The 230,686-nt window shown below is 61.6% G+C and carries 198 protein-coding genes and 8 tRNA genes (1 of these 206 cut by a window edge); 107 read left to right on the top strand and 99 right to left on the bottom strand.

Annotated features, from left to right (window positions below):
- The 6 genes from mtrB to QRX41_RS05720 all read left to right on the top strand — a co-directional run.
- Window positions 1–1,260, top strand: the 3' portion of a protein-coding gene (gene mtrB / locus QRX41_RS05745) for an MtrAB system histidine kinase MtrB (RefSeq protein WP_313839291.1). Its footprint begins 378 nt before the window's first position; the window shows 1,260 of its 1,638 coding nt (coding positions 379–1,638); its start codon lies off the left edge, out of view; the stop codon is at window positions 1,258–1,260.
- Window positions 1,257–3,005 carry an LpqB family beta-propeller domain-containing protein gene (locus QRX41_RS05740; RefSeq protein ID WP_313839289.1) on the top strand — a complete coding sequence of 583 codons (1,749 nt, stop codon included), beginning with the start codon at window positions 1,257–1,259 and terminating at the stop codon, window positions 3,003–3,005. Before mtrB ends, QRX41_RS05740 begins: the two co-directional genes overlap by 4 nt.
- Before the next feature lie 192 nt (window positions 3,006–3,197).
- Window positions 3,198–4,172: an ABC transporter substrate-binding protein gene (locus QRX41_RS05735; RefSeq protein ID WP_045924190.1), complete on the top strand. Its 975-nt coding sequence runs from the start codon at window positions 3,198–3,200 to the stop codon at window positions 4,170–4,172.
- Between the two features lie 135 nt (window positions 4,173–4,307).
- On the top strand, window positions 4,308–5,864 hold the full coding sequence (locus QRX41_RS05730) for a sugar ABC transporter ATP-binding protein (RefSeq protein ID WP_144086018.1): 1,557 nt from the start codon (window positions 4,308–4,310) through the stop codon (window positions 5,862–5,864).
- A complete protein-coding gene (locus QRX41_RS05725; RefSeq protein WP_045924192.1) occupies window positions 5,861–6,940 on the top strand; it encodes an ABC transporter permease in 1,080 nt (359 codons plus the stop codon). The genes QRX41_RS05730 and QRX41_RS05725 overlap by 4 nt, the downstream gene beginning before the upstream one ends.
- A complete protein-coding gene (locus QRX41_RS05720) occupies window positions 6,937–7,944 on the top strand; it encodes an ABC transporter permease (RefSeq protein ID WP_229132901.1) in 1,008 nt (335 codons plus the stop codon). The genes QRX41_RS05725 and QRX41_RS05720 overlap by 4 nt, the downstream gene beginning before the upstream one ends.
- A 79-nt stretch (window positions 7,945–8,023) precedes the next feature.
- On the opposite strand, the gene QRX41_RS05715 is transcribed toward QRX41_RS05720, so the two are convergent.
- From QRX41_RS05715 to QRX41_RS05695, 5 genes are read right to left on the bottom strand one after another with little or no spacing between them, the layout of a single operon-like run.
- Window positions 8,024–9,070 carry a Gfo/Idh/MocA family protein gene (locus QRX41_RS05715; protein ID WP_313839287.1) on the bottom strand — a complete coding sequence of 349 codons (1,047 nt, stop codon included), beginning with the start codon at window positions 9,068–9,070 and terminating at the stop codon, window positions 8,024–8,026.
- Complete coding sequence (locus tag QRX41_RS05710; RefSeq protein ID WP_313839286.1) at window positions 9,036–9,527, bottom strand: very short patch repair endonuclease; 492 nt, start codon at window positions 9,525–9,527, stop codon at window positions 9,036–9,038. The genes QRX41_RS05715 and QRX41_RS05710 overlap by 35 nt, the downstream gene beginning before the upstream one ends.
- A 12-nt stretch (window positions 9,528–9,539) precedes the next feature.
- Window positions 9,540–10,079, bottom strand: coding sequence for a peptidylprolyl isomerase (locus QRX41_RS05705; RefSeq protein WP_045924196.1), 540 nt, complete (start codon window positions 10,077–10,079; stop codon window positions 9,540–9,542).
- Window positions 10,080–10,107: 28 nt separating this feature from the next.
- Window positions 10,108–10,464: a YccF domain-containing protein gene (locus tag QRX41_RS05700; protein WP_045924197.1), complete on the bottom strand. Its 357-nt coding sequence runs from the start codon at window positions 10,462–10,464 to the stop codon at window positions 10,108–10,110.
- The gene (locus tag QRX41_RS05695; protein WP_313839284.1) at window positions 10,455–11,162 is read right to left on the bottom strand and encodes a TetR/AcrR family transcriptional regulator; all 708 of its coding nucleotides are present in this window, start codon (window positions 11,160–11,162) and stop codon (window positions 10,455–10,457) included. The genes QRX41_RS05700 and QRX41_RS05695 overlap by 10 nt, the downstream gene beginning before the upstream one ends.
- A gap of 207 nt (window positions 11,163–11,369) precedes the next feature.
- On the opposite strand from QRX41_RS05695, the gene QRX41_RS05690 reads away from it, so the two are divergent.
- From QRX41_RS05690 to QRX41_RS05620, 15 genes are all read left to right on the top strand, one after another.
- The gene (locus QRX41_RS05690) at window positions 11,370–13,064 is read left to right on the top strand and encodes an MFS transporter (RefSeq protein WP_313839282.1); all 1,695 of its coding nucleotides are present in this window, start codon (window positions 11,370–11,372) and stop codon (window positions 13,062–13,064) included.
- Between the two features lie 51 nt (window positions 13,065–13,115).
- Entirely contained in the window at window positions 13,116–14,795 is a 1,680-nt protein-coding gene (locus tag QRX41_RS05685; RefSeq protein ID WP_396176793.1) for an NAD+ synthase, read from the top strand.
- Between the two features lie 5 nt (window positions 14,796–14,800).
- Window positions 14,801–15,037 (top strand): hypothetical protein, encoded by a 237-nt coding sequence (locus QRX41_RS05680; RefSeq protein WP_313839278.1) that lies wholly within the window; start codon window positions 14,801–14,803, stop codon window positions 15,035–15,037.
- 242 nt (window positions 15,038–15,279) lie between these two features.
- A complete protein-coding gene (gene pflB, locus QRX41_RS05675) occupies window positions 15,280–17,655 on the top strand; it encodes a formate C-acetyltransferase (RefSeq protein WP_046322815.1) in 2,376 nt (791 codons plus the stop codon).
- A gap of 98 nt (window positions 17,656–17,753) precedes the next feature.
- Window positions 17,754–18,635 carry a pyruvate formate-lyase-activating protein gene (gene pflA, locus QRX41_RS05670; protein WP_015021700.1) on the top strand — a complete coding sequence of 294 codons (882 nt, stop codon included), beginning with the start codon at window positions 17,754–17,756 and terminating at the stop codon, window positions 18,633–18,635.
- Between the two features lie 368 nt (window positions 18,636–19,003).
- Window positions 19,004–20,290 carry an HRDC domain-containing protein gene (locus tag QRX41_RS05665; protein ID WP_144086026.1) on the top strand — a complete coding sequence of 429 codons (1,287 nt, stop codon included), beginning with the start codon at window positions 19,004–19,006 and terminating at the stop codon, window positions 20,288–20,290.
- Between the two features lie 49 nt (window positions 20,291–20,339).
- Window positions 20,340–21,716 (top strand): trigger factor, encoded by a 1,377-nt coding sequence (gene tig, locus QRX41_RS05660; protein ID WP_313839277.1) that lies wholly within the window; start codon window positions 20,340–20,342, stop codon window positions 21,714–21,716.
- 179 nt (window positions 21,717–21,895) lie between these two features.
- Window positions 21,896–22,483 carry an ATP-dependent Clp protease proteolytic subunit gene (locus QRX41_RS05655; protein ID WP_029676324.1) on the top strand — a complete coding sequence of 196 codons (588 nt, stop codon included), beginning with the start codon at window positions 21,896–21,898 and terminating at the stop codon, window positions 22,481–22,483.
- Between the two features lie 9 nt (window positions 22,484–22,492).
- Complete coding sequence (locus QRX41_RS05650) at window positions 22,493–23,161, top strand: ATP-dependent Clp protease proteolytic subunit (RefSeq protein ID WP_313839275.1); 669 nt, start codon at window positions 22,493–22,495, stop codon at window positions 23,159–23,161.
- A 145-nt stretch (window positions 23,162–23,306) separates the two neighbouring features.
- A complete protein-coding gene (gene clpX / locus QRX41_RS05645) occupies window positions 23,307–24,620 on the top strand; it encodes an ATP-dependent Clp protease ATP-binding subunit ClpX (RefSeq protein WP_313839273.1) in 1,314 nt (437 codons plus the stop codon).
- Window positions 24,621–24,689: 69 nt separating this feature from the next.
- Window positions 24,690–25,628 (top strand): NAD kinase, encoded by a 939-nt coding sequence (locus tag QRX41_RS05640; protein WP_313839271.1) that lies wholly within the window; start codon window positions 24,690–24,692, stop codon window positions 25,626–25,628.
- Window positions 25,628–27,400: a DNA repair protein RecN gene (locus QRX41_RS05635; RefSeq protein WP_313839270.1), complete on the top strand. Its 1,773-nt coding sequence runs from the start codon at window positions 25,628–25,630 to the stop codon at window positions 27,398–27,400. The genes QRX41_RS05640 and QRX41_RS05635 overlap by 1 nt, the downstream gene beginning before the upstream one ends.
- Window positions 27,401–27,833: 433 nt before the next feature.
- Window positions 27,834–28,241: a GntR family transcriptional regulator gene (locus QRX41_RS05630; protein WP_121914582.1), complete on the top strand. Its 408-nt coding sequence runs from the start codon at window positions 27,834–27,836 to the stop codon at window positions 28,239–28,241.
- Between the two features lie 22 nt (window positions 28,242–28,263).
- Window positions 28,264–29,220, top strand: coding sequence for an ABC transporter ATP-binding protein (locus QRX41_RS05625; protein ID WP_396176795.1), 957 nt, complete (start codon window positions 28,264–28,266; stop codon window positions 29,218–29,220).
- Complete coding sequence (locus QRX41_RS05620; protein ID WP_313839266.1) at window positions 29,217–29,933, top strand: ABC-2 transporter permease; 717 nt, start codon at window positions 29,217–29,219, stop codon at window positions 29,931–29,933. The genes QRX41_RS05625 and QRX41_RS05620 overlap by 4 nt, the downstream gene beginning before the upstream one ends.
- 17 nt (window positions 29,934–29,950) lie before the next feature.
- On the opposite strand, the gene thrC is transcribed toward QRX41_RS05620, so the two are convergent.
- Window positions 29,951–31,432 carry a threonine synthase gene (thrC, locus tag QRX41_RS05615; RefSeq protein ID WP_313839265.1) on the bottom strand — a complete coding sequence of 494 codons (1,482 nt, stop codon included), beginning with the start codon at window positions 31,430–31,432 and terminating at the stop codon, window positions 29,951–29,953.
- A 203-nt stretch (window positions 31,433–31,635) separates the two neighbouring features.
- Between thrC and QRX41_RS05610 the strand changes: the two genes are divergently transcribed.
- The 12 genes from QRX41_RS05610 (at window position 31,636) to QRX41_RS05555 (ending at window position 42,612) form a co-directional block, all read left to right on the top strand.
- Window positions 31,636–32,943, top strand: coding sequence for a serine hydroxymethyltransferase (locus QRX41_RS05610; protein WP_313839264.1), 1,308 nt, complete (start codon window positions 31,636–31,638; stop codon window positions 32,941–32,943).
- Between the two features lie 129 nt (window positions 32,944–33,072).
- Window positions 33,073–34,377, top strand: coding sequence for a glutamate-5-semialdehyde dehydrogenase (locus QRX41_RS05605; RefSeq protein WP_313839262.1), 1,305 nt, complete (start codon window positions 33,073–33,075; stop codon window positions 34,375–34,377).
- Entirely contained in the window at window positions 34,374–34,931 is a 558-nt protein-coding gene (locus tag QRX41_RS05600; RefSeq protein WP_034525012.1) for a hypothetical protein, read from the top strand. The genes QRX41_RS05605 and QRX41_RS05600 overlap by 4 nt, the downstream gene beginning before the upstream one ends.
- Window positions 34,932–34,936: 5 nt before the next feature.
- Window positions 34,937–35,617, top strand: coding sequence for a nicotinate-nucleotide adenylyltransferase (gene nadD / locus QRX41_RS05595; protein WP_101432243.1), 681 nt, complete (start codon window positions 34,937–34,939; stop codon window positions 35,615–35,617).
- Between the two features lie 103 nt (window positions 35,618–35,720).
- Window positions 35,721–36,737 (top strand): ribose-phosphate diphosphokinase, encoded by a 1,017-nt coding sequence (locus QRX41_RS05590; protein ID WP_045924211.1) that lies wholly within the window; start codon window positions 35,721–35,723, stop codon window positions 36,735–36,737.
- Window positions 36,738–36,819: 82 nt separating this feature from the next.
- Window positions 36,820–36,890 (top strand) — tRNA-Gln (locus QRX41_RS05585).
- Between the two features lie 67 nt (window positions 36,891–36,957).
- Complete coding sequence (locus QRX41_RS05580) at window positions 36,958–37,755, top strand: HAD-IIA family hydrolase (RefSeq protein WP_015021717.1); 798 nt, start codon at window positions 36,958–36,960, stop codon at window positions 37,753–37,755.
- Window positions 37,756–37,769: 14 nt separating this feature from the next.
- Window positions 37,770–39,146 carry a bifunctional UDP-N-acetylglucosamine diphosphorylase/glucosamine-1-phosphate N-acetyltransferase GlmU gene (gene glmU, locus QRX41_RS05575; RefSeq protein ID WP_313839356.1) on the top strand — a complete coding sequence of 459 codons (1,377 nt, stop codon included), beginning with the start codon at window positions 37,770–37,772 and terminating at the stop codon, window positions 39,144–39,146.
- 41 nt (window positions 39,147–39,187) lie between these two features.
- Window positions 39,188–39,664 carry a ribosome silencing factor gene (rsfS, locus tag QRX41_RS05570; protein WP_313839258.1) on the top strand — a complete coding sequence of 159 codons (477 nt, stop codon included), beginning with the start codon at window positions 39,188–39,190 and terminating at the stop codon, window positions 39,662–39,664.
- Window positions 39,657–40,397: a histidine phosphatase family protein gene (locus QRX41_RS05565; RefSeq protein ID WP_313839256.1), complete on the top strand. Its 741-nt coding sequence runs from the start codon at window positions 39,657–39,659 to the stop codon at window positions 40,395–40,397. The genes rsfS and QRX41_RS05565 overlap by 8 nt, the downstream gene beginning before the upstream one ends.
- A gap of 74 nt (window positions 40,398–40,471) precedes the next feature.
- Complete coding sequence (locus QRX41_RS05560; RefSeq protein WP_313839254.1) at window positions 40,472–41,398, top strand: hypothetical protein; 927 nt, start codon at window positions 40,472–40,474, stop codon at window positions 41,396–41,398.
- A gap of 128 nt (window positions 41,399–41,526) precedes the next feature.
- Window positions 41,527–42,612 carry a glycerol dehydrogenase gene (locus QRX41_RS05555; protein WP_045924214.1) on the top strand — a complete coding sequence of 362 codons (1,086 nt, stop codon included), beginning with the start codon at window positions 41,527–41,529 and terminating at the stop codon, window positions 42,610–42,612.
- Between the two features lie 92 nt (window positions 42,613–42,704).
- Here the strand turns inward: QRX41_RS05555 and QRX41_RS05550 are convergent, their stop codons facing one another.
- The 3 genes from QRX41_RS05550 to QRX41_RS05540 all read right to left on the bottom strand — a co-directional run bounded on the left by QRX41_RS05550 (window position 42,705) and on the right by QRX41_RS05540 (window position 46,278).
- Window positions 42,705–43,670, bottom strand: coding sequence for a PfkB family carbohydrate kinase (locus tag QRX41_RS05550; protein WP_267444613.1), 966 nt, complete (start codon window positions 43,668–43,670; stop codon window positions 42,705–42,707).
- Window positions 43,663–45,129: a purine-cytosine permease family protein gene (locus QRX41_RS05545; RefSeq protein ID WP_267444614.1), complete on the bottom strand. Its 1,467-nt coding sequence runs from the start codon at window positions 45,127–45,129 to the stop codon at window positions 43,663–43,665. The genes QRX41_RS05550 and QRX41_RS05545 overlap by 8 nt, the downstream gene beginning before the upstream one ends.
- 153 nt (window positions 45,130–45,282) lie before the next feature.
- Window positions 45,283–46,278 (bottom strand): ADP-ribosylglycohydrolase family protein, encoded by a 996-nt coding sequence (locus tag QRX41_RS05540; RefSeq protein ID WP_313839249.1) that lies wholly within the window; start codon window positions 46,276–46,278, stop codon window positions 45,283–45,285.
- Window positions 46,279–46,853: 575 nt separating this feature from the next.
- Between QRX41_RS05540 and QRX41_RS05535 the strand changes: the two genes are divergently transcribed.
- The 4 genes from QRX41_RS05535 to QRX41_RS05520 all read left to right on the top strand — a co-directional run bounded on the left by QRX41_RS05535 (window position 46,854) and on the right by QRX41_RS05520 (window position 52,126).
- Entirely contained in the window at window positions 46,854–48,236 is a 1,383-nt protein-coding gene (locus tag QRX41_RS05535; RefSeq protein ID WP_198201350.1) for an MFS transporter, read from the top strand.
- Window positions 48,237–48,288: 52 nt separating this feature from the next.
- The gene (locus tag QRX41_RS05530; protein WP_144086046.1) at window positions 48,289–49,398 is read left to right on the top strand and encodes a LacI family DNA-binding transcriptional regulator; all 1,110 of its coding nucleotides are present in this window, start codon (window positions 48,289–48,291) and stop codon (window positions 49,396–49,398) included.
- A complete protein-coding gene (locus tag QRX41_RS05525) occupies window positions 49,395–50,417 on the top strand; it encodes a nucleoside hydrolase (RefSeq protein WP_144086047.1) in 1,023 nt (340 codons plus the stop codon). The genes QRX41_RS05530 and QRX41_RS05525 overlap by 4 nt, the downstream gene beginning before the upstream one ends.
- 545 nt (window positions 50,418–50,962) lie before the next feature.
- Window positions 50,963–52,126 carry an IS256-like element ISBast1 family transposase gene (locus QRX41_RS05520; RefSeq protein ID WP_313839247.1) on the top strand — a complete coding sequence of 388 codons (1,164 nt, stop codon included), beginning with the start codon at window positions 50,963–50,965 and terminating at the stop codon, window positions 52,124–52,126.
- A gap of 126 nt (window positions 52,127–52,252) precedes the next feature.
- Here the strand turns inward: QRX41_RS05520 and QRX41_RS05515 are convergent.
- Window positions 52,253–52,325, bottom strand: a tRNA-Ala gene (locus QRX41_RS05515).
- A gap of 213 nt (window positions 52,326–52,538) precedes the next feature.
- On the opposite strand from QRX41_RS05515, the gene QRX41_RS05510 reads away from it, so the two are divergent.
- The 20 genes from QRX41_RS05510 (at window position 52,539) to QRX41_RS05415 (ending at window position 75,779) form a co-directional block, all read left to right on the top strand.
- Complete coding sequence (locus QRX41_RS05510; RefSeq protein WP_313839245.1) at window positions 52,539–53,564, top strand: D-2-hydroxyacid dehydrogenase; 1,026 nt, start codon at window positions 52,539–52,541, stop codon at window positions 53,562–53,564.
- 5 nt (window positions 53,565–53,569) lie between these two features.
- Complete coding sequence (locus tag QRX41_RS05505) at window positions 53,570–54,385, top strand: DUF1287 domain-containing protein (protein ID WP_313839243.1); 816 nt, start codon at window positions 53,570–53,572, stop codon at window positions 54,383–54,385.
- Window positions 54,386–54,491: 106 nt separating this feature from the next.
- Window positions 54,492–55,442: a magnesium transporter CorA family protein gene (locus tag QRX41_RS05500; protein WP_024627661.1), complete on the top strand. Its 951-nt coding sequence runs from the start codon at window positions 54,492–54,494 to the stop codon at window positions 55,440–55,442.
- A 9-nt stretch (window positions 55,443–55,451) separates the two neighbouring features.
- On the top strand, window positions 55,452–56,282 hold the full coding sequence (locus QRX41_RS05495) for a glutamate ABC transporter substrate-binding protein (RefSeq protein ID WP_313839242.1): 831 nt from the start codon (window positions 55,452–55,454) through the stop codon (window positions 56,280–56,282).
- A 75-nt stretch (window positions 56,283–56,357) separates the two neighbouring features.
- Window positions 56,358–59,327, top strand: coding sequence for a leucine--tRNA ligase (gene leuS / locus QRX41_RS05490; protein WP_313839240.1), 2,970 nt, complete (start codon window positions 56,358–56,360; stop codon window positions 59,325–59,327).
- A gap of 100 nt (window positions 59,328–59,427) precedes the next feature.
- The gene (locus tag QRX41_RS05485; protein ID WP_313839238.1) at window positions 59,428–60,093 is read left to right on the top strand and encodes a ComEA family DNA-binding protein; all 666 of its coding nucleotides are present in this window, start codon (window positions 59,428–59,430) and stop codon (window positions 60,091–60,093) included.
- A 461-nt stretch (window positions 60,094–60,554) separates the two neighbouring features.
- Window positions 60,555–62,039: a ComEC/Rec2 family competence protein gene (locus QRX41_RS05480; protein WP_313839236.1), complete on the top strand. Its 1,485-nt coding sequence runs from the start codon at window positions 60,555–60,557 to the stop codon at window positions 62,037–62,039.
- Between the two features lie 28 nt (window positions 62,040–62,067).
- Window positions 62,068–63,045 carry a DNA polymerase III subunit delta gene (holA, locus tag QRX41_RS05475; protein ID WP_313839234.1) on the top strand — a complete coding sequence of 326 codons (978 nt, stop codon included), beginning with the start codon at window positions 62,068–62,070 and terminating at the stop codon, window positions 63,043–63,045.
- Entirely contained in the window at window positions 63,042–63,644 is a 603-nt protein-coding gene (tsaE, locus tag QRX41_RS05470) for a tRNA (adenosine(37)-N6)-threonylcarbamoyltransferase complex ATPase subunit type 1 TsaE (protein ID WP_313839232.1), read from the top strand. The genes holA and tsaE overlap by 4 nt, the downstream gene beginning before the upstream one ends.
- The gene (gene tsaB, locus QRX41_RS05465) at window positions 63,641–64,429 is read left to right on the top strand and encodes a tRNA (adenosine(37)-N6)-threonylcarbamoyltransferase complex dimerization subunit type 1 TsaB (protein WP_313839230.1); all 789 of its coding nucleotides are present in this window, start codon (window positions 63,641–63,643) and stop codon (window positions 64,427–64,429) included. The genes tsaE and tsaB overlap by 4 nt, the downstream gene beginning before the upstream one ends.
- Complete coding sequence (gene rimI, locus QRX41_RS05460; protein WP_313839228.1) at window positions 64,426–64,938, top strand: ribosomal protein S18-alanine N-acetyltransferase; 513 nt, start codon at window positions 64,426–64,428, stop codon at window positions 64,936–64,938. The genes tsaB and rimI overlap by 4 nt, the downstream gene beginning before the upstream one ends.
- Complete coding sequence (gene tsaD, locus QRX41_RS05455; protein ID WP_313839226.1) at window positions 64,931–65,974, top strand: tRNA (adenosine(37)-N6)-threonylcarbamoyltransferase complex transferase subunit TsaD; 1,044 nt, start codon at window positions 64,931–64,933, stop codon at window positions 65,972–65,974. Before rimI ends, tsaD begins: the two co-directional genes overlap by 8 nt.
- Window positions 65,975–66,052: 78 nt before the next feature.
- Window positions 66,053–66,125 (top strand) — tRNA-Asn (locus QRX41_RS05450).
- Between the two features lie 482 nt (window positions 66,126–66,607).
- Entirely contained in the window at window positions 66,608–68,143 is a 1,536-nt protein-coding gene (gene arfA, locus QRX41_RS05445) for an arabinosylfuranosidase ArfA (RefSeq protein WP_313839224.1), read from the top strand.
- Window positions 68,144–68,199: 56 nt separating this feature from the next.
- Window positions 68,200–69,570, top strand: coding sequence for an ABC transporter substrate-binding protein (locus QRX41_RS05440; protein ID WP_313839223.1), 1,371 nt, complete (start codon window positions 68,200–68,202; stop codon window positions 69,568–69,570).
- Between the two features lie 60 nt (window positions 69,571–69,630).
- A complete protein-coding gene (locus QRX41_RS05435) occupies window positions 69,631–70,557 on the top strand; it encodes a carbohydrate ABC transporter permease (RefSeq protein WP_306222098.1) in 927 nt (308 codons plus the stop codon).
- A 1-nt stretch (window position 70,558) separates the two neighbouring features.
- Window positions 70,559–71,458 carry a carbohydrate ABC transporter permease gene (locus tag QRX41_RS05430; protein WP_306222100.1) on the top strand — a complete coding sequence of 300 codons (900 nt, stop codon included), beginning with the start codon at window positions 70,559–70,561 and terminating at the stop codon, window positions 71,456–71,458.
- Window positions 71,459–71,610: 152 nt separating this feature from the next.
- Window positions 71,611–72,705 (top strand): LacI family DNA-binding transcriptional regulator, encoded by a 1,095-nt coding sequence (locus tag QRX41_RS05425; RefSeq protein WP_313839222.1) that lies wholly within the window; start codon window positions 71,611–71,613, stop codon window positions 72,703–72,705.
- Between the two features lie 461 nt (window positions 72,706–73,166).
- Window positions 73,167–73,832, top strand: coding sequence for a M23 family metallopeptidase (locus tag QRX41_RS05420; protein WP_313839221.1), 666 nt, complete (start codon window positions 73,167–73,169; stop codon window positions 73,830–73,832).
- Between the two features lie 120 nt (window positions 73,833–73,952).
- Window positions 73,953–75,779 carry an AMP-dependent synthetase/ligase gene (locus tag QRX41_RS05415; RefSeq protein WP_313839354.1) on the top strand — a complete coding sequence of 609 codons (1,827 nt, stop codon included), beginning with the start codon at window positions 73,953–73,955 and terminating at the stop codon, window positions 75,777–75,779.
- Here QRX41_RS05415 and QRX41_RS05410 read toward each other — a convergent pair.
- Both QRX41_RS05410 and QRX41_RS05405 read right to left on the bottom strand, forming a co-directional pair.
- Entirely contained in the window at window positions 75,749–77,296 is a 1,548-nt protein-coding gene (locus tag QRX41_RS05410) for a type 1 periplasmic-binding domain-containing protein (protein WP_313839353.1), read from the bottom strand. The genes QRX41_RS05415 and QRX41_RS05410 overlap by 31 nt on opposite strands.
- A gap of 271 nt (window positions 77,297–77,567) precedes the next feature.
- A complete protein-coding gene (locus tag QRX41_RS05405) occupies window positions 77,568–78,827 on the bottom strand; it encodes an NADP-dependent isocitrate dehydrogenase (protein ID WP_045924357.1) in 1,260 nt (419 codons plus the stop codon).
- A gap of 163 nt (window positions 78,828–78,990) precedes the next feature.
- Between QRX41_RS05405 and QRX41_RS05400 the strand changes: the two genes are divergently transcribed.
- From QRX41_RS05400 to QRX41_RS05285, 24 genes are all read left to right on the top strand, one after another.
- Entirely contained in the window at window positions 78,991–80,115 is a 1,125-nt protein-coding gene (locus tag QRX41_RS05400) for a GuaB3 family IMP dehydrogenase-related protein (protein WP_313839219.1), read from the top strand.
- Between the two features lie 199 nt (window positions 80,116–80,314).
- The gene (locus QRX41_RS05395) at window positions 80,315–80,869 is read left to right on the top strand and encodes a hypothetical protein (RefSeq protein ID WP_045924359.1); all 555 of its coding nucleotides are present in this window, start codon (window positions 80,315–80,317) and stop codon (window positions 80,867–80,869) included.
- 38 nt (window positions 80,870–80,907) lie between these two features.
- Window positions 80,908–82,890, top strand: a complete 1,983-nt coding sequence (locus QRX41_RS05390) for an AMP-dependent synthetase/ligase (RefSeq protein WP_313839216.1) — start codon at window positions 80,908–80,910, stop codon at window positions 82,888–82,890.
- A gap of 3 nt (window positions 82,891–82,893) precedes the next feature.
- Window positions 82,894–83,376 carry a peptide deformylase gene (locus QRX41_RS05385; protein ID WP_015021747.1) on the top strand — a complete coding sequence of 161 codons (483 nt, stop codon included), beginning with the start codon at window positions 82,894–82,896 and terminating at the stop codon, window positions 83,374–83,376.
- Window positions 83,377–83,601: 225 nt separating this feature from the next.
- On the top strand, window positions 83,602–84,471 hold the full coding sequence (rpsB, locus tag QRX41_RS05380; protein WP_306222108.1) for a 30S ribosomal protein S2: 870 nt from the start codon (window positions 83,602–83,604) through the stop codon (window positions 84,469–84,471).
- A 27-nt stretch (window positions 84,472–84,498) separates the two neighbouring features.
- Window positions 84,499–85,350, top strand: a complete 852-nt coding sequence (tsf, locus tag QRX41_RS05375) for a translation elongation factor Ts (protein ID WP_029678902.1) — start codon at window positions 84,499–84,501, stop codon at window positions 85,348–85,350.
- A 228-nt stretch (window positions 85,351–85,578) separates the two neighbouring features.
- Window positions 85,579–86,334 carry a UMP kinase gene (gene pyrH / locus QRX41_RS05370; protein WP_045924362.1) on the top strand — a complete coding sequence of 252 codons (756 nt, stop codon included), beginning with the start codon at window positions 85,579–85,581 and terminating at the stop codon, window positions 86,332–86,334.
- Window positions 86,335–86,448: 114 nt separating this feature from the next.
- On the top strand, window positions 86,449–87,003 hold the full coding sequence (frr, locus tag QRX41_RS05365) for a ribosome recycling factor (protein WP_101432300.1): 555 nt from the start codon (window positions 86,449–86,451) through the stop codon (window positions 87,001–87,003).
- 25 nt (window positions 87,004–87,028) lie between these two features.
- A complete protein-coding gene (locus tag QRX41_RS05360; RefSeq protein WP_313839212.1) occupies window positions 87,029–88,018 on the top strand; it encodes a phosphatidate cytidylyltransferase in 990 nt (329 codons plus the stop codon).
- A 44-nt stretch (window positions 88,019–88,062) separates the two neighbouring features.
- Complete coding sequence (gene rlmN / locus QRX41_RS05355) at window positions 88,063–89,250, top strand: 23S rRNA (adenine(2503)-C(2))-methyltransferase RlmN (RefSeq protein ID WP_396176792.1); 1,188 nt, start codon at window positions 88,063–88,065, stop codon at window positions 89,248–89,250.
- A gap of 112 nt (window positions 89,251–89,362) precedes the next feature.
- Complete coding sequence (gene hisF / locus QRX41_RS05350) at window positions 89,363–90,139, top strand: imidazole glycerol phosphate synthase subunit HisF (protein ID WP_313839210.1); 777 nt, start codon at window positions 89,363–89,365, stop codon at window positions 90,137–90,139.
- Between the two features lie 139 nt (window positions 90,140–90,278).
- A complete protein-coding gene (hisI, locus tag QRX41_RS05345) occupies window positions 90,279–90,692 on the top strand; it encodes a phosphoribosyl-AMP cyclohydrolase (protein WP_306222115.1) in 414 nt (137 codons plus the stop codon).
- 71 nt (window positions 90,693–90,763) lie between these two features.
- On the top strand, window positions 90,764–92,869 hold the full coding sequence (trpB, locus tag QRX41_RS05340; protein ID WP_313839207.1) for a tryptophan synthase subunit beta: 2,106 nt from the start codon (window positions 90,764–90,766) through the stop codon (window positions 92,867–92,869).
- Window positions 92,869–93,780, top strand: coding sequence for a tryptophan synthase subunit alpha (trpA, locus tag QRX41_RS05335; RefSeq protein WP_313839205.1), 912 nt, complete (start codon window positions 92,869–92,871; stop codon window positions 93,778–93,780). The genes trpB and trpA overlap by 1 nt, the downstream gene beginning before the upstream one ends.
- Before the next feature lie 37 nt (window positions 93,781–93,817).
- Complete coding sequence (gene lgt / locus QRX41_RS05330) at window positions 93,818–94,729, top strand: prolipoprotein diacylglyceryl transferase (RefSeq protein ID WP_313839203.1); 912 nt, start codon at window positions 93,818–93,820, stop codon at window positions 94,727–94,729.
- Window positions 94,730–94,818: 89 nt separating this feature from the next.
- Window positions 94,819–95,484, top strand: coding sequence for a ribulose-phosphate 3-epimerase (gene rpe / locus QRX41_RS05325; protein ID WP_029678892.1), 666 nt, complete (start codon window positions 94,819–94,821; stop codon window positions 95,482–95,484).
- 31 nt (window positions 95,485–95,515) lie between these two features.
- Window positions 95,516–95,779: a phosphoribosyl-ATP diphosphatase gene (locus QRX41_RS05320; protein WP_045935327.1), complete on the top strand. Its 264-nt coding sequence runs from the start codon at window positions 95,516–95,518 to the stop codon at window positions 95,777–95,779.
- Window positions 95,780–95,829: 50 nt separating this feature from the next.
- Entirely contained in the window at window positions 95,830–96,681 is an 852-nt protein-coding gene (gene hisG / locus QRX41_RS05315) for an ATP phosphoribosyltransferase (protein ID WP_313839196.1), read from the top strand.
- A 4-nt stretch (window positions 96,682–96,685) separates the two neighbouring features.
- A complete protein-coding gene (locus QRX41_RS05310; RefSeq protein WP_045924372.1) occupies window positions 96,686–97,300 on the top strand; it encodes a CDP-alcohol phosphatidyltransferase family protein in 615 nt (204 codons plus the stop codon).
- Entirely contained in the window at window positions 97,293–98,249 is a 957-nt protein-coding gene (locus QRX41_RS05305) for a DUF881 domain-containing protein (protein WP_313839194.1), read from the top strand. The genes QRX41_RS05310 and QRX41_RS05305 overlap by 8 nt, the downstream gene beginning before the upstream one ends.
- Window position 98,250: 1 nt before the next feature.
- On the top strand, window positions 98,251–98,583 hold the full coding sequence (locus QRX41_RS05300) for a small basic family protein (RefSeq protein WP_015021764.1): 333 nt from the start codon (window positions 98,251–98,253) through the stop codon (window positions 98,581–98,583).
- A gap of 4 nt (window positions 98,584–98,587) precedes the next feature.
- Window positions 98,588–99,421: a DUF881 domain-containing protein gene (locus QRX41_RS05295; RefSeq protein ID WP_101432310.1), complete on the top strand. Its 834-nt coding sequence runs from the start codon at window positions 98,588–98,590 to the stop codon at window positions 99,419–99,421.
- Window positions 99,422–99,427: 6 nt separating this feature from the next.
- The gene (locus QRX41_RS05290) at window positions 99,428–99,871 is read left to right on the top strand and encodes an FHA domain-containing protein (RefSeq protein ID WP_024627697.1); all 444 of its coding nucleotides are present in this window, start codon (window positions 99,428–99,430) and stop codon (window positions 99,869–99,871) included.
- Between the two features lie 13 nt (window positions 99,872–99,884).
- Window positions 99,885–100,481, top strand: coding sequence for a MerR family transcriptional regulator (locus QRX41_RS05285; protein WP_313839192.1), 597 nt, complete (start codon window positions 99,885–99,887; stop codon window positions 100,479–100,481).
- Window positions 100,482–100,675: 194 nt separating this feature from the next.
- Here QRX41_RS05285 and QRX41_RS05280 read toward each other — a convergent pair whose 3' ends face one another.
- The 6 genes from QRX41_RS05280 to QRX41_RS05255 form a co-directional block, all read right to left on the bottom strand.
- Window positions 100,676–101,407 (bottom strand): HAD hydrolase-like protein, encoded by a 732-nt coding sequence (locus tag QRX41_RS05280; RefSeq protein WP_313839190.1) that lies wholly within the window; start codon window positions 101,405–101,407, stop codon window positions 100,676–100,678.
- Complete coding sequence (locus QRX41_RS05275; RefSeq protein ID WP_024627700.1) at window positions 101,400–101,747, bottom strand: RNA polymerase-binding protein RbpA; 348 nt, start codon at window positions 101,745–101,747, stop codon at window positions 101,400–101,402. The genes QRX41_RS05280 and QRX41_RS05275 overlap by 8 nt, the downstream gene beginning before the upstream one ends.
- Window positions 101,748–101,831: 84 nt before the next feature.
- Complete coding sequence (locus tag QRX41_RS05270) at window positions 101,832–104,396, bottom strand: DEAD/DEAH box helicase (protein ID WP_313839188.1); 2,565 nt, start codon at window positions 104,394–104,396, stop codon at window positions 101,832–101,834.
- Window positions 104,397–104,409: 13 nt separating this feature from the next.
- Entirely contained in the window at window positions 104,410–104,733 is a 324-nt protein-coding gene (locus tag QRX41_RS05265) for a hypothetical protein (protein WP_101432313.1), read from the bottom strand.
- A gap of 21 nt (window positions 104,734–104,754) precedes the next feature.
- Window positions 104,755–106,710 carry a helix-turn-helix transcriptional regulator gene (locus tag QRX41_RS05260; RefSeq protein ID WP_024627703.1) on the bottom strand — a complete coding sequence of 652 codons (1,956 nt, stop codon included), beginning with the start codon at window positions 106,708–106,710 and terminating at the stop codon, window positions 104,755–104,757.
- A gap of 144 nt (window positions 106,711–106,854) precedes the next feature.
- Window positions 106,855–108,285, bottom strand: coding sequence for a UTP--glucose-1-phosphate uridylyltransferase (locus QRX41_RS05255; protein WP_313839183.1), 1,431 nt, complete (start codon window positions 108,283–108,285; stop codon window positions 106,855–106,857).
- A 179-nt stretch (window positions 108,286–108,464) separates the two neighbouring features.
- On the opposite strand from QRX41_RS05255, the gene QRX41_RS05250 reads away from it, so the two are divergent.
- Window positions 108,465–108,538 (top strand) — tRNA-Pro (locus QRX41_RS05250).
- A gap of 104 nt (window positions 108,539–108,642) precedes the next feature.
- On the opposite strand, the gene QRX41_RS05245 is transcribed toward QRX41_RS05250, so the two are convergent.
- Entirely contained in the window at window positions 108,643–108,867 is a 225-nt protein-coding gene (locus tag QRX41_RS05245; protein WP_045924380.1) for a helix-turn-helix domain-containing protein, read from the bottom strand.
- 102 nt (window positions 108,868–108,969) lie between these two features.
- Here QRX41_RS05245 and QRX41_RS05240 point away from each other — a divergent pair, with 102 nt between their 5' ends.
- Window positions 108,970–110,226 (top strand): tyrosine-type recombinase/integrase, encoded by a 1,257-nt coding sequence (locus tag QRX41_RS05240; protein WP_313839181.1) that lies wholly within the window; start codon window positions 108,970–108,972, stop codon window positions 110,224–110,226.
- A 111-nt stretch (window positions 110,227–110,337) separates the two neighbouring features.
- Here QRX41_RS05240 and QRX41_RS05235 read toward each other — a convergent pair whose 3' ends face one another.
- Complete coding sequence (locus QRX41_RS05235) at window positions 110,338–110,505, bottom strand: helix-turn-helix transcriptional regulator (protein WP_396176791.1); 168 nt, start codon at window positions 110,503–110,505, stop codon at window positions 110,338–110,340.
- 115 nt (window positions 110,506–110,620) lie between these two features.
- On the opposite strand from QRX41_RS05235, the gene QRX41_RS05230 reads away from it, so the two are divergent.
- From QRX41_RS05230 to QRX41_RS05220, 3 genes are all read left to right on the top strand, one after another.
- Window positions 110,621–110,839 carry an alpha/beta fold hydrolase gene (locus QRX41_RS05230; protein ID WP_045924388.1) on the top strand — a complete coding sequence of 73 codons (219 nt, stop codon included), beginning with the start codon at window positions 110,621–110,623 and terminating at the stop codon, window positions 110,837–110,839.
- Between the two features lie 523 nt (window positions 110,840–111,362).
- Entirely contained in the window at window positions 111,363–111,887 is a 525-nt protein-coding gene (locus QRX41_RS05225) for a hypothetical protein (protein ID WP_313839180.1), read from the top strand.
- Window positions 111,888–112,830: 943 nt separating this feature from the next.
- Window positions 112,831–113,814 (top strand): Abi family protein, encoded by a 984-nt coding sequence (locus QRX41_RS05220; RefSeq protein ID WP_313839179.1) that lies wholly within the window; start codon window positions 112,831–112,833, stop codon window positions 113,812–113,814.
- A gap of 1,290 nt (window positions 113,815–115,104) precedes the next feature.
- Here the strand turns inward: QRX41_RS05220 and QRX41_RS05215 are convergent.
- The 5 genes from QRX41_RS05215 to QRX41_RS05195 form a co-directional block, all read right to left on the bottom strand.
- Window positions 115,105–115,782, bottom strand: a complete 678-nt coding sequence (locus tag QRX41_RS05215; RefSeq protein WP_313839178.1) for a response regulator transcription factor — start codon at window positions 115,780–115,782, stop codon at window positions 115,105–115,107.
- A complete protein-coding gene (locus tag QRX41_RS05210; protein WP_313839176.1) occupies window positions 115,779–117,005 on the bottom strand; it encodes a sensor histidine kinase in 1,227 nt (408 codons plus the stop codon). The genes QRX41_RS05215 and QRX41_RS05210 overlap by 4 nt, the downstream gene beginning before the upstream one ends.
- 162 nt (window positions 117,006–117,167) lie before the next feature.
- Window positions 117,168–117,941: an ABC transporter permease gene (locus tag QRX41_RS05205; RefSeq protein ID WP_313839174.1), complete on the bottom strand. Its 774-nt coding sequence runs from the start codon at window positions 117,939–117,941 to the stop codon at window positions 117,168–117,170.
- A gap of 23 nt (window positions 117,942–117,964) precedes the next feature.
- Complete coding sequence (locus tag QRX41_RS05200) at window positions 117,965–118,816, bottom strand: ABC transporter permease (RefSeq protein ID WP_313839172.1); 852 nt, start codon at window positions 118,814–118,816, stop codon at window positions 117,965–117,967.
- Complete coding sequence (locus QRX41_RS05195; protein ID WP_313839170.1) at window positions 118,813–119,802, bottom strand: ABC transporter ATP-binding protein; 990 nt, start codon at window positions 119,800–119,802, stop codon at window positions 118,813–118,815. The genes QRX41_RS05200 and QRX41_RS05195 overlap by 4 nt, the downstream gene beginning before the upstream one ends.
- A gap of 327 nt (window positions 119,803–120,129) precedes the next feature.
- Here QRX41_RS05195 and QRX41_RS05190 point away from each other — a divergent pair, with 327 nt between their 5' ends.
- The gene (locus tag QRX41_RS05190) at window positions 120,130–120,933 is read left to right on the top strand and encodes a MerR family transcriptional regulator (protein WP_313839168.1); all 804 of its coding nucleotides are present in this window, start codon (window positions 120,130–120,132) and stop codon (window positions 120,931–120,933) included.
- Between the two features lie 84 nt (window positions 120,934–121,017).
- The gene (locus QRX41_RS05185; protein ID WP_313839166.1) at window positions 121,018–121,545 is read left to right on the top strand and encodes a VOC family protein; all 528 of its coding nucleotides are present in this window, start codon (window positions 121,018–121,020) and stop codon (window positions 121,543–121,545) included.
- A gap of 299 nt (window positions 121,546–121,844) precedes the next feature.
- On the opposite strand, the gene QRX41_RS05180 is transcribed toward QRX41_RS05185, so the two are convergent.
- The 12 genes from QRX41_RS05180 to QRX41_RS05125 form a co-directional block, all read right to left on the bottom strand.
- Window positions 121,845–122,249 carry a DUF2511 domain-containing protein gene (locus QRX41_RS05180; RefSeq protein WP_313839165.1) on the bottom strand — a complete coding sequence of 135 codons (405 nt, stop codon included), beginning with the start codon at window positions 122,247–122,249 and terminating at the stop codon, window positions 121,845–121,847.
- Between the two features lie 58 nt (window positions 122,250–122,307).
- A complete protein-coding gene (locus QRX41_RS05175; RefSeq protein WP_313839163.1) occupies window positions 122,308–123,168 on the bottom strand; it encodes an ABC transporter ATP-binding protein in 861 nt (286 codons plus the stop codon).
- A 31-nt stretch (window positions 123,169–123,199) separates the two neighbouring features.
- Window positions 123,200–123,958 carry a murein hydrolase transporter LrgB gene (locus QRX41_RS05170; RefSeq protein WP_313839161.1) on the bottom strand — a complete coding sequence of 253 codons (759 nt, stop codon included), beginning with the start codon at window positions 123,956–123,958 and terminating at the stop codon, window positions 123,200–123,202.
- Entirely contained in the window at window positions 123,955–124,572 is a 618-nt protein-coding gene (locus QRX41_RS05165; RefSeq protein ID WP_313839159.1) for a hypothetical protein, read from the bottom strand. The genes QRX41_RS05170 and QRX41_RS05165 overlap by 4 nt, the downstream gene beginning before the upstream one ends.
- Window positions 124,573–124,679: 107 nt before the next feature.
- Complete coding sequence (locus QRX41_RS05160; protein WP_313839157.1) at window positions 124,680–125,525, bottom strand: hypothetical protein; 846 nt, start codon at window positions 125,523–125,525, stop codon at window positions 124,680–124,682.
- 14 nt (window positions 125,526–125,539) lie between these two features.
- Window positions 125,540–126,136: an RNA polymerase sigma factor gene (locus QRX41_RS05155; protein WP_313839155.1), complete on the bottom strand. Its 597-nt coding sequence runs from the start codon at window positions 126,134–126,136 to the stop codon at window positions 125,540–125,542.
- A gap of 210 nt (window positions 126,137–126,346) precedes the next feature.
- Entirely contained in the window at window positions 126,347–126,880 is a 534-nt protein-coding gene (locus QRX41_RS05150; RefSeq protein WP_313839154.1) for a ClbS/DfsB family four-helix bundle protein, read from the bottom strand.
- A 281-nt stretch (window positions 126,881–127,161) separates the two neighbouring features.
- Complete coding sequence (locus QRX41_RS05145) at window positions 127,162–128,550, bottom strand: ABC transporter permease family protein (protein WP_313839152.1); 1,389 nt, start codon at window positions 128,548–128,550, stop codon at window positions 127,162–127,164.
- A gap of 32 nt (window positions 128,551–128,582) precedes the next feature.
- A complete protein-coding gene (locus QRX41_RS05140) occupies window positions 128,583–129,314 on the bottom strand; it encodes an ABC transporter ATP-binding protein (protein ID WP_313839150.1) in 732 nt (243 codons plus the stop codon).
- A gap of 315 nt (window positions 129,315–129,629) precedes the next feature.
- Window positions 129,630–130,670: a zinc-dependent alcohol dehydrogenase family protein gene (locus QRX41_RS05135; RefSeq protein WP_313839148.1), complete on the bottom strand. Its 1,041-nt coding sequence runs from the start codon at window positions 130,668–130,670 to the stop codon at window positions 129,630–129,632.
- Between the two features lie 250 nt (window positions 130,671–130,920).
- Window positions 130,921–131,487, bottom strand: a complete 567-nt coding sequence (locus tag QRX41_RS05130; protein WP_313839351.1) for a DNA repair protein — start codon at window positions 131,485–131,487, stop codon at window positions 130,921–130,923.
- A gap of 177 nt (window positions 131,488–131,664) precedes the next feature.
- A complete protein-coding gene (locus QRX41_RS05125; protein WP_313839349.1) occupies window positions 131,665–132,312 on the bottom strand; it encodes an HAD family hydrolase in 648 nt (215 codons plus the stop codon).
- Between the two features lie 311 nt (window positions 132,313–132,623).
- On the opposite strand from QRX41_RS05125, the gene QRX41_RS05120 reads away from it, so the two are divergent.
- Together QRX41_RS05120 and QRX41_RS05115 are read left to right on the top strand one after the other, a co-directional pair.
- Window positions 132,624–132,962: a metalloregulator ArsR/SmtB family transcription factor gene (locus QRX41_RS05120; RefSeq protein WP_101432353.1), complete on the top strand. Its 339-nt coding sequence runs from the start codon at window positions 132,624–132,626 to the stop codon at window positions 132,960–132,962.
- A gap of 10 nt (window positions 132,963–132,972) precedes the next feature.
- Window positions 132,973–133,701 (top strand): SdpI family protein, encoded by a 729-nt coding sequence (locus QRX41_RS05115; RefSeq protein WP_313839145.1) that lies wholly within the window; start codon window positions 132,973–132,975, stop codon window positions 133,699–133,701.
- A 217-nt stretch (window positions 133,702–133,918) separates the two neighbouring features.
- Here the strand turns inward: QRX41_RS05115 and der are convergent, their stop codons facing one another.
- A complete protein-coding gene (gene der / locus QRX41_RS05110) occupies window positions 133,919–136,027 on the bottom strand; it encodes a bifunctional cytidylate kinase/GTPase Der (protein WP_313839143.1) in 2,109 nt (702 codons plus the stop codon).
- Window positions 136,024–136,797: a pseudouridine synthase gene (locus QRX41_RS05105; protein ID WP_313839142.1), complete on the bottom strand. Its 774-nt coding sequence runs from the start codon at window positions 136,795–136,797 to the stop codon at window positions 136,024–136,026. Before QRX41_RS05105 ends, der begins: the two co-directional genes overlap by 4 nt.
- A 170-nt stretch (window positions 136,798–136,967) precedes the next feature.
- Here QRX41_RS05105 and QRX41_RS05100 point away from each other — a divergent pair, with 170 nt between their 5' ends.
- Complete coding sequence (locus QRX41_RS05100; RefSeq protein WP_313839141.1) at window positions 136,968–138,242, top strand: MIP/aquaporin family protein; 1,275 nt, start codon at window positions 136,968–136,970, stop codon at window positions 138,240–138,242.
- Window positions 138,243–138,248: 6 nt separating this feature from the next.
- On the opposite strand, the gene QRX41_RS05095 is transcribed toward QRX41_RS05100, so the two are convergent.
- The 17 genes from QRX41_RS05095 to QRX41_RS05015 all read right to left on the bottom strand — a co-directional run bounded on the left by QRX41_RS05095 (window position 138,249) and on the right by QRX41_RS05015 (window position 155,818).
- Window positions 138,249–138,596, bottom strand: coding sequence for a hypothetical protein (locus QRX41_RS05095; RefSeq protein WP_024627736.1), 348 nt, complete (start codon window positions 138,594–138,596; stop codon window positions 138,249–138,251).
- 133 nt (window positions 138,597–138,729) lie between these two features.
- The gene (locus QRX41_RS05090) at window positions 138,730–140,103 is read right to left on the bottom strand and encodes an NAD-dependent succinate-semialdehyde dehydrogenase (protein WP_313839139.1); all 1,374 of its coding nucleotides are present in this window, start codon (window positions 140,101–140,103) and stop codon (window positions 138,730–138,732) included.
- A gap of 131 nt (window positions 140,104–140,234) precedes the next feature.
- Window positions 140,235–141,836, bottom strand: coding sequence for a bifunctional phosphoribosylaminoimidazolecarboxamide formyltransferase/IMP cyclohydrolase (purH, locus tag QRX41_RS05085; RefSeq protein WP_313839137.1), 1,602 nt, complete (start codon window positions 141,834–141,836; stop codon window positions 140,235–140,237).
- A gap of 52 nt (window positions 141,837–141,888) precedes the next feature.
- Window positions 141,889–143,265 carry a cell division protein PerM gene (locus QRX41_RS05080; RefSeq protein ID WP_313839135.1) on the bottom strand — a complete coding sequence of 459 codons (1,377 nt, stop codon included), beginning with the start codon at window positions 143,263–143,265 and terminating at the stop codon, window positions 141,889–141,891.
- On the bottom strand, window positions 143,262–144,185 hold the full coding sequence (gene sucD, locus QRX41_RS05075) for a succinate--CoA ligase subunit alpha (RefSeq protein ID WP_313839133.1): 924 nt from the start codon (window positions 144,183–144,185) through the stop codon (window positions 143,262–143,264). The genes QRX41_RS05080 and sucD overlap by 4 nt, the downstream gene beginning before the upstream one ends.
- Entirely contained in the window at window positions 144,182–145,396 is a 1,215-nt protein-coding gene (sucC, locus tag QRX41_RS05070) for an ADP-forming succinate--CoA ligase subunit beta (RefSeq protein WP_313839131.1), read from the bottom strand. Before sucC ends, sucD begins: the two co-directional genes overlap by 4 nt.
- A 22-nt stretch (window positions 145,397–145,418) precedes the next feature.
- Window positions 145,419–146,003, bottom strand: a complete 585-nt coding sequence (locus tag QRX41_RS05065) for an adenine phosphoribosyltransferase (RefSeq protein WP_045936110.1) — start codon at window positions 146,001–146,003, stop codon at window positions 145,419–145,421.
- 108 nt (window positions 146,004–146,111) lie between these two features.
- Complete coding sequence (locus tag QRX41_RS05060) at window positions 146,112–146,708, bottom strand: preprotein translocase subunit YajC (protein WP_313839126.1); 597 nt, start codon at window positions 146,706–146,708, stop codon at window positions 146,112–146,114.
- Window positions 146,709–146,774: 66 nt separating this feature from the next.
- On the bottom strand, window positions 146,775–147,851 hold the full coding sequence (gene ruvB / locus QRX41_RS05055) for a Holliday junction branch migration DNA helicase RuvB (RefSeq protein WP_313839124.1): 1,077 nt from the start codon (window positions 147,849–147,851) through the stop codon (window positions 146,775–146,777).
- A gap of 3 nt (window positions 147,852–147,854) precedes the next feature.
- Entirely contained in the window at window positions 147,855–148,466 is a 612-nt protein-coding gene (gene ruvA, locus QRX41_RS05050) for a Holliday junction branch migration protein RuvA (RefSeq protein ID WP_306222179.1), read from the bottom strand.
- 42 nt (window positions 148,467–148,508) lie between these two features.
- Window positions 148,509–149,090 (bottom strand): crossover junction endodeoxyribonuclease RuvC, encoded by a 582-nt coding sequence (gene ruvC, locus QRX41_RS05045; RefSeq protein WP_045924420.1) that lies wholly within the window; start codon window positions 149,088–149,090, stop codon window positions 148,509–148,511.
- 4 nt (window positions 149,091–149,094) lie between these two features.
- Entirely contained in the window at window positions 149,095–149,850 is a 756-nt protein-coding gene (locus QRX41_RS05040; protein WP_024627747.1) for a YebC/PmpR family DNA-binding transcriptional regulator, read from the bottom strand.
- A 61-nt stretch (window positions 149,851–149,911) separates the two neighbouring features.
- Window positions 149,912–151,198 carry a glycosyltransferase family 4 protein gene (locus QRX41_RS05035; RefSeq protein ID WP_313839123.1) on the bottom strand — a complete coding sequence of 429 codons (1,287 nt, stop codon included), beginning with the start codon at window positions 151,196–151,198 and terminating at the stop codon, window positions 149,912–149,914.
- Window positions 151,173–152,183, bottom strand: coding sequence for a phosphatidylinositol mannoside acyltransferase (locus QRX41_RS05030; protein ID WP_313839121.1), 1,011 nt, complete (start codon window positions 152,181–152,183; stop codon window positions 151,173–151,175). Before QRX41_RS05030 ends, QRX41_RS05035 begins: the two co-directional genes overlap by 26 nt.
- Window positions 152,184–152,187: 4 nt before the next feature.
- The gene (gene pgsA, locus QRX41_RS05025; protein WP_313839119.1) at window positions 152,188–152,862 is read right to left on the bottom strand and encodes a phosphatidylinositol phosphate synthase; all 675 of its coding nucleotides are present in this window, start codon (window positions 152,860–152,862) and stop codon (window positions 152,188–152,190) included.
- A gap of 3 nt (window positions 152,863–152,865) precedes the next feature.
- Window positions 152,866–154,911, bottom strand: a complete 2,046-nt coding sequence (gene thrS / locus QRX41_RS05020) for a threonine--tRNA ligase (RefSeq protein WP_045924424.1) — start codon at window positions 154,909–154,911, stop codon at window positions 152,866–152,868.
- Between the two features lie 76 nt (window positions 154,912–154,987).
- Window positions 154,988–155,818 (bottom strand): PAC2 family protein, encoded by an 831-nt coding sequence (locus QRX41_RS05015; protein ID WP_313839117.1) that lies wholly within the window; start codon window positions 155,816–155,818, stop codon window positions 154,988–154,990.
- Window positions 155,819–155,980: 162 nt separating this feature from the next.
- Between QRX41_RS05015 and QRX41_RS05010 the strand changes: the two genes are divergently transcribed.
- The 4 genes from QRX41_RS05010 to QRX41_RS04995 all read left to right on the top strand — a co-directional run bounded on the left by QRX41_RS05010 (window position 155,981) and on the right by QRX41_RS04995 (window position 156,350).
- Window positions 155,981–156,053, top strand: a tRNA-Gly gene (locus QRX41_RS05010).
- Window positions 156,054–156,080: 27 nt separating this feature from the next.
- Window positions 156,081–156,151: transfer RNA gene (locus tag QRX41_RS05005), tRNA-Cys, on the top strand.
- A 23-nt stretch (window positions 156,152–156,174) separates the two neighbouring features.
- A tRNA-Val gene (locus QRX41_RS05000) sits at window positions 156,175–156,246 on the top strand.
- Between the two features lie 31 nt (window positions 156,247–156,277).
- Window positions 156,278–156,350, top strand: a tRNA-Val gene (locus tag QRX41_RS04995).
- 599 nt (window positions 156,351–156,949) lie between these two features.
- On the opposite strand, the gene QRX41_RS04990 is transcribed toward QRX41_RS04995, so the two are convergent.
- The 3 genes from QRX41_RS04990 to QRX41_RS04980 all read right to left on the bottom strand — a co-directional run bounded on the left by QRX41_RS04990 (window position 156,950) and on the right by QRX41_RS04980 (window position 163,142).
- Complete coding sequence (locus QRX41_RS04990) at window positions 156,950–157,603, bottom strand: helix-turn-helix transcriptional regulator (RefSeq protein WP_313839115.1); 654 nt, start codon at window positions 157,601–157,603, stop codon at window positions 156,950–156,952.
- 752 nt (window positions 157,604–158,355) lie between these two features.
- On the bottom strand, window positions 158,356–161,745 hold the full coding sequence (locus QRX41_RS04985) for an RCC1 domain-containing protein (protein ID WP_313839114.1): 3,390 nt from the start codon (window positions 161,743–161,745) through the stop codon (window positions 158,356–158,358).
- Between the two features lie 521 nt (window positions 161,746–162,266).
- Window positions 162,267–163,142 carry an undecaprenyl-diphosphate phosphatase gene (locus tag QRX41_RS04980; protein WP_029678827.1) on the bottom strand — a complete coding sequence of 292 codons (876 nt, stop codon included), beginning with the start codon at window positions 163,140–163,142 and terminating at the stop codon, window positions 162,267–162,269.
- Window positions 163,143–163,287: 145 nt separating this feature from the next.
- Between QRX41_RS04980 and QRX41_RS04975 the strand changes: the two genes are divergently transcribed.
- On the top strand, window positions 163,288–164,082 hold the full coding sequence (locus QRX41_RS04975; RefSeq protein WP_045924492.1) for a fructosamine kinase family protein: 795 nt from the start codon (window positions 163,288–163,290) through the stop codon (window positions 164,080–164,082).
- Between the two features lie 10 nt (window positions 164,083–164,092).
- Here the strand turns inward: QRX41_RS04975 and dnaJ are convergent, their stop codons facing one another.
- Together dnaJ and hrcA are read right to left on the bottom strand one after the other, a co-directional pair.
- Window positions 164,093–165,229, bottom strand: coding sequence for a molecular chaperone DnaJ (dnaJ, locus tag QRX41_RS04970; RefSeq protein ID WP_045924428.1), 1,137 nt, complete (start codon window positions 165,227–165,229; stop codon window positions 164,093–164,095).
- 84 nt (window positions 165,230–165,313) lie between these two features.
- On the bottom strand, window positions 165,314–166,387 hold the full coding sequence (hrcA, locus tag QRX41_RS04965; protein ID WP_156147933.1) for a heat-inducible transcriptional repressor HrcA: 1,074 nt from the start codon (window positions 166,385–166,387) through the stop codon (window positions 165,314–165,316).
- A 184-nt stretch (window positions 166,388–166,571) separates the two neighbouring features.
- Between hrcA and tkt the strand changes: the two genes are divergently transcribed.
- The gene (gene tkt / locus QRX41_RS04960; RefSeq protein WP_045924430.1) at window positions 166,572–168,674 is read left to right on the top strand and encodes a transketolase; all 2,103 of its coding nucleotides are present in this window, start codon (window positions 166,572–166,574) and stop codon (window positions 168,672–168,674) included.
- 155 nt (window positions 168,675–168,829) lie between these two features.
- On the top strand, window positions 168,830–169,939 hold the full coding sequence (gene tal, locus QRX41_RS04955) for a transaldolase (RefSeq protein WP_029678820.1): 1,110 nt from the start codon (window positions 168,830–168,832) through the stop codon (window positions 169,937–169,939).
- 79 nt (window positions 169,940–170,018) lie between these two features.
- Here the strand turns inward: tal and hemH are convergent, their stop codons facing one another.
- The 12 genes from hemH to QRX41_RS04895 all read right to left on the bottom strand — a co-directional run bounded on the left by hemH (window position 170,019) and on the right by QRX41_RS04895 (window position 184,767).
- Window positions 170,019–170,942: a ferrochelatase gene (hemH, locus tag QRX41_RS04950; RefSeq protein ID WP_045924431.1), complete on the bottom strand. Its 924-nt coding sequence runs from the start codon at window positions 170,940–170,942 to the stop codon at window positions 170,019–170,021.
- Window positions 170,935–172,332 carry an MFS transporter gene (locus QRX41_RS04945; protein WP_045924432.1) on the bottom strand — a complete coding sequence of 466 codons (1,398 nt, stop codon included), beginning with the start codon at window positions 172,330–172,332 and terminating at the stop codon, window positions 170,935–170,937. Before QRX41_RS04945 ends, hemH begins: the two co-directional genes overlap by 8 nt.
- A 4-nt stretch (window positions 172,333–172,336) precedes the next feature.
- Window positions 172,337–173,095, bottom strand: coding sequence for a hydrogen peroxide-dependent heme synthase (hemQ, locus tag QRX41_RS04940; protein WP_045924433.1), 759 nt, complete (start codon window positions 173,093–173,095; stop codon window positions 172,337–172,339).
- 233 nt (window positions 173,096–173,328) lie between these two features.
- Entirely contained in the window at window positions 173,329–173,577 is a 249-nt protein-coding gene (gene secG, locus QRX41_RS04935) for a preprotein translocase subunit SecG (RefSeq protein ID WP_045924434.1), read from the bottom strand.
- A gap of 60 nt (window positions 173,578–173,637) precedes the next feature.
- Window positions 173,638–174,420 (bottom strand): triose-phosphate isomerase, encoded by a 783-nt coding sequence (gene tpiA / locus QRX41_RS04930; RefSeq protein WP_045924435.1) that lies wholly within the window; start codon window positions 174,418–174,420, stop codon window positions 173,638–173,640.
- A 90-nt stretch (window positions 174,421–174,510) separates the two neighbouring features.
- Window positions 174,511–175,707, bottom strand: coding sequence for a phosphoglycerate kinase (locus QRX41_RS04925; protein ID WP_045924436.1), 1,197 nt, complete (start codon window positions 175,705–175,707; stop codon window positions 174,511–174,513).
- Window positions 175,708–175,786: 79 nt separating this feature from the next.
- Window positions 175,787–176,746: a DNA-binding protein WhiA gene (gene whiA / locus QRX41_RS04920; protein WP_024628062.1), complete on the bottom strand. Its 960-nt coding sequence runs from the start codon at window positions 176,744–176,746 to the stop codon at window positions 175,787–175,789.
- A 120-nt stretch (window positions 176,747–176,866) separates the two neighbouring features.
- The gene (gene rapZ, locus QRX41_RS04915; protein WP_101432393.1) at window positions 176,867–177,760 is read right to left on the bottom strand and encodes an RNase adapter RapZ; all 894 of its coding nucleotides are present in this window, start codon (window positions 177,758–177,760) and stop codon (window positions 176,867–176,869) included.
- A 2-nt stretch (window positions 177,761–177,762) separates the two neighbouring features.
- On the bottom strand, window positions 177,763–178,734 hold the full coding sequence (locus QRX41_RS04910; protein ID WP_197071161.1) for a shikimate dehydrogenase family protein: 972 nt from the start codon (window positions 178,732–178,734) through the stop codon (window positions 177,763–177,765).
- A gap of 49 nt (window positions 178,735–178,783) precedes the next feature.
- Entirely contained in the window at window positions 178,784–181,084 is a 2,301-nt protein-coding gene (uvrC, locus tag QRX41_RS04905; protein WP_045924439.1) for an excinuclease ABC subunit UvrC, read from the bottom strand.
- Window positions 181,081–184,002, bottom strand: a complete 2,922-nt coding sequence (gene uvrA / locus QRX41_RS04900) for an excinuclease ABC subunit UvrA (protein WP_313839348.1) — start codon at window positions 184,000–184,002, stop codon at window positions 181,081–181,083. The genes uvrC and uvrA overlap by 4 nt, the downstream gene beginning before the upstream one ends.
- Before the next feature lie 162 nt (window positions 184,003–184,164).
- Window positions 184,165–184,767: a DNA-3-methyladenine glycosylase I gene (locus QRX41_RS04895; protein ID WP_313839101.1), complete on the bottom strand. Its 603-nt coding sequence runs from the start codon at window positions 184,765–184,767 to the stop codon at window positions 184,165–184,167.
- 184 nt (window positions 184,768–184,951) lie between these two features.
- Here QRX41_RS04895 and QRX41_RS04890 point away from each other — a divergent pair, with 184 nt between their 5' ends.
- On the top strand, window positions 184,952–186,136 hold the full coding sequence (locus tag QRX41_RS04890) for a TspO/MBR family protein (protein WP_313839099.1): 1,185 nt from the start codon (window positions 184,952–184,954) through the stop codon (window positions 186,134–186,136).
- 117 nt (window positions 186,137–186,253) lie between these two features.
- A complete protein-coding gene (locus tag QRX41_RS04885; protein WP_313839098.1) occupies window positions 186,254–187,855 on the top strand; it encodes an ABC-F family ATP-binding cassette domain-containing protein in 1,602 nt (533 codons plus the stop codon).
- Window positions 187,856–187,876: 21 nt separating this feature from the next.
- On the opposite strand, the gene QRX41_RS04880 is transcribed toward QRX41_RS04885, so the two are convergent.
- Window positions 187,877–188,566 carry an MgtC/SapB family protein gene (locus QRX41_RS04880; RefSeq protein WP_313839096.1) on the bottom strand — a complete coding sequence of 230 codons (690 nt, stop codon included), beginning with the start codon at window positions 188,564–188,566 and terminating at the stop codon, window positions 187,877–187,879.
- Window positions 188,567–188,702: 136 nt separating this feature from the next.
- Here QRX41_RS04880 and QRX41_RS04875 point away from each other — a divergent pair, with 136 nt between their 5' ends.
- From QRX41_RS04875 to QRX41_RS04865, 3 genes are read left to right on the top strand one after another with little or no spacing between them, the layout of a single operon-like run.
- Window positions 188,703–190,610, top strand: coding sequence for a bifunctional ADP-dependent NAD(P)H-hydrate dehydratase/NAD(P)H-hydrate epimerase (locus tag QRX41_RS04875; RefSeq protein ID WP_313839094.1), 1,908 nt, complete (start codon window positions 188,703–188,705; stop codon window positions 190,608–190,610).
- 28 nt (window positions 190,611–190,638) lie between these two features.
- Window positions 190,639–191,421 (top strand): 2,3-bisphosphoglycerate-dependent phosphoglycerate mutase, encoded by a 783-nt coding sequence (locus tag QRX41_RS04870; protein ID WP_313839092.1) that lies wholly within the window; start codon window positions 190,639–190,641, stop codon window positions 191,419–191,421.
- A gap of 24 nt (window positions 191,422–191,445) precedes the next feature.
- Window positions 191,446–192,384, top strand: coding sequence for a LysR family transcriptional regulator (locus tag QRX41_RS04865; protein WP_045924446.1), 939 nt, complete (start codon window positions 191,446–191,448; stop codon window positions 192,382–192,384).
- 85 nt (window positions 192,385–192,469) lie between these two features.
- On the opposite strand, the gene QRX41_RS04860 is transcribed toward QRX41_RS04865, so the two are convergent.
- The 13 genes from QRX41_RS04860 to QRX41_RS04800 form a co-directional block, all read right to left on the bottom strand.
- Window positions 192,470–193,588 carry a DsbA family protein gene (locus QRX41_RS04860; protein WP_313839089.1) on the bottom strand — a complete coding sequence of 373 codons (1,119 nt, stop codon included), beginning with the start codon at window positions 193,586–193,588 and terminating at the stop codon, window positions 192,470–192,472.
- Between the two features lie 126 nt (window positions 193,589–193,714).
- On the bottom strand, window positions 193,715–194,464 hold the full coding sequence (gene pyrE, locus QRX41_RS04855) for an orotate phosphoribosyltransferase (protein ID WP_313839087.1): 750 nt from the start codon (window positions 194,462–194,464) through the stop codon (window positions 193,715–193,717).
- A complete protein-coding gene (locus tag QRX41_RS04850; RefSeq protein WP_313839086.1) occupies window positions 194,461–195,408 on the bottom strand; it encodes a dihydroorotate dehydrogenase in 948 nt (315 codons plus the stop codon). The genes pyrE and QRX41_RS04850 overlap by 4 nt, the downstream gene beginning before the upstream one ends.
- Window positions 195,405–196,250: a dihydroorotate dehydrogenase electron transfer subunit gene (locus tag QRX41_RS04845; RefSeq protein WP_313839084.1), complete on the bottom strand. Its 846-nt coding sequence runs from the start codon at window positions 196,248–196,250 to the stop codon at window positions 195,405–195,407. Before QRX41_RS04845 ends, QRX41_RS04850 begins: the two co-directional genes overlap by 4 nt.
- Entirely contained in the window at window positions 196,247–197,308 is a 1,062-nt protein-coding gene (gene pyrF / locus QRX41_RS04840; RefSeq protein ID WP_313839082.1) for an orotidine-5'-phosphate decarboxylase, read from the bottom strand. Before pyrF ends, QRX41_RS04845 begins: the two co-directional genes overlap by 4 nt.
- Window positions 197,309–197,310: 2 nt before the next feature.
- The gene (locus QRX41_RS04835) at window positions 197,311–198,735 is read right to left on the bottom strand and encodes a dihydroorotase (protein WP_313839080.1); all 1,425 of its coding nucleotides are present in this window, start codon (window positions 198,733–198,735) and stop codon (window positions 197,311–197,313) included.
- Between the two features lies 1 nt (window position 198,736).
- Window positions 198,737–199,150 (bottom strand): aspartate carbamoyltransferase regulatory subunit, encoded by a 414-nt coding sequence (locus QRX41_RS04830; RefSeq protein WP_015021856.1) that lies wholly within the window; start codon window positions 199,148–199,150, stop codon window positions 198,737–198,739.
- Complete coding sequence (gene pyrB / locus QRX41_RS04825; protein WP_024627990.1) at window positions 199,147–200,154, bottom strand: aspartate carbamoyltransferase; 1,008 nt, start codon at window positions 200,152–200,154, stop codon at window positions 199,147–199,149. Before pyrB ends, QRX41_RS04830 begins: the two co-directional genes overlap by 4 nt.
- 70 nt (window positions 200,155–200,224) lie before the next feature.
- Window positions 200,225–203,305 (bottom strand): bifunctional [glutamine synthetase] adenylyltransferase/[glutamine synthetase]-adenylyl-L-tyrosine phosphorylase, encoded by a 3,081-nt coding sequence (locus QRX41_RS04820; protein WP_313839078.1) that lies wholly within the window; start codon window positions 203,303–203,305, stop codon window positions 200,225–200,227.
- A gap of 85 nt (window positions 203,306–203,390) precedes the next feature.
- A complete protein-coding gene (locus tag QRX41_RS04815) occupies window positions 203,391–203,591 on the bottom strand; it encodes a hypothetical protein (RefSeq protein WP_024627988.1) in 201 nt (66 codons plus the stop codon).
- Between the two features lie 85 nt (window positions 203,592–203,676).
- A complete protein-coding gene (gene mmsB / locus QRX41_RS04810; protein WP_313839076.1) occupies window positions 203,677–204,912 on the bottom strand; it encodes a multiple monosaccharide ABC transporter permease in 1,236 nt (411 codons plus the stop codon).
- Window positions 204,909–206,465: an ATP-binding cassette domain-containing protein gene (locus QRX41_RS04805; RefSeq protein WP_313836542.1), complete on the bottom strand. Its 1,557-nt coding sequence runs from the start codon at window positions 206,463–206,465 to the stop codon at window positions 204,909–204,911. The genes mmsB and QRX41_RS04805 overlap by 4 nt, the downstream gene beginning before the upstream one ends.
- A 77-nt stretch (window positions 206,466–206,542) precedes the next feature.
- Entirely contained in the window at window positions 206,543–207,697 is a 1,155-nt protein-coding gene (locus tag QRX41_RS04800) for a substrate-binding domain-containing protein (protein WP_045924497.1), read from the bottom strand.
- 236 nt (window positions 207,698–207,933) lie between these two features.
- Between QRX41_RS04800 and QRX41_RS04795 the strand changes: the two genes are divergently transcribed.
- Genes QRX41_RS04795 through QRX41_RS04785 form a run of 3 tightly spaced genes read left to right on the top strand, consistent with a single transcriptional unit; the run spans window position 207,934 to window position 210,319 of the window.
- On the top strand, window positions 207,934–209,127 hold the full coding sequence (locus tag QRX41_RS04795) for an ROK family transcriptional regulator (RefSeq protein WP_313836544.1): 1,194 nt from the start codon (window positions 207,934–207,936) through the stop codon (window positions 209,125–209,127).
- Between the two features lie 15 nt (window positions 209,128–209,142).
- Entirely contained in the window at window positions 209,143–209,982 is an 840-nt protein-coding gene (locus QRX41_RS04790; protein ID WP_313839074.1) for an ATP-binding cassette domain-containing protein, read from the top strand.
- A gap of 16 nt (window positions 209,983–209,998) precedes the next feature.
- The gene (locus tag QRX41_RS04785) at window positions 209,999–210,319 is read left to right on the top strand and encodes a hypothetical protein (protein ID WP_313839072.1); all 321 of its coding nucleotides are present in this window, start codon (window positions 209,999–210,001) and stop codon (window positions 210,317–210,319) included.
- Between the two features lie 58 nt (window positions 210,320–210,377).
- Here the strand turns inward: QRX41_RS04785 and metF are convergent, their stop codons facing one another.
- The 12 genes from metF to lepA all read right to left on the bottom strand — a co-directional run bounded on the left by metF (window position 210,378) and on the right by lepA (window position 230,210).
- Window positions 210,378–211,259, bottom strand: a complete 882-nt coding sequence (gene metF / locus QRX41_RS04780; RefSeq protein ID WP_313839071.1) for a methylenetetrahydrofolate reductase [NAD(P)H] — start codon at window positions 211,257–211,259, stop codon at window positions 210,378–210,380.
- Window positions 211,252–213,588, bottom strand: a complete 2,337-nt coding sequence (gene metE / locus QRX41_RS04775; RefSeq protein ID WP_313839069.1) for a 5-methyltetrahydropteroyltriglutamate--homocysteine S-methyltransferase — start codon at window positions 213,586–213,588, stop codon at window positions 211,252–211,254. The genes metF and metE overlap by 8 nt, the downstream gene beginning before the upstream one ends.
- 176 nt (window positions 213,589–213,764) lie before the next feature.
- Complete coding sequence (locus QRX41_RS04770) at window positions 213,765–214,325, bottom strand: SixA phosphatase family protein (protein WP_306220886.1); 561 nt, start codon at window positions 214,323–214,325, stop codon at window positions 213,765–213,767.
- 80 nt (window positions 214,326–214,405) lie between these two features.
- The gene (locus tag QRX41_RS04765) at window positions 214,406–215,539 is read right to left on the bottom strand and encodes a tRNA (adenine-N1)-methyltransferase (RefSeq protein ID WP_313839067.1); all 1,134 of its coding nucleotides are present in this window, start codon (window positions 215,537–215,539) and stop codon (window positions 214,406–214,408) included.
- 6 nt (window positions 215,540–215,545) lie between these two features.
- Window positions 215,546–217,492 (bottom strand): ABC transporter ATP-binding protein, encoded by a 1,947-nt coding sequence (locus QRX41_RS04760; RefSeq protein WP_313839066.1) that lies wholly within the window; start codon window positions 217,490–217,492, stop codon window positions 215,546–215,548.
- Window positions 217,493–219,256: an ABC transporter ATP-binding protein gene (locus QRX41_RS04755; protein WP_313836556.1), complete on the bottom strand. Its 1,764-nt coding sequence runs from the start codon at window positions 219,254–219,256 to the stop codon at window positions 217,493–217,495.
- A gap of 141 nt (window positions 219,257–219,397) precedes the next feature.
- On the bottom strand, window positions 219,398–220,237 hold the full coding sequence (locus tag QRX41_RS04750; protein WP_313836736.1) for an ABC transporter ATP-binding protein: 840 nt from the start codon (window positions 220,235–220,237) through the stop codon (window positions 219,398–219,400).
- Window positions 220,238–220,239: 2 nt separating this feature from the next.
- Window positions 220,240–220,692, bottom strand: coding sequence for a tripartite tricarboxylate transporter TctB family protein (locus QRX41_RS04745; protein ID WP_198206245.1), 453 nt, complete (start codon window positions 220,690–220,692; stop codon window positions 220,240–220,242).
- A gap of 45 nt (window positions 220,693–220,737) precedes the next feature.
- Window positions 220,738–222,285: a glutamate synthase subunit beta gene (locus QRX41_RS04740; RefSeq protein WP_313839060.1), complete on the bottom strand. Its 1,548-nt coding sequence runs from the start codon at window positions 222,283–222,285 to the stop codon at window positions 220,738–220,740.
- Window position 222,286: 1 nt separating this feature from the next.
- A complete protein-coding gene (gene gltB, locus QRX41_RS04735) occupies window positions 222,287–226,861 on the bottom strand; it encodes a glutamate synthase large subunit (protein ID WP_313839058.1) in 4,575 nt (1,524 codons plus the stop codon).
- Window positions 226,862–226,984: 123 nt separating this feature from the next.
- Complete coding sequence (hemW, locus tag QRX41_RS04730) at window positions 226,985–228,328, bottom strand: radical SAM family heme chaperone HemW (protein WP_313839056.1); 1,344 nt, start codon at window positions 228,326–228,328, stop codon at window positions 226,985–226,987.
- A gap of 4 nt (window positions 228,329–228,332) precedes the next feature.
- Window positions 228,333–230,210, bottom strand: a complete 1,878-nt coding sequence (gene lepA, locus QRX41_RS04725; protein WP_101432419.1) for a translation elongation factor 4 — start codon at window positions 230,208–230,210, stop codon at window positions 228,333–228,335.
- Between the two features lie 145 nt (window positions 230,211–230,355).
- On the opposite strand from lepA, the gene rpsT reads away from it, so the two are divergent.
- On the top strand, window positions 230,356–230,616 hold the full coding sequence (rpsT, locus tag QRX41_RS04720; RefSeq protein ID WP_313839054.1) for a 30S ribosomal protein S20: 261 nt from the start codon (window positions 230,356–230,358) through the stop codon (window positions 230,614–230,616).
- Window positions 230,617–230,686 lie beyond the last annotated feature (70 nt).

The following is a 230,686-nucleotide window of genomic DNA, read 5'->3' as shown; positions in this document are numbered from 1 at the left end:
CGCAGGTTCGTCCCTGTATCCACTGCCCCGGGAGACAGCGACCTGATCACCCCGGAAATCAGGAATGCCGTCGTCTCAAATGGCAGCCACTCATACTCGCAGATGATCAACACGGCCGACAAGGGTCAGTACCCGGTCCCGGGCATCGTCATGGGGTCCATGCTGAGGCCGGCCACTACCGGAGGGATCGAGTTCTATGCCATCTACTCCTTCGCAGACCAGCAGCGCTCTGTGCTCTCCGTGCAGATGGCCCTTCTTGCGGTCAGCGTGGTGACCAGCGTTGTGATGGGGATCATCGTGTTCCTGGCCCTTCACTCAGTCATCCGTCCGGTGACCAAGGTGGCAGGTGCCGCCAAGGGATTGGCCCAAGGGGAGTCGGACGTCCGGGTCACTGAGGACCGGACCGATGAGCTGGGCACCCTGCAGCGTTCCTTCAACGTGATGGCTGATTCCATCAATGAGAAGATCGGTCAGCTGGAGGAGGCCGAAGCCTACCAGCGCAGGTTTGTATCAGACGTCAGCCATGAGCTGCGGACCCCGGTCACCACCATCCGCATGGCCACGGACCTGCTCTTCAAGACTCGGGACGACCTGGATCCCAGCAAGCGCAGGACCGTGGAATTGCTGGACAAGCAGGTGTCGCGCTTCGCCAGCATGCTTGAGGATCTTCTCGAAATATCCAGGTACGAGGCTGGCCAGACATCGCTGAATCCGGACCTGTGCGATGCCTGCGATCTGGTCCGCAACGTGGTCCAGCAGGTCGCCCAGATAGCCAGGACGAAGGGGGTTCCCGTGAAGGCGCTCCTTCCCGACCACAAGGTGATGATCACCGTCGATGCCAGCCGTTGCACTTCGATTCTGCGCAACCTGGTCAACAATGCCATCGATTTCGCCGAGGACGGGCCGGTGCAGCTGCGGCTGGCCGTCTCGGAGCAGGCCGTGGTATTCAGTGTGCGCGACTGGGGAACCGGCATTGCGCCCGAAGACCTGACTCATATATTCGAACGGTTCTGGCGGGCCGATCCGTCGCGGTCTCGGTTGACGGGCGGTACAGGTCTGGGGCTGTCGATCGCCTTGGACAATACCGACCTCATGCATGGCCTGCTCCAGGTGCGCTCGCAGGTTGGGCAGGGGACCTGGTTCCTGCTGACCCTGCCCAGGGATGTCTGTGAGCAACTGGATCAGGGGAGTGCGCCGGTCCGATTCCAGCCTGGCCATGGTCTGGACGTGGAAGGCTTCTTCGAAGAGGCTGCATCATGAGCATTTTCAGACCGTCACGCTGGCCAAGAGCCTTTCGCCCTGTGCGGATGCTGGGGATGTGTGTGGCCATGGTGGCTGCTCTGGTCGCAGGAGGCTGCGCCAATCCATTCGGGCTGCCGACCTCAGGGTCGGTCCGTCAGCTCAGTCCCATCGAGAATCAGCAGCATCGCGTCTTCTCCTCCCCGGAGGGTCCTGTGGACGGAGCCGTGCCAGAGAGCATTGTCAAGGGCTTCCTGGCGGCTCTGCCTACCGGCATTCAAAGCGATGGCTTTGCTGTCGCCAAGTCCTACATGACCAAGCGGGCCTTTGCGGGATGGGATTTCAATGCATCCGTCTCGATCTATAAGGGTTCCCCTGTCTATGACCGCGTGGATGACGAGGGCAGCGGGAAGAGGACTGCCCTTGACCTGACCACCGAGTGCATTGGCTCCTTGGACGCCCATGGAATATTCTCCGTCACCGAGCAGGACTGCGGCTCAGGGTACAGGACCGAACGGTTTGAGCTCGCTAAAGTGCGCGGCCAATGGCGGATCAGCAAGGCCCCGGCGGGGATAGTGATCTCTTCGGATGATTTCATGCAGGTCTACCGTCAGGTCGTCATCTATCAGTTCCCCTTGGCCAAGGGTGTGCCTGTTCCCGACAACCGCTGGTTCGGCTGGCGAAACTGGAGGACCCTGGCCCTGAAGGAACTGCTGAAGGGCCCTCCGGCCTGGCTGCGGGATTCCGTGACGAACTTCAACACCGCCAAGGTCTCCCTGGCGGTCGATGCGGTGCAGCAGGTCAAGGGACGCATGGAAATCAGGGTCAGCAGCTCCTTCGCCTCCCTGAGCAGCGAAAACAGGGCCATGCTGGTCCATCAAATGCGGATGCTCTTGGGCGACGGCAATGGCGAGTTTGATCTGCGGGTGGTCGATGCGTCAGGGATTGACTATTCCCACGCGGATGACGACCTGACCATAGCTTCAGGGCAGACTTCCAACCGCATCTACAGTCTGGGCAGCAGCGGGGTGGTAGGTTTCAACTCCTCGAACCTGATCAGGGTCGGTCAGCCTCCCGTCTTTCATGAGCCCAGGGGGCTGGTCTTTTCCTCCAATGGCGGTGCGCTGCTGTCTGATCAGGGCCAGGTGACCTGTCTGAAACCCGATGCTTCATCCTGCGGAAAACTGTTTGCCGGCACACCCATTACCGCCATAGCCGGCAGTTTCACCGATGAGGTTTGGGCTGTCAGGCAGAGTGATTCCGCCATCCTGGTCGACGCAGGCAAGCCGGGTGCCTTGGAATTCGCCCTGCCCTGGCTGCATGGGCGGCGTGTGGTCGCCCTGACTGTGGCACCTGAGGGGCAGCGTCTATGCCTGGTGCTCGAAGATGGTTCGCAGGGTATGAACACCCTGGTCATGCTGGGTATTGTCCGAGGCGAGAATCAGCGGCCGAAGGGCTTGAGCGACCAGTTCCAGGTCATCGCCCGACATCGGGATATCAGGGCCTTGACCTTCTACAACGACGACACCCTGGTCTACAAGGATGGCGACATGGATGCGGGCGGCCATTCCCAGATCGCCCCTGGTCCGGAGACGATCCAGCATTTGCCGGCCGGAACCACAGGCTTGGCTGCAGGGCAGGTCAATCAGATGCAGAGCCTGATCGCCCTGGACCGTTCGGGCATCGTTCACTGCCTTTCCGGAGCCCTGGAGGGCATGTGGTACATCATTGATTCCCAGGTGGATACGGTTACCAGCGGCAGGTGACAATCGCCGGGATGGGTGGGACCGGCTGCGGCTCGGCTGCAGCTTGGCTGTCGGTGTGGTTGAACTGTTATCGATTTGTTATCACTGCGCCTTGAGCTCGGCAAGAGGAAAAACGATACTGAAAATCGTGGATGTCATCATCGATGATCATAATGCTGTGGCTTCGATGCTGACTACTCAAGGAGGAGAACAATGAATACAGTACTGAAGAAGGCGCTGACCATCGCCACGGCCTCGGCTGCGGTCTTGGCCATGGGAGCTTGCGGCTCTTCCGGATCCAGCTCCAGCAAGGGCGGCGACAAGCAGAAGACCATCGGATTCGTTGCTGTAGGTCCTGAGGGCGGCTTCCGCACGGCCAACGAGAACGATCTGAAGAAGGCCTTCAAGAATGCCGGATTCAACATGATCTATTCGCCGACCCAGAACAACGATCAGCAGAAGCAGATCCAGGCCTTCAACAAGTTCGTCAACGACGAGGTTGATGCCATCGTCCTGTCCTCCACCGAGGACAGCGGATGGGATGAGTCGCTGAAGAAGGCCAAGGAGGCCGAGATCCCGGTCTTCCTGGTCGACCGCAACGTGCAGACCAAGGACGAAAGCCTGGTCGCCTCCCACATCGGACCTTCCAACGAGTGGGCAGGGCAGCAGGCGGCAGAGTTCGTCAACAAGAACTTCCCTGATGGAGCCAATGGCCTGATTCTGGAGGGCCCTGCCGGCCTGTCGGTGGTCAAGGACCGCCAGAAGGGCTGGGATTCCAAGATCGGTGGCAACATCAAGGTTCTGGAGAGCCAGTCGGCCAACTGGTCCACTGACGAGGCCAAGACCGTCACCGCCGGACTGCTGGACAAGTACAAGAGCCAGAATGTCCAGTTCATCTTCTCGCAGAACGACGAGATGGGCCTGGGCGCTGCACAGGCTGTCGATGCCGCAGGTCTTAAGGGCAAGGTCAAGATCATCACCATCGATGGCACCAAGCCTGCTCTGAAGGCCCTGATCGACGGCGATCTGTCGCTGGTGATCGAGTACAACCCGCTCTTCGGCGAAACGACCGCCAAGACCGTCAAGGATTACCTGGACGGCAAGAAGGTCAAGAAGAACATCGTCATTGATTCGAAGGTCTTCACCGCCGACGAGGCCAAGAAGGTCATCGATTCCAGAGCGTACTGATCTATCGCTGATCGCATAGGACGCACAGGACGGCGCACCCGGGAAGGTTGCGGTACGCCGTTTTTCATGGGCGGGAAAGGGTCTTTGGGCCGCGGTACCGCCCTCGATCAGCATTCAGTTTGATGAGGCAAGACAATGACAAAAGAAGCACCCTTGGTCTCCATGAAGGGAATCAGCATTGAATTCCCTGGTGTCAAGGCGCTCGACAATGTCGATCTGCGTCTGTTCCCCGGTGAGGTCCATGCCCTCATGGGGGAGAACGGCGCAGGCAAATCGACCATGATCAAGGCGCTCACCGGGGTATACAAAATCAACGCGGGAACCATCACCGTCAACGGCCAAAACAGGATTTTCAACGGCACAGCCGATGCGCAGAACGCCGGCATCGCCACGGTCTACCAGGAAGTCAACCTGTGCACCAATCTGAGCGTGGGCGAAAACGTCATGCTCGGACACGAGGTGAGGGGGCACCTGGGCATCAACTGGCGCAAGACCCATGAGGCGGCCAAAGGCTTTCTGGCCCAGATGGGCCTGACGGATCTGGATCCTCACACACCGCTCAATGAGATATCCATAGCCATGCAGCAACTGGTGGCCATCGCCAGGGCCATGGTCATCGATGCCAAGGTCCTGATCCTGGATGAGCCGACATCTTCGCTGGATGCCAATGAGGTTCAGGATCTTTTCCGGATCATGCGCAAGGTCAGGGACCGGGGCATCGCCATACTGTTCGTTTCCCACTTCCTGGACCAGGTCTACGAGATCGCCGACAGAATGACCATTCTGCGCAATGGCAAATTCGTCGAGGAGACCATGGTCAAGGACATGCCGCGCGATGTCCTTATTACCAAGATGATCGGCAAGAACGCCGATGAGCTCTCGCTGATCGGCACCAAGTCGAGGAAAGAGACACCCCAAGCCGCAACAGACCGGCCTCTGGCCAGCGTCCGCGGCTTCGGCAGAAAGGGCAGCATCTACCCCTTCGACATGGATCTTTTCAAGGGCAAGATCATGGGACTGGCCGGCCTGCTGGGTTCCGGCAGAACCGAAATCGGCCGCCTGCTCTTCGGCGCAGACAAGCCCGACAAGGGTACCTACACCTTTGATGGGAAGAAGATCTCCATCGACAGCCCGGCCAACGCCCTGAAGAACAAGATTGCCTACTCTACGGAGAACAGAAGGGATGAGGGCATCATCGGCGACCTGACGGTCAGGGAGAACATCATCCTGGCCCTCCAGGCCACCCGGGGCATGTTCAGGCCAATCCCCAGGAAGGAGGCTGACCGGATAGTCGACAAGTACATCAAGGAGCTCAATGTCCGCCCGGCCGATCCCGACAGGCTGATCAAGAACCTTTCAGGAGGAAACCAGCAGAAGGTCCTGCTGGCCAGGTGGCTGGCCACGGATCCTGAGCTGCTGATCCTGGACGAACCGACCAGGGGAATCGACATCGGCGCCAAGGCGGAGATCCAGCAGACGGTGCTGGATCTGGCCGCCCAGGGCATGAGCGTGGTCTTCATCTCCTCTGAGCTTGATGAGGTCGTCCGCCTCTCCGATCAGATAACCGTCCTCAAGGACCGTCACAAGATCGACCTGATGGACAACGATGACACGGTTTCCCAGCAGACCATCGTGGAAGACATAGCCAACACCTCGGTCTCTGGACAATCTCAAGGAAAGGAGGAAAGATGAGCAAGCCCGCCAAGCAGCAATCGGAGGATGAAGGTCCATCCTTCCTGCGCCGCATATTCGGCAATCAGCTGATTTGGAGCGTGGTCGCCTTCCTCGCGCTGATTGTGGTCTGCACCCTAGTGGATCATTCCTTCCTCAGCCTGTCATACAATCCGCGCACAGGCGGCCTGGCAGGACCCCTGATCACCATGATCCAGGAGTCTGCGCGATACCTGATGATCGCCACCGGCATGACCCTGGTCATCTCGACCTCGGGCATCGACCTTTCGGTCGGCTCGCTCATGGCCGTGGCCGGAGCTGCAGCCATGCAGATGCTGATCAACGGGGTGAACGTCTGGATGGCCATTCTGATCTCCCTGGCCGTAGGTCTGGTTCTGGGCTGCATCAACGGCGCCTTGGTCTCCATTCTGGGACTCCAGCCCTTCATCACCACGCTGATCATGATGCTGGCAGGCAGGGGACTGGCCAAGGTCATCACCAATGGGCAGAATGCCGACGCTTCAGGCGTGGCCGGCAGCGGACCGTTGCGCTGGATGGCCAATGGCTTCATTCTGGGAATCCCGGCCAATTTCGTCATAGCAGTGATCATCGTCTGCCTTGTCGGTCTTCTGATGAGGAAGACGGCAGCCGGCATGATGATCGAGTCGGTGGGCATCAACCAGGAAGCCAGCCGAATGACCGGCATCAAGCCCCGGCGGATCCTCTTCCTGGTCTACGCCATCTCCGGTCTGCTGGCCGCTGTGGCAGGGCTGTTCGCGACTGCTTCAGTGATGAGGGTCGATGTGGTCAAGACCGGTCAGGACCTAGAGATGTATGCCATTCTGGCTGTGGTCATTGGAGGCACCTCCCTGCTGGGTGGCAAGTTCTCGCTGCTGGGAAGCGCTTTCGGCGCCGTGATCATTGCGATGATCCGCAAGACCATCATCACCCTGGGCATTGATTCAGCCGCCACGCCAGCCTTCTTCGCCGTGGTGGTCATCATCATCTGCGTCATGCAGGCGCCCAAGGTGCACAACGCGGTCGCTGAGTTCAAACGCAGGCGTGCCATGAGGCAGTCTGCAGAGGTGGTGGCATGATGAAGAAGAGTGCAAGCAGACAAGCAGGTTTCCGGCTGAGCCCCAGGGCCATTCCGACAGTCGCTGCCGTGGTCATCTTCCTGCTCATGCTGATCATGGGCCAGGTGCTCTTCGGCACTTATATCCGGCTGGGATTCATGTCCTCGCTGTTCATGGACCACGCCTACCTGGTGATCCTGGCAGTAGCCATGACCTTCCCCATTCTCACCGGTGGCATCGATCTGAGCGTGGGGGCCATAGTCGCCATCACTGGCGTCGTCGGTGTCAAGCTCATGATCGCCGGCGTGCCGGCGGGGTTGGTCATCGTCATCATGATCGCCATTGGCGCAGTCTTTGGACTGCTGGCCGGCGTGCTCATCGAAGAGTTCAACATGCAGCCCTTCATCGCCACGCTGTCCACTATGTTCCTGGCCAGGGGCATAGCCTCCATCATCTCAACTGATTCGCTCAATATGCCGCAGAACAACAACTTCAGCTGGATCGGCGGCGAGGGACTGAAAATCATCGACAACCCGAAGATTTCCAATGACCTTTCGCTGAACTTCGGCGTGGTAGTCGCTCTGGTCGTTGTGGCAGTCAGCTATGTCATCCTCCACAAGACCAGGACGGGCCGTACCATCTACGCCATCGGCGGTTCCCGGTCCTCGGCCGAGCTGATGGGCCTTCCGGTCAAGCGGACGCAGTATGTCATCTACCTGACTTCGGCTGTCCTGGCCTCCATCGCTTCCATCGTCTATGTGGCTGGCATCGGTTCAGCCAAGAACACCATGGGCGTGGGCTGGGAGCTGGACGCTGTAGCTGCAGTCGTCATCGGCGGCACCCTGATCACTGGGGGTTACGGCTACGTGCTGGGTTCTGTCATAGGTGCGCTGGTCCGTTCGATCATCGATCCTCTGACCTCGGACTTCGGCGTTCCTGCCGAGGCTGTCACCATCGTGGTTGGTCTGATGATTCTGGTCTTCGTCATCCTCCAGCGTCTGGTGACCTTCGTGAGAAAGGAATGAAGCAGGGCTTTCCTGGATGATCCGAATGGGGGCTGATGCCGTGGCGATTGCGGCATCAGCCCCCATTCGCATTGCTGGTTCATGATTCGAAGGGGAAGACCAATCCCCACTGGCGGCGCAGAGAGTCCATGAGCTCCATGATGCGCAGGGTGTCCTTGTGGGGCATCTGGGCGCACTCGGTCTCGCCGTCCAGGATGGCCTGCGCTGCACTGGACACCTCATACTCATAACCGGTCAGCTGGTCAGGGATGGGGTAGCGCTTCTTCAATTGGTGATCCGCGTCGTACAGATCGACGGACTCCACATTGTTGATGTTGATGCACTGCAGGTAGCCCTGGTCTCCCCAGATGCCGCCGATCCGGTCGCTGGCCGAGACCATGGAGCTGGTCGCTGCCCCCATGGATCCATCCTGGTAGAAAATGGTCGTGGAGTTCTGGCTGTCCACGCCCTCCGGGCTGCGGACCCAATCCGTGCAGACCCGCTCAATGGGCTTGGGCCCCATGACCATGTCGATGAAGTTGAGAGGGTAGACGCCCACGTCGAGCAGGGCGCCGCCGGCCAGGGCCGGGTCGGTCATTCTGGCCTTGCCCACGGTCACATATCCCAGGTTGGCGGTGACCGTTCTGACGGTGCCGATTTCCCCTGAGGAGACGATGTCGTCGATGATGGAGCGCGAGGGCATGTACCTGGTCCAGATGGCCTCGGTGCAGAGCAGACCGGTGCTCTCGGATGTTTCGATGACCTGCCTGGCCTGGTCGGCGTTGGCCGTGAAGGACTTCTCGACCAGCACGTTCTTTCCCGCCTTCATGCAGGCGATGGCCTGCTCGGCGTGGAGGCTGTGAGGCGTGGCGATGTAGACCAGATCCACTTGGGGATCGTCCAGGAGCTCCTGGTAGGAACCATAAGAGTGCTCGAATCCATATTTTTTGGCGAAAGCGGCTGCGCGATCCCCATCCCTCGAGGCCACGGCGTATGGGGCAACCAGATGGCTGTATTGCTGGTCTTTGGCCATCATGACCACCGTCTTGGCCAGGGCGTTGGCTATCCGTCCGGCGCCGAGAATGGCGAAGTTGACCCGCATGCCCTTCTGCTCAGCCTCTTGTCCTTTGCCGTTCAATCTGCTCATCCTTGACTCCTTCGTTTGGACGGCCATCTGCTGTGATGGCCTCATACAATTTCTTCAGGGTTTCCTCGGCATGTCGGGTGTCCAGCTGGCACTCCCAGACTGTGAAAACCCGCCAACCCATGGCTTTCAGTTTTTCGCCCTGTTCCTGATCCCGCAGACGGTTCCTTGTCAGCTTTGTGGTCCAATATTCCACATTGGATTTGGGAAGGGAGAATTTGGCACAGCCCTGATGCATGTGCCAGAAACAGCCATTGACGAATACCATGGCCCTCCACTTGGGCAGAACCACATCGGGATGGCCCGGATACCTCTTGTCGTTCTTGCGAAACCGCAGACCGCGCGAGAAGAGATATGACCGGACCTGGCGTTCTATTGATGTCTCCGTGCCCCTGATTCGGGACATGGTGTAGCTGCGTGTGCCGGGCTGGAATCTGCTGGGTGTCTTTTTCGAAACCATCCCCGGCCCGGCTCAGAGGACTTCGACGCTGTTGATGAAGACCGGCTCAAGGGGACGGTCGCTCGAATCGGTGGCTACGGCGTCCAGCTTGTCGACTACCTTCCGGGAATCCTCATCAGCCACCTGGCCGAAGATGGTGTGATGCCCGTTGAGCCAGGGGGTGGGGACGGTAGTGATGAAGAACTGTGATCCATTGGTGCCATGGGTCTTCCCTGTGGCGGGGTCACGGCGCAGCCCTGCATTGGCCATGGCCAGCTTGTAGGGTTCCTCAAAGGTCAGGGAGGGGTCGATCTCATCGTCGAACTCGTAGCCGGGGCCGCCTGTGCCGGTGCCCAGCGGGCAGCCGCCCTGGATCATGAAATCCTTGATGATCCTGTGGAAGGTCAGCCCGTCATAGAAGGGATCCTGACGCTTCTGGCCCGTTTCGGGGTCGGTCCAGTTTTTGCGGCCTGCGGCCAGGTCCAGGAAGTTGGCTACGGTTTCAGGGGCCTGATCGTCAAAGAGGTCCAGGCGAATATCGCCCTCCGAGGTATGCATGATAACTGTGCTCATGTCACCAATCCTTTCATAAGATGGCGACTCACACTGAGGATCCGAAGGGCATCAGGGCCAGGCGGGCCATCTTGAAGGCCTGCAGACCGAAGGGGATGCCCACCACGGTCAACATGGTGACCAGTCCGGCCACCAGATAGGCCAGGGCCAGCCACCAGCCGCCCAGAATGATCCAGAGCAGATTGGCCAGCCATGATCCCAGCCCGCCTCCATAGATGACCTGTCGGCCAAAGGGGGTCAAAGTCAGTCTGGCCATCTTGAAGGCCTGCAGACCGAAGGGGATGCCCACCACGGTCAGGCAGAGCAGGATGCCTATCAGGGCCCATGCCAGGGCAATGGCCAGTCCTCCCAGCAGCAGCCAGCAGATGTTGCCGATCAGGCGCATGTGGATCCTTCCGTCAGGGTGGCGGTGACGGCCTTGGCGCAGGCGGTCACCTTCTCGATGATGATAGTCAGTCGTTTCTGCCGCTGCTCGGGGGCGAGCTCCTGGTCCAGGGCATCAATCAGCCGCATGCCTGATTGGACGATGCCTCGCGTCACCTCCACGCCCATGGCCGGATCTGCTGGGCGCAGGGCCGTCCATGCCTGGATCAGCGGCTGGTTGACCTGTCGGTGGAAGTCCAGCAGGGCTTTGACCTGCCGGCCTGTGGACCGGTCGCTCCCTGGGGCGGGCTCATGGGAATTCGAGGGGTTGCCATAGATCAGGGCCTGGCGTAGCTGCTCGTCGTGCTGCTCGGCGTAGAGGTTCATCAGCCAGCCGTGTCCGTGTAGCCCTGCCTGTTCAAGATTGGTGCGGGTCCAGACCTCGATCGTCCGGCGCGGGTCTTCTGCCTTGCCCAGGGATTGATCCAGGGCACGGCCCCAGTCGGGCAGGTGCCGCTCCATGACCATGTCGCAGAGCTGGTCGGCGTCCCGGGCGTAGCGGTAGAGGGAGTTCCGGGCCAGATTGGCGCGCCGGGCCACCTCGGCCATGGTCAGTTGGCCTCGCCCGCCGGTGCGCAGGATGGCCTCGGCGGCGGCGATGATCTGGTCCAAGGTCTTGGCGCGGTGCTCCTGGAGCGTGGATTCGCGGATCCTGGGCATGGTTCTCCTTGGTCCGGCCTCCTGGGTGCAGCGATTGGGAATCGGGCTGGGCCGGTCTTGGGGCATATGATATGGCCTATTTGCTGAGGAACCAAGCTGTAAGGACTGGTTCAGCGTGCGGCTTGTCCGCGCTGAGTGAACTTGCCAGATATGTTTTCGCGACGTATAGTCGCAAAAAATTCGCAGACCAGGGTGAGGGGAGCTCCGATGACCGGATCGGTAAGTACGGACGTGAAGATGGGCATCCAGAGGAACCGTCAAGAGTCTCAGGAGGCAGCACCGCCCTGGCGTGCCCTCTGGGTGCTGGCCCTGGGTCTGGCCATGATTGTGCTGGATTCGTCCATCGTCAACGTCTCCATCCCCTCCATCATCGCTGCCATCCACATCAACCTGGCTCAGGCCCAGTGGGTGACCGCCCTCTACAGCATCGTCCTGGCGGCCCTGCTCCTGCCTTCCGGTCGACTGGGGGACATGATCGGACGCAAGCGGATCCTGCAGGTGGGCACGGTCATCTTTGTGCTGGGTTCCGTCTTCGCCGCATCGGCCTCCTCCGGCACAATGCTGCTTCTGGCCCGGCTTGTTCAGGGAATCGGCGGTTCCCTGGTCATGCCATCCACCCTGTCTACCGTGTCCGCCACCTTCCGGGGTCGTCACCGGGCTACTGCATTCGGCATCTGGGGGGCCGTCATGTCCTCTGCTGCGGCGGTCGGCCCCTTCCTGGGCGGGGTCTTCACCAGCACCATCGGATGGCGGTGGATTTTCCTGGTCAATCTGCCCCTGGGCCTGATCGTCCTCCTGGCCAGCGCAGTCTTTGTGCCCGAGACCAAGTCAGCGCCCCGGCAGACCGGCGACCGGTGGGGGATGCTTGCCGACTGGAAGGGCATACTCCTTTCGGCCCTGGGGTCGGCTCTGGTGGTCTTTGCGCTGATCGAGGGGCAGACCTACGGCTGGTGGCGCCCCCGCGCTGCACTCGATTTGGGCCCTCTGCACTGGTCCGCATCGGCACCGCTGTCGCCGGTCCCGGTCAGTCTGCTCCTGGGGTTGGCCCTGCTGGCCGCCTTTGCGATGACCGAGCTGGCCAGGGCGCGCAGAGGCAGGATGGTCATCCTGGACGTTTCCATGTTCGCCATCGGCACTTTCGGCTGGGGCAACCTGACGGCCGCCATCGTCAACGCTGGTCAGTTCGCAGTCATGTTCATCCTGCCCCTCTACCTGATCAACGCCAGAGGCCTGAGTCCACTGGGGGCCGGATCCATCCTGGGCGTCATGGCTCTGGGGTCAGTTGTTTCGGGCGGTCTGGCCCGGGTGGTCTCAGCCCGTCTGGGGGCCGGCGGCACGGTGCAGACGGGCCTGCTGATGGAGATCGTCGGCGTGGCCCTGTCCATTCTGCTCATGCGCGGGTCGGTGCCGGTCTGGCCCATGACCCTGACTCTGATCATCTACGGTGCCGGCCTGGGCTTTGCCTCGGCACAGCTGACCAGCCTGGTGCTCTCCGGTGTTCCGGTGGCCCAGTCCGGCCAGGCTTCGGCCACCCAGTCCACCATTCGTCAGTGGGGGACCGCCCTGGGTGCTGCAGTCTCCGGTTCCGCCCTCTCCCTGGCTCTGAGCCTGGTGCTGCCAAGGCATCTGACGGCGCTCAAGGGGATCTCGGCGCAGATGGCCGATGGCCTGGTCAGATCCGTTCAGTCCTCTGCCGGGAATGCCATCGTCGGCCTGCGCGCCCAGGGCACACGGGGTCGGCTGGGAGCCCTGGGTCCTCAAGTGACCAATGCCCTGACCGAGGGATTCACCCAGGGCGCCCAGTGGGCCATGGGCTTTGCAGTCCTGCTGCTTCTCGTGGGACTGGCTGCCTCGGTGCTGGTGCGTCGGGCCGCCCGCAAGGCTGGCGCCGACAAGGTCTGAGGCGTCCGCGATCCCGTTTTTCCCGGGTCCCTCCCCGCACGGTTTAGAATCATGGGTATGGGCATACAAGACGAACAGCCGCAGCGGGATGGCGATCTGCTGGTGGCTCTGGCTCAGATCGACACCTGTGTGGGCGATCTTGACGGCAACGCCGACATTATTATGGATTACTCCCGCAAGGCCGCTGAGCAGGGGGCGGCCCTGGTGGTCTTTCCCGAGATGAGCCTGACCGGTTACCCGATCGAGGACCTGGCATTTCGCGCCAGCTTCCGTCGGGCCGCCTGGTCCCGGGCCGACCGTCTGGCCAGGGAGCTCGACGAGCAGGGTCTGGGCCATTTGCATGTGATCGTGGGGACCGTGGGTACCGACGCGGATCAGGACAGGCCCCGCAATCGGCTGGTGGTCCTGCACCAGGGGCGTGTCGAGGCCGGCTATGACAAGCACTTCCTGCCCAACTACGGAGTCTTCGACGAGTACAGGATTTTTACTCCGGGGGACAGAACCGTGGTCCTGGAGGTGCAGGGGCATCGGATAGGGCTGGCCATCTGCGAGGACATCTGGCAGGAGGGCGATCCCATCAGCGACCTGGCTGGCCGGGACATCGACCTCCTAGTGACCATCAATGGCTCCCCCTTCGAGGAGGGCAAGGGGCATGTCCGCTACGAGCTGGCGGCTCGCCGGGCCAAACAGGTTGGTGCGCCTCTGCTCTACCTGAACCAGGTGGGCGGGCAGGACGATCTGGTCTTCGACGGCGGCAGCTTTGTGGTGGACCAGGATGGCACCCTGCTGGAGCGCTCGCCCAGGTTCGTCCAGGATCTGTCCACGTGGACCTTGCCTGCACGAGGGGAGCGCCCAATGCCCAGCAAGTCATGCATGGCCGAAGAGATGCCTGGGGACGAGGAGGTCTATCGGGCCTGCGTGCTGGGGCTCAAAGACTATATGGCCAAGAATCATTTCACCGGTGTCTGCCTGGGGCTCTCAGGCGGGATAGACTCGGCCTTGGTGGCCACCATGGCCGCCGATGCCTGCGGGGGGGAGCACGTGCGCGGCATTTCCATGCCCAGCCGTTATTCCTCGGAAGGCTCCCGGGATGATGCCGCCGACCTGGCCCAGCGTCTGGGCGTGCGTTACGTGGTCCAAGCCATAGGCCCGGAATTCAATGCCTTCCAAGGGCAGCTGCATCTGGAAGGGGTGGCTGAAGAAAATCTGCAGGCCCGGATACGCGGTGTCATCGTCATGGCCTACGCCAATGCCGAGGGGCTTCTGGCACTGGCTACAGGCAACAAGTCCGAGCTGGCCTGCGGTTACTCAACTATTTATGGCGATGCGGTCGGAGGCTACGCGCCCATCAAGGATCTGCTCAAGACCCGGGTCTGGCAGCTGGCCCGCTGGCGCAACGCCCAGGCCCAGGCACGAGGCGAACGTGAGCCCATTCCGGTCAATTCCATCGTTAAGCCGCCTTCGGCCGAGCTGCGCCAAGGGCAGAAGGACTCTGATTCCCTGCCCGACTACAGCCTGCTTGACAAGGTTCTGGAGGCATACATCGAGCATGCGCACGGTCGGGCCGACCTTCTGGCCGATGGCTTCGACCCCGATACGGTCGACACGGTCATGCGGCTGGTGGATCGGGCTGAGTGGAAGCGGCGCCAATATCCGCTGGGGCCCAAGGTCACCTCACTGGCCTTCGGCCGGGACCGTCGGTTGCCGGTGACCAACGCTTTCAGGGAGTGATTGTCATGGGTTCCGAACAGGAGCAAGCGGCCTGGTATTTCAATACGGTCACCGGCAGACCCGAGCAAGGCAAGCTGTCTCCCCAGGACAGGCGGATGGGCCCCTACCGCAGCAAGCAGGAGGCCCTCGATGCCTGGAAGATCGCCAAGCGTCGGAATAAGGAATGGGATGAAGAAGATCGCCGTTGGCGGCAAGCCTGGGAGGGAGACCCTGGGCAGGGACAGTCATCAGCTGACAGATGAAGCTCCAGCCGGATCGATAACCTGCCCTGGCGACCAGTTGGCCGTGCAATCAGCACGGATGGGGATTGAGACGGTGTGCCGGGCGAGTTTGCAAGATATGGGCGTGGCGCCCATTGCAAGTCTGCCCTTAGTGTGATATAGCTCACGTCGCGTTTCGGTTTCTCGAGGTAGTGCGCACTCTATACTTGAAAGTGACAGTGGTGTGAGGAAGCGCCATTGACCATATCAACAAGGAGTTGACTATGACAGCAGTTGAGACCAACACCGTCTCTCCCGCAGAGCTGCAAGCCAAGGCTTGGAAGGGCTTCAAGGGCGAGGACTGGAAGAAAGACATCGACGTTCGCGACTTCATTCAAAAGAACTACACTCCGTACACCGGTGATGAGTCCTTCTTGGCACCGGCCACCGAGAAGACCAAGTTCCTGTGGAACTACCTGGACGACAATTTCCTTGCCGTAGAGCGCAAGCAGCGCGTCTACGACGTGGATACCCACACTCCGGCGGGCATTGACGCCTTCCCGGCCGGATACATCGACGGCAAGCCTGCCGGCGAGACTCAGGATGACGTGATTGTCGGCATACAGACCGACGTGCCCTGCAAGCGTGCGATGATGCCCTACGGCGGCTGGCGCATGGTTGAGCAGGCCCTCAAGGAGGCCGGCAAGGAGCCCGACCCCGAGGTCAAGAAGATCTTCACCCGGTATCGCAAGACCCACAACGATGGCGTCTTCGACGTTTACACCAAGAGGATCAAGCTGGCCCGCCACAACAAGATTCTGACCGGTCTGCCCGATGCTTACGGCCGTGGCCGCATTATTGGCGACTACCGTCGTGTGGCCCTCTACGGCATTGACGAGCTGATTGCCCGCAAGAAGGCCGACAAGGATTCGATTCCTTACCGCAACGACTTCACCGAGGAAGAGATCGAGCACTGGATCCGCTTCCGCGAGGAGCACGCTGAGCAGATCAAGGCTCTGAAGCAGCTGCTGAACCTGGGCAAGGAGTACGGCCTGGATCTGAGCCGTCCTGCCATGAACGCCAAGGAAGCTGTCCAGTGGACCTACATGGCCTACCTGGCCTCGGTCAAGAGCCAGGATGGCGCCGCCATGTCCATCGGCCGTCTGTCCGCATTCTTCGACGTCTACTTCGAGCGTGATCTGGCCGCTGGCCTGATCGACGAGACCGATGCCCAGGAGATCATCGACAACATCGTGATGAAGCTGCGCATCGTGCGCTTCCTGCGGACCAAGGACTACGACAACATCTTCTCGGGCGACCCCTACTGGGCCACCTGGTCCGACGCTGGCTTCGGCGATGACGGCAGGCCCATGGTCACCAAGACCTCCTTCCGTCTGCTGGCAACCCTGACCCTGGAGCACCTTGGACCCGGCCCCGAGCCCAACATCACCATCTTCTGGGATCCGAAGCTGCCTGAGGGCTACAAGCGCTTCTGCGCCCGTATCTCCATCGACACCTCCGCCATCCAGTACGAGTCCGACAAGGACATTCGCGCCCACTGGGGCGATGATGCTGCCATCGCCTGCTGCGTTTCCCCCATGAGGGTCGGCAAGCAGATGCAGTTCTTCGGCGCTCGCGTCAACTCCGCCAAGGCCCTGCTCTACGCCATGAACGGCGGCCGTGACGAGATGACCGGCATGCAGGTCATCGACAAGGACGTGATCAAGCCTGTCACCCCCAAGGAAGACGGTTCTCTGGACTTCCAAGAGGTCAAGGACAATTACGAGAAGGCCCTGGAGTGGCTGAGCGAGACCTATGTCGAGGCCCTGAACATCATCCACTACATGCACGATAAGTACGACTACGAGTCCATTGAGATGGCCCTGCACGACAAGGAGGTCTACCGCACCCTGGGTTGCGGCATGTCCGGCCTGTCCATCGCCGCTGACTCCCTGTCGGCTATCAAGTACGCCAAGGTCTACCCGATCTACAACAAGGATGCCAAGGGCACCCCTGAGTATGTCGAGGGCGCTGACGATGACCTGATCGTCAACTACAAGACCGTCGGCGAGTTCCCGATCTACGGCAACGACGACGATCGCGCCGACGACCTGGCCAAGTGGACTGTCTCCACCGTTATGGGCCAGATCAAGCGCCTGCCTGTCTACCGTGGCGCTGTGCCGACCCAGTCCATCCTGACCATTACTTCCAACGTGGAGTATGGCAAGAACACCGGGTCCTTCCCCTCCGGCCACAAGAAGGGCACTCCGTACGCTCCCGGCGCCAACCCCGAGAACGGCATGGATTCGCACGGCATGCTGCCCTCCATGTTCTCCGTGGGCAAGATCGACTACGACGACGCCCTGGACGGCATCTCGCTGACCAACACGATCACCCCTGACGGCCTGGGCCGCGACGAGGATGAGCGCATCAACAACCTGGTGGGCATCCTGGACGCCGGCAACGGCCACGGGCTCTACCACGCCAACATCAACGTACTGCGCAAGGAGCAGCTGGAGGATGCCGTCGAGCACCCCGAGAAGTACCCGCACCTGACCGTGCGCGTCTCGGGCTACGCCGTCAACTTCGTCAAGCTGACCCGCGAGCAGCAGCTCGACGTGATCTCCCGCACCTTCCACCAGGGCGCGGTGACCGACTGATCGCCCTTGTGCGATAGTCAACCGTTGATGAGACGGTGAATCATGGGGCGGGGCGCACCAAGGCCCCGCCCCCTTTTCGTCTTTTTCAGGAGGATCCAATGACGGAGACCACCACCTTCCATACCACACAGCCGCACATGCTCAAGGAATCCAAGGTCTACCAGAGCCAGACCCTGATGGGCGGCCTTTCAGGGTTCGAATCGCCCATTGGACTGGACCGGCACGACCGTATGAATGCCCTGCGCACGGGCGACATCGGATTTGTTCACTCCTGGGACATCAATACCTCAGTGGACGGGCCGGGCACAAGGATGACCGTCTTCATGAGCGGATGCCCCCTGCGCTGCCAGTACTGCCAGAATCCTGACACCTGGAAGATGCGCGATGGCCAGCCCGTATACCTACAGGCCATGATCGATAAGGTGGCCCGTTACCAGGACCTCTTCAAGAGCACGGGCGGAGGAATCACCTTCAGCGGCGGCGAGTCCATGATGCAGGCAGCCTTTGTCTCACGCGTCTTTCGCGCTGCCAAGGAGATGGGCGTCCACACCTGCCTGGACACCTCGGGCTTCCTCAATCGCAACTACACCGATGCCATGATTGACGATATCGACCTGTGTCTGCTGGACGTCAAATCCGGCGACGAGGCCACCTACAAGAAGGTGACCGGCGGCACGTTGGCCCCCACAATCGAATTCGGCAAGCGTCTGGCTGCCCGTGGCAGCAAGATTTGGGTTCGCTTCGTGCTGGTGCCGGGGCTGACCGACTCCGAGGAGAACGTCGAGAACGTCGCGCGGGTGTGCGAACAGTTCAAGGATGCCATCGAGCACATTGATGTGCTTCCCTTCCATCAGCTTGGACGGCCCAAGTGGCATGAGCTTCGCATCCCCTACCCGCTGGAGGACGCCAAAGGCCCTTCGGCGGCCCTGAAGGATCGGGTCAAGAAGCAGCTTGAGGCCCACGGCTTCGTGGTCTACTGAGCCGCAGAACCCACTGTGGTTCCCGGGCGGTCCTAGGACAAACCCGAATAATCAACTTATGACTCCTCACGGCAGATGCCGTGGGGAGTTTTGTTTGATCGGGCGCAGGCTAGCCAGCCAATCAGCGAATGACCGACTCACTGAATGTCTTGCACACTGAATGACCGACTTAATGGTTGGAAGAGCCAATGGGTGGCGGATCCAATGGATGACCGATACTGTAAATCGATAAATCGCTGACCAGTCATGCTCGGTAAACGATTGTCAGCGGGTTGAGGCCATGGACTATGCTTTCAGGCGAGTGTTTTCCGGGCCTGGTCGGCCCGGTGGCGTTACGGAAGACAAACTAAAAAAGAGGTTGAGCGCAGGTGACCACGGATCCTAAGACGCAGCTGCTTTCAGAGCCCGCCCAGGGTGTACCGTCGGTCATCGACGATATGGCCGGATACCGCCGGGCATGTCGGCTGCTGTCCCAGGGGAGTGGTGCGCTGGCCGCGGACGCTGAACGCGCATCAGGCTTCCGCTATGGCCACGACGACTACCTGGTCCAGTTCAAGCGCCAGGGGGCGGGGATATTCCTGCTGGACCCACCGGCTCTGACGCAGGCGGGCTGCGACTGGTCGGAATTCAATAAGGCCGTTGATGGTGCCCAGTGGATCATTCATGACTCCCCCCAGGATCTGCCAGGCTTCTACGCACTGGGCATGAGGCCCTCATCGCTCTTCGACTCCGAGCTGGCGGCCAGGATGCTTAATCTCGGTCATTACGGCCTGTCTGCAGTGACCGCACACTATCTGGGGCTGACCCTGGCCAAGGAGCACTCCGCCGCAGACTGGTCCTACCGCCCACTGCCGCGTGATTGGCGCAATTACGCCGCCTTGGATGTGGAGCTGCTGGATCAGGTGCGATCGTGCGAGCTGGAGGATCTGCGCCGTCACGGCAAGGATGAGTGGGCCAGGCAGGAATTCACCTGGCTGCTGGAGCAGGGCAAAATCCCCAAGCCGGAGCCCGAGCAGCCCTGGCGGCATATTTCGCATATCAATGCCCTGCACAATGACCGTCGAGGCCTTGCTGTGGCCCGTTCGCTGTGGACCACCCGAGACCAGCTGGCCCGGCGCAACGACATCGCTCCGACGCTGCTCCTGCCCGACAAGGCCATCATCGAGGCCGGCAGGCTCAAGCCCCGCAACAACGCCCAGTTCCGAGCCATCCGATCCTTGAACGAACGGGTCAGGATCCACACCGGCGGTGAGCAGGACCGCATGTTCGAGCGCTATGCTCCCATCCAGCGCCGGGTCAGACCCTCAGTCTGGAAACAGGCCATTTTGGATGCGTTGCATCTGCCCACCGAAGAGCTGCCTGTGCCTCCCAAGCCGCGGTGTGAGGAGACCAATGCCCCTAAGTCCATGCAGGTCTGGCGGCACCGCCACCCGGAACGATATGCCAGGCTGGAGGCAGCGCGCAAAGCGGTGACAGAGGTGGGACGCCAGACCAACACCCCCGACGAGATTCTGATCAAGCCCCGCTACCTGCGCAACCTCTGCTGGACCGATCAACCGGAGAAGCGGGATGTGGCCGACTTCCTGCGTCAGGAGGGCGCCCGTCCCTGGCAGGTTTCGCTCCTGTCAGAGTCCCTGACTCGCGCTATTATGTAACGGTTGCCTTACTGGCAGATCAAACGGTTTGGATGAATTGGAGCGCAGCGTGAAAATCAGCGTCAGAAACCTCGAGCCCACCAAGGTCAGGCTCACCATCACCGTCGATCCCGATGAGCTGAACCCTTACCTGGATCAGGCCCGTAAGGAGATCGGCAAGCAGGTAACCATTCCCGGCTTCCGCAAGGGCCATGTGCCCGGACCCATCATCGATCAGCGTGTGGGCTTTGCCAGCGTGGCGGGCGAGGCCGTCAACGCCGGCGTGCCCGAGCTCTACTCCAAGGCTCTGGAGGAGAAGCAGCTGCACGCCATGGCCCAGCCGCAGATCGATGTCAAGGACATGCCTTCCTCGGCCAAGGACGACACCAAGCTCAAGTTCACCGCTGAGGTGGAGATTCGTCCCAAGTTCGAGCTGCCCGACATCGAGGGCATGGAGATTGAGGTCCCCAAGCCTGCCGTCACCGACGAGGACGTGGACAAGCGTCTGGACAACCTGCGTCAGCGCTTCGGCACCCTGGTCAGCGTGGATCGTCCCGCCTCCAAGGGCGACTATGCCAACATCGACCTGGATGCCGTCATCGACGGCGAGTCCGTGGACTCCCAGCAGGGGGTCAGCTACGAGCTGGGCTCCAACACTATGCTGGACGGCCTGGATGAGGCCCTGGACGGGCTGTCTGCCGGGGAGGAGACCACCTTCGAGGGCACCCTGGAGGCCGGCGAGCACCAGGGCGAGAAGGCCCAGATCAAGGTCAAGGTCAACTCGGTCAAGGCCGAAGAGCTGCCCGACCTGGACGACGAGTTCGCCAAGGAGGCCTCGGAGTTCGAGACCCTGAAGGAGCTGCGCGAGGACGTGCGCAAGCAGTGCCAGGTGGATGCCGAGGGTCGGCAGGCCACTGACGCACGCGACGCCTTCATCGCCAAGCTCCAGGACGGCCTGGACATCCCGGTGCCCAAGGGCATCAAGCAGTCCATGGTGACCGATCAGCTCAAGAACACCGGCAAGGATCCCGACAAGGCCAGCAAGGACGAGAAGTCCGAGGCCGAGGAGAGTGTCGAGAAGGAGCTGCGCGACCAGATGACCCTGGACGCCCTGGCTGAGAAGCTGGGCATCACGGTCAGCCAGGCCGACGTGACCAACTTCCTGGCTTCCATCGCCCAGCAGTATGGCATGGATCCCAGCGCCTTCATCAACGGCATCGTCCGGAACGGCCAGCTGGGTTCGGCCGTGCAGGAGGTCGGCCGTTCCAAGGGCATGCTGGCTGGCATGCGGGCTGTCACCTTCAAGGATCCCGATGGCCAGGAGGTGGATCTGAGCCGTTTCCTGGGCGAGGATGAGCCCGAGGCCCAGGAGGAGCAGGACGAGAGCGTCCAGGCTGCCTCCGCCGCGGCTGAAGTGGCTGACCAGCTCTCCCAGGATCAGGAGTAGCTTTCAAAGCAGCGAGCAGGGCCGCACCCAGTGGCGAAACAGCCTGGGTGCGGCCCTGTCGCAACGGTTGCGCAAAGAGCAGAAAGACCAAGACCGCGTCGATTGCGGGGGCTACTCTCAATACAGATACGTTTATCGAAGGAGACAGGGTGAACAACTCATTGGCAACCAGTCCCGTGATGGAGGAGGGGGAGGCCCCTGCGCCGACCGATCCCATCTTCAACCGACTGCTCAAGGACAGGATCATCTGGCTGGGGGACGAGGTCAAGGACGCCAACGCCAACGTCATCTGCGCACAGATGCTGATGCTGGCGGCCGAGGATCCCAAGAAGGATATCTGGCTCTACATCAATTCGCCTGGCGGCTCCATTACAGCCGGCATGGCCATCTACGACACCATGCAGCTGATCGAGCCTGACGTGGCTACGGTCGCAGTCGGCATGGCGGCCTCCATGGGCCAGTTCCTGCTCTCCAGCGGGGCCAAGGGCAAGCGCTTCGTCACCTCTCATGCGCGGGTGCTTATGCATCAGCCCTCGGGCGGCGTCGGAGGCACAGCCACTGATGTCAGGATCAACGCCGAGCTGATCATGGACATGAAGCGCACACTCTCCCAGCTGACGGCCGAGCAGACCGGCCACACCCTGGAAGAGATCTACCGGGACAACGAATACGATCACTGGTTCACGGCCCAACAGGCCCTGGAGTACGGCTTTGTCGACCGGATCGTGACCACCCACGGCACTATGACCGCGGATCAAGGGAAGTGAGCACTCCACATGGCATCTGAAGAAGCGCAATTCGTAGCACGGGCCCGTCGACTGGCCGGCCCTCGCGGCCTGGGCGCCATGCCCGCCGACCGCTATGTGCTGCCGCAGTTCGAGGAGCGCACCCCCTACGGCTATAAGCGCCAGGACCCCTACACCAGGCTCTTCGACGACAGGATCATCTTCATGGGCGTCCAGGTGGATGACACCTCCTCGGACGACATCATGGCCCAGCTGCTGGTTCTGGAGAGCCAGGATCCCAACCGCGACGTGATCATCTACATCAACTCGCCGGGAGGATCCATGACGGCCATGACCGCCATCTATGACACCATGCAGTACATCAAGCCCGATGTGCAGACTGTCTGCCTGGGCCAGGCTGCCTCGGCTGCTGCGGTTCTTCTGGCGGCCGGAACCAAGGGCAAGCGGCTGATCCTGCCCAACGCCCGTGTGCTGATTCACCAGCCGGCCATGGAGCAGGACTTCGGCAAGGCCACCGAGATCGAGATCCAGGCCAAGGAGATGCTGCGCATGCGCACCTGGCTGGAGGAGACCCTGGCCAAGCACACCGGCCAGGATGTCGACAAGATCCGCAAGGACATCGAGGTGGACACCATTCTGACCGCCCAGCAGGCCAAGGATTACGGGATGGTGGACGAGGTCCTGGAGCACCGCAATTAGCTCCAGTGACTGCGCGCAAGATTGATCGTCCGGATGGCGGCGGGTCCTCGGGACCCACGGCCTCCGGACGTTTTTGGCATCATGGACGATGCCGGTCAGAATGTGATTTCGGCGATCCTTGCGGATTCTCCGGGAAGGGAGAGCCATGGGCCGTGTGGTCAGCTACAATGACGGACTGAATCGCTGCGAGTTCTGCGGCAAGGACGAGCACCAGGTGCGCCGCCTGGTCAAAGGGCCTTCCTGCGCTATCTGCGACGAATGCATACGCCTATGCGCCCAGATCATCCAGGAGGACATGGCCAAGGATGCCGCCGACCAGCGGGTGACCCTGCCTGCGCCCTCAAAGATATTTGCCTATCTCAACCGGTATGTCATAGGCCAGGAGGCTGCCAAACGCACCCTGTCGGTGGCTGTCTACAACCACTACAAGCGCGTCAATATGGACCTGGGAGACCGAGGCCGTATTGCCGACGCTGCGTTTGGAGGCAAGGATGCGGCCCCGCGCGTCCAGGTGGACAAGTCCAACATCCTGCTCATGGGTCCCACCGGCGTGGGCAAGACCTACCTGGCACGAACCCTGGCCACCATCATGAATGTCCCCTTCGTCATTGTGGACGCCACCAGCCTTACCGAGGCCGGATATGTGGGCGAGGACGTGGAGTCCGTCCTGCAGGGGCTGCTTCAGGCTGCCGACGGCAACATGGATCAGGCCCAGCGCGGCATCATCTACATCGATGAGATTGACAAGATCGCCAGAAAGTCTGGCGAGAACACCTCCATCACCAGGGATGTGTCCGGCGAGGGGGTTCAGCAGGCCCTGCTCAAGATCATCGAGGGCACCCAGGCCCGTGTGCCGGTACAGGGTTCGCGGCGGCACGGCGATGTCCGCACGGTCGTCATGGACACGGCCAACATCCTCTTCATCTGCGGCGGCGCCTTCGTCGGTCTTGAGGAGATCGTCCGCCGGCGGCTGGGTCTGCGGGAGAGCGGATTCTCGGCAACTCAGGGGAGCGATAGGGTACCCGACGATCGGGTCATGAGCCAGGTCAGGGCCGAGGATCTGGAACAATTTGGTTTGCTTCCCGAGTTCGTGGGGCGGTTGCCGGTCATCTCCACCCTGGAGCCGCTGGGCGCCCATGAGCTGCGGCGGGTGCTGACCGAACCGGACAATGCCCTGGTCGACCAGTACCGGCGCATGTTCCTGGATGACGGGGCCGATCTGGTCTTCACCGATGCCGCCCTGGACCGTGTTGCTGCCATCGCCCTGGAGCGCAAGGTGGGCGCCCGGGGGTTGCGCGGAATCATTGAGCACACCCTGGAGGCGACCATGTTCGAGCTGCCCGACAGGACGGATGTCTCCCGTGTTGTGGTGGATGCCGATGCCGTGGACGGGACGGGATCGCCCCGCTACGAGACCGGGCAAGGCATGGCCGCAGCTACTGGTCGTCGTTCGGCCTGACCCCGCCACGATGGCGCCGCTGTTGGCCGGGCCCGATAGGATGAGCATTGTTGCCGGAAGGGAGGCCCCATGGGTGCTCGTAGCGCTGTCGTGGTCACGCACAGCCGGGTCCGGGCAAGCGGCCACCTGGTTGACGAGGTCGAGGAGCAGCTGCGCCGGGACGGATTCCGCGTCTCGATTGTCGACAACATCGCCGCCCCGGAGTTCGGCAGCCCCAGCCAGAAGGTTGCCGACGACACCGAGATCGTCATCGTTCTGGGCGGCGATGGGACCATTCTGCGTGCTGCGGAGCTGGTCAAGGGCACCCAGGTGCCCATCCTGGGGGTCAATTTGGGTCACGTGGGGTTCTTGGCGGAATTCGAAAGCTTCCAGATAGGCGAGGCCATTCGTCGAGTGGCCGATCATGACTACTCCATCGACGAGCGCATGGTGGCCCATGTGGACCTGTGGATACCCGGAGCCGATCGACCACTGAGCGACTGGGCCCTTAATGACATGACCCTGGAACGATATGATCGGGGCAAGATGATCGAGGTATCGGTCCGAGTGGACGATGTGGAGATGAGCTCCTTCGGCTGCGACGGCATGATTGTGGCCACCCCGACCGGATCGACGGCCTATGCCTTTTCGGTGGGCGGGCCCATCGTCTGGCCGGATGCGCAGTCGCTGCAGATGGTGCCCATAGCTGCCCACGCCCTCTTTGCCCGATCCCTGATCATCGGCCCGAAGTCGCAGTTCACCCTGGATATTTTGGGTGATTCCCAGTCGGCTGGCTGGATCTGCAATGACGGGCGCCGTCAACGGCCTGTGCCCAAGCAGTCCCGCATTGTGGTGCGGCAGTCCCGTGACATCCTGAGGCTGGCCAGGCTGTCCGGGGTGCCCTTCACCAGACGGCTGGTCTCCAAGTTCGACCTGCCGGTGGTCGGCTGGAGGGAGCAGCATCGTCCATCGGCGGCTGCAGACGGGCAGGACCAGGGGGAGTCGCAGGAGTCGAATAAGGAGCACTGATGCTGGAAGAGCTGGAAGTACGAGACCTGGGTCCCATCCATCATGCTCTGCTACGGCCTGCTGCTGGCATGACGGCCATCACCGGGGAGACCGGGGCTGGCAAGTCCATGCTGCTCAACGCCATCAGGCTGATCTCAGGGTCCACTGCCCGCCCCCAACTGGTGTCGCCTGGAGCCCATGAGTCCTGGGTGCAGGGGATTTTTGATGCCGGAACAGCGGGAGCTGAGAATCCAGTGACCGCTGCCATCACCGAGGCTGGCCTGCCCTTGGAGGATGAGGGGCAGATCTTCCTGGCGAGGACCATGCCTGTCAAGGGTCGTTCCCGTGCCGCCCTGAACGGCAGGACGGCACCTCGTGGCCTGCTGGAGGAGGTGGCTGGCATGCTGGTCACCGTCCATGGGCAGGCGGATCAGATGCGTATGGCCAGTCCGGCCCGGCAGCGCGAGTTTTTGGATGCCTATGCCGGTGACGGCCCCCAGCTGGAGGCTTTTTCCAAGGCTTTTCGGCAGTACCGACAGGCCCAGGACCATCTGGAGGAGCTGCGCAACCAGCAGTCCGGCGCTATGGCCCAGGCTGATTATCTCCGCGAGTCCATCGCCCGGATCGACCGTGTCGACCCCCATCCCGGCGAGGATCGTGAACTCAAGGCCCAGAGAGACCGGATCGAGCATGCTGCCCAGATCAGTCAGGGAGTCATGTCCGCACTATCCGCCTTGGACGCCGGCCAGATTGACCCGGATGCAGACTCACCATCGGCTACGGCCCTGGTAGAACGAGCCATCGCCGCCTTGGAGGGCATCGGTGTAGAGGGGGTCTTTCAGGAGTCGGCCCAGCGGTTGCGCTCGCTGAATGCCGACCTGTCCGACCTGGTCTTCACCCTGAGCAGCCAGCTGGACGACGAAGGCCAGGAGGGCGATCTGGACAAGATCAACGCCCGCATCCACGATCTGGATGAGCTGACCCGGCGCTGGGGACCAGACATCGACGACGTTCTGGCCTGGCGCAAGAAGGCTGCGTTTGAACTTGAGGACATGGATGCTTCACCTGAGAAGCTGGAGGAGCTTCAGGTCCAGGTTGAGCAGCTTCGCGGGAGCGCCCTGAAGGCCGCCCGGAATCTGTCTGCGTCACGGGGCAAGGCTGCACGAAGGCTGAGCGAACTCGTCGACGGCGAATTGCGCTCCCTGGCCATGTCGGGTGCCGGGCTGGAGATCCGTGTCAGGCCACGCCAGGACCAGGACATGGACGGGCATGGTCTGGATCAGATCGACTTTCTCTTCAGGCCGTATCCGGGTTCGGACCTTCTGCCCATGGGCAAGAGCGCTTCAGGCGGCGAACTCAGCCGGCTCATGCTGGCCCTGGAGCTGGTGGCCGCCGAAGGCCGGACCTCATCGGGATCTGACGGCGCTGGAGATGGGCATAATGGTCTGGATTCCCAGGTTGGCGACCCGACGATGACCTTCATCTTCGACGAGGTGGATGCTGGAGTCGGCGGTCGGGCTGCCGTCGAGCTGGGTCGCCGTCTGTCCCGGTTGGCGGTCACTGCCCAGGTGATCGTGGTCACCCACCTGCCGCAGGTGGCTTCCTGGGCCGATCGCCAGTTCGTCGTGGCCAAGGGGCGTGAAGGCGGCGATGCCGTAGAGACCCTGGTCCGCCAGGTGGAGGGCGAGGACAGGGAGCGGGAGATCGCCCGGATGCTGGCGGGCAGCGAGTCCACTACCTCCCTGAAGCACGCCCAAGAGCTTCTGGCCTCCAGCAGGCTCCAGGCCCGATAGGTCTGATTGTCGGCTCAACTTTGCCATGCCGAAGTCCCTCGATTCAGTGACTTTGACTAGTTGCGACGACTTTGTTGCTGACGACTTTGTCGCTTTTTGCGGCCGTGCTGCTGCATGCTCTCATTCTGACGCTTTGACGGTAGGCAATCGGCTGTTGGCGGCCGTGCGGCAACGAACATGCTGGATTTTCGTTGATAACACCGTATCCGCCTTCGGCATGAGCAATGCGGCGGCGACCTGGCCCAAATGGATTTTGTCTGAAATTGTGATCGGCCGGGGATTGCGGCACTAGAGACGTATCTATCAATCCATGAACCACCCCTTGGAAAATCAAGGTCGGAGTTTGTCTCCATGATTGAACTGTTATAGTGTATATATGAACACCGGCACAGCTCAGCCAGGGTCGTGCCGTCCATCAATGAAAGGGGCTTGGATGAAGCTGATCATCTCATCCCTGTCCGGGCAGCCGATTTATCGGCAGATCGAGGATCAGATACGTTCGGCCATCCTGACCGGAGACCTGAAAGCGGGGGAGGGACTGCCTTCCCTGCGACATCTCTCACAGGAGCTCAGGGTGTCCGTGCTGACCGTGACCCGCGCCTATACCGAACTCGCTCAAGAGGGTTTGGTGGAGAACATCCAAGGCAAGGGGACCTTTGTGGCCGACAGCGGCGACCAGGTCATGCGGCAGCACCTGGAGGACCGCGTGCAGTCCCTGCTAGGCGAGGCAGTCGATACGGCTCGTCGGGCTGGCATGGAGCCGGATCGGATTCGCGGCCTGCTCGACGGCCTGCTAGGCAACAGGGGTTCTGCGCCCGCGTCCGAAGAAGGAAAGGAATAGCAGCATGTGCGCATCACCGGTGATGACAACCTCTGGCGAAGATGTCGACTATGCCCTGCGCATCAGTGACCTGGGGAAAAGCTATGTCAGGGCCGACGGCACGGGTTTCCGCCTGCACCAAGTCACCATGGACCTGCCCTTGGGCTACATCATGGGATTGATAGGCCCCAACGGCGCAGGCAAATCCACTCTGATCCGGCTCTTGCTCAATATGACCCATCGAGACAGCGGAGCAATCAGCATTCTGGGCCGTGATCCCTTGAGCCGGGAGGAGGAGGTCAAAGCAGACCTGGGCGTGGTCTTCGATTCCATTTATTTCCCGGAGGCATGGAAGGTCAAGGCCGTCGAGCCAGTGATGGCACCCATGTATCCCTCTTGGAACAGTGATCGCTATCAGGACTATCTGCGTCGGTTCGGCCTGCAAGAAAACCGCAAAATCGGCAAGCTCTCCCGCGGCATGCAGATGAAACTGATGTTGGCCGTCGCTCTCAGCCACGACGCAAGGCTCCTGATTCTGGATGAGCCCACCAGTGGTCTGGATGTCCTGGCCAGGGACGAGCTCATGGATATTCTGCTGGACTACATCGGCGACGGTCGTCATTCCGTGTTGTTCTCCACGCACATCACTGCGGATCTTGAACGGGTGGCTGATTTCGTCACCTATATCAATCGGGGGTCTGTCTTCTACACCGGCCCCAAGGACGAGTTGATGGAGGCTTTCCAGGTCGTAAGAGGGGGGCCGGACGATCTGGCTAGAGCGCAGATACCCTATCTGATGGGTTTGCAGCGTTCCGCCACAGGTTTCGAGGCTCTGGTGCCTGCCGAACACTTGAAGGATTTTCTGGCATCGGCTTCCCCAACCGCCATGGAGCCTTCAGAGGACCGCTACCTGGTTGAGCGGGCCGACTTTGACAACATCATCAGACTGACTGCAGGCCCACCTGCTGCGGCCGACAAGAACAAGGAGGTGGAGTCATGAAGGCGATAGCCGAGCAGATCAGGCTGGACATGCAACGTTTCTCAGGAGCAGGGAGAACTTGGGTTGGTGTGCTGATTTTCCTGTCTGCGCCCGTCATCGGAATCCTGCTGAACCTGGTCATGGCTCTGACAGGCAATGATGGGGATGATGCACGGACTGCGTTGACGGGATTGGTGGCCGGCATGGGAATCGGACTGATTGTAGGCCTGGTATCTGGTTTGTTTGTCGATTTCAGCAATGCGGCGATTCGGTTGAACGGTCTGCTGCCCATAACACGTGATCACCAGGTATTCGGACGCTATGCTGCTGTAAGTCTGCTGGTCCTGGTTCAGTCTTGCGGCTATGCAATATTCTATTTCTGCGTTGCTGATTCGTTTTTGCAGGGTCAGGACCATTGGCGTGCTACCGTCCTGTTTGCTCTGGGATTGTTCATGTCGGAGTCTTTGCTCTTTGCAGTAGCTGCCCCCCTGTTTTATTGGCTGGAAATGGCCAAAGCCGTGATAGCTTTTCTGGCGCTTCTTGGTTTGGTACCAATAACGGCCCTTGTCGGCAGTTGGCTGCCCTTTGACTGGGGGGCCGTCTGGAATTCAATCATGCGTTTTTTGACATCCGACCTGTGGCGGCCGGTGCTCCTCGGGCTGGCGGTGATTCTGGCGGCTGATATGGTTTCGATAGCCATATCTCGCAAGGTCTATGCCAGGAAGGAGATCTGAGCCGATTCGCTCAGGCTTCAGGACTGCATGACCGCGTGGCGGACGTAGTCGGACATATCTCCGGGATCGATGCAGTCCTGGAAGCGCACAGGCGCGTTTTCCAGGGTGCGCAGAGCCTTGGGGGGCCTGGTGTTGGTGGACTCGGCCAGGATGTCCATGCAGTCGAAGTCGCTGTCCGGGGTCTCCAGGCCCAGGGATTGGCAGACCACCCGGGGGAACTTATAGGGGCTGGCTGTGGACAGCAGCACCCGGGGCACGGCAGGATCCCTGTCGGTCTGCCCGGTCATGACCTGGTAGCCGCAGGCCGTGTGCGGATCGATCAGGTATCCCCGGTCCTCCCAGCAGTCGCTGATGGCTGATCCCACCTGGTCTTCGTCGGCCCAGCCGCAGGAGAAGAGCCCGCGGATTCTGGTCATCAGGGCCTCAGGCACCTGGTAGCGTCCCTTGGACTCCAAATCGGCCATAAGCGAGGCAATCAGCTCGGTGTCGCCGCCGGCCATGTAGTAGAGCATCCGCTCCAGGTTGGAGGAGATCAGGATGTCCATGCTGGGGGAGGTGGTGGCGTAGAAGGGGCGGTTGCGGTCATAGACGCCAGTGGTCAGGAAGTCGTTGAGGACCCGGTTGCGGTCCGAGGCCACGGTCAGGCGGGCCACCGGAAGGCCCATCATCTTGGCGTAGTATCCAGCCAGCACATCGCCGAAGTTGCCGGTGGGCACGCAGAACTCGACCGGATCCCCAGGTCTGATCACTCCCCGTTCCATCAGGGACCCGTAGGCCCGGAAGTAGTAAACGACCTGCGGGGCCAGGCGGCCCACATTGATGGAGTTGGCTGACGAGAGAACGGTTGAGGCCTTCTCGTCCAGCTCATGAGCCAGATCAGCGTCGGCGAAGATGGACTTGACTGCGGACTGGGCATCGTCGAAATTGCCCCGAACCGCGCAGACCTGCAGGTTGCCGCCCTCCTGGGTGACCATCTGCAGGCGTTGGATCTGACTGACCTTGCCCTGAGGATAGAAAACAGTGATGCCCGTGCCCGGCGCGTCTGCGAAACCGGCCAGCGCCGCCTTGCCCGTGTCTCCGGAGGTGGCGGTGAGCACCATGATCCGTTCGCCATCGTCCCCGGCCAGGGCCATCAGTCTCGGCAGAAGCTGCAGGGCCACGTCCTTGAAGGCCGAGGTGGGCCCGCGGAAGAGCTCCAGTACGAAGTCGTTGCCGCCCAGGTCCACCAGAGGGGTGATTGCCGGATCGGACCACTGCTCTCCGTAGGCTGCGTCCAGGCAGGAGTCCAGCTGAGCGGAAGAGTAATCGCTCAGCAGTCTCGAAAGGACCAGTTTGGCCGTGCCCTTGTAGTCCAGGCCGGCAACGTCGGCAGGGTCGATGGTCAGTGCGTCCAGTCCATCGCTGACGTAGAGTCCGCCGTCAGGAGCCAGGCCTCGTCTGATGGCCTGCTTGGACTGCAGCTGCTCCTTGCCGCCTCTGGTGCTGTGGTATGTGCTCATGGTTGCCTGCCCCTCCGCCATGTCGCCGAACTGATCATTACCAGGGCATTCTACCCCGTGCAGGGGTCCGAACCATGGCCTTGCTCGGCTCGCGGAGGAAACTGTCTGTGGACGCCAGGGCCTGCCAGGGGTCGGCATGGCGTACAGTGTTGCCCACCAGCCCCTGTATCCGAGGCTGTACGTTACAGACAAAGGAGCGACCCATGGTCGAAGAGAACCCGGTACAGCAATCCTACGATGTCCTGAACTCTTCGATCTCGCAGGTGGATCCGGAGATCGCAGCACTGCTGGATGGAGAGTTGGAGCGCCAGCGCGGCGGTCTGGAGATGATCGCCTCTGAGAACTTCGTGCCCAAGGCTGTCTTGCAGGCCCAGGGATCCGTGCTGACCAACAAGTATGCCGAGGGCTATCCCGGCAAACGCTACTACGGCGGATGCGAGTGGGTGGACCAGGTCGAGAACCTGGCCCGGGACCGCGCCAAGGCCCTGTTCGGCGCCGAATATGCCAACGTCCAGCCGCATTCGGGCGCCCAGGCCAACGCCGCCGTCTACCAGGCCCTGATCAAGCCCGGCGACACCGTGCTGGGCCTGGCCCTGGACCATGGCGGCCACCTGACCCACGGTATGAAAATCAACTTCTCCGGACGCTTTTACCACGCTGAGTCCTACGGGGTCGATCCGGACACCTTCCGCATCGAGCCTGAGATCATCCGCCAGCGGGCCCTGGAGACCCATCCGGCCCTGATCATCGGCGGGTGGAGCGCCTATCCGCGCATTGAGGACTTTGCAGCCATGAAGGAGATCGCCGACGAGGTGGGGGCCAAGTTCTGGGTGGATATGGCCCACTTCGCCGGCATGGTTGCGGCCGGTCTGCATCCCAGCCCGGTGCCCTATGCCGATGTGGTCTCCTCCACGGCCCACAAGACCCTGGGCGGACCCAGGTCCGGGTTCATCCTGGCCCGTCAGGAGTATGCCAAGAAGCTCAACTCCTCGGTCTTCCCCGGCAACCAGGGCGGCCCGCTCATGCATGTGATCGCCGCCAAGGCTGTGGCCTTCAAGCTGGCCGGCACGCCTGAATTCAAGGAGCGGATGGAGCGCACTCTGGAGGGCGCCAAGATTCTGGCTGAGCGCCTGATGGCCAAGGATGTGGCCGACAACGGCATCACCGTGCTCACTGGAGGGACTGATGTCCACCTGGTCATGGTGGATCTGCGCAACAGCGAGATGGACGGCCGTCAGGGGGAGGACCTGCTGGCCAGGATCGGCATCACCGTCAACCGCAATACGGTCCCCTTCGATCCGCGTCCTGCCTCTGTGGCCTCCGGACTGCGCATCGGGACCTCCGCCCTGGCCACGCGCGGATTCGGCCCGGCCCAGTACGAGGAGGTGGCTGACGTGATCGGCACTGCGCTGGCCCATGGTCCCCAGGCGGATCTGGATGCCCTCAAGGCCCGGGTGGATCGCCTGGTCGAGGCCTTCCCGCTCTATCCTGAGCTGGACCAGACCCACTGATCGGCCCTTGGAGGAGGCAGGTGCAGCAATGCCCTCCCTCCTCCTGTCGTCATTGCCTCCGCTGAGGGTTACAATCGGTACAGAAATACGGGTCTGGCAGACCCGTGAGGGCGAAAGGATCCGACGAACATGAGTGAAGACGAGAACTCCGATCGTCAGGATGTGTTTGATCGGGTCTGCGCCATGGCCGATGCGGCGGCCGCTGCACAGGCAGGCCTGGCAGGCATGAATGGCCAGGCCAGGAATGCCCTCTTGCTGGCCCTGGCCGATGCACTGATCGATCAGGCCGATCAGATTGCCGCAGTCAATGAGCAGGACTGTACCCAGGCTTTTGAAGAAGGAATGAGCGCCGGTCTGATAGACCGTCTGCGCTTGGACAAGGTTCGTATCGCGGACGCCGCCCGGGGCGTGCGCATGGTGGCGGGGCTGACCGATCCCCTGGGCGAGGTGGTTCGCGGCCATGACATGCCCAACGGCATGCGGCTCAATCAGGTGCGGGTTCCCCTGGGCGTGGTGGCCATGATCTACGAGGCCAGGCCCAACGTCACCATCGATGTGGTGGCCCTCTGCCTCAAGTCCGGCAATGCGGCCCTCCTGCGGGGAGGTCACGCGGCCCAGCGCACCAATCGCGCCCTGGTGGAGCTGATAGGCGGGGTCCTTCGTGAGCAGGGGCTGGATCCGGCTCTGGTGGCTTCCGTGGATCGATACGGTCGCGAGGGGGCCCAGGCTCTGATGAAGGCACGCGGTCATATCGATCTGCTGGTGCCCAGGGGCGGCCGAGGGCTGATCCGCAGCGTAATCGAGCAGGCCACTGTGCCCACCATCGAGACCGGGGCAGGCAATGTCCATATTTACGTGGACCGCTCAGTGGATATGGATCAGGCCATCCCCATCATCGTCAACGCCAAGACCCAGCGGGTGGGCGTCTGCAACGCCGCTGAAAAGCTGATCGTGCACAGGGATGTGGCCGCCGACTTCCTGCCCCGTGTGGCCCGAGCGCTGACGCAGGCCCAGGTCGAGCTGCACCTGGATGCGGTCTCCATGGACATTCTTGCCGGGCAGGGTCTGCCTGAGGATCTGCTGGTTCGCGCTGAGGAAGCCGACTGGGACCGTGAGTATCTGGATCTGAAGATGGGGGTGCGTGTGGCGGACTCCATGGATCAGGCCATCGAACATATCAACCGTCACTCCACTGGCCACACCGAGGCCATCCTGGCTCGGGACTATGAGGCTGTGGAGGAGTTCTCCCGTCGGGTGGATTCGGCTGTGATCATGGTCAATGCTTCGACCAGATTCACCGATGGCGGCATGTTCGGCATGGGCGCCGAGCTGGGCATCTCCACCCAAAAGCTGCATGCCCGAGGACCCATGGGTCTGCAGGAGCTGACCACCACCAAGTGGATCGGCTACGGCAGGGGGCAGGTGCGGCCGTGAACGAGAAGATCGAAGAGCTCTTCCAGCGCGAGCACGACAATCCGCGCATCTGGCTGAGGGTGGCTTCAGAGCGGCTGAGCCTGCTGCGGTACGTCTTTCTGGTGCAAATCGAGGACGGCATCCCGGATGCAGACCAGCGCTCCTGCCTGGAGTACGCCGACGCTGTCCTGATCGGCTGGCCTGACGAGCATGCCGATGATGTGTACGACCTTGACCAGGACCAGCTCAATCAGGTCAGGCACAACATCACCGTCATGGAGGAGCGGGTGCCGGTCTTCCGCAAACAGGAGCAGGAGGGGCGCATCGCCGACCTGTCCGATTCATTGGTAGCTGTCACCGGATGCGTGGCTCAGGTTCGTCGGGCCTACCAGCCGGGCTTCCCCCTGCCCACCTACTCCGAGATCCGCCGCGTGGTCCAGGAGGAGTGGAATGCCGACATGGAGCGGATCGATCCTGACCGGGTCAACCCCAGCGCCGAGCAGATGCGCCAGGAGGCCAAGTCAGAGAACGAGGAGAACGCCTCGGAAGCCAGACGGGAGGGCGAGCAGGGGTGAACCGGATGATGTCTGAACTGTCCAAGGAGGGGGAATCTGGGCAGGAGCCATCAGATATTGACGGATCCTGTAGGCCTTCTCACCATAACCGCCGACCCCGGGTAGGGATCATGGGCGGCACCTTCGACCCCATTCACAACGGCCACTTGGTGGCTGCCTCGGAGGTGGCCTGGGTCTACGACCTGGATGAGGTCATTTTTGTGCCCACCGGCCGTCCGGCCTTCAAGCTGAACAAGACGGTGACCAATGCTGAGGACCGCTATCTGATGACCGTGATCGCCACGGCCTCCAACCCCAAGTTCACCGTCTCCCGGGTGGACATTGAGCGTCCTGGCATCACCTACACAGTGGACACCCTGCGCGACATCAAGCGGATGCGTCCCGACAGCGACCTCTTCTTCATCACCGGGGCGGACGCTGTGGCCGAGATCATGCGCTGGAAGGATGCCAACCGGATGTGGGATCTGGCCAAGTTCGTCGCCGTCTCCAGGCCCGGCTACTCCTCCAGCCTGGACGACCTTCAGGTGCCTGCTCAGCGGGTGGATACCTTGGAGATTCCGGCCCTGTCCATCTCGTCCACAGATGTGCGCCGTCGTTCGGCCAGGGGCATGCCGGTCTGGTACCTGGTTCCGGACGGGGTGGTGCAGTACATCAACAAGCACGGGCTCTACCGCTCGGCTTCCTGAGCTTCGCATGCTGTCGGACTCGCCAACACGGACAGCCCGGCTGTGTCAGCGCGCGCCATTATTATGGAGGCTGTCCGCTTCAGCGAAAACAACGTTTGGAGATATGGTGAGCGCGATACTCAAAGGCAGACCAGGAAAAAATCTCATACTTGTCACAGGCCGGGCCCATCCCAGACTCGCGGCGGACGTGGCCGATCAACTCGGCATCGACGTCCTGGAGACGACGGCATACGACTTTGCCAACGGCGAGATGTATGTGCGTTATACGGAGTCGGTGCGCGGTGCGGATGTCTTTGTCCTGCAGACCCACTCGGACCCGGTCAACAAGTCCATCATGGAACAGCTGATCATGATCGACGCCCTCAAGAGGGCCTCGGCGCGATCCATCACCGCGGTCTGCCCGCTCCTGGGCTACTCCCGTCAGGACAAGAAGCATCTGGGTCGCGAGCCCATCTCCTGCCGGCTCATGTTCGACCTGCTCAAGACGGCTGGCGCGGACCGGATCATGTCGGTTGACCTGCACGCCGCCCAGTCCCAGGGCTTCTTCGATGGGCCTGTGGACCATCTGATCGCCATGCCTGTGTTGGTGGACTATGTGCGCGACCGGATGGACCTGTCCAAGGTGGCCGTGGTCTCTCCAGATGCCGGCCGCATCCGGGTGGCCGAGCAGTGGGCCCAGCGCCTGGGAGGCGTGCCCCTGGCCTTCATCCACAAGACCCGTGACATCACCCAGCCCAACAAGGCTGTGGCCCATCGGGTGGTGGGCGACGTGCGTGGCCTGGACTGTGTGCTGGTGGACGACCTGATCGACACCGGCGGCACCATCACCGAGGCCTGCAACGTCCTGGAGGAGGCCGGCGCCAACTCCATCACCATCGTGGCCACTCATGGCGTCATGTCCGGGCCTGCCGTGGAACGGCTCAAGTCCTGCCAGGCCAAGGAGGTCATTGTCACCGACACGGTCCCCATCCCCCAGGAGAAGCGTTGGGATGGATTGACTGTGCTGTCCATCGCGCCCCTGCTGGCCTCGGCCATCAAGGCGGTCTTTGAGGATGGCTCGGTGGCCCGGCTCTTCGACACGTATCCGGCTCATCACGGCCAGGGCTTCCTCTTTGCCTAAAGCCCTGCCTGCCCGGCATGGCGTGGCGTAATCGTCCGGCTGTGGCATAATAAACCTGGCGGGGCCTCAAGGGTTCCGCCCTTCCCCCATGGTGTAAAGGCAGCACACGGGTCTTTGGAACCCTTAGTCTTGGTTCGAATCCAGGTGGGGGAGCTTACGCTCGCCGATTCCGGTCGGAGACGGCCTCCTTGGGGTCGGTGACCAACCGAAAGGAACTGTCTTGGCAGTCAAGAAGATCGAAACCTGGCTCACCGACATGGACGGCGTGCTGGTGCACGAGAACACGGCCCTGCCCGGAGCTGCCGAATTCATCGACACCCTTAAGCGCAACAACCGCCAGTATCTGGTGCTGACCAACAATCCCATCTACACCCCTCGTGACCTTTCGGCCCGCCTTGGCCGTTCGGGCATCGACGTGCCCGAGGATCGGATCTGGACCTCGGCCCTGGCCACCGCCGACTTCGTGTCCCGGACCATGCCGCGGGGATCGGCCTATGTGATCGGCGAGGCCGGGCTGACCACGGCCCTGCACGAGGCCGGGTTTATTCTTTCCGACATCAACCCGGACTATGTGATTCTGGGCGAGACCCGGACATACTCCTTTGAGTCCATCACCACAGCCATCCGCCTGATCCTGGGAGGCGCCCGCTTCATCTGCACCAACCCGGACGCCACCGGACCCAGCGAGAACGGCGTCCTGCCGGCAGCCGGCGCGGTGGCGGCCCTGGTGACCAAGGCCACCAACCGGGAGCCCTACTTCGTGGGCAAGCCCAACCCCATCATGTTCCGCACGGCCCTGAACAGGGTGGGCGGCCACTCCGAGACCACGGCCATGATCGGCGACCGGATGGACACCGACGTGGTGGCCGGAGTCGAGGCCGGTCTGAACACCTTCCTGGTGCTGACAGGCATCACCACACGTTCCGAGGTGGAAACCTTCCCCTATCGCCCTGACCAGGTGGTGGATTCCATTCAGGATCTGATCGACATCGCCGAGAGCGGGGTGGTGGAGTTTTGAGCGGCGGCAAGACGCTGACCGCTGGCATCATTCTGGCCGCAGGCGAGGGCACTCGCATGCATTCGGCTCATCCCAAGGTTCTGCACACCCTGGCTGGCAAGACCTTCCTGCAAAGGGTCATGACATCGGTGACCGCCCTGAATCCCGAGCTGACGGCTGTGGTGGTTCATCATCAGGCCGACTTGGTGGCGCAGGCCGCACGATCCTACGATCCCCAGGTGCGCATCGTCCGTCAGGACAGCAGACCGGGTACAGGGCGCGCGGTTCAGTGCGCCGTGGATCAGCTGGATGGGGAGCTTCGGCACGACGGTCAGGTGCTGATCGTGGCCTCGGACATGCCCCTGCTGGACGCGGACACGCTGCAAAGCCTGCTTGACTATCATGTCAATTCCGGCGATGGGGCCACCGTGCTGACGGTCAATCTGGACGACCCTAGCGGATACGGCCGCATCATTCGTGATCAGGATGGACGGGTCCTGCGCATCGTCGAACAGCGGGACGCCACTGGCACCGAGCTGGCCGTCAAGGAGGTCAACACCTCCGTTTACGTCTTCGAGGCGGATCTGTTGCGCCAGGCGGTCCGTGGTTTGGACGACAGCAACGCCCAGGGGGAGTTCTATCTGACCGATGCCCTGGAGACAGCCCGCCACTTGGGTAGGGTAGGAGCCTTCGCTGCTCCTGATCCGCTCAAGGTCGAAGGCGTCAACGACAGGATCCAATTGGCTGAACTGGCCAAGGCCCATAACCTGCGGGTCTGCCAAGAGTTCATGCGCCAGGGGGTGACCATCCTGGACCCGTCCACCACCTGGATCGAGGACGACGTGGTCATCCAGCAGGATGCCGTCATTCTGCCCGGATGCTTCCTGCAGGGTCATACCGAGATCGCCTCGGACGCGGTCATCGGGCCCTATACCACACTGATTGATGCCATCGTCGAGCCGCAGGCCAGGGTGGAGCGTTCCCGCGTGCAGGAGACCCGGATCGGAGCCAGGGCCAACATCGGCCCATGGACCTATCTGAGGGCCGGCAACCTCCTTGCCGAGGACACCAAGGCCGGGGCCTTCGTGGAAATGAAGAAGGCCACCATTGACCACGGGACCAAGGTGCCCCACCTTTCCTACGTGGGTGATGCCCACATAGGCCACGACAGCAACGTGGGCGGCGGGTCCATCACGGCCAACTATGACGGCGTGCACAAGAACCGCACCGAGATCGGGTCGGAAGTGCACGTGGGCGCAGGAAACCTCTTCGTGGCCCCCGTTCAGGTGGGCGACGGGGTCACTACCGGGGCCGGATCGGTCATCCGCCATCCGGTCGAGGACGGGGCCATGGTCTACTCCACCAATGACCAGCATCAGGTTCCGGACTGGAAGCCCGCCTGGGAGCGGTAATCATGACAGCATCGGCTTCACAACAAGGAAAGGCGTGACAAGTGCCAGCATTGCAGGAATCCATCGATGCGGTCCGGGTGGCCGCTCGGGCTGCCAACGATGTCAAGGCCATGGACATCGTGGCCTTCGACGTCTCCCGGCCCATCGCCATCACCGATATCTTCATGGTGGCCACCGGCAGCAACGAACGTCAGGTCCTGGCCATCGCCGAGGAGGTGGAGAAGCAGCTCCATCTGCAGAAGAATCTGGATCCCCGCTCGCGGGAGGGCGTCCAGGAGGCCCAGTGGGTTCTGCTGGACTACGGTGACTTCGTCATCCACATCATGCACAAGCAGGCCCGGGCTTACTATGACCTGGAACGGCTGTGGAAGGACTGCCCTCAGGTGGAACTGCAGCTGGAGCATCCCTTCACCCTTGCCGATGACGACCAGGACAGCCGACTGGCCTCCAAGGCTGATAATTTGAATGGGGATGATCTGCGCAGCCGCTTCGCTGATCCTCAGGAAAACTATGACTGACTCGGTTGCCGCCGTCGAGGACGGACGGCATGTGCGCTCCATGACCGTGGTCCGTCATGGGCAGACCTCATATAATGCGAAGCACCGGATGCAGGGCCAGATCGATATTCCTCTCAACAGCGTGGGCCGCTGGCAGGTGGAGAGGGCTGCCGAGGAGCTTCGGGCTGAGTACGTGGATGGCGCACCTCAAGACCGTCACCTGCTGGTGGTCTCCTCTGACCTGGGCAGGGCTGCCGCCACCGCCCATGCCTTTGCTGACCCCCTGGGCCAGACGGTCCATCTCGATCCAGGTCTGCGCGAGCGCAGCTTTGGCGAGTGGGAGGGAGCCAGCGCCGAAGAGGTTCGCCAACGCTGGCCCGAGGACTACGAATCCTGGTCCCGAGGCGCCGGGGGAGAGCTGCTTCACGGTGCCGAGACCAAGGCCCAGGTAGGCAAACGAGGCTTGGAAACCCTGAATCGTTGGATTCATCGGGCTGGTCCGGATACGGATCTCATGATCTTCTCCCATGGGTCCTTCATAGCCCAGGCCCTCCAGGCTCTGCTGGGCATGGCCAGTGAATATCCCGAATACCTGGGTCTGGTCACCATGCGCAATGCCCACTGGGCGCGATTGATGCCACGAGACCTGCCAGACGGCGGTCTGCGCTGGTCCATGATCGACTACAATCGCGGTCCTGCCATCGCCATGCGGGGGGACTGGGACAATCCCCGAGGGCTGGTTCAGACCGACTGACCATCACAGGATCGCCATGACGACCAGCTACCATAAGAGCGCAGCAACCAGCCGTTGGATTAAAAGGGGTCGTAGTGAAGCAGTTCTTTCATGACATTTCCTGGGCGCAGATCGTCGCCGGCGCTCTTGCGGCCATGACCTCCTTCTGGCTGGCCGCCAAGATCGGCGTGGCGGGATCCATCATCGGCGTAGCCATCGGTTCCATCGTCTCTGCTGTGGCCTCGCAGATCTACAAGAATGTCTTGGAAGCCTCTGGTCAGAAGCTGCAGGAGTCTGTGGTTGGCAGTGCCGACCAGGATGATGACGATTCCAAGACGGATACGGACAGCGATTCAGCCGCTGATGGGCAGACCAGGGTCTTGCCGGCACAGGGGAAAGGCGCTTCGGACGATTCCAGCGGTGCTGCCGACGGGTCCACCCAGGTCATGGCGCCGGTTGATGGATCCACCCAGGTCATGCCTTCTGTCGGTGGCGAGAAGACGGCAGCCAAGACCGGCAGAACCATTTCGTCCAACAATGGTCCTCGGGCCCATGCGGCCCCCATTGCGGCAACGAGCAAAAAGAAACTGGATCAGCGCCGCCGCAACGTCATCATCGTCTCCGTGGTCAGCGCTCTGGTGGCCGTGCTGCTGTCCGCCCTGGCCATCAATGCCCTGACCAAAGGCGAAGGCACCGACAAGGTGGTCCGCAACGTGGTCAGCCCTTCGACCAGCCAGGTAACCCCCAGCCATGAGGAAGAGACCCCCTCCAAGCCTGCACAGCGTACTGAGCAGCCTGAAGACCAGGCGACCCCGGGTGCCCCCCAGAATCAGCCTTCGGGAACGAATCAGCACCAAGGCAACGAACAGGGATCCGGGCAAGGTCAACAGCAGGGAGGGAACCCTACGAGCTCGCCTTCGCCGTCTGCCGATGCAACCGGCTCCACGCCCAGCCCCTCAAGTACGGCTTCCACACCCCAGTCGTCGCCGACGAGCACGACCAATTCCTTGCCTCATAACTGACCGGTCGCCCGGCGCGGCACACCCATCTCACCATGTAATGTGACTAGGGTCACTTTCAGACGGGCCAAGAGGCTCGTCACTAAGGACCTGGTCCCGAAGGCGGGATCAGCGATGAGAAAGGTGTATGTATGCGCAAGGTTCTGTGCTCTCCCGGCTCCTATGTTCAGCAGGAGGGCGCCATGGGAAAGCTGGCTGGAGAATACGCGGCTCTGGGCACCAAGGGCGCCCATCTGATCGTCGATCCGGTCATCGACGGGCTCTACCACGACGACATTGTCGCCTCCTTTGAGCACGATGGGATCCCCTACGAACTGATGAAATTCGGCGGCGAGTGCTCCATGGAGGAGATCGACCGTCATCGTGCCCATTTGGGCGACAGCGACGCGGTGATCGGCATCGGCGGCGGCAAGACCTTGGATACCGCCAAGGCTGTGGCCCACTTCGCCCACCTGCCGGTCATGATTGTGCCCACGGCAGCCTCCTCGGATGCGCCCTGCTCAAGGCTGTCCGTGCTCTACACGCCCGAGGGCGTCTTTGACCGTTACCTGCCCCTGCCTGCCAACCCCAATGTGGTCCTGATGGATACCGACGTGATTGCCAAGGCACCGGTGCGCTTCCTGGTATCAGGACTGGGCGATGCCTTCGCCACTTACTATGAGGCAGCCGCCTGCGTGCAGTCGAACGCGGTGACCATGACCGGAGGCCACGCCACCATGGCTGCCTTCGCCCTGGCCCGTCTCTGCCGTGACACGCTGCTGGAGGACGGGGTCAAGGCCGTGGCCGCCGCCAAGGCCGGCGTGCGCACAGCCGCCCTGGAGAAGATCATCGAGGCCAATACCCTGCTGAGCGGTCTGGGCTTCGAGAGCTCCGGCCTGGCTGCAGCCCACGCCATTCATGACGGGATGACCGCCCTGGAGGGCACCCACTCCATGCTGCACGGCGAGAAAGTGGCCTTCGGCACCCTGGCCCAGCTGGTCCTTGAGGATCGGCCCCTGGAGGAGACCCGCCGGGTCTACGACTTCTTCCGCAGCGTGGGTCTGCCCACCTCCCTGGAGCAGATCGGCATCGGCCAGGCCAGTGAGGAGGATCTGCTCAAGGTCGGCGAGCACGCCTGTGGTCCTGACGAGACCATGGGCAACATGCCCTTCGAGGTGACCCCGACCGATGTGGCTCACGCCCTGCGTGCAGCCGATCAGCTGGGCAAGCAGCTCTGATACGTCATTCTCTGGTCCCTCGTTGAGAGGCCAAGCAGCCGTCGGCATGAAGTCGGCGGCCGCCTTTGTTTCGTCTGGTTTTGCTCCGGTCATCATTGCAGGGAGCTGGCGGCCTTTCGTATGGCTTCTTCACTTGGGCATGTGGCTGGACCCCGCTGGGTAGTGGAAAGTGCTCCTGCACAGTTGGCCAGCACCAGGGCCTCCTCAATGGGCAGACCTTGGAAGATGCCCGCGCAGAGGACACCCGAGTGTGCATCGCCTGCACCGTTGGTGTCTATGGCATGGACCTGCGGGGTGGGAATGTACTGGCTCTGCATTGCATCCTTGGGCTGGCAGTACCAGGCACCGCGGGCGCCGGCCCTGAGAACCACCGGACTGTCCAGTCTCAACGAAAGCGAGCGGCAGAGGGATTCCAACTCAGTAACGTCGCCAGTTTCGGGTTGGCACCCCAGACGTTTCGCCAGGATTGGTCCCTCGCGTTCGTTGAGGGACCAGATAGGATGCAGACCGTTGACCGCATCAAGAACATCCAATGCAATATCGGCCACCATGGGTCCCAGGTCGAAGAGCACCGGAAATCCTTCGCCCTGGTGTTTCTCAGCAAAACCGAGCAGGCTTCGGGTGTTGTCCTTGTGGCAGAAGGAATACCCACTCAGGTAGATGACATCACCGGGAACCAGATTCATGCTTTCGTAGGTGCCCTCCGGTACCCGGGTCTCTGCGCCCCTCGCCGACACAAAGGTGCGTTCACCCGAGGGTTCGATCATGGCTACCGAGTATCCGGTGTCACAGTTATCCAGCACAGGCCCTTGTGCGGGAACCTGCAGGGCAGCAAGGGCTCCACGGGCCATGTCCGCCATCGGACCTGTGCCGATCGCCCCCATGTAGGCTATGGGTGCCCCCATCCGCCTGGCTGCCTGGATCACGTTGTATCCGCCGCCGACCTTTATGGCGGTTCGCCTGGCGAAAATGTCCCCGCCGCGTTCCGGGAGGTGGTCGATGTTCATGCTCAGGTCAATCACCACCTGACCGAGATGAAGGATGCTGGGTTCAGTCATTACTGCTGCTCCTCACCGCCACGGAGTCCTTGGAGAGGAGGTGCAAAATGGCATAGAGGATTCCTCCCAGCAGGAGGGATACCAGCCATGCCAGGCCGTTCCTGCCCAGGAAGCTGCCGGCCAGCGGTCCTGAGAACCAGACCTCGTTCTTGGAGACCTGGGCCGTCACGAACAGGAAGCCGACGACTATCCCCACCAGCCAGCTGACGATGGCCGGGAGGTTGATGCCGTGCCAGTACCAGTATGGGGAATCGGCTTGAAGATTCAGAAGGCCGTCCGAATCGTAGCGCTTGCGGAAGATCATATCTGACAGGAAGATGCCTGCCCAGGTGCTCAGCGGCACTGCCAAGAGGGAGATGAAGGTGACGAAGGGGCCGTAGAATCCGTCGGAGCCCAGCGTGAAGTACAGGGCTCCGCAGGTGGTCACCACCACATCGACGACGACCGCATAGACGCGGGGAATTCTGATGCCCAGGGTGATGGTGGTCAGGCCGGCCGAATATACGGACAGGTTGTTTGACATGAGCAACCCAGCGAAGGCGGCAATCAGATAGGGGATCGAAACCCAGGCGGGCAGGGCGCTTCGAACCGCGGCGACCGGATCAGCGGCGGAGGCAATGGTGGAGTTGCCTGCTGTCAGGACCGATCCCAGGCCGATAACCACGACCAGGGGGATGCCGGCGCCGGCTGCTGCAGTCAGGATCAGAGAGCCGGATTTTACCGAGGTCTTTTGGTAGCGGGCCATGTCTGCGCCGGAATTGACCCAGCCGATGCCCGTCCCTGCGGCTATGGTGCCGACTCCGATAAGGAAGGCGCTGGCTGACCCGGGGGCATTGCCGATGAAGGAGGACCAGTCGACGGTCGTGGCCAGATAGATGGCTACCAAGAGGGTAAGGGCTCCGAATATCCAGGTGGCCCACTTCTGCACAGTGAGGATGAAGGCGTGGCCTGCGGCCGAGACCACCACGGTCAAGGCCACGAAGACGGCAATACAGACGAAGGTCAGGAAGGGGGAACGCTTGGCATCAGCTGAGGTGCCGAAGATGATGGCGATCAGGGAGAGCAGGGCAAAAGCGCCAGTCATCGTGTTCACCGTCTCCCAGCCCAGCCTGGATAGCAGAGCCACCAGTGTGGGGCCCGCATTGCCTCTGACGCCGAAAATGGCTCGGGACAGGGTCAGCGTGGGGGCGCCGCCTCTTTTGCCAGCTATGGAAATGATGCCGACCAGTGCGAAGGATCCGAAGGCTCCGATGGTCGTGGCGAGCACGGCCTGCCAGAGGTTGAGGCCCTGGGCAATCAGTGTAGCTCCCAGAGGGATTCCCAGGATCGAGATGTTGGCGGCGAACCAGACCCAGAAGAGCTGACCGGGCGACCCGTTCCTCTGATCCTCGGGCACGGGTTCGATGCCCCTTTGCTCAACTCTGGAGAGGATGGTGCCCTCTTTTGGTGCAGTTGACATGGATTGTCTCCTTTGACTCACGATGTACTGGATGCAGCGATGGATTGTCTGGTCAGGCCTGTGGTGTGGTCTGGGTGGATCCCATGATCTCGGGGTTGACTGGATTTTACATTCTTGTATTCCTGAAGGATTCTGTCGTATCCGTTTTGCGCTTTACCTTAGGGTAATCAGGCCACGGGCAGTTTTCTGCAGGTCAAGGTGAGATACCGAAGCCACCTGGGAGCAGAGTGCAGGGTCGAACACCTCGGGGCCGGTGCATGCGCCGGTCATTGCGCCGGTCATGGCAGCGATGGTGTCCGTATCGCCGCCCAGGTTGACTGCGGCCAACAGAGCCGATTGGGGATCGTCGGCGAATCTCCAGGCCAGGGCAAAAGCGGCTGCCACAGACTCATTGGCCTCCACCGAAGTGCCGCAGTCTTCGATGAGGTGGCGTTCGAAATCGTCCTCATCGCTGAATTCTTCGGACACTTGTATTGCCTGACGGGCCCGAGCGGGAACCGATGCCTTGGGTGTCCAGGCTCCGGAGGTTTCCATGGCGGATACCAGGCGCAAGGACTCATTCAGTGCCTGGCGAACGGTCATTCCTTCAAGTCCCAGACTGACTGTCGTAGCGATCAGCGCTGCGCTTTGAAAGCCTGCGACCGTGTCGTGGGTGACCTGGCAGGACTCATAGATGCGATTGGCCAGCCGTCTGGTGTCTTCGGGCCTGTTGGCTATCCCTACCGGGGCGACTCGCATGGCCGCCCCATTGGTGGTGCCGGTCCTTCCTGTTGTCATGATGTCCGCGCCATGGCGAACCTGTTCCAGAGCCAGCTTGGTGGATGGCCCGAGCAGGTCGAGTGATCCGCGTGACTTCATGTCGTCCTCCCAGGCCAGAAGGCGCTTAGCGAACTCTTTGGGATCGATGTGTCCTCTGCCCTCGATGATCAGCTCTGCGACAATCAGTGCCTGCTCGGTGTCATCGGTCACAGATCCCGCAGGCAAACCTGGAGCGATCGGCTGATCCGCAATAGCATCACGAAGGGTGTCAACCCTGCCGTAGGCCTCATGGATGGCTGCTGGACTCATGCTCTGCGTGGGCATGCCCAGCGCATCTCCCAAGGACAGCCCAGTAAGTGCGCCCAGTGCGCCTTCCTCAATCGTGCTCATTGCCGCGCACCCCTCCCGAATTATTCGTTGTTTCGGACCAGGATCTTCTTAGCCTGAGTGAATAATATCAATACAATTGATCTGATCAGCCCGATAAGCATGATTCGTCATGATGATTGAACCTTATATCAGCCCTTGGTAGGGTAGTACAGTTGTAGTGATCGCTTAATCGTTGAGCAAGCATCTTTAAAGGTCGAACGAACCAAGACAGTTGCAAGGATATGCTTCGCGCTCGAATACTATGAGTCGCAATCGTTGGAATCCATTGATCGCTTTGATTGCTGATTTCTTGTTGCAATCAGGCAAGGTTTGAGCTTCGCAATGAATGGGAGCCCATCTTATGTGACCATGAACTCCATCCTGTGTGCTTGCCAATCAGCAAAACGGTAAACTCTCAAATTGACAAGGAAAACTACGCGCGTAGAATTTTGCATTGTTGGCAAATGGAAACGCGCAAAAAGTCGCTTTCCAATCTACGCGGGTAGAACAACGCTATTCAGCATCGAATCGCAATGATCCCCTGCAAGGAGGCATAAATGGGAGTGAACCGGGCCAAGAGAGGAAAACCTGAAACTGTGAATCAGCGATCCAGGTCGAATTCCGAATTGTCTGATCAACAGGAACAGGCAGCTGATGTCAACTTCCGCACCAAGGAGGGCAGGAAGAGCTTCTGGACCAATATCGTGGCCGTATGGTTGGGCACAACCATGGAATATGTGGACTTTGCCTTGTATGGTCTGGCTTCAGGGCTTGTCTTTGGCGACATCTTCTTTCCCGGGCAAACGCCGGTAATCGCTCTGCTCTCTTCATTCGCAACATATGCGGTCGGCTTCCTGGCCAGGCCTGTCGGAGCCTTTGTTCTGGGCAAGATAGGTGATAAGCGCGGACGTAAGTTCATCATGGTCTTCACGGTCATGCTGATGGGTCTGTCGACTACAGCCCTGGGGCTTTTGCCGACGTACCAAATGGTGGGCATTCTTTCTCCCATTCTCTTGATACTTTGCCGCGTATGCCAGGGATTCGGCGCTGGAGCCGAGCTGTCGGGGGGAGCAGTGATGCTCGCCGAGTATTCCCCTGTCAACCACCGTGGCCTGGTTTCCTCATTGATTGGCATCGGGTCTAATTCGGGCACCTTGCTGGCTTCTGCTGTCTGGCTTCTGGTTCTGCTTTTGCCCCACGACAGCCTGATTGCCTGGGGATGGAGGATTCCCTTCCTGGTCTCAATCCTGATTGCGCTTTTCGCTGTCTATCTGCGTCGCTCCATGCAGGAGACGCCCGCATTTCGTTCCTACCAGGCCAATAGGAAGAAGGAAGAGGCTATTCTGGCTGCCGCAGGCAAGCAGGAGAAGAAGTCCGAGGGTGGCTGGAAGGCCTTCTTCATCATGCTTGGTCTGCGTATAGGAGAGAATGGTCCCTCGTATCTTTCGCAGAGCTTCCTTATCGGATACGTGGTCACACTGGGCGTGAGCAAATCTGTGCCAACTACAGCAGTGCTGATTGCCTCTTTGTTGGGCTTCCTGATCATCCCCTTCTCCGGATGGCTTTCCGACCGGTTCGGCCGCAGGATTGTCTACCGCGTCTTTTGCCTGCTTCTGGTCCTGTACGCCTTCCCGGCCTTTGCCCTGTTGCAGTCGAAGAACACCATTGTTGTCAGCCTGGTGATAATCGTGGGTATGGGTGTGGCTTCGCTGGGCATCTTCGGAGTCCAAGCGGCCTACGGTGTTGAGCTCTTCGGCATTCAGCACAGGTATTCCCGGATGGCAGTCGCCAAGGAGCTTGGCTCCATCCTCTCCGGCGGCACGGCTCCGATGGTCGCTTCGGCACTGCTGGCAGCCTTCAGCTCCTGGGTGCCTTTGGCTGCCTATTACTGCTTGATGGCAGCGATCGGTCTGGTCACGACATTCTTCGCCCCTGAGACCCGTGGCCGGGACCTGACCCTGGTTGACGATGCGATCTGATGAATCTCCATTGAATCGGTAATCTGTAAGGAGACCAGTTGCAAGGAGGGGAATGGTGACGAGGCGTCCGACAAGGGATGACGTGGCCAGGGAGGCGGGTACTTCATCTGCCGTGGTGAGCTATGTGATCAATCATGGTCCACGTCCAGTCTCCGAGCAGACCAGGCGCAAGGTCTTAGATGCCATTAGGCGAACCGGCTATGTGCCTAACAATATCGCCAAGTCGCTGGCCAACGGGACCAGCGATACCTACGCCTTGCTGGTGACAGACCTGGCCAATCCCTTCCTGGCACAGATGACCAAGGCTTTGGAGCACAAGCTTTTCTCCTTGGGCAAGACCCTCCTGGTCGGCGATTCCAGCGATGACCCCAGTCGCCAGATGGAGCTGTTGGAATCCTTCCAGCGTCAGCAAGTCTCTGGTCTGGTTTGGTATGGCGTGGACCAGCCTCTTCCCATGGATGCCCTTGAAACCTACCCGGGAACCGTGGTTATGCTCAACCAACCGGAAGGACAGGAATTGAGTCCCTCTGCAGGGCGCCGAGTTCGATTGGGTCTTGACGAAAGCGAAGAGGCCAGGATGGCTACAGCCCATCTGATAGGGCATGGCTATCAAAAGCTGGCCATCATTGCCGGCCCTCGGGAGCGTCTCAATTCGCGGGAAAGAATCCGTGGGTGGAAGAGGGCCATACGTGAATCCGGCCTTGAGCCAGGGCAGGAGATCTTCGTTCCCTACACCTGCCAGGGGGGATACGAGGCGGCGGAGCTGGTCGACGATCAGGTTGAGGCTGTCTTTGCTTCGAATGAACTTCAGGCCATGGGTTTCCTGGCAGGCATGGCCCAGCGCGACAAAAAAGTGCCTGATGATGTTGCTTTGGCGGCGATGAATGGGACTGACCAATCCGCATATTTGATTCCGTCACTGACAGCCGTCCAGCTGTCCGAGGATGAGATAGCGGACAAGATTGCCAAGGTGTTGCTGAAACCGGACGGCGCCTATCAGGACACTGGCGATGATGGAGACGACAAACCAGGGGGTTACGAGACTTCCGTCGCTCCAACAAATCGTTCGGATGCTCCTGTCCGTACTGGTTTAGGCACAATTCCGGCAGCTCCACAGCTGGTCATTGGCCGTAGCTGTGGATGCAGCCAAAATGAGGTATGAAAACAGAAATGAAAGATGCAGTCAACATTATCGTCGACTGTGACCCGGGCAACGGTGTACCCGGAGCCAACGTCGATGATGCCCTGGCCATTGCCTATGCCTTGCGTTCCGAAAAGCTCAAGACCAGAGCAATATGGACCGTGTTCGGCAACACTACCTCTGATCTCGGTTATTCCAGTGCAGAGGCCTTGCTGAGATCCATGGGACGCATGGATGTTCCTGTCCGTCGAGGGGCGGATGGCCCGCTGCAGGGATCACGCCAGCCTTGGCTGACCAAGAGGCTGAATGCGGCCAGCAGCCCCGAGGCGCCAGAAGTATGGAGAAATGCCGTGGGATCGCAGGCAGGGTTCCATGCATCAAGCGCCGATAAGGTATCAGCCATACCAGAGGTTTCCGGGCCTGATCAGCTTGCGCAGGATGTGCTTGCTTGCAGCGGTTCGGTGTCCATTGCCGCCATAGGACCTCTCACCAACCTAGCCGGGCTGATCAGTGATGAGCCGCAGGTCGTTGGGCATATTGAGAGGATCAGCATCATGGGCGGTGCCATTGGATTCGGTGATGAGGTGGACACCAACTTCGCCGTCGATCCGGTGGCAGCCCGGCGGGTGTTGGAATCTGGTATTCCCATCACCTTGGTTCCGCTTGATGTGACCAGGACCACGCATCTGAGCCAGCGATGCTGGGATCGTATGATCGCCGAGGCCGATGCAAGCAAGGCGCCGTGGAAGGACTCGATGAACCGTTGGTTGAGACCGTGGCTGACATACAGCAGACGAACTCGACCAGTCGATGGCATGTGGCTTCATGACCTGGTATCCGTCTTGGCTCTTGCTGAAAGGGACCTGGTTGCTCTTCGTCCTGCACGGGTGAATCTTGCCGACAGCGGCAAGCTGTTATTGGCTGACAGAAATGGTGACCAGCCTGTTAGTGGTGTCAGATCGTATGAGGTGGAACTTTGCACTGGCGTGGATAATTCGCGCATGATTCAGGTCTGGCAGCAGGCTGTTCTGCCTCGCTGAAGTGCCGAGCCCTTTTCACTATCTCATGAGTTAGTCATGGGGGCTGCAGCACATGTACGCGTCCAGTTATTCCGCAAGTGGTTGGACTCTGCGGTGGCGGTCATGTGCTGTTTGGCAGCCTCCTGGACCTTCGAAATCCCAGGAATATTGTCAACCTGCATATAGCAACGACCCAAAACGCTGTGTGCATGACTATCGCCGGTCATGATGCCCGATTGCCCGTGGTGACGACTCTGCCTTGCTTAGGGGGTAGCTTTGCCAAAACACAATTGCAAGAGTCGAAAAACCATGGCTTTTTCACAGATCGCCCACAGTCAATGATGGCAGTTTGACTGTGCCAACACAGTCATTGGCAATGATTCAGACATGTATCGGCTGTTGCTGAGCATAAGGAAAGAAGAGAGCGATCTGGGGGCTATAGGAACTAAACGCGTTGTTTATGTTGGGGGTTTGGCCTTGTGGCTGTAAGCGTGTTGGGTGGTTGTTAATAGGTCGGGTTGTTAATAGGGGTCTTGCAGGGGTGCCCGTTCCTGTTCGATTGGGGAATGAGAACCAGATCGAAGAGGGCCAGGCATTGCCCCATATGCCATGGGCGGATGCGCAGGCATGGGCGCAACAGATCAGGCACGCAGCGCTGGATGTGTCCGTCCTGCTCGATCACGTCCACCGCGCGCAGGCAGGACCGGGCCCGCGCCGCGCAGTTGAGGGAGTTCCTGGACCGGCTGCTGACGGGCAGGACCCGGGAACAGATGGGGGCCATGGGCGCCAGGGCCTGGCGTAAACGGGTCGGCTGGTGCTGGAACATCAAGCCGGCAATCACACCGGACGGGGTGGTCCATCACACGCTCATGGCCGACGGCACGCATATGGCACACGGCTGGTGCCTCCTGATAGCGATCGACGGGCAGACGGGCCAGGTCATCGACCGGCAGTGGTGCCATCAGGAGAACACGGCGGCCTGCACGGCCCTGTCCTCCCGCATCCCCGGGCCCGACGTGCTCATCACCGACGGCCTTCGCGGCGTGCAGAAAGCCTGCCATGCCTGCTGGCCGGGCACGCGCATCCAACGCCGCCTGGTGCACGTGCAACGCAACACCAAAACCGACCCGACACTCAAACCACGACTTCAGGCCGGCAAGGAACTCGAGCGACTCTCCGACCAGCTCACCCGGGTCCATGCCATCGAGGAAGCGGTGCGTTGGGGTGAGGCCTTGAACGCCTGGCACGAAAGATGGAAAACCCTCATCGACGAACGCACCATGGCCAAGGACGACCCAGCCAACCCCAAAGCCAGCCACCAATCCTGGTGGTGGACCCACCAGGAACTCCGCCGCTGCTACCGCAGGCTCGAACACCTCTTCCAAGACAGGCAGCTCTTCGCCTTCCTGGAACCCGAACTCACCGCCGGCGGGCCAGTGGAACGCACCACCAACCGGCTGGAAGGAGGAGTCAACCCACCCATCAAACGCACCCTCCTGCAACACCACGGCCTACCCGAGAGCCACATGAGACGCGCCTGCGAATGGCACTGCTACATGAAAACCGACAACCCCGACCCCGCCAGCCTGATCAGGGACGAACACCACCAGCCACAACCAGCACCCAAACGGGAAACCAGACAGGAACAGGACGAGCCCGAACACTACGGCACCGCCATCAACTGGAACGAGTTCCACACACCAGTCAGATACCCCAACACCACACTCTGACCAACACACAACCAAACCCACACACAGAACCTAAAACAACGCGTTTAGTTCCTATAGGCCCCGATCTGGCGTTTGCAAGCCCAACGAATATAAAAAGATCCCGAGGTGACCTCGGGATCCTATCTGTGGAGCTAGGGGGATTCGAACCCCCGACCTTCTCCATGCCATGGAGACGCGCTACCAGCTGCGCCATAGCCCCGTGCTTGCCTTGCTTGGTGAAGCCTTGCTTATAGTACACCGGGATTGGCGAATGGAGCAACTCAGTGTGTTGCCCCGGAATTGCAGGGATTGTGAGCTATTTGATGGATTTTATCCTCGAATGGTCTTGAGGCATTCCTGAGCTTGCAAGTGCGCTAGCATGATGAACAAGGGGCGACCAAGGGGGTCGGCAGCAACGGAAAGGCGGCGGACCATGACCGGCAAAAACGATGCCGAAGTGCGGGTTCAAAAGCGGAACGAGAACCATCCTGGGGACCAGCTCATCATCAACTGCCTGCCCTTGGACCAGAGTGAACGACAGGAATTCCTCCAGGCGGCTCCAGGCGTTCGTCAGGAGTTCATTGTCGACACGGACATGCGGCAGAGCATGCATTGGCTCATCGATGTCCCTGAATCCCTCCGATCGGAGGCCACGATCATTTTGGGTAATCCGCCGGCCGAGCAGGTAGTTGCCTGCCGTAACCTGGTCTGGCTGCAGACCAGCAGCGCGGGTGTGGATGCCTACATGAAACCGGGGGTTCTGCCTCCGGACGCCATGTTGACCAGTGCCTCAGGCGCTTACGGGCAGTCGGTCTCCGAGCACATGTTCGCCATGATGTGGGCTCTGATGAAGGACCTGCCGGCCTACCGGGACAATCAGCGTTTGGGCCGTTGGGAACCTCGCGGGGCCGTCCTTTCGCCGCATGGCTGCCAGGTCCTGGTTTTAGGCACAGGGAATATCGGAGCCTCCTTCGCACGTCTGGCCAAGGCCGTAGGCGCTCGGACCATCGGTATCAGGCGCCATCCCGACCAGCCGGTGGAGGGGTTCGACCGTCTGGCTGGTTTTGACGATCTGGATGCCCTGCTGCCTGAGATGGATGTAGTGGCTCTGGCCCTGCCTTCAACGCCGCAGACCCGGCACATCATCGATGACCATCGTCTTGTATTGATGAAGTCCACCGCCGTGCTGATCAACGCGGGCAGGGGAGATGCCGTGGACTGCATGGCTCTGGCCCAAGCCTTGGATAAGGATGGCATTTTCGGTGCAGGTCTGGATGTGACCGAACCGGAGCCCCTGCCTGAAGATCACCCACTCTGGAGGCAACCACGCTGCCTGCTCACCCCGCATGTGGCCGGGGGAGCCCATCTACCCTCCAACATGGACAAGGTTCGGGAAATCTGCCTGGATAACCTTCATCGATTCATGGATGGCAGGCCCCTGCGTAACCGGATGAGGTGACCCTTATGGCGACAGAGCGAAACCACAGAGACCGCAGCCATCGACGGACAACGGTTCTGCGGTGGGCGGCCGTCCTGTTGGCGCTTGCGTTGATTGCGGCGGGTTCCTTGGCCCTGGCTGACAGGCTGATAGATGTCGGGGCTGCTCGCCATTCAGACAATCACAACTCCTCAGCAAACGGCCGCAGGACCGCTTCCCACGGCCCTCCCGGGTATTCTCCCGAGCAGACCGCGGCCCATTCGCCGCTGACCTCGCCTGTGGACTACAACCATGACGGTGTGGACGACTACACGGCCATGGTGCGTGGAGCCCATCAGGAGGCCCGCCGCCATCCTCATTATGACAGTGGCTACTATCAGGGCGGCTATCCCCCCGATGACCGAGGCGCCTGCACCGACGAGATCTGGAGGGCCTTCCGACAGGCCGGCTACGATCTGAAGGCCATGGTCGATGCCGACATCGCCTCGTCTCCTGGGGCCTATGCCGGAGCCATCAGCAGCCCGGATCCGAACATCGATTTCAGGCGCACCAACGTCCTGGGCGTATTCCTGTCCCGGCATGCCCAGCGTCTGACCAACGACACGGCGGCCACCGACCAGTGGCAGCAGGGCGACATCGTCATCTTCGACACCTCCTGGCACATCGGCATGGCCTCCGATAGAAGGGACGGTCGGGGCATTCCCCTGCTTCTGCACAACATGGGCCAGCGCGACAGGGAGAACGACTACCTGGGTTTGCCGGGCCATCGTCCCATCACCGGGCATTTTCGCTTCGACGCCTCCAAAATCCAACCCGCCGTCCTGCGGCCATGGCGGGGATGACCGGGGACTACCCTGCGGAATTGAACACGGCGGTAACTGGTTGTCTGCTACTATCGGTTCGGCCAGAAACGTCGGCCAGGTTCGAGCACGAGAGGCGGTGATGGCGATGATGAGAGTATTCAGCACCATGAACGGGCAGATCGAGCAGATCGGCAAGGCTTCCAAGGGCTCATGGATATGCTTATCGGCGCCCACCGATGTCGAGCTGGCCAACGTCTCCCAGACCACCGGTATCGACCTGGCTGACCTGCGTGCCCCCCTGGACGATGAGGAGCGCTCGCGTGTGGACGTTGAGGACGAGTACACCATGGTCATCGTCGACATTCCCCGGGCTGAGGAACGCGACGGCCGGGACTACTACGAGACCATCCCTCTGTCCATCATCGTCACCGAGGATCTGATCGTCACCGTCTGCATGCAGGACACCGTCCTGCTTCATCCCTTTATGGAGGGCACCATCCGGGGTTTCAACACCTTCATGAAGTCCCGCTTCATCCTGCAGATCCTCTACCGCAACGCCACCCTCTACCTGCGCTACCTGCGCATCATCGACCGCGAGTCGGACCGGCTGGAGCTCAAGCTGCGCCACTCCATGCAGAACCGCGAAATTCTTATGCTGCTGGAGCTCAACAAGACCTTGGTCTACTTCGCCACCAGCCTCAAGTCCAACGAGATCGTCCTGGAGAAGCTGACCGGGCTGGAGCGGATCAAGCGCTACCCGGACGACGAGGACCTTCTGGGCGACGTGATCACGGAGAACAAGCAGGCCATTGAGATGGCCAACATCTACTCAAGCGTGCTTTCGAACATGACTGATGCCTTCGCTTCCATCGTCTCCAACAACGTCAACAATGTGATGAGGATCTTCACCATCATCTCCATCAGCCTGTCGGTGCCCACGCTGATCTTCTCCATGTATGGCATGAACTTCAACCAGGGCATGTTCGGCATGCCCTTCACCGACAAGCCCTGGGGCTTCGCGGTCGTGGTGATTCTTTCGGGTCTGGTGACCGCCTTGGTGACCTGGTTCCTGACGCGCTCGAGAATGTTCAAGTAGGTGTCGATCATGTTTGCACGCAGGATTGCGGCGGCTCTTGCGGCACTGGTTCTGGCGGTGCCCCTGAGCGGGTGCGGCCGTCAGGAGGATCGCTACCGGGCGGGTTCCATCGGGCCCAAGATCAGCGTGGGCATCTCCTTCGACCAGCCCGGGCTTGGATTCGCCCAGTCCGGCCAGTACCGGGGTCTGGATGTGGATGTGGCCCAGTACGTAGTCCACGAGCTGGGATACGCCGAGTCGCAGATCGTCTTCCGCCAGGTGAAGCCTGCAGACCGCGAGCGCATGCTCGAACAAGGCCAGGTGGACATGGTCGTGGCCGGCTACTCCATCACCCAGGAACGGCAGAAGCTGGTGGATTTCGCCGGACCCTACCTGGCTGCAGGGCAGGACCTGCTGGTTCGTCGAACACAGAATGACATCGCCGGGGTGGAGGATCTGGCCCAGAAGCGGGTCTGCGTGGCAGCGGGATCCACCTCCGGGGCCCTGGTGCGCTCGCTGGCACCCCAGGCCCAGGTCCAGGAGCGGGAGGAGTTCTCCGAGTGCGTCACGGCCCTGCTCAGCGGGGACACGGATGCCGCCAGCGGCGACGATTTTGCCTTGGCCGGCCTGGCTCATGTTCGCGGCGGCGGCCAGCTGCGTCTGGTCGGCAAGCCCTTCTCCAACGAACATTACGGCATCGGCGTGCCCCACGGGGATCCGGAGCTGGTGGGCGTCATCGACCAGGCCCTGAAGAGGATGATGCGGGACGGGTCCTTCAAGGCCGCCCTGGGCCGGGCCTCCAGGTCCATCGGCTATTCCATTGATGCCGCCGCCCGCACCCTGCGGCCCGGCGATCGCTGAGCAAGGCTTCCGCCAGGATGACGGATGCTGGACACTGGCTAGGCCGTGTCCATGTGAATGGCGATAATTCACCATATGAACGCGAATGAAGACAGGGATCATCAGCAGACCCAGGAATCCGATCAGCCCAAGTTCCGCTACGATGCCGCCATGGCGCAGACCATCGAGGAGCACTGGCAGAAGCGCTGGGACAAGGAGGGCACCTTCTGGGCAGCCAACACCAAGGGTGATTTGACCGATGCCCAGGGCGATCACGCTGGGGGCCGCAGTCCCTACTTCGTCATCGACATGTTTCCCTATCCCTCGGGCAAGGGCCTGCATGTGGGCCACCCCTTGGGCTACATCGCCACCGACGTGGTCAGCCGCTACCACCGGATGAAGGGCGAGAACGTCCTGCATGCCATGGGCTACGATGCCTTCGGCCTGCCCGCCGAGCAGTATGCGGTCCAGACCGGCCAGCATCCCCGGGTCACCACCGAGCAGAACATCGCCAATATGCGCTGGCAGCTGCATCGGCTGGGGCTCAGCTTCGACGACCGCCGCTCCTTTGCCACCATCGATACGGACTACGTGCGCTGGACCCAGTGGATCTTCTCGCGCATCTACGAGTCCTGGTACGACCCCGACTACCGCCGTGCCGACGGGGGGACGGGCTCGGCCAGGCCCATCAGCGAGCTGGTCGAAGCCTTCAAGTCCGGCAGCAAGGCCATCCCTGGCCATCCCGACGCCTCCTGGGATGATTTGGACGATGCCGAGCGCTCCGAGGTGCTCAACGACTTCCGTCTGGCCTACATCTCGCGCTCGCCGGTCAACTGGTGCCCCGGGCTGGGCACGGTCCTGGCCAACGAGGAGGTGACCGCCGAGGGGCGGTCCGAGCGGGGCAACTACCCGGTCTACCAGCGTGAGCTCAAGCAGTGGTCCATGCGCATCACCGCCTATGGCCACCGGCTTCTGGAGGATCTGGACATTCTGGACTGGCCCGAAAAGGTCAAGCTCATGCAGCGCAACTGGATCGGGGAGTCGCACGGAGCCTCGGTGGATTTCACCGTGCCCAGCCCCGACGGGAACCAGACCATGGAGGTCTACACCACCCGTCCCGACACGCTTTTCGGCGCCACCTTCGCCGTGGTTTCGCCCGAGCACGACCTGCTGCAGCATCTGCCACAGGAGTGGCCTGAGGATGTGCCTGAACAGTGGAAGGGCGGCTATGCCAATCCCGCGGAGGGCGTGCAGGCCTATCGCAGGGCCGCCGAGGCCAAGACCGCCAAGGATCGCGTAGACGAAGGCGGAGCCAAGACCGGCCTGTTTACCGGACTGTACGCTCTCAACCCCATCACGGGGGCCAAGCTGCCCATTTTCACCGCCGACTACGTGCTGATGGACTATGGCACTGGAGCCATCATGGCTGTGCCAGGCGGCGATCAGCGCGATTATGACTTCGCCGTCAAGTATGGCCTGCCCGTCGTCTACACGGTCAGCCCGCTGCCTGAATCCGGACAGACCCTGGACGACTATCGGGGCAAGGCCCCCTTCGTTTCCCACGATGGCATTGTGGTCAACTCCTCAGTCCAGGCCACCCAGGCCGCTGGCGACCCGCTCAGCCTGGACGGCCTGCGGGTCGACCAGGCCATCGAGAAGGTCACTGCCTGGCTGGAGTCGGCGGGAGTCGGGCATGGGACCGTTTCCTACCGGCTGCGCGACTGGCTCTTCTCCCGTCAGCGCTACTGGGGCGAGCCATTCCCTGTGGTCTATGACGATCAGGGCCTGCCTCACCTGCTGCCCGACGACCAGCTGCCGGTGGCCCTGCCGGATGTGCCCGACTACTCGCCCAAGACCTTCGACCCCGAGGATGCCCAGTCCAGCCCGGAGGCCCCGCTGAGCCGCAACCAGGACTGGGTGAACGTGACCCTGGACCTGGGCGACGGCCCCAAGGTCTACCACAGGGACACCAACACCATGCCCAACTGGGCAGGCTCCTGCTGGTACTACATGCGCTACATCGACCCCAAGGACGACCGGCACATGGTCGATCCGGAGGAATACGACTACTGGCTGGGGCCCAAGCACAACGCTACGGCAGGGGAGTCAGGCGGTGTCGATCTCTATGTGGGCGGCGTGGAGCACGCGGTCCTGCACCTGCTCTATGCCCGCTTCTGGCACAAGGTCCTCTATGATCTGGGATACGTCTCTTCCAAGGAGCCCTTCCACAAGCTCTTCAACCAGGGGATGATCCAGGCCTACGCCTACACGGACCAGCGCGGCCAGTATGTGCCAGCCGCCGAGGTGGAGGAGCACGAGGAGGGCGGCAAGGTCAGCTACACCTGGCAGGGGCAGCCAGTCAACCGCGAGTTCGGCAAGATGGGCAAGAGCCTCAAGAACATCATCACTCCGGACGACATGTACCGCACCTACGGGGCCGACACCTTCCGCCTCTACGAGATGAGCATGGGACCCCTGGACGAGTCCCGGCCTTGGAACACGCGCAACGTGGTGGGCGGCATGCGCTTCCTGCAGCGGCTCTGGCGCAATGTGGTGAACGAGCAGACCGGCGAGGTGGTTCTGGATGAGGGCGAGCCCGACCAGAAGACCCTGAAACTGCTCAACACCACCATCCACGACGTGACTGTGGAGATGGAGGCCATGCGGCCCAACACAGCCATCGCCAGGATGATCGTGCTCAACAACCATCTGACCGGGTTGAATCCGACGCCTAGGGCAGCCATCGAGCCACTGGTGCTCATGCTTTCGCCCATCGCCCCCCACATCTGCGAAGAGCTGTGGAGCCGTCTGGGTCACGAGGAATCCCTGGCGCATGCCCAGTGGCCGACCTGGGATGATCGCTATCTTGGCGAGGACACGGTCACTGCCGTGGTCCAGATCAAGGGCAAGGTCCGCGGCAAGTTGCAGGTCAGCCCCGACATCGCGCCTGACCAGCTCAAGGCCATGGCCCTGGCGCTGCCTGCCGTTCAGGAGCGGCTGGGCGGCAAGGAGCCAAGAAAGGTCATCGTCAAGGCGCCCAAGATCGTTTCGGTCGTGCCAGCCTGATCCTGCACTGCCCGCAGCCAGGCTGTGGACAGGCGATGACCTTCGACCACATAGCCCCTCGACCTCATATCGGGGGGCTTTTTCATGCCAGGCTGGGCCCATGAGCATCAACATCACCCAGCCGCCGGCGCCGCCCCTGCAGGCTCTGGCCCTGAATCAGTCAAGTCGGTCGGAGCGATCGGCTGAAGACATGGCCGAATCACAGATTCGACGTGATCGACCCGTCTGGTCGTTTACGCCGCTTCAGGCCTTGACAGCCATTCTTGTTCTGGTGGTTGCCCTTGCGGTCAGCCTGACCCTGCTGGCCCAGCAGGAACGGGCGCTGGCTGGAGGAGCAGCAGTCGACGGATCCGGGGGCATGTCATCGACTCCGGCAAACGGCGATGCCCACAGTGCTGCACACCGCAGCAAACATGCGTCTGGAAGCGATCGTAGCCGGAACACCCATGGCGACGAAGGCAGCGAACATACCAATGCGGCATCAGATTCCGCCCACGATGGCGAAAGGGCAGGCAATGCCTCTGCTGCTCCAGTCTCTGATGCATCCGCGGGAACAGCGGATCAGACCGGACGTGTGAATCTCAATAATGCCAGCCAAGAGGATCTGGAGAACGTCAAGGGAATCGGACCGGTCACGGCAGCAAAAATACTGGAGCATCGTCGTGCTATCGGCGGTCGCTACGCCTCGGTCGATCAGCTTTTGGATGTCCCCGGCATCGGTGCCAAGACCCTGGCCCGATTGCGCCCATATCTGGTGGCGCAATGATGGCCGGCCAGGCAGGAGATCGTCCTGCTGCTGATCGAGAAAACGGCAATCGCAATCTTCGTATGCTCCCCGCTGCCTGTCTGGCCTGGGCGATTGCCCTGCTGGTCCCGTGGCTTCTGGACCGCATCATGGGCGGTTCCTTGGCCGGGTCAGCCAAAAGCGGCGGCTGGTCCAAGACGGCAGGGGAGTCCAGAGGTGGCGTAGCTGGTGGGGGCACGGGCATGTCGGTCTGGTTGATGCCGCTTGTCTTGGCGCTTCCATTAATCATAGCTATGGTCCTGCTTGCCTTCAAACTCGTTTGCTTGGTCGCTGCAGAGAACTCCGATTGCAAGGGTCAGGTATTGCGTCACCCATCTCGCACATGCCCACGGAACCGGCTGCCCCAAGGTTGTGAGTCTCCGTGTATCCCCACCGTGCCGACCTTGGCGTCCACTTGGTTTGGTCCTCGGAAACTGCCGACCTTGGCTGTCTTGGCTGCGGTGGCTCTGACTGCAGCATTGGCCGCCGCAGTCGGTCATGAGTCAGCGCGCAGCGGGCCGGCAGCCCGGCAGATCCGTCAGGGAAAAGCGCTGGCCGAGATTCGTGGCCGGGCTGTGGGCCCTGTGAGTGCATCCTCTCGGCGAGGCTGGGACTGTCAGGCGGAGATCAGGCTGCAATGGGTGACTGTGGCCGGGGTGCGCATGCCTTCCGATGAGCGCATCATGTTCTTCGCCCGCAGCCGGTCATGCCTGCTGCAACAGGGAGGGCAGTATCGTGCGAGAGGCCTGTTGGAGCCCTCTGCCTACGGCCGTCCTATTCCTTGGTTGGCTGTGGAAGACGGCACGAAACAAGTCGAGCCGCCAGGCCCTTGTAGACGGTTGATCGCCCGTATGCAAAGGGCCTTTCTCGAACAGACCAGCAGACTGGACGATCAGGGAAGGATACTGGTGCCGGGTTTGACCATGGGCATCCTGGGCAACCAGGCCCCGCCTGGGTCGGATGGCTCCCTGGGCAGACCGGCAGTGGAGCCCGCCTATGCAACCCGTCTGACCCAGGACTTCAGGGCATCGGGCATCCTGCACCTGATGGCTGTCTCCGGCGGGCACTTCATGATCCTGGCCTCGCTGCTGGTGAGGATCATGCGAGCCCTGCGCTCGCCGCCCTTGCTGATGGCCTTGGTTCTGTCTGCCGCCTATCTGGGTTTGGGCATGCTGATGGTCCCCGGGGATTCAGTCTTGCGAGCTCAGACCATGGGGCTTCTTTCGGCATGGGCTCTGGCTGCCTGCCGGCCTGCCCAGTCATTGAACACGCTGTCCTGGTGTGTCCTGCTGGTCCTGATCCTGCGACCTTCCATGGCTCTGAGCTTCGGCTTCGCTCTCTCCTGTGGAGCCGTGCTGGGCATCGGCCTGGGCAACCGGCGGTTGGCGGCCCTCCTTGAAGATCATCTTCCGGCATTTCTGGCACGTCCATTGGCCACGACCCTGTGCGCTCAGGCCGGGACGCTGCCCGTGCAGGTGCTGATGAGTCCTGGGTTGCCTCTCCTGGCTCCACTGGCCAACCTGCTGGTCACTCCTGTGGTCGACGCTGCCACAGTGACCGGTCTGCTGGCACTGCTCACCTCCTGGCTCTGGCCTCCAATGGGTCTGTTGCTGGCCCGACTGACCTCCCTGGGTACGGGAGTCATGGCTTTTGCCGCCACGTGGCTGGGCGAGGCAGCTGCTCCGGCGGCTTGGCCGCCGGGACCGGTCGGTAGCGCCTGCCTGGTTGGTCTGGGTCTCATGGCCATCATCGATCATCGGCTGATTCGATTCATCCGTGCCCGGGGGCGGGTTCATTCATGGCCGGCTGCGGCAGCGGCGAATTCGGGGGTTCCCTTCCGGCCGTCGGCCTGGTTGTCAGCCAAGGGCTGGCTGCGGCAGACCTATGGCCTTCTAGCCCAGCTGGTCTTCAAAAACGACACAGGTTAATGTCCAGCGATGAAGGGAGATTTGAGTCATGACCAAAGCTCAGCAGGAGAACCCTTCCGTCCATCTGGTGGTCGGCGGCGATCCCTTCCTCAACGCTCAGCGTTTCAAAGAGCTGTGCGCGCAGGCATGCGCCGCCCATCCGGACAGCGAATACATTGAGCTGGACGCGTCAGACTGCGACGAGTACGCCTTTCAGGAGGCGGTCGGACCTTCCCTGCTCAGTCAGACGTCTGTGGTTTGTCTGGATGATCTGCAGGCGGCTGATGAAGCCCTGAGCCAGGCCCTGATCGATTTCTGCCGTGAGAGCGCAGGGGCCGGATCCAGCATCGTCATCGCACGTCATGACGGGGGCAACCGGGGTCGCAGGCTTCTGGACCAAATGGCGCGGGCCGGAGCGGTGACTGAGCGGATGCCGGATCTGAAGAAGTTCGACGACAAGGTCGACTTCGTCTACGGGCGTTTCAAAGCCCATCAGCGCCGCATCCAGCCACGGGCGGCCCAGCGCCTGGTTGATGTCCTGGGCGAGCGCACTCCGGAACTGGCTGCCATGTGCTCCCAGCTCTGCTTCGATTTCGACCAGGATCCCATGACCTTGGAGATCGTCAACCGTTATCTGACCGATAACCCGGCTGTATCCGGTTTCGCGGTGGCAGACAGGGCCCTTGCCGGCAGTCCGGCCCAAGCCGTCGTCGCTCTGCGTACAGCCCTGGAGCAGGGCAACGAACCCGTCTCCCTGATTGGCGTACTGGCCCTGAAGCTGCGGACGCTGGGCAAGGAGGCGGCCATCGAGTCGGGATCCATTACCGCAGCCGAGGCCAAGGCCGCCTACTGGCAGTTGCGGGAGGCCAAGAAACAGCTGCATGGATGGACCTCCGCCGGCCTGGCGGCCTGCATCGAGGCCTTGGCCCAAGCTGATGAGATCAGCAAGACCAGCAGCGGCGACGCCCGCTATGCCCTGGAACGGGCAGTGGAGCTGATCGCCGCCAAGGGAAGGACATTGGCATGAGCTTGCAGGTCAGTGCCCGGCAACAGGACGGATTTGAACTGGCTGTGCCTACAGGCGAGGACATGCAAGGACTGGGCAGAAACCTGGCCTCGTGTCTGCAAGGCGGGGACGTGATCCTCCTGTCCGGGCCTCTGGGGGCGGGCAAGACCACGCTGGCCCAGGGGCTGGGTCACGGACTCGGAGTGGACGGCCCTGTGGTCTCGCCCACCTTCACCATCGCAAGAGAGCTGCATGGCCATCTGTCCGACGGCTCGCCGGTTACCCTGATCCATGTGGATGCCTACCGGCTGGGTGGACAGGGCTATCTGCCTGGCGAGGATGCCGTGGATCGGCTCCTGGACGAGCTGGAGTCCCTTGGTCTGGATGAGGAATTGGAAGACCCTGGCCAAAGGACCATCATTCTGATGGAATGGGGCGAGCAGATGGCCTCTGCCCTGGCCGATCAACGTCTGGAAGTGACCATCGACCGACACGTGGATTCCCGGGAAGATCCTGAGGCGCCACCCAGCTCCCAGGGTCAGCGTATGGTACGTCTGCGTGGAGTGGGTCCGTCATGGGCCAATAGAATGGATCAGCTGAGAAAGGCGATGACGGCATGAGCGGGACCGATACGTCCCTTTTGGTGATCGATACCTCATATGGCTCGACTGTGGGGCTGCCAGGGCGGGAGCCGTGCATCGAGACCGACTCGCGCTCGCACGTAGAACGCCTCCAGGTCAATATCGCCAAGGTTATGGATCAGGCTGGGCTGTCTGCAGACGATCTGCGGACCATCGTGGTGGGACTGGGGCCTGCGCCTTTCACCGGTCTGCGGGCAGGCATCGTCACCGCCAAAGCCCTGGCGTTTGCCACGGGTGCCCGTCTGCTGGGACAGGACATCCTGGAGCCGCAGGCCCGCTATGCCTACAGCAGGCTCAAACGGCAGGGCCAAGACCATGCACGGCTTCTGGTCCTGGCTGTCAACGATGCTCGGCGGCGGCAGCTCTACTACCGTCTCTTTGACGACTTCGGTGGCGCCGAGGCTCCGGCCCGGCCGCTGACCGACATGAGCATCGACTATCCGGCGGCTATCGGTGAGAAGATCGCGGCCATTGCGGAAGAGCGGGAGTCTGTGGATCAGGACCCTGTCACTCTGGTCATCAGCGGCCATGGAGCCACCCGCTATGCCGACCAGTGGGAGCGTCTGGATCAGCATTCCGATATGCGGGTTGTGCTGGACGAAGGATCCTTCCTGGAGGATCGGACACGGGGGACAGGCCTGATGGCTGCTTGCGCTACCAGACGTGCCCAGCATGGGCTGATCGACCCGGTGGAGCCGCTGTATCTTCGCCGGCCGGATGTCTCCGTGCCCAATCCGCTTAAGCATGTGGCAGTCCAATCATGATTCGCGGGGCGGTCTTGGAGGATCTGGACCGGTTGGTCGATCTAGAGTCGCGCGTCTTCGGCGACCAGGCCTGGAGCCGGCAGGAGCTGCGGTTCGAGTTGTCTGCGCTTTCACGCATCTACCTGGTATGGGAAGACCAGGATGCGATCCTGGGCTACGGAGGCTATTGGTCGGGCGAAAGGGATGCCGAGCTGATGACTATCGGGGTGCTGCCGGAAGCACGGCATCGCGGCATTGCAGGATCTCTGCTGGCCAGGATAATTACCGGAGCCGATCGCAAGGGTCTGCAACGCATGAACCTGAAGGTCCGCGTAGACAACCCTGCGGCCATCGACCTCTACGAGAAATTTGGCTTCTCACAGACGGGTCTATGCAAGGGCTACTATCAGCCTGAGGATGTTGACGCCTGGGCTATGACCAGACCTTTAAGCTCGGTTGGGCCGGGTCCGGTGGGTTTTGTCAGCAACAAGCTTTCGGAGGGACAGGAAAGGATCATTGACCATGAGTGAGCCCCTGGTGCTTGGCATCGAATCCACCTGCGACGAGACCGCTGCCGCCCTGGTCCAGGGCAACCGGCTGCTGTCCAACGTGGTGGCATCCTCCATGAACGAGCACGCCCGCTATGGCGGCGTCATACCCGAGATCGCCTCGCGGGCACACGCTGAGTCCTTTGTACCGGTCGTCTCCAAGGCCCTGAAGGATGCGGATATGGACCTGTCCCAAGTGGATGCCATAGCGGTCTCGGCTGGTCCTGGACTGGCTGGATGCCTGGCTGTAGGCGTTTCCGGTGCCAAGGCGCTGGCTTGGGCGGCGAAAAAGCCCTTGTATGGCATCAACCACGTCATAGGACACATAGCGGTCACCCAGCTCCAATTCGGCCCTTTCCCTCGGAATGCCCTGGCTCTGATCGTCTCCGGCGGCCACACCTCACTGCTGCATGTGGATGATCTGGCGCGATCGGTCCAGGTGGTGGGCACCACCCTGGACGACGCGGCGGGGGAGTGCTTCGACAAGATCGCCCGTCTGCTCGGCTTCCCCTATCCGGGCGGCCCCCACATCGACCGCCACGCCCGTCTGGGCGATCCTCATGCCATCTCCGTGCCCCAGGGGCTGACCAAGGGCCGGGCCGGAGCCGAGCATCCCTATGACTTCAGCTTCTCCGGGGTCAAGACAGCCGTGGCTCGGTGGGTCGAACGCAGACAGCAGGCCGGGCTCGACATTCCCGTGGATGATGTCTGCGCCTCCCTGGCTGATTCCGTGGCCACCGTCCTGTCCCGCAAGGCCATGGCCGCCTGCCACAGGTTCGACACGGATACCCTGATTGTCGGCGGCGGGTTCTCGGCCAACTCGCAGCTGCGTGGCAAGCTCCAGGAGTTCGGCGACCAGGAGGGCATCAAGGTCCGCATTCCGAAGATCAACCTGTGCACGGACAACGGTGCCATGGTGGCCATGCTGGGCGTCAATCTGGTTCAGGCCGGACTGGCTCCCTCTGCTCCTGACTTCTCCATCGATTCGGCCATGCCCATGGACAGGATTCTCATGTAATCGACACGCCAAGTTGTCGTATACGAGAGTCCTGACTATAGTATGGTAATTGTGTTCAGCGAGAGTTGAACGGGACATTCCCGCATAGCTCAGTTGGCAGAGCGTTCGACTGTTAATCGAAATGTCGCTGGTTCAAGCCCAGCTGCGGGAGCTTCCAACCGCCGGTTATCCGGCGGTTTTTCTTTATATAAGCATACTGGTGCTATCTGCAACGAACAGGTTCGTCATTGCAATGGGCTAGCTTATAGGTTTCGACTGAGTGACTGATAGGAGATAGTCGTGGCTCTGCCTCTCTATGTATTTCCTTTAACTCAGTGAATAGATAGTCGACTTTGAGCTGTACCTATGGATACAGCAGTCATAAGACCCGACAGATCCCTCAAACATCGTGTTGCTGCGGATGGCGTGTCGCGCTTCTTTTCAGGCAATTTAGAACAACGTTGTATGTGTTGTTGAATCAGCTCTTTCTTTTTGTTGTATAGTGTAAACAGTGATGTGCAGGGTTGCACGAAGAAAAGCGAGGCAAAGAAATGATACTTCTGCATATTTCGTAGTGAAAACAACGTTGTACTCAAAACGTAAAACCCTGCACTGCTGGTAGACACAAAAGGCAGGGGGAAGGAGACCAGATCCATGGAAGAACGGCAACAATCAAAGCCTGGAAAAGCGCATCTGATTCTGGACACGCGGACAAGGTCCATTCCCATCAATGAACGCATTTTCGGCTCGTTTGTTGAGCATTTGGGTCGTGGTATCTATACAGGCATCTATGAACCAGACCATCCGACTGCGGACAAGGCGGGATTCAGACAGGACGTCATTGATTTGGTAAAGGAGCTTGGTGTCACTGCCATCCGCTATCCCGGCGGGAATTTTGTATCCGGGTATCGCTGGGAGGATGGTGTCGGTCCGCGCTCCGAACGTCCTAAGCGTATCGATCTGGCCTGGCATTCGGGCGAAAGCAATGAATTCGGTCTTCATGAGATGGCGGATTGGCTGGATGAGTTGGGCGGCAACGAGCTCATGGAAGCTGTCAATCTTGGTACACGGGGTATTCAAGAGGCCCTTGATCTACTTGAGTACGCCAATATTCCTTCTGGCACGGCTTTGTCTGACATGCGTCGACGCAATGGCCGTGAGCAACCGTTTGGAATTCGAATGTGGTGCTTAGGCAATGAGATGGATGGTACTTGGCAGATCGGGCACAAGACCGCCCACGAATACGCCAGACTGGTTGCTCAGACTGCAACGGCGATGCGCATGGTCGACCCCGATCTAGAGTTGGTGGCCTGTGGCTCTTCTTCGCACAGTATGCCTACATTTGGTGAATGGGAACGGACTGTACTGGAGGAAGCCTACAATCAAATCGACTTCATCTCCTGCCACGCGTATTATGAGCCGCACAATCGTGATATGGCTAGCTTCTTGGCTTCCGGCGTCGATATGGATGGGTTCATCCGCGATGTGGCTTCGGTCATAGCTGCAGTTCGAGGCAGACTCAAGAGCAAGCATCAGGTCTATATATCTTTCGATGAATGGAATGTCTGGTATCAGGATGCAGAACCGAGTAAGCCTCCAGTAGGCATAGGCAACTGGCCTCAGGGTTCCAGACTTCTGGAAGATATATATTCGGTTGCTGATGCAGTGGTGTTTGGCGATCTACTGATCACCCTGCTCAGAAATGCTGATATCGTGCATTCCGCCAGTCTGGCTCAGCTGGTCAACGTCATTGCACCCATCATGACAGAACCCGGCGGCCCTGCTTGGAGACAAACCATCTTCTTCCCATTTGCTCTGACTGCCAAATACGCCAAGGGTGGCAGTGTCTTACTCTCTCAGGAAGATGCTGAAACATGCGAAACCAGCCAATACGGCGATGTGCCGATGACGGACTCTGTGGTGGTCAGAGGAGCTGATGGTTCGCTGACTGTTTTTGTTGTCAACCGCAGTCTTGATCGGAGCGTGGAGTATCGTTCCGACCTTTCTGGACTCTATAAAGCTGGGAAAGTGGTTGTCCAGAGCCTTCATGATGACGATGTTGATGCTCGCAATACGCTTGAGGATCCCGAACGTATCGGTTTGCAGACGCGTAAGGACTTTACCTTTGAGAACGGCAAACTGAGCATCATGCTTCCTCCGGTTTCGTGGACGGCTATCCACTTAGATTGATAATTACAAATTGTTGGTTTCCACATATATTCAAAGGAGAAATAATGAGGAGAACTGTGAGAATCATTGCAGCGGCACTCTCGGGAGTCTTGGCGATTTCCATGGCTGCCTGTGGCGGTGGCGGAGGAGCCAAGAATGAAAGTCAGGCTGAGCACAGCGATAAAACTGCGAATGCCAATGCTCAATGCCAGAACAAGGTCAAGAAGCCAAATGCAGAAAAGGTTACCGTATGGGCCTGGTATCCGGCCATTCAGAAAGTAGTCGATGACTACAACGAGAATCATGATGATATTCAAGTGTGCTGGACGAATGCTGGTCAGGGAAGTCCCGAATACACCAAATTCAATAATGCTATAAAAGCCAAGTCCGGCGGTCCTGACATCATCCAGCTTGAGTATGAAGCAATGCCGCAATTTGTCGCGGGAGCTCAAAAGCATCTGGTTGACCTCAGCAAGTATGGCATGAATGATCACAAGCAGGAGTACACGGAAGGCGCCTGGAAGAGCGTGAGCATGGGCGGCGGCAACTCCGTTTATGGCGTTCCTGTCGATCTTGGTCCCTTCGTCATGTATGTGCGTCAGGACATCTTCGATAAATACCACGTCAAGGTTCCAACTACTTGGAAGGAATTCGAGCAGGCAGGCAAGGATCTTAAAGCTGCTGGTTTCGACGGATTCCTGAGCGATTGGGCTCCTAACGGCACTGCTGTCAATCCTGCACTTTTTGCTCAGGCAGGAGAGAAAGTATACGAGTATTCGTCAAAGACGCCTGACAAGGTAGGTATTAAGTTGGATACCCCAGGCGTGCAGAAGGTTCTAGAATACTGGCAGAACCTGGTCAAGGAGGGTCTGGTCGACACCACGGACGCCAATACGACCGACTGGAACAACAATATGATTTCCGGCAAGTATGCCGCCTATGTTCAGGCTTCCTGGCTGACTGGCTACATCAAGGGTTTGGACAATTCTTCAAGCGGCAATTTCAGGATTTACAAGGCGCCGGTTTGGGATGACTCCACGCCTCAGGTCAACCAGGGAGGATCTGCTTGGGCTGTAACTGATCAGGCCAAAGACACCAAAGCAGCGGCCAGCGTTGCTCACGATCTGTTCGATTCAGATACAGCACAGCATATCGGTGTCACCGATGGTGCTTTGTTCCCATCTTGGAAGAAGCAGCTCGCATCGGATGCTTTCAAGAACATGCAAGAGCCATTTTTGGGTAACCAAAAGCCTAATGAAGTCACTATTCCAGTGGCAAATGCCTGGAAAGGCGACGAGTTCCTGCCCTTCCAGACTTATGCCTATGACGAACAGACTAAGTCTTTCTCTGCAATCGTTAAGAAAGGCAATGATTGCAAGGAGACCCTGAAGACTCTGGAAACCAAGCTGAACAATTATGCCAAGCAGCAAGGTTTCACTACAGAGTGACTGCTCATTTAATTGGAGGGATGTCGTCATCGGTATCCCTCCTTTTTAGGAGGTTCTGAAATGGCTTCGAACGCAATAGACAAGCCCAGAAAGACGAAATCCAATGTAGGCAGCAGTCATAGAGGGATGTGGGGCTGGTTCTTTACTGCTCCTTTTGGGGTCATCTTTCTGTTGTTCCTTGTGATACCGCTTGCTTACGCATTCTATGTATCGTTGTTTACTTATACACAGGTCAAAGGGGAGTCCTTCTCGGGGTTCGCCAATTATCAGCGCGTTTTTACTGACTCGATATTTCTGGTCGGTATGGGCCGCGTCATTCTTTACACCGTTGTCATGGTTCCGATCCAGCTGGGACTAGCGCTGATATTCGCTCTGCTCCTAGACTCCTTTAAGAACAAGTTTGCCTCAGTTTCCCGGCTGGTTATCTTCCTGCCTTATGCAATTCCTGGAGTCATCGGTGCATTGATGTGGGGATTTATGTACTCCAAGAATATGGGCCCGTTTACTACCATATTCGGGCTGTTTGGAATGCAGACCCCCGGATTCCTTACTGCCAACGGCATCTTCGGTTCATTGGTCAATGTCGTGACATGGCAATGGACGGGTTACTACATGGTGATTTTATATTCGGCCCTGCAGTCCATTCCGCATGAACTCTACGAGTCGGCCAGAATAGATGGGGCATCAGAACTGAAGATTGCTACAAGGATCAAAGTGCCGATGGTCTCAGGATCATTGGTCATGGTGACCATCTTCTCGCTTATCGGCACCCTGCAGTTCTATACAGAACCCACCATTTTGCGTAATCAGGCGCCGACGGTCATACCGCCGGAGTACACGCCCAATATGTATGCGCAAGCTCTTGCTTTCAATTACAACCAGACCAACTACTCTGCTACGGTTTCATTCGCGCTGGGACTGGTCGTGGTGATATTCAGCGTTTTGTTCATGAGACTGACTCGTAATCAGTCTGGATTGGAGGACTGACATGTCAGCCACAAGAACAAGCGGCGTTCGCAGAAGCGCCAGACGCATTCAAGGTAATACCAGCGTTTTCGTTTATGTAGTACTGATATTGGCCATGGTCTACTTCCTCCTGCCTGTATGGTGGTTGATCGTCGCTTCCACAAAGTCAAATTCGGGATTGTTCTTCGGTGCCCATGGCTCTATGTGGTTCGATAAGGATTTCGACCTTTGGAAGAACATCGGTCAGCTTACGAGCTATCAGGATGGCATTTATTGGCGTTGGATTTTCAACTCCTTCCTTTACGCTCTTGTAGGAGGGTTCGGCGCCACAGTAGTGGCGGTTATGGCTGGATATGGTTTCTCCAAGTTCAGATTCCGCGGGCGAAATCTGTACTTCAACATCGTTCTCGGTGCTTTGATGATTCCTTCGACAGCCTTGGTGATACCCACGTTCCTGTTGATGTCTGACATTGGTATGACCAACACCATTTGGGCTGTGCTTTTGCCATCCCTGCTCAATCCAATGGGTGTTTACTTGATGAGAATCTACTGCATGCAATCCCTACCCGATGAAATGATTGAGGCGGCTCGAGTTGATGGGGCAGGTGAGTTGAGAACTTTCACACAAGTTTCTCTGCCTATTATGACCCCAGCAATTACTACAGTCTTTCTGCTTTCCGTCGTCGGTGCTTGGAACAACTTCTTCCTGCCCCAGGTTGTTCTCACTAATCCAAAGTTGTTCCCGATTACGGTCGGGCTGACCCAATGGCAGACAAAATCCCAGGCCGGAGCAGCATCAGAACAGGTTTGGAATCTGGTGACTTCTGGAGCCTTCATCTCGATCATTCCCATGGTCTTGGCTTTCCTCTTCCTACAAAGGTACTGGGTAGGGGGATTGACGGCCGGATCTGTCAAATCATGATTCAAGGGAGGCCTGATGTTAAAGCTACATTTTCTTAGTTGAGATAAACTGAAAATAGAATTGTTGTTACGTATTCCGAATTCGCACAAGTTCACTATGCGGAGTTGTGCGAATTCGGAATATATGTAATTGCCGATTGGTAAGGGGCTCTATTGACAACCAGAGTGACTATCAAGGATGTAGCCAGGCATTCTGGTGTTTCCATCAAAACAGTGTCCAATGTTATCAACGGTACTGGCAGCATGCGTGATTCCACCAGAAAACGCGTGCAGGCCTCCATTCGTGAACTTGGCTACATGGTCAATGTATCGGCCCGTTCATTAAAAACGGGTGCGACTAAACTTTTAGGTCTGGGAATTTTCGATTTTTCGCAGCCATTCGCCCCTTATTTGGCAGATAAGGTCATAGACATATCACGAAAACATGGATATGGAACAGTAATTAGCACTTACGGGTCGGACGGATCAGGTCTGCCTGTCATCATGGATGAAATCACTCAGCTATCAGCAGATGGGTGGCTGCTTTTTTCGGACCAACCTTTAAAGAATGAAGGCATCATCCTTGATCAGCCCTATCCTATTGTTCTAGCCGGTGATTACAACTCTTATGATCGTGTTGACTGGGTGACTATGCCTAATACGAGAGCCATTCGGTATGTCACAGGCAGGTTGCTCGATATGGGATGTCGTCATATAGCAGTCTTCGGTGCACCGGAAAAGCCAAAGACGCGCAATGAATACATGTGCGCTACTGAAGGCCTGCAGGAACTGAGGATTAGGGGATATATCGAGGCCTTCGAAGAGCGGGGACTATCGGTGGATTGGCAGATGCTCCTGCCCAAGGATTGGATGGAAGGAGTTAGCGGCGTACAGGCTGTGACACAAATGTTGTCCAGAGGTATACGTCCGGATGCGATTATTTGCCTGACTGATGCCATGGCACTGGGTGCCTTGCATGGTTTGCAGAACGAGGGAATTCGTATTCCTGAAGATGTCCAAGTCGTGGGGTTCGACGATGTGCCGGAATCGTCTTACTCGACTCCATCGCTAACCACCATTGATCCGTGCCTGAATGACTATGTTGAGCATGCAATTGATATGTTGATTGAGCGCATCAATGGGTACAAGGGCAAACCGAGGACCTTTGTAACCGATTTCCGGCTCGTAGAGCGTGATTCGACCTTGGCTTTCCCAACAGAAAAACATACTGTAGCAGTGACTGCAACAAACCAAGCAGATGCGGCTTGACCTTTGAATGTGATTCGATACTTGCAAGAATGAGATTATTTGTTGAAGTATTTTTTAGTGAATTCAGTTTAAGACTGGCCATCTCTATGATTCATTGATTTTAATTCGCCGAATTGTCTAGTAGCCTGGAAGTTGTTTCTCAATCGTATATCTATATTAGACGAAATGTACATGAGGATCTATATGCATTCAATAACTGTTAGCGTGGCCTTTAACTACTTTTATTAGAAGAGTTCTCGGTTTACGAAATATAAGATTCAGTCAACGCTTTTGACAAATCTTTTCCTCATTCCTTGCACTCTTGCACGAACGATCACTATTAGGTTCCTCGCTGGACGAACTGTGCACGACTCCATATTCGACCACATGTTCCTGCTTGATTACTGCGGTTCCGGCATCAAGTCCATCATGATGGTGGACGCTCAATCGGGCATCCGTGATGACGGAATGAAGGTGCGATTATGGCCTATGCGCGTGACCATAAGAAGAAGGGCATCCAGAGGGTTACCGGCCGGATGCCTGACATGCCTTCCGGCTGTCGGCCTCCCTGGTTCCCCAGGTCCCTGCTGGCATTGATGCTGGCCTTGGTCCTGTCGGCCGGAGGGCCTGCGGCAACCGTCGCGGCTCAGCCTGCGCCGACCCTGCCTTCGGCTGCAGCTCCGGCGCAGATTGATCGAGTTACCTCATCGACCTCTGCCTGCCGCCGGGGCTGGCTGTGGCCCCTTGAACCTCTGCCTGGCGACAAGGCTGTTCCGCAGGTTATGCGTCGCTTCGATCCTCCGGATCATCCATGGCTGAGCGGTCATCGCGGGATTGATCTGGCGGTGCAACAAGGCAGGCGCATCCGGGCCCCAGCAGATGGTGTCATCACTTTCACCGGTTCTGTAGCAGGCAAGGACGTGGTCTCCGTTCGTCACGGCAAACTGACCTCCACCTATGAGCCGGCGAAGAGCTCTTTGCCTGCGGGGACCCGGCTGCAGGCAGGCACAGTCTGGGGAAAGGTAGATGGGGTCTCTGACCATTGTGACCAAGATTGCCTGCACTGGGGGCTGAAAGATGGTCATAATCACTATCTGGATCCAGGCGCTAAAGTCGGACGGCATCGCATTCGTCTCAAGCCTCTATAGGAGTGCAGGGGTCCGCCTGCAAGACTCGCGCGTCTGCAGACCAGGTATATCGCAGGCCCGGGGGAGCGGTTAGAATCGTAAAGCATAACGCCGTTTCAGCAGGGAGTGGTCATGCAGAACATGCAGCAAGAATTTACGCGTCCGCTTGAGAAGCCCATAGACGCCGATGCCGGTGTCTTCTCCCTGCTTGAGGACAGGGTGAAGCGCCTGGGCGACGATCCTCTGATCGAATACCGGAGCGGACGCGAGTGGAACACGATAACGGCCCGGGAGTTTCGCGACCGTGTGGTCGCGCTGGCCAAGGGGCTTATGGCCCGGGGGGTAGACCGGGGGGATTCAGTGGCTATCGTCTCGCACACCCGATGGGAATGGACTGCCCTGGACATGGCCATCCTGGCTATCGGGGCCGTGACGGTGCCGGTCTACGAGACGGACTCTCCCGATCAGATCCGGCGTATCTTCAACGACTCCCATGTCGGCATGGCCTTTCTGGAGGATGACGACATGAGGGCCCGGGTGGATGCGGTTCGCTCCCAGTGCGCCTATCTGAACGACTTGTATGTGATCACCAGGGGAGCGCTGACCACCATGACCGCCTACGGACGGGCGGTGGACCAGGCAGACTTCCAGGCCCGTGCCGACTCGGTGCAGGGATCCGACTTGGCCACCATCGTCTATACCTCAGGCTCCACGGGCAAGCCCAAGGGCATAGAACTCAGTCATAGCAACATCGTCTTCACTGTCCGTTCAGGTACCCAGGCAGTCCCTGACATCTGCCTTGGTGAGGGCAAGCGGCTTCTGCTCTGCCTGCCTCTGGCCCACGCCTTCGCCCGCTGCCTGCAGTTCTTCGCCATTGCCACGGATCTCACTCTGGGGCTTACCGGGTCCATCCGCAATCTGTTGCAGGACATGCAGACCTTCAAACCCACTTTCATCCTGGCTGTGCCGCGGATCTTCGAGAAGATCTACAACGCTGCCTCCCAGCGGGCCGGAACAGGTGCCAGGGGCAGGATTTTCCTGGATGCCGCAGGTGTGGCCAGGCAGTGGTCTCGTCATCAGCAGACCGGAAGCCGGGTTCCCATGTCGCTGAAGACCAAGCACCTCATGTATACGGGCACCGTCTACGATCCCATCCTGGAGGCCTTGGGCGGCCGGGTCCGGTATGCCATTTCGGGCGGAGCCCCCCTGGATAGGGACATTGCAGATTTCTTCAACGGCATAGGTCTGCCCCTGCTGGAGGGCTACGGCATGACTGAGACCATGGGTCCTGTGACGGTCAACCCCACCAAAGGCTACAGGCTGGGCACCATCGGCCTGCCCATGCCCGGCATCACCGTGGGCATCGACCAGGAGGGCCAGCTATGCGTCAAGGGCCCCGATGTTTGCATGGGCTACCACAACCATCCGGAAATCACCACCAGGCAGATTCGCGACGGCTGGCTGCTGACCGGCGATCTGGGCAGTCTGGACGAGGACGGGTTCGTTCGGTTGACCGGCCGGCGCAAGGAGATCATCATCACAGCAGGGGGTAAAAACATTTCGCCGTCGCTGCTGGAAACAGCCGTCGAGCGTTCGCCCATTATCAGCCATTGCATGGTCATCGGGGACCGCAGGCCTTTCATCTCGGCCCTGATCACCCTCAATCTCGAGGAGGTCAACAGGTGGTTGGGGGACCAGGGCGCTGAACCCTTGGACGATGCCGCTTCGGCTGGGGAGAACCCTATCATCCGCACGGAGATCGATCGTGCGGTAGACGCGGCCAATGCTCAGGTCTCCCGGGCCGAGGGCATCCGCCGCTATCTGATTCTGGACCAGGACTTCACTCGTGAAAATGGACTGCTGACCGCGTCATACAAGCCCCGTCGTCAGGAGGTTCTCAAGCGGTATGAAGACCAGATCGAGCAGAGGATCTATGCTCAAAGACCTGCGTCGGCTGGCTTGATGTAGCCTGTATCAATCAGAGCCGCCTTGAGATTGGAGGCTGAAACCGCAACCAGTGGCCTTGACAGGCGGCGCAGTTGCTTGCCGTCTTGGTTGACGGTCTGGATCGTATCCATGGCTGGCACCTTGCCCTGGCTGTTGAGTCCGACACAGGCCTTAGCAATATCAGCCGCAAGCCCCAGTCTGTCCTCCAGACCAGTCATCCACTGCCGTCCGTCCACGATTTGAGGGATGTTGTCTACGTAGGCGCCGTATCCACTGATGATGGGCCAGGCAGCGTGGTCGTCCGAGGGTGTGGAATCCTGAGTCCTGCCCGTGCCCTGTGAAGGATCCGCCTGCGACCCCGTCGGATTCTGCGCTGTAGGACTCTGAGCGGGTTTGGGCACGCGCTTCCGGTGCAGATCCTGGCGACCGACCATGGATCCCACAATGCCTGATATTGAGATCTCTGGGTTGACGTCCGCTGAAGAACCCCGATATCCCAGATCCCCGAGCTCAGAGACCACACCGGAAACAATGAAGTCGTTCATGGCCAGAATGCCGTCCACCTCGGTGTGGGTCTTGGCGCCATCGTTCATGGCCAGGCGGGTCGCCAGCTCTTTGCCGGTAGCTGAAGCGTCCTTGCCCGGATCGAAGGCGATCGCCTGCCAGTCCTTCTCGGTGCTGTCTGCCTTCAGGAGCCCCGAGGGGCTGACAGCCCGTCCATCCTTGAAGTAGGGTCCCAGCACCTGCCAGATTCCAGCGAAAGCCTGGGCGGGGAAGGAATGCTGTTCATCCTGATTCTCTTGCTGGTTCCGCTCAGCCTGGCCTGCTTCACCGCCCTTGTCAGCGGGGGATTCATCAGATGACGCATCAGTTGTCCGGTTCGGCAGCAGAATCTCGATGCGGCAGGGGTTGTCCTTGCTGGCCTTGTCCAGCTCCAGCTTGCTGGCCAGCTTGTCCGCCTGCATCTGACCAATGGCCCGTGCATCGGACAATTGCACGAACAGGTCCGGCTGGATGCCCGGCACCTGATTGGCCAGCAGAACCACATGCATGCCGGCGCCCGAAGCCAGACGCAGAGACGAGACCAGACGCGCCCGCGCCTTGTCTTTGGAGTCGGCAACCAGAGACTTGCTGGTATAGTCGCCATACTGGCGGGTAATGGAGTCAGGCGAGGTCATGGGTGCCACCACCAGTGTGGTCGGCTCTGAAGCCTTCCCGGCCTTGCGCTCCGAAAGACGGTTGACCAGGTAATCCTGCAGCTCCTTGCTCTGATCCTCCAGATTTCCGCTGGTGTAGGTGTCGATGTGTTTATCGGAAAGATGCTCCTTGGCCAGTGCTGACTTGAGCTCAGGAACCAGCGCGGCCCACTTGTTGATGGGCGTGTGCTGGGAGAGCGTGATGCCGTCGGAGGGAGTGAAAATGGCCACCCGACCGGGGACATCGGCGGCCGCAGTGGTTCCCTGGCTCTGCGGGGCGCTCGGAGACTGCTGTCCACTGCCCGAGGCCGGACCACCGCAAGCAGCAGCCGAGGCTACCATGGCCAGGCCTGCCAGCAGGGCCAGCAAGCTGGACAAACGCCGTGCAAAGCCGGTCTTCTTCACGTTCGCTCCTTCGTTCCGACAGGGCCTGACTCTGGCCGGGTCCCGAGCAACCATTCTATGGGCTCTCGGGCAGGAGCGTATGAAGGGTCGATGTTTCGCGTACACGGTCCTCGCTGATGGGACAGACAGTGAAGGCGGATCTGAAAAGATCAACCGCCTGCAATAACCGTCCGCAATGGCAAAAGGCGGGTGTTGTTTCTCTGATCTGCTAGTCTGCTTTGGCCGCCTTGTGTCCCTTAGCCTCTGCGGCACCTGAAGACATACGCTCGGCAAGAGCATGGTCCAAGGCGTCCATGAACCCTTCGGTGTCCAGCCAAGGCTGATCAGGACCTACGAGACTGGCAAGATCCTTGGTCATGCGACCGGAGCGAACGGTCTCGATGACCACGGATTCCAGTGTTTGCGCGAACTCGGCCACCTTGGGTGTCTCATCCAGCCGCGCCCGCTGCTTGAGTCCGCCGGTCCAGGCGAAAATGGAGGCGATCGGGTTGGTGGAGGTGGTTTCCCCCTTGAGCCAGCGCCGGTAATGCCTGGTCACGGTCCCATGGGCGGCCTCGGCTTCAACGGTCTGCCCGTCGGCCGTCATCAGCATGGAGGTCATGAGGCCAAGAGACCCGAACCCTTGCGCTATCGCATCGGACTGGACATCGCCGTCGTAGTTCTTGCAGGCCCAGACGTAGCCGCCCTGCCACTTGAGCGAGGAGGCCACCATGTCGTCGATCAGACGATGCTGGTAGGTCAGCCCCTCTTGCTCGAACCGGCTCTGGTATTCCTGCTCGTAGACCTGGGCGAAAATATCCTTGAACCGGCCGTCGTAGGCCTTGAGGATGGTGTTCTTGGTGCTCAGGTAGACCGGATAGTGCCTCTGCAGGGCGTAGTTGAAGCAGGAGCGGGCGAAGTCGCGGATGGAGTCGTCGAGGTTGAACTGTACCTGGGCCACGCCTGGACCTGGGTAGACGGTCACCTCCCGTGTCACCGGGTCGCTCCCGTCTTCAGGAGTGAAGACGACGCTGAGCTTTCCCGGCCCCGGAACGGTGAAATCAGTGGCCTGGTATTGGTCGCCGAAGGCATGTCGGGCCACTACGATGGGCTTTGACCACCCGGGAACCAGCCGGGGGATGTTATCGATGACGATGGGCTCGCGGAAGATGGTTCCGCCAAGAATGTTGCGGATGGTGCCGTTGGGCGACTTCCACATGCGCTTGAGGCCGAATTCCTTCACCCTGGCCTCGTCAGGGGTGATAGTGGCGCACTTGACGCCCACATGCTCGCGCTCAATAGCCTGGGCCGCCTGCACGGTGACCTTGTCGTCGGTGGCGTCCCTGTTGCGGATGCCCAGGTCGTAATAGTCCAGGTCCACGTCCAGATAGGGCAGAATCAGCCGTTCCTTGATCATTTTCCAGATGACCCTGGTCATCTCGTCACCGTCGAGCTCGACGATGCGTCCTTTCACGGCGATCTTGTCCATGGCGGCCTCCTATCGGTCGGCGGGTCGGGGGCCGGATCCTGCTCCCGGTGCCGCAGTTGCGCTTGCGAACTGTTCTATCCCAAGTTTGTTACTCTCTGTTCCCAGGCTCGTAACTCGTTCGTAGCACGCCGGAGCGTCATCATGAGGCGCTAGGCTGGCAGACATGACACAGGATATCGAAATCGGTCTCGGCAAGAAGGCCACGGTGGCCTACACGCTCGATGATGTCTCCATACTCCCCTCCAGAAGGACCCGGGATCCCCAGGATGTCTCCACAACCTGGCAGGTGGATGCCTACGAGTTTGACCTGCCCTTGCTGGCGGCGCCCATGGACTCGGTGACCAGCCCTGAGACGGCCATTGCCTTGGGACGGTTGGGCGGACTGGGCGTGCTGGACCTGGAGGGGCTGTGGACCAGATACGAGGATCCGCGCCCCCAGCTGGATCGGATAGCCCATGCCTCGCCGGAGCAGGCGACCGGGGTCATTCAGGAGGCCTACCGGGAACCGGTCAAGGCGGAGCTGATCACCCGCCGTCTGCAGGAGATCCGCAAGGCCGGGGTCACGGTGGCCGGAGCCCTGTCCCCTCAGCGCACCCAGGAGTTCTATACCACGGTGGTCGATGCGGGCGTGGACCTCTTCGTGATCCGAGGAACAGCGGTCTCGGCCGAACACGTCTCCACCAGCCATGAGCCTTTGAATCTGAAGAAGTTCATCTACGACCTGGACGTTCCGGTCATCGTCGGAGGGGCCGCCACCTACCAGGCTGCCCTGCATCTGATGCGCACTGGTGCCGCCGGGGTGCTGGTCGGGTTCGGCGGGGGAGCCTCCTCCACCGATTCCGCCACCATCGGAATCCAAGCGCCTATGGCCACTGCCATTTCGGATGTGGCCGAGGCGCGTCGCGACTACCTGGACGAGTCGGGCGGACGCTACGTTCAGGTCATCGCCGACGGGGAGACCGGTACCTCGGGTTCCTTTGTCAAGGCCTTGGCCATGGGGGCCGACGCGGTCATGCTGGGCACGCCCCTGGCCAAGGCTACGGAGGCTCCCGGCCAGGGCATGCACTGGGGGGCCGAGGCTCATCATCCTGAACTGCCAAGGGGCCGCAGGGTCCAGGTCGGCCAGGTGGGGAGCTTGGAGCGCATACTCTTCGGTCCCAGCGATCGCACCGACGGCAGTCTGAATCTGATCGGGGCACTTCGCCGGGCCATGGCTTCCACCGGTTATGTGGATGTCAAGAACTTCCAGAAGTGCCGTGTGGCAGTGACCCCCGGCCCCCGCTGCTGAGCAGAATAGGGCATCCACGGTCCAGTTATCCACAATCCGCATAAAGGCCGGTTCAGGTTGACCACATTCCTGAACCGGCCTTTACAATCCCTCTGTGCATTCCTACTCTGGACGTAATCGCTGTCGTTGCGTCGGTTGCCCAGTGCGCCTCGCCGGCATGGGAGGGGGGATAAGCACATCGGAGTGCGAGGAGAGAAGTATGACGGAGTATATGGATCTGGCACCGGTCTGGGATCAAGATCAAGCAACCGAGGAGTCGGCAGGACAGGAGAATGGCGGCTGGTGGCCGTCTACCTGTACGCAGGTGCCGCTGGGACTTGGCGACATCAATCTGACCGTGCGAACGGTCAACTTCATTCGGCCGGGGGATGCTGCCGGGCATGAGGGTCTGTCTGCGGATCTCAAACGTATTCTTGTCAATCTGTGCGCCTTGGCATCCAGGGTCTTCGATGTGTTGCGGGGCCGTTTGCCTATGAAGAGCCTGGACCGTGTGCTCAACCGCGTCTGCATGGAGCGATTGGCCCTGCTGGCCCAGTTGCTGCGGGATCGGCATCTGGGCATGGTCCGCACGGCTGATCACGTCGGCATGACATACCTGCCGCTGATTCCTAAACTGGTCGAGCTCTACCGCGTAGACCGTGACCGGTACGAAACCACCATCGGATTTCTGGTCGGCGAGCGCACAGTGCTGACCAACCTGATCGTCGCCAGAAGCGGTTCGCGCTGGGTTTGCGTCCGCTTCGACATGGGTTAGGCGGCGGCTTTGGCGGGGTGACCCATATGATGGTGGGTATGTTGCGTGAATATACGGTCGAGCTTCAACACCCGACGACGGACAAGGACACCATCTATTCACTCCTGGCAAAACGCACCGCCCGCGATCCTGAGGAGCTGGTTGCCCAGTGGCAGGATCCCATGACCAGAAACTGGCACGATGTCAAGGCAGGGCAGATGTCCGCACGGGTACGCGCCGTGGCCAAGGGCTTGATGGCCCTGGGCGTGGAAAAGGGCAGTACCGTGGTCATCTACGCCTCCACCAGTTACGACTGGGGGGTCACAGACTTCGCCTGCGCTGCCATCGGGGCGGTCTCTGTGCCCATCTATGAGACCGACTCGCCCAACCAGGCCCAGAAGATCGTCCAGGACGTGGACTGTGTCCTGGCCTTTGCCGGCGACTCTGAGCACGCGCAGATCCTGGAGCAGGTCCGGGGGTCCTCGCCCAAGCTCAAGTACGTCTTCAATTTCGAAGCCGGGGGCTTGAACGCAGTCAGTGAATTCGGCCAGGGGATAGAAGACGAGCGCCTGGATCAGGCCATCGCCCAAGTCAAGGCCGACGATCTGGCCACCATCGTCTACACTTCGGGTTCAACTGGTGAGCCCAAGGGCGCCATGCTCTCCAACCGGAACTTCGTCCACATCGTCTTCGTGGGCTGGGATGTGCTCTACCACATGCTGGCAGCGCCCTCCCGCCTGATGCTCTTCCTGCCCCTGGCCCACTGCTTCGCCCGCTACATCCAGTATGTGGCCATCGGCGCCCAGGGCGTGGTCGGATACGTTTCCAACGCCAAGCACCTGCTGACCGATCTGCGCACCTTCCGGCCCACCTATCTGCTGGGCGTGCCACGCGTCTTCGAGAAGGTCTACAACGCCGCCTCGCAAAAGGCCGGCACCGGCATGGCCGGCAAGGTCTTCGCCAAGGCCACCAAGCACTTCATCAAGTGGTCCAAGGACGAGCAGGAGGGGCGCGGCCATTCGCCGCTGACACGCTTGGCCCACGCCTTCTACACCAAGACCGTCGGCAATACGATCGAGTCCGCTCTGGGTTCCAACCTGAGCTACCTGGCCTGCGGCGGCGCGCCCATGAATGCCGACCTGGCCCATTTCTTCAACGGGATCGACGGCATCACTTTCATTCAGGGCTACGGGATGACCGAGACGGCGGCCCCCTGCATCGTCAACTTCGAGGACGCCAATGAGGTGGGATCGGTCGGCCGCCCTGGCTCGGGCATTACGGTCAGGCTGAGCGACGACGATGAGCTCCTGGTCAAGGGCCCCAGCGTCTTCATGGGCTATTACCACCAGCCCGAGCTTGATTCCACCGTGCTCGATAAGGACGGCTGGCTGCACACCGGAGATCTGGCCCAGATCGACGACCAGGGCTTCGTCTTCATCACTGGCCGCAAGAAGGACGTCATCATCACCGCCGGCGGCAAGAACGTGAGCCCGGCGCCTTTGGAGGATGTTATCAGCACCTGCCCCATAGTCTCCCAGGCCGTGGTCGTGGGCGACGGCAGGCCCTTTGTGGGCGCCCTGGTCACCCTGGATGCCGGGATGCTGAAGTCCTGGCTGACCTCCCAGGGCCTGGACGCTGACATGAGCATGGAGCAGGCCAGCCATAACGAGGCCATCCATGCTTTCATCCAGCAGTATGTGGACAAGGCCAACTGCAACGTCTCGCGGGCCGAGTCGGTGCGCAAGTTCCTGGTGCTGGACAAGGACTTCAGCCAGGAGGACGGCACCCTGACCCCCAGCCTGAAGGTCGTGCGCCCCGAGGTGCTCCGCCAGTATGCCGAACTCGTGGACAAGGTCCTCTATGCCCCCAGGACGCCGGCCAAGCAGACCGCCAAGGAGAACGACATCGTCAGCAGGGCTCGGACCACCATGAGCGACTCCCTGGCCAGCATGACCGGACGCATGCGTGATGTCCGCCAGGAGGAGGAAGCGGCACCAGAGGACGAGAAGGACGGCCGCGACGGCCGGGATGACGAGGAGTAAGCAGTGGCGATTCGTACAATCAGAGTGGTTCCAGATCCGGTTTTGCGCACCCCCTGCGATCCAGTGACCAGCATCACCCCGGCTGTGCGCAGTCTGGTGCGTGACCTGGTGGACACTGTCGACGACCCGGGCCGGGCCGGCCTGTCGGCCAACCAGATCGGCGTGGGCCTGCGTGTCTTCTCCTACAACATCGGCGGCAAGGTGGGCTACATCATCAATCCGGTCATCGACAAGACCTCCGGCGAGCAGTATGGCGAGGAGGGATGCCTGTCCCTGCCCAACCTCTGGTATCCGACCAGGCGGGCCGACTACGCCCGAGCCCACGGCATCGACTTGGACGGCAAGACGGTGACTCTTGAAGGCCATGGCATCATGGGGCGGATGATCCAGCACGAGTGCGACCACCTGGACGGCCATGTCTATGTGGATCGGCTGGAGAGCGACGTTCGCCGCAAGGCTATGCAGCAGCTCAGATCAGCCAGGTAGGCAGAGGGCGAACGCGCTACCCGAGGTCATTGGCCTCGGGTATCATGGTAATTCGGCGTGTCATTGCGCAGGTCTGCTGTCACGGGCGGGCAAGCGCACCAAGAGTATTCCCGAACGCACGCCGCAAATTCGCGCCATGTCCGCGACGTCCTGTGTCGGTCGGCTCCTCGGAGTTGCACGCAGGTGCACATGGCCAGGCAATAACCGACAATGAAAGGTACGGACATGGCACAGATCACCATGAGCGAAATGCTGAAGGCCGGCGTCCACTTCGGACACCAGACCCGTCGTTGGAACCCCAAGATGAAGCAGTACATTTTGATGGAGCGCAACGGCATCCACATCATCAACCTCTTCAAGTCGCTCGGTCTGATCGACAAGGCCTATGACTTCATCAAGCAGACCGTGGCCCACAACGGCACCGTGCTCTTCGTGGGGACCAAGAAGCAGGCCCAGGAGGCCATCAAGGCCCAGGCTACCCGGGTGAACATGCCCTACGTCTCCGAGCGCTGGCTGGGCGGCATGCTGACCAACTTCCAGACCGTGACCAAGCGGGTCGGCCGCTTGAAGGAACTGGAGGAGATGGACTTCGACGACGTGCACGGCTCGGGGCTGACCAAGAAGGAGCTCCTGCTCCTGCGGCGCGAGAAGGACAAGCTGGAGCGCCAGCTGGGCGGCATCCGCAACATGAACCGCACCCCTTCGGCCCTGTTCGTGGTCGACATCAACAAGGAGGCCCTGGCGGTCTCCGAGGCCAACAAGCTGGGCATTCCGGTGGTGGCCCTGGTGGACACCAACACGGATCCTGAGCTCGTCACCTACCCCATTCCGGCCAACGACGATGCCATTCGCGGCGTCGAGCTGCTGACCAGGCTGATGGCCGATGCCGTGGCCGACGGTCTGCTGGAGCGCTCCGGCAAGGCCGCCAAGACCGAGGAGGCCTCCGACCAGCCCATGGCCGAGTGGGAGAAGAACCTGCTGGAGAACAAGGATGGACAGCCGCAGGAGCAGGCCCAGGAGACCGCCCAGGCTCCCCAGGCCGAGCAGCCTGCGCAACCGCAGCAGGAGACCCCCGCTGCTGATCAGGCCGCCTGAAATCTGGCGTCTAGATAGGAGAGTTTCATGGCAAAAATCACCGCTGCACTGATCAAGGAGCTGCGTGATCAGACCGGCGCCGGCATGATGGACGTCAAGAAGGCCCTGACCGAGGCTGAGGGCGACATGGCCCGCGCCAAGGAGATCATCCGCGCCACCGGCATCCAGGCCGCAGGCGCCCGCGAGGGCCGCAAGGCTCAGGAGGGCCTTATAGCCTCCACCGTCGTCGAGGGCGGACAGGGCCAGATCGGCTATGCCGTCGAGCTCAACTCCGAGACCGACTTCGTGGCCAAGACCCCTCAGTTCATCGAGTTCGGCCAGGAGGTCATCGACGACGTGGCCAAGGCTGATGCCTCCAACGCCGAGCAGGTCGATGCCGCTCCATCCAAGTCCGGCACCGTCAAGGAGACCGTTGAGGAGGCCGGCGCGCTCTTCCATGAGCACGTCAAGGTCGGCCAGGTGGCCCGGGTCGAAGGTCCCCGTGTGGAGATCTATGCCCACCGCAAGTCCGTGGAGATGCCCCCCTCCATCGTGGCCATGATCGCCACTGACGAGGCCGGCGCCCAGGTGGCCCATGAGGTGGCCCTGCAGATCTCCGCCATGAGCCCCAAGTGGCTCAGCCGCGAGGATGTGCCCGCCGACGTGGTGGAGTCCGAGCGTCGCGTGGCCACCGAGAAGTCCCAGGCCGAAGGCAAGCCCGAGAAGATCATTCCCAAGATCGTCGAGGGGCGCCTGAACGCCTTCTTCAAGGAGACCGTCCTGCTGGAGCAGCAGTACGTCAAGGACACCTCCAAGACCATTGGCGACCTTTTCAAGCAGGCTGGCGGCAAGGCCCTGGCCTTCGCTCGTCTCGAGGTCGGCAAGGGCGACGAGGAGTAGTCGGTAGCCCAGCAATGTCTTGGGTCGTCTCGTCCGATCCTGTATGAGGGATAGACAGACGGCCGGCATTGATGATGACTGACGATAGGGGAGTGGCTTTCGTGGCCGCTCCCCTTCTTTCGTCCTGGGCCTATCACCTCAGCCTGCTCAAGGAGGGGTTGTCGCCCAGCCTCGATACCCTATTAGCGGTGTATTCCGCCCGTCATCATGTCTGGAGAAAGGGTTTTTATGACCGGATCCGATTCAGCGCAAAACCCAGCATCGCCTCGTCGTGTGCTGCTCAAGCTCTCCGGAGAGGCCTTCGGGGGAGGCGAGGTCGGCATCGACGTTCAGGTGGTCAAGCGGGTGGCCAAGGAGATCGTCCAGGCGGTGCAGAGCGGCGTTCAGGTGGCCATCGTGGTAGGCGGCGGCAACTTCTTCCGCGGAGCCGAGCTCAGCCAGGCCGGAATCGAACGCTCGCGCGGAGACTACATGGGCATGCTGGGCACGGTCATGAACTGCCTGGCCCTGCAGGACTTCCTGGAGCAGGATGGGCAGGCCACCAGGGTGCAGACAGCCATCACCATGGGCCAGGTTGCCGAGCCCTACATCCCGCTCAAGGCCATCCGTCACCTGGAGAAGGGACGCGTGGTCATCTTCGGCGCCGGATCCGGCATGCCGTACTTCTCAACCGACACGGTCTCCATCCAGCGGGCCCTGGAGATTCATTGCGTCGAGGTCCTCATGGGCAAGAACGGCGTGGACGGCGTGTACACGGCTGATCCCAACAAGCAGGCTTCTGCGCGCATGTTCACCAATCTGAGCTACCAGCGGGCCTTGGTGGACAATCTGGCCGTCATGGACGCGGCAGCGCTGTCCATGGCCAGGGACAACGACATGCCCATCCGCGTCTTCGGACTGGAGGGTGAAGGCAACGTGACCGGAGCGCTCAAGGGCCAGCGCCTGGGCACCTTGGTCCACGGCGGTTCTGATCGTACCCTGTGACCGGCTGCGGGCACACCCCGCGCCGCTTGGCCCCTGTGGCCCCATGGCCGTAGAGTATAAGAATGACGGACCTCGCGCGCACAGGCGGATGGTCCATACAGCAAGGAGCAGATCATGACCACAGTGGTGGACCAGGCCGGAAGGCAGATGGACAAGAGCATCGAGGCGACCAAGGAGAACTTCTCGGGAATCAGGACCGGGCGTGCCAACCCCTCCTTCCTCAACGACATCATGGTGGAGTATTACGGCACACCCACACCCATCAAGTCCTTGGCATCCATCGGCGTCCCAGAGCCCCGCACCCTGGCCGTCACCCCCTTTGACCCCTCCCAGGCGGGCGCAGTCGAGAAGGCCATCCGCGATTCGGATCTGGGCGTCAACCCCAGCCGTGACGGCAACGTCATCAGGGTGACCATGCCCGAGCTGACCGAGGAGCGCCGACGGGACTATGTGAAGCTGGCCAAGACCAAGGCCGAGGAGGGCAAGGTGGCCGTACGAAACATCCGGCGCAAGGTCAAGGAGGAGCTGGAGACCAAGGTCAAGGACGGCGACCTGGGTGAGGATGAGGGCAACCGGCTGCAGAAGGAGCTGGAGACCGTCACCAAGCAGAAGAACGACATGATCGACCAGCTCCTGGATGCCAAGGAGAAGGAGATCCTCGAGGTCTGATCCGCCTGGGGAGGATCCACACTTCATGAGTACTAAGGAAAGCTCTGCCGAGAAGGCGGGTCAGGATGCCGTCGCAACCCTGAACAAGCGAACCGGGCGCAACATGCCGCAGGCGGTGGCCACTGGCGCGCTTCTGGTGGTCATCATCCTGGCCTGCATCCTGGTGCGCATCGACGCATTCATCTATCTGATCGTGATCTTCATGACCCTGGGGCTCTGGGAGCTCAGGGTGGACTTTGCCACAGCGGGCCTGCATATACCGGTGGTCGAGCTCTGGATCTGCTCGGCGGCCACCATGCTGGCCTCCTTCTACGCACCGGATCACGTGGCGGTCATGACCGCCGGTGTTCTGGTCACTGCCCTGGTTGGGGCTCTCGCGGCCACCCGCAACCATCGCCTGGGCGGTCGGCTGGTCAAGGCGGTGAACGCCAAGCTGTCGGGCAAGGACGCGCAGACCATGGCCGATGCCTCCTACGGCACTGCAGAAGGGGAGAGCCGATCAAGCAGCCTGGCCAATGTGGGCGTCACCCTCCTGACCGTTGTCTACATCACCCTCCTGGCCTGTCTGATAACCCTGCCCACCACCTTCGGCGGGCATCCTGCAGCTCATGCCTTCATGGTGATTTTCCTGCCCGCCTTAAGCGACATCGGCGGTCTTCTTTTTGGTTCGCTCTTCGGCAAGCACAAGATCGCGCCCCGCATCTCTCCCGGCAAGTCGCTGGAAGGGTTGGCAGGCTCCATGCTCTGCTGCCTGGTTGGCGCTTTGGTCATCTTCGCGGCCACCTATCCCATGGCGGATTGGGGAAGGATCTGGTGGGTCGCCCTGCTCATGGGCATCATGGTCGGAGCCACAGGCACCCTAGGGGATCTGAGCGCATCCTTGATCAAACGCGATCTGGGGATCAAGGACATGGGCCACCTGCTCAAGGGCCACGGCGGGGTGCTGGACAGGGTGGATTCCATCCTCATGTCCGCGCCCTTCATCACACTGGTACTTTTGATTACCGGCCTGTGACCGGGATTGATGGTCGGATGACTGATACGGGATGAGGTAGAGGTATGACAGATGTCGACATGACTGGTGCCGAGCCTGAAACCGGCATTACCCCTGGTGGCAAGAATGGCGCCTTCAGGGACGTTCTGGCGGCCGACCATGCCCGTCGAGGCAAGCCGCCGCGTCACTTTACGGATATGGACCTAGAGGAGCGTCAGGAGGTCTGCGCTCAACTGGGTCTGCCGAAATTCCGGGCCTCGCAGCTGGCCAACCATTACTTCAACCATCTGTCCACCAATCCGGACGACTTCACGGATCTTCCTGCGGCCAGCCGCCAGGATGCCGCACACCGCTTCTTTCCTGAACTGATAACCCCGGTCACCGTCCAGAAGGCGGATCAGGGGACGACCATCAAAACCCTCTGGGAGCTCTTCGACGGGTCCAGGATCGAGTCCGTGCTCATGCGCTACCCTTCCAGAGCCACCCTCTGCATTTCCAGCCAGGTCGGCTGCGGTATGGGCTGCCCCTTCTGCGCCACCGGTCAGCTTGGATTGACCCGGAACATGTCGACCGGCGAGATTCTGGAACAGGTCAGGGCCGCCTCCCGGATGATGCGGTCCGGACAGGTCGCCGGAGGCCCGGGGCGCCTAAGCAACATCGTCTTCATGGGTATGGGCGAGCCCATGGGCAACTACCGGGCCGTCCTGTCCGCGGTCAGGCAGATCAGTGCCCTGCCGCCCAAGGGATTCGGCATCTCGGCCAGGAATATCACCGTCTCCACGGTCGGTGTGGTCCCCGGCATCCGCAAGCTGACCAAAGAGGGCATTCCGGTCCGTCTGGCCGTCTCCCTCCATGCCCCCAGCGACAAGTTGCGCGACGAGCTGGTTCCCATGAACCGGCGCTTCAATACCACCCAGGTCCTGGACGCGGCCCACGACTACTACCTGGCCAGCGGCAGACGGGTCAGCATCGAGTACGCCCTGATGCGCGGCATCAACGACCAGGCCGAGCATGCCCGTCTTCTGGCCAAGCGCCTCAACCACTACGGGGACGACTGGGCGCACGTCAACCCCATACCCCTGAATCCGATTGAGGGGTCTCGCTGGACGGCCTCCAAGCCCGAGGACGAGCAGCGCTTCCTGGACATCCTCCACAAGGCCGGCATCACTGCAACCATGAGGGACACCCGCGGATCGGACATCGACGGCGCCTGCGGGCAGCTTGCTGCAAAAGCCGTCAAGCTCCAGGCCTAATCAGGTATTCTGCAATCAACATGCCATAGTGTGGACATGCTATGGTCTTCGGGCACTACAGAAGCTAATGTCGTGACTCAAACAAATCGGTTCAGGCAGGAAGGCGGGTCGCATGACGGTAGCGGTTCGTGTCATTCCCTGCCTTGATGTCGACCAGGGCCGTGTGGTCAAAGGCGTCCACTTCAAGAATCTGCGCGATGCGGGCGACCCGGTCGAACTGGCTTCCGCCTACTACCAACAGGGCGCCGACGAACTGACCTTTCTGGATGTGACCGCTTCGGGCAGCGGGCGAGCCACCATGGCGGACCTGGTCAAGAGCACTGCCGACCAGATTTTCATTCCGCTGACCGTGGGCGGAGGCGTGCGCACCCCGCAGGATGTCGACACCCTCCTGCGGTCAGGGGCCGACAAGGTCGGCATCAACACGGCAGCCATTGCCAATCCGCAGGTCATCGGGGATATCGCCCAGCGGTTCGGTCGCCAGGTCCTGATGCTCTCGGTCGATGCCCGCCGATCCAATGCCCAGGGCATTACCTCAGGATATGAGGTGACCACCATGGGCGGCCGCCAGTCCACTGGCATAGATGCCATCGGCTGGGTCAAGCAGGCCCAGAAGCTCGGAGCCGGCGAGATCCTCCTCAACTCCATGGATGCGGACGGCACCCGTCAGGGATTCGATCTGGAAATGATCGCCGACGTGCGCAAGGCCGTATCCCTTCCCCTTATCGCCAGCGGTGGCGCAGGCAAGGCCGCCGATTTTCCTCCAGCTGTCAAGGCCGGGGCCGATGCGGTCCTGGCGGCTTCCGTCTTCCATTTCGGCCAGGTGTCCATCAAGGATGTCAAGCAGGCGCTCCATGCGGCCGGGTATCCGGTTCGATGGCAGGCCTGAACCAATCCCGCAGATAATTCGACACCGCATGCTGCATGGCATTTGCTGGCCATGTTGGTAGCCATCGGGGAAACCATACCCATACCATAAACAATCAACCGACAAGGATGTGTCGGACAAATCAGGAGAATGAGGATCAATGTCACAGTCTTCGAAGGACCAGGAAGCACGTTTGGATCCGAGCATAGCGGCCAGGCTGAAGAAGGATGCCAAGGGACTTGTGGCCGCTGTGGTCCAACAGTATGACAGCCGTCAGGTGCTCATGGTCGGATACATGGATGAGGAGGCCTTGAGACGGACCCTGACCACGGGAAGGGTCACCTTCTGGTCCCGCTCCAGGCAGGAATACTGGCGCAAGGGAGACACCTCCGGGCATGTCCAATACGTCAAGGGGGTCAGCATCGACTGCGACGGGGACGCCTTGCTTATCGAAGTCGACCAGGTGGGGGCGGCCTGCCACACCGGACACAGGTCGTGTTTTGAAGCCGGAGGACCATTGCCAGCGGTGCAGGGCAATCGTACTCAGGCACAGATGCAGAGCGAGGAAGGGTAATGGGTAATCCAGTGCAGAAAGACGCTAAGGTTGTGACAGGGAACACACAGGAAACTGGAGGGAAGGGCTCTATGACCGTCTTGGATGAACTGGTGGCCGGCGCCGTGGAGGATGCAAGGAGCCGGGTGCAGAAGATTCCCTTGGAAAGCCTCAAGCAACAGGTCAGGAGCATGAAGCGCAAACCTCTGGATGCCGCGCGACTGCTCAGGGAGAGCGTCGGCATTCCGATCATCGCGGAAATCAAGCGAGCCTCGCCCTCCAAGGGGTACCTTGCCGACATCAAAAATCCCGCCGCCCTGGCCCGGCAGTATGCCAACGGGGGTGCCTCGGCCATATCGGTCCTGACCGAGGGCAGACGCTTCCTGGGATCCTTGGAGGATCTGCGGCAGGTCAGGCAGGCCGTGGGCATTCCCGTGCTCAACAAGAACTTCATCGTCTCCGACTACCAGGTCTGGGAGTCCAGGGCCAACGGGGCCGATATGATCCTGCTGATTGTGGCAGCCTTGGATGACACGCGTCTCAAGCACCTGCTGGACCTGGCCGGGAGCCTGGGCATGACCGCCCTGGTCGAGACCCATGATCGCCAGGAGATCGAGCGGGCCATTGCGGCCGGCGCCAGGGTGATCGGCATCAACGCCCGGAATCTGAAGGACCTGAGCGTTGACGTCGACCAGTATGCCCGTCTGGCCTCCAACCTGCCCAAGGATGTGGTCAAGGTGGCCGAGTCCGGAGTGTTCGGCACGGTCGAGCTGGAGCAATATGCCCGGGCCGGGGCCGATGCGGTCCTGATAGGAGAAGGTCTGGTCACCTCACAGGACCAGGAGGGTACCGTCCGCTTGCTGGTTCAGGCTGGTCACCGCTTCAAGGCCGCCGAGGCCAGGCCCCTCTCAACCCATGACGGTCCCTATTTCGGCCCCTATGGCGGACGTTTCGTCCCTGAGGCCCTGGTGGGCGCCCTTGATGAGCTGGAGCGTGTCTACAAGGAGGCCAAGGCCGATCCGGCCTTCCGTGAGGAACTGAACAGGCTCAACCGGGTCTATGTGGGGCGTCCTTCGGCCCTGACGCCGGCGCCTCGGTTCGCCAAGCTGATCGGCGATCGGGTCGGCGGTCAGGTCAGGGTCTTTCTGAAGAGGGAGGATCTGAACCACACGGGCGCCCACAAGATCAACAACGCCCTGGGTCAGGGGCTCCTGGTCAAGCGTATGGGCAAGACCCGCGTCATTGCGGAGACCGGCGCCGGCCAGCATGGCGTGGCCACGGCTACGGTCTGTGCCCTCCTGGGCTTCAAGTGCCGAATCTACATGGGGCAGATAGACGCCCGCAGACAGGCCCTGAACGTGGCCAGGATGCGAATGCTGGGAGCCGAAGTCGTCGAGGTGACCACCGGGACCAGGATCCTCAAGGATGCCATCAATGAGGCCCTGCGTGACTGGGTGACCAACGTGGAGACCACCCATTACCTGTTGGGCACGGTCGCCGGCCCCCACCCCTTCCCGACCATCGTCAGGGACTTCCAGAAGATCATCGGCGAAGAGGCTTCCGCGCAGCTGTCCGCATACGGCATCGACCATCCCGACGGGGTTGTGGCCTGCGTCGGCGGAGGCTCCAACGCCATCGGCATCATGAACACCTTCCTGGACGATCCCCGGGTTTCCCTTTACGCATATGAGGCCGGCGGGGACGGGCCCAAGTCGGGCAAGCACGCCATTCGCCTGTCGCCAGGCACCGGTCAGATTGGCGTCTTCCAAGGGACCAAGTCCTATCTGTTGGAGGACGACCAGGGTCAGACCATGGACACCTACTCCATCTCCGCCGGTCTGGATTACGCCTCGGTGGGGCCTGAGCATGCCTGGCTGCACGACATGGGTCGGGTCAAGTATGACTATGCAACTGACAAGGAGGCCATGCAGGCTTTCAGCGACCTGTGCCGGACCGAAGGCATCATCCCCGCCCTGGAGTCCTCGCACGCCTTGGCCGGAGCCAGCAAGGCGGCCACCGACCTTTTGCGGAAGGGAATCAGAAATCCTGTCATTCTGATCAACATCTCGGGCAGGGGCGACAAGGATGTAGCCACGGCGGGCAGATGGTTCGGCTACCTGTCCGAGCAGGAGGCCAGCGCTTTGGAAGCCCAGGCCGGGCACAGCAGAAGCGATCAAGCAGAAGAGGAGGCCCGATGATGGTCAACCAGCAATGGCAGTGGCAGAAAGCGCCCGTCCAGCCCCAGCCTGTGCAATCCCAGCCTGTCCAACCTAAGGGGTTCAGCCGCACGGCCAGCCCGGTGGCGTCCACGCTGCAGGCCCTCCGCCAAGAGGGCAGGCCGGCATTCATCGGCTACTTCCCCTACGGATTCCCTGACGTGCCCACATCCTTGGAGGCCATGCGGGTCATGGTGAAAAGCGGGGTCGACATCCTCGAGATCGGGCTGCCCTACAGCGACCCGGTCATGGATGGTCCGGTCATCCAGGCGGCCAGCAAGTGCGCCATCGACAATGGCGTCAAGGTCGACGGTGTCTTCGACGCGGTCCGCCAGGTCCAGGCGGACGGTGCCAGGGCTCTGGTCATGAGCTACTGGAATCTGATCATGCATCACGGAGTGGCAGACTTTGCTCAGCGCATGGCCGAGGCCGGCGGGTCCGGGCTGGTCACCCCGGATCTGATCGTCGACGAATCCGGGGAATGGATAGAGCAGTCGGACCGGTATGGTCTTGACCGGGTCTATCTGGTCTCGCCAGACTCCACCGATGCGCGTCTGCGGATCACCTCCCGTGCGGCCAGAGGATTCGTCTATGCGACCTCCCGGATGGGCGTGACCGGCGAACGTACCAGCATGTCCAACTCGGCCCAGAACCTGGTGGCGAGAGTCAGGCAGGCTGGGGCCCCTTATGTCTGCGTGGGCATCGGGGTGTCGACCGCCCAGCAGGCCTCTCAGGTCGGCGCCTACGCGGACGGGGTCATCGTCGGCTCGGCCCTGGTCCACTGTCTTCTGGATGACGAGGGCAGGCCGCGGAAGGACCGTAGAAAGGCACTGGAGTCCCTGGCTGAGGTTTGCTCCGACCTGCGTTGGGGCATCTCCCAGGCCAGGAAGTGAGTGGGGCTGTAAGGCCCAGGGGCTAGATTGGGGCTTTATGACGCTTGCCTACATTCCATCGCCGGGAATATCCAGCTTCCATCTGGGGCCGGTCACCATCAGGTTCTATGCGCTGACCATGCTCCTGGCCATCATCGTGGCCGCCTGGATCACGGCCAGGCGCTGGAAGAAGGAGGGCGGCCGGACCGACCAGATTCTGGACATCGCCATCTGCGCGGTACCGGCCGGCATCGTCGGCGCAAGGCTCTACCACGTCATCACCACCCCTGAGCGGTATTTCGGAGCTGATGGCAACCCAGCAGACATTCTGCGCATCTGGCGTGGCGGTCTGGGCATCTGGGGTGCAGTCCTCCTGGGAGCACTGGCAGCCTGGGCCTGGTGCCGCCACAAGAATTACCCGACCGCCCTGCTGGCCGACAGCGTGGCTCCTGCCCTTCTGGTGGCTCAGGCCATCGGGCGGCTGGGCAACTGGTTCAACCAGGAGCTCTACGGGGCCCCCACCACGCTGCCCTGGGGGCTGAAGATCGACGCGGCAGGTTCCGCCATCGGCAGCAGCGAACAGTGCTATGACGGGGCCACCTGCCCGACCGGCACCCTCTTCCAACCCACATTCCTCTATGAGATGATCTGGAACCTGATCGGCGCGGCCCTCCTGGTCTGGATCGGCCACAAGGCCGTGAACGTGCTCAAGGCCGGCTCCCTCTTCGCCCTCTATGTCATGTGGTACACCCTGGGACGCACCTGGATCGAGGCCCTTCGCATCGACTTCGCCCACGAATTTCTGGGAGTCAGGGTCAACGTCTGGGTGTCCATGACGGTCTTCTTCCTGGCGGCTGCAGTCTTCGTCCTCATAGCGCGCAAGGGCAAGCCGACCTCCCTGCTGTCCGAAAAGCTGCGGACCATCACCGAGCTTGAGGTGCGTCAGGAATCCGAGGCCCGGAGCAAGTAGGACAGGGTCAGCTATCCAAGGGCCGGCAGGTGTGCAATTGGGCCACAAACCGGTGCCGCCGGTCTTCCGTACAACATAGAATAATCTCCATGAGCATTCAGATAGCACCCAGCATTCTTTCCGCCGATTTCGCCAACTTGGAGCGGGATCTCAAGGCTATTGCCAATGCCGATATGGTCCACGTGGATGTGATGGACCACCATTTCGTTCCCAACCTGACGCTTGGCGAGCCTGTGGTGGAGCGCATCTGCCAGGTGACCGACCTGCCGGTGGACGTGCATCTGATGATCGAGGACCCCGACCGTTGGGCCCCGGAATTCGCCAAGCTGGGTGTCGCCTCCGTCACCTTCCACACCGGAGCCGTCCATGCCCCGGTTCGTCTGGCCCGCCAGCTGCACGACATGGGGGTCAAGGCCTGCCTGGCCGTGCGCCCTGCCGAACCTGTGGAGCCGATCTTCGATATTCTCGATGAGTTCGACATGATTCTGGTCATGACCGTGGAGCCAGGATTCGGCGGACAGAAGTTCCTGGACAATCAGATGCCCAAGACCCGCCGCCTGCGTGACCAGATAACCGCCCGCGGCCTGAAGACCCACATCCAGGTCGATGGCGGGGTGAGTCCCACCACGGCTCCCATCGTGGCAGAGGCTGGAGCCGATGTCCTGGTGGCAGGCTCCGCGGTCTACGGCGCTGACGACCCGGCCAAGGCCATTGACCAGATCCGGCAGGCCGCGCAGGTAAGCTACAAGGACTGACAGGTTTTGCAGGAAGAATGGAGATAGCCAGATGAAGACCTTCGATGGGTTGTTTGAGGAGCTCACGACCAAGGCCAAGGAGCGCCCAGAAGGATCCTTGACTGTTGAAGAGCTGGACAAGGGCACGCATTTCATCGGCAAGAAGATCAATGAAGAGGCCGGAGAGACCTGGATCGCCGCTGAGTATGAGGGCAAGGAACGGACGGCCGAGGAGATGAGCCAACTGCTGTACCACATCCAGGTCATGATGATCGATCGAGGCATCACCCTGGAGGATGTCTACAGGTATCTGTGACCTCTGATCCTTTCCCGCTGTAGATTCGCTTCCGCAATTAGGAGGTTGCCGTGTTGAAGGTCGCGGTGCCCAATAAGGGCATGTTGTCCCAGCCCGCATGGAGGCTGCTGTCAGAGTCAGGCTATCGTCTGCGTTCCAATGACCGGCAACTGGTGGTCGATGACGTCGACAACGACATCCAGCTCTTTTACTTAAGGCCCAACGATATAGCGGTCTATGTCGGCTTGGGGACCATTGATCTGGGCATTACCGGGCGTGACCTGCTGCTCAACTCCGGAACCAGGGCCGTCGAGGTCATTGAGCTGGGGTTCGGCGCATCCACATTCAGATTCGCCGCTCCGGAAGCCAGTGCTATCAACACCTTGCAGGACGTGGACGGCAAACGGATCGGCACTACCTTCGACCGGCTTCTTGAGGACTACCTGAACAGCAAGGGACTCAAGGCCGAACTGATCCACTTGGACGGCGCAGTGGAGTCCTCAGTCCAGCTCGGGGTAGCCGACCTGATCGCCGATGTGGTCTCCACCGGCACCACCCTGCGCAACGCCGGGCTTCGGGTCTTCGGCGATCCCATTCTGAAATCGGAGGGGATTCTCATCAGATCACCCCGTCTGGATCCAGATGATGAGCGGTTGGCGGTCATGTCCCGCAGGCTGGAGGGTGTGCTGACAGCCCGCCGCTATGTACTGATGGATTATGACATCCCGGTAGAGCGCGTGGCCATGGCGGTGGGCATCACGCCCGGCTATGAGTCGCCGACAGTATCCTCCCTGCACGACAAGCAATGGGCGGCAGTCAGGGCCATGGTTCCCAGGGACCAGGTGAACAACCTCATGGACCGCCTCTATGGGATCGGTGCGCGTGCCATCCTTGTAACTGCCCTTCAAGCTTCTAGAATGTAGTCGGATGGCACTGATTGATCGAATTTCACGCAGCAGGTACAGCCCTGAGCCACGGTCGGTGATTCTCACCGTACCCAATGTCATCAGCCTGCTTCGTATCCTATCCATACCTCTTATTGCCTATCTGGTGGCCAACCGGCATCTGATCATTTCCTTGGTGGTCATGCTGATTTCGGCCCTTTCAGACGGTGTGGATGGAATCATTGCCCGCAGGTTCAACCAGGTCAGCAAGCTGGGGCAGATCCTGGACCCGGTTGCCGATCGGCTGCTGATTCTCTGTTCTGTCCTTGCCCTGAGCATCGCCTCCATACTCCCATGGTGGCTTCTGGCCCTAGTCGGTGCCCGGGATGTGCTCATGGGTCTGTTGGTTTTGGCGCTGGCCCAGCATGATTATGGCCCCTTGCCGGTGCACTTCGCTGGCAAGACCGGAACGGCCGTGCTCATGCTGGCCATACCGGCCCTGATTTTTGCGGATGTGGGCACTTCAGCCTTCTTCCGTTTCTTCCACCTGGTGGCTCTTGCGGCTGTCATCTGGGGGGTTGGCCTTTACTGGCTGGCAGGGCTGATCTACGCACGTCAGGGCATCGGGCTGCTTCGTCAGGACCGCCATCATGACTGAACCGCAGATGACCCCCCAATCCTTCCCCGTGCCGCCTGACCGTGCCTTGATTCACCGCCGGGCGGCTTTTTCGCATTCCAGCGCAGGTCTGGAACGCCACTATGTGGACCAGGAAAGCTCGGAGCCCGCCCAGGAATCCATGCGTCGGCGCATGGCTGATGAGTCTCTGAGGCTGATTGACGACCTGACCAACCGTCCCATGGATCCCATGTTCGAGGATGCCCGTCTGCTGCCCGCTGAGCGTAGATCGCCGCTGAGCGTCTGGGTCAATCGGATACTGGTCTTCGTCATTTGCGTGCTGGTCGGCCTGGCGGGCACAGGTATAGTTCAGGTGTTGCACCGGGACCCGCGTCAGAAGGTACGCGAGAAGCTCATCTCCCAGGTGGAGGGGGTCAGCAAGCGTGCCAATGACCTCAACAGTCAGATATCGGACCTTAACGGCAATATCGACACGCTCTCGGCTCAGGAGGGCGGCCAAGGGCAGAACAGCACGCAGACCGCTGACGATCTGACCAACGGCACCAGCAAGGTGCAGGGGCAGGGCGTCGTCATCACCCTGGCCAACCCCATTGCCTCCAAGGATTCCCGGGACAATGCCGATCAGATCAAACTGCTCACCGACCAGGACCTGCAGTGGTTCCTGACCAAGCTTTGGTCTGCTGGGGCCGAAGCCATTGCCATCAACGGCAATAGAATAGGAACACAGACATCAGTGCGTACGGCCGGTCAGACCATTTTGGTGGGGACCACCTCGATCGAGTCACCCTACAAGATCGAAGCCATCGGCGACCAAGGCGCCTTGTCCGATCTGATGGTTCGCAGCGATCTGCAGGGCCGCCTGCGTGACCTCAAAAGGGCGAACATCACTGTCAATGTGGCCAAGCAGCGGCGCCTGAATCTGAATGCAGTGAGTTTGCCCAATCTGTCCTATGCCGGAAGGAGTCATTGACATGTCGGCAATTCTCGGCCTGATCCTAGGCGTGGTGGCGGGCATCTTCCTCAAGCCCGACATTCCCATTGTCCTGCAGCCTTATTTGCCCATCATGGTGGTGGCCGCCCTGGATGCCCTGATGGGCGCAGTCCGCTCCTACTTCGAACGCAGTTTCTCGGACCGGGTCTTCGTGGTTTCCTTCATCTCCAATGTGATCACGGCCACTCTTCTGGTCTTCCTGGGCAACCAGCTGGGCGTGGGTTCTCAGCTGTCCACGGCCGTCATTGTGGTCCTGGGCATCCGGATCTTCTCCAACGTTTCCGCTATTCGACGGTTCATTTTCAAGGGGTGAGCATATGAGACACACCCTGAGGAAGAAGCGCGACGAGGGAATGCCCAAGAGCATTCCGCCTAGGAGGCCCGGACGGGTCAGGGCTCCAGCCGACGATACGCAGACCGGTGCTTTTCCGGTGGTTCGCCGTCGGCCTCTGCGCACCCTCAATTCCAACGCCACCAGGGTCAGACTGGTTACCAGCGTCCTGGTGGCCCTTATGTGCGCCCTCTTGGGTTTCGGGTATGCGGTCCAGGTGCACAATAACCAGTCCTCCTACCAGAGTCTGTCCGAGGAGGAGCTGGTACGGGTGCTGGACGAGACCAGCAACCAGGTCGATAAGCTGGAGGAGCGCAAGAGCCAGCTCAACCAGCAGCTGACCTCCATCAAGTCAGCCGCCGACAAGCAGAAGGAGGCCGCCCGCATAGCCCAGCAGAATGAGCAGAGCAGCGGCATCCTGGCCGGACGGCTGCCTGCCCAGGGCAGGGGAGTGGTGGTAACGGTCACCGAGGACAGTGACCGGGTGGACGCCTCTACCATGTTCAATCTGATCGAAGAACTGCGCAACGCTGGCGCCGAGGTCATATCCTTCAATGATGTCCGAGTGGTTACCAGCACCTATCTGCTGGACACCCGCACCGGTCTGCAATGCGACCACGCCAAGCTGCGCAGCCCCTACATTGTCAAGGCCATTGGGGATCCGGACAGCCTGCAGAATGCCGTTCAGATCGCCGGGGGAGTGGGTTCGCGGATCAAGGTGCAGTTCCATGCGACCGTATCCGTGGAGCAGTCAAATAGTGTCAGAATCGACCAGGTTCGACGCGTGCAGGACTACCAGTATGCAAAGCCTGTAGAATAGACAATTATGACAGATCCTATTCCCACTGCGGGCGAGACGACCATCATCGGCATGCCGGCCCTGAACATTCCAGTCACCTCCAACGGTGACCGTCCACTGACCAAGGACGACCTGGAGACCATGGCGCGATTGCCTGAGGGCACAGCCCTGCTGATCTCTACCAGGGGAGCGGTGTCAGGATCGCGTTATCTGTTGGACGAGGATCAGGTCAGCGTGGGTCGTGATCCGAAGGCGGACATTCTGTTGGACGATTCGACAGTCTCCAGGGCGCACGCCATATTCGTACGGACTGACCATGGTTTTCGGGTCGAGGATACTGGCAGTCTCAACGGCACTTACGTCAACCGTGAACGCGTGGACCAGGCCGACCTGCACAACGGCGACGAGATCATGATCGGCAAGTTCAGGCTGGTATATTTCGATAATCGGGCAGTCATCGCCAAGAACTGACAGGGGGCACGGCATGGCCGAAGAGTTGCCGACGCTGGTGCAGGGGGAACTCTTTTCGCCTGAGCAGGCCGAGGGCACGACCCGGGGCTACCGGGGAACGGTCGCTGCCAAGGTGGCCGGCATTACCTATCGGCAGCTGGACTATTGGGCCCGCAAGCGAATCGTCGAGCCGTCGATCAAGGCCTCGCACGGATCAGGCTCCCGCAGGCTCTATTCCTTCAAGGATGTGGTCATCCTGGCCGTCCTCAAGCGCCTCTTGGATGCCGGTGTCAATTTGGTCAATGCCACGAACACGGTGAACTATCTTGAGCGTCGGACTGTCGGTCAACTTGAGCATGTGACTGTTGTCTGCGATGGTGATCAGGTCACAGAATGCTCAGGACCCGATCAGGTCTTTGCGCTGATGCAGTCCGGGCGTGCCGTTTTTGCTATCTCTGTTGGTGCTATCTGGCATCGTATGGATCTGGAGCTGCAGACCTGCGACCACGTGGATTTGACTACTGGACAGCTGACCCCGGGTCTGCCTGAGCGACCTATTGACGAGCTGACGGCCATGCGTCTGCGCCAGCGCCTGGAGCAGCAGCACGAGCAGCGCCAGCGGACTGCATGAATCTCGGGACGGCGAACTGGAGCAGGGGAGAAAAAACAAGTGATTTGACATAACGTACATTATCGGCATACTAGGTCACGATTCGATTTTGTGTTTTCCGGTGATTTCATGGTTTCTCGGTTGTGGCCAATTTGGTAAGGGTCACCCAGGTGACCTCGGGTGACCCTAAAAGAGACAATACAGTTCTGGCCGACTCAGTGCTGAGTCTGATGGTTTCCGAAGTAATCCTCGGCAGCATGGCACAATTGGTCGACTTGATCGATGACTCGGTAGCAGCCGTGAGATTCCAGTTCTCCTGGCTCAGCATAGCCCCAGCCGCATCCCAGACAGTCCAGACCGGTTTCCAGCGCACCATCGGCATCAGTCCAGCGGTCGCCGACCATAAGGGCACGGTCACCGAGTTTGGTGTCAAAGCCAAGCTGTTGCAGAGCGTGTGTGATGACCTGGGCCTTGGTGATTCGTGTAGAGTCCCTGCTGGCACCATAGATGCCATCTACCAGTGGTGTCAGTCCGAAGTGGTCACATACCGGCTGAGCCTGGTACTCGGGTTTGCAGGTGGCCACGGCCAAGGTCAGACCACGCTCGTGCATACGATTCAGCTGTTCGGGAATGCCGTCAAAGACCGTAGCGAGCAGACGTCCAGGGATGTGTTGTCCTGGATGGTCAGGATCATCAAATGCCGCTATCTCGCTGTAATAGCGCCGGTAAATCTGGACGCCCTTATCGATGTCTTCTTCTCTGATGCCGTTGCGGCGCAGGGATACTTCAACGGCAGGGCCTATGAATCGGCGAAGCTCGCTTTCATCGGGCACGGGATGACCAAGCTCTTTGAAAGTTTGCACCACGGAAGCGATAATGCCTGGATGCGAGGCGGTCAGGGTGCCGTCCAGATCCAGCAGAACCAGACGGCGCGGTGATTTACTCATAGTCGGGGAACCATCCTTCACGGTGCATTTTCAGACGCTTGTCAAGCACAGCCTTGAGCTCGTCCTCCGACCGGCGCTCCAGCAGCATGTCCCAGTGGGTCCTGGTCGGCTTGCCGGTCTTGCCGGACTCCTGCTCGTCATGTCCTTCAAGGTGAGCAATCTGCCCGCAGCGGCACTCCCATTCCTGCGGCACCTCAGCGCCTTCAGCCAAGGGCAGGATAGTCCGATGGCCCTTGGGGCAGACATAGGCGACCTCGCTGCGTGCAGCAAAATCCACATTCTGATCGGATTCCAGGGACTTCGCCCCAATACTCATGCCGCGAAGACTGCGCTCTGCCATGATTCCTCCATACTCGTGTCCGTCACTGCCTCCAAGCTACAGAACAGTGTTGACCTGAAACTTATTCCCTGATTGGTCCCGTGTTCACTCCACGCCCGTATAAGCCACAATGCCGCGATTGACCTGGTCGGCGGCGATGCTGGCAGTCCTGGCCAGGTGATGCCCTCCCCTGCCCAGGTAGGGTTCCACCTGGACGATCTGGGTGAGCACATCGGACAGGCGCTTGGCGTTGCGCACGAAGTCCCCCGCCGTCAGATCGCTGTCACGCAGGATGGTGGTCAGCGAGTCGCCGCAGGCCCAGTCGTAGATGGTCGGCCCCAAGCCAAAGTCGAGTTCAGGCGGCAGCTCCAATCCAGCCTGATCGCAGCGTTCCTGTACCTGGGACCACTGACGTTTCATATCCTCCATGGCGTCAACCAGCCTGGGAGCTCGATACCCGGCCCTCTCCCCCGGCTGCTCCCCTACCCCACGGCGGGATTCGTAGACCAGTCCGGAGACGGCCGCTGCAAGTTCAGCGGGCTCCAGATCGTTGAGGATGCCACGATCCAGGATCTCGGCAAGACTCAGATCCTGCTCGCTGTAAATTCGCCGAAGCAATTGCCCCTTCCGGGTCAGTCGGCAGTCGTCAGGATCCACAGGTCGCGTGTAGCGCAGGTCGGCCAGAATCTGGCAGATCCTGTCGAACTGGCGCGAGACCGACCCTGTCTTGGACTCGTACTGTTCCCGGGTGCGCTGCAGCTCCTTGTCCATGCGGATCCACCGGTTCCCCCAGCGCAGGTGCTTGGGCAGATCCGGGCACTGGCGGCAGGGATGGTTGCGCTCCTGCTCGCGCAGCTGATCGATGTGCCGGTCAAGGTCTCGGAACGCCCGGTCGCGGGCCTTCTCGCTGGTGAATCGTTGCCGCTTCAGACGGCGGCGATCGTTCTTCTGGGCTGAAGAGAGGGCTGCGCGAATGCGCATGAACTCGATCAGATCGCCACGGCTGCACTGGGCGGCCTTCCGGTAGTCTTCCAGGCCGTTGGTCAGGGTCTCGATGCGTTCCTCCAGCTCCGAGGCTGATCGGTTGGCCTCCCACTGGGCGAAGGAGTGGTCCAGGGTATCCCGAGCACGCGTATAGCTGGATGAGTTGAGCAGGTTGACGGCCATGTTGAAGGTGGGCCGGAAGCTGGAGTGCAGCGGGTAGACCCTCCTGCTGGACAGGGCGGCCATGGTCTTGGGGCTGAAGTCCCGGTGATCGACCACTACTACATGGCCGATGTCGTCGATGCCGCGCCTGCCGGCCCGACCGGTCAGCTGGGTGAACTCGCCGGGGGTCAGAGCTACATGGCCGGTGCCGTCGAACTTCTCCAGCTTCTCGACCACGACGCAGCGGGCGGGCATGTTGATGCCCAGGGCCAGGGTCTCGGTGGCGAAGACCACCTTAAGCAGCCCCAGTTCGAACAGATGTTCGACTATCTGCCGGAAAAGGGTGACCACGCCGGCGTGATGTGCTGCAAAGCCCTGTTCCAGAGCGAAGCGGAACTGGGCGAATCCCAGCGCTTTGAGATCCTCCTTGCTGAGCTGGCCGGCCGCCATGGAGTCCACGATGTGCCGTATGCGGCGGGCCTCCTCGTCGGTGGTCAGCTGCAGCCCTGCCCGGATGCACTGCTGGACTGCCTGGTCGCAGCCGGTGCGGGAGAAGATGAAGTAGATACCGGGCAGCATATCCATGAAGTCCAGCTCATCGACCACGTCAGCCCGGCTTGGACGATACCGCTCCCCCATCCGTCGCTCCGGCCTGCCGCCACGGCCATGGCGATGGTGATGCCCCTGGTCGCGGGCCTGGATGCGCTCCTGTCCGGCCTTGTCCAGCTGGGCCAGCCGAGAGACCAGGCGCGGGTTGATCTTTGGGGTCTGCCGTCCTGACCCGTCGTGCCGATACAGATCCAGGATCTCTGGCTCGGTGTGTCTGTCGGCCTGAACCAGGACATGCTGCTCCAGCGGCACGGGCCTGCGCTCGGAGACCACCAGATGGGTGCGTCCGCGCACCGAGGAGATCCAGTCGGAGAATTCCTCCACGTTGGACACGGTGGCCGACAGCCCCACAATGCGGGTGGAGGCCGGAAGATGGATGATGACCTCCTCCCAGACGGGCCCCCGGAAGCGGTCGGCCAGATAGTGGACCTCGTCCAGGATTACGTACTTCAGTGCCGTCAGGGTGGAGGACTGCTCATAGAGCATGTTGCGCAGGACCTCGGTGGTCATGACCACGATGTCCGCCTCGGAGTTGATGGAGGTGTCGCCGGTCAGCAGCCCCACCCGATCCTCGCCGTAGCGGTCGACCAGGTCATGGTATTTCTGGTTGCTCAGGGCCTTGATAGGAGTGGTGTAGAAGGTCTTGACGTTCTGTTCCTGGGCCAGGAATACTGCGAAGTCAGCCACGATGGTCTTGCCGGCGCCGGTCGGAGCGGCCACCAGGACGTTGTCGCCATCCTCCAGGGCGGTGATGGCCTCCAGCTGGAAGTCATCCAGGGGGAAGGGCAGCTTGGACTGAAAGCGTGCAGGCGCTCCGGTCATGCGTTTGCGGTGACGATTGAAACGGGCGTAGCGTTCCGCCGGCCCCGGTTCGGATGCTGATGAATCCTGTCCGTGGTGACGATGACCTGACATGTTCCTCCAAGAACTACCTATTGAAATGCTTCCACCGTCGCCAGATGAGGCCGTGGTTCCTCCTGCGCTGCTCCTTGCGCTCCAGCACCAGGGCATGTGCCTGGCTGTATCGCTCGGTTGACTGCGACAGGGGCAGGGCGAAGGCCGGTCCCTCAGTCCTATCCGTTGCCTGGGACTGCCCTGCCGCCGGGGGTTGGGGCATGTGGCGGTTCAGATCCTCTGAGACCCGCCCTATGGAGCGGCTGGCTGCCATGGCATGTCGGATGGCGTAGACGGCTCCGCCGATCAGCATGGCCAGCATGAAGATCACCAGAAGGATCCAGATCCATCCAGGCATGGAACTCCTCTCCGACCGGGACTAGTGCCGGTCCTGCTCCTTGTCGTGAGCGTCGCTGATGGTGATCTCGCGCTGGGCACGGGCCAGAATCATAGTGCGCAGGGTCTTGGGCGCCACTGCGGTGATGTGCTTGGCGTGGGCGATGCAGAAGGCCACGAACCAGGAGTCCGAGGAGACGGTCAGGTGGACCTTCTGCCCGGAACCGCAGGGCTCCACCGAGGCGCCCGGCAGGGACTTGATGTAGGGCAGGTCCGGCCGGTCGGTGATGAAGACCGCAGCTGTGCCGTTGTCGAAGGACCACTTGCGCAGCTCGCTGACTGGCACATCCGGGAACTCCACCTTGTGGCTGGGCTTGACGATGGTCGCATGTTCGATTCTGGCGATTCGCAGAACCTGCCACTGCCGGTTGCGCCCGGTGCCCTGCTTGAGGTGGCGGCTGGAATCCGAGGGCGCGTCCGCAGCCTCGGTGCCCTCTGCTGCGTCGCCGATATCGGTCCAGGCGGCGACATAGTAGACGCCCTCGTCCACGAAGATCTTGGCAGGGGCCACCACCTTGCGGCGGGTCCGTCCGGCAGCGTCCGTGTACTCCATGTCCAGCAAGGACTCGGTCTTGATGGCTCGGCGGACCACCGAGAAGCTCTTAGGTTCGGTCTCATACCCGGTCAGGGAGAGCCAGGGTGTCTCGCCAGGTCCTACGTGCGTGCGCAGGCGCTGGTAGAGCGACTCGGCTTGGGTGCGGGACTGCTCGGGCAGCAGGGGTGAATGGGCCAGGTAGTTGAGCGAGGCGGTCAGCATGCTCAGGTACTGGGGCGAGATGCCGGCCAGTCGCTCCAAGCCCAGCGAGTTGGTGGCCGAGACGATGCCGCTGTCGTCCAGCAGGGACCAGTCGATGTCGAAGAACTGGCTGCCGGCCATCTCCCCGTCGTCCGAGACCGTGGTCAGGGTGTTGATGTCCTTGTGGATGGTGTTGACGTACTTGCGCAGCTCTTCCTTGCTGTTGGGGTGGCCAATGAAGCGCTCGGCCAGTTCGGCCAGGGAGAACTCCTCGCCCAGGTGTGCGGACAGGAAAAGCATGAGCCGCAGGCGGCGGTCCACCTCGGATCCGGTCTGGAAGGAGGATGCGCTGGCACGACGGGCGTGCCTGAGGTCGGTGTCGTCGTCACTGAGGTCGGTGGCGAAGTGCTCGACGCTGGTGCGAGCGATCTCCGGGGAAATGACCGTTGCCGCGCCGGGGCTTATCGACTCGTCGGCCAGCTTGAAGCGGGCGGCAGCATCCAGACGCCGCCGGAAGGCGTCTGCGGCCTCCTGCGGGCTGACGATGGAGGCATCGGGGTGTTCCAGGACGAACATGGCCAGATCGTCCGAATCGGCATAGGCCACGTTCAGATTCTCTCCGTCCACGTCCACGGTGGCGGCGAAGCGGCGGGAGTCGATGACCTTGACCAGATTGTCGGGAATGCGCTGGGTACCCAGTCCAGGAGCTATGGAATCCAGACCCAGACCAGGGATGGGCACCTGCGGCACCCGGGGAGTGGTGCGCGAGGCCGGGCGGACCGGCTCTTCGCATGCCTCCTGGGACATGGCGATGGATCGGGCCAGATAGTTGGCTGCGGCCAGCACCGGCATGTCCTCCTGGTTGAAGTGCATACGTATGCGGGGCTCGTCCCCCAGCTGCAGACGGTAGGAGGCGAAATCCTGCCCCTCGGACTTGGAGGAGTACTCGGGCTGACGGGATTCGATGGCGATCCCCATGGCTGCCAGCTTGGCCCGGTCACGCTGAAACTGCTTGGCAAAGGCTGCCTTGGCGGCCTGATCGGCCAGCTCGCCATAGGAGTCGGCATAGGCTTTGACCCGCTGCGCTATCTGCCGAGAAGTCAACCATTGAGGGAAAGCGGACGATAAGACGGCCAGGACATCGAGTTCGTGTTTGCCCCACTTATCAGAGAAACGCCGTCTTCCGTTCGTACCTTCTGCCATCAGTCCTCGCGTATCGTTAAAATTTTGACTGTTAGTGCGCCTAACGCACATCTGTCTATCATAGATTCATTTTCAGGAACGTGGGAGCCAAACACTCAAATACGGTCCCTTTTCTTGACAGGCTGAACCCTCTTGCGCCTGGCTTTAGACCCACTCGTCCGGTTCGATACCCTGGGGTCCCACATACTGGCCATTGGGCACGTATGAGGAACGCCCCTGGTCGCTCAAATGGGCATCCGCATACAGGGTCACATCCCTGCCGAAGGTCCAGTCCCCCTCGATGGTGACCGAGTTGGCTGCCGCCAGGCTGGGAACCCCGTAGGGGAAGCGCTCATCGAAGTCGGCGATGTACTTGTAGTAGCGTTCGTCCAGTTGGACGTTGGGGAAATCGTAGTTGCCATCCTCCATCTCGTAGGAGTCGGTCAGATGGAAACGGTCGGAGCGCATGATGAACAGGTCGTCAGTGGTCTTGACCGGCAGGAAGCGCATGCGGTCCACCTGCACGCAGATGGCTCCCTCGAAGAGTGAGGCGGCGGAGCCCATGGCGGTTTCCAACTGCACCACGGGTCTGGTGGAAGGGTCAGTGGGGTCCACGGTCTTCCGGTTTTCAATGATGGGCAGGGGCAGCACCCCGTCGTATTCGGCCAGCTTGTCACGTAGGGCATCGACCCTGACCCAGATGCTGTTGGTGTTGAAGTAGGGGTGCTTGCGGATGGACATGGCCGAGCTGCGGTCGTGCGGATCCACCTGGGACATCTCTCGCAGGATGAGGTGCCCGGTGGCTTTGTCGATGACGATGTGGCCGCCCTTGCGGTCAGCCTCGGTCCGCTCGGCCACCTCGATCATGAAGGGCGCTCCGGACTGTGCGAAATAACCGGCCAGGGTCCTTGAAGGCCTGGCGCCCAGGTTGTCGGAGTTGGAGATGAACAGGTAGTCGATCCCCTGCTCCTTGAGTGTGTCCAGCAAGCCCGTCTCCCAGATGGTCGAAAAGATGTCGCCGTGGCCGGGAGGGCACCATTCCAGGTCGGGCTTGGCTGGGAAGTCGACAGGACGGCCGGTTTCGGCGTCGATTTTGGGTTCAATGTGCTGAATGATCTCCATGGGCACATCATGCTGAACGAAGCGGCGGTCCTGCTTGACCACGCGCATGGTGTCTCGTGAGGTGCGGAAGGAGTTCATGAAGATCAGCGGCAGGGGTACCCCTAGGCGTTTGCGGGCCGTCAGCACTTGGCCCATGATGATGTCCAGAAAGCGCATCCGACGGGCCTTGTGGCGGCGGATGGGCAGCAGAGACTTGGCCTTTTCCAGACCCATGGAGGTTCCCAGACCACCGTTGAGCTTGATGAAGGCGGTGCGGGAGAATGCGTCCAGTGCCATGTCCATGTCCATGGCGTCGTGGATATCCTTGGTGCGGGGCACGTCCTTGAGCGGGGTGATGTCCTTTTCACGCACGCAGGCTTTGGCATCTCCCCGTTCCCAGGTTTCGTAGAGGTGCCTGAACTGGTTGATGGAGACTTCGCTCATGCCCTTGTCGCGCATCTTTGCGGCCGAAAGGTCGAAAACGTCTGTGCTCATGGAACCCCTTCCGGGCTGGGACGACTTGCGGCCGACGCGGGTTGCGCCGACCGTCAAGAATCATGATAGCAAGTTGATCAGGTGGCCCCGTCTGTCTGCACTTGTCTGCCGGGACTCGCCGGGCCATTGTCGGCCCGGTGACGCTGTGCTACTATCTCTACTCGGTGCTGATGCACCGTCGGGCCGTAGCGCAGTTTGGTAGCGCACTTGACTGGGGGTCAAGGGGTCGCGGGTTCAAATCCCGCCGGCCCGACGAGATAGCAATGATTCCAAGGCTTCCGGGCCTTGGAATTTTTTGTATGCCCCGAATCGGGCACATTTCGGGCACATCGCCCTTGCCTTCGGGCACATTCCGGCTCATTCCGGCCGCACCGTATTGCGACGGATAAGTGCCGCCACATCCTCGGGCCGGTATCTAACCAGACGACCTATATGCACGTACGGAAGCTCGATTTTCTGCGCCCTCCAGGCGTTCAGGGTGCTCACCGGTATCACCAGGATCTCGGCCGCTTCCGCAGGGGTCAGCAGCCTGGTCGGTGTCATAGCCGGGTTATCGTTCATTGTTTGCTGTATTTGGCTCATACCTGTTCCTATGCGTCAGCGCGCACCGCCGTTAGCTGGTGCTGGATATCGCTAAATGGAACAAATTGTTATCTGACGCATAGAGGTTGATATGGCAAAAGCATGGATAAACGACAGATGGTTGAAGGCCGCCCTGGTCACGAGGCACAGGGGCACACCTCCAAGGAGGAACCGTCCGCATATATGAAGCACTCCCTATCCAAGCACACCGACGACCCTGAGAACGCCAAGGTCCCTGAGCGATACAGGGCCAAGGACTTCGGCAAAGGGTCACGCTGGGAGGTGCGATGGAGGATTGATGGAATCACACGAAGGAAGTTGTTTCGCTACCGGGGTGAAGCGGAGGCTTTCATGGCCGAGATCGAGGACCGGATACGGTCGAACCGATACATGGATCCCCGAGACTCCTGCAGGCCGTTGCGACAGGCAGCGGACTTATGGCAGCAGGGTCTGGCGGGCACTATCAAGGGATCGACAGAGGGACGCTACCGGCGTGAGCTGCGCGTGTGGGTTCTGCCTCAATGGGGTGACGTAGCTTTGAAGGACATTTCCACGGCGAGGATCCAGCGCTGGTACGTCAGCCTAGCCGATGGGACGGCGCCTTATGGAGGTGAACGAGGCTCGGCCTCCTCGCTGTCCGCGTCCTCAATCCGCTCCGTAGGCAAGATTGTGTTGGGCTCGATTCTGGATGTGGCTGTGGAAAACCGCTGGATAGATACCAATCCCGTCGCCAAAGCCAAGGTGCCACATAACAGAGCGGTTCAACGGCGAATATATCTAACCCCACAAGAGATCAAGATCCTGGCGGGTCAGATGGACGAGGCCAATGCCACGGTCATTTACTTGCTTGCGTATACGGGACTGCGCATCGGCGAGGCACTGTCTCTGAGGTGCGGGGACGTGGATCTGGGGAGAAACCGGATTAATGTCCTACGCACCCAGTCGGTCGATGTTGATTCGCATATCGTTGAGACATTGCCAAAGGGAAACAGGACCAGGTTTGTGCCCATACCCAGCCAACTGCTGCCCAGAATTAAAGATTTGCTCGACGGCCATGGCCCCGAGGATTACCTACTGCGCGGGCCGAGAGGCGGCAGACAGACCACCACTAACTGGCGGAACCGGGTATGGGCTCCAGCACTGCGGGATGCGGGCATGCAGGATATCGAGGGCCTGGTCATCCACTCCCTGCGCCACACCTACGCCTCCCTGGCGATCAAGGCCGGGGCGGACGTGAAAACCCTGCAGGCCGTCCTGGGCCATGCCTCGGCCACAGAGACCTTGGACACCTACGCGGACCTATGGCCCAACCGCACCGGCGAGGTGGCCGAAGTCATCGGCCAGGATATCCAAATCTGACATGGCGGAGTATAAATAAGGGTGCTTTTGCCTGTTGTTAGGCAAAAGCACCCTTGCATAATTTCCAGTGAGTTCCCTTATTTCCAATCAGGGTCTGAGCGTCGGGCATGTTCAGGGTTCGAATATGTCCTCTATAGTTAAATCGAATGCATCCGCCAGGCGGAAAGCAAGTGGCAGCGATGGGTCGAAATGGCCCTTTTCAATCGAAATTACGGTCTGACGGCTCACTCCCAGTTTTTTGGATAATTCCCCCTGAGACCAACCGTGTTCTTTTCGCAACTTTGCCAGATGGTTATCCAGCTCCTCTGCTCGTTCTCATGTCCGGCTTGTCAAAGCTCTCCCCTGCCAAGCAACCCACCAACCCTGCGATGTGCGACCACTTCACCAGGAGCTGATGGACACGGACTTCACCGACACCCACCACTTCGAGGTGCCGGTCACCTTCTGTGAGGGCAGACAGGACCACCACGTCTCCTCCGCCGTCGCCCGCGACTGGTACGAGACAATCGACAGCCCCAAAAGCTGGCACTGGTTCGATCGCTCCGGCCACTTCCCCCAATGGGAGGAACCCGACCGCTTCCTGGGATGTGTGCTGCAAGACTTAAGTCAATAACTGATCGCAGAACCGGAATCCTTTTTTTGCCGAGAAAGCACTTCCTCAATATGCTTTTACTGCTGCTCTGCCACAAGCTGTCAGCTACTGTAGACTCGTCTATATGCTCCAAGTAATTACGAGGAATCCCCTGGAAGATAAGGGCGAAGCACAATATCGTCAGCTGGTGAGAGTGGGACATAAACTACTGAGTGTCGCGGTGTTCGGGGACACACATGGTAGCGTCCCGAAACTGGTGCTGCTTTCAGGGTGTGGAACCCCTTCCCCTCTGTATGATTTCAAGGCTCTCATTACTAGACTGCAAAACTCATACTGTCTGATTGTGGTGGAGAAGTCCGGGTACGGGTTTAGTGACTGGTCTCGGGACCCCAGAGATATCGACACGATGTTGGATGAGACCAGGGCGGCGCTGCACGGGGCCGGAGTGACTGGGCCCTATGTGCTCCTCCCCCACTCAATGTCTGGGCTTGAAGCACTTTACTGGACCAAGAAGTACCCTGCCGAGGTGGAGGCCATCATCGGATTGGATATGGCCACGCCACAGGCTTATGAGACGCGCAACCTGGTGCCTCCCGCCGCAGCCACAGCACTGTTGGGCGCCCTTTGCCGGACAGGACTTCCTCGTCTCCTGCCCAGACTGACCGCGGACCAGTCACCCGCCATCAAAGCAGGAAATTTGTCTGCTGAAGATAAGGCGGTCTACCGGACCCTCTTCTTCAAGAACTTCATGGATCCAGACATCCAGCGAGAGATCAACACGGTCAACGCCAACGCCCGCAAGGTTGCGGAAGCTGGATTGCCACAGATCAAGATGCTGCAACTGGTTTCCAACGGGAAAGGCACTGGCTTCAGCAAGGATGAGTGGCGATCCATCCAAGAATCCTTCAAAGCGCAGCAAGGTAACTCACAGATACGGTATTTCGATGCCCCTCATTATCTCCACGACTATGTGCCTGAAAAAATGTCCGAGGCCATCAGGGATTTTATAAGCGGAAAACCTGACCGATCCAGCAAGGTTATCCGGCACACACTTACATCTCATCCCTGAATCAGTTCCAAGCAATCTCATTTTATGCAGTCAGACGATTTCTGTGCCAATGTCATCAGACACTTCCTTCTGGCTAATCCAATCGGGCACATTTCGGGCACATCGCTACCCATAAGTACCCGTATCAGCTTGCATCAGTTCATACTTGGAATCTGCTAGAATTGGCAGTATTCCTTGGATAGTTAGCAGCAGTTAAAGGCAGCTCGCATGTACCAGAACAGCGGCTTATCTTACAAGGGGTCGCGGGTTCAAATCCCGCCGGCCCGACCAAATAGCAACGATTCCAAGGTCTTAGGCCTTGGAATTATTTGTAGTTCCAGGCCCTTTGATACCTATTTGCATATATTCGGCGCTTCGCTCTTTCTTCACGTTTCCCTTCATTCGCCGACTGTGAGTTCGTGATCGGCCAGAAGATCCTCGGGGTCGGCGTTGAGCTGAGCGTAAGCCGTCATCAGCTTCTTTCTCAGAGTCCCCGGCAACGCGGCCGCGCCTTCCCTTGATGCTGATGGTCTCTGCGGATGCATTCCTGCGCTGATACAGGCGCAAGTCCTCTACGCCATCCTCCTCCCTCCAATCACGTAGGTCGTGGAGTCAACCTGGATCAGTTGACGTTTGTTGCTGGCTTCGGCCTGGCGGACGGTCAGGGTTGAGGTCGCCGGTATCCTCCTGTTCTGTGCAGAACCACAAAGGAGCGTACCCAGGGCAACTGCGGGAGTCTGGTAGAGGGTCATAATCAAATCCACCGCCCTGTGTCTGGTCCGAGATGTCATCTCGTTGAGTGCCGTGTACGCTCAGCCTTAGCTCTGAGCGGCAATCGAGTCTTGAAGTTTTGCGTTCGGCGCCCGCACGATGTAAAGTTAGTGCTGTTAGAAGCCGCCACTGCCTCTACTGCCTTTCGGGGTGGAACGCATACTATGGCGGTATTTTTTTACCCGGAGGGCACATGGGATTCACAACTGCAACCAAGTTGCCCCCATACCCCAGCCATCCTTACCGCGACTCTGCAGACCTGGCCCAACTGCTTCTGGATAACGGGTTGACAGGCATCAGCGTGCAGGACCTTGCGGATCGTTTGGAGTTGGTAGGCTATTATCGCCTCAAGGGCTATTGGTATCCTTTCCTTACTCCTATGGCGGGTAGCAGTAAACGAAAGTTGCCCTTTCTTCTGAAGACTGCTTGGGATCCCATTTGGGAACGGTACGTGTTCGACCAGGAACTACGTAACATCGTCTTCGATGGCATCGTCAGCATCGAGGTCTTTCTCAAAAGCTATATGGCTGCTGAACTTGCCAAAGCAACGGGTCCGTTCGGTTACCTTGAGCCTGCCGGTCTGCCTGGACTCAGCACCGAAGAGCATAAGAGTGCGATTGCCGGCATAGCCAAGGACTATAAGCGATCTTCGCTGCCACAGCTTAAGCATTTCAAGAGCACCTACCGCGACCCGCTGCCGCCCATTTGGATGCTAGTGGATTGCCTGTCCTACGGCGATTTCAAGAAGATCTTCTACAAGGGTGCTGACCCTGCCATCAAACGCAGGTTGGCCTCGCAACTGGGAATCATGTCTAACAAGCCCGGTGTCGGCAATGAGAAATTGTTGCGCGGTTGGCTCGAGAATATCCGTGTCGCCCGCAACAAGACCGCCCACCATGACCGCTTCTGGAACTGCATAGACCCGAAGATGACACCCATCAAACCCAAGCTGTATCCCGCAAATGCCGACTGGTGGGGTAACGAATGGGAGCCCTTCCGCCGACCGGAGTCGAAAGGTCCTGCAGGATTCCTGACCATGGAACACTTCCTCCTGAAGCAACTGGGCGTCACCCATTGGCGTACAAACTTCATAGACCTGATGAACCGCTATCCTGGCATTCCACTCAAACCAATGGGCTTCCCGGACGACTGGCAGAAGCTGCCTATCTGGCAATGAAGTCACTGATCTCCTCATACAAGGTGCCGCCAGTCTGAGTCTCAAAAGGTACGTGATCTTATTGTTAGGGTTTTCGAGCAGTTGCTGTCGTTAAGCGCTTTAACGGTGCGGTAGCGGGATGGTCGAGCTGTTGTAATTTTGGCAGGGTTCAGATAGCCGGCCCGTTGTGATCCTCAATGATTGTTATAGCCGAAAGTTACCCACTTAACCTGCAAGACTGACTGGCTATGCCAGTAACGTGAAACGTTCACTGAATGTCATTTTCTGATCGTCCACAGTTAGCGAGAGAACAATTCTGTACGCATATGTCTGATTTTCCGTTCCTTGATATTATTACGATTCTCGGTAATTTAGTATGACTGCACTAAGATTTGTCGAACAGCAATGATTTCCACCCATTGTGTTTTGAAAACATCGAAGATCAGATTGGGCAAAGTGGTGCACTAACCCAACGGTTTTAGCGCGTATCAGTTATCAGTTAGTAGTGGGAACTTGCTCGCGTCAGCTAAATGCCAGTCGTTACTAGCTACAGTTAAAGGCAGCTAGCATATACACGTATAGCAGTTTTTCTGAACGAGGAGTCGCGCAGGTTCAAATCTCATTGGCCTTGCGAAATATCCAAGTTACAAGTAAATGCGTCCCCAGCCGTGAGGGAAAGCGTTATACAAATTCGCCTGACCAATAACTTTCAGATCTGCGGATAACGAGTTCTTGGAAGGGTTCTGTTGTTCTATACTGGGAGTTATCGCAGATGATTTTGATCGAGACAGTTCTATTAAATGCTATAGTTTCTGCCTTCAAGGGTAGGTAACATTCAGTTTTTTGAAACATAAATTTAGTATGGAAAAGATTTGTCAAAGGTTCGTTTACTGATTCGGCGACTTTCGATTTGTTTGTTCGATAAAGAAAATAACCGCTGAAAGAGATAAAACAAAAAAACGAAAAATAGCAAGGCACAAATCCATGCAAGGTCTTATTGCGTCGAATCGAATTGAGTGAAAAGGCTAGAATACTCGTCGCCGTAATAGCCAGATCGAATTTGTATGGCAGCTGAGACGATTAAGCCTTATATGCTCATTGCATTCATTATTATTGCAACTGCTTTCATAACTACCTCTTTCCACTGCTCTTTGCCTGCACCTACTGATAGTAATTAAAGTTGAAAATAAATAGCTGACTGGTAAATGCAGCATGCCCACTACTAACGCCGTTACAGAGTGAGTGCATATCAACAGCGAATCTACGGCATTGTCCAATCCAGTTCCCTATTTCTGCTTTATTATGCATCATCTACCGGAGATAACGCATGTCGGCCTGATACCAAAGGACGGCGATGTTGATCCGGTCCCTGACTTTGAGTTTTGCCAGTATGCGGCTGACTGTCTTTTTGACCGAATCAGGCTGCAGCTGGAGGCGCTCGGCAATCTCCGCATTCGTCAGGCCTTGGCTGACCAGCGAAGCGACCTCAAGCTCGCGTTTGCCCAGCTGGGCGAATTTTTCGCGAGCCTTAGACTCATCACTGGCTCTTGTCTTTGGGACTCCTCTCCTGATCACTTCGGCCGTGATGCGCGGCGTGAGAATGGCATCGCCTGCATGTACCGCATGGATGGCTCTGTTCAGATCGGCTGTCTTGACATCCTTGAGCAGGAATCCAGATGCGCCTGCCCCTAAGGCTGTGAAGGCATAGTCGTCCTCGTCGTAGGTGGTCAGAATGAGAATGCTTATTTCAGGATGGAGCTTTTTGATACGGTTGGTGGCATCCAGCCCGTCCATGACAGGCATGCGCACATCCATCAGAATCACATCGGGCAAAGGCTGTTGATTTTCGGCGGATGTGACCAGTTTATCCAAAGCTTCTTGGCCGTTGGCCGCCTGCGCAACGACATGTAAGGTTGGATCCTTAGCGACCATGAGTGCCAGTCCCATGCGGGTCGGTCGCTGGTCGTCGACGATCATGACGCGGATCATGCGTTCTCCTTCATGCCTATATTGTTAGCTGCCATTGCGGCTAGCGAGGGTATGTGGGCCTGCAAGGTCCAACCATCAGAACCAGGACCCGAATGGAAGCTGCCACCATGAGCTTGCACCTCGGCTCTTAACCTGGCAAGACCTGTACCATTGCTACTGGTATTGTCGGCTTCGTTATTCAAGATTCGTCCATCATCGCGAACGGTGATATCTATGCCGCCCCGGCTGTCGTGATCCCAGGAGACCACAATACGGTTAACCTCCTGTCCGTGGCGGAGGGCGTTGGTAATCGCCTCCCTGGTGATGGTGAAAGCCAGGTCGGCCTGTTCGGAATCCTGTGGCCGACGACCCGTTTCCGTCAGGGCAGCGCTGATGCCGACATGCCGGGCGTGGTCGAGGATGGGTTTGATGTCATCCCAGCCATGCCTCTCCCCTGTGGCCGGCTGTGGGTCGTTTTTTGGATCTGTCTGTGATTGCAGGGCTTTGACAGCAGTTCGGGTGTCATCCAGTCCCTGCCGTGCCAGGTCGTTAATCATCGAGATAGCCTCATCGATTTCCGGTTTTCCGATGGCATGATCCAGTCCTTCGGATAAGGCGATGATGGCGGTCAAGTCGTGACCCACGCTGTCATGCAGTTGGGCGGCAACCCTGGACTGATGCATGGCCTGGTCCCGCTCATGGGCCAGGGTTAGAGCATGCGAGCGCTCCTCCTCCAATGCCTGCTCTGACAAGCGTGATTGCCTTACGGAGCGTGAGAGGAAGGCGACTGTCAGGCAGAGGGCGAAAGTCAATCCAGTCGGATACAGAAGGTCGGTGAAGAGGACATCATGATGCCAATTGGCAGAGAGTACGATGCTGAACAGTCCTAGAATGGCGGAACTACCCAGCCCAGCTGTCAATGATGTCACGCTCTTGGCTTCTACCGCGCAGGCGTAGAGGCTGACGAGCCAGGGAATGATCAGGTAGGTGCATCCCGAGCCATAGATTGCGGCAGTCAGGGCAAGCATGCCACTGACCACCAGCAGGGTCGCCATAGGATATAGACGGCGCAGGCATAGGGTGACAAGTGCGAGAAAAATAATGACCACAAACAGGGGCAAGCCCCAGCTGGCAGACTTCATGACCTGGTAGAGGGTCTGGTTGGCGCTGCTTGGGGCAAGGATCAGCCTGGTCAGCATCCCTGTCTCGTAGAGGGCGCAGAAAAAGACTGCCACGAAGGTCATATATGGCCGGTTCCACAACTGAATCCAGCCTTGAGTCTTCTTGCCTGCTCTCATCGGTGAGCCTCTTCCTGATAACTGCCGGTATTCCATTATGCTGTCAGACACTGAGATGTGCGGCCTGGCAAGTGCGTTATCCTCTCTTTATTGACTCTGCGCTTAAGATCAGATGGCTCTGCGAGCCTGGTGCCGGAATATAAGGAGGCTGATCAGCACCCAGAGGATTGCCACCATGCACGAGCTTGCCATAGAGGTCGTGGATGCGATATTGCCCATGTCACGGGCTGCGGATGCAGTGGTGATCAAGGCCAGCGGATACGGCAGCGCCAAGGTCGGTGTGGCAACCGACAGCGCACAGCCTGCCAGAGTGAGCAGAAACATGATGCTCATAGTCGAGGCGAAGGATTCGGCTCTGGCGGCTATGGCCTGGGTCAGAGTCATAATCGCCCACACTGCCAGCGTCATTGGTACGCCACGCAAGAGATAGGGACCGAGTTCCGCTGGGTCGAAGCCTCCTACCAGAACACCCACGAGTATGAATTCAGATTCGAAGATAGCGACGGTAAGGAGGGATGCCAGCAGTCCATGCATCATCTTCCCTGCTATGGCAGTCCCAACCATGCCAGAGGCATTAAGACGCTGCCAGTTGCGGCCCTTGTGCTCGTTGGCTTCAATTTGGGCAGCAAAGGCCGCGACCAGGACTGGCATGAAGACCATGCTTGGCAGAAGGATCGCCTGCCCCCAGACCGCTGCCCAGGTCACCCCTTGAGCCTGGAAGTCCGGTCTGTAGCTCCGATACTGGTCCCAACCGTTGAAGGTTCCTATGGCGTCGAAGAGCGTGGTGGCCAGCCAGTACCAGATATTGCCGGCCTTGTGGATCTCCCATTTGCAGGCGGCAATGATTGATGGCCTGTGGCGATGCATCGGGGTGATAGTCATAGCGTTTGCTGGGTACGGACTTGTCATCGGCATAACTCCTTGGCCTTGACGATGAATGCTGATATTCCCGACCAGATAATGCAGACCAAAAGGCTGGTCAGGACTTTTGGCCAGGGATTGGCAACCAAGGTCATACTGGCAAAGCCATCAGGACTGGCAGAAGACAGGAAGGGACTGGCGGCGGAACTGATTCCTGCCGGGAAGAGCCAGCCTAGACCTGGCATATTCATCGGGCCCAGTCCAGTCCCGATCAGACCGGCTATCACACCCAGACCCAGTCCTATGGCTTGTCTATCTATCGTCAGCGAGAGGGCGAGTTGTATAGCTGTGACCGCCATGGTTGAGAAGCAGGCAATCAGTGCCGGAACGAGTATGTATTCGGCCAGACTGCCCTCGAGATGGAATCCTTGTGCTGAAGCTGCCAGCGGTACCCACGTCAGAGGAATTACGAAACATAGCGTAATCACACACCCAGCAACTATGAGCTTGGTAAGAAACCTCTCAGTCGCATCCTGTCCTAGGGAGCGCCATTTGAGATCCATGCGCTCGCCGCTCTCCAGGACAGCAAGTCGGCTGGTCAGCAGAGCGGCAAGAATGGGCGCCAGCAGGCCAACAGTTTGGTAGATCTCACCTTGAGCAAGGGCTACGGCATGTGTGGCAGGGTTCGCAGATTCTGCTCGTTTTATGAATGCTAAGCCCGACCATGCCGAGACTAGAGCAATCATGCCCAAGGCCATCCACCAGAATGATGAGCCTTTCAACTTGTGCAGCTCCATCGAAAGCAGAGTAAGTAGCCCTCCAGGATGGGATGAGCGTGGCGGTTTCCCCAATCGAAATTCTTCGGACCGCACGGAGATTGATTCGACAGAGCTCATCGTGTGCTCCTCTGTTTATGACCGGACGGCTCCACAGGGCCCTGCGCAACATGGCTCTGCGGGTTTTCCACTAGTTCGAGGAAGGCTTCTTCCAAGCTCTTGCGTTCGGAGGCGACACGGTATACCTGCAGACCATGCGATACCAGCCGAGTCACCAGCGCCCCGATTTGCGGATCGGGCATCTCGGGAATGCGCAGGGTTGCGTTCTTCCAGATATATTCGTGTTGAATGCCTTGAGTTTCGAGCATCTCTGACGCGAGCCCAGGATCGGACACCCGTAGATCGATATGACCCTCTTCCCGCAGGTTTTTCAAAGTTCCCTGGTAGAGCAAATGACCATCGGCAATGATGCCAACCACCGGAGCCATCTTTTCAATCTCCGACAGGATATGGCTGCTGATGATGACAGTGACCCCCTCCGAGGCGGCCAGGTCTATGATCATCTGTCGCATCTCGACCACTGCCTCGGCATCCAAGCCATTGGTGGGCTCATCCAGGAGCAGAAGCTCCGGCTGGGAGATCAGCGCCATGGCGATACCCAGCCGCTGCTTCATTCCTAGGGAATAGGCGCCCGCCTTCCTCTTCTCGTATCCCCGCAATCCAACCTTGGTTAGCACTTCTGAGGCAGCTGAAACTGGCAGACCCAGATAATCGGCTACCATGCGGCAGTTGTCTAGGCCCGACAGGCCTGGATAGAAGCTGGGTCCTTCAATCATGGAGCCCACACGGCCCGGCTGGATCGTAGTCTTCTTTCCGACTTGCTGTCCTAGCAGCCACATGCTTCCGGCAGTCGGTTTTGTCAATCCCAGAAGGAGCTTCATGGTGGTCGATTTTCCGGCTCCGTTTGGTCCCAGCAGTCCGTAGACCCCGCCTGCCGGCACCCGTAGATTCAGTCCATCCACGACTTTGAATCCGCCATAGGCCTTGACCAACCCCTGTGTGGACACAGCCAGTTGCGGGTCGTTGTTTCCGTCCGTATATGCCATTGCGCCTCCCCTTCCAATCGGAATTCAACTGATTCCTATGCAAGTTCGACGGGCGCAATCCTTCAACGCGGGAAAAGAAACTGTCCCCTGCAGGGGACACGTCGCTGCTGACGAGGCTAATTTGCGCCCATGGGAAAGGAGTCACGCTGGATTTAGTCGTTTTCATAATCGGAGGGGGAATACTTCGCAAACAAGCAGGATCAAAAGCTGCCTCCTCAAGAACCTGTTATTGGGCGTTTGGGGACGGTGCGTGCATGCACTGCCTCATCCATCCCCATAAAACGAACGATTTGACCTTGACATGATGGCAGGGTTTAGGGTCAAGGCATGACACGAGAGAGCAAATCCGACGGAGAAGGCAGCAAGAGCGGCTTGAGCATCGGTCAGATGTCTGAGCTTACGGGGGTCAGCCGGAGAATGTTGCGCCATTGGGAAGGGGAAGGACTGATCTCTCCCATTCGTGGCCAGTCGAATTACCGGCAATATATGCAGGATGACGTCGCACGGCTGGAGCGAATTGTGACTTACAGGGAGATGGGATTCAATGCCCGACAAATCAAGGCATTGCTCGATTGCAAGACACCGCTTGCTTTGGACGAGTTGCAGGGACAGCGCTCGCGAATTGATGAGAAAATCCAGCATCTTAGGAAAGCTGCGGATCGTCTGGACCGACTCATAGCCCTTGCCGAGGGAAGATCAGGTAATGATTCAGCACCTACGAAGATCGATCAGGAGGACCGGTACTTTTCGGAAGCATACGAACGCTGGGGTGCGAGCAGGCAGTGGCTTGAGTATGCGGAGCGAAAAGCTTCCCGCTCCGAACAAGAACAGAAAAAGGACATGACCCGGCTTAAAGACGTGGAAAGTGAGCTTGCACAAGCCAAACGAAAAGGTCTGGCTCCGACATCAGATAAGGTTCTCGAACTGATTGACGAGCATCGGCAGGCTTTGTCATGGTTCCATGTGACGCCGTCCATGCATGTCATTCTGGGGCGAATGTATGTGGCCGACCCGCGTTTCAGGCGCCATTACGAACAACTGGAACCTGGATTGGCGAAATGGATGCTGGTTGCAATCGAAACTGCAGCGCGTGCAAACGGGATAGATCCGGCAACCGTCGAATGGGAGTGATGCAGTCAGTATCTTCCCTCTACGTATCACGTTTTCTGTTTGACTACGCAATTCAAAACACTTCAACTAAGGAACGAGGTAGCCATGGACAACCATGACCAGCCCAAAGCTACTGCTTATGCAGGTGCAGGCATAAGTCCCGTGCCGGAGCCGGGGAAGGATGCGGAACCGCCGGAGCCTTATAGGGGCATCTATCTCATGCCCATGTTCATGTGCCTGTATAGCGACGATCTGGAAGAATCAGAGGTTTTCTGGACGCAGGGCTTGGGCTTCATCAATTTATACACCATGCCGGGCATGATGATTCACTTGAGGCGCTGGGCCTTTCAGGATGTGCTGATTCGTAAGAGTGGTTCCAATACTGTCGACTCTGATACGGATATGGAGTCCATAGGAAGCCTGAGCGTAGCAGTCACGGAAAAGCAGATCAGCAAGATTGTGGATGCATGCGAGCGCCTTCGTCCTGGCTCCACTTCAGCTCCAATACGTAAGCCGTGGAACTCACTCGAAGCCAGGATTCACACTCCGGAAGGCCTGGCCCTTACTCTTACGGCTGCCTTGGCTGTCGATAAAAGGCAGACCGAAGTTTATCTGAACTCTCACGGTCAATGAGCAAAGATCAAGCCCTCCTCCCCTGTCATGATTTGATTCTAAGAGCATCGATTAGATGTCCCTAACGGCTGGTGGGTTAAAACATAAGGCTCTATGTCTTTGAGCAGATAATTATTGGCTCCAGCCTCGATGGCCGGCAAAACATGGTGGTAAGAGGTGCATTCCAACTGCGCTGCCAGCCAGTTGAATGGCACGGTTGTACCAGAATGTAGATGCGTAATCCGGCAGGCTGCTCTGGACCCGGTAAGATCAGGTAGGCTACCTGAAGAGGACAAACCGCAAAGCCCTGTAAAAATGGTTTATTTTGGGACGTCACAGACCGAGAAGGCGAAACTCATCAGAGTTCCTACTGACTTACTCTTATCTGATTTTAATGTTTCAATGCTTTTGAGATGCTCGTTGTCTTGTACCTGGTTCAGCGCGTACTGTGCGCCATCTGAGGTGGTAAAGCGGAGGATTGGATCTCCCTGCTTGCTGAGCTTGCATGACACGGTGCCCTCATCAACTTTAAGAGGCCAGGTGTGACCCAGATCTTCTTTCGAAATTGTTTGTGGGTTGCTGGTAGCTGCCACTTTGTTGCTTCCATCAGTGGAATATTCTTCAGGGTGCCTCATGCCATCAGTGCAGCCGTCAACCCCTACTGTCAGCATAATTGTGGCGCATATAAGGGAAAGGGTCCTGAGGCTCTGCTTGGTTCGCTTCATAATGGTTCGTCGTTCTTTCATACTTGAGTATTGGGTGTCCTTATACAAGAGGCGGTATCTAGCGCTCACTGGCTAAGGCCATATATCCGTCCTCAAGATTGGGTGCGGTCTCGGCAGAGCCTGCAGGCGGGGTGTCGGTGACTATGCGGTATCTTGTCCCCTGTGGGGTGGGTTCCCCGTTGATGATTGTGGCATTTTCCGGTGGGGTTGCGATAGGGGGCGTGATCCAGGTATGACCGGCAGCTTCATGGATCAGCCCCTCGGTTGGCCCGTCATACTGGTTGCGCCCGAAACGTAATACACACACCCAGGGGCAGGTTTGTGCAACGTCATCAAGTATGTGGGTGGAGAGGATAACGGTTCGATCCTGCCCCAGCTGGGCAAGGAGCGTGCGGAACCGCATGCGCTCTTCGGGATCCAACCCCGCTGTGGGCTCGTCGACTACCAGCAGCTGGGGGTCGCCTATAAGGGCCTGTGCGATGCCAACCCTGCGCCTCATACCCCCGGACAACCCTCCGATAGGTTGGTTCATCACGTCTTCCAATCCCACCTGTTCCAGGAGGGTATGCGCCTGCTCCTGCCGCACCTGTTTGTTGTCAATCATTTTCAAGATGCCGATATAGTCAAGGAATTCAAGCGGGGACAGGTTGTAGTACGGGGTGATGTGCTGTGGCAGATAACCCAGGTGCCGTTTTAGATTTCGCCTGTTGGCCGGCGAAGACAGATCTTGTCCATCAATAAAAACTGTACCTTTAGTCGGTTTGATTATTCCGGTGAGAATGCGCATGAGGGTTGTTTTGCCGGCACCGTTTGGACCAATAAGTCCTATCATGCCCTGTGGAAGATCGACGGTCAAATCGTTTAAAGCGGCTGGTCTCCCCCGAAAATCCTTGGTCAGATGGTCAATAGAGATAAACATGTGAGTAATTCCTTTCAAAGTCAGTGGATAGTCAGACCCGACCTTTTATGTGGTTGGAGACTAGGTTTGCACCAGTGAAAAGGAGGAAGATAATACATACCTGCCAGAGCAGGGATATGACTCCTGATTGGACGGTAAAGGGGCCGTTCGCTGGTGCGTACATAGTATCTGTATGGAACCATCCCTGCGCAATGGGATCACCAATGACGGCCAGCGGGCCGCCATTGAGCGTTGGAAGTGGCAATAGGGGGGTATAGAAAGCCAGCCAAGCCCATACCAGGACGGCAAGAATTCGGGCTACGATTGTGGGCAACAGGGCTCCTAGCAGGGCGGATATCCCCATAGCGATCAGCATTGATGGCGAGAGTATGACAAGTGCTACTGCCAGGGCCACAAGTATTGCCTTACCGTTGCCGTTAAAGGCTTGGTAGATTGCGATCAATACAAGGAAAAGCAGGGAAGATGATATGCAGATGACCCAGGCTCCCAAGACATGAGCTGAGCGGATGACGGCCATCGGCAAGGGGGAGGTGGATTCAAGCTCGTCCATACCTGTTCGCCTGCCGGCAGTCATCAGGTTGCTAAAAGATGCTGCGTATGCCAACGGGGTGAACATAGCAAGAACCTGTCCCGTAAAGACAAGACCATCTGTGTTGCTGAATCCAGGTGACATAGGAGATGCATAGGCCAAAAAGAGTGCGAAGAGTGCCAGCGGCATGCTGGCTATCCACAAGGCTTTGCGCCGATAAAACATCAGTAGCGTGATGCGTACAAGGCTCAGTATCCTCATAGGACAGCGACCTTTACGACATTGCGCTCCGCATCACCGCACATGTTCCATCCGAAGATTGCGCCTGCCGCTGCAATAATCATTGGGATCAGTCGTTGCCGGACTGGATCGGTTATGTATGGATCCCATATAAAACATAAAAACAGCCAAATAGCCATGGAAGCCAGCGACGATGTTGGCATAGACGTGGTGAGTACGGCTATAAGGAAAACCAGACAGGTGACAATGAATATACTGCCAACCGGGGTAATGATGCTCACCCATCCCATGTCACGTGGCCAAAGTCGCATCACATGCAAGCCGATAAAGAGAAGGCCTGCGGCAGCAAGAAATGCTCCGGTAATGATAAGCAGCCTGGTCACTTGAACCTTCCGCCATCCAGTTGGAGTTGACTCAGTAAGTTCAACGATTGGGTCACCATTGAGCACAAAAGCTGCGCATAGGCCAGCAGCAATTACTGGCACTTGGGTGAGAACCATCATAACCGACCGTATGCGGCTCAATGACCAGATGCCCTCCAGTACGAAGCCCGCAAGAAGAATACCTGCGGTCAGTATGAACGGCAGCAATACCAGCCTATAAAGCCTCTTGAACTGTATACCTACGAAAGCCAACCTCGTCCACCTTCCTCATATCTGGTTTTGGCCTCGGCTGCCGCCAGACATTGCTCGCTGCTCGTTCCGTCTGCTTAGTTAGTAGCGAGAGAGGATGGAAAGGTTCATTAATTTTTATCTCCACCGGCGAGTCGAGTATGCCAGGCAAGAGGGGCTGTAAGGATAACAGCAGATATGAGTCCCACTGTAACGAGGATGAACCCTGCCCAGGCTGCGGCGGTAGTGGGTGCCGAATTGACCCATGCCGGTAGGAAAAATGATGACCTCAAGTTCTGCAAAGTTCTCAATAGTGGTGCAAGTATCCCTAGGAGTAGTGCAATCCAAGAGCATTGCCATATGCATAAGAGGGCCACGATATTCGCCAGGAGTGTTATGGGGCCTATCGTTTGGACAACAACTGGCAGGGGCCTTATTTCCGGGTTGATGGCAGCGACAATCAATAAGGCTGCTCCCCCGATGGCAATGTTGGAGATAAAGGCCAGCAATAGCCTAGAAGCTACTACAACTTGAGGTCCCAGGGGCATACTGAGCATTAATTCACGATCATCTTTAATGGAAAAGACCAGGATCATGGTCAGTGCCATGTTGAGCATGAGCATATTTGAAAAGATATGCGTACCGAGACTGCCGTAACGTGCACCTTGCATAAGGTTGCTAATTAAAACCGAGCACGCTGCTATCGCGATTTCCACCAGTAAGATATATCGCGGCATGAGGCGTAATTGTGCCAGAACAAGCGGGCCACAGGAACGCACTCGACGCATGAATGGTATTGGTTGATCCGTTGCCAGCGACGGCTTCTGGTGGATGGCCTCCATTACGCTAGTAAAAGCCGGAACTGCCGGCTGGGCATTCTGCTCTTTTTCCCTAAGCGCCTCTTGAACTTCACCCCGGTATTCTTCGGTGACTGGGCCTGTGCTGTCTGGGCTTGTGCTCTTATATCGGTCTGTCATAATCACCCCTTCAATTATCTCTGGCTCGGCACTTTATGGGGTTTGAGTGGAGCGAGGTCGGTCAACTGTGGGCGTAGGATCTGCCTTGCCCGAGCAATACGAGACTTCACAGTCCCAACCGGGACGTCGAGCAGGGAGGCTATTTCCGTGTAGGGTAACTCGTGGAGCCAAGCCAGCGTCACCGTGTATGCCATTTCTGCTGGGAGTGCATCAATCCTTTGCCGTATTATTTCCATCGTCAGATCCTTATTGACCAGTTCCACAGGCTCCAGCTGATCATCGGTTATCGAGTCAAGTTCCGCCTGATCCATTTGGTCAGGTAGTTTCGGTTTGCGACGTTTCATATAAATTTGCCGCCGGGCAATGCTGAGTATCCAGGTAAGCACCTTGCTGTCTGCGCGGAAGGTTTTTGAGGAACGCCAGCAGCCCAGCCATGTGTCAGCAAAAACTTCACTGGCGTCCTCATCGTCGGATATTCGCAAGGCAATAAAGGCTTGGACGGTATGGGCATACTTATGGTAAAGTGCTTCAAAGGCTGATTCATTTCCGTCAGCCACCATCTTGATCAGCCTTATATCATCAGCATCTGGATCAATGCGAGATCGTTTCACTGATGATGTCCTTCTCTGTATTGTCTACATCCTAGATATCGTCCTGCATACTGTTATGCAAGCGGTTATCGCGGTTATGCTCCATTGCTATTACCAATATACTGGGATGCTGCTTTTAGGGTCGCCCGTACTGTGAATTTAGTCGCAAAGTCGCAGGGCAACCCATTACTGTCTGTGAGTGAAGCTGGCTCTTTTCAGGTGTCCTAGCGCTTATTTGCGTCCTTTCAAGTACTTCCGTATCTTCTTCAGGGCCCAGTCGTAATGGCTGGAGGTCGAAGAGATGAAGGCGGAGCCCAAGGTAGAGTTTCCGGTCCATGGGAGGGCGCCCTTGCTGAATAGCTGCTCGTTGGTGAAGGATTGCGCCAGGGCCATGACCTTCTTATGGGATTCGATAAGCAGGTTCAAGGCCTGATCGTAGGCGGTGTCATCATGCTTGTCCCGCAGCTTGACATTCATCTCGCCGTAATTGCGCCAGTTGTAGCCGTCCGGAAGAAAGTCGTGGGTCCTGCCCTGCTGGTTGTCCTCCACCCAGTTCAACAGCAGCTGATGCCACTCGTAGAGATGGACGAGCACATCTTTGATGTTCCTGTCGCGTGCCCAATGGGCCCCCTTCTCCTTGCTCAGGTCGAAGGAAAAGCGGCCATTGCGTTCTTCAGGTGTGAGCGGCTCAAGCAGCGCCATGAGTTTGTCGAAGCCATCATCAGCCGCCTTGATGAGTTCTTCCTTGGTGGTCGGTCGCGCCATGACGGTCCTCCATTTGTCTGTCGTTGACAAGATTTGACTGGTTCATCGTCACCTGTCACGGTTTGTCATTGACTGTACCCTATATGGGCCTTGCAAATGCTCATGTGTAGGAAATCGTCGCGAACTCAAATGCTCACAGTTGCACCTATCAATCAAATTCATCAAGCCGAGCTCTGCATATGCCGACTTAATTTATTTGACAAGGGGCATGAAGGAATGGCAGAGGTCGGCAGGCTTGCTGTGGCTCAAATATGTACCCGGCTGCATACAGCGGGACTTTATTACTCGCCTATGGCATGCGATATGACGCTGACAGAGTTCTCGAATCTGGTGGTCAGGGCTTGGATTCCTGTGGCTGCGGCACCAAGTAGGGATGCGATGAGCACCACTACGATCCAAGCACCCCATTGCACGCTCATCTGTGCTTTGCCCATGAAGCGTGAGAGCATGAAGGTCAGGGATGAGGTGCAGAGCAAGGTGATGATGAGGGAGAACAGTGTGCTGGTAATCATAGTGATGATGCCGTCAAGTGCGCCCAATACTCTGAGCTGGCCGATTCCGGCACCTGATACGTAGGTCAGCGCCAGATCAAGTCCTCTGCCTTTGGAAGTGATCAAGGTGCCTGCAATTGCACCTGTTATCGCGATGATCAGTGGCGGTCCAGTGAGCGCCAGGAGACTCGCAAACATGTCTGCGGTCGCCGGAGCAGTGCTGTCTGGTGTGGGGGGCAAAGCGACTTGCATGGTGGTGATCATCGTGCTCAACCCTCCGCCGACGGTCATCAGCAATGACAGACCTGCAGTCATCGGGATGATCGCCGCTCCCTGGCGCTGTATGCTGCCGACAGCCTGCTGGCCTGCCAGCCTCCAGGTTCTGGATGGCAACGCCACAATACGCGTCCATATCGCCGTGAAGCCGGGCAGGAAGTATGGTGCGAAAGCTGCCAGCGAGAATATCAGGAGGAACATGCCGCCCATGGCGAAGGCGAGAAATACCGTCATCCGATCCGCAGCGGCATTGCTGCTCATCTGACTGGCAGGAGGGTTGGTTGCAAGTGCAAAAGCTGGAATCAGCAACATACAGCCCGCGCCAATCAAGCATACGATTCCCAGGAGGAAGCGGAAGACGCCTATCCGCTTTGGCGGGTTCTGGGATTGCCTGAGGGCTTCCATTGGTCGTATTTTCGAGAGCGAACGGATAGTCAACAGGGTGCTTATGAAGATGGGCGCAGCGCTGAAAGCGAGGCCCTTGCCCAGCGAATTGAACAGGTGGCTGCTGGCATATGTCAAATGCAAATCGAGTGGATTTGTCACCATGGCGAAGATCAAGGGTGTAATCACTGGCAGCAAAAGGCAGGTGGCTGCAATAGACAGGATGCATAATCCCATGACAATCAGCAGATTCCAGACCAGCAGTTGCCAAGGCAGAGCGCCTTGCAAAACCATGAGCGCCAGTTGATGCCGTCGTTGATTCAGTGCTGAGTTCATGACCCATAGCAGCACAGCTACGGTGATGATCACGCTGAAGGCTAAGGCGGGACCAGTGTATGAGGATCCAAGTTCCTGCTCCGGACCCTGATAGTCCTGATCAATGATTGCGGCGACAGCGATGAGGGAGCAGATGACAGTCTGGGATACGACCATGGCCAGCAAGACGGCGCTCCAGACCATGGGCGCTGCTTTGAGTTCGGACAGAGCGCCTCTCATGCCATGGGCGCTTTCGCAGAGAATGACTGGCTGATACGGCCATCGCGCACGGCAAACAGCCGATCGCACTGACCCGCCACCTCATTGTTATGCGTCACCAGTACGATGGTTTTCTTTTCGTGGTTGGCAAGGTCCTTCAGCACCGATATGACCTTTTCTCCGGATTCCTGATCCAGGGCGCCAGTCGGCTCGTCCGCGAATACCACGTCTGCGTCGGATAACAGGACGCGGGCCAGGGCAACACGTTGCTGCTCGCCGCCCGACAGCAGGGTGACGCTTTTCTTTTTCTGATCGATCAGGCCAAAGTACTTCAAGAGGGAATCCGCCGTCTTTCTGGGAAAGCGGGATCCGCGAAGGGTGAATGGCAGAGCCAGATTCTGTTCGACTGTCATGCTGGTGATCAGGTTGTAGGACTGGAATACGAAGCCTAGATGCTGGCGTCTGAACTTGGTCATGGCCGACAGCCCCAGACGGGTTATGTCCTTGCCCAGCAGAAGCACATTGCCGCTAGTGGCCTTCTCCAGCCCAGCCAGGCAGTACAGCAGCGTCGATTTGCCGCTGCCTGACGGCCCTATGATGCCGGTCATCTCCCCCGGATAGGCAGTGATTGCTATGTCATTGAGAATGGTCAGTGAATCGCCGCGTCGCGGGGAGACCACCATGGACAGCCCCGTAGCTTCAATCGTTGGTGTCGGGCCTCTGCTCACGCTTACGTTGGGGTTATTCATAGTTGCATCTTTCCCTTGGATGATCATCGACGACCTTCCAGACCGAGGCATCTACGCTCAGTAATGCTGATTCGCCTCGCAGATGTCATGTGCCCTCGTTCGTCGCTTGACCCTGTATGACGGTCATCCTTGTCGTCATCAGTCACTTCCATTGATATCAGCGAAAGAAAGTATGAAATACCCTGATTTACCCTGAATTATCCCTGACACGGCCCTGATTTTTTCGGAATAAGAGGCATGTTCAGGCAGGCATGCTTACGCGGCGCCACCGGTAATGTCAGCAGCGCCGAGAATCAGCTGATTACTGCTGCAGCCTCATTCGCCAACCAGCAGTAGGGATTTGATGGCGGTGCGCTGGTCCATGGCCTCATAGGCCTCCTGGATGTGATCCAAGGCAAAGCGCTTGGTGAAGACCTTGCCTGGCTGGATGCTGCCCTTGAGCACCTGATCAAGCAGCAGATGCCTGTCATATGTGGTGACTGCGGCCGTGCCTCCTCGCAGCCCAACATTGCGCCAGAAGAGCTTAGAGGTGTCCATGGTAGCCTGCTGCGGCACACCGACCCTGCCGACCACTGCGCCGGGCCGGGCCACCCTGGCGGCGGTGTCGGTGGACAGTTCGGTGCCCACGCATTCCAGAACCGCATCGGCTCCGCCTCCGTCGGAGAGGGCCATGACCTGCTCCACAGCAGCGTTGCCGCGTTCGGCCACGATGTCAGTGGCCCCGAATTCACGCGCCAGCTTCTGGCGGTCCTCATGCCGACTCATGGCGATGATGCGTTCGGCCCCACGCAGCTTGGCTGCTATGACTCCGCACAGACCCACCGCTCCATCTCCCATGACTACGACCGTATCGCCCTCTTTGACCTGGGCTGTAGCGGCTGCATGATAACCCGTGGCCATCACGTCGGAGAGGGTCAGCAGGGAGTCGAGCATGTGGTCGCTGTAGTCCTCAGGTTGGCCTGGAATCTTCACCAAGGCCCAGTCCGCGTTGGTGAATCGCAGATACTCGCTCTGATAGCCGCCGCTCCCCCGCCTGTCCGGATCAAGGCAGTCACCGTCGAAGCCGGCCCTGCAGGCCGCGCAGTCCCCGCAGCCATGAGTGAAGGGTGCTATGACGAAGTCACCAGGTTTGACATGAGTGACATCCGAGCCCACCTTTTCGACCAGACCGACGGCCTCGTGCCCTACATGACTGCCTGAGGGCATTGAGGAAATACCCCGGTACCACCACAGGTCGGATCCGCACACGCAGGCCCGGATGACCCGAATCACGGCATCTTTAGGCTTTTCGATGGTCGGCATCGGTGCTTCCTCCAGCTCGATGCGGCCTGGCTTCACAAACTTTGCTGCCTTCATGCTCTTGCTCCCCATTCTTCACTACCTGGCGTATTTGCCTGCCAAGTATGCGGATGAAACATAGTCTACGGAGTTCAATCCGCTTGAAGTCAAGTCGATGCCTTATTGTGCGCGATTCACCGAGGTTCGGACAAGATTGTTACGCGGGAACACGGTCATAAGATGCAGCCATATATAGGTGCCGTATAGGGGTGCCGTATCGGGATACCGTCATATGCCTTGTGACTCGGCCGAACCTCAAGGGATCAACTCATTTGGAGGAGCTTTGTGGGCTGCCAAGTTCCTTAAGGAAGGCGGCATAGGCTTGGGGGTTGCGATGGTTTTTGCCTGCTTGGACAATCAACCCGTGATATTCGCGCAAGTCGTTGAGCGGCCATTGATCAACCTGAATAAAATCCGCCTCGTACTCTTCGCCCTCCTGGTATGACCGCAGGGAGGCCCAACCCAGACCGTCCAGCATCCGGCGTGCATAGGCGTCCCAGATAAAGCAGCGCTGGCCGAAGGCATAGAGCCGTATGACATCCGCCGTCTCGCGTCCAACCCCGGCAATGGTGAGCAGGTCGTCACGCAGACCTTCATCCGCGCAATCCTCGACATCGGCTGTGCGGATGCCGTGAGCCAGCAGCCACTGAGCCAGGGCCTTGCAGGTGCGTGCCTTGGCCTTCATGAAGCCGCTTGATCTGATCAAGTTCGTCAGCCTTGTCAGGTCAACGTCGGCCATGTTGCAGGGGTTAAGCAGATCGGCCGTGCGCAGCTGCTCGATGGACATGGCCGCGTTCCCCCAGGCTGTATGTTGGACCAGCACCGCTCCGATCATCATTTCGAAGTCGGTCTCTGCCGGCCACCAATTCTGCAATCCCAGACGAGCGAGCAAACGTGAATACAGCCACTTTGAGCAACCGGCATTTATCCTGCCTGAATTGCCCATAACGCCTCCACCAAACTACTTGACGCTTTTCATGGTAACAGCTGGCTCCAGCCGGTGCGGAGCGAGTCAGAGAATGGCAGGCGCCTGGGCGAAGTCAGTGATAGCGCCATCGGCCTCAGAGCGAATGGCATCCCAATCCTTGGCCGAAGACTGGTCGTACATGGCCCAGACCTTCATCCCAGCCCGCTTGGCGGAATCGACGGCGACCAGAAGATCCTCGAACACTGTGCAGTGGTCGGGCGCAACTCCCAGCATGCGTGAAGCCAACAGGTAGATTTCCGGTTCCTCCTTGCCGATGCTTTTGGCATCATCCACGCTGCAGACCTGGTCGAAACAATCGGTCATCCCAGCGTGCTTCAGGGCAGCCTGTCGCAGGCGCGGCGGGAGGCTGGTTGCCACAGCCAGAGCGGCACCGCTGGCTTTTAGCGCTTGCAGGTAATCGAGTGCATGTGGTTTGGGCTGCACAGCTGTGGCGTAGAGCAGGAGTGCATCCTCGTTCCACTCCTCCACAAGATCTTCTGGGCGCTCGTCAAGGTGGAAGCGGTCGATGGTGTATCTGGCGATGGCACCGGTCTGCATGGAGGCCACCACAGATGCGTAATCGTCCGGCATGGGGATGTTGCGGCGAGCAAAGAAACGTTGGTCGATTTCCTTCCAAACTCCCATGGAATCCAGAAGTGTGCCGTCCAAGTCGAAGATGGCGGCCTTGCCAATGTTGACTTTTGTTCTATCTTCGCCCACGCCGCACGTTCTCCTGTCTGTCGAAGTTCTTCATAGTAGCATGACCTAAGAGCAAGACCTGCCCAGCGGCTTAGAGCCAAGGCCCTCCCCGATCAGCCTTGGCTGCAGAAAAGTAGGTATGTTCAACAGTTTAATGTTGCTACACAAGCCATTAATCCGAGCGATTGTCAATTATTTTGCGCTCAGCGAGCGAAAAGCACATAAAAGTTGAAGAATATATACAATATTGGTTGAAACAATGTTAGCATGCAAATACTAGAGAAAATCATCGAAAAAGGAGACTTATGGCTATTCAAGAAACAACAGCGGCTCTGGCTGATCCCCTGCGTCGTCGTGTGCTGGATCTTTTGGAGCAGGGCGGCATGGAGGCGGGACGCCTGGCCGAAAAACTGGGAATGACGCCATCCAAGCTGTCCTATCATCTGCGGAAGTTGAAAGAGGCAGACCTGATTGTCGGCCACAAGCAGGGCACCAGGGTCATCTACGAACTCAATCTGAGTGTGCTGGACAGCACTATTCAGTGGCTCTACCGCCTGCGGACCAGCGCCAGCGACAAGAGAAGTCTGCCCGAGCCGCGGACTGTGAGCAAGGAAACTGGTTCGACGGCGGTTTCCGAGTCCTAAGGAGACTCTGATGGCGGATGGCAGCAAAGCGGGTCGGTTCGTCCCGACCCTTGTCGCGGCTCAGTGGTTGCCGGGGATAATCATGCTGGGCGTAGACCGCATAGTGGTCAATCGTCTGCCGAATGAAAACGTCCCGCTTCATTGGAATGCACAGAACCAGGTGGATCGCTGGGGCTCTCCCCAGGAGCTGTTTTGGATGCCCTGCTTCTGTCTGGTCATTGCGCTGATTTGGACCATCCTCATGCTCGTCCTGCGTGCATATTTGATTAAACGTGGTGATGAAGCGGGGCATACCTTGACCGTTTTTCTGCTTGGTGGTCTATGCATGCAGATTATTTTTGCGGTTTTAGATCTGTTCGAATTAGCTGTTGCTGATCCTCATTGGGGATGGTGGCCGACGGATTTCGGCATTGATAAGGTCGCCTTGCTATTGACTGGTCTGACTCTCATAGTCATCGGCAATCTTGCTCCTAAAACCAGACCCAATGGCATCAGCGGTTTTCGGGTGCCAGGTGCCTACGCCAGCCGCGAGGCTTGGCGCCGTTGTCAGCAGTTTGGCGGGGTGCTCTTCATGATTCTGGGCGTGGTCATGATCCTGGCCGCTCTGGCTTATAGCGGAGTCAGGCTCTACTGGATCTGTGGAACCGCTCTGGCAATCGTCCTTGTACTCGTATGTGCCTATGGTTCATATGCTGGCAGAAAGTATGCCGGGCAGGGCGGACCCGTCTACCACCGCTAGTGCTTTTATGCAATGAGTGGTTTGAAGGAAACTGCAAATAACAGATCTGCATATACGCAATGGGGACTATCTGAATCTTTTGGAAGGATTTGGAGGTCCCCTAAATACAACAAATGTCCAGAAACACAGTTCTTTCTACAAGGATTTGCAGACAAGGCCGTCTAGTCGAGAAGGCAAGGTCCCTGGGCCGACTAAAGAACCGGCCCAGGGACCTTCTTTATTTGCGCTTCTTCTTCTCGCGGATATGCACGGAGATCTGGATGGGAGTGCCCTCGAATCCGAATTCCTCGCGCAGGCAACGTTCCAGATAGCGGCGGTAGCCGTGCTCCAGGAAGCCGGTAGCGAAGATCACGAAACGCGGCGGCCTGGTGGAAGCCTGGGTGGCGAAGAGGATCCTCGGTTGCTTGCCGCCCCGCAGCGGATGCGGGTGCGCGGCCTGAACCTTGCCTAGGAAGGAGTTGAGCTTGCCGGTCGGTATGCGCTTGTCCCATGATTCCAGAGCAGTGCGCATGGCCTTGGCCAGCCGGTTGGTGTGCCAGCCGGTCTTGGCAGACAGGTTGACCCGCTCGGCCCAGGTGACCCGGTCGAATTCGGTCTGCCAGAGCCGCTCAAGACGTTGACGGCCGAAGTCGTCCAGCAGATCCCACTTGTTGAAGACCAGGACGATGGCCCGACCAGCATCCACGGCCTGGCTCATGACCTTCAAGTCCTGGTCGGCGATGGGCTGGGAGGCATCGAAGAGAATCAGCGCCAGCTCCGAGCGCTCGATGGCCGCCTGAGTGCGCAGGCTGGAGTAATACTCGGCCCCCGAGATCTTGTGCAGGCGGCGCTTGATGCCGGCGGTGTCGATGAAGAGCCAGTCCTCGCCGTCCACCTGTACCACCTCGTCGACCGGGTCACGGGTGGTGCCGGCCACATCGTGGACCACGGCCCGCTCCTCGTGGGCCAGCTGGTTGAGCAGGGAGGACTTGCCCACGTTGGGCCGGCCGACCAGGGCCACCCGGCGCAGCCCCTCCGGGGTGAGGAATCCCGAGGTCTTCTCGGCCTTGCCGAGCTGTTCCAGCGCGGCGTCCAGCAGGTCACCTATCCCCCGGCCGTGCATGGCGGAGATGGCATAGGGCTCGCCCAGGCCCAGCTTCCAGAATTCGGAGGCGGTGTAGTCGGCCATCCGGTCATCCAGCTTGTTGACGGCCAGGACGACCGGCTTGCCTGCGGCCCGCAGCATGGTGACGATCCGCTCGTCGCTGGCGGTCAGCCCAACCTGGCCATCCACGACCAGAATGACGGCATCAGCCAGGGATACGGCTACCTGCGCCTGGGAGGCGATGGCGGATTCGATGCCCTCCACATCGCTCTCCCATCCACCGGTGTCCACCAGCTTGAACTGGGTGCCGGCCCACTCGGCCTCGTAGCTGACACGATCCCGGGTCACGCCAGGGGTGTCTTCGACTACGGCAGCACGGCGGCCGAGAATCCTGTTGACCAGGGTGGACTTGCCCACGTTGGGCCTTCCCACCACGGCCAGCACGCCCACGGCCTTGGGGCCATGGTCCTGGTCATCCTGGTTTTCGGAGCCTCCCTCCAGCAGGGCTCGGTCCTCTTCATCCAGCTCATAGTCGTCCAGGTTGCGGGCATACTCGTCGTAGGATTCCTCCTCCATGGCCGAGGAGACCAGATCGATCAGGACCTTCTGGGTCTGCTCGAAGGTCAGATCGGAGTTGTCCACGGTGGTCACCCCATCGGCGGCGCTCATGAAGGAGGTGACCTTGGAATCCCGGGCATCCCGGGCAGCCAGATCCTCGGCGCCGGCTGACCCGGACTGGGCCTGGCCGCAGCGGCGGGCCTGACGGACCTCTTCGCGGGCTGTCAGCAGCACACGGACCTGGGCATCCGGAGCCACCACGGTGGTGATGTCCCGTCCCTCGGCCACCACGCCACGATCCTGGTCCGCTATGATGGCCCGCTGGGCGGCGATGAGGACATGGCGCACGGCTGGAATCGAAGAGACCACGGAGACGTGTTCGGAGACCCTGGTGGAGCGTATCGCTTCATCCACGTCACGGTTGTCAAGGCTGACAGTAGGATGCTCGGGGTCCAGTCCCATGACCAGGTGGCCGCCGGTGATGGAGTCGGCCACGGCCTCAGTGATCGCCTCCTGGTCGGGCTGGTCCGTATCCAGGTCCAGCCCGCGGTCCATGCACCAGAGGGTGACCGCCCGGTACATGGCGCCCGTATCCAGGTAGGCCAGTCCGAAATGCTTGGCCAGGGCCCGCGAGGTGGAGGACTTGCCCACTCCCGCAGGGCCATCGATGGCGACGGTGATCACAGTCCGACCTCCTTATCCAGGGCCTTGATCTCGGCGGCGGAGAGCACCCGGTAGGAGCCAGGACGGATCTCGCCCAGCCGGATGGGACCGATCTGGGTGCGCACCAGCCGGGTCACCGGGTAGCCGATGGCCCCGAAGATGCGCCGGACTATCCGGTTCTTGCCCGAATGCAGGACCACCTTGACGATGGTGTGCTCGCGGTTGTGGTCGATGATGGCGCAATGATCCAGGCGGATCAGGCCGTCGTCCAGCTCCACACCCTGGGTGACCAGCCGCCGGCAGACATTGCCACCAATGTGGCCGCTGAGTGTGGCGATATAGGTCTTCTCCACCTCGTAACGCGGGTGCATGACGTGCTGGGCCAGCTCCCCGTCGTCGGTCATGAGGATCAGGCCCTCAGAGTCGTAGTCCAGCCTGCCCATGTGGAAGACGCGCTCGTAGCGGTCCCCGATGATGTCGCGCAGGGTGAACCGGCCCTTGGGGTCGTCCATGGTCGAGAGGACCTTGCGGGGCTTGTTCAGGGCCAGGGTGACGTGCTTGTCGTTCAGATGGATGCGGGATCCATCCACGCGGATCTGCTGGCGGGACGGGTCCACCCGGCTGCCCAGCGTGGTGACCAGCTTGCCGTCGACCTCGACCCTGCCCTGGGTGATGATCTGTTCGCATTTGCGACGAGAGCCGAATCCGGCCTGGGCCAGCACCTTCTGGAGGCGGATGCCCTCCTCCCCCTGTTCGCGCGCTCTGATCGCCTGTGTGTATGGATGTGGCATCGTTCTCCCAACGTGGCCTGATAGATATGTAACGGATGACGTTCCGGGCGACCGCAGCCGCCAAAAGGTCATATCATACTATATCGGAGCCTAGGGAAGTGTTGTTGGCTTGCCCTAAGGTAGAAACTGTTGTTGTTCATTGTCGTCGAAGGGATTGCAAGGTGGGGAACATGACTATGGAAGCAAGTGCTGAGCCGGTTCTCGAACAGGCCGACGGGCAGGTTGCCGCAAAGCCCGTCCGCAGGCGGATCAGGCCCCGTGATGTTCGTTGGATTCGTGCGGCCGCAGAGCTGGTGGGCACCTTCCTGATCTGCGCGGTCATCTACCTGTCCTACAGCTTCGGCCAGCTGGTCATGGGCCAGCCCAGTGTGGTGCTGCCGGTCCTGGGAACCGCCCTGACCTACCTGGTCGTGACGGCCATGTTGGGCGGCGTCTCCGGCGGACACTTCAACCCCGCCGTGACCGTGGCCGCCATGTTCACCTCGCAGATCAGCATGGTGGACGGACTGATCTACATCGTCGCCCAGGTGATCGGCGCTATTGGTGCCGGTGCACTCGCAGTCGCCCTTATCCCGGTTAGCAAATCTGTGCCGGACAGGACCTGGCTCATGTTCTCGGTCAACGGTTTTTCCGGCGGATCACCCGCTGCAGCCACCCTGGGCCAGCAGCACATCGCCTTCGGGGCGCCCATGGCCATCGTGGTTGAGCTGATCGGCTGCATGATCGTGGTGGCTGCGGCCATCACCACCCTGCGCTCCGACGGCCGCGCCCGCCGCAACCATGCTCTCTATACCGGGCTGGCCTATGGCGTCGGCGTGCTGGTCACCTACCCCATCACCTGTTCGGGACTGAACCCGGCTCGCTCCACTGGTATCGCCATCTTCGCCCAGTCCAAGCACATGGCTGTCAGCCCGATCTCGCAGCTCTGGCTCTTCTGGATCTGCCCCCTGTTGGCTGCCTCTCTGGTGGCCTTGGTCATCATCATGACCAGCATCATCACCGACAACATGGCCATGCGTGCCATGGGTGCCGCTACTGATGCGCCGCTAGTTGTACAGGTGGATGCAGATGCTCAGGCACAAGCACAAGCTGATGCTTTTGCCCCCGGTGCCCAGGCTCAGGCGGGCCCGGATGCTCAGGGTGAAGCCTTTGCTCCTGCCGGTGCTCAGGCTCAGGATCAATCGGCCCAGGCATCTTCTGCTCCGGTTCAAACCCCTGTTGCTGATACAACTGACACGGCCGCCCCTGCAGACACCACTGCTCAGACCGTCGATGTATCTTCTCTATCCGATTCCGATGCAGAGCAGGATGCTGATGCTGGAAAGGATGCTGTTGCCCCAGCTAATGCAGGAACCATTCCCGATCTGCAGGTCGAGCCCCTTCATACTGCTTCGGAAACAGAAGACAGTGATGATCAATCCGAAGACAAGCCTACTGAAGGCTGAGAGGGGTCACAGCATCAGCTGAATGCTGGTGTAGGTGACCAGCAGGCCGATGCCCAGGGCGATGCTGATGAAGGCATCGAAGGGCACCGACCGGACCTTCCAGGGGCTGCGTTCCTTGAGGATCAGGCGCAGGGCGCCGCAAACCAGAGCCGCGACGGACACCAGTCCAGTCGCGGCCCATGTGTATCCGCAGAAGGCCACGAGCGCGGCGACAAGCACCACGAGAAAAATGATGGCCTCGCAGATAGGGCGACCCTCCTGAGCCTCCGAGACGAAGGGGTGGCCTCGACCAGAAGTCTTGGGCGGTTGCGGGGGCTTGAGGTTCGGGTTTTCGGTCTTAGCCGCGTCTGCCATGTTCTCCTGCCTTCCGCACATGCTCTGTCGGTTCGAGCCTACCAGCGCTGCTGACGCAAAGCGACCGTGCCGCCATCGCCCTTGGACGATAATGGCACGGTCGCTGTTTCAACAAGGAGCCGGAGCAGTCCGATCAGTTCTTGTGCTGGAAGATCAGATGCTCGTTGGCGAAGGTGTCGAAGCCCAGGCTGTAGAGCTCACGGCCGTAGCCGGAGTTCTTGACGCCTCCGAAGGGCAGCTCGGGCATGGTCACCCAGCCGCCGTTGATGAAGGTCATGCCGGTCTCGATGCGACGGGCCAGGGCATCCGCATGGTCGGTATCCGAGGAGAAGACCACACCGCCCAGGCCGTAGCTGGAGTCGTTGGCCAGCTCGATGGCCTCATCCTCGTTGGCCACCTTGTAAATGGAGGCCACAGGGCCGAACATCTCCTGGTTGTAGACAGGGTTGTCACGGTCGATGTCCGTCAGAACCGTCGGGGTGAAGAAGGCCCCCGGCGAATCGTAGGGCTTGTTGCCGTAGGCGACCTTGGCTCCACCGGCCACTGCCGTTTCGACCTGCTTGGCCAGGTTGTCGCGGGCGGAGACCATGCACATGGGGGCCAGCGTGGTTTCGGGGTTGCTGGGATCGCCCAGAACCGCGTGCGAGAAGGCGTCGACGATGAGCGAGACGAAGTCGTCGTAGCGGTTTTCCGTGACGATGAAGCGCTTGGAGGAGGTGCAGACCTGGCCAGCGTTCGTCAGCCTGGCGCCTGGGGCCACCTTCTTGAGCAGATCCCAGTCAGCGTCATCCAGGACGATGAAGACGTCGTTGCCGCCCAGCTCCATGGAGGACTTCTTCAGGTTGGCTCCAGCCGACTTGGCCACCGAGGCGCCGCCGCGCTCCGATCCGGTCAGGGCCACGCCAGAGACGCGGGGGTCGGCGATGGCACGGTCCACCTGGTCATAGTTGACGAAGAGGTTGGTCAGGCTGCCCTCGGGGGCTCCTGCTTCTCTTACGGTCTGTTCGAAGGCCACAGCCGAGCCGGGCACGTTGGAGGCGTGCTTGAGGATCATGGGGTTGCCCAGAATGAAGTTGGGGGCGAACACGCGCATGATCTGGTAGTAGGGGAAGTTCCAGGGCTCAACCATGAACACGATGCCGGTGGCCTGCTTGACGTAGTAGGCCTTGCCGGCGGGGTTGTCCAAGGGGACGGGAGCCAGCAGCTCCTCGGCGTGATCGGCGAAGTAGTCGGCGATGTCCGCGCACAGCTCCACCTCGGCACGGGCCTCGCCCACCAGCTTGCCCATATCCAGGGTCAGGTTGGCTGCCAGGGCATCCTCGTTCTGGCGGAAGAGCTTGGCGACCTGACGCAGTTGTGCGGGACGGTCTCCCGGGCCCTCCTGCTTGCGCCAGGTCTTGTAGAGGTCATGGCCACGGGCCAGGGCGTTCTCCAGATCCTCGTCGGTGGCATCTGGATACGTCTTGATCAGTTGGTTGTTAAAAGGATTGACTGTCTGATAGGTCACAATATCTCCTTCGAATTATGGGTACCTAGTCAGCATCATCGCTGGTCAGTTCCTTCAGCATATCACCGCATTGGACCCCACGGTCAAGGAATTTGTCGCAGGGCGACATTCGGCCGCGGGGTCCGGTTTTATCAGTGGAAGAAGTGGCGGGTACCAGTCAGATACATGGTCAGATCGGCATCCTGGGCGGCCTTGATCACCTCGGGATCACGGATGGATCCTCCTGGCTGAACCACGGCCCTGATGCCGGCCTGGATCAGATATTCCAGACCGTCGGCGAAGGGGAAGAAGGCATCGGAAGCGGCCACCGAGCCTTTGGCCCGGTTGCGGCCCTCGTCCAGGGTGTTGGCCCGCTCCACGGCCAAATGGCTGGAGTCCACCCTGTTGACCTGGCCCATGCCGATGCCCACGGTGGCTCCCTGGTTGGCCAGGAGCACAGCGTTGGACTTGACCGAGCGGATGGCCCGCCAGGCGAAGGTCAGATCATCCATGGTCGCCTGGTCGGCAGGGTTGCCGGAGACCAGACGCCAGGTGGAGGGATTGTCTCCCGGGGCGTCGATCAGGTCGGGCGTCTGCACCAGGGCTCCCCCGTCGATGGGACGAATGACCGGACGCTGACGCGGGCGGCGTTGCACAGACAGGATGCGCAGGTTCTTCTTGGTCCGCAGCAGGTCCAGGGCCTCGGGCTCATAGCCTGGTGCCACAATCACCTCGGTGAAGACCGGCTTGATCTGCTGGGCCATGGTCAGCGTGACCGTGCGGTTGGCGGCGATGACCCCGCCATAGGCGCTCATGGGGTCGCAGGCATGGGCGCGGCGGTGGGCCTGGGCGATGTCCTCCCCCACGGCCAGACCGCAGGGGTTGGAGTGCTTGACCACGGCCACTGCGGGCAGGTCGGGGAAGTCCCAGACCGAGCGCCATGCGGAGTCAGCGTCCACATAGTTGTTGTAGCTCATTTCCTTGGCCCCGCCCAGGTGCTCTGCCGCAGCGAAGCCGTCCCGGTCCAGCGGGTCCAGGTAGAGGGCGGCCTTCTGGTGGGGGTTCTCCCCGTAGCGCAGTTGGTTGGCCAGACGCCAGGTGCGGGTCATCGTCTGTGCTGGTTTCTGATCCTCGGCCTTGTCCTGCTTGTCGTCAACCCATGTGCGAGCTGTCCACTCGGCGATGGCCGCATCATAGGAGGCTGTCAGGGCGAAGGCTTTGGCAGCCAGACGTCCGCGTTCGGCCAGGCTGAAACCGGTGCCGGAGGCGATGCGGTCGGCGGCCAGGGCATAGTCGTCAGGGTCGGTGATCACAGCCACGCTGGCATGGTTCTTGGCGGCGGCCCGGATCATGGCAGGGCCGCCGATGTCGATGCGTTCCAGGCACTGGTCCGCGTCGGCGCCTTCGAGGACGGTCTGCTCGAAGGGGTAGAGGTTGACCACCACCAGGTCGAAGGGGGCTATGCCCAGGTCTTTGAGTTGCCGGACATGGTCGGGGTTGGTCATGTCGGCCAGCAGCCCGGCATGGATGTGCGGATCCAGGGTTTTGACCCGGCCGTCGAGGCTCTCGGGAAAACCGGTGACCTTTTCCACCGGGGTGACCTGGACGCCCAGATCCTGCAGCTTCTTTGCGGTGCTGCCGGTGGAGACGACCTCGGTGCCTGCCTGGCGGAAGGCCGATGCCAGGGCCTCAAGGCCCTGCTTGTGGTAGACCGAGACCAGCGCTCGGTTGATGGTTCGATTCGTGGTGACCATGGAAACTCCTACTCCTATGCTTGAATGCCGAGGCGCCCCGCCACCTTCGGACCTACTTGCCTGGTCTGCGGGTGGACGAGACCTGTCGTGGTGTGTCTGCTCGGTCGGTTGCCTTGGGCTCCTTTCCCTCCTGACCGCGTGATTGGTTATGTTTTTCCTTGTTTTCCGCCTGGGCGGAAGTCTTTTTGGCGTCTGCCTGGCGCAGATAGTCAATCAGGACGTCCTTGATGATGATCAGGGCGGCGATGACAAGTGCCAGCAGCCATATTCCCAGCAGGCCGACCCCCAGGGAGGTCCCGATCATGCGCAGGGAGGAGGCTATGGGCACGCCCACTCCGGCCAGTCGCTGGCGGCCCAGGGCCCCGTTGGAGAGCTGGAAAAGCAGGGCAAGACCGAGCAGGGCGACCATCCAGGCCAGGACCATGGCCAGGGTTGCCATCAGGAAGCAGACTGCGGTGTCTCGGGATTTCAGCCCTGCTTGGCGCACAGCGGCGTGAATTCTGACACCCCATGGCCCGGTCAGCAAGAGAATGCCGACAACCACTCCGGCCAGCAGGGGCAGGTTGAGCAGGAGCAGACGAACCCCCTGCCGGGAGACAGGTTCTGGGAAAAGTCCAAAGAGGGGCAGCGAGGGCAGGCTTGAAGCGTGTCCGGACCAGAGGGTGAAGGCGGCCAGCTGGCCTATCTTGAAACCGTCACCGAAGAGCCAGGAGGCAGCCCAGATGATCAGATTGGGCAGCCAGGCCAGGGACGCCAGGCTGGTCGTCACAGCCGAGGCGGTGCCCATACGTGTCAGTTTGAACAGGCGGCCCACGTCTCCGTGATAGAGGGCGATCCATACAATCAGTGCGATCAGGCCGGCGGCCAGCATGACGGCCAAAAGCATCAAACCGGCCGTGAGTCCAAGCCGAATGATCCTGCGAACCTGAACGGGCACGGCCTCTTTGATTCGTTTGGTGAAAGCCTGGCGGAATGGTTCAGAGCGGACCCAGGCCCAGCCGTAACCCAATAGGAAGACCAGGCTGGTCCGCAAAAGCATGACCGGGGTGGTGTCCACCTGGATGGTCTGGCTGCCCTGCATGAGGATGAGGCTGCAGAGCACCCAGACGACCAGGCCGGCAATGCAGCCGCCGACGGACATGCCCAGCCGACTGACCAGGGAGCGGATCATCCAGATCAGCAGGCCGGTCAGCAGCAGGGGGATGATGGTCAGGGTCAGGGCCCCGGCCGTGAACCCGCAGCCCTGGGTGAGCAGGGTGATGGTTTCTGTCAGGGCCACGGTGGCCATGGACAGGGAGGGCCCGCCCTCCTCGATGGAAATGATGAGCAAGAGCAGGGCCATGCAGGCCCCGAGGGCGACAGTGTAGATAAGTATGGCTAGGAAGGCCTCTAGGGCCCCCCGGAGCCACACTTTCACCCTGTCGGTCATATGATGGCATGCTCCCGCAGCAGGTCGCGGGTCAGCCGGGCGGTCTCGCCGGGTGTGGTGCCCACCTGGATGCCGACGGACTCAAGCACTTCCTTCTTGTCGGCGGCCGTGCCCTTGCCGCCAGAGATGATGGCTCCGGCGTGGCCCATCTGCTTGCCCTCTGGGGCGGTGAAGCCGGCGATATAGGCCACGATGGGCTTGGTCATGTGGGTGGAGGCCCAGCGGGCGGCCTCCTGTTCAGCCGAGCCGCCGATTTCACCGATCATGACGCAGGCCTTGGTCTCAGGATCGCGGTTGAAGGCCTGCAGAGCCTCCAGCATGGTGGTGCCCACAATGGGGTCGCCGCCGATGCCCAGGCAGGCGGTGAAGCCGATGGAGGACAACTCCCCCATGAGCTGGTAGGTCAGGGTGCCGGACTTGGAGACCAGCCCCAGCGGGCCGCGACCGGCGATGCCCTGCGGGATGATGCCCAGGTCTGCGCCGACGCCGTTGGGCCGGTCGGACATGGTCATCAGTCCTGGGCAGTTGGGGCCGACGATGCGGCAGCCGCGTTCCCTGGCCAGAGCCACGCAGTATGCGGTATCAGCCACAGGGATGCCCTCGGTGATGACCACGATCAGGGTGATGCCGGCCTCGATGGCCTCGACCATGGCATCCTTGGCGAACCTGGGCGGGACGAAGACCACGGAGGTGCGGGCTCCGGTCGCTTGGCGGGCGGCTGCGCAGTCGGCGTATACGGGCACATGACGAGCCTGGCCGTCAGGGCCGTCAAAGTCGACTGTGATTCCGGCCTTGCGGGCGTTGACCCCAGCCTGGATGTTGGTGCCGGCCGCCATCATGCGGGCCGTGTGGACCATGCCCTGGCGACCGGTCATGCCCTGAACCATGACGGGGGCGCCGTCTTCAACGAAGAGGGTCATCGTCCCGTCTCCTTTCCTGCCTGGGCGGCCAGGGCCACGGCCTGGTCCGCCGCCTCCTCCATGGTGCGGGCCACCTTGAGCCGAGGCTGTTGGGCCTTGGCCAGCAGGTCCAGTCCCTCGGCAGCCTCATTGCCGTCGAAGCGGACCACGATGGGCCGGTCGTCGTTCTGGTCTTGCTCGCCCGCAGCGTTCACGGCTGCCAGGATGCCCTGGGCCACCTGCTGGCAGGAGGTGATGCCTCCATAGACATTGACCATGACCGAACGGACCTTGGGGTCGGAGAGGACCACGTCCAGGCTGGTGCGCATGACCTCGGGCGAGGCGCCGCCGCCGATGTCAAGGAAGTTCGCGGGTCCAACAGGAACGCCCTGCCGGCGCCCTGACCCAGCCACGGCATCCAAGGAGCTCATGACCAGTCCTGCGCCGTTGCCGATGACGCCCACCTGGCCGTCCAGATGGACGTAGTGCAGGCCAGCGGCCTTGGCCTTGGCTTCCAGAGGGTCGACCTGCGCCGGGTCCGTGAACCGTTTCCAGCCGTCGTGCCGGAAGGCCGCATTCCCGTCCAGGGAGATCTTGGCATCGAGGGCGTCCAGGTGCTTGGTGGCCTCGTCGTCCGGGTCGCCCACCTTGGCCAGGGGGTTGATCTCGACCAGGGTCGCGTCGCTGTCCTGGAAGGTGTGCCACATGCCCAGAAGTATCTGCGTAGCCTGCTCCAGATCCGCATGGTAGAAGCCGATGCGCTCGGCCATGGTGCGGGCGGCCTGCCTGTCGAAATCCTCCAGGGGGCCGATGTGCAGGCGCCGGACTGATTCAGGGTGCTCGCGGGCGATGGTCTCCACCTCGGTGCCGCCGCTGGCCGTGGCCAGGACATCATAGTCCCGGGAGGTGCGGTCCACTGAGATGGACAGGTAGTACTCGTGCAGGATGTTGCGTGCCTCGGTGACAAGGATCCCGCTGACAGGGTGGCCGTCGATGTTCATGGGCAGGATGGCCTCGGCCAAGGCTACGGCCTGCTCGTGATTCTCGGCTCGCTTGACGGCTCCGGCCTGTCCCCTATGGCCAATGGTGGCCTGGCCCTTGATCATGCAGGGGTAGCCGATGACGTCGGCTGCCTGGCCGGCCTCTTCTGCGGTTGAGGCATAGACGGCCCTGGGTTGGGAGATGCCATGTTCAGCGAGCAGCTGCCTGGCCTGGTATTCGTACAAATCCATGGTGAAGGTCCCCCAATCGTGCTCAGGCAGGCATGTTCATCAGGCAGGTGACCGGGTAGGCACCCAGGGCCTTGCGACCGTCCAGACCGTTGAGCTCCATGACGAAGCTGAAACCGGCCACCTGGCCCCCGGCCTGCTCCACCAGACGTGCTGCTGCCTGGGCGGAACCGCCGGTGGCGATCAGGTCGTCGACAATCAGGACCCGCTGGCCAGGGCGCAGGGAGCCCCGCTCGATTTCGATGCGGGCGTTGCCGTATTCGAGGGCATACTCCTGGCTGTAGGTGGGCTCGGGAAGCTTGCCGGCCTTGCGCATGGGCAGGAAGCCCTTGCCCAGATCGGTGGCCAGCTGGGGGCCGATCAGAAAGCCGCGTGCCTCAAGCCCGGCTACCAGGTCGAAGTCCTCCGGCTTGACGGGCAGGGTGCGCTTCATGGCGTCGAGGATGATGGCCAACCCTCTGGGATCCGACATGGCGGGGATGAAGTCCCTGAAAAGGATCCCCTTCTTGGGAAAGTCCGGAATGGTACGGATCAATGAGATCAGATAAGCGGCGTCATCATCGCCCACCTGCTTAAGTTCTCCAACCTTGATATCGTCCGATTGAGCCATGATCCTCTTTCTGTTTTGCTCCTTGGAAGTGGTTGCCGGAGCCATCATACGCGCGCCGCGTTTCCGTTCGGAGTCAGCCTGACGGAAGGTGTGGCGCGCGTATGAGGTTCAGGACTTGGCGGAAGTCGAATCCGAAGTCTTGGAAGCCTTGGCAGCCTTGGAAGCATCCGATTCGTCAGTGTCATCGGACTTCTCCGCAGTCTCTTCCTTGTCCGATTCGTCTTCAGGCTCCGGCTGGGTACCCGACTTAGCCTCGGCATCATCCTTGCCTTCTGAGGCGGCAGAGTTTTGGGCGGCAGCATCATCGGCGGCGGTTTCCTCACCGTCGGCATTGTCGCTGGCTTTGTCGTCTTCTTCAGCGGCGGTGACCTCGGCGGGCGCATCCGCGTCCTCGGGCAGGGGGTTGCCGTTTTCGTCAACCTCGTCATCGTGGATGTAGGCCGGAACGATGGGCGGCTTGGTGATGGCCTGGATGCGCCAGCGGGACTGCGAACCCTCGGAGTCGATGACCACCTGTTCCTTCTCCAGGTCCACGGAGACGACCTTGCCCAGAAGGCCTGTGGTGGTGGCTACCTCGTCACCGGGCTGCAGGGACTGGCGGAAGTCCTGGACCGCGGCCTGCTGCTGTTTGCTCTTGCGGGAGCTTCCCCACATCATGGCGATCATCAGGGCGATGATGACGATCATGAAAATCATGGATCCCATGGCTGTTTCCACTCCTTGTTTCGGCGGGTATCAAACGGCGATATGCATTGCTGCGAAGACCCCAGTCTAGAACAGCTTCATGACATCCTCGGGCGGTTTGCGGCCCAGGTGCTCCCAGGCCTTGGTGGTGGCCACACGCCCCTTCGGGGTGCGTACCAGGAAGCCCTCGCGTACCAGGTAGGGCTCACAGACCGTCTCGACCGTCTCGGCCTCCTCGCCAACCATGGCGGCCAGGTTGTTCAGGCCCACGGGTCCGCCGTCGAAACTGTTGACGATGGCCTTGAGGACGGCCAGATCCAGACGGTCCAGCCCCTCAGAGTCGATCTGGTAGAGGGACAGGGCCTGCTTGACATCGTCAGGGCCGACCTGGTCAAGATCGTGGACTATGGCCCAGTCGCGCACCCGGCGCAGGAGGCGGTTGGCGATCCTGGGCGTGCCGCGGGAGCGCAGGGCCAGCTGATGGGCGGCGTCATCCTGCAGGACGATGCCCAGGACCTTGGCCGACCGCTCGACCAGCTTCTCCAGCTCCTCCTCCGGGTAGAAGTCCAGGTGGGCGGTGAAGCCGAACCGGGCCCGCAGGGGCGAGGGCAGCATGCCTTCGCGGGTGGTGGCGCCTATGACCGTGAACCTGGGCAGGGTCAGCGGAATGGAGGATGCTCCGGGGCCCTTGCCCACCATGACATCCACCCGGAAGTCCTCCATGGCGATGTAAAGCAACTCCTCGGCGGCCCTGGGCAGGCGGTGGATCTCGTCGATGAAGAGCACCTCGCCGGCCTCCAGGGAGCTCAGGATGGAGGCCAGGTCGCCGGCATGCTGGACGGCCGGCCCCGAGGTGACGCGGATGGGCACCTCCAGCTCGTGGGCGACGATCATGGCCAGGGTGGTCTTGCCCAGGCCTGGAGGGCCCGCCAGAAGGATGTGATCGGGGGCCACGTCCCGCTTTTTGGCGGCCTTCAGGAAGAGGCCCAGCTGGGCCTTGAGCCGGGGCTGTCCGATGAATCCGTCCAGGGTTTCCGGACGCAGCTCCTCGTCGCTGACCGGCTCGCCTTCGATGGGCCGGGCCGAGACCATCCGCAGGGATTCCTCCTGGGCGTCGCCATTCTGAGAGTCGATGTACCCGGTGGTCATTTGCTTGTCAGCCATGGGTCAGCGCCCCCTGTCCAGCCGGGTCAGGGCCTGCTTGAGCACCTTGGGAATGTCGGCCGGCTGCAGGGGCAGGGTGTAGCCGCCCTCGCTGCAGGTCTGCTCCACGGCCTGCTCGGCATCACGCTGCAGCCAGCCCAGGGAGATCAGTCCCTCAACCACCTGGTGGGCGCCGTCGTCGGTCTGGGCAGGTCCCTGCTTGCCTGTGCCGGCATCCAGATCCAGCTTGCCGGAGAGTTCGAGGATGATCTTCTGAGCGCCCTTCTTGCCCAGGCCGGGCGCCCGGGACAGGGCCGCAGCATCGCCGTCGGCCACGGCCTGGGCCAGCTGGTCCGAGTTCAGGGTGGCGAGTATGGACAGGGCCACGCGCGGTCCGATGCCGCTGACCTTCTGCAGCTGGGCGAAGAGGGATTTCGACGTGCGGCTGAGGAATCCGTAGAGGGTCAGTGCATCCTGGGTCAGGGAGAGGGCCGTGTAGACAGTGACCGTGGATTCGGCCCGCATGGAGGCCAGGTCCGACTGGGGCATGCGCACCTCGAACCCCACCCCCGAAACATCGATGACGGCGGAGCCCGTTTCGATGGCGGCCACCCGCCCGGTCAGCATTGCCAGCACTTGATCACCCCTCGATGGAATCGAACGTCTGTTCGAATCAGCTTACATGTCTCGCTGGACTCCCCGATGCTTGCCGTACTTGGCAGAGGCCTGTGCCCACTGCCGTTGGGCCTGGGTCAGATGCTCCTCGCGCTCCCCGCCCTGGATGGCGCCGGCGGGCCTTAGGGCGTGGCAGATGGCCTGGGCCAGAGCGTCGGCAGCGTCGGCGGGCTTGGGCAGCTGGTTGAGCCCCAAGATGCGGGCCACCATCCGCTGCACCTGGATCTTGTCGGCCTGCCCGTTGCCGGTCACGGCCATCTTGGCCTCAGTAGGGGTGTGCAGGGCCACGGGGATCCCCCGCTGCGCCGCCCCCAGCATGGCCAGCCCCGCCGCCTGGGCGGTGCCCAGCACGGTGTTGTGGTTGGACTGGGCAAAGACCCGCTCGATGGACACCACGTCAGGGCTGAAACGGTCCAGGGCGGCCGTCAGCCCCTGGTAGATGGCCAGCAGCCGCAGGTCCTGGCTCTGTTCGGGGTCTGAGCGCACGACGTCCACATGAACAAAGGAAAGCCGGCGCGATGCACCGGCTTCAATGACGCCAACGCCGCATCGGGTGAGCCCCGGGTCGACGCCGAGAACGATCATAGGGTCACTCGTCGTCCAACTGGGCCATGACCTCGTCGGGGGCGGTCCAGTTGCTGTAGATCTCCTGCACGTCGTCCAGGTCGTCCAAGTTGTCGATCAGCTTGGAGACCTTGCGGGCGGAATCCAGGTCCAGGGTGACCTCGCTCTTGGGGTTGAGGACCAGGTCGGCGGAGTCGTAGTCCATGCCCGCGTCCTGCAGGGCCTTGCGGACGTTGACCATGTCGCCGGGGGCAGTCAGCACGGTGTAGCTCTCGCCGTTGTCCTGCACGTCCTCAGCACCGGCCTCGGCGGCCTTCTCGAAGACCGTGTCGTAGTCCAGGCCCTCCGAGGGGACGATGATCTGGCCCTTGCGCTCGAAGTTGAAGCTGACCGACCCGTTCTGGGCCAGGGAGCCGCCGCCCTTGGTCAGGGTGGAACGGACCTCGGCGGCCGCGCGGTTGCGGTTGTCGGTCAGGCATTCGATGATGATGCCCACGCCTGCGGGAGCGTAGCCCTCGTAGACGATGGTCTCGTAGTTGGCCGCTCCGGCCTCCTCGCCCGAGCCGCGCTTGACGGCCCTGGTGATGTTGTCTGCGGGCACGGAGGATTTCTTGGCCTTGACGATGGCGTCGTAGAGGGTGGGGTTGCCGTCGGGGTCACCGCCGCCGGTGCGGGCGGCGATCTCGATGTTCTTGATCAGCTTGGCGAAGAGCTTGCCACGCTTGGCGTCGATGGCTGCTTTCTTGTGCTTGGTGGTCGCCCACTTCGAATGCCCTGACATATGTCTCCTGACGGTACGAATGCGTAAACGAATGGAATTCTAGTTCCGCTCTACGACAATTTTACGGGTTTTCAGGCCCTTCCGTTGGGGCTTCATCGCAAGGAGAACCAGCCTTCCGGCCCACCAGCCTGCCCAGCAGGCCACGGCGATGATCGGGCCTGGCCGCCAGGGCCCGGGCATAGACATCCAGAACCTGGTCGGTGACCCGCTCCCAGTCGTAGTCGCTGGCCCGACGCATTCCGCAAGAGGCCAGGTCCAGGCGGGCAGGTCGGTCGTCCAGCAGGCCTAGGACCGCCCGGGCGCAGTCCTGGGGATCCCCGGTGTCGAACAGCCGCGCGCTGCGGCCTTTCTGGGAGACATCCTCGAAGGCGGGCAGGTCCGAGGCCACCACCGGGCAGCCTGCCGCCATGGCCTCGACCAGCACGATGCCAAAGCTCTCTCCCCCGGTCTGCGGAGCCACATACAGGCCCAGGCTGTGGTAGAAGGAGGCCTTGTCCTCGTCGCTGATCCGACCCAGGAAGGTGAAGTGCCGGGCCAGTCCGGGATCGACGTCCTCAAGTATTTTCCGGGCCTCCCCCTGGCCGTCACCTGCACACAGGAAGCGGGCTCCGGGCACCCGCTGCAGGATGGCAGGTGCGGCCTGGGCCAGAATCCTGAACCCCTTGCGCTCCTCCTTCATCCGTCCCAGGAATCCGATGGTGGGCTCCCGCTCGTTCCCCTGCCATTCTGGGCGCGGCCGGGCATTGCGCAGGGCTCTGGTTTCGATGCCGTTGGGGATGATCTGGCTGGGTATGCCCGGTTCCAGCAGGTTCCGGGCGTTCTGCATGGCCGAGGGGCTGACGAAGATGGCCTGGCTGATGTTGGCCAGGTATCGGCGCAGGTAGCGCCTGGTCAGCCTCAGGGCCAGCGGGGTCGTATCGAAGGCCGCATGGAAGGTGGCCACATAGGGGCAGGGAATGAATCCGGGCCTCAGGGGCTTGTGGCTCAGGGAGGGCACCTCGGGCTCGTGCAGGTGCAGGATGTCGAAATGCCCCTGCCTGACCCACTGCCGGGTCTTGTGGCCGGCCACGCCGAAGTAGCTCAGGTTGGCCACGGATCCGTTGTAGGGAATGGAGAAGGAGGAGCCGGTGGTATGCACCCAGAGGGGCATGTCCTGGGTGCGTCGGCCCGGGGCCAGAACCTGCACCTGGTGGCCGCGGCCCATAAGATGCCTGGCGAAGTCGCGGATGTGCAGTTGGACGCCGCCCGGGGTTTCGAAGGAGTAGGGCGAGATGATCCCCACCCGCAGAGGCGCCTTGATGGCGGCGCGCTCTGATTCCTGCTCAGGCCTTTGCTCGGATGCCTTCATGCCCGTCACCTCCCTTGTTCTCGGATGCCTGGGCCAGGATGAAGTCCGGCAGGTCGTGCATCCGGGAAAGATCCAGATCCTCAAGGAAAATCGGCTGGAGCATGTGCCAGTCCTCGGGATGCTCGCGAATGCCCTGGGCCCACTGGTCCACCCAGGCCTGGGTCAGGTCCTTGATGGCCTGCTGCCGGGGCATCTCCAGGTAGGGCTCGATGGCGATGGGCCCGTCCACCTGGCAGACATAGCCGTAGGGGGTCTTGGCCTGCCGACGGCGCTCCTCCGTCAGCTTTTCCCTGTGCATGTTCACGGTATACAGGGGCAGACGGGCGTCCAAGGCGATGACGGCAGGTCCGGCGGCCACGCGAATCCAGGAGTCGAAGGCCTTGACGAAGACGCCACGGCGGCTCAGATCGCGGTCGGCCAGCAGGGGCACCACCTGGCCAGGCTTCCGCAACAGGGTCGTCAGACGGCCGGTGATGTCCGGCTCGCCGGTCAGCAGGATGTTCATGCCCAGGCGGCGACGGATGTCCGCAAAGGTGTTCAGCATCCCAGGGTCCCGCAGCCGCTCAGCCACCGTGGTTACCTGGCCGACCGTGGAGCAGGCCCAGAAGCCCGCGTAGTCCCAGTTGCCCTGGTGGCCCATGCCGATGGGCAGGGATCGCAGGCCGATGTCGCTCTTGGCCGGATCCGGGTAGGCGCTGCCGCCGCCATGTATGCGTGCCAGCAGCTGCTCCTTGGTGCGGGCTCCCACGGTCAGGGCCTCGACGAAGTAGACGAAGTAGGAGCGCATGCCCTGGCGCGAGGTGCGCCGCAGGCTGCGACGGTCGGCCTCTGGCATGACATGGGCCAGGTTGCGCTCCAGCTGTCTGACGCCGCCTATCCGGAACAGCCAGCAGAGGTCGGCCGCCGCCAGGAAGAGGCCGCGCAGCAGCCCCTCGGGCACCAGGCGCGCATGCTGCGCCAGAAAAATGAGCAGTCGGTCCGGCATAGGCTCACTCGTGGCTGGGGTTGGCGGGCTGCGGGTTGCGGCTCATGTCCTTGGCGACGTGGCTGATCCGCTGCCAGACGGTGACGATGCCCAGCAGGGCCAGCAGGACCAGGAAGCAGCTGAGCACGGCCAGGGGCAGCCCGGCTCCCGTCAGGGCCATGCCCACCAGGATGATGACCAGCCGGTCGGACCTGGTGGCGATGCCGTTCTTGGCCTCGAAGCCCTCGGCCTCGGCCCGGGCCCGGGCGTAGGAGGTGACGAAGGAGGTCATGATGGCGAAGAGGGCTGCGGCCATGCCCACCTGGGCCCAGATGTCGGGACCCTGGTGGCTGCCACCGGCCACCCAGTCCAGCTCGTGGCGGCGCAGGTAGATGATGACCCCGGCCAGGACGGCCCAGTCGGCTATCCGGTCAAGGGTGGAGTCCAGGAAGCCCCCGAACTGGGTGCCACCGCCGGTCAGCGCGGCCACGGAACCATCCAGGGAGTCGAAGGCCACCAGGATGGCCAGGACGATGGCCCCGGGCAGGAGCCAGCCGGTGAACCCGGTCACGATGGCTACCAGGGTGGTGCCTACGGCTCCGCTGATGGTGACACCGTTGGCGCTCACGCCCAGACGAACCAGGCCGCGGGCGATGGGGGCGATGATGCGCTTCCAGGGGCGCCGTAGATGCTCGAACATTGGTCAGTCCTGACTGCAGGAGGTGTTCGCTCGGAAGTCGTCTGCCGAGTTGATCTGGGCGCGGACCTTGATGGCCTCGTTGATCCAGGCGCGGGCCTGCTCCACGGGCACCCCGTTGAGCTGGCTGCCGTCGCGGAAGCGGAAGGAGACCGCGTTCTTGGAGGCATCCTCCTCGCCGGCGATCAGGATGAAGGGGGCCTTGGACTTGGCCGCGTTGCGGATCTTCTTGCCGAAGCGGTCGTCGGAGCGGTCGATCTCGCAGCGGACCATGTCGTCGCGCAGCTGGTCCAGCAGGTGCTCCAGGTGGGGGGCGAACTCGTCGGCCACGGGCACGGCCTGCACCTGGACGGGGGCCAGCCAGGCCGGGAAGGCGCCGGCGTAGTGCTCCAGCAGGATGGCGAAGAAGCGTTCGATGGAGCCGAAGAGGGCCCGGTGGATCATGACCGGCCGCTGGTGGGAGCCGTCGGCCGCGATGTACTCCAGCTGGAAGCGCTCGGGCAGGTTGAAGTCCAGCTGAATGGTGGAGACCTGCCAGGTGCGCCCAATGGCGTCCCGGGCCTGCACAGAGATCTTGGGCCCGTAGAAGGCGGCGCCCTCGGGGTCGTCGACCAGCTCCAGGCCGGAGTCCTTGGCCACCTCGGCCAGGGTGTTGGTGGCCTCCTCCCAGACCTCGTCGGAGCCGACGAACTTGTTGGGATCCTTGGTAGACAGCTCCAGGTAGAAGTCGTTGAGGCCGAAGTCCTTCAACACCTTGAGCACGAACTGGAGCAGGTTGGTCAGCTCCCCCTTCATCTGGTCCCTGGTGCAGTAGATGTGGGAGTCGTCCTGGGTCAGGCCGCGCACGCGGGTCAGGCCGTGGACCTCGCCGGACTTCTCGTAGCGGTAGACGGTGCCGAACTCGAACAGCCGCAGGGGCAGCTCCTTGTAGGAGCGCTGGCGGGACTTGAAGATCAGGTTGTGCATGGGGCAGTTCATGGGCTTCAGGTAGTAGTCGAAGCCCTGGCGGGTGACCTTGCCGTTGGCGTCCTTCTCCTCGTCCAGGTGCATGGGCGGGTACATGCCGTCCTTGTACCACTGCAGGTGGCCCGAGATCTCGTAGAGGTGGCCCTTGGTGATGTGCGGGGTCTGCACGAAGGAGTAGCCGTTGCGCCGGTGCATCTGCCGGGAGTAGTCCTCCATGGCGTTGATGACGGCTGCGCCCTTGGGGTGGAAGACAGGCAGGCCGGGCCCGATCTCGTCCGGGAAGGAGAAGAGGTCCATCTCGGCGCCCAGCTTGCGGTGGTCGCGGCGGGCGGCCTCCTCCAGACGGGCGGTGTAGGCCTTCATGTCGTCCTTGTTGGCCCAAGCGGTGCCGTAGATGCGCTGGAGCATGGGGTTCTTCTCGTCCCCGCGCCAGTAGGCGGCGGCAGTGCGCATGAGCTTGAAGCTGCGGATGTAGCGGGTGTTGGGCAGGTGGGGGCCCCGGCAGAGGTCCTTCCAGACCGTGTTGCCCTCGCGGTCCAGGTTGTCGTACATGGTCAGCTCGCCGCCGGTGGCCACCTCGGTGGCCTCCTCGCTGTTGATCTCGGCCTCCTTGGCCCCGATCAGCTCCAGCTTGTAGGGCTGGTCGGCCTCCTCCTTGCGGGCCTCCTCTTCGGTGACCACGCGCCGGCGGAAGCTCTGGGAGGACTTGATGATCCGCTTCATCCGCTGTTCGATCTGCTTGAGGTCGTCGGGGGTGAAGGGCTTGTCCACGTCGAAGTCGTAGTAGAAGCCGTCCTTGATGACCGGGCCGATGCCCAGCTTGGCGTCCGGGCGGATCTCCTGGACGGCCTGGGCCATGACGTGGGTGGCCGAATGCCTCATGATGGCCAGTCCCTGGTCGCTCTCCAGGGTGATGGGCTCGACCTTGTCGCCCTCGTGCAGGGGCGTGTAGAGGTCGCGTGGCTGCCCGTTGAGGTCGACGGCGATGATGTCCTTGTCGTCAGCAAAAAGCTGGACGCCAGTCTGATCCGCCGCCACCTCCTTCCGTTCGCCCTTGACGATGATGGAGATGCTCGACTGTGTCATGAATGCCGTCCTTGCTATCGGAGCCCGCGTTACAGGGTGCAGGCTGGACATGGTTATCGAGCCACAGCCTAGGTCGTCACTCAGACAAGGAGGGGCCTTTGTTGCCCATGGAGCGCAGATAATCCTCGGCCTCACGGACCAGCTCTTCGGCGGCCGGCTCGTCCACCTGGGCCTGGTCGACGTCCATCTCCAGACGGCGGACGTAGTTGGCCAGGTCGTCGTTGCAGCGCAGCAGCATGCCGGCCTGGGCCTTCCACTCGGCGGCCTTGCGGGGCAGCTCCCCCTCGTCAAGGTGGACGCCGAGCATGGCCGAGAGCCTTTGCAGCAGCTGCAGGGTGCCTTGGGCGCACTCGTCGCTGCCCAGGTATTGGGGCACAGAGACCCAGATGGACTCGGTGCTGTAGCCGTCCTGGGTGGCCAGGGCGTCCAGAACGGTGGGGATGCCTATGGGGCCGGAATGGCCGTCGGTGTCGGTCTTGGGCTGGTCGCCGGCCAGGTCGTCGATGGGCAGGGGCCTGGTGTGGGGGCAGTCGGCGAACATGGCGCCCAGGGTGATGATGGCCTCCGCCTCGTCGTCTTCGGCCCAGTGGATGCTGCGCCGGCAGAAGTCGCTCCAGTGGTAGTTGGGCTCCGGGCCCATCTCCAGCAGGAGGGTGTGTGTGTCATCAATCCGCACCCGGTAGATCTTGGCGGAGGGCCAGATGATCCGCCGCCTGCCCTGCACATGGCAGAGCATGGGCCGTGACATCTGGTAGTCGTAGAACCCGTCGCCCGGAATGCTGCCGATCTCGTGGGACTCGTAGACGTTCAACAGGTGGCGGATGACGTTGGTCGAGGCTGAGCACGCATCGTTCCAGCCATCGAAGGCGGCCACCATGGTGCAGTGCTGCCTGGCTTCTTCACTCATACCTCTCACCCTACCGGTAGGAAGCCTTGTATTTCGCGGCTTTGCCATCAGCGGAGGGTGGCTCTATGACGCGGCGACACGCGCTTTTTGCCAAGTGCGGAGGTCTACGCTACAGTAGTGCAACGTGCTTCGGCAGTCACCACCACGGTGAAAGTTGAAAGTGCGGGCATAGCTTAGTTGGTAAAGCGCGACCTTGCCAAGGTCGAGACCGCGGGTCCGAGTCCCGTTGCCCGCTCGAGGTTTCGAGCAGTTTAACCAATACGGTGGGTTAGCCAAGCGGTTAGGCAGCGGCCTGCAAAGCCGTATAGACGAGTTCGACTCTCGTACCCACCTCTCTCTCGAAACGAGAATGACCCGGGCGGTTGGCGCAGAGGTAGCGCACTTCCCTGACACGGAAGGGGTCACTGGTTCGAATCCAGTATCGCCCACGAGGATCACTTCGGTGGTCTTTCCCAATCCGGGCGATTGGCGCAGCGGCTAGCGCACTTCGTTCACACCGAAGGGGTCGCAGGTTCGATTCCTGCATCGCCCACCTGGATTTTCCGCTTCTCCCCTATTTTCCATCCGGTAACAGTTCTCAGTCAACAATCGGCAGTTTATAAACCTTCTGCATTGTCAGTGATCGAATCCCCGATGATCCCTGGCTAATGATTCCTCCAGCGGAAATTCAGGTAATAAATTATTGTTAGCAGACCAGCTGAGATTTACTTTTCGGGCTCGCTTTAGGCAGCCGACTCCGCTGAATTATGCACAAACCGCCCTGCAATGCCGGTTGTTGCGGCATATAGCGAACGGAGTGTTGAGCATGTCCGGGACCTTGTGATAATTTGCTCTTAGCAACAGGTCGGGGGACCTGCCTGAAACGGGAGTACCTGTGCATCCTTGAAGAGGTGATAGCATGAAGAAAGGCCTAGGCCAATGAGGGCATGTAACTAGCCTGGCTGAATCTGCAATGCGCCACAGCTTGAGGAAACTGTGGTCTCCCTGTTTTATCTATGCAATACTTGCGTGGTCTGTTTGCGTGGCCACGTTCCGGTTGTCGCCAGTGGCGGCGGCCGTGCTGTAAAGCTCCTCCGGCGGCACAGAAATATACCCCCCTCTCCTGCCGCCGGAGGTCTTACTTTTCAGGCCCTATTTGAGGGCCTGCAGGTACCGGTAGAGGGTGGGAATCGATATCTTGAGCTCGGGGGCCACGATGCCTACCGCGCCCTTGATGAGGAAGATGCCCCGGTCCTTGATGTTGCGGATGATGTCCAGCCTGTCCTGCTTGGTCAGCTTGTCCATGGGAATGTTGAACTGGCGGACCTCGTCCCTGGTGATCCTGCGGATGTTCTCCGCGGGCTCTTCGCTCACGTGGCGGCGCGAGGTCTCGGTGGAGATCTGCACATCGTCGGAGTCGATCGAGGACAGAGTCTGCAGCACGTGGGCGGCCTGCTGCAGCTCGGTGATGTTGATACTGATGCAGAGCAGCCCAATGACGGTCTGCTCCTGGTTGCGGATCAGGTAGGAGGAGACGCGGAACTCGTGCTTGTTCAGGCGGCGCCCTCGGTAGTCGGAGACGAAGTCGGCCCCGTCCTGGTCGGCCCGTATGGCGAGCTGGAACGTCTGGTCCGTAACCCCGTCGCCCAGGGAGCGTCCGGAGAGCTGCCCGTTGCGGATGAAGACGATGGAATTTTCCGGGCGGGTGATGTCATGCACCACAATCTCGGCCATGGGACCGAAGGAATCGGCTATGAATTCTGCCAGGGGAAATACCTGTTCAAGGTTGTCTACTGTGAAATGCATGGCTGATCCTCAACATCCTAACAGGGCGGCTTGTAGCCACCGGTTGGTGCTGCGGGAAGCGAAAGGTATTGGATGGCGTGATATGGTCCATCACCTCCATACCAGCCAATCGGCCTCCTCTAATCCCGTATATTAGACCTTCTTTTGCGCACTTCTGTCCGTTGCATACGGCCTATCGAGGCCGCAGGAGAGCCGAAGTGCAGAAGGGATTTTCATGGTAGCGCACGAAGGCGGCTGATTCTTGCTTTTCGCAAACCCGGCCAGTCGTAACGGACGCAGCGTTGTGGCGGAGCCGCTTCCCATGAATCCTGCAGGCCAAGTCAAGAACGGAAACCTGATAATCATGGGGAACCGAGTGATTCAGAAGCTGAGGATAAGTACCTGTAGCGCGCCTAGGACAAAGTGCATAAATAATGTGAGTCTGGTCACGTGTGTTGGGATCGGTTGGATCTAAAGGCCACTTTGTCAAAGAAATTAAACAAGTTGATACGACACATGTCTGAATGGATAAACAGCGGCCGGGCTGGCTAGGGGCTGTTAAGCCTCCTGGCCGGCCTGGCCGTGTTTCCTCCTCTCCCAGGCAGAGGCGGGAGCGTGCATGCCTGCCCCTTGCTTCCGCCTGCAGAAGTGTGATGGGGGCGCGGGAGGATGTGTCGGCTCTCTTGGGGTTTGAGCCTTCAGTGACACGTTTCCTCCCTGCTCCCCCTATATAGGGCCGGGGGCGGGGGGATTGATACGCCGCCCGGCCGCTCTTACTCGTGCGAAGCGTGAACCAGTTGGTGCTGTTCCTTCCGGTGGCGGCGGGATGCCATGACCCCGCCCATGCCGGTCACGCCGGTGGCCAGGGCGAGCAGGATGCCCTGCCCTCCGGCACGTGGGAGCACGCCTGCAGGCAGGTACGTGTACTTCAAGGATGTGTCGGGCGTTTGGGGTGCACCGCCCAGCGTGTAGTCCACGCTGACCGTGACCGTGCCCGGCTGGTGCGCGGGCGTGGTCACGGTGACGCTGCCGCCGTCGCCGCGCGTTAGGCCTGATATAGCGGTCTGGTCGAACCTGACGCCGGTGATCACCAGAGCCAGGTTGAACGACACCGGCACAGGGACAGGACTCCGAGCTTGATAGGAGGATCCTGTGGGGATGCTGTCGTTGCCGAGCTGGCCATTGACGTTGGATCCCCAGGCCCAGGCGTTGCCGTCGCTGCCCACGGCCAGCGAATCATGGAATCCGGCGCTGACCTGTGCGGCTTTGAGCCCTCGGCTCGTGTCGGTGGGGCTGGCGGGGTCGCGCACGCGCGCAGGAGCAAGATTAAAAGTGGAGCCGCTGCTGTTGTTGCCGAACTGGCCATACAAATTGCATCCCCATGCCCAGGCGTATCCGTCGCTGCCCAGGGCCAGGGAATGATCCAATCCGGCGCTGACCTGCAGGTAGGTGAAGTCCGCTGGCAGGTCCGGGTAGGTCTTCCGGTCGGGCGTCTTCACCCTGACCGGCGTAGTCCGGCTGCTGCTTGTCCCGTCGCCGAGCTGGCCATTGGTGTTGCTCCCCCAGGCGTACACGTTGCCGTCGCTGCCCAGGGCCAGGGAATGATCGCCTCCGGCGCTGACCTGCAGGTAGGTGAAGTCCGCTGGCAGGTCCGGGTAGGTCTTCCGGTCGGGCGTCTTCACCCTGACCGGCGTAGTCCGGCTGCTGCTTGTCCCGTCGCCGAGCTGGCCATTGGTGTTGCTCCCCCAGGCGTACACGTTGCCGTCGCTGCCCAGGGCCAGGGAATGATCGCCTCCGGCGCTGACCTGCAGGTAGGTGAAGTCCGCTGGCAGGTCCGGGTAGGTCTTCCGGTCGGGCGTCTTCACCCTGACCGGCGTAGTCCGGCTGCTGCTTGTCCCGTCGCCGAGCTGGCCATTGGTGTTGCTCCCCCAGGCGTAAACGTTGCCGTCGCTGCCCACGGCCAGGGAATGATCGAATCCGGCGCTGACCTGCAGGTAGGTGAAGTCCGCTGGCAGGTCCGGGTAGGTCTTCCGGTCGGGCGTCTTCACCCTGACCGGCGTAGATTGGCCGCTGTAGCTTGTCGTCCCGTTGCCGAGCTGGCCATTGCCGTTGTATCCCCAGGCGTACACGTTGCCGTCGCTGCCCACGGCGAGGGAATGAGAGCCTCCGGCGCTGACCTGCAGGTAGGTGAAGTCCGCTGGCAGGTCCGGGTAGGTCTTCCGGTCGGGCGTCTTCACCCTGACCGGCGTAGTCCGGCTGCTGCTTGTCCCGTCGCCGAGCTGGCCAGAGCCGTTGCGCCCCCAGGCGTAAACGTTGCCGTCGCTGCCCAGGGCCAGGGAATGATATTGTCCGGCGCTGACCTGCAGGTAGGTGAAGTCCTCCGGCAGGTCCGGGTACGTGCTGCGGTCGGGCGTCCTCACCCTGACCGGCGTATTCCGGCTGCTGCTTGTCCCGTCGCCGAGCTGGCCCTGGCTGTTGGGTCCCCAGGCGTAGGCGTTCCCGTCGCTGCCCACCGCCAAGGAAAAATAACCGTTTGTTGATCCGCTGACCTGGCTGAACCTGATGCCCCGGCTGGCGTTGTCGGGCGGGGTGATGGTGGCGGGTTCCCTGCCCAGCTGGCTGCCCTTATCAGGGCTGATGCTCCACCCGCTGTTCCGGCTTGCCGGCGTCCAGTGGGCGGCCAGGGTCAGGTCCTTGCCGACGGGCCTGCTGAAATCGTAGGCGACCTCGCCGGTGAACCAGCCGTCGAACAGGAAGCCCTCCCGCGCAGGGTCGGGGGAGGGGCGCTTGACCCTCCCGTACGGGGCGGGGACAGTCTGGTCTGCTGGTGCGGGGCTTCCGCCGCCTGTGTCGAAGCGGACCGTGAACGCGGATCCTGGCTCCGCAGCCCGTGCCAGCGGCTGGTCGACCGTGTACGCAAGGCTCCTGACGAAAGGCTGCCCGTCCTGCCTGCCCGTGATGAGGATGACGGCCGGCCCCGGCTTATGGTCGGGCATGTCCGCCCGCCAGGCATTGTTCTTCGCAGTGAGGTTGAGCGGCTGGCCGTCCAGGCTGGCTGATGCCAGGATGGGCGCTGTGGCGGTGTCGAGCCTGACGGGTTTGCCGGGCTGGCCCTGCCCGTCCAGGCTCCACGCGAGCATGCCGCCCTGCCTGCTGATGGCGGCGATCCCGCCGGCGATGCTTGCAGCCTGCACGTACTGCTGGCTCCCGTCGTCCGCACGCTTGGGGGTTTCGCCGGGCTTCCAGGCCCAGACAAGACCATTGGAATCAACCAACGCTGCTTGTGTAGCGTCACTGCTTATTGCTGCAACGGCAGAATGGTCGGGCACAATCAGCAATTCTGGCTGGGTTTGTCCGTTGTCCAGATAACTGGTCTGGCCGGTAAAGTCCAGAAGCACAAAGCCATGATCCGTGGCTGATATCTGAACAATTCGGTGAGCAATCTTGACGGGTTGGATCTGAGCGGTATCAACGGCATCCGGCTTCCAAGCCCAGATTTTGCCCTTGCTGTCCATGGCAAGCAGGCGATCAGCATTGCCAGCCACCGTGATTGCTGTGGCCTGCTTGGGCAGACTTATGGCCTTTCCTGTCAGCTCCCCCTTGCTGGTCCATGTGCGTATACGGCCATCCTGATTCACTGCTATGATCTGGTCGGCAGCCATGGCAATGCTGGTGTACGTCGTGGAATCTGCGTCAAGCAGGGCAGGCGTATCCCCGCCTTTGCTCCAGGTGTAGATGCGGTGGTCCCTGCTCAAGGCAGCAAAGCCGTCATGGCCAACTATTCCAGTCATGAATCGCACGTCACCGGGTTCGCCCTGAGGCGATGGCACCTGAACAGGCATTTCAGCCTTTGATGTCCACGTGAACAGGCGGCCATCGCCGGTCACGCCGGTCAGCTTGTCGTCATGGGCTTCCAATGCGCTGAACGATGGTGAGTCCGCACTCGGGGGTGTGATGGTGATGCTGGTGCCGCCGGAAGCCGGACCATGGTCGGGGCTGAGCGCCCAATCAGTCACCGGGGTCCACTTGGCCTTCAAGGTGATGTCCCTGGTGATCGGGGTGAGGAAATCCATCATCGCGTCATGCTCGGACCAGCCGTCGAAACGGTAGCCGTCGCGCTTCGGATTATCGGCAGGCGGCGACGCCAAGGAGCCATCCGGCACAGTTACACGTTCCCCTTTGCTTCCATTGGCAGGGTCGAACACCACAGTATGGGAAGCAGCAGCAGACTGGGTCCCAGCAGGTGAATAAAAGCTGGATGACGAGATTCCAAGGGATTGGGAAGAACCTGTCGGGGTTTGAACAGGGGAAGAAGAAACAGATGACGTCGTCAGCGGCGACGGGGAAGGCAGGCTGGTCGGTTGTAGATCGCTCAGGGAACCGTTATCTACCTGAGCGGTATAACGACCCCCCCCCCCCGTTGACATCTGAGCCGGAGGCGAAGACGGTGCCGGTGGCCATGCCGGTCAGCAGGAGGGGTATCAGCACCATTGCTGACATGAGCGACCGCAGGCCAAACCTATGCGTACGAGAATCGGCAGACGTCGACGACGAAACCACAACAAACCTCCCCAAAGGATTCAAACGCTTGGCTGACCCAGTCCCCCGCAACCATGGGCAGCGCATGAGCAAATCCTATCATGCAGCCATCCGAGCGTCGAATCCCCCGGCAATTCACCCAGGCTCAGCTGGCCGCCACGCCGCCCACTGCGGGCAGGGCGCCGACCATGAGCATGATGGCCACGAAGATGGCCAGGCCGATCCGGTAGATGACGAATCCCCGGTAGGAGAAGCGCGAGACGATCTTCAAAAAGGCGATGATGACGATGTATCCCAGCAGGAAGCTGACCACGGTGGCGCAGATGGTGGCCCCCCAGCCAGGGAAGGCAGCGTCCGCGTTGATGTTCTTCAAGGACTTGACCGTCTCGAGTATGCCGGCGCCGAAGACGGCAGGGATGGCCATGAGGAAGCTGACCCGGGTGGCGGACTCGCGGGTGTAGCCCAGGGCACGGCCGAAGGTCATGGTGCCGCCCGAACGGGATACGCCGGGGATCAGGGCCAGCATCTGCCCGATGCCGAATAGCAGGGCGTCGCGGGCGCTCATCTGGCGGATCTCCTTGTTCTGGCGGCCGTGGCGGTCGAAGTAGTCCAGCAGCAGGCCGAAGACGATCAGCACCACCACGGTGATCCAGAGGTTGCGCAGCTTGGTCTCGATGATCTTCTGGAAGAGCAGGCCCGCCACCACGATGGGCAGGGTGCCCAGAATGATGTACCAGCCCAGGGCCGCGTCATGGTCCTTGGAGCCCATCCGCTCACGCCAAGAGGAGCCGTCCTTGCCGGCCAGGCAGCGGAACCAGTGGGTCAGTATGCGGGCGATGTCATGCCGGAAGTAGAGCAGGACCGCCAGCTCGGTGCCGAATTGGATGATGGCCGTGAAGGCCGCGCCCGGGTCCTGGCCCAGCAGGCCGCCCACGATGCGGATATGGGCGCTGGATGAGACGGGGAAATACTCCGTCAGGGCCTGCACCAGGCCGAACAGAATGGCTTCGAAGAAATTCATGGACCCCTCTTGCTATGTCGGACAACAATGGCAAGCATAGCCACCGCAAAGGGCAGGCAGAGCCAAGGCCCGGGCATGTCTCGCAGAATGCCCACAATGGGTCTTGTCGGAATCGACGACTCGACGATTAGGGGTGTGGATCATCATGGCCAAGACCTACAGAAAATCCAGGGGCGGGGCCCCGGCGGGATTCTTCGAGTGCGAGGGGCGCGGTCTTAAATGGCTGGGCCAGGCTCAGGCGCAGGGCGGTCCCCGGGTGGTGGACGTCTACGGCTGGGGCCCGGACTACCTGGACATCGAGGAGGTGACCTCCGCCTCCCCCACGCCTGGTGCGGCCTACCGTTTTGGCGCCCAGCTGGCCCACATGCATGATGCCGGGGCCGACCACTTCGGCTCCGCGCCCGAGGGCTACACGGGCACCTGCTACTTCGGACCCCTGCAGGATCCGCTGCCCATGGACGTGGGCGCCTGGGACGACCCGGCCACCTACTGGGCCAAGGGGCGGCTGGAGCCGATGGTGGGCATGGCCATGGATCGGCGGGCCCTGAACCGCGATGACATGAAGATGACCGAAGAGGTGATCCAGGCCCTGCCGGAGCTGCTGGGCGCGGCCGCGAATGACAAGCCCGCCCGGGTCCACGGGGACCTGTGGAGCGGGAACGTCATGTGGACCAGGAACGACGGGAACACCCAGGCCGTCCTGATCGACCCTGCGGCCCATGGCGGCCACCGCGAGGAGGACCTGGCCATGCTGCAGCTGTTCGGCATCCCCTACCTGGGGCAGATTCTGGACGGCTACCAGAGCGTGCACCCGCTGGCGGCCGGCTACCGGAACCGGACCACGCTCTGGCAGCTCTACGCCATCGCCGGGCACTGCGCCTTCTTCGGCGGCGGCTATGTGAGCGAGTACCGGTCCATGTGCCGGTCGCTGCTGGGCTGACTCAGCCGACTCAGCTGAAGATGTCCTTGAGCTTGCCGAAGATCCCCTTGCGGCCCCCGGCTCCGGCAGGCTTGGCGCTCTGCGGGACCTGCCTGGCTTCGGAGTCGTGGCTGTTGGCGAAGTCCTCAATCAGGCGGCGCTGATCGTCGTCCAGCTTGGTGGGGATCTGGACCAGCACGTGGACGATGATGTCGCCGCGCTCCTCCCGGTTGCCGAGCCTGGTTACTCCCAGGCCCTTGATGGTGATCTCCTGGTCGGGCTGGCAGCCGGCGGGGATGTCCACCTGACGCTGGCCGTCGAAGGTCTCCAGGTCAACCTGGTGGCCCAGCACGGCCCAGGTCATGGGCACGGCGATCCAGCAGTGCAGGTCCTGGCCGCTGCGGGTGTAGTGCTTGTCGGGCTTGATGGTGATGTCCACATACAGGTCGCCGGCGGCACCGCCGCCCTCGCCCACCTCGCCCTGGGAGGCCAGCCGCAGCCGGGAGCCGTCAGCCACGCCTGCGGGCACGTTGACGCCCACCTCGCGCCGGGTGCGCACACGGCCGTGGCCGTTGCAGACCGGGCAGGGGTGCTCGATGATGGTGCCGTGGCCCTCGCACCGCTCGCAGGGTGCCTGGCTCATCATCTGCCCCAGCAGGGTCCGCACCACCTTCTGGGCATAGCCCTTGCCGTTGCAGACCGGGCAGGTCACCGGCGAGGTCCCCTTCTGGGCCCCCGAGCCGCCGCACTCCTGGCAGAGGCCGTAGGTGCTGATGGGGGTGCGCACCACCCCGCCGAAGATGGCGGTCTTCATGTCCACGGAGATCTGGGCCAGGGCGTCCCGGCCGGGCTGGGTGCGCGGAATGGGCCCCTGGGCGGCGCCCCCGAAGCCGCCGCCGAAGAACTGGTTGAAGACGTCGCCCATGTCGAAGGGGCTGCCTCCCTGGGAGGCCTGCGGGTCGTTGGGGTCCACGCCCGCGTCGTACATGCGCCGCTTCTCGGGGTCGGAGAGCACCTCGTAGGCGCTGTTGACCTCCTTGAACTTGTCCTCGTATTCAGGCCCGGCGATGTCCGGGTGGTACTTGCGGCTCATCTTGCGATAGGCACGCTTGATGTCCTGATCGCTCGCGCCGCGCTCGACTCCCAAAACCTCGTAGTAATCTGCCACCGATCATCCTTTTCGTTTGATGCCCTCTCGACCCATAGTTGCATGGGCCCACGATACCTATGACTTATGCCCTTGCCCTGACGGTCACGGCTCCCCGCCGCCGGCCAGGAAACCGGTCAGATAGGAGGCCACGGCACGAACTGCGCTCATGGTCGCCGGATAGTCCATGTGGGTCGGGCCGATGGAGCCCACGAAGGCCACGGGCTCGTCGGCTTCGGAGCCGTCGGTCTGCCTGGACCGGGCATGCCCGTATCCGCTGGTCACCACCGAGGCGTGGGCCAGCTCCGGGGTCCGGGTCTCGGTGCCGATGGCCACGCTGACGCCGTTGCTCTCGCGCGAAAGCTCGCTCTGGGCCCGCATGAGCCGCATGAGCACCACCTGCTCCTCCAGGGCGTCCAGCAGCGAGCCCAGGTCCCCCAGGGAGACGGCCTGGCTGTGGGTCAGCTGGGAGGTGCCGGCCATGTAGAGGCCGCTGGTCTGCTCCCGGGTGGCCATCTCGTCGAAGACGGTGGCCACCAGGCGCAGCATGGACTTGTCTCGGCCCTCGGTCAGGGAGTCGGCCAGCATGCGGCAGCGGTCGGCGGCGTGGTCCAGGGGCAGGTCCTGGCACTGCCTGTTGATCTGGTCGGACAGGTCCGCCAGGGCGTTCGGATCCTCCTGCAGGGGCCCGTGCAGGGTGCGCTGGACCACCCGGCCGGTGTCGGTGATGACCACCATAAGCACGGTCCCCCGGCTCAGTCCTATGAGCTCGGCCCGGCGCAGGTTCGAGCTGGCCAGGGAGGGCGAGGCCACCACGGCGATCTGCCCGGTGATCTGCGCCAGAAGCCGGGCGGCGTGCTGCAGGGTGTCCTCCAGGTTGACCGACCCGGACAGGAAGGCGTTGATCCCCCGGCGTTGTGCGGCGGACAAGGGCACGATGGTGGCCAGCCTGTCGACGAAGTAACGGTAGCCCTTCTGGGTGGGGATGCGGCCGGCCGAGGTGTGGGGCTGGACCAGGTAGCCCTCGCTCTCCAGGGCCGCCATGTCGTTGCGCACGGTGGCGGAGCTGACTCCAAGCTGATGATTCCTGGTGAGCGAACCCGACCCTACCGGCTCGCGAGAACGGATATAGTCCTCGACGACCGCGCGCAGCACCAGCATGCGTCTGGTATTAGGCAATGTCGCTCCTTCCGTCATGGTTTCATTATTAGCACTCGGGCCATGAGAGTGCCAAAATGTCGCGCGAAGAGCCGAATTGTGTCGTCTCAAACCGATACGATGGAAGCGCAATGTGAAGGTAATCGAACATTTTCGACACAAGTCGAACATGGAGACCTCTAGATTGGAAGGAAAGCAGCACCATATGGCAGATTTCACATGGTCCGAACTCGATGAGCGGGCTGTCAAGATGGCCAAGGTCCTCTCGGCCGACGCGGTCGAGAAGGCCGGAAGCGGCCACCCCGGCTCCCCTATTTCGCTGGCGCCCATCGCCTACGCGCTCTACCAGCACTTCATCCGTCACGACCCCAACGACCCCGACTGGGTCGGGCGTGATCGGTTCATTCTTTCCGGCGGCCACGCCTCGCTGACCCAGTACGTGCAGCTTTACTTCTCCGGGTATGGACTGACCCTGGACGATCTGAAGCGCTTCCGCACCGCCGGCACCAGGACCCCCGGCCACCCCGAGTACGGCCTGACGCCCGGCATCGAGATGACCACCGGCCCGCTGGGCCAGGGTCTGGCCTCGGCCGTGGGCTTCGCCTATGGTCAGCGTTACGAGCGCGGTCTGCTGGATCCGGATGCTCCCGAAGGGCAGTCCCCCTTCGACCATAAGGTCTGGGTCATCTGCGGCGAGGGCGACGTCGAGGAGGGCGTCTCCTCCGAGGCCAGCTCCCTGGCCGGCGACCAGCGCCTGGGCAACCTGACCGTCATCTTCGACGCCAACCACATCCAGATCGAGGGCGACACCCGCATCGCCCTGGGCGAGGACATCCTTAAGCGCTACCAGGCCTACGGCTGGTACACCGACGAGTTCAGCTTCATCCAGCCCGACGGCTCCTACAAGGAGGACGTCGAGGGCCTGGCTGCCGTCCTGGAGAAGGCCGAGCAGGTCACCGACCGGCCCAAGTTCATCAAGGTGGACACCCTGATGGCCTGGCCCACCCCCGGCAAGACCAACGATCCTTCAGCCCACGGCTCAGCCCTGGGCGCCGAGGCTGTCGCCGGCCTGAAGAAAGCCCTGGGCTACGACCCTGAGCAGAGCTTCCAGATCGACGAGGAGGCCCTGGCCCACGCCCGCGAGGTCGCCCAGCGCGGCCTGGCCGCCCACAAGGACTGGGACGAGAATTACCAGGCCTGGCGCAAGGCCAACCCCGACAAGGCCGACCTCTACGACCGCATCCATGCCGGCAAGCTGCCCGAGGGCTTCGACAAGGCCCTGGACGACCTGGAGGCTGGCTTCGAGCCCGGCTCCAAGGTGGCCACCCGCAAGGCCTCCGGCGCGGTCATCAACGCCCTGGCCCCCATCATGCCCGAGCTCTGGGGCGGATCCGCCGATCTGGGCGGCTCCAACAACACCAACATCAACGGTGCCGTCTCCTTCGCCCCCGAGGCCGACAAGACCGTCCAGTGGCCCAAGGCCAGCAAGTACGGCCGCCAGCTGCACTTCGGCGTGCGCGAGTTCGGCATGGGCGCCATCACCAACGGCATCCTGCTGGGTTCGGACACCAGGCCCTACAACGGGACCTTCTTCCAGTTCAGCGACTATGAGCGCCCCTCGGTGCGCCTGGCCGCCCTGATGGACATCCCCAACCTGTATGTGTGGACCCACGACTCCGTGGCCCTGGGCGAGGATGGCCCCACCCACCAGCCCATCGAGCACCTGACCGCCATGCGCGCCATCCCCCAGATGGAGGTTGTGCGCCCCGCCGATCAGTACGAGACCGCTGAGGCCTACCGCGCCTTCTTCGAGAAGGACAACACCCACCCCACGGCCATGATCCTGACCAGGCAGGGCGTGCCCACCCTGGAGGAGACCAAGGCCAAGGCCCGCGAAGGCGTGCGCAAGGGCGCCTACGTGCTGGTCGACACCGAGGGCCAGCCTGACGTGCTCATCATGGCCACCGGCTCCGAGGTGCAGCACGCTGTGGCCGCCTCCAAGACCCTGGCCGAGCAGGGCGTCAAGGCCCGCGTCATCTCCGTGCCCTCGCTGGAGTGGTTCGAGGAGCAGGACGACGAGTACAAGGAAGCCGTTCTGCCCGCCTCCGTCAAGGCCCGCGTCTCCGTTGAGGCCGGACTGGCCACGCCCTGGTACAAGTACCTGGGCAGCTATGGCAAGCCCGTCTCCATCGAGCAGTTCGGCCTGCAGGGCAGCGGCGACGAGAACATGCGCGACCTGGGCATCACCGCCGATCATGTGGTCGAAGCAGCACAGGCCTCCTTGGAGGAAGTCCGTCGGGCCCGCTGAACCCGGCATCGTGATCAATCGGGGGCCGTCCGCGACGCCGGCCCCCTCCCCTGCAGGCACGCCCGAAACGCGGGCCTGCGGGAATACAGCAACAGACTTCCCGGTAGTGCATAGTGAATGTGATTCCATCGGGAACCCAAATAAGGAGTGACAAGATGGCAGAAAATGCAAACACCCAGCGCACCAGCGATTCAGGTGTCTCGATCTGGTTGGACGATCTGAGCCGCACCCGCATCGAGTCGGGCAATCTGCAGCAACTGATCGCCGAGCGCAATGTGGTGGGCGTGACCACCAACCCCTCGATTTTCCAGAAGGCCCTGAGCCAGGTGGGTCCCTATGACGAACAGCTCAAGCAGCTGGGCCGCATCCCCGTTGAGCAGGCCGTCCGCGAGCTGACCACCACCGACGTGCGCAACGCCACCGACATCTTCCGCGAGGTTGCAGAGAAGACCGACTACGTGGATGGACGCGTCTCCATCGAGGTCGATCCTCGTCTGGCCCACAACACCGAAGAGACCGAGAAGCAGGCCGAAGAGCTTTGGAACAAGGTCGATCGACCCAACGCCATGATCAAGATCCCCGCCACCCTGGAGGGCCTGCCTGCCATCACCGCCACCCTGGCCAAGGGCATCTCGGTCAACGTGACCCTGATCTTCTCCCTGGAGCGCTACAAGCAGGTCATCGACGCCTTCATCGAGGGCATGGTCCAGGCCGACAAGAACGGCCATGACCTGAAGCACATGGGCTCGGTCGCCTCCTTCTTCGTCTCCCGCGTGGACACCGCGGTTGACAAGCTGCTGGAGGCCAACGGCTCTGACGAGGCCAAGTCCCTGGAGGGCAAGGCCGCTGTGGCCAACGCCCGCCTGGCCTACGAGCTCTTCGAGAAGGCCTTCGACAGCGATCCCCGCTGGGCCGACCTGGAAGCCAAGGGCGCCAAGCGTCAGCGTCCGCTCTGGGCCTCCACCGGCACCAAGAACGCCGCCTACTCCGACTGCAAGTACGTGGACGAGCTGGTGGCCCCTGACGTGGTCAACACCATGCCTGAGAAGACCCTGAACGCTCTGGCCGATCACGGCAACGGCGCTCCCTCTGTCAAGGGCACCTACGAGGAGAGCCACCAGGTGATGCAGAAGCTGGCAGACCTGGGCATCAACATCAAGGATGTGACCGACAAGCTGGAGGCCGATGGCGTCGCCGCCTTCATCGACTCCTGGGATTCGGTCCTCTCCGACGTGCAGAAGGGCATCGACCGCGTCAACGGCTGAGCGCCTGATTGACACTCGCTGCCAATAAAGATTGTGCCCCCGTCCGGCTCAAACCGGACGGGGGCACAATTCGTATCAGTTACTCGGCCTTGGTCTCCTCGACCACCTGCTGCAGGGTGGCGATCAGGGCTGGGCTGTCGTTGGGCATGTTCAGCCTGGTCAGGGTGCCGCCGGCGTACTCGATGGCCTTGGCCAGCTCCATGTCCACGTCGTAGCAGATCTCCAGGTTGTCGGCGATGAAGCCGATGGAGGCGGAGACGATGGTCTTCATGCCGCTCTCGGTGATCAGATCCTTGGCCACCTTGACGAAATCAGGTCCGATCCAGGGCTCCTGGGTGCGGCCTGCCGACTGCCAGGCCAGCACGTACTGGTCCTCATTGAGGCCGGCGGCCTGGGCCACGGCATTGGACAGACCGATGACCTCATCCTTGTAGGGATCCCCTCCCTGGATGATGCGCAGGGGCAGGGAATGGGCGCTGAAGATCACCTTGGTGTCCGGCCGGTCGGTCAGATCCTTCTTGGCCACCAGCTGGTCGCTCCAGAAGTGGATCAGCTCCTGGTGGTTCCACCAGGACCGCACCGGCAGGTATTCCATGCCCGGATGGGCCTCGATGGCCTTGCGGGCGCGGTTGTGGTAGTCCTCGCTCGAATAGGAGGAGTACTGCGGGGCCAGGGGCAGGCCGATCACCCTGGTGATGCCATCGGCGGCGATCTGGTCGACCGCATCCTGGATGAAGGGGGTGATGTACTTCAGCCCCTCGTAGACCTTGTAGGCGCCGGGGTGGGCCTTGTCCAGCGCAGCCTGGAGGCCGTCGCGCTGGGCCGTGGTGATCCTGGCCAGGGGCGAGGGCAGGCCGATGGCCTTGTAGCGGCCGACCAGCTGGTCCATGAGCGGCTTGGGCGGCTCCTGCCCATGGCGGATGTTGGTGTAGTACCCCCTGATGTCGGACTCCTGGTAGGGGGTGCCGTAAGCCATGAGGAGGACTGCTGTAGGTTCAGTCATCAGCAACTTCTTTCTGTGAAAATGGAATGCAGTATGTCAGGCCGATATTGACCAGGGCTATGACGATGACCACCAGGAACATGTTCCTGTAGGAGGCCAGCCCGGCCTGTCCGCCCGCCTTGCCCAATTCAATGGCCGAGGCGAAGAGCAGTGGGGCGATGGTGGTGCCGATCTTCTTGCAGGCCGACAGCCCGCCGATGGCCTGCATGCGGTTCTCGGGCCCGGCCAGCCTTCCGGCGATGACCTGGAGCGGCGAGGACATCATGGAGCCCATGCCGACCCCCATCAGGAAGGACAGGACCATGAAGAGCTGCAGGTTGTGCAGGGTCAGGGTGATCACCAGGGCCATCAGGCCTATCAGTGATGAGGAGAAGACGAGGGTAGTCCGGTAGCCGAACTTGTCGACCAGGAGACCGCCCAGCCAAGACCCGACCACGGAGCCGAGCCCGACGCCGACCATGACCATGCCGGCCGAGCGGACCGGGAGCCCGAAGACGGAGTGGACATAGGTCGGAATGTAGACGAAGAGGGAGAAGAACATGCCTCCCAGCGTTCCCAGCAGCAGGGTGAGCCCGTAGGAGGGCAGCTTCAGCAGGCGGATGGGCAGGAAGGGCATGGTCTCCTTGGAGTCGCCCAGCCCCCGCTCATGCACCAGGAAGACCGCGCCGGCCATCACGGTGACCAGGAGGCACCCGATGATCAGGGCCAGATAGGCGGTGCCGTACTGGAGGAAGGTGATCGCCACCATCAGCAGGGCCAGAGCGATGCTGAAGGAGCCCAGGCCCAGGTAGTCGGTCTTCCAGGCGCGGTCGGTCTGGGAGTCGCCCATCATGAACCAGGCCAGAACAAACAAAATGGCCAGGAAGGGCAGCATCATGAAGTAGTAGGCCCGCCATCCGTGGGTGATGCCCAGGAGCATGCCCGAAAGGACCGGGCTGACCATGGCGGAAAGCCCGGCGATGATGCCCACCGTGGAGACCTTCCGGCCCTGGTTGTTCCTGCGGGCGCGCTGCAGCAGGACGTTCATGGACAGGACCATGATGCCGCTGTCTCCCAGGGACTGGATGAACCGGCCCAGCAGCATGACCGCATAGTTGGGCGAGACCGCCGTCATCAGACATCCAAGGAACCAGAAGGCCAGCTCCCAGAGGAAGACCTTCCTGGTCCCGTGGGCGTCGGAGAGGTTGGAGGTGATGGGGGTGCCCACCACCAGTCCCAGGGTGTAGAGTCCGACCACCCAAGAGGAGCCCATGGTGGTCAGGCCGAAGGTCCGTGTGATGGACGGCAGCATGGTCGGCACCGCTCCCCCATCCAGCTGGGTGATGAAGACGATGACCATGAAGAACCATATGGGCGTGGAAAGGATCGATCTTCTCTCTCTTGCAGACATGGTGTTACTGTCCCATCTGATCCGTGAGCAGCCTGTCAATGCGCTCGGGATCGGTATGGGTGCCTACCAGGAAGTAGGGGAATTCGCCGTAGATGGAGCTGGCTTCGATGTAGCGCATCTCGGTGACGATCTTCTTGAATTGGACAGGGTCGTCGGCGAAGAGCGTGACGCCCCACTCGTAGTCGTCCAGGCCGATGGAGCCCGTCAGGATGATGGAGACCTTGCCGGCGTATGAGCGGCCGATCTTGCCGTGGTCGTGCATGTAGGCCTTGCGCTGGTCGTAGGGCAGCGTGTACCAGTTGGCGCCTGGGACGCGGGTCTTCGACATGGGATAGAAGCAGATGTAGGGCTTGTCGGGCGTCTTGGGATGCAGGCTGGCGTTGACGTAGGACCAGCCGCGGTCCGTGGTCGGTTCGCCCGAGTAGAGGCCCACCTCGGTGACCGACACATAGGAGATGGTCGGCTCCAGGTAATCGGAGATGCGCAGCTTCTCCAGGGAGGTCTCGACCTCCTGCAGCTGGTCCAGGCTCTCCCTGAGGACCATCAGGCCCAGGTCGGCCTTCTGCCCGTTGACCTGGCACCAGTAGTGGCTACCCTTGCCCTGGGACTGGACCTCGTCCAGCTGTGCGGCCAGGGCCTTGAACTCATCCAGGCTTTCCCGGCGTTCGCCCTGGGGCACTCGGCGCCACTTGGCCCAATCGATCTTCCAGAAGAGGTGGAGGCAGAACCAGCCCTCCAGGCTCGGTGCAGCTTGCTCAGCCATGAGCACTTCCTTTCGCTTGCTTGGCTTGCACGGCATTGTGTGATGCGCCGCTCGTCGGGCACACCGTTCTCCACTCTATCCGTCAGACGGCTGAATTGTTGGATTATCGATGCATTGTGAATGACATATTCTGGTAATAGTCAAGGACTAAGAGCACTGCACTAAAGTCATTCAAATATGGAAAAACCCCGGTCGATGCCGGGGTCAGGTATTTCAGGTATTGTCTGCGGGAATCAGGCCAGCTTGTACTTGGAAATGAGATCCAGAGCGATGATGATGGCCACCCAGATCAGGGCCACGATAATGGTCAGCCGGTTCAGGTTCTTCTCGGCTGCGCCCGAGGTGCCCGCGTTGGAGCCGATTCCACCGCCGAACATATCGGACAGGCCGCCGCCCTTGCCCTTGTGCAACAGAATCAGCATGGTCAGCAGTATGCTGGCGAGGATCACAACGACTTCGAGCACAATCTTGACAATGGTCACGGCACATACCTCCATGTAAGGAACTGGGAACAAGTATACAGACACCCGGGGAAAAACGCATCAGCCCTTGGCGGCCAGTCGCACGATTCGCGAGAACTCCTCCACATCCAGGGAGGCGCCGCCCACCAGAAAGCCGTCCACGTCCGGCTGGGTGATCATCTGGGAGGCGTTCTTGGAGGTGACCGAGCCGCCGTAGAGGATGCGCACGGCCTGGCCGGCCGGTTCCCCGAACTTGCTTGAGATGTGGTCGCGGATGGCCCGGGCGGCCTGCTGGGCGGTGTCCGGGGTGGCCACCATGCCCGTGCCGATGGCCCAGACCGGTTCGTAGGCCACGATCAGGTTTTCCATGTCCTCCTTGGCCAGGTCGCGGGTGACGTCATTGACCTGGCCAACGGCGAAGTCCAGCTGGATGCCCTGGCGGCGCTCCTCGTAGCTCTCCCCCACGCAGAGGATGGGCTTCATGCCCGCAGCCAGGACGGCACGGACCTGGTCGACGATGTTGGCATCGTCCTCGGGATGGTACTTGCGCCGCTCGGAGTGGCCCACGATGACGTAGCTGCAGCCCAGCTGAGCCAGCATGTCGGCGGACACATCCCCGGTGAAGGCGCCCTGGGCGGTGACTGAGACGGCCTGCGCCCCGTATTCGATGGGCAGGTTGTCGGCCTCCACCAGCACCTGAACGGAACGCAGGGCGGTGAAGGCGGGCATCAGAGCCACCTGGCAGCGCCTGCGGTCGAAGTGGGCGTCGCGCAGGAGCCAGGCCAGCTTCTGCACGAAATAGGTGGCTTCCAGGTGGTCGAAGTTCATCTTCCAATTGCCGGCCACCAGGGGAATGCGTGCCATACCAGACCTTTCCATCCGCGCAACAACAGCAATGCCGGGCCGCCGGATGCGAAACCCGGTGACCCGGCATTGCCCGTCTGTCTGCCGATCTTACTCCAGCACTTTCAGACCCGGAAGCTCCTTGCCCTCAAGGAACTCCAGGGAGGCGCCGCCGCCGGTGGAGATGTGCGAGAAGCCATCCTCGGGGAAGCCCAGGTTGCGCACGGCCGAGGCGGAGTCGCCGCCGCCGACGATGGTGAAGGCTCCGGCCTTGGTGGCATCGACCAGGCCCTGGGCCACAGCCCGGGTGCCATCGGCGAATGCCGGGAACTCGAAGACGCCCATGGGGCCGTTCCAGACCACGGTCTTGGAGTCCACGATCTTGTCGTGGAAGAGCTTCTGGGAGTCGGGACCGATGTCCAGACCCATCTTGTCCGCAGGGATGCCGTCGGCAGGCACCACCTGGTGGGGCGAATCCGCCTTGAACTCGTCAGCCGCCACGATGTCGGTGGGCAGGACCAGCTCCACGCCCTTCTTGCGGGCGGTGGCCATGTAGCCCTTGACGGTGTCTACCTGATCCTCCTCCAGCAGGGAGGAGCCGACCTCATAGCCCTCGGCCTTGAGGAAGGTGAAGACCATGCCGCCGCCGATGACCAGGCGGTCGGCCTTGCTGAGCAGGTTCTCGATGACGCCCAGCTTGTCGGAGACCTTGGAGCCGCCCAGGACCACAGTGAAAGGCCGCTCGGGGTTCTCGGTCGCCTTGGACAGGGCCTTGACTTCCTTCTCGACCAGCAGGCCTGCGGCAGAGGGCAGGAACTTGGCCACGGAGTAGTTGGAGCCCTGGGCGCGGTGGACCACGCCGAAGCCGTCGGAGACGAAGACGTCGCCCAGGTCGGCGATCTTGCGGGCGTAGGCGTCGCGCTCGGCCTCGTCCTTGCTGGTCTCCTCGGGGTTGTAGCGCACGTTCTGCAGCAGGACCACGTCGCCGTCGTTCATGGCGGCCACCTTGGCATGGGCATCGGGACCGTAGGTGTCCTCGGCCAGGGGGACCTGCACGCCCAGCAGCTCGCCCAGGCGGGCGGCCACAGGGGCCAGGCTCAGCTCGGGAACGACCTTGCCCTTGGGGCGACCCAGGTGGGCCATGAGGATGACCTTGGCGCCCTGGCCACGAAGCTGCTCGATTGTTGGCAAGGCGGCGCGGATGCGGCCGTCGTCCGTAATGGTGGTGCCGTCCAGCGGCACGTTGAAGTCCGCGCGGACGAGCACGCGCTTGCCCTTGAGATCACCGAGGCTCTTCAGTGTTTTCATGCGTATCCTTTCTGACTGCGGGTCCGTGCGCCCGCTCCCCTGCCATGGTACTCAGGCAGACCGACCTGTGTGAGCTATCTCACTCTTGTTTGGCCTGTTCCTCGGCCCTCTTCTTTTCGACTTTGGTGGCCAGCTGCAGCAGACGGCGAATGCGTCCGGCGATGGCATCCTTGGTGACCGGCGGGTCGGCCAGGCGGCCCAGCTCTTCGAGGGAGGCCTCGCGGTGGTCCAGACGAAGCTGGCCGGCCGCACGCAGGTTCTCGGGGATGTCGTCGCCCAGAATCTGGAAGGCCTTGGTGACCTTGGCGCTGGCCTCGACGGCGGCCTTGGCGGAGCGGCGCATATTGGCATCGTCGAAGTTGGCCAGGCGGTTGGCCTTGCCCCGGGATTCACCGTCGCTGCGCTTGCCGGTCCACTCACGGGAGGACTTGGGGGCGCCCATCAGGTTGAGCATGCGTTCGATGACGTCCGGATCACGCAGGGTGACGCGCTCGGAGCTGCGCACCTGGCGGGCCTTGGCGTTGATGCCCAGGCGGCGGGCGGCGCCCACCAGGGCCAGGGCGGCTTCGGATCCTGGGCAGACGATCTCCAGGTAGGAGGCCTTGCCCGGGTCGGACAGCTCGCCATGGGCCAGGAAGGCCCCTCGCCAGGCGGCCTTGACCTGGGCGATGTTGCCGGAGACGATGTCGGCGGGAAGACCGCGAACCGGATGCTTGCGGCGGTCCAACAGGCCGGTCTGCAGGGCCAGGGCGCCGCCCGCCCGCAGCACGCGGACCGAGTAGCGGGTCAGGTTGCCGGTGGGGGCCTGCCGCTTGACCTGGATCAGATCGGAATCATGACCGTAGACGTCCCTGATGGTGTTCTGCAACCACTGCGCTGCCGGCAGGGAGTCGAATTGCGCTTCCACCACAATGTGACGCTGAATGATGTGCAGTCCGCCGCCGAAGCGGATCATGGCCGCCGATTGTGCTTTCTTGGCAGAGGGGGGTTCGTTGTCAATCGCGGCCAGCTCGCTTTTGACATCATCAAGTAGGGCCAAGAGCCGTCCTCCTACGAAAAAATACTGAAAAATGAATACTTCTCGGCCGCACGACACACCTGCCGTGGCGACCACCGGATTACTGTGATACCGAATATCTTGGACAAATTGCGCCTTTGGCTATCCGCGGGAACGGTGCGGCAGCTCGCGGGCCGAGACCGTCACCTCCATTCCCCGGGACCGCAGACGGGCGGCCAGAGCGTCGGCCATGGCCACTGAGCGGTGCTGTCCGCCAGTGCAGCCAAAGGCGATGGTCACATAGTGCTTGTCCTCGCGCGCATAGCCGCTGAGCGCGGTCAAGATGGCGGTGGTGTAGGCATCCAGGAACTCCTTGGCGCCCTTGCTGGCCATCACATAGTCGCGGACCGGGCCGTCATGGCCGTTCAGGTCCCGCAGCTCGGGGACCCAGTAGGGGTTGGGCAGGAAGCGCACGTCGGCTACGAAGTCGGCATCGATGGGCAGGCCGTACTTGAATCCGAAGCTCATGATGTGCACGCCCACGGTGGTCGGGCCGGAGCCCAGGACCATTTCGTAGAGGCGGGTAGAAAGCTGATGGATGCTGAGATTGGAGGTGTCGATGACCATGTCCGCACGCTCCTTGAGACCGCCCAGCAGGCGGCGCTCCTCGTGAATGCCGTCGATCAGGCGGCCCGAGCCCTGCAGGGGGTGGGGACGGCGGACGGACTCATAGCGTTTGACCAGCACCTGGTCGGAGGCGTCCAGAAAGAGGATGCGGCAACGCACGCCCAGGTCGTCCAGATGGCTGAGCACGGCCGACAGGTCGTCGAAGTAGGAGCGGGACCGGACGTCGATGACGGCTGCCAGGCGGTGCAGGGAGCTTCCGGCGGAGGTCATCATGTCGACCAGGGGGACCAGCAGGCGCGGGGGCATGTTGTCGACCACATACCAGCCCATGTCCTCCATGGAGTCGGCGGCGCGGGAGCGGCCTGCGCCGGACATGCCTGTGATCAGCAGTACCTCGAAGCCTGCGAAGGGCGGTTTTTCCGTCGTCATCGTCATGCCTCCCTCAAGGCTTGGTCCATGGCGGCCACAGGAACAGCGGCCAAGGGTCGGTCGGTCATCAGCGCCACCTGACGCACGGCTTGATAAAGCAGCATTCGTTCGCCGCTGATGGCCCGTGCGCCCGGCCGTCGGCAGAAGGCCTTCATGAGCGGGGTGGGCCGGGGGTCATAGACCACATCCAGCAGGACCGGGCTCATGCGACTGCCGCCATCAGCTGTATTGAACAAATCGGCCAGGGGGTCGGCTGCACCCGAAGGCAGGGTGGAGACGACAATATCAGCCTTGGTCAATGCCCTTTCAGCTGCCTCAGCCCGGTCCATGGCGGTCACGTTTGGTTCAGGCAGACCCAATCGAGAGGAAAGGTCCAGCATGTGGTCACAGTGCTCCGGGTTGCGGGCCAGCAGGTCCGCACGCTCGGCCCCCAGCACCTTCAAGGCACAGAAGGCGGACTCGGCGGTGTTCCCGTTGCCGATGACCAGGGCCTGCGCTCCCCCATACGGTTGGTCAGGAAGCCGGTCCTGCCGACCCTGACCGGCTGCCTTCAGCAGGGCGGCCAGATCGTCAGGGTCGTCGTCGGCCCGGCAGCGGTCGGCAGCCTCCAGCAGGGCGGCCACGATCCCCTCCACGTCGGTGTTGTACAGGGACAGGCCATTGGCTGGGCCGCCCTGTGCAAAGACTGCTGTGTTGGCCACTTTCAGGGTCTGGGACCAGCAGTCACGAAAATCGCCCAAGGGTCCGACGGCACTCTTCAAGGGCATGGTCAGGCTGAGACCGGCCCAGGACTGGTCAAGGCCATGGATAAAGTCCGCCAGGCCGTCAGCGTCCATGCGCACACGGTCGTAACGCCAGCCGTCTAGGCCAAGCGCAGCATAGGCTGATCTATGCAGGAGAGGCGAAAGGGAATGGCTGATGGGGTCGCCCAGGACGGCACAACGACGATCAGCCCCATTCATATCTGCAATCACGCACCAATCAAGATCAGGGCATGGCCTTCTGCCAGCCTTCTGAGCCATTTTATCGCTGGCTGTCCCCGGCCTGGTCCTGGTCGCTGTGCAGGGCCTGGTAGATGGCCTCGGCCTTGGCGGAGCCGATGCCCTTGACGGCCTCCAGCTCCTCCTGGGATGCCTGGCGCATGCGCTTGACCGACCCGAAGTGATTGAGCAGCTTCTTCTGGTAGGCGGGGCCGATGCCCGGAATCTCGTCCAGGGCCGACCGGAGGGCACCCTTGCGCCGGGTCTGCCGGTGGTAGGTGATGGCGAAGCGGTGGGACTCGTCGCGCACCCGCTGCAGCAGGTACATGCCCTCGGACTGGCGCTTGAGGATGATGGGATAGTCGTCGTCGGGCACCCAGACCTCCTCCAGGCGCTTGGCCAGCCCGCACAGGGCCACATCGTCCACCCCGCAGTCGTGCAGGGCCCGGGCGGCGGCGGTCACCTGGGGCTTGCCGCCATCGACCACGATCAGGTTGGGCTTGTAGGCGAAGTGGCGGGCGGCGGTGTTCTGCTGGACGATGGCCCCCTCCTCCTGCTCCACCAGTTCGGGTGCCTTGTCGTTGGCCTTTCGCTCGGCCTCCATGCTGTCGCCGCTGTCGCCTGCGATGTTGCCGTGGCGGAAGCGGCGGGTCAGGGTCTCGTAGATGGCGCTCATGTCGTCCACAGCGCCCTTGCCGTCCTCGCCTCGGATGGCGAATCGGCGGTATTCGGACTTCTTGGGGACCGCGTCCTCGAAGACCACCATGGAGGCCACCTGGAACTGGCCGCCCACGGTGTTGGAGATGTCGTAGCACTCGATGCGCAGCGGGGCGCGGTCAAGACCCAAAGCCTTGGCCACGTCGTTCATGGCCTGGGTGCGGGTGCCCATGTCGCTCATGCGGCTGAGCTTGCTGCGCTGCAGGGCCTGACGGGCGTTGGCGTTGGCCCGGTCCATCAGGGACTTCTTCTCACCCCGGCTGGCCACCCGGATGGTCACTGAGGACCCGCGCAGCCCCCGCAGCCACTCCTGCAGGTCGCCGGTCCGGTCGGGCTGGATGGGGACGATGACCTCGGGAGGCACCGGGGAGATGGGGGCCAGCAGGTCGGCGCGTCCGGTCTGATCCTGATGCTGGTGTCGGCTCCTGGTGGCCTTGGCCCGGGCCTCGGCATCCAGGGCCGTGACCCTCTGGGTGGAGCCCATGGCATCCCTGTCCTGGCTGATGGAGACCTGGGTCTCGGAATCCCCAGGCAGCTTGTGCAGCTCGCTGTCGTTCTCATTCATCAGATCCGAGTAGACCTGCACCAAGAGGTCGCTGATCAGCTCGCTGTCGGAGACGTCCTCGACCCGCTCCACGCTCCAGTTGCGTTCGCCGCGAATGGCGCCCGAGCGCACGAAGAAGGCATGGACCGAAGCCTCCAGTTCGTCAGAGGCCACGCCGAAGACGTCCACATCCACGTTGGAGGCGAAGGCCACGGCATTCTGCTCGATGACCGTGTCCAGCATGGCGATCTGGTCGCGCAGGCGGGCGGCCTTCTCGAAGTCCAGCTCCTTGCTGGCCTTCTGCATGCTCCTGGTTAGCCCGGCCCGGTAGCTCTTGCCCAGCCTGCCGGTGATGACCCCGGTCAGCTCCGTGCACAGACGCCGGTGGTCGCTGGCGCTGATCCGGCCCACACAGGGGGCTGAGCACTTGCCGATGGAGGCCAGCAGGCAGGGGCGGCCGCTGAGCTTGGCCTTGCGGAAGACGCCGGGGGTGCAGGTGCGCACCGGATAGGTCTTGAGCAGGGCGTCCAGGGTGTGCTTCATGTCCCAGACCTTGGCGTAGGGGCCGAAGTAGCGGGTGTCGTGCCGCTTGCGCACGCGGGTCATCCATACCCGGGGGAACTCCTCGCCCACGGAGACGGCCAGGTAGGGGTAGGTCTTGTCGTCGCGCAGCTTGACGTTGAAGTGCGGATCGAACTCCTTGATCCAGGTGTATTCAAGGGTCAGGGACTCCAGGTCGGTGCCCACCACGGTCCACTCCAGGCTCCGGGCCGTCAGCACCATGGTCTGGGTGCGCGGGTGCAAGTTCTCCAAGGGCTGGAAGTAGTTGGTCAGACGGTTGCGCAGGTTCTTGGCCTTGCCCACGTAGATGACCCGGCCGTCGCCGTCCCGCCACTTGTAGACCCCCGGCTGGGCGGGGATGTCGGAGGTCTTGGGGCGGAAGAGGTCCCGGCTGTCTCCCAGCAGGGGCGCGCCGTTCTTGTTGACGCCGGTCGTAGTGCCGGTGGCGGACTCCTCCTCCAGGGCTTGGGCGGTGCGTCGCCATACCTGCGGCGTGTGCCGCTCGAAGCAGCTGCGGGTCATGATCGTGTGGCCTTGGCTACCTTGGCGGGATCGAGCATGGGCTTGAGGTACTTGCCGGTCCAGCTGTCCGGGTTGGCGGCCACCTGCTCCGGGGTGCCCTGGGCCACCACGGTGCCGCCGCCGTCGCCGCCCTCCGGTCCCAGGTCGATGATCCAGTCGGCGGTCTTGATCACATCCAGGTTGTGCTCGATGACGATGACCGTGTTGCCCTTTTCGACCAGGCCGTGCAGGACCTTGAGCAGCTTGCGCACGTCCTCGAAGTGCAAGCCCGTGGTGGGCTCGTCCAGGATGTAGACGGTCTTGCCGTCGGAGCGCCGCTGCAGCTCGGTGGCCAGCTTGACCCGCTGGGACTCCCCCCCGGACAGGGTGGGCGCCGGCTGGCCCAAGCGGATGTAGCCCAGGCCCACGTCCACCAGGGTGTCCAGGTAGCGTGCGATGGAGGGATAGGCCTTGAAGAAGCGGGCGGCCTCCTCGATGGGCATGTCCAGCACATCCGAGACGGTCTTGCCGTTGTAGGTGACCTCCAGGGTCTCCCTGTTGTATCGCTTGCCATGGCAGGTCTCGCACTGCACGTAGACGTCGGGCAGGAAGTTCATCTCGATCTTGATGGTTCCGTCACCGTGGCAGGTCTCGCAGCGGCCGCCCTTGACGTTGAAGGAGAAGCGGCCTGGACCGTAGCCGCGCACCTGGGCCTCGGGGGTCTTGGCGAAGAGCTGGCGGATCTTGTCCCAGACGCCGGTGTAGGTGGCCGGGTTGGAGCGCGGGGTGCGGCCGATGGGGTTCTGGTCCACGTGGATGACCTTGCGCACCTGGTCCACGCCCTCCACCCGGGTGTGCTTGCCGGGCACGATGCGGGCGTTGTTGAGCTGGTCGGCCAGCACCGGATAGAGGATGGAGTTGACCAGGGTGGACTTGCCGGAGCCGGAGACGCCGGTGACCAGGGTCATGACCCCCAGCGGGAAGGAGACCTTGAGATTCTTCAGGTTGTTCTCGCGAGCCCCCACCACGGTCAGCTGACGGGTCTTGCTGGTCTTTCGACGGCGCTTGGGCACCTCGATGGAACGGCGTCCGGCGATGTAGTCTGCTGTGATTGAACGCGAGGCCTTGACCAGGTCCTGCGAGCGCCCTGAGAAGATGACCTCCCCGCCGTGCTCGCCGGCTCCCGGGCCGATGTCGACCAGCCAGTCGGCCTGGCGGATGGTGTCCTCGTCATGCTCGACCACGATCAGGGTGTTGCCCAGGTCGCGCAGCCGCTGCAGGGTCTTGATCAGCCGGTCGTTGTCCCGCTGGTGCAGGCCGATGGAGGGCTCGTCCAGCACGTACATGACGCCCACCAGGCCCGATCCGATCTGGGTGGCCAAGCGGATGCGCTGGGCCTCGCCGCCGGAGAGGGTGGCTGCCGCCCGGGACAGGGTCAGGTAGTTCAGACCCACGTCGTTGAGGAAGCGCAGGCGGGCGCGGATCTCCTTGAGGACCTCCCCGGCGATCTTGGCCTGGGCGCCCTCCATGTGCAGGCCCTCAATCCACTTCAGGCTGGCGGAAATGGCCATGTCACAGACCTGGGCGATGGACAGGCCGTCCACGGTCACGGCCAGGACCTCGGGCTTCAGGCGCTTGCCCTGGCAGACCTGGCAGGGCACCTCGCGCATGTAGGACTCGTAGTACTGCTTCATGGGCTGCGAGTCGGTCTCGTCGTGGCGGCGCATCAGGGTGCGGACCACGCCCTCGAACCCGGTGGTGTACTCGCGCAGGCGGCCCCAGCGGTTCCGGTAGGAGACGTCCACCTTGAAGTCGTGCCCGTACATGACGGCATGGCGGACCTCCTCGGGCAGGTCCTTCCAGGGGGTCGAGGTGGAGAAGCCCATCTCCTTGGCCAGGCCGTCCAGCAGGTGGCCGTAGAAGCGCTGCTGGCTCTTGGTGCCGCTCCAGGGCTCCACAGCCCCGTCCTTGAGGCTCTTCTCCGGGTCGGGCACCACCAGCTCGGGGTCGATCTCCAGGTTGAATCCCAGGCCGGTGCAGGCCGGGCAGGCTCCGTAGGGGGCGTTGAAGGAGAAGGTCCGGGGCTCGATCTCGTCCAGCTCCAGCTCGTGGCCGTTGGGGCAGGAACGCTTTTCGGAGAAGGGCTGGCGGCGCCCGGGATCCTTGGCATCCAGATCCACGAAGTCGGCCACCACCGTGCCCTTGGCCAGCCTCAGTGCGGTCTCCACAGAGTCGGTCAGCCGCTGGCGCATGCCCTCGCGGATGACCAGCCGGTCCACCACCACCTCGATGGTGTGCTTCTTCTGCTTGGTCAGCTTGATGGAGTCGGACAGCTGGTGCATGTCCCCGTCGATGATGGCCCGGGAGTAGCCGTCGGAGCGCAGGAGCTCCAGGGTCTCAACGAACTCGCCCTTGCGGCCCTTGACGATGGGGGCCAGCAGCTGGAAACGGGTCCCCTCCGGCCTGGACATGAGGGTGTCGACGATCTGCTGCGGCGACTGGGCCCGCACCTCGGCCCCGCAGACCGGGCAGTGGGGAATGCCTGTCCTTGCGAAGAGCAGGCGCAGGTAGTCGTAGACCTCGGTGATGGTGCCCACGGTGGACCGGGGGTTGCGGTTGGTGGTCTTCTGGTCGATGGAGACGGCCGGGCTCAGGCCCTCGATGAAGTCCACGTCGGGCTTGTCCATCTGGCCCAGGAACTGGCGGGCATAGGCGGAGAGGGACTCCACGTAGCGGCGCTGGCCCTCGGCGAAGAGGGTGTCGAAGGCCAGGGAGGACTTGCCGGAGCCCGACAGGCCGGTGAAGACCACCATCCGGTTGCGGGGTATGGACAGGTTGACGTTCTTGAGGTTGTGCGCCCGGGCTCCTTGGATGACGATCTTGCGGTCGTTGGGCACCGTGGACAGGTCCGCCACCAGGGACCCCTTGGATTCGATCATGCGCGGGTTCTCGATGGCCGCGTCCACTGTCGACTTAGGCTTGTTCTGCTGCTTCACGTGCTTCCCATCCGCTTCCCTGAAGACCCATGGCCAAGGCTGAGGCCAAAGCCTGACCATACTATCGCCGGGGCCGAATAATTCGAACAGGTGTTCGACGACGGCTTAGATGGCCGGGGCGGGCGGATCCAGGGGCGGACAGCCGCAGCCGTTGAGGAAGCAGTCGTGCTGATGGTCGTTGATCATGCCGGCCGCCTGGAGAAATGAATGGACCGTCACCGGTCCCAGGAAGCGCAGACCCAGGTCGCGCATGTCCTTGCAGACGATGGCCGACAGGTGGTCGTAGCGCGGTATGGACGGATCGTCCGGGTAGTCGTGGTTGATGGTCAGCCCGCCGGTGAAGGACCAGCAGTAGCGGTCGAATGCCTCCCCGGGAAATCGGTGGGCGATCAGGGCGGCATTGGCCACGGTGGCTTCGATTTTCCGCCGATTGCGGATGATGGACGGGTCAGCCATGAGAGAGTTGATTCGGTCGGCATCGAAGGCCGCGACCGCTTGAATATCGAAGTTGTCGAAATCCTTGAAGAGGGCTTGGCGGCGATGCAGGACCAGCTGCCAGCTGAGCCCGCACTGGAATATCTCCAGGGAGAGCATGGCGAAGAGCCTCTGGGAGCCGTGCAGGGGGCGGCCCCACTCATGGTCGTGGTAGCTGCGCATGAGCGGATCATCCACCCGAGCCCAGTCGCATCGATATACAGGTTCGGCCATGCTGCACTCCCCTTTCCGGCATGTGGCTTCAGGCTAGCACCGGCGGCCGCCCGGTCCGGGTGGTCAATACCACTGAGCCGGGCTGGCCGATTTAGAGTTGAAGCAGAGGCCGGTCGGCCCATGCCCGGGGCCATCCCCATGGCGGCGGTACGGTTGCGGCCGGCAAGGAGAGGAAGCATGTGCCATGACTGACAAGGACAATCCGCGCAGACTCTGGACCGACGACGAGGACCCGGTCGAGAGGGCCAAGCGCACCTCCCCTGCCATGCAGGGCAGCCAATCAAATTCACACTCGTCATCGGCAACCCAGGAATCGAGAAATGAAAGTGCGGCATCTTCGGGTGCGTCGGCTTCAAAGTCATCTACTCCAAATTCGTCTAGCTCAGGTTCATCGCCTTCGGGTGCACCAGCCAAAAAGTCTGACGAGTCGTCGAAGAAGGCATCGACGGCAAAAACCAGTGCCGACGAGACCGCCAATGGAGACAAGAGTCATCCTGATCGCAGCGGCAATGAGTCAGCACAGGACCATGCAAAGGAGCAGCAGCAAAAGCAGGGTCAGTCCGAAAAGGGGCAGGAATCCTCCAAGGGTCACGGCTGGAAGCTGTTCGAGGACATCCTGCTCTGGGTGGCCTGGGTGGCCATGGTGGGCTTCAACGGCTATGCGGAGGTCTACCACTTCAATGGCACGACCGTGGGCGGGCTGGCTCGCAAGGTCGATCTGTGGATCATGCCCGCCAGCTACGTCTTCGCCATCTGGGGGGTCATCTACATCGCCCTGGCCATCTGGCTCTTCCGCTTCTGCCTGGCCGGGCCAAGCCGCAAACGCCTGGGCTTCCTGCCCTTTACGCTGAGCGGGCTGCTCTTCGTGGCCACCTGCTGCCTGAACATCTCCTGGCTGGCCCTGTGGCACATGGAACGCAACTTCTGGGCCCTGGTCATCATCCTCATTCTGACCGTGCTGGCCTGGATGCTCTACGCCCTGGTGCGCCGGGACGCCACCAAGGCCGGAACCCCCACCGCGGCCAAGGCCCTGGACTGGATTCCCCTGTCGATATACGCCAGCTGGCTGAGCGTGGCCACCCTGGTCAACGCCGGATACATGGTGGTCGCCGGGCACAAGGTCGGCGACGCCGTCCAGGGATTCGCCACCATCATCGTGGTCGGTGCGCTCCTGGCGGTCGCCTACCTGATGAACAGGCATGGCAAGGACTGGGTCTTCGGCCTGGTGGTCATCTGGGCCTGCCTAGGCATCGGCATCAGGATCTTCTCCTTCGCGGCCGCCATGGGCGTGCTGGTCATCGCCCTGACCGCCGTGGGCGCCTTCCTGGTCTACTTCCCCTGGGACAAGTTCAGGCTGGTCCGCCGCTGACCCATCCATGATCCATCCATTGCCCCGTCAGCCGAGACGCACTGGCGGGGCTTGCTTCTTGCTACCATGATTCCTTGCAAGTTTTGAATCCATGAGGAAAGCGGGGTCGGAGGCGGCATGGCTATTGAGGCGCAGGGACTTGAGATCCGGATAGGTGCCCGACTACTGCTGCAAGCCACCGACTTCCATGTGACCAAGGGCGACCGGATCGGCCTGGTGGGCCGCAACGGCGCCGGCAAGACCACGCTGACCCGGGTCATCACCGGCGACATGCTCCCCTCGGCCGGCAAGGTGCGGGTGACCGGACAGCTGGGGTACCTGCCCCAGTCCACCCATGCGGGCGACTCCGAGCAGACCGCCCTGGACCGGGTCATGAGCGCCAGGGACATCGCCTCCATCATCCAGCGGATGCGCAAGGCCGAGACCGAGATGACCAGTCCCGACCCCAAGGTCATGGAAAAGGCCATGAAGCGCTACGACAAGGCCCAGCAGGACTTCGAGAACGCCGGCGGCTATGCGGCCCAATCGCAGGCCATCGTCATGGGCGAGAGCCTGGGGCTGAGCCAGGAGACCCTGCAGCAGGCACTGGGCACCCTCTCCGGCGGTCAGCGCCGACGGGTCGAGCTGGCCAGGATCCTCTTCTCCGACGCCGACACCCTGATTCTGGACGAGCCCACCAACCATTTGGATGCCGACTCCATCGAATGGCTCAAGGGCTACCTGCGCCGGTTCGAGGGCGGCTTCCTGATCATCTCCCACTCCACCGAGCTGCTGGACGAGACCGTCAACCGCATCTGGCACCTGGATGCCCAGCGTTCCTGCATCGACATGTACACCATGGGATGGAAGGCCTACCTGCGCCAGCGGGTGGTCGACGAGGAGCGCCGCCGCCGCGAACGCGAGGTGGCCGAGAAGAAGGCCGATCGCCTGATGCGGCAGGGCATCCGCCTGCATGCCAAGGCCACCAAGGCCGTGGCCGCCCAGAACATGATGCGCCGCGCCCAGCGCCTGCTGGCCGACACCCAGGAGGCGGAAAAGGCCGAGAAGGTGGCGGACCTGCGCTTCCCGGATCCTGCTCCCTGCGGCCGCACGCCCATCATGGCCGAGGACCTGTCCAAGGCCTACGGCTCCAACATCGTCTTCGCCGGCATCAACCTGGCCATCGACAAGGGCTCCCGGGTGGTCATCCTGGGGTACAACGGCGCTGGCAAGACCACCACCCTGCGCCTGCTGGCCGGCATCGAACAGCCCGACACGGGCAAGGTGACCCTGGGGCATGGGGCCAAGATCGGCTACTTCGCCCAGGAGCACGACACCCTGGATAACGACGTCACCGTTCTGGAGAACCTGCAGCATGTGGCCCCTGACCTGGACAACACCCAGGCGCGGACCATCCTGGGCTCCTTCCTCTTCTCAGGGGACGACGCCATGAAGCCCACCAAGGTGCTTTCGGGCGGCGAGAAGACCCGCCTGGCCTTGGCCACCCTGGTGACCAGCCGGGCCAACGTCCTTCTGCTGGACGAGCCCACCAACAACCTGGACCCCGCTTCACGCGAGGAGATACTCAAGGCCATCGCCAAGTACGAGGGGGCCATCGTGCTGGTCACCCACGACGAGGGGGCCGTCAAGGCGCTCAACCCCGAGCGGGTGCTGCTCATGCCCGACGGTGATGAGGACCTCTGGAGCGACGACTACCTGGATCTGGTGGCCGAAGAGTAGGCAGCCACAATAGCGAGCGGGTCAGTCGTCCTCCCCCAGGACCTCCACGCCCTTGACCCCTGGGGTCTGACCAATGGATTCCACCAGCTCGGTCACATCCCCCTTGCCCAGCAGGTTGACGGTGACATCGGCGCCCTTCCAGGCATCCCGGCGCAGCTCGTGGATGGTCAGCACCCGGGATTCGAATCCCATGCGGGTGGCCAGGAGCAGGGATTCGCGCAGACAGCCGTGGCCATCCTGATATACGATGCGCAGGACCGTGTTCTGACGGTTGCGCAGGAACCACTTGAGGATGGGCGCGATGACCAGGACGGCCAGAAAGTAGAAGACGACCGCCAGGATGGCGATGGCGAAGAGCTGGACCCCGCAGGCCATGCCCACTGCGGCAGCCACCCAGATGGCGCTGGCCGTGGTCAAGCCCTTGACCGAGTCGTGGTTGAAGAAGATGACCCCGGCACCGATGAAGCCGATGCCTGAGGCCACGCCGGCCGCAATTCGCGAGGCGTCCCAGGAGTAGTTGCCCACAGCGGCCTGGATGCCGTAGAGGGAAACCATGGTGAACAGGCAGCTGCCCAGGCCCACCAGAATATGGGTGCGGATGCCGGCGTCGTGTTTGAGGAACTCGCGCTCGAAGCCGATCAGGCCACAGAGCACCACCGTCAGGACCACCGCCATAATCTGCCCTTGATTCGGCATTGCGAATCCCTGCATGTATTTCCTTCCTGCCCTCGTAAATAGGCAGACCTTATAACGCTTGCAGGACAAGGCCATCGGATAGAGTGGAGCCAGCACGTGGCCGGCCGTGCCGCCGCCGCACGTGGACCTTTTGAATGAGGGGTGTGATGCCATGAAGCCGTCACCAGATGAACGCCGCGAAGCCCGCCGGACTCTGGCCACCAGCGCCTATACCGCCGACATGATCCGATCCTTGGAGCAGCCGTTTTTGGATGACGGGGTGCCCCTGATGCGTATCGCCGCCGGATCCCTGGCCTCCGTGGCCGACGTCATGCTGACCCAGGCCGGGCTGGAGCCGGCAGGAGCCAGGATCGTCCTGCTGGCAGGAGCCGGCAACAATGGCGGCGACGGGCTCTATGCCTCGGCTGACCTGGCCGGGCACGGAGCCGACGTGACCGTGGTGGCGACCGGGCGGAGCCTGCACCAGGGCGGGTTGGACGCCCTCCTGCGCGCCGGCGGAGTGGTCACGGCCCTGGATCCCCAGGCAGCCATCCCCGGTTGCGAGGCACCGGCCGGCCCGGACCAGGCCTCCGAAGAGCTGGACCAGGCCCTGGAGCTGTGCCGACAGGCGGATCTGATCATCGATGCCATGACGGGCATCGGCCTCAAGGGGGCGCTGCGCGGCATCCCCGCCGCTCTGGCCGCGGAACTGGGCATGGAGGGCGGCCTGCCCGACAGACCAGCCTGGCACGACCCCGCCAATCAAGACGGGCCCCTGGTGCTGGCCGTGGATACTCCCTCCGGCGTGGACATTGATGAAGGCACCCTGCCCGGGGCCTACATACCGGCGGATGTGACCGTGACCATGGGAGCCATGAAGCCCTGTCTGATGCTGCCTCCGGCCGCCTATGTCTGCGGAAGAGTCGTCCTGGTGGACTTCGGCTTCGACACCTCGGCCCTGGTCCCCAGCGTCTCCTGCATGAACGCCGAGGACTGCGCCGGACTTTTGCGCGCGCCCCGGGTGGATGACACCAAGTACACCAGAGGCGTGGTTGGGCTGGTCACCGGATCCGCGCTCTACCATGGCGCGGGGCTGCTCTCCAGCAGGGCGGCGGCCAGCGGCAACGTGGGCATGATCCGCTACTGCGGCCCCGAGCAGGTGGGCGATCTGATCCTGCAGGAGCTGCCCGAGACTGTCCTGGGCCGCGGAAGGGTCGAGTCCTGGGTGCTGGGTTCGGGTGTGCCCACCCGGCAGGCCCAGGAGGCCGCTGGACCTGAAGGCCAGGACGATCAGCGGGATCTGATTGCCGACATACTCAACCGACAGGCCGCGGACCTGGACGAGGACGAGGCAGCGGCCGATCCGCCGGTGGTCGCCGATGCCGGAGCCCTGGACCTGCTGCCGGACCGGCTGGGGCCACGCACCGTCCTGACCCCGCATGCGGGCGAGATGGCCGCCCTGCTCAACTCGCATGGCGAGAACGTGGACGGCGACCAGGTCATGGCCGAACCCCTGCACTGGGCTGTCCGCGCCTGCCAGCTGACCGGGGCCACCATTTTGCTCAAGGGGGCCATCACACTGGTTGTCGGCGAGGATGGGACCGACCGCCCCCGGGTCATGACCACCGGCTTCGGCCCGGCCTGGCTGTCCACGGCCGGATCAGGGGACGTGCTTTCCGGCACCATCGGAGCGCTGCTGGCCCAGAACGCCGGACCGATCCAGGATGATGCCACCCTGATGGCGGATCTGACGGCAGCTGCGGCCTTCCTGCACGGACTGGCCGGTTCTTTGGCCAGCGGCGGCAGGCAGACCGGCTGGGAGCAGCCGCTGATCTTCGACCCCCGCAAGCCCCAGGATTTCGCCGATCTGGTAGCCGAGGACAGCCAGCGGGATGGCCACGGGACTGTTGCAGGACCCATGGGACAACCGATTCGCGCCGGGCAGGTGGCCGATGCCCTGCCCAGGGCCATAGGGCTGGTCATGTCAAGAGCCGAGGGAACTGCCGACCAGAACGACCAATCCGCCCAGGATGGGGACGATGCCTCTCAGTTCTTCGAGAACAGCTCGCTTTGGTTCTAAACACGTCATCAGCAAAGGAGTCTATTCGATGACCGCGCAGCTCATCGTCATGCGTCATGGGGAAAGCGTCTGGACTCAGAAGTCAGTCAACCGTTTCGCCGGTTGGGTGGACGTGCCCCTGACGGAACGCGGACTGGATCAGGCCCGTCATGCCGGACGGCTGCTCAAGGAGTCAGGCCTGCTGCCCGACCTGGTCTTCACCTCCCTGCTGACCCGCAGCATCGTCACCGCCAATACGGTGCTGGATCTGGTTGATCGGGCCTGGATTCCGGTGGCGCGCACCTGGAGGCTGAACGAGCGCCACTATGGCGCCTTCCAGGGGCAGACGCGACCGGCCATGCTGGAACGCTACGGCCAGCAGCAATTCGACATCTACCGGCGTTCCTACGATGTTCGGCCGCCTGCCATCGCAACCGATTCGCCATACTTTCAGGGACGGGATCCGCGCTATGCCCCGGCCATGCGCGACGGGCTGGACAGCCGGAATCCGGCCGAGATCCGTGCCGAGTGCCTCAAGGACCTGCTGCTTCGCCTGCAACCCTATTGGCGCAGCCGGATAGCCCCGAACCTGGCCCAGGGCCGGACTGTGCTCGTCGTCACCCACGGGTCCGTGGTCCGCAGCCTGATCAAGGTCCTTGAAGAGGTTAACGACAAAGACATCCGATCCATCAACGTGCCCACTGGCGTGCCCATGGTCTACAGCTTCGTGAACGACGAAGACGGCAACCCCCAGGTCCAGGGTCCGGGTCGCTATCTGGATCAGGAGGCCGCGAACCAGGGTATGGCTGAAACCGCGGCCCTGGGCCGATAGGGCCTTAGGTATAGATTGGCTTGTATGACACTGCTCCAACTGCGCTACATCGTCAAGATCGTCGAATGCGGCTCGATGAACGAGGCCTCGCACGAGCTCTACATCTCCCAGCCGGCACTGAGTTCATCGGTCAAGGAGCTGGAGAACGAGCTGGGCATCGAAATCTTCACCCGCCACTCCCAGGGGATCGCTCTGACCGTGGACGGGGCGGAATTCCTGACCTACGCCCGACAGATTCTGGACCAGACCGACCTGCTGGAGGCCCGCTATAAGCAGGTCAGGCCCCGCAAGCAGCTCTGCCGGGTCTCCACCCAGCACTACATGTTCGCAGTGGAAGCCTTCGTGGAGATGATCAACTCCATCGATTCCGACGAGTACGAATTCACCATACGGGAGACGCGCACCAGGGACATCATCGACCAGGTGGCCACCCTCCAGTCCGAAATCGGCATCATCTACGAGTCCGACTTCAACAAGCGGGTGCTGTCCAAGATGCTCCGGGAGAAGCACCTGGACTTCCACCCCCTCTTCCGGGCGGACCTGCATGTCTTCATCGCACGAACCAACCCCCTGGCCGATCGGGCCATGGTGACCATGAAGGACCTGGAGCCCTACCCCTTCCTGCAGTATGAGCAGGGCGAAGAGGGCTCCTTCTACTTCGCCGAGGAGGCGGTCTGGCCCGATTACTCCCCCAAGCAGATCACCGTGAGTGACCGGGCCACCATGCTCAACTTCATCGTCGGGCTCAACGCCTACACGGTCTGCACCGGCATCGACAACGAGGACCTCAACAACGAGAAGATCGTCAGCGTCCCCCTGGAGTCGGATGAATCCATGCTGGTGGGCTGGATCGTCAACAGCCGGACCAAGCTGTCCCATGCCGCCGAACTCTACTTGGACAAGCTGCGCCAGGTGGTTTCCAGCCACGGATACTCGCTGATCGAGCAGGAGTCAGACAAGTAAGAGCCAGGCAAGCGACAGTCCAACAGATAACAGTTCCTCCTGTAGCGGTGACGAGTGAACTTCGCCGCTGGTCACTAATCGCCGTTCACTTTACTGCCAGCGCTTTTCCCTGTGCTCCGATGGAGGGCATCTTCCCCTGATGGCCCACATCCTGCGATTTGAGCCCCAGGGCCTTGAGCAGGGCTCGATCCAGATGTTCCAATCCGCCTTGGCTCTTGGCCGCTGCGGTCAGATCCCAGACCCTGCCGTTGATCATGATGGTGGGGGTCGAGAACTCCCCTTTGGCGTCCTTGGCGTCCTTGCGGGTGATGGCATAGGCATTGACCTTGTCCACCCATGGCCTGTAGGTGCCCTGGGCGAAACGGTCTGCCAAAGCCCTGGGCACGCCCACGCCCACGGCCTTGTCGGCCAGACGTGCATCGGAGACCGCCTGATAGGAGCTTTCATTGGGTTGGAAGTCTGCTGCAAAGACGGCGGCAGCGAAGGCCGGCAGATGATCCGGATCCTCCTGGGCCACCATGGCCAGGGCGTTGTCCACGCGGCTGGAGTACTGGTCACTGGATGCCGAATCCAGGAAGTTCAAAAAGTTGTAGGTGACGTTGATCTGACCGGCGCTGATCATGCGCTGCAGCTGGGGATCGATGACCCGGCCCACCTTGCCGCACCAGGGGCACATGGGGTCCATGAAGATCTCAAGGGTCGGTGCGTCGGCAACCTTCTTCTTGCTGCCGACCCCCTTGGCTGAAACAGTCAGCCCTCCCTGGTCGTCGGCCACCGAAGGCTTGACGGTGACCTCTTGCAGGGCCCTGTAGGCCTTGGCATCCCCGCTGGGACCCTGGCTGACTTGCGCGGTCGATGCTCCTGATGAGGGCTTTTGGGCTGACTGGTTGTCTGTTGAATGATCAGCCCACAGCATGTATATGCCTGCCGCAAGCACCAGCACAAGAGCCACCGCCACCAGTATCAACGGAACCCTCCGCGAGCTCTGTGCAGATGCACTTTCTTCAGAGCCGCTCTCCTGAGGCTGACCTGTCTCTACGGGTTTCTCCTCAGTGGCAATTCGCCCTTCAGCAGGTTCTGCAGTATCCGCAGGTTTTGCTGCATCAGCTGAAGTGGCCGAAACGGTAGGCTTGGTCGCATTCACCGCATCGGCCGTAGTCCGGTCCGGTTCCTCATGACCGTTCTGCTCCAGAGGTTTTGTCATGATCCATGGCCTTCCTTGCGATGATGATCCGTCGGCCTGCCCGCCGGACTTTTACCAATCTACACGAGGGTCGGCCGACGGGATGACCGTCCGGAGAATGTGCGCCGGTATGAGCTGGTCACTTGCTCAGGCCCCGTAACGCTCCAGATAGTCCCTGGCGGCATCGGCCGTGCGCTGATCCAGAATGGGCGACCCGTCCGGGCCTTTCATGGAGGCGGCCGCGTCGAAGATCTGGCGGACGTTGACGATGCTGATGACCGGGAAGTGGAATTCGTCCATGATGGATTCGACAGCCGAGCCCTGGCCCTGTCCGGTGCGCTCCATCCGGTCCACGGAGAGCACCAGGCCGACGATGGTCACCTTGGCCTGGGACATGATCTTGGGCACCACCTGGCGGACCGCGGTCCCGGCGGTCATGACGTCATCCACCAGCAGCACCCTCATGCCATCCCTTAACTGGGTGCCGACCATGAGCCCTCCGTCGCCGTGGTCCTTGACCTCCTTGCGGTCAAAGGTATAGCCGACCGGCATGCCGTGCGCCCCGCTCAGTGCGATGGCGGTGGAGACGGCCAGGGGGATCCCCTTGTAGGCCGGACCGAATACCGTATCGATGTCGGCGGGCAGGGTTCCCTGCTGCACGGCCTGCACGATGGTCCGGGCGTAGAACTCTCCCAGCAGGGCGATCAGCCGTCCGTCGTTGAAGGCCCCGGCGTTGATGAAGTAGGGCGAGCGCCGCCCCGACTTCAGGGTGAAGTCACCGAACTTGAGCGCTCCGCTCTGCAGCAGGAAGCTGGTGAAGCCCTCCTGGATGCGGCGGGTCTGCTCCTGCGTATCACCGTCATGTTCGGCCCTGTTTTCTGCTGCGGATGCGCTCATCGCCAGCACTCCCCTTTCTTGAGCAAATCGGCCAGCTTGGGCCGCTCGTCCAACAGATCGTCCAGCTCCCGGGCCACCCTCATGGGCGCCACAGGATCCACCAGGGCCGCAGCCCCAACCTCCACGGCGTTGGCTCCGGCATAGAGGAATTCCAAGGCCGTGCGTCCCGAGTTGATGCCCCCGATGCCGATGATGGGAACCTCGGGCAGTGCCTGGCGCACCCGCCAGACGAAGGACAGAGCTATGGGCAGGATGCAGGGGCCGGAGACGCCGCCGGTGCCCTGGGCCAGGATGGGCCTGCCTGTGTTGATGTCGATGCGCATGCCCACCAGGGTGTTGATCAGGCTGAGGGCATCCGCTCCCCCATCGACGGCCGCCCGGGCCACTTCCACGATATCGGTGACGTTGGGGGTCAGCTTGACCACCATGGGCTTGTCGGTCAGACCCCGCAGCCTGGTGATCAACCGGTTCAGGGCCTTGGCGTCGGTGCCTACGGACATTCCCCCGTGTGAGACGTTGGGGCAGGAGACGTTGATCTCCAGCATGTCAGCCGGGGAGTCGGCCAGCCGTTCCACGACTGTGGCATAGTCCTCGTCGCTGTGGCCGGCCACATTGGTGACCACGTTGGCTCCCAGGGCCTTGAGCCTGGGCAGCTCGTCCACCAGGTAATGGTCCACGCCCGGGTTCTGCAGGCCGACGGAGTTGACCATGCCGGCGGGGCTCTCGGCTGTCCTGGGCGTGGGGTTGCCTTCCCAGGGCACCGGCGAAACCCCCTTGGTGGAGATGGCGCCCATTTGGGAGACGTCGTAATAGTCGCCGCATGCATCCAGGTTGAAGGTGCCCGAGGCCGTGCCCACCGGATTCTTCCAGGGCGTGCCGGCCACAACAGTGCCATGCCGCCAGGCGTGCGGCTCCAGAGGGTCCATGATCGTCAGCCCGCTCATCGTGCCTCCTTCTTGTCCTCGCCTGCATCCCAGATCAGACGGTCGGCGGCAAAGACCGGGCCGTCCTTGCAGACCTTGAGCCTGCCGTCCACGGTGTCGACCACGCAGGCCACGCAGGTGCCATAGCCACACCCCATCCGGGACTCCATGCAGCACTGGGCGGGCAGGCCGGTCTGGCGGGCCCAGGCGGCCACGGCCCGCATCATGGGCAGGGGTCCGCAGGCCAGAATGATGGTCCGCTCGGGATCGATGTCGCCGCGCACCCTGTCCAAGAGGGTTATGACATCCCCGGAGGCATTGTCGATGGACTCCAATCGATCGGTCAGCGGGCCCATGATCGCATCGGCGAACCGATGGTCACGGTAGCCCAGCAGGGCGGTGGTGCGCACACCGGACCGGCCTTGAAGGCACTGGGCTGCGCGGATCAGCGGGGGGACGCCCAGGCCGCCGCCCACCAGCAGATAGTCAGCCGGCTTCCCCAGGTCGAAGCCATGGCCCAGGGGCCCCAGCAGGTCCACAGCCATGCCTGGCTGCAGGCGGGAGAACTCATAGGTCCCCTGGCCCACGACGGCGAAGATGATTTCGATCTGCTCGCCTTCCAGGACCCGGCTGATGCCGAAGGGCCTGGGCATCATGGTCATGCGGTCGGCCGAGTAGAGGTTGATGAAGGCTCCTGCGGGAGCATGGGCTGCCAGGTAGGGGTCGCGGATGGTCATCCGCCAGACCTGCCGGTCCAACGGCTCCATGCCGGTGACCTGGGCCGTGCGGCGTCCGGGCATCCGGCCTGCCTGTTGGGCCTGCTCCTCCACTCGGCTGGTGGATATGAAGAGGTTGGGTTTCATCGGGCCTCCTTGATCGCCTGATTGAGATCGTCCTTCATAGCCTGCGCGGCTTGGCGGGCATCGCGTGTGACCATGCCCAGGGCCGCCTGAACGCTGAGCTGCGGGCTGTAGTCCGGATCCTTTCGCCAGGCTGCGATGATTCCCCGAGAGGAATTGACCACAGCGCCGCCGCCGGACCGGTCGAACATGGGCGCCACGTCGGCCGCCGAACCGCCCTGGGCTCCGTAGCCGGGGACCAGGAAGAAGGTGTGGGGCATGGCCTGACGCAGAAGGGCCCCGTCCTCGGGGTGGGTAGCGCCGACCACGGCTCCAAGCCGGGAATAGCCCGATTCGCCTATGGAGGGCCGCCCCCAGGATTCGACCAATTCGCCCAGGCGCTGATAGATGGTGCCGCCGCCTGAGTCCGTATCCAGGCCCAGCTCCTGGATCTGGCTGCCCGAGGGGTTGGAGGTGCGGACCAGGGCGAAGAGGTCGCCCTGGATGTGCTCGGCCGCCTGCAGGAAGGGTTCCACCCCGTCGGAGCCCAGGTAGACGTTGATGGTCAGGGCATCCTCATACCAGGGGAACCTCCCGCCTGTTCGGTCCGGGCCATCCACAGCCTGCCCCGGGGCGAAGGGCAGGGGAAGCCCATCCAGGTGGGCGGCGTAGGCCTCGGCCGTGGAGCCGATGTCCCCGCGCTTGACGTCCCCGATGACGTAGAGGCCTCGATCGGCTGCGGCCCGGCAGGTGCCGGTGTAGGCCCTGATGCCCCAGGCTCCTAGGGCCTCGTACATGGCGATCTGGGGTTTGACTGCAGGCACCAGGTCGGCCACGCCTTCCAGGATGGCCAGGTTGAAGCGCAGATAGGCCCGGGCCAGGTGGTCCGCCCAGACCGCCTGAGCCTGCTCGCCCTGGGCCTGCTGCGGGTCCTTGGGGTCCAGGCCCATCCGGGCCATGCTCCCGGCGGCGCGCTGCCTGGCCTGCTCGATCAGCTGGCTGGGCAGCAGTTCCGGTCGCGGATCCAGGCCGACCACGGTCGGATTCTGCTTGTCCTGGATGAGCGCGGTCAGTCGGTCCATGCTCAGTTCCTTTCCCTGGTGATGACACGGCTTGCAGGCAGGCGGGAGAAGACCAGACGCCCCTCCTTGATGGTGGCCATGACCCGTCCGGTCAGCTCTGCCCTGGCAAAGGGGGTATTCCTGGCCTTGGAGTGGAAGCGGCTGGGATCAACCTTCCACTTGGCCTCGGGATCCAAGATGACCAGGTCGACGGGTGGCTGGTCGGCCTCGCTGTGCTGATCGACTTCCAACAGAAGGTGACCGGTGTCGGCTTGATTGACCTTGTTGGCCTTGCGCGAGGACAGGTCTTCGGGCAGGAGTCGCCGCATGCCCATGAGCTCGGCCGGGGCCAGGGACATGAGCTCTATCAGGCGGTCATGGCCGATGAGCCCGCTTGTGACCAGAACCTGGTTGCAGACCGCGTAGGCAGTCTCCAGGCCGATGATGCCGTTGGGGGCGTCCTTGAGCCCCAGCGCCTTCTCGGCAACGGTGTGGGGGGCGTGGTCGGTGGCGATCATGTCGACAGTGCCGTCGGCCACGGCCTCAAGCGCAGCTTGCTGGTCAGCGCGGGAGCGCAGCGGAGGGTTCATCTTGGCCATGCTGCCGCAACGCAGCAGGTCCTCGTCGCAGAGGGCCAGATAGTGGGGCGCGGTCTCGCAGGTAATCGGCAGCCCATGGGCCTTGGCCCGGCGGACGGCATCGAATCCCCCGGCGGTGCTGACATGCTGCAGATGCACCCTGGTGCCGGTGCGCTCCGCCAGGGCGATGTCGCGATGGATGATGGCGGTCTCGGTTGAGGCGGGGATCCCCTCCAGCCCCAGTTGACGGCTGACAGCGCCAAGATTGACCTGACCGTGCTCGTGATGTTCGCAGTGGTCCAGGATGGGCAGGTCGAATTCCCGGGCGTTGGCGGCCACAGCCTCCAGGGTCTGATCGGTGACGGCCGAGCCGTCGTCACTGATGGCGACTACGGGATGGTCCCAGCCGTGGCCGGGCAGGTGCCCCGACCAGTCGTCTGGGTTTGAGGCCTGAAGGCCGGCCCGGTCCTGAGTGGCCGCCACGCAGAGGGCGTAGTCCACCGGCAGATGTAGTCTGTGGTCCCGCTCATAGGATTCCAGATAGTCGATGACCGTGCGCCCATCGGCCATCCGCGCTCGGCCGTCCATGGCGGGCTGGGTGTTGGGCATGAGCAGTATCAGCCCGTAGCCTCCGGCCGCTGCGGCAGCTGTGCCGGTCACCATGTCTTCCTTGTCGGTCTGTCCAGGGTCGCGCAGGTGGACATGGGGGTCGACCAGGGCCGGAGCCAGCACCAGCCCCGAGGCGTCTATTTGATCGACCTCTGCCGACATGGCGCCGGTCTCGTCAATCAGCGCGCTGTCGGCGGCCTGGGGAAGCATCAGATCGACCGGCCTGCCGCTGCGCCAATCGGTCAACCCCAGCAGCCGCATGTCAGTCTTCTGCCTTCTCGTCGCAGTAGTCGCAGCGGTAGACCCCGGCAGCGTCCAGGTGGAAGCGCTGGTCCACGCCGGTCTCCACTGTGGTGACGCAACGGGGGTTGACGCAGGTGATGACGTTGACCAGATGGTTGGGGCGGTCAGGCTGATGCTTGCTGACGATCCTGCCCTGCCGGACCACGTCTACGGTGGCCTCGGGTGCGATGAACCCCAGAGCGGTCAGGTCCAGATCCCCGGTCTGCTCGATTTTGATGATGTCCTTGGACCCGTACTTGCGGCTGTCCGTATTCATGATCAGGGCCAGCCGGGTCTTCGCCGGATCCACGCGCAGGTAGTGCAGGACCTTCAGGGCTGTGCCCGCACGAACGTGGTCGATGATGATGCCGTCAACAATGCTGGTGACCTTCATGCGGCCACCTCCTTCTGCTTGCGGTAACCAGGCAGCTCGTCGCCCAGCAGGGCGCTCTCCAGGGCCATTCTGACCAGCATGCCGTTGCGGACCTGCTGGAAGTAGGCCGCCCGCGGATCATCGTCCACCTCCACGGCGATCTCGTTGACCCTGGGCAGGGGGTGGAGGATGGCCATGTCGGGACGGGCGGACCGAAGCTTGTCGGCATTGAGAATGTAAGTGTCACGCAGACGCAGGTAGTCGTCCTCGTTGAAGAAGCGCTCCTGCTGGACACGGGTCATGTAGAGCACGTCCAGGTCGCCGATGACCCCATTCAGGTCCCCGGTCTCCCGGTAGGTGCAGTCGGCCGAGGAACGGATTCGTTCCAGAACGTACTCGGGGGTGCGCAGCTCGTCGGGGCTGATCAGGACGAAGTCCACGTGGCCCAGGCGGCAGAGGGTGGTGATCAGGGAGTGGACGGTGCGGCCGAAGGTCAGGTCCCCGCACAGGCCGATGGTCAGGTGGTTCAGCCGGCCCTTGCGCGCGCGGATGGTGGCCAGGTCGGTCAGGGTCTGGGTCGGGTGCATGTGTCCGCCGTCTCCGGCGTTGATGACCGGGACCGTGGCTGCCTGGGAGGCCACCAGTGCGGCACCCTCCTTGGGGTGGCGGATGGCCACGATGTCGGCGTAGTTGGAGACCGTCTTCAGGGTGTCGCTGATGGACTCCCCCTTGGAGACGCTGGCCAGCTGGGCGCCGGCGAATCCGATGACCTGGCCGCCCAGACGGAGCATGGCCGTCTCGAAACTGAGCCGGGTGCGGGTGCTGGGTTCATAGAAGAGCGTGGCCAGGACACGGCCGTCGCAGGTGTGGGCCACCTGGCGGCGATGGGTGTCGATGTAGGCCGCCCGATCCAGCAGGTCCAGGATCTGGGTCATGGGAATGTCGTCGAGGGTTACCACACTTCGCCCACGAAGCGGAACGACGGCGGAAGAGGTGTTGGATGCGTGATCAACTTGTTGGGACAACGGCTCACCTTCCTCAAGGTGGCCACCTTATGTGACCTGAACAAGCATACGACCCCGGATGGACCCAGGGTCAGCCGCCGTAGAAGAGCCGTTCCATGACCTGCCTGCAGCGGCGCATGGCCGCCAGCAGCTCGTTGACAAAACGCTGACCTCGGTGGGCCGGGTAGCCCAGGCAGACTGCAATGCCTCCCAGCACCTGTCCGTCGTCAGGCAGGATGTCCGCCTGGGATACCCTTCCGGACCAGAGGAAGTTGGCGTTACGGGCTGCTGTGCAGAGCACCCAGCTGCTGCGCAGGGCCTTGGCATCCTTGGCCTTGATAAGTCCCGCAGCCTCCAGGGCATCCAGGGCGGTCAGCGTGCCGGTGACCTGCAGCTCAGGCAGATCGTGGGCATGATGCAGCTGGAGGAGCTGAACCGTCCATTCCACGTCAGACAGCCCTCCCCGGCCCAGCTTCAGATGCCGGTCCCGACGCACGCCGCGCGGCAGCCGCTCTGCCTCCATCCGGGCCTTGAGACGGCGGATCTGCCCCAGCTCCTCCTCGTCGGGCGGATGCTGAGGGTAGCGGAGCGGATTGGCTATGCCCTCCAGAAAGTCCTTGGCCAAGCCGGCGTCCCCAGCTGCGAACCTGGCCCGGATCAGGGCCTGATGTTCCCAGGTCTCCGACCAGTCGCGGTAGTAGCGCTGGTAGGAGTCCAGGGAACGCACCAGAGGCCCCTGACGTCCTTCGGGGCGCAGGTCGAAGTCCAGGTCGATGCCAGGCTCCAGGCTGGCTGGTCCAGCCAGGACGGCCCGCAGGTCGGCGGTCACTCCACGTGCGAATTCGGCCGCCTGGTCCTGGTCGGCGCCTGATGCCGGACGGTAGACCAGCATGATGTCGGCATCCGAGTTGAAGTTGACCTCCCTGCCCCCGTAGCGACCCATGCCGATCGCGGCCAGATCGGCTGGCGCGCCAGCCTGTTCCGAACGGTGGTCCACGGCCCAGTCCAGGGCGGCATTGATGGCCGCATCGTAGACATCGGACATGCCCGCCAGGCAGGCCTGCTGATCGTCCACCCCGCTCATCCAGCCCAGCCCGATCCGCTCGATCTCCTGTCGGCGCATGGCCCGGACGGCTGTGGCGAACTCCTCCAGCGAGTCCGCATGCCTGGTTCGATAGGCTGCGGCGCGCTTGTCCAGAGTGGCCCGATCACGGGGGATCATGTCCTGGTCATGGCCCAGCCAGGTCACCGACTGGACGGACCGGGCCAGGGCACCGGACAGATAGCGTGAATTGGACAGGACATGGCAGAGGCGGCGGGCGGCCGAGGTAGAGTCCCGCAGGAAGCCCAGGTAGGTGCTCTTGCCGCCGAAGTGCTCCTCAAGGGTTCGCCAGCCCAGGAGTCCCATGTCCGGATCCTGCCCCTCCCCCAGCCACTGGAGGACGGCGGGCATGAGAATGCGGTTGATGCGCGCCGATCGGGTGACCCCTGTGGTCAGGGCTGTGACGTGGCGAATGGCTGCATCGGGGTCGGCGAAGCCGGTGGAGGCGAACCTGGCGCGGGCCGCCTGGGGGCGCAGGCTGACCTCGTCCTCGTCCACCTGGGCGTTGATGGGCAGCATGGGACGGAAATAGATGGCCTGGTGAAGGTTGCGGACTTCGATTCTGGTGGCCTGGTATTGGGCCAGCATCTGGTCGGCGTGCAGACCGAAGGCCCGGGCCAGCCGTCTCAGATCGCGGTTGCTCTCCAGCTCCTCCAGGCTGGGCGGCCGCTGGCCGAGTGTGCCTGAACGGGTGATTTTCGGGAAGAGGTGGGTGCGGCGCAGCTGCCACATCTGCAGGCGATGCTCCATGACCCGCTCGAAGCGATAGTCATGGTCCAGCTGGTCGCCGTGCTTGCGTGAAATGTAGCCGCCGCGGGAGAGGGCCTGCAGGGCATCCAGGGTGGCCGGACAATGCAGATCCGGGTCGCTGGAGCCATGGACCAGCTGGAGCATCTGGACGGTGAATTCCACATCCCGCAGTCCGCCCTGGCCCAGCTTGATTTCGCGCTCCTTGCGGTCCTCGGGTATCAGCCGCTCCACACGCTGGCGCATCCGCTGGCAGTCGTAGACGAAGTTGGGACGCTGGCAGGCACCCCAGACCAGGGGCTCGACCATGGCCGAATAGTCCTGTCCCAGGGCCTTGTCGCCAGCGACAGGACGGGCCTTGAGCAGGGCCTGGAATTCCCAGTTCTCAGCCCACTGGGCATAGTAGTCGGCGTAAGAGGCCAGACGGCGCACCAGGGGGCCGTCACGTCCCTCGGGCCGCAGGGCGGTATCGACCTTCCATAGCGGCGGCTCGGTCGATCCGGGAATGACCGCCTGGCAGACCCGCTGCAGAAGGACGGCCATGGCAGTGCCGACGGCAATAAGATCAGTCCCATTCGGGTCCGCCCCCGAAGCCGGCTCCACCAAGTACATGAGATCCACATCGGACACGTAGTTGAGCTCCTGGGCGCCCAGCTTGCCCATGCCAATGACGGTCAGACGGCATGAATCCGCATTGGGGACCTGACGGCAGGCAATGCTCAGAGCCCCTTGGAGTGCGGCATCGGCCATGTCTGACAGGGCCCTGCTGATTGCTGGCTCCAGCTCCAGAGGGTCCTCAGCTGCCAGGTCTCGGGCCATGACTGCAGCCAGCTGCAGCCGGTATTCGAACCGCAGTGCATCGGCATACGCGGCCAGTGAAGGCGAGGATTCTGAATTCTTCTCCACCTTGTCCAAGGCGTCAAGGACCCGCCTCTGCCTGGTTTCCGCCGGGCAGTCAGCCAGGTGGTCGGGGTCGAGGGCAGCCGCCTCTGCCAGTTCCGGCCGCGAGCGCATCAGTCGGCCCATGGCCTCCGAGGCCCCCAACACCCTGATCAGCGACTGGGCGGCCTCTTGGTTTTCCTGCGGGGATCCAGCCAGAAAGCCCGGCCGGGCTCCTTGCGGATACTGCTCCAGAATTCGTATCAGCCCCGCAAGGGCTTCGTCCGGATCACAGGCCTGGTCGAGGCTCTGGACCAGGGTTTGCGCCAGAGCCTGGTCGTCCACCAGGCGGGCAAGCCGATCCAGCCGGACCCGGGCCTTGTCCAGGTCGTGCAGCCCAAGGTGGATCAGGGTCGAAGTGGTCGGTTGCGCCGGATCTTCCATGACTCATCCCCTGCCTTTGCTTAAGGCTCCGCGACGACTCTGATGTCTGCGGAGCCGGTACAGGCATTATAGGGGTGACGGGTCGTCAGCCCTTGCGGCCCTCCCGAAAGGCGCAGACAGCGCAGTATACAGTGACGACGGCTAAGCACACGGAGAAGATCAGTGTGGGCCAGGTCAGCAGGCTGCCGTCGCGCACAGCCTCAGCCAGGGATTGGACCAGCCAGATGGCGCAGGCTGCAGCCGTCAGGCCATACATCCGAGAACGAGCCTTGCCGGTGATACGCACGATTGTGCTCCTTTTTACCGATGTTCCAAAGATGGTTGATCGGCATGAGGGACGGCAAGTGCCCATCCCTCATGCCGATGATTGGTTAGCTCTTGCGGCGCTTGGACATGACGTCGATAGCCACGGCCAGCAGGAGCACCAGCCCCTTGATGGTCTTGACGATGGCCGTGTCCACGCCCATGATGGACAGTCCCTGGTTGATCACACCCATGACGAAGGCTCCGACGACCGCCCCGGGAATGGTGCCGATGCCGCCGGTGACAGCCGTGCCGCCGATGAAGCAGGATGCGATAGCGTCCATTTCGAACTCCATACCAGCCTGGGCGGTGGCCGAGGCCAGTCGTGAAAGCATGCAGATGGCTGCCACAGCGGACAGGAAGCCCATGTGGACGAATAGCGTGAAGTCCACCCGTTTGGCATTGATGCCCGAGAGCACGGCAGCCTTGCGGTTGCCGCCCACTGCGTAGACATGCCGACCGAAGACGGTCCTGGTGAGGATGAAGTTGTAGATCAGGACCAATACGGCCACGATGACCAGCATTATGGGCGTCCCGCCCTGGTTCTCATTGCCGGAGGAGGCCAGCAGGTAGGTCACGAAGAGGATGACGACTGCGGCCACGATGATCTTGCCGGTCATCAAGGCCTTGGGCTCGGGAACCAGACCTACAGCCAGGGTCTTGCGGCGGCGGGCAATCTGCGACCAGGCGTATGCCAGGATGCAGATCAGGCCCAGCACCACGGTCAGGCCGTCGAAGGGGCCCCACCATCCCAGGATGTTGGGCAGGTAGTCACGGGCGATCCCCCTGAACTGTGCGGAGGTGATAGGCACGGACTCGCCGACGATGACTGTGGCCAGGCCACGGAAGATCAGCATGCCGGCCAGGGTGGTGATAAATCCTGGAATGCCGATGACGGCGACCCAGAAACCCTGCCAGATGCCGATCAGCAGACCTACGATCAAGGACAGGCCGATGGCCACGATCCAATTGACCCCCATATGTTCCATGAGGATGGCGCACACACCTCCGATGAAGGCCACCAGCGAGCCCACCGACAAATCAATGTGGGTGGCGATGATGACCATGACCATGCCGATGGCCAGGATGATCACGTAGGCGTTCTGCTGGATCAGCGAGACGAAGCTGTTGGGTTTGAGCAGCACCCCCTTGGTCAGTATTTCGAAGACGACCACGATGACCACCAGAGCGCCGACGATGCCATACTGCCGGGCGTTGCTGGCCAGGGAGGCCAGAATGCCAGGTCCTGCCTGTTCTTGTTCCACCGCCTGGGCGGTGCTCTTTTTGCTGTTGGGCGAGCTCATCTGGCTGCCACTCCCTTCTTTTCCTGGGTCATGCCCTTCATCAGATATTCCTGCGAGAAGTCCCGGCGCTCCACGTCGTTGGTGATGACCCCCTGGCTGACCGTATAAATCCGGTCACAGATGCCGATCAGCTCGGGCAATTCAGAGGAGATGACCACCACAGCCTTGCCCTGGTCGACCAGCCGGTCGATGATCTCGTAGATCTCGTATTTGGCTCCCACATCAATGCCTCGGGTGGGCTCGTCCAGGATGAGCACATCAGGATCCGAGATCACCCACTTGGCCAGCACGACCTTTTGCTGGTTGCCGCCGGAAAGGGTGGAGACGGGCACATCGATGTTGCTGCACTTGATGTTGAAGTCCTTGCGGTACTCCTCCACCCGTGCCCTCTCCAGGTTCTCGTTCATGACCCCATGGCGGCTCATTTTCTTGAGCGAGGCCAAGGAGGCGTTTTCCCTGATGTTCTGCAGCAGATTGAGTCCGAAGACCTTGCGGTCCTCAGTGGCATAGGCCAGGCCCGAATCGATGGCCGACTGGACGTTCGGCAGCTCGACCCGACGGCCATGCATCTCGATTCTGCCGCTGATATGGCTGCCATAGGATCGCCCGAAGATGCTCATGGCCATCTCGGTGCGGCCCGCACCCATGAGTCCCGCCAGTCCGACGATCTCACCCTGGTGAACCACCAGATTGGCATGATCGACCACGGTGCGGGAGGGATCCTGCGGGTGGTGGACAGTCCAATCGCTGACCTTGAGCACCTCCTTGCCGATGTGCGGCACGTGCTCGGGATAGAGATTGGTCAGCTCACGGCCGACCATCTTCTGGATGAGCAGATCCTGATCCAGCGGGTGGTCTTGGTCGATTCGCATGCCGCCCACCGTGGAGCCATCCCGTAGAATGGTCACCCCATCCGCAATCTGCCCCACCTCGCCCAGCTTGTGGGTGATGAGGATGCTGGTCACTCCCTGCTGGTCACGCAGCTGTCTGACCAGATCCAGCAGATGATCGGAATCATCGTCGTTCAAGGCGGCTGTGGGCTCATCCAGAATCAGCAGCCTGACGTGTTTGGACAGCGCCTTGGCGATCTCCACCAGCTGCTGCTTGCCCACTCCAAGGTCCATGACCCTGGTGTCGGGTTTCTCGTCCAGTCCCACACGCTCCAACAGACGCGAGGCCTTGGCCCTCGTCGTGTCCCAGTCCATTACGCCATTGTGGGCCTGCTCATTGCCCAGGAAGATGTTCTCGGCAATGGATAGGAAAGGGCTCAGCGCCAGCTCCTGGTGGATGATGACGATGCCGTCGTCCTCCGAATCATTGATGGTCCGGTAGCGGCAGGGCTTGCCGTCGAACAGGATTTCGCCGGTATAGCTGCCATGAGGGTAGACCCCGGACAGCACATTCATCAGGGTTGACTTGCCGGCCCCGTTTTCCCCGCAGATGGCATGGATTTCGCCCTTGCGCACATCCATGTCGACATTGGACAGGGCCTTTACCGGACCGAAGGTCTTGGTGATTCCCTGCATTCGCAACAAGATGTCCTCGTCGGACATGCTTTCACCTCCTGTGCGCCGACCGTCCCTCCCCTTGACCGGAAGCGGGACGGTCCGGCGCGACTGTGATGCCAACCTCACTTGGTCAGCTGATCGAATCGTGCCTGGGTCAGGTAGTTCGCCTTGACCAGATCGGTCAGGTTGTCCTTGGTGATGGCCTTGGGATCCAGCAGCTTCGAGGGCACCTTGATGCTGTTGTTGTCAAAGGTGCCGTTGATGCCGGTGACCTTCTTGCCTTCGGCGATTTCGATGATCATGTCGTAGACGGCCTGGGCCAGCTTGTTGACGTCCTTGAAGACGGTCTGACCCTGCAGTCCCTTGGAGATGTTGGCCACGGAGATCTCCATGGCGTCCTGCCCGGTGATCTTGGGCCAGTTGTCGGTATTGGGCTGGATGTCGGGCCTCTTGGACTGGATGGCGTTGATGACTCCCTGGCTGATGCCGTCATAAGGGCTCAGCACTGCATCCAACCGCTCGCCATGGGCGTAGGTCGAATCAAGAATGGACTCCATGTCCTTCTGGGCCTGCTCGGTCTTCCAGGACTGGACGGAGATCTTCTGCCAGTCTGAAAGCTTGAAGTCCTTGGTCACACCGCCGCCATGCTGGGAGGGACTGACCAGAACGCCCGACTTGAAGTAGGGCTGCAGCAGCTCCCAGGCGCCCTTGAAGAAGTACTTGGCGTTGTTGTCGTCGGGAGAACCGGTAAAGAGCTCAATATTGAATGGACCCTTGGCTCCGTTTTTGAGCCCCAGCTGGTCGATCAGCCAGTTGGCCTCCAGCACGCCGGTGCGCTCAAGCTGGAAGGTCGCATAGTAGTCAACGGCCTTGGTGTTCATGATCAGCCGGTCATAGGCGATGACCTTGGCCCCGGCATCCTTGGCCTTCTCGACAGCCGGCCCGACAGCTGTGCCGTCCTTGGAAGCCACCACCACGATCTTGGCGCCCTTGTTGACCATGTTCTCGATGTCGGCATTCTGCTGGGCGGGCTTGTCATCCGCGAAGGAGAGCACTACCTTGTAGCCTGCTTTCTCCAGTTTGCTCTTGAGGTTGTTGCCGTCCTTGTTCCAACGTTCCTCGGACTTGGTGGGCATGGACACGCCGATGGTGGCGCCTTTGCCGATCGATCCTCCCTCCTGGGAGGAACTGGAGGCACGTGAACCTCCGCAAGCGCCCAGTCCGGTCAGCATGGCGACGCCGATGACCGCCGCCATGGCTCGTTGCATCATCTTCATGAAGACTCCTTCATCCTTGAATTCTCTGGCAGGCATCTCCGTCTGCCTGGGTCCCTTCATTGCAGGCCCAGTGGTCAGCATACCCAATTGCGTTAACTTTATCAACTCAACAAAGCTGATTATCTATTTATCTGTTTCGTACATGAACTTAATAATTCGCTCGAACTTTTGGCTTTCATCGGCGCAAGGGGTGCACTGGGCGGGGGCAAGCCACGATCTTGGCTACACTGGAACCTATGGCACATCGATTGTTCGGTTCACAGTCCTCACTGCGTGAGGCCAACCGTGCCCTACTGCTGGATACGATCCGAAGATTCGGCGCCATGACCCAGATCGAATTGGCTGAAAATACCGGGCTCTCAACAGCCACTGTCTCCAACCTGGTACGCCTGATGGGCGAGCAAGGACTTCTGGAGACATCCTCCACCACCAGAAACGGCCGCCGCGCCACCCTGGTCATGCTGGCCCGCCGCAAGGGCCTCGGGGTGGGGCTTTACATCGGCCGTCACGAAATGCGGCTGGAAGTTGTCGACGCCAGCCATGCCATCCTCGCCGAGCATGATATGGCGCTGCCACGGCAGCACAAGCCGGACACAACCCTGGAACGGGCCATGATCCTGATCAAGGAGACGCTGACTTCCATCGGCGCCCAATCGGATGAGCTTGTCGGCCTGGGCCTGGCCATGGGGGCCCCAGTGGACTGCAGAACTCACCAGCTGGCCATTCCCGGCATCCTGCGAGGCTGGGACAAGGAGGATCTGATAGGCACCTTCCATGAGGCTTTCCAGGTGCCGGTCCAGGTGGACAACGATGCCAACTTCTCAGCCATGGCCGAGCTGAGAATGGGCGCGGCAGTCGGCAGACGAAACTTCGTTTACATCCACGCCAACGACGGTGTGGGTGCGGGAATCGTCATCAACGGCGAGGTGTGGCGGGGCACCACCGGGCTGGCAGGCGAAATAGGCCATGTCCAGGTGGATCCCTTGGGCGATATCTGCATCTGCGGCAACCGCGGGTGCCTGAATACGGTGGTGGACGAGAGCCGTCTGGTCTCCTTGCTGAGCGTGACACACGGGAACATGACCCTGGAGGATCTGGTGGGCAATGCCGTCAAAGGGGACCCGGGCTGCAGACGGATTGTGGGCGACGCGGCCATCCGCATCGGCAATGTAGTAGCCGATCTGTGCAACGCCGTGGATCCCGAGGTGGTGATTCTGGGAGGCATTCTGAGTACAACCGAAGACGTGTTTCTGGAACCCCTCCGGGAGACCCTTCAGCGCATGCTTTTCCCTGACGCCATGGTTCCCATGGAGGTGCTCCCTGCCCGCTATCCGATTACCGGTTCCGCTTTGGGGGCGGCTATGATGGCTGTCGATAGCGTCAACGAACACATTGATGTGTCCAACAAGTCCGCAGGTCGATCATCGTAGAGGAGGTGACCTGGATTGCATGAAACCACTGTCTTGATGCAGATGGACGACCTCTGCATCAAGTTCGGGTTCGTTGAGGCCCTCAAACACATACACCTGGATATTCGCCAACACGAAGTGCTCGCCATCGTGGGCGACAACGGGGCAGGCAAGTCCACCCTGGTCAGGATTTTGTCAGGATTGATCCGGCCCGACCAGGGTACCTTGCTCTGGAAGGGCCGGCCGACCAGCATTCCCTCGATCAGAGTCGCCAATCAGTTGGGCATTGCAGCCGTCTTTCAGGGGCAGGACTTCTGCGACAACCTGGATGTCTCCTCCAACCTCTTCCTGGGCAAGGAATTGCGCGATCGTCACCATCGGCGTGACGACGAAGCCATGCGTCGGCGCACCCGTCAGGTCCTCCAGTCGCTGTCCTCCCCCATCCGCGTGGGCCAGCCTATGGCCACCCTTTCCCTGGGGCAAAAACAGACCGTGTCGATCGCCAGGACCCTGTTGGACAATCCGGAGCTGATCCTGCTGGACGAGCCGACGGCCTCCTTGTCAGTCATGCAGTCCGCCGAGGTGCTCAACTACATCAAGCGCATGCGTTCCGAGGGGCGCAGCATCCTCATGGTCTGCCACGATCTGCCGGACGTTTTCGCGGTTTCCGACCGCATAGCAGTCATGCGGCAGGGACGGCTGGTAGGAGTCCTTCCTACGGCCGAGACATCTTATGAGACTGTCATAGCCCTGATTTCAGGCATTGATCCCGAAGATGTCATACAGGACCAGGAGCAGCTGGATGCCATGGCCAGAGCCAACGCCCGCGTCCACGCCCTGCGCGGCACCAGAAAGACCTTGCCCGAGCAATCATGAACAAAGGAATGCCAGAATGCAGCTGACCGATACCCTCCTGACCATCGTCTGCGCCCTGATAGGGCTGGCGGTGGGACTGATCTACGGACTTCTGCCCAAGAAAAACGACCGACTGACCGATTCGCAGCAACGCTGGACACAGGTCCTGTCCCTGATCGGGGTCGGCCTGGTGGTGGTGCTCATTCTGCTGGGGCGTGATCTGGCCTCCTGGGTAACCATCGGAGGGATGGTCCTTGGCCTATTGATTGGCATGATACCGCCCTTGAACAGAGCTGCGCTCAAGGTCTGGCCATGGCTGAGGCCCCGCACCGACAATCATGGCCAAAAGCGTCGCTGAAAGCTGGCGATCACGCTTTTGCCGTCATCGATGCGGGGCCTCACCCGCTCCTATGCAATTATTTTTGGCTGCTGACCGTTTCCTCCTTGGCCCCAACCTGATGGAAGAGGTGACGGACGTTGTGCCAGATACGCCTGGTGACGCCGGAGTGGTTCATGGAGTAAAGGTGGATGCCGTCCACCCCGTGGGCCACCAGGTCGGCGATCTGCTGTGAGGCGTAGATGATGCCCGCCTCGCGCAGGCTGGCACGGTCGTTGCCCCAGCGCTCCAGGATGGACTCAACAGCCGCCGGGATCCGCGCCTTGCAGACCTCACTCATGTGCCGGACCTGGCCCTCGTTGGTGATGGGCATGATGCCGGCCTCGATGGGCACCTGGATGCCGGCTGCCCGAGCCCGGTCCAGGAAGTCCAGAAAATCGGCGTTGTCGTAGAAAAGCTGCGAAACCAGATGATCCACGCCGGAATCCACCTTGATTCGCAGATGCTCCATGTCCTCCTCGGGCGAGGCGGCCTCCGGGTGGGTCTCCGGATAACAGGCTCCGTATATCGACAGGTTGGGCCGACGCGACCGGATGTAGGCGGCCAGGTCGCTGGCATGGTCGAAGACTCCGGCGGGCTCGCGGCCCTCCACGCTGTCGCCGCGCAGGGCCAGCACCGCTGCCACCCCCGCGTCGTCGAACATGTCCAGGGCCTGGTCGATCACCTCGCGGTCCGCGTACTGGGCGGTCAAGTGCGCCACGGCAGGGATGCCGTACTCGGTATGGATGGTCTTGGCTATGCGGGCCGTGGCCGTGCGGTCCGAGCGGCGGCCGGTCCCGTAGGTCACCGAGATGAAATCGGGCATCAGCCCTTCCAGACCGTCCAGGGTGTCATAGATGGTGCCCACCGGGGCATCGCGCTTGGGGGGAAAGACCTCCAGGGAAAAGATAGGCTCATGCATGATCCGACTCCTGACTGGACGATAGCTCCGAACGCACCTGCTGTGCGGCGGCCACCATGTGCTCCAGGCTGGGCCAGGTCTCCTTGTCGCCTCGGGTCTTCAATCCGCAGTCGGGGTTGATCCAGACCTTGGCCGCATCCAGCTTCTTCAGGATGGCGTGGATCCGGTCCACGATCTCCTCGGTGGAGGGGATGCGCGGCGAGTGGATGTCGTAGACTCCGGGGCCCGCCTCGGTCTCGAACCTGGCCTCCTGGATGGCATCCAGAACGGTCAGGTCGGAGCGTGAGGCTTCGAAGGAGATCACATCGGCGTCCATGGCATCAATGTCCTTGATGATGTCGTTGAACTCCGAGTAGCACATGTGGGTGTGAATTTGGGTAGTGGGTTTGACCCCGGAATGCACCAGCCGGAAGGCGGGGATGGCCCAGTCCAAGTATCGGCTGTGCCAGTCGGAGCGCCGCAGCGGCAGCTTCTCGCGCAGGGCGGCCTCGTCGATCTGGATGATGCGGATGCCCGCGGCCTCCAGGTCCAGGACCTCGTCACGGATGGCCAGGGCCAGCTGGCGGGTCTGCTGCTTGTGATCGATGTCCTCGCGGGGCCAGGACCAGTTGAGAATGGTCACCGGACCGGTCAGCATCCCCTTGACCACATGGTTGGTGCGGGACTGGGCATATGAGGACCAGCGCACGGTGATGGGCCTGGCGCGGGAGATGTCCCCCCAGACGATGGGAGGCTTGACGCAGCGGGTGCCGTAGGACTGGACCCAGGCATTCCGGGTGAAGAGATAGCCCTTGAGGTTCTGGCCGAAGTACTCGACCATGTCGTTGCGCTCGAACTCGCCGTGGACCAGCACATCCAGGCCGATCTGCTCCTGGTGGTCGATGACCTGGTCGATCTTGCGGGCGATGAAGTCGTCGTAGTCCTCCTGGCTGATCTCCTTCTTGCGCAGGCGGGCACGCTCGGCGCGGACCTCGGCGGTCTGGGGGAAGGAGCCGATGGTGGTGGTCGGCAGCAGGGGCAGACCCAGCTCCTTGGCCTGGATCCTCTGGCGCTCGGGCCGGGCCGGGGTACGCACAAAGTCCTCGTCCTTAAGGCCGGCCAGGCGCTGCTGCACCTGGGGGTCGGGCTGGACGCGGCTGCCGTCGAAGAGCTTCTGGTTGTCGGCAAGGGCCTTGCTGGAGCGGCGCTGGTCCTCGTCGGCATCGGCCAGCTGGGCCAGATCGTGCAGCTCGCCCAGCTTCTCCAGGGCGAAGGCGAAGTGGGGCCGCACGGTGTCGGCATCCAGCCCATCCTCGTCGGCCACGGTATAGGGCACGTGCAGCAGTGAGCATGCGGTGGACACCACCACGTTCGGGGTCACCTGGTGCAGGGCATCCAGCAGGCCCAGGCTGACTGCATAGTCGTTGCGCCATATGTTGCGGCCGTTGACCAGGCCGGCGAAGATGACGGTTTCCTCCGGCACGCCATGCTCCTTGAGGGCCGCCAGGTTCTCATCCCTGCCCTCGACCAGATCCAGGCCGATGCCGTCGAAGCCCAGGTCAGCCAGCCGGGCATAGCAGTCGCCCACATGGCCGAAGTAGGTGTTGAGCAGGATACGGACCTTGCCCTGGCCGCTCTGGCGGGCCTTGAGAATGGGCCCATAGAGGGTATCGAAGAGGTCCTGGTCGCCCGGTTCCTTGTCCAGGACCAGATAGGGCTCGTCCAGCTGTACCCAGTCGGCGCCAAGGCCGATGAACCGCTCCAGGATGGTCGCATAGGCCTTGGCCAGGTCCTGGACCAGTGCCGGGTCAGGATCCAGCAGCTCGCCCTGGGGGCCGCGTGCCAGCTTGAGGAAGGTGTAGGGGCCGATCAGAACCGGCTTGGCGGCGATGCCCTGCTTGCGCGCCTCCTGGAACTCCTTGAAAGGCTTGTCGCCCTCAAGGGCGATTTTGGTGTCCTGGTCGATCTCGGGAACCAGGTAGTGGTAGTTCGTAGTGAACCACTTCTTCATGGGCAGGGCGGTCACGTCACCCTGCTCCCCCTGGTAGCCGCGGCCCATGGCGAAGAGGGTGTCCTCTGGGCCCAGGCCCAGCTTCCGATAGCGCTCGGGCACGACGCCCAGGAGGATGGACGTATCCAAGACCTGGTCGTAGTAGCTGAAATCGTTGACGGGAATCAGGTCGACGCCGGCCTCCTGCTGAAGCTGCCAGTGTCTGGCCCGCAGATCGGCGGCCGTGCGCCGAACCTCGTCCAGATTCCGTTCGCCCTTCCAATAGCCCTCGATGGCCCTCTTGAGTTCGCGGTGCGCGCCTATGCGCGGGAATCCGGACACGGATGTAATCGCTGCCATGAAACCTCCCAGTTTCGTCCTGATGTCTTTGGTCAGCCTATCAGCGGCGGGGGGAGGCGGGTAATTGGTGCAAATAAGGTGTCGCCATAACCTGAATCGATAACGGCAGGACGGCAAGCTGGGGACTGAAGCCCGTCAAGACTGCCTGCAGCGGTGGCCTTGAGCTTGTTCGCCGGTCAGTCCTCCAGGTCCTGGGGGCCCAGAATGCCCAGCAAACGGGCCTGGTGGGTTCCCCAGTCGGTCAAGGGCCGCTCGGAGCCCAGCACGACCATAGTGGCCGGGGGCAGTCCAAGATTGAGCAGGTCCAAAAGGTCGGGATCGGAGTTGTCCTCGGCCAGCCATTGTGAGCAGATAGACATGGTGGGCTCATGACCCAGGATGAGGACCCGGCGGTCACGATCCTCGGTCTGCGCCAGCTCGTCGAATACCGCCTGCATGCCGGATTCATAGAGGGATTCCCGGTAATCGACACGCGGCCCATCCCCCAAGGGCTTGAGCATGCCGTCCAGGGTCTGACGGGCCCGGGGTGCGCCCGAGCAGATGATGCGGTCAGGCACCAGGCCCAAAGCGGTCAAGCCACGGCCCATGATCCGAGCCTGTCTCTGGCCACGGTCGGTCAGCTGGCGGCTGCGATCGCCCTGCGACCCCTGGCGTCCGGTCTTGGCGTGACGCATGAGCATGAGGGTTCGGCTGCACCGCCGCAGATCCTCAGCCTTCAGACCCTTTCGCAAACCCATCCATGCTTCCTTTCCCGACAATCTCATCAGTCGCCCTTCCCATTATGACAGAGCCCAGTGGATACGCCGGTCATGGGTGATCAGTCTTCCTGATCCTGTCCGCTTTGCAGAGTTCGCACCTGATGGTCCAGGTCACGCAGCACCTTGCGCAGCTTGCGATCGGAGACCCGGCGCAGCTCCAGATCCTCGAGATCCTCAAGGTCTTCCGCCTCGCGCTCACGGTTGGAGCCGCTGCTCTTGGCAGGCGGTCGGCCCTGATCGACGTCAGTCTGGTAGTCCTTGGTGGCCCGGACATGCTTGCGCAGAGCCTGCTGGCCGGAAGCCATGGCCCTGCTGGTCAAGAGGAAGCCGGTGTGCCCGATCATCTCATGCTCGGGTCGGACCGCCAGACCGTCGGCCTTCCAGGAGCGCTCCAGGCTCTCCATGATCTCGGGCTCGGTCCACCGGCCGTCGGCGCGCAGGGCCTCGGCCAGCCGGCTGAGCTGGGTGGTGGTGGTCACATAGGCGGTCAGCACGCCGCCGGGGGCCATGACCCGGTAGGCCTGCTCCAGGCGGTTCCAGGGGTCCAGCATGTCCAGAACAATACGGTCGAATTCGTCCTCGGGCAGGTCGGCGGCAAGGGTGTCGAAGTCGCCGGTGCGCAGGTCCCACTGGGCAGGGCGCTGTCCAAAGAAGACGGTGGCATTGCCCATGGCCACCCGGGCGAACTCCTCCCGTCGCTCGATGCTGGTCAGCTTCCCCTCCGTGCCGATGGCATCCAGCAGGCCCAGGCTCATGGCCCCTGATCCGGCTCCCGACTCCAGGACCCTCATGCCCGGACGGATGTCGCCCAGGAGGATGACCCTGGCCACGTCCTTGGGGTACATGATCTGGGCGCCGCGTGGCATGGAAAGGATATAGTCCTCCAGCCGGGGGCGCATGACGGTGAAGGCCCATCCCCCTATGCTTCGCGAGGACTTCCAGGGCTTGGCCCTGTCAGGTGCTTCTGTGGCAGTGCCGGCATCCTGCTTGTGACGCATCCGCCGCCACTTGTCAGCCGATATGGTCACCACCACGGATCCCTCGGGCAGGCCAATCATGGCCTCGTGCGGCAGGAGCCCGTGGTCGGTCTGGGTCAGGCCGCCAGGTTCAAGCATGACCGTCAGCCTGCGGCCACGCCGGTCGGTCAGCTGGACCCGCTCCCCTACGCTCAGCGGACCGCGTCTCAGGCTCATGCCCCCTCAGTCCTCCTCGCCCTTGGTGAACTGGGAGTTGTAGAGGGAGGCATAGGCGCCTCCGCGCTCCAGCAGCTGGTCGTGGGTGCCCTGTTCGACCACCGAGCCGTGGTTGACCACCAGGATCAGGTCGGCGTCGCGGATGGTGGACAGCCTGTGCGCGATGACGAAGGAGGTCCTGCCCTTGCGCAGGGTGTTCATGGCCTGCTGGACCAGCAGCTCGGTCCTGGTGTCCACCGAGGATGTGGCCTCGTCCAGGATCAGGATGTCGGGGTCGGACAGGAAGGCCCGGCAGATGGTCATCAGCTGACGTTCGCCCTGGCTGAGCTCGCTGCTGTCCTCATTCAGGACGGTGTCGTAGCCCTGGGGCAGCTTGCGGATGAACTCGTCCACGTGGGTGGCCTTGGCGCCATCGATCATGGTCTGCTCGGGGATGGTCTGCCCCTCGTCCAGCCCGTAGAGCAGGTTGTCGCGGACGGTGCCGTCGAAGAGCCAGGTGTCCTGCAGGACCATGCCGAAGTGGCTGCGCAGGTCGTGGCGGGTCACCCTGGAGGTGTCCACGCCGTCGATGGTGATGTGCCCGCCCTGGATCTCGTAGAAGCGCATGAGCAGGTTGACCAGTGTGGTCTTGCCGGCGCCGGTGGGCCCGACGATGGCGATGGTCTGCCCAGGCTTGGCCTCGATGGACAGGTCCTTGATCAGCGGCTCGGCCGGATCGTAGGAGAAGCGGACGTGGTCGAAGCGGACGTGGCCCTCGACCTTGCCTCCGGTCTCCTGGCCCAGATGGTCGGGATGCTCGATGTCCGGCACCTCCTCGGCCTCGTCCAGGAAGTCGAAGACCCTGCGGCAGGAGGCCAGGGAGGATTGGAGCATGGTGCCCATGGAGGCCAGCTGGCCGATGGGCTGGGAGGCCTGACGGGTGTACTGGGTGAAGGCCTGCAGGCCGCCCAGGCTCATGCTGCCGTTGAGCACGTGCACGCCGCCGATGATGACCACGATCACGAAGCTCAGGTTGCCGAAGAAGGTCGACATGGGCGTGACCAGGGCCGAGTAGAAGGAGGCCTTGAAGCTGGCCTGGTAGAGCTCCTGGTTGCGCTCCTCGAACTCCTCTTCAGCCTTGTGCTGATGTCCGAATGCCCGGACCACCAAATGGCCTGAGAACATCTCTTCCACGTGGCTGTTGACCTGGCCGGTGCGTATCCACTGCCTGGTGAACTGGGGCTGGGTCTTCTTGAGGATGACGCCCGCGCACAGGGCCATGACCGGGATGATGACGAAGGCGATCAGGGTCAGCAGGGGCGAGATGGTCAGCATCATGATGAAGGCGCCGATGATGGAGAAGACCGAGAAGAGCAGCTCGCCCAGGATCTGCTGCAGGGTGCCCGAGATGTTGTCGATGTCGTTGGTGGTCCGGCTCATGACCTCGCCGCGCGGGGTCCGGTCGAAGTACTGCAGGGGCAGCCGGTCCAGCTTGTCCTCGATCTGCCTGCGCATGGTATAGACCGCGTCTGAGACCAGCCGGGTCATCAGGAAGTTCTGCACCAGCCTGACCAGGATGGAGATCAGGTAGATGCCGATGACGAACATGAGGATGGTGCCGAAGCGCCCCCAGTCGATGCCCACGCCCACCTGGACGTTCATGGAGTCGATCATCCGGGCGAACTTGTCCTGCCCGCGGGACTGCAGGTAGGTGACCACAGCCTGCTTGGGGGTGCCGGGCTTGGCGCCCATCTTGACCAGCATGGAACCCAGCAGCCCCTCGAAAAGGACGTTGGTGGCCTCGCCCATGACCTTGGGCCCGATGACGATCATGGCCACGGCGATCATGCCGGAGAGGACCATGACGATGACCCTCCAGGGGCTGGCCAGCAGGTAATGGACCAGCCGGCCCACGGTGTGGCGGCGGCTGCCTACGGCCTTCGAGCCTGTATTTGCGCTCAAGTCCTTGGCCATCTACTCGGCCCTCCCCTCGTCAATGCTCAGCTCTTCCACGTCGGGACCCTGCCCGCCCTGGGATTGGACGATCTCCTGGTAGGTGGGGCAGTCCTCCATGAGCTCGTCGTGGGTGCCTCGGCCGACGATGCGGCCTCGGTCCAGGACCAGAATCTGGTCGGCCTCGCGGATGGATGCCGCCCTCTGGGCCACGACGATCTGGGTGGCCTCGCGGGTGACCGGCACCAGGGCCTCGTGCAGGGCGCGGTCGGTGGTCATGTCCAAGGCCGAGAAGGAGTCGTCGAAGGTGTAGATGCGGGGGTTGCGCAGGATGGCCCTGGCCATGCAGAGCCGCTGCTTCTGCCCGCCGGAGAAGTTGGTGCCGCCCTCGGCCACGCGGGCATCAAGGCCCTCGGGGATTTCACGGACGAAGTCCTCGGCCTGGGCGATGCGCAGGGCCTGCCAGATGCGGTCGTCGTCGGCATCGGGGTCCCCGTAGTGCATGTTGTCGCGGATGGTGCCGGTGAAGAGGGTGGCCTTCTGCGGGACCGGCCCGAAGATCAGGGCCAGCTGGTCGGGGTCGTACTCGCGCACATCGTGCCCGTCAACCAGGACCTGGCCGTTGGTGACGTCGAACATGCGGTTGGCCAGCCGGATGATGGTTGACTTGCCGGATCCCGTGGCTCCGATGATGGCCGTCGTGGTGCCCGGCCGTGCAGTGAAGGAGATGTCCGAAAGGACCGGGTCCTGGGCGCCCGGATAGCTGAAGTCCACATGCTTGAACTCCAGCAACCCCTGAGGGTGCTCGTTGCGGTAGGGATGCTCGGGAGCGGCGATCTCGCTGGTGGCCTCCAGGACCTCGTTGATCCTTCGGGCGGCCACAGCGGCCCTGGGCAGCATGACCGACATCATGGCGGCCATCATCAGGCCTGACAGGATGATCATCAGGTACTGGATGAAGGCCTGCAGGGCGCCGATCTGCATGGCCCCGGAGTCGATGCGGCGGCCGCCGAACCACATGATGGCCACGTTGGACATGTTCAGCAGGAACCACATGAGCGGCACCATCATGCTCATCAGCCGGCCGGTGGAGATCAGGACACCGTAGACGTCGCGGTTGGCCTTGTCGAAGCGGGCGGCCTCGGTCTTCTCGCGGACGAAGGCACGGATGACCCGCACGCCGGAGATCTGCTCGCGGACCAGGCGGTTGACGGAGTCCAGCATGTTCTGCAAGCGGGTGAACAGGGGGCCCATCCTGCCCATGAGCACCAGGGCCACCAGGAGAATCAGGGGGATGATGACCGCCAGGGACCAGGTCAGGGGGCCGTCCTGGCGCAGGGCCAGAATCAGCCCGCCGATCAGCATGACCGGGGCCTGCAGGATGATCATCAGGGTCTGCATGGTGGTCATCTGCATCTGCTGGACGTCGTTGGTGGTGCGGGTGATCAGGGAACCGGCCGAGAAGCGCTCGATCTCGTTGAGGCTGAAGCCCTCCACCGAGGCGAACAGATCCCTGCGCAGCTCGTAGCCCATCCTCATGGCCAGCCGGGTGGCGCAGTAGACGGCGACCACGTTGGCCACGATCTGGAGGGCGGTGATCCCCATCATCTGCCAGCCGATCCTGTAGATGGCATCCTGGTCGCCTACGGCCACGCCCTTGTCGATGATGTCCGCCTGCAGGTTGGGCAGGTAGAGGTTCAAGGCCGTCTGCGCCACCTGAAAGAGCACCAGAACGGCCACCTGAAGCCAGTAAGGCCGCAGGTAGCGAGTCCATATCTTGATCACGTCAACATCCTTCACGCATACAGGTCTGCCACGGTCCCCGGGCAGACAAACCACCACAGTCTATACCCGTGCCCTAGTGAACGAATCGCTATTCCTTGAGCTGATACGGGCGTGTCAGAACGTGTCCGCAGGCAGTGGCGTTCAGACGGCGAAGGCGCCCCAGCGTCCGTCGCGGTGGACCACGGTCAGATCTAGGCCGAAGAGCTCGCTCAGGCGCGGACCGGTCAGTCCACCCTCCAAGGGTCCCTGATAGACGATGGTGCCCGGATCCGGGTCGCCGGTGTCTGCGGTGTCGGCAGGACGTCGGCCCATCATGGCTATCCGATCGAAGCCCAGAGGAATCTCCTCAAGCCGGTGGGTGACCAGGATGACCGTGCGGTCCTTGTCCTCTCTGCCGATGTCGCTCAAGGCCCTGAGCACCAGCTCCCGGCCGCCCAGATCCAGTCCGGTGGTCGGCTCGTCCAGGATGAGCAGGTCGGGATTGGCCATCAGCGCCCGGCATATCAGCACCCGGCCGCGCTCCCCCTCGGAGAGCCGGTACATGCGCTTGCCCTTGAGGTAGGCGATGCCGAACCGGTCCATCAGGGCCAGGGTGGCCTCTTCCTGCTTGGCCGTGAAGGTCTCCCTCCAGCGTCCGGTGGTATCGCTGAAGGCTGTCAGCACCACGTCGTAGGGATCCTCCTGGGGGCTGATGGTCTTGGCCAGGCCGGCCGAGGCCAGACCAATCCGATGCCGGTAGGAGAAGACGTTCACCTTGCCCAGCCGGTTGCCCAGGATCTCCACGCTGCCAGTGCTGGGGAAGCCTCGGGTGCTCATCATGGCCACCAGGGTGGATTTGCCCACCCCGTTGGGTCCGAAGAGGACCCACTTCTGCCCCTGGCCCACCTCAAGGTTGACATCGTTCAGTATGACCCGGCCCTGACGGCGGAATCCCACGTGCTGCATGAGCACGGCCTGCTGTTCTGCCACGCTTTCGGTCATGGTCACAGGGCCGTTCCGTAGGAGTCCAGGCGTGGATTGTCCCGGTTGCCGCCGACCAGGAAAAGCCCCAACACGCCCAGGCAGAAGACCGCCGCGATGGCGATGGTGGCCCAGATGGGAACGTGGGGCAGCCACATGCAGACCAGGAAGGCCAGGCCAGAGCAGATGATCAGGGCCCAGACCAGGATTCGCAGCCATTGACGCACGCCGCTAGGAGCCCTGAGCAGACGGGGATTGCGGTCATTGGGGTCCACGGAGTCCTTCTGCACCAGGTCATCGGTATGCCCGGTGGGCTTCCACTCGGCGCCCTGGCCAGCCTCCAGCCGGCGGGAGCGTTCCTGCAAGGCCCGTTCGTCCATCACTCCGGCCCTGCCCTTGGCCGTCATCCTCCGGTCGGCGCTGCCGCCACGGCGGCTCCGCTTGGCCTGCGCCCTACGTTCAGCGCGGTTGGTCATATCCCACTGCCTCCATCCCTTCGATCGGCACCATACCTTTTCATATTAGCGTGGGCGATTGTCGGCCGCAGGCAGGGCCATGGCGCGCTCATCGGCTCGGATGGGGGCGGGCAATTCAGTGGCGCCAGTCAGATACCGGTCCACGGCCGCCGCGCAGGAACGGCCCTCGGCCAGGGCCCAGACCACCAGGGACTGGCCGCGTCCGGCATCACCGCACACGAAGATGCCGTCACGTTCGGTGGCGTAGTCCGCATTCCGTGCCACGTTGCCGCGCGGGTCCAGCCCTAGGCCGGTCTGTCCGGTCAGGGTGGCCGTCTCGGGATGGGCAAAGCCAATGCTGATCAGCACCAGGTCGGCAGGCAGGACCCGCTCGGTGTCGGGATGGGGGATGATTCGGTCCTGGTCGTCACGGCTGACATCCACCACGCGAACGCCGCGCACCCGTCCCTCATGGTCCCGGTCAAAACCTGTCGGGGCGCTGGTCTGGTCCAGGCTGATCCGGTCATCGGAACCGTCGCCCAGGTATTCCAGGCTGTCCACCGCGTACTCGTAGTGGCCGCCCTCCTCCATGGAAGAGGTGGGATTGTAGAGCCGGGCGTAGGTTGGCCAAGGCCGGTCATCAGGCCTGGATGAGGGCTCTTTGGGTCGGATCTGGAGGACGGTGACCGACTTGGCGCCCTCTCGCAGGGCCGTGCCCAGGCAGTCCGAACCTGTGTCGCCGCCGCCGATGATGATGACGTCCTTGCCGGCGGCATCGATGTTGTTGATGGGCTCGCGGCCCATGAGTTTGCGGGTGGGGTCGGGCAGGAAGTCCATGGCGTAGTGGATGCCCTTCAGCTCCCTGCCGGGAAGGTCCACCCGCCGGGGTTCGGTGGAACCGATGGCCACCACCAGGGCGTCATAGCGGGCCCGCAGCTGGTCCCAGCCCAGGTCCCGGCCCACCTCGACGCCGGTGCGGAATCGGGTCCCCTCGGCCTCCATCTGCTCCAGCCGACGGTCCAGCAGGGATTTCTCCAGCTTGAAGGCTGGGATGCCGTAGCGCAGGAGTCCGCCAATGGCATCGGCGCGCTCATAGACCACCACCGTGTGCCCGGCCCGGGTCAGCTGCTGGGCGCAGGCCAGCCCTGCAGGACCCGACCCGACCACGGCCACGGTCATGTCAGTCAGCCGCTGGGGCGGCCTGGGCTTGACCAGGCCCAGGGACCAGGCCTGGTCGATGATGGTCTGCTCGTCCAGCTTGATGGTGGTGGCCGGCTGGTGGATGGAGAGCACGCAGGAGGACTCGCAGGGAGCCGGACAGATCCGTCCGGTGAACTCCGGGAAGTTGTTGGTCAGGCTCAGCCGTTCGTAGGCCTCCTCCCAACGGCCCCGTGACAGCAGGTCGTTGAACTCGGGGATCAGGTTGCCCAGGGGGCAGCCGGTCATGCAGAAGGGGGTGCCGCAGTTCATGCAGCGGGCGGCCTGCTCGGCGGTCCAGGGACCAGGGCCAGTGGTCTGGTGCACGTCCCGCCAGTCCTTCAGGCGTTCGGATACCGGGCGCTCGGCCAGCTCGTGCCGGGTGCGTACCTTGAGGAATCCCTTGGGGTCGACCATATCAGTGCGCTCCTTCCATGACCTGGTCGTAGGTGGCGTCCCAGACGCCGGGCTCGTTGAAGTCCACCTGCTCGCGTTCGGCCTCTTCCATGGCCTTCTTCATGGCCAGATAACGACGGGGAACCAGATGGGTGAACCGGGCCAGCGCGCTCGGCCAGTCCTCCAGCAGCCCGGCCGCAGCCTTTGACCCGGTCAGCCGGACATGCTCCGCTATCAGCTCCTTGAGCATGGCCGCCTGGTCCTGGTCGGGCTCCAAGGCCAGCAGGGAGCCGTCATTCCAGGCTTGCGGATTCAGCCGGGAGGTGTCCATGTCCAGCAGGTAGGCATCCCCTCCCGAGAAGCCGGCGCCGAAGTTGCGCCCTGTGGGACCCAGAACCACCACCAGGCCGCCTGTCATGTACTCGCAACCGTGGTCGCCCAGGCCCTCGACCACGAAACGGCCGCCCCCGTTGCGTACGGCGAAGCGCTCCCCGGCCCGGCCGGCCACGAACATGTCGCCCGAGGTGGCGCCAAATCCAGCCACGTTGCCGCAGATGACGGTCTGGTGCGGATCGAACCTGACGCCTTGGGCAGCCTGGAGGATCAGACGGCCGCCGGACAGGCCCTTGCCTGCATAGTCGTTGGCCTCGCCGATCACCCGGATGGTCTCGCCCCTGGGGATGAATGCACCCAGGGATTGACCGGCAGACCCGGTCAGCGTGATGTCCACGGTGTCCACAGGCAGGCCGGCGGCTCCGTATTGGCGGGTGATCCTGTAGCCCAGCATGGTGCCCACGCTCCGGTTGACGTTGCGCACGGTTGACTTGATGGCCACCGGCCGGCCCTCGTCCAGGGCGTCGACGGCCTGATTGATCAGGTCCGCATCCAGGGACTTGTCCAGTTCGTGATCCTGGGCCTGCGTGTGGTGCAGCACCGTGCCCGGGGTGGGGCCAGGCTTGCGCAGGATGGCATCCAGGTCGATGCCCTGGCTCTTCCAGGTGCGCACGGAGGGGTCCCGGCGCAGGCACTCCACGTGGCCGACCGCCTCCTCCAGGCTGGCGAATCCCAGGGAGGCCAGGATCTCCCGCACCTGACGGGCCATGAACATGAAGAAGTTGACCAGGTCCTCGGGCCGACCGGTGAAGCGCGAGCGCAGCTCCGGATCCTGGGTGGCTATGCCCTGGGGGCAGGTGTTCTTGTGGCAGGCCCGCATCATGACGCAGCCCTCCACCTGCAGCGCCGTGGTGGCGAAGCCGAACTCCTCGGCCCCCAACAGGGCGGCTACGACCACGTCGCGGCCGGTCTTGAGCTCCCCGTCGCACTGGACCACGATCCGCGAGCGCAGGTCGTTCATGACCAGGGTCTGCTGGGTCTCGGCCAGGCCCAGCTCCCAGGGGGTGCCCGCGTGCTTGATGGCGTTGAGCGGCGCCGCCCCCGTGCCGCCGTCCTGGCCCGAGATGAGGACCACATCGGCATGACACTTGGCCACGCCCGCGGCCACGGTTCCCACCCCGTGCTCGGAGACCAGCTTGACGTGGATGCGGGCTCGGGGGTTGGCCATCTTCAGGTCGTGGATGAGCTGTTTCAGGTCCTCGATGGAGTAGATGTCGTGGTGGGGCGGAGGCGAGATGAGCTCGACCCCGGGTGTGGAACGCCTGACCTGGGCGATCCAGGGCGGGACCTTGGCGCCGGGAAGGTGGCCGCCCTCCCCCGGCTTGGCTCCCTGGGCCAGCTTGATCTGCAGGTCGGTGGCCGAGACCAGGTAGTCGCTGGTCACCCCGAACCGGGCCGAGGCCACCTGCTTGATGCGGCTGGTCCTGGCAGGGTCTGCAATCCGGTCCGGGGATTCGCCGCCCTCGCCGGAGTTGGACCGGGCACCCAGCCGATTCATGGCCAGGGCCATGGTCTCATGGGCCTCCTGGGAGATGGATCCGTAGCTCATAGCACCAGTGGAGAAGCGGGTGACAATGGACTCGGCGGGCTCCACCTGGTCCAGCGGTATGGGCGCCCTGTCGGAGTGCAGCTCCATGAGGCCGCGCAGGGTCATGCCCTGCTTGGCCGCCGCGTTCACATGGTCGGTGTAGGCCCGGAACAGCCCGTAGTCCCCTCGCTTGGTGGACTGCTGGAGCAGGAAGATGGACTCAGGATCGTTCAGGTGGTCCTCGCCGGTGCGCCGCCAGTGGTAGTTGCCGCCTGTCTCCAGGTCATGCCCGGATCCGGCGGTCCACTCGATGGGGTAGGCCACCCGATGGCGCTGGGCCACCTCGGCGGCGATCTCATCAAGCCCTATGCCGCCCACCAGGGAGGTGGTGCCGGTGAACCAGCGGTCGATGACCTCCCGGCTCAGGCCGACGGCCTCGAAGAGCTGTGAGCCGCGGTAGGACATGATGGTGCTCACGCCCATCTTGCTCATGATTTTCAGGACCCCGGTGCTCAGGGCCCGGACCAGGTTGGCAGAGGCCTTTCGTGCATCCACGTGCAGGTCCCCGTTGTTGGCCAGGCTTTCCACAGACTCCAGGGCCAGGTAGGGGTTGACGCAGGCAGCGCCGTAGGCGATCAGCAGGGCCACATGGTGGACCTCGCGCACGTCGCCGGCCTCCACTGCCAGGGAGACCTGGTTGCGGGTGTGCCGACGGAGCAGGTGGTGCTGGACGGCCCCGGTCAGCAGCAGGGAGGGTATGGGCCCCCAGATGTGGTTGGAGTCCCGGTCGGACAGGACAAGCACATTGCAGCCCTCCTCGATGGCCCGATCCACCTCCCCTTCGATGGCCTCCAGACGCTCCTCAAGGGCCTTGCCGCCTCCGGCAACCTGGTAGAGGCCGCGGATCAGACAGGGGCGGAAGCGCCCTTCCAGGACCGGCGCCCGGTCCAGGCGCTTGATCTGGGCCATCTGGACGGAGTCCACCACTGGCAGGTCGATGTGGATCTTCCAGGCGTGCTCGGGGGTGTCCTCCAAAAGGTTGGGCTCGGGGCCGATGGCCGAGGCGATGCTGGTGACCAGCTCCTCGCGTTCCCAGTCCAGGGGCGGGTTGGTGACCTGGGCGAACTTCTGGGTGAAGTAGTCGAAGAGCATGCGCGAGCGGCGCGAGAGCACGGCGATGGGCGCGTCATTGCCCATGGAGCCGATGGGCTCGCTGCCGGTTTCAGCCATGGGCCCCAGCAGCATGGTCAGGTCCTCCCGGGTGTAGCCGAAGGCCTGCTGCCGCCGGTGGACCGAGACGCGCGAGTAGTTGACATGCTCGCGCTCGGGCAGGTCATCCAGGCGGACGGTTCGTTCGGCAATCCACTTCCTGTAGGGGTGCAGACCCGCCAGTTGGTGCTTGATCTCGCTGTCGGGCACTATCCGGCCCTCTTCGGTGTCAGCCAGGAACATGCGTCCCGGCTCCAGCCTGCCCTTGGCGACGATGGACTCCTGGGGCGTATCCTCAAGGACGCCGGCCTCCGAGGCCAGGACCAGGTGACCGTCATCGGTCAGCTGCCAGCGGCCCGGGCGCAGACCATTGCGGTCCAGCTGGGCGCCTACCAGGGTCCCGTCGGCGAAGACGATGGCCGCCGGGCCGTCCCAGGGCTCGATCAGGGCGTCGTTGTACTGGTAGAAGGCCTTCAGGTCGGGATCCATGTCCGGATCCTGCTGCCAGGCCGGAGGCATCATCATGGAGACGGCGTGGGGCAGGGACCGCCCGGCCAGGTGGAGCAGCTCCAGGGTCTCGTCGAAGGTGCCCGAGTCCGAGGCTCCGGGGGTGTTGACCGGCAGCAGCGGGGCCATGTCGCCCAGCAGCTCCGAACTCAGCTTTCCCTCGCGGGCCGACATCCAGTTGCGGTTGCCCTGGATGGTGTTGATCTCCCCGTTGTGGGCGATCATCCTGAAGGGCTGGGCCAGCGGCCAGGAGGGGAAGGTGTTGGTGGAGAAGCGGGAGTGGACGATGGCCAGGCGGGCCTTCAAGACCGGGTCACCCAGATCGGGGAAGAAGCCCTGCAGCTGCTTGGTGGTCAGCATGCCCTTGTAGGTGATGGTCCGGCAGGACAGGGAGGCGAAGTAGACGCCCAGCTCGTGCTCGGCCCGCTTGCGGACCCGGTAGCCCAGCCGCTCCAGATCCAGTCCTCCGCGGCTATCCGGCCCGGCGTCGCACATGATGGGCATGAGGAAGCGAGGCATGGAGGCCAGAGCCTGCAGACCCAGTCCGTCAGGATCGGTGGGCACTGACCGCCAGGCCAGGACGCGCAGCCCCTCCTGGCCAGCGATCGATGCTATGGCCTCCTCCTGGCTGGCAGCCTGAGCCGGGTCCCTGTCCAGGAAGGCCATGCCCGCCAGATAGTGGCCGGCTTCGGGCAGATCCCTGCAGACCCGGGTGCGCATGAACTCGTCAGGCATGGAGAGCATGATGCCGGCCCCGTCGCCGGTGTTGGGCTCGGCTCCCACGGCCCCTCGGTGGTCCAGGTTGACCAGGACGCGGATGCCCTGTTCGACGATCAGTCTTTCATCCCGTCGGTTGAGGGTGGCCACCATGCCGAAACCGCAGGCATCGTGTTCCGTATCAGGGTCATAGAGCCCTTGCGGGCCGTGAACGTGCAGATCGAGAGGGGCCGTGAATGACACCGCAATCACCTCATTCGTGGACGGGGGCGGGGCCGGCATGCTCCACCCTTGAGGAGCCTTGTCAATGGTGAATCAACAGAATAATGCATCCACAGGTGACATCCGTGTAACGTTCCGCAGTGTCTAACGAATTCCTACCGCCTCCAGGACCTGGTCGATGACCAGATCGTTGAGCAGGCGGCCCCGGCGGGTCACCTGGATTCTGTCGCGCACTGGCAGCAAAAGGCCCTGATCGACCAGATCCTTAAGGATCTTCGGGTCGGCCGGACGACCCGCCTGCCTGGTCAGCCGATCCAGCCCCAGGCCTTCCGGCAGGCGCAGGGCCAGCATGACCGTCTCCTCCAGGTCCTGCCTGAAGCCCAGAAGCTCGGCATCCTGCCAGGGCACATGTCCGGCGTCCATGGCGGCGGCCCAGTCCCTGGGGTGGGCGATGTCCCAGGAGCGAATGGCCCTGGCACGCCGCTCCCCCAGGCCGGGCTCCGGCGATAGCCACCAGCGTGCCCCGGGATCGGCCTCTTGCGCTGCTGCTGTTCCTGTGGCCCTGAACCCGGGCGAGACGGACGGCATAGGCTCCTGTTCCCGAGCTTCATCCACCGGCGCCATGCCTGTGTCCTGGCCTTCCAGAGCACGATAGTGGGAGTGGGCGCCGGGGCCGATGCCGGCCCAGTCCACGTTGTGCCAGTAGCCCAGGTTGTGGCGGCTCTCCTGGCCGGGGCGGGCCCAGTTGGAGATCTCATACCAGTAGAGGCCTGCCTGGGAGAGCATGTCGTCAGCCATCTCGTACTTGGCCGCCTCGTCGTCATCATCGGGTGCAGGCAGCTGGCCCCGGCGCACGGCTCGGCCCATCTTGGTGGTGGGCTCCAGGGTCAGGGCGTAGGCGGAGACATGGTCCACGCCCAGGTCCAGGGCCGCCTGCAGGCTGGTCCGCCAATCCTCAAGCCGCTCCCCCGGCGTCCCGTAGATCAGGTCCACGCTGGCCCTGAGTCCCAAGTCCTTGGCGGCGGCCACATCTGTGGTCACATTGGCCGGGGTATGGGTGCGGTCCAGGGTGGCCAGGACGCTGGGCACCGCTGACTGCATGCCGAAGGAGACCCGATTGATGCCGCCCCGAAGCAGCTGCTCCAGATAGGCCCGATCAACGGTGTCGGGGTTGGCCTCGGTGGTGATCTCAGCCCCGGGGGAGAGCCCCCAAAGGTCGGCCACGGCCTCGACCATGCGCACCAGATCCTGGGCCGGCAGAATGGTGGGCGTGCCTCCGCCGAAGAAGATGGTGGACACGGGCGGCTCTATCAGGCCTCGGGAGGTCTGCCAGTCGCGGACCATGCGCATCTCCTGGATGGCCAGGTCGGCATAGTGCTCCCGGCTGGCGCCCCCGCCCAGGTCGCGGGCCGTGTAGGTGTTGAAGTCGCAGTAGCCGCAGCGGCGCATGCAGAAGGGCACATGGATGTAGACCTGGTAGGATCCCACCCGTTCAGCCCTCCTTCCTGGCGGCGGCCCGGATCTTGTCCTTGGTGTCCCGGTCCTGGGCCTGGCCGGTGCTCAGGGCGGCGATGAAGGCCTCCTGGGGCACCTCGACATGTCCCAGCATCTTCATGCGCTTCTTGCCGGCCTTCTGCTTCTCCAGCAGCTTGCGCTTGCGGGTGATGTCCCCGCCGTAGCACTTGGCCAGCACGTCCTTGCGCAGGGCGCTGATGGTCTCCCGGGCGATGATGCGCGACCCTATGGCCGCCTGGATGGGGATTTCGAACTGCTGGCGCGGAATCAGCTTGCGCAGCTTCTTGGTCATCATCACCCCGTAGGCGTAGGCCTTGTCCTTGTGGACGATGGCCGAGAAGGCGTCGATCTTCTCCCCCTGGATGAGGATGTCCACCTTGACCAGGTCGGCGGACTGGGTGCCGTCGGGCTGGTAGTCCAGGCTGGCGTAGCCCTTGGTCCGGCTCTTCAGCTGGTCGAAGAAGTCGAAGACGATCTCGGCCAGGGGCATCCTGTAGTGCATCTCGACGCGCTCGGGGCTCAGATACTCCATGGTCCCCATCTGCCCGCGATGGTCCTGGCAGAGCTCCATGACCGGCCCGATGAACTCCTTGGGGGTGATGATATCGGCGCTGACCACGGGTTCCAGAATCCGGCGAACCTTGCCGTCGGGGAACTCGCTGGGGTTGGTCACCGTGTGCTCGCTGCCGTCCTCCATGGTCACCTGATAGGTGACGTTGGGGGCCGTGGCGATCAGATCCATGCCGAACTCCCTGCTCAGGCGCTCGGTGACGATCTCCATGTGCAGCAGCCCCAGGAAGCCGCAGCGGAAGCCGAAGCCCAGGGCCACCGAGGTCTCCGGCTCATAGACCAGGGCGGCATCGTTGAGCTTGAGCTTGTCCAGGGCGTCGCGCAGTTCGGGGAACTGGGCGTTGTCGATGGGGAAAAGCCCGGAATAGACCATGGGCTGGGGATCCTGATAGCCGGGCAGGGGCTCCTTGGCCGGGTTGGCCTCGGTGGTGACCGTGTCGCCCACCTTGGACTGGCTGACGTCCTTGACGCCGGTGATCACGTAGCCGACTTCCCCGGCACCCAGGGCCTTGGTGGGGGTCATGTCGGGGCTGATCACCCCCAGCTCGATGGGGTCGTGCACGGTCGCCCGGCCCATCATGCGGATCTTCTGGCGCTCCTTGAGCTCGCCGTCCACCATCCGGATGTAGGTGACGATTCCCCGGTAGGAGTCGTAGACCGAGTCGAAGATCAGAGCCCGGGCCGGGGCCTTGGGATCCCCCTTGGGGGCCGGCACCTGGTCCACGATGCGGTCCACCAGCTCACGGATCCCCTGGCCGGTCTTGCCCGACACCCGGAGCACCTCGTCCGTGGAGCAGCCGATCAGGTTGGCGATCTCCTCGGCGTGCTTGTCCGGCTCGGCCGAAGGCAGGTCGATCTTGTTGAGGACGGGGATGATGGTCAGGTCATCCTCCAAGGCCATATAGAGGTTGGAGAGGGTCTGCGCCTCGATGCCCTGGGTGGCGTCCACCAGCAGAACCGCGCCCTCGCAGGCCTCCAGGGCACGGGATACCTCGTAGGTGAAGTCCACGTGGCCCGGGGTGTCGATCATGCCCAGGGTGTATTCGACGCCGTCCTTGACCCAGGGCAGGCGAACGGCCTGGGACTTGATGGTGATGCCGCGCTCCTGCTCGATGTCCATCCTGTCCAGGAACCGGTCGTGCATCTCGCGCTTGGGCACAATCCCGCTCAGCTGCAGGATCCGGTCAGCCACCGTGGATTTGCCGTGATCGATGTGGGCGATGATGCAGAAGTTGCGGATCAGCGATTGGTCGGTGAATCCTGGTTGGTTCTTGGCTTCCTGCACCGGTCTGCTCTCCTCACGTACGTCTGGTCTAACGATTCTAGACGATGCCCTGGGCCGAAGCGCCCGCCTCTGGCGGATTCTTCTCCCGGTCGGGTGCTACTATGGTGGGTTGTCTGTACAGATACATTCATCGTTTGGAGCAACATTGGCAAACATCAAGTCGCAGAAGAAGCGGGTCATCACCAACGAAAAGGCGCACCTGCGCAACAAGGAGGTCAAGAGCGCGATCAAGACCTCAGTGCGTTCCGTGCGCAAGGCCGTGGATGCCGGTGACAAGGAGGCCGCTCAGGCTGCCTTCCAGGTGGCCGCCCGCCGTCTGGACAAGGCCGCCGGCAAGGGTGTGATTCACCGCAACCAGGCCGCCAACCGCAAGTCCGGTCTGGCCAGCGCCGTCAACGCCCTCTGAACCGGGTGCCCAGAAGGGGGGGGGGGGGGGGGGGGGGGGGGGGGGGGGGGGGGGGGGGGGGGGGGGGGGG

This window comes from Bifidobacterium kimbladii (assembly GCF_032193675.1).
In the GTDB taxonomy this organism is placed as follows: domain Bacteria; phylum Actinomycetota; class Actinomycetes; order Actinomycetales; family Bifidobacteriaceae; genus Bombiscardovia; species Bombiscardovia kimbladii.
The sequence above is the reverse complement of the archived record's forward strand: the minus strand, read 5'-3'. Positions and strand labels throughout refer to the sequence as shown.

Excerpts from the sequence above, each read along its gene's own strand:
- QRX41_RS04745 (WP_198206245.1), bottom strand. The coding sequence starts at position 220,692 with ATGACCAACCGCGCTGAACGTAGGGCGCAGGCCAAGCGGAGCCGCCGT.
- QRX41_RS05135 (WP_313839148.1), bottom strand. The coding sequence starts at position 130,670 with ATGAAGGCAGCAAAGTTTGTGAAGCCAGGCCGCATCGAGCTGGAGGAA.
- pyrE (WP_313839087.1), bottom strand. The coding sequence starts at position 194,464 with ATGAGCGCATCCGCAGCAGAAAACAGGGCCGAACATGACGGTGATACG.
- QRX41_RS05305 (WP_313839194.1), top strand. The coding sequence starts at position 97,293 with ATGACTGAACCGCAGATGACCCCCCAATCCTTCCCCGTGCCGCCTGAC.
- QRX41_RS05170 (WP_313839161.1), bottom strand. The coding sequence starts at position 123,958 with ATGAGGATACTGAGCCTTGTACGCATCACGCTACTGATGTTTTATCGG.
- QRX41_RS05130 (WP_313839351.1), bottom strand. The coding sequence starts at position 131,487 with ATGATCGGAGCGGTGCTGGTCCAACATACAGCCTGGGGGAACGCGGCC.
- tsf (WP_029678902.1), top strand. The coding sequence starts at position 84,499 with ATGGCAAAAATCACCGCTGCACTGATCAAGGAGCTGCGTGATCAGACC.
- QRX41_RS05605 (WP_313839262.1), top strand. The coding sequence starts at position 33,073 with ATGAGTGAAGACGAGAACTCCGATCGTCAGGATGTGTTTGATCGGGTC.
- tpiA (WP_045924435.1), bottom strand. The coding sequence starts at position 174,420 with ATGGCACGCATTCCCCTGGTGGCCGGCAATTGGAAGATGAACTTCGAC.
- sucD (WP_313839133.1), bottom strand. The coding sequence starts at position 144,185 with ATGACCCTCTTCGTTGAAGACGGCGCCCCCGTCATGGTTCAGGGCATG.
- QRX41_RS05360 (WP_313839212.1), top strand. The coding sequence starts at position 87,029 with ATGAGTACTAAGGAAAGCTCTGCCGAGAAGGCGGGTCAGGATGCCGTC.
- QRX41_RS05505 (WP_313839243.1), top strand. The coding sequence starts at position 53,570 with ATGGCGACAGAGCGAAACCACAGAGACCGCAGCCATCGACGGACAACG.
- QRX41_RS04860 (WP_313839089.1), bottom strand. The coding sequence starts at position 193,588 with ATGACAAAACCTCTGGAGCAGAACGGTCATGAGGAACCGGACCGGACT.
- holA (WP_313839234.1), top strand. The coding sequence starts at position 62,068 with ATGACCAAAGCTCAGCAGGAGAACCCTTCCGTCCATCTGGTGGTCGGC.
- ruvB (WP_313839124.1), bottom strand. The coding sequence starts at position 147,851 with ATGGCTGACAAGCAAATGACCACCGGGTACATCGACTCTCAGAATGGC.
- QRX41_RS05290 (WP_024627697.1), top strand. The coding sequence starts at position 99,428 with ATGACAGATCCTATTCCCACTGCGGGCGAGACGACCATCATCGGCATG.
- QRX41_RS05650 (WP_313839275.1), top strand. The coding sequence starts at position 22,493 with ATGGCATCTGAAGAAGCGCAATTCGTAGCACGGGCCCGTCGACTGGCC.
- thrC (WP_313839265.1), bottom strand. The coding sequence starts at position 31,432 with ATGAGCACATACCACAGCACCAGAGGCGGCAAGGAGCAGCTGCAGTCC.
- QRX41_RS05530 (WP_144086046.1), top strand. The coding sequence starts at position 48,289 with ATGGTGACGAGGCGTCCGACAAGGGATGACGTGGCCAGGGAGGCGGGT.
- ruvC (WP_045924420.1), bottom strand. The coding sequence starts at position 149,090 with ATGATCGTTCTCGGCGTCGACCCGGGGCTCACCCGATGCGGCGTTGGC.
- QRX41_RS05435 (WP_306222098.1), top strand. The coding sequence starts at position 69,631 with ATGGCTTCGAACGCAATAGACAAGCCCAGAAAGACGAAATCCAATGTA.
- QRX41_RS04890 (WP_313839099.1), top strand. The coding sequence starts at position 184,952 with ATGACTGACAAGGACAATCCGCGCAGACTCTGGACCGACGACGAGGAC.
- purH (WP_313839137.1), bottom strand. The coding sequence starts at position 141,836 with ATGGTCACCACGAATCGAACCATCAACCGAGCGCTGGTCTCGGTCTAC.
- rpe (WP_029678892.1), top strand. The coding sequence starts at position 94,819 with ATGAGCATTCAGATAGCACCCAGCATTCTTTCCGCCGATTTCGCCAAC.
- QRX41_RS05180 (WP_313839165.1), bottom strand. The coding sequence starts at position 122,249 with ATGAAGCGAACCAAGCAGAGCCTCAGGACCCTTTCCCTTATATGCGCC.
- QRX41_RS05195 (WP_313839170.1), bottom strand. The coding sequence starts at position 119,802 with ATGGCATATACGGACGGAAACAACGACCCGCAACTGGCTGTGTCCACA.
- tsaB (WP_313839230.1), top strand. The coding sequence starts at position 63,641 with ATGAGCGGGACCGATACGTCCCTTTTGGTGATCGATACCTCATATGGC.
- pflA (WP_015021700.1), top strand. The coding sequence starts at position 17,754 with ATGACGGAGACCACCACCTTCCATACCACACAGCCGCACATGCTCAAG.
- QRX41_RS05520 (WP_313839247.1), top strand. The coding sequence starts at position 50,963 with ATGAGAACCAGATCGAAGAGGGCCAGGCATTGCCCCATATGCCATGGG.
- arfA (WP_313839224.1), top strand. The coding sequence starts at position 66,608 with ATGGAAGAACGGCAACAATCAAAGCCTGGAAAAGCGCATCTGATTCTG.
- QRX41_RS05265 (WP_101432313.1), bottom strand. The coding sequence starts at position 104,733 with ATGCCTGGATGGATCTGGATCCTTCTGGTGATCTTCATGCTGGCCATG.
- QRX41_RS05590 (WP_045924211.1), top strand. The coding sequence starts at position 35,721 with ATGGTGAGCGCGATACTCAAAGGCAGACCAGGAAAAAATCTCATACTT.
- QRX41_RS05030 (WP_313839121.1), bottom strand. The coding sequence starts at position 152,183 with ATGCCGGACCGACTGCTCATTTTTCTGGCGCAGCATGCGCGCCTGGTG.
- tal (WP_029678820.1), top strand. The coding sequence starts at position 168,830 with ATGGCAGAAAATGCAAACACCCAGCGCACCAGCGATTCAGGTGTCTCG.
- QRX41_RS05640 (WP_313839271.1), top strand. The coding sequence starts at position 24,690 with ATGGGTGCTCGTAGCGCTGTCGTGGTCACGCACAGCCGGGTCCGGGCA.
- QRX41_RS05185 (WP_313839166.1), top strand. The coding sequence starts at position 121,018 with ATGGACAACCATGACCAGCCCAAAGCTACTGCTTATGCAGGTGCAGGC.
- QRX41_RS04895 (WP_313839101.1), bottom strand. The coding sequence starts at position 184,767 with ATGGCCGAACCTGTATATCGATGCGACTGGGCTCGGGTGGATGATCCG.
- QRX41_RS05320 (WP_045935327.1), top strand. The coding sequence starts at position 95,516 with ATGAAGACCTTCGATGGGTTGTTTGAGGAGCTCACGACCAAGGCCAAG.
- QRX41_RS05550 (WP_267444613.1), bottom strand. The coding sequence starts at position 43,670 with ATGACTGAACCCAGCATCCTTCATCTCGGTCAGGTGGTGATTGACCTG.
- QRX41_RS04875 (WP_313839094.1), top strand. The coding sequence starts at position 188,703 with ATGAAGCCGTCACCAGATGAACGCCGCGAAGCCCGCCGGACTCTGGCC.
- trpB (WP_313839207.1), top strand. The coding sequence starts at position 90,764 with ATGACCGTCTTGGATGAACTGGTGGCCGGCGCCGTGGAGGATGCAAGG.
- QRX41_RS05190 (WP_313839168.1), top strand. The coding sequence starts at position 120,130 with ATGACACGAGAGAGCAAATCCGACGGAGAAGGCAGCAAGAGCGGCTTG.
- QRX41_RS05210 (WP_313839176.1), bottom strand. The coding sequence starts at position 117,005 with ATGACCTTCGTGGCAGTCTTTTTCTGCGCCCTCTACGAGACAGGGATG.
- pyrH (WP_045924362.1), top strand. The coding sequence starts at position 85,579 with ATGACCGGATCCGATTCAGCGCAAAACCCAGCATCGCCTCGTCGTGTG.
- QRX41_RS05280 (WP_313839190.1), bottom strand. The coding sequence starts at position 101,407 with ATGAGTAAATCACCGCGCCGTCTGGTTCTGCTGGATCTGGACGGCACC.
- QRX41_RS05720 (WP_229132901.1), top strand. The coding sequence starts at position 6,937 with ATGATGAAGAAGAGTGCAAGCAGACAAGCAGGTTTCCGGCTGAGCCCC.
- QRX41_RS04880 (WP_313839096.1), bottom strand. The coding sequence starts at position 188,566 with ATGCAGGGATTCGCAATGCCGAATCAAGGGCAGATTATGGCGGTGGTC.
- QRX41_RS05205 (WP_313839174.1), bottom strand. The coding sequence starts at position 117,941 with ATGACTATCACCCCGATGCATCGCCACAGGCCATCAATCATTGCCGCC.
- QRX41_RS05390 (WP_313839216.1), top strand. The coding sequence starts at position 80,908 with ATGTTGCGTGAATATACGGTCGAGCTTCAACACCCGACGACGGACAAG.
- QRX41_RS05485 (WP_313839238.1), top strand. The coding sequence starts at position 59,428 with ATGAGCATCAACATCACCCAGCCGCCGGCGCCGCCCCTGCAGGCTCTG.
- nadD (WP_101432243.1), top strand. The coding sequence starts at position 34,937 with ATGATGTCTGAACTGTCCAAGGAGGGGGAATCTGGGCAGGAGCCATCA.
- hemH (WP_045924431.1), bottom strand. The coding sequence starts at position 170,942 with ATGACTGAACCTACAGCAGTCCTCCTCATGGCTTACGGCACCCCCTAC.
- QRX41_RS04990 (WP_313839115.1), bottom strand. The coding sequence starts at position 157,603 with ATGCATTTCACAGTAGACAACCTTGAACAGGTATTTCCCCTGGCAGAA.
- rpsB (WP_306222108.1), top strand. The coding sequence starts at position 83,602 with ATGGCACAGATCACCATGAGCGAAATGCTGAAGGCCGGCGTCCACTTC.
- trpA (WP_313839205.1), top strand. The coding sequence starts at position 92,869 with ATGGTCAACCAGCAATGGCAGTGGCAGAAAGCGCCCGTCCAGCCCCAG.
- QRX41_RS05040 (WP_024627747.1), bottom strand. The coding sequence starts at position 149,850 with ATGTCAGGGCATTCGAAGTGGGCGACCACCAAGCACAAGAAAGCAGCC.
- QRX41_RS05405 (WP_045924357.1), bottom strand. The coding sequence starts at position 78,827 with ATGGACAAGATCGCCGTGAAAGGACGCATCGTCGAGCTCGACGGTGAC.
- tsaE (WP_313839232.1), top strand. The coding sequence starts at position 63,042 with ATGAGCTTGCAGGTCAGTGCCCGGCAACAGGACGGATTTGAACTGGCT.
- QRX41_RS05310 (WP_045924372.1), top strand. The coding sequence starts at position 96,686 with ATGGCACTGATTGATCGAATTTCACGCAGCAGGTACAGCCCTGAGCCA.
- frr (WP_101432300.1), top strand. The coding sequence starts at position 86,449 with ATGACCACAGTGGTGGACCAGGCCGGAAGGCAGATGGACAAGAGCATC.
- QRX41_RS04785 (WP_313839072.1), top strand. The coding sequence starts at position 209,999 with ATGCAGCTGACCGATACCCTCCTGACCATCGTCTGCGCCCTGATAGGG.
- QRX41_RS05700 (WP_045924197.1), bottom strand. The coding sequence starts at position 10,464 with ATGCGCCTGATCGGCAACATCTGCTGGCTGCTGCTGGGAGGACTGGCC.
- QRX41_RS05430 (WP_306222100.1), top strand. The coding sequence starts at position 70,559 with ATGTCAGCCACAAGAACAAGCGGCGTTCGCAGAAGCGCCAGACGCATT.
- sucC (WP_313839131.1), bottom strand. The coding sequence starts at position 145,396 with ATGGATTTGTACGAATACCAGGCCAGGCAGCTGCTCGCTGAACATGGC.
- QRX41_RS05690 (WP_313839282.1), top strand. The coding sequence starts at position 11,370 with ATGACCGGATCGGTAAGTACGGACGTGAAGATGGGCATCCAGAGGAAC.
- QRX41_RS04870 (WP_313839092.1), top strand. The coding sequence starts at position 190,639 with ATGACCGCGCAGCTCATCGTCATGCGTCATGGGGAAAGCGTCTGGACT.
- QRX41_RS05295 (WP_101432310.1), top strand. The coding sequence starts at position 98,588 with ATGAGACACACCCTGAGGAAGAAGCGCGACGAGGGAATGCCCAAGAGC.
- QRX41_RS04795 (WP_313836544.1), top strand. The coding sequence starts at position 207,934 with ATGGCACATCGATTGTTCGGTTCACAGTCCTCACTGCGTGAGGCCAAC.
- QRX41_RS05200 (WP_313839172.1), bottom strand. The coding sequence starts at position 118,816 with ATGAGCTCTGTCGAATCAATCTCCGTGCGGTCCGAAGAATTTCGATTG.
- rlmN (WP_396176792.1), top strand. The coding sequence starts at position 88,063 with ATGACAGATGTCGACATGACTGGTGCCGAGCCTGAAACCGGCATTACC.
- QRX41_RS05115 (WP_313839145.1), top strand. The coding sequence starts at position 132,973 with ATGGCGGATGGCAGCAAAGCGGGTCGGTTCGTCCCGACCCTTGTCGCG.
- QRX41_RS05545 (WP_267444614.1), bottom strand. The coding sequence starts at position 45,129 with ATGTCAACTGCACCAAAAGAGGGCACCATCCTCTCCAGAGTTGAGCAA.
- QRX41_RS05625 (WP_396176795.1), top strand. The coding sequence starts at position 28,264 with ATGACAACCTCTGGCGAAGATGTCGACTATGCCCTGCGCATCAGTGAC.
- pflB (WP_046322815.1), top strand. The coding sequence starts at position 15,280 with ATGACAGCAGTTGAGACCAACACCGTCTCTCCCGCAGAGCTGCAAGCC.
- QRX41_RS05400 (WP_313839219.1), top strand. The coding sequence starts at position 78,991 with ATGACACAGGATATCGAAATCGGTCTCGGCAAGAAGGCCACGGTGGCC.
- QRX41_RS05260 (WP_024627703.1), bottom strand. The coding sequence starts at position 106,710 with ATGGCAGAAGGTACGAACGGAAGACGGCGTTTCTCTGATAAGTGGGGC.
- QRX41_RS05730 (WP_144086018.1), top strand. The coding sequence starts at position 4,308 with ATGACAAAAGAAGCACCCTTGGTCTCCATGAAGGGAATCAGCATTGAA.
- QRX41_RS04805 (WP_313836542.1), bottom strand. The coding sequence starts at position 206,465 with ATGTCCGACGAGGACATCTTGTTGCGAATGCAGGGAATCACCAAGACC.
- QRX41_RS05270 (WP_313839188.1), bottom strand. The coding sequence starts at position 104,396 with ATGTCAGGTCATCGTCACCACGGACAGGATTCATCAGCATCCGAACCG.
- QRX41_RS05635 (WP_313839270.1), top strand. The coding sequence starts at position 25,628 with ATGCTGGAAGAGCTGGAAGTACGAGACCTGGGTCCCATCCATCATGCT.
- QRX41_RS05715 (WP_313839287.1), bottom strand. The coding sequence starts at position 9,070 with ATGAGCAGATTGAACGGCAAAGGACAAGAGGCTGAGCAGAAGGGCATG.
- QRX41_RS05415 (WP_313839354.1), top strand. The coding sequence starts at position 73,953 with ATGCAGCAAGAATTTACGCGTCCGCTTGAGAAGCCCATAGACGCCGAT.
- QRX41_RS05120 (WP_101432353.1), top strand. The coding sequence starts at position 132,624 with ATGGCTATTCAAGAAACAACAGCGGCTCTGGCTGATCCCCTGCGTCGT.
- QRX41_RS05245 (WP_045924380.1), bottom strand. The coding sequence starts at position 108,867 with ATGAGCCAAATACAGCAAACAATGAACGATAACCCGGCTATGACACCG.
- QRX41_RS05620 (WP_313839266.1), top strand. The coding sequence starts at position 29,217 with ATGAAGGCGATAGCCGAGCAGATCAGGCTGGACATGCAACGTTTCTCA.
- QRX41_RS04980 (WP_029678827.1), bottom strand. The coding sequence starts at position 163,142 with ATGAATTTCTTCGAAGCCATTCTGTTCGGCCTGGTGCAGGCCCTGACG.
- clpX (WP_313839273.1), top strand. The coding sequence starts at position 23,307 with ATGGGCCGTGTGGTCAGCTACAATGACGGACTGAATCGCTGCGAGTTC.
- QRX41_RS05740 (WP_313839289.1), top strand. The coding sequence starts at position 1,257 with ATGAGCATTTTCAGACCGTCACGCTGGCCAAGAGCCTTTCGCCCTGTG.
- QRX41_RS04835 (WP_313839080.1), bottom strand. The coding sequence starts at position 198,735 with ATGCGGCTGCTGGGGTTGACCGATTGGCGCAGCGGCAGGCCGGTCGAT.
- QRX41_RS05410 (WP_313839353.1), bottom strand. The coding sequence starts at position 77,296 with ATGGTAGCCTCGGCTGCTGCTTGCGGTGGTCCGGCCTCGGGCAGTGGA.
- QRX41_RS05630 (WP_121914582.1), top strand. The coding sequence starts at position 27,834 with ATGAAGCTGATCATCTCATCCCTGTCCGGGCAGCCGATTTATCGGCAG.
- QRX41_RS05100 (WP_313839141.1), top strand. The coding sequence starts at position 136,968 with ATGACTATGGAAGCAAGTGCTGAGCCGGTTCTCGAACAGGCCGACGGG.
- QRX41_RS04830 (WP_015021856.1), bottom strand. The coding sequence starts at position 199,150 with ATGAAGGTCACCAGCATTGTTGACGGCATCATCATCGACCACGTTCGT.
- QRX41_RS04765 (WP_313839067.1), bottom strand. The coding sequence starts at position 215,539 with ATGAGCCTGAGACGCGGTCCGCTGAGCGTAGGGGAGCGGGTCCAGCTG.
- QRX41_RS04770 (WP_306220886.1), bottom strand. The coding sequence starts at position 214,325 with ATGGGTTTGCGAAAGGGTCTGAAGGCTGAGGATCTGCGGCGGTGCAGC.
- QRX41_RS05300 (WP_015021764.1), top strand. The coding sequence starts at position 98,251 with ATGTCGGCAATTCTCGGCCTGATCCTAGGCGTGGTGGCGGGCATCTTC.
- uvrC (WP_045924439.1), bottom strand. The coding sequence starts at position 181,084 with ATGACCCGCAGCTGCTTCGAGCGGCACACGCCGCAGGTATGGCGACGC.
- QRX41_RS05275 (WP_024627700.1), bottom strand. The coding sequence starts at position 101,747 with ATGGCAGAGCGCAGTCTTCGCGGCATGAGTATTGGGGCGAAGTCCCTG.
- QRX41_RS04740 (WP_313839060.1), bottom strand. The coding sequence starts at position 222,285 with ATGGTCGACCCCAAGGGATTCCTCAAGGTACGCACCCGGCACGAGCTG.
- QRX41_RS05680 (WP_313839278.1), top strand. The coding sequence starts at position 14,801 with ATGGGTTCCGAACAGGAGCAAGCGGCCTGGTATTTCAATACGGTCACC.
- QRX41_RS04865 (WP_045924446.1), top strand. The coding sequence starts at position 191,446 with ATGACACTGCTCCAACTGCGCTACATCGTCAAGATCGTCGAATGCGGC.
- QRX41_RS05525 (WP_144086047.1), top strand. The coding sequence starts at position 49,395 with ATGAAAACAGAAATGAAAGATGCAGTCAACATTATCGTCGACTGTGAC.
- hisF (WP_313839210.1), top strand. The coding sequence starts at position 89,363 with ATGACGGTAGCGGTTCGTGTCATTCCCTGCCTTGATGTCGACCAGGGC.
- QRX41_RS05215 (WP_313839178.1), bottom strand. The coding sequence starts at position 115,782 with ATGATCCGCGTCATGATCGTCGACGACCAGCGACCGACCCGCATGGGA.
- QRX41_RS05080 (WP_313839135.1), bottom strand. The coding sequence starts at position 143,265 with ATGACCGACAGGGTGAAAGTGTGGCTCCGGGGGGCCCTAGAGGCCTTC.
- QRX41_RS05175 (WP_313839163.1), bottom strand. The coding sequence starts at position 123,168 with ATGTTTATCTCTATTGACCATCTGACCAAGGATTTTCGGGGGAGACCA.
- QRX41_RS05015 (WP_313839117.1), bottom strand. The coding sequence starts at position 155,818 with ATGAGTGAAGAAGCCAGGCAGCACTGCACCATGGTGGCCGCCTTCGAT.
- QRX41_RS05255 (WP_313839183.1), bottom strand. The coding sequence starts at position 108,285 with ATGAGCACAGACGTTTTCGACCTTTCGGCCGCAAAGATGCGCGACAAG.
- QRX41_RS05695 (WP_313839284.1), bottom strand. The coding sequence starts at position 11,162 with ATGCCCAGGATCCGCGAATCCACGCTCCAGGAGCACCGCGCCAAGACC.
- metE (WP_313839069.1), bottom strand. The coding sequence starts at position 213,588 with ATGGCAGCGATTACATCCGTGTCCGGATTCCCGCGCATAGGCGCGCAC.
- QRX41_RS05285 (WP_313839192.1), top strand. The coding sequence starts at position 99,885 with ATGGCCGAAGAGTTGCCGACGCTGGTGCAGGGGGAACTCTTTTCGCCT.
- QRX41_RS05725 (WP_045924192.1), top strand. The coding sequence starts at position 5,861 with ATGAGCAAGCCCGCCAAGCAGCAATCGGAGGATGAAGGTCCATCCTTC.
- uvrA (WP_313839348.1), bottom strand. The coding sequence starts at position 184,002 with ATGATCGAATCCAAGGGGTCCCTGGTGGCGGACCTGTCCACGGTGCCC.
- QRX41_RS05065 (WP_045936110.1), bottom strand. The coding sequence starts at position 146,003 with ATGGCTCAATCGGACGATATCAAGGTTGGAGAACTTAAGCAGGTGGGC.
- tkt (WP_045924430.1), top strand. The coding sequence starts at position 166,572 with ATGGCAGATTTCACATGGTCCGAACTCGATGAGCGGGCTGTCAAGATG.
- QRX41_RS04845 (WP_313839084.1), bottom strand. The coding sequence starts at position 196,250 with ATGAAACCCAACCTCTTCATATCCACCAGCCGAGTGGAGGAGCAGGCC.
- QRX41_RS05685 (WP_396176793.1), top strand. The coding sequence starts at position 13,116 with ATGGGTATGGGCATACAAGACGAACAGCCGCAGCGGGATGGCGATCTG.
- QRX41_RS05240 (WP_313839181.1), top strand. The coding sequence starts at position 108,970 with ATGGATAAACGACAGATGGTTGAAGGCCGCCCTGGTCACGAGGCACAG.
- hisI (WP_306222115.1), top strand. The coding sequence starts at position 90,279 with ATGTCACAGTCTTCGAAGGACCAGGAAGCACGTTTGGATCCGAGCATA.
- pyrF (WP_313839082.1), bottom strand. The coding sequence starts at position 197,308 with ATGGACCGACTGACCGCGCTCATCCAGGACAAGCAGAATCCGACCGTG.
- QRX41_RS05495 (WP_313839242.1), top strand. The coding sequence starts at position 55,452 with ATGTTTGCACGCAGGATTGCGGCGGCTCTTGCGGCACTGGTTCTGGCG.
- QRX41_RS05735 (WP_045924190.1), top strand. The coding sequence starts at position 3,198 with ATGAATACAGTACTGAAGAAGGCGCTGACCATCGCCACGGCCTCGGCT.
- QRX41_RS04750 (WP_313836736.1), bottom strand. The coding sequence starts at position 220,237 with ATGACCGAAAGCGTGGCAGAACAGCAGGCCGTGCTCATGCAGCACGTG.
- QRX41_RS05150 (WP_313839154.1), bottom strand. The coding sequence starts at position 126,880 with ATGGCGCGACCGACCACCAAGGAAGAACTCATCAAGGCGGCTGATGAT.
- QRX41_RS05145 (WP_313839152.1), bottom strand. The coding sequence starts at position 128,550 with ATGGTCTGGAGCGCCGTCTTGCTGGCCATGGTCGTATCCCAGACTGTC.
- QRX41_RS05035 (WP_313839123.1), bottom strand. The coding sequence starts at position 151,198 with ATGAAGGCATCCGAGCAAAGGCCTGAGCAGGAATCAGAGCGCGCCGCC.
- QRX41_RS04850 (WP_313839086.1), bottom strand. The coding sequence starts at position 195,408 with ATGAGCGGGCTGACGATCATGGACCCTCTGGAGCCGCACGCCTGGCGG.
- QRX41_RS05395 (WP_045924359.1), top strand. The coding sequence starts at position 80,315 with ATGACGGAGTATATGGATCTGGCACCGGTCTGGGATCAAGATCAAGCA.
- QRX41_RS05220 (WP_313839179.1), top strand. The coding sequence starts at position 112,831 with ATGGGATTCACAACTGCAACCAAGTTGCCCCCATACCCCAGCCATCCT.
- QRX41_RS05610 (WP_313839264.1), top strand. The coding sequence starts at position 31,636 with ATGGTCGAAGAGAACCCGGTACAGCAATCCTACGATGTCCTGAACTCT.
- QRX41_RS05420 (WP_313839221.1), top strand. The coding sequence starts at position 73,167 with ATGGCCTATGCGCGTGACCATAAGAAGAAGGGCATCCAGAGGGTTACC.
- QRX41_RS05140 (WP_313839150.1), bottom strand. The coding sequence starts at position 129,314 with ATGAATAACCCCAACGTAAGCGTGAGCAGAGGCCCGACACCAACGATT.
- QRX41_RS05705 (WP_045924196.1), bottom strand. The coding sequence starts at position 10,079 with ATGAGCACAGTTATCATGCATACCTCGGAGGGCGATATTCGCCTGGAC.
- leuS (WP_313839240.1), top strand. The coding sequence starts at position 56,358 with ATGAACGCGAATGAAGACAGGGATCATCAGCAGACCCAGGAATCCGAT.
- QRX41_RS04975 (WP_045924492.1), top strand. The coding sequence starts at position 163,288 with ATGGCCAAGACCTACAGAAAATCCAGGGGCGGGGCCCCGGCGGGATTC.
- tsaD (WP_313839226.1), top strand. The coding sequence starts at position 64,931 with ATGAGTGAGCCCCTGGTGCTTGGCATCGAATCCACCTGCGACGAGACC.
- mmsB (WP_313839076.1), bottom strand. The coding sequence starts at position 204,912 with ATGAGCTCGCCCAACAGCAAAAAGAGCACCGCCCAGGCGGTGGAACAA.
- QRX41_RS05105 (WP_313839142.1), bottom strand. The coding sequence starts at position 136,797 with ATGCCACATCCATACACACAGGCGATCAGAGCGCGCGAACAGGGGGAG.
- thrS (WP_045924424.1), bottom strand. The coding sequence starts at position 154,911 with ATGACACAGTCGAGCATCTCCATCATCGTCAAGGGCGAACGGAAGGAG.
- QRX41_RS05555 (WP_045924214.1), top strand. The coding sequence starts at position 41,527 with ATGCGCAAGGTTCTGTGCTCTCCCGGCTCCTATGTTCAGCAGGAGGGC.
- metF (WP_313839071.1), bottom strand. The coding sequence starts at position 211,259 with ATGCATGAGCCTATCTTTTCCCTGGAGGTCTTTCCCCCCAAGCGCGAT.
- QRX41_RS05540 (WP_313839249.1), bottom strand. The coding sequence starts at position 46,278 with ATGAGCACGATTGAGGAAGGCGCACTGGGCGCACTTACTGGGCTGTCC.
- QRX41_RS05500 (WP_024627661.1), top strand. The coding sequence starts at position 54,492 with ATGATGAGAGTATTCAGCACCATGAACGGGCAGATCGAGCAGATCGGC.
- QRX41_RS04925 (WP_045924436.1), bottom strand. The coding sequence starts at position 175,707 with ATGAAAACACTGAAGAGCCTCGGTGATCTCAAGGGCAAGCGCGTGCTC.
- QRX41_RS05565 (WP_313839256.1), top strand. The coding sequence starts at position 39,657 with ATGACTGACTCGGTTGCCGCCGTCGAGGACGGACGGCATGTGCGCTCC.
- QRX41_RS05510 (WP_313839245.1), top strand. The coding sequence starts at position 52,539 with ATGACCGGCAAAAACGATGCCGAAGTGCGGGTTCAAAAGCGGAACGAG.
- QRX41_RS04945 (WP_045924432.1), bottom strand. The coding sequence starts at position 172,332 with ATGTCTGCAAGAGAGAGAAGATCGATCCTTTCCACGCCCATATGGTTC.
- QRX41_RS05160 (WP_313839157.1), bottom strand. The coding sequence starts at position 125,525 with ATGACAGACCGATATAAGAGCACAAGCCCAGACAGCACAGGCCCAGTC.
- rimI (WP_313839228.1), top strand. The coding sequence starts at position 64,426 with ATGATTCGCGGGGCGGTCTTGGAGGATCTGGACCGGTTGGTCGATCTA.
- QRX41_RS04800 (WP_045924497.1), bottom strand. The coding sequence starts at position 207,697 with ATGAAGATGATGCAACGAGCCATGGCGGCGGTCATCGGCGTCGCCATG.
- pgsA (WP_313839119.1), bottom strand. The coding sequence starts at position 152,862 with ATGTTCGAGCATCTACGGCGCCCCTGGAAGCGCATCATCGCCCCCATC.
- QRX41_RS05655 (WP_029676324.1), top strand. The coding sequence starts at position 21,896 with ATGGAGGAGGGGGAGGCCCCTGCGCCGACCGATCCCATCTTCAACCGA.
- QRX41_RS04885 (WP_313839098.1), top strand. The coding sequence starts at position 186,254 with ATGGCTATTGAGGCGCAGGGACTTGAGATCCGGATAGGTGCCCGACTA.
- QRX41_RS05060 (WP_313839126.1), bottom strand. The coding sequence starts at position 146,708 with ATGGGATCCATGATTTTCATGATCGTCATCATCGCCCTGATGATCGCC.
- QRX41_RS04820 (WP_313839078.1), bottom strand. The coding sequence starts at position 203,305 with ATGGAAGATCCGGCGCAACCGACCACTTCGACCCTGATCCACCTTGGG.
- QRX41_RS04760 (WP_313839066.1), bottom strand. The coding sequence starts at position 217,492 with ATGGCCAAGGACTTGAGCGCAAATACAGGCTCGAAGGCCGTAGGCAGC.
- lgt (WP_313839203.1), top strand. The coding sequence starts at position 93,818 with ATGACGCTTGCCTACATTCCATCGCCGGGAATATCCAGCTTCCATCTG.
- hemQ (WP_045924433.1), bottom strand. The coding sequence starts at position 173,095 with ATGGCTGAGCAAGCTGCACCGAGCCTGGAGGGCTGGTTCTGCCTCCAC.
- QRX41_RS05095 (WP_024627736.1), bottom strand. The coding sequence starts at position 138,596 with ATGGCAGACGCGGCTAAGACCGAAAACCCGAACCTCAAGCCCCCGCAA.
- rapZ (WP_101432393.1), bottom strand. The coding sequence starts at position 177,760 with ATGACGACGGAAAAACCGCCCTTCGCAGGCTTCGAGGTACTGCTGATC.
- QRX41_RS05710 (WP_313839286.1), bottom strand. The coding sequence starts at position 9,527 with ATGGTTTCGAAAAAGACACCCAGCAGATTCCAGCCCGGCACACGCAGC.
- QRX41_RS05230 (WP_045924388.1), top strand. The coding sequence starts at position 110,621 with ATGGACACGGACTTCACCGACACCCACCACTTCGAGGTGCCGGTCACC.